Origin of the sequence: Pseudoxanthomonas kaohsiungensis, from assembly GCF_010211765.1 — a bacterium.
GTDB lineage: Bacteria > Pseudomonadota > Gammaproteobacteria > Xanthomonadales > Xanthomonadaceae > Pseudoxanthomonas > Pseudoxanthomonas kaohsiungensis.
Window position 1 is genome coordinate 1 of record NZ_PDWO01000007.1, and the last position, 184614, is coordinate 184614.

General features: G+C 64.4%; 198 protein-coding genes, 5 pseudogenes and 1 other annotated feature. Of the genes and pseudogenes, 79 read left to right on the forward strand and 124 right to left on the reverse strand.

Going from position 1 to position 184614, the window contains the following annotated elements; translation table 11 throughout:
- Window positions 1-121 precede the first annotated feature (121 nt).
- Together CSC66_RS08740 and CSC66_RS08745 are read right to left on the reverse strand one after the other, a co-directional pair.
- Window positions 122-523, reverse strand: a complete 402-nt coding sequence (locus CSC66_RS08740) for a single-stranded DNA-binding protein (protein WP_162377023.1) — start codon at window positions 521-523, stop codon at window positions 122-124.
- Window positions 524-589: 66 nt separating this feature from the next.
- Complete coding sequence (locus tag CSC66_RS08745; RefSeq protein WP_162377024.1) at window positions 590-1348, reverse strand: hypothetical protein; 759 nt, start codon at window positions 1346-1348, stop codon at window positions 590-592.
- 128 nt (window positions 1349-1476) lie between these two features.
- On the opposite strand from CSC66_RS08745, the gene CSC66_RS08750 reads away from it, so the two are divergent.
- The 8 genes from CSC66_RS08750 (at window position 1477) to CSC66_RS08785 (ending at window position 6554) form a co-directional block, all read left to right on the forward strand.
- Window positions 1477-2181: a DUF2786 domain-containing protein gene (locus tag CSC66_RS08750; RefSeq protein ID WP_162377025.1), complete on the forward strand. Its 705-nt coding sequence runs from the start codon at window positions 1477-1479 to the stop codon at window positions 2179-2181.
- The gene (locus CSC66_RS08755; RefSeq protein WP_162377026.1) at window positions 2178-2960 is read left to right on the forward strand and encodes a hypothetical protein; all 783 of its coding nucleotides are present in this window, start codon (window positions 2178-2180) and stop codon (window positions 2958-2960) included. Before CSC66_RS08750 ends, CSC66_RS08755 begins: the two co-directional genes overlap by 4 nt.
- The gene (locus tag CSC66_RS08760; protein ID WP_162377027.1) at window positions 2957-3259 is read left to right on the forward strand and encodes a hypothetical protein; all 303 of its coding nucleotides are present in this window, start codon (window positions 2957-2959) and stop codon (window positions 3257-3259) included. The genes CSC66_RS08755 and CSC66_RS08760 overlap by 4 nt, the downstream gene beginning before the upstream one ends.
- On the forward strand, window positions 3249-4076 hold the full coding sequence (locus CSC66_RS08765) for a class I SAM-dependent methyltransferase (RefSeq protein WP_162377028.1): 828 nt from the start codon (window positions 3249-3251) through the stop codon (window positions 4074-4076). The genes CSC66_RS08760 and CSC66_RS08765 overlap by 11 nt, the downstream gene beginning before the upstream one ends.
- 27 nt (window positions 4077-4103) lie before the next feature.
- The gene (locus CSC66_RS08770; protein WP_162377029.1) at window positions 4104-5012 is read left to right on the forward strand and encodes a recombination-associated protein RdgC; all 909 of its coding nucleotides are present in this window, start codon (window positions 4104-4106) and stop codon (window positions 5010-5012) included.
- A gap of 8 nt (window positions 5013-5020) precedes the next feature.
- Window positions 5021-5569, forward strand: coding sequence for a dATP/dGTP pyrophosphohydrolase domain-containing protein (locus CSC66_RS08775; protein WP_162377030.1), 549 nt, complete (start codon window positions 5021-5023; stop codon window positions 5567-5569).
- Window positions 5570-5637: 68 nt separating this feature from the next.
- Entirely contained in the window at window positions 5638-5946 is a 309-nt protein-coding gene (locus tag CSC66_RS08780) for a hypothetical protein (RefSeq protein ID WP_162377031.1), read from the forward strand.
- Complete coding sequence (locus CSC66_RS08785; RefSeq protein WP_162377032.1) at window positions 5943-6554, forward strand: hypothetical protein; 612 nt, start codon at window positions 5943-5945, stop codon at window positions 6552-6554. Before CSC66_RS08780 ends, CSC66_RS08785 begins: the two co-directional genes overlap by 4 nt.
- A 211-nt stretch (window positions 6555-6765) precedes the next feature.
- Here CSC66_RS08785 and CSC66_RS08790 read toward each other — a convergent pair whose 3' ends face one another.
- From CSC66_RS08790 to CSC66_RS08835, 10 genes are all read right to left on the reverse strand, one after another.
- Window positions 6766-7002, reverse strand: coding sequence for a hypothetical protein (locus CSC66_RS08790; protein ID WP_162377033.1), 237 nt, complete (start codon window positions 7000-7002; stop codon window positions 6766-6768).
- A complete protein-coding gene (locus tag CSC66_RS08795) occupies window positions 6999-7295 on the reverse strand; it encodes a DNA-binding protein (protein WP_162377034.1) in 297 nt (98 codons plus the stop codon). The genes CSC66_RS08790 and CSC66_RS08795 overlap by 4 nt, the downstream gene beginning before the upstream one ends.
- 1 nt (window position 7296) lies before the next feature.
- A complete protein-coding gene (locus CSC66_RS08800) occupies window positions 7297-7680 on the reverse strand; it encodes a hypothetical protein (RefSeq protein ID WP_162377035.1) in 384 nt (127 codons plus the stop codon).
- Between the two features lie 23 nt (window positions 7681-7703).
- Window positions 7704-8348 carry a hypothetical protein gene (locus CSC66_RS08805; protein WP_162377036.1) on the reverse strand — a complete coding sequence of 215 codons (645 nt, stop codon included), beginning with the start codon at window positions 8346-8348 and terminating at the stop codon, window positions 7704-7706.
- Entirely contained in the window at window positions 8345-8629 is a 285-nt protein-coding gene (locus CSC66_RS08810; RefSeq protein ID WP_162377037.1) for a hypothetical protein, read from the reverse strand. The genes CSC66_RS08805 and CSC66_RS08810 overlap by 4 nt, the downstream gene beginning before the upstream one ends.
- Window positions 8630-8909: 280 nt before the next feature.
- Window positions 8910-10052 carry a site-specific integrase gene (locus CSC66_RS08815; protein WP_162377038.1) on the reverse strand — a complete coding sequence of 381 codons (1143 nt, stop codon included), beginning with the start codon at window positions 10050-10052 and terminating at the stop codon, window positions 8910-8912.
- The gene (locus tag CSC66_RS17605) at window positions 10049-10912 is read right to left on the reverse strand and encodes a DUF6283 family protein (RefSeq protein ID WP_238394347.1); all 864 of its coding nucleotides are present in this window, start codon (window positions 10910-10912) and stop codon (window positions 10049-10051) included. Before CSC66_RS17605 ends, CSC66_RS08815 begins: the two co-directional genes overlap by 4 nt.
- Window positions 10909-11289: a hypothetical protein gene (locus tag CSC66_RS08825; protein WP_162377039.1), complete on the reverse strand. Its 381-nt coding sequence runs from the start codon at window positions 11287-11289 to the stop codon at window positions 10909-10911. The genes CSC66_RS17605 and CSC66_RS08825 overlap by 4 nt, the downstream gene beginning before the upstream one ends.
- On the reverse strand, window positions 11286-11444 hold the full coding sequence (locus tag CSC66_RS08830) for a hypothetical protein (RefSeq protein WP_162377040.1): 159 nt from the start codon (window positions 11442-11444) through the stop codon (window positions 11286-11288). The genes CSC66_RS08825 and CSC66_RS08830 overlap by 4 nt, the downstream gene beginning before the upstream one ends.
- Before the next feature lie 10 nt (window positions 11445-11454).
- Complete coding sequence (locus CSC66_RS08835; RefSeq protein WP_162377041.1) at window positions 11455-11784, reverse strand: hypothetical protein; 330 nt, start codon at window positions 11782-11784, stop codon at window positions 11455-11457.
- Window positions 11785-11975: 191 nt separating this feature from the next.
- Between CSC66_RS08835 and CSC66_RS08840 the strand changes: the two genes are divergently transcribed.
- From CSC66_RS08840 to CSC66_RS08855, 4 genes are read left to right on the forward strand one after another with little or no spacing between them, the layout of a single operon-like run.
- Window positions 11976-12587, forward strand: a complete 612-nt coding sequence (locus tag CSC66_RS08840; protein WP_162377042.1) for a hypothetical protein — start codon at window positions 11976-11978, stop codon at window positions 12585-12587.
- Between the two features lie 8 nt (window positions 12588-12595).
- On the forward strand, window positions 12596-13150 hold the full coding sequence (locus CSC66_RS08845) for a hypothetical protein (protein ID WP_162377043.1): 555 nt from the start codon (window positions 12596-12598) through the stop codon (window positions 13148-13150).
- Window positions 13147-14340: a DNA-binding protein gene (locus tag CSC66_RS08850; protein ID WP_162377044.1), complete on the forward strand. Its 1194-nt coding sequence runs from the start codon at window positions 13147-13149 to the stop codon at window positions 14338-14340. Before CSC66_RS08845 ends, CSC66_RS08850 begins: the two co-directional genes overlap by 4 nt.
- A gap of 3 nt (window positions 14341-14343) precedes the next feature.
- Window positions 14344-14667, forward strand: coding sequence for a hypothetical protein (locus CSC66_RS08855; RefSeq protein WP_162377045.1), 324 nt, complete (start codon window positions 14344-14346; stop codon window positions 14665-14667).
- Between the two features lie 86 nt (window positions 14668-14753).
- Here the strand turns inward: CSC66_RS08855 and CSC66_RS08860 are convergent, their stop codons facing one another.
- On the reverse strand, window positions 14754-15827 hold the full coding sequence (locus CSC66_RS08860; protein WP_162377046.1) for a DNA-binding protein: 1074 nt from the start codon (window positions 15825-15827) through the stop codon (window positions 14754-14756).
- Between the two features lie 222 nt (window positions 15828-16049).
- Here CSC66_RS08860 and CSC66_RS08865 point away from each other — a divergent pair, with 222 nt between their 5' ends.
- The 3 genes from CSC66_RS08865 to crcB are packed head-to-tail and all read left to right on the forward strand — an operon-like array spanning window position 16050 to window position 20708.
- On the forward strand, window positions 16050-17324 hold the full coding sequence (locus CSC66_RS08865) for a tyrosine-type recombinase/integrase (RefSeq protein WP_102947205.1): 1275 nt from the start codon (window positions 16050-16052) through the stop codon (window positions 17322-17324).
- A gap of 7 nt (window positions 17325-17331) precedes the next feature.
- A complete protein-coding gene (locus CSC66_RS08870) occupies window positions 17332-20334 on the forward strand; it encodes a Tn3 family transposase (protein WP_102947214.1) in 3003 nt (1000 codons plus the stop codon).
- The gene (gene crcB, locus CSC66_RS08875) at window positions 20331-20708 is read left to right on the forward strand and encodes a fluoride efflux transporter CrcB (RefSeq protein ID WP_102947206.1); all 378 of its coding nucleotides are present in this window, start codon (window positions 20331-20333) and stop codon (window positions 20706-20708) included. The genes CSC66_RS08870 and crcB overlap by 4 nt, the downstream gene beginning before the upstream one ends.
- A gap of 126 nt (window positions 20709-20834) precedes the next feature.
- On the opposite strand, the gene CSC66_RS08880 is transcribed toward crcB, so the two are convergent.
- Window positions 20835-21791: an IS5 family transposase gene (locus tag CSC66_RS08880; protein ID WP_162377047.1), complete on the reverse strand. Its 957-nt coding sequence runs from the start codon at window positions 21789-21791 to the stop codon at window positions 20835-20837.
- 350 nt (window positions 21792-22141) lie between these two features.
- Here CSC66_RS08880 and CSC66_RS08885 point away from each other — a divergent pair, with 350 nt between their 5' ends.
- The 7 genes from CSC66_RS08885 (at window position 22142) to CSC66_RS08920 (ending at window position 28219) form a co-directional block, all read left to right on the forward strand.
- Complete coding sequence (locus CSC66_RS08885) at window positions 22142-23281, forward strand: glutathione-independent formaldehyde dehydrogenase (RefSeq protein ID WP_102947208.1); 1140 nt, start codon at window positions 22142-22144, stop codon at window positions 23279-23281.
- A gap of 203 nt (window positions 23282-23484) precedes the next feature.
- Window positions 23485-23766, forward strand: a complete 282-nt coding sequence (locus tag CSC66_RS08890; RefSeq protein WP_102947209.1) for a DUF427 domain-containing protein — start codon at window positions 23485-23487, stop codon at window positions 23764-23766.
- A gap of 555 nt (window positions 23767-24321) precedes the next feature.
- Window positions 24322-24756, forward strand: a complete 435-nt coding sequence (locus CSC66_RS08895; protein ID WP_162377048.1) for a hypothetical protein — start codon at window positions 24322-24324, stop codon at window positions 24754-24756.
- A gap of 159 nt (window positions 24757-24915) precedes the next feature.
- Window positions 24916-25956 (forward strand): DNA-binding protein, encoded by a 1041-nt coding sequence (locus CSC66_RS08900; RefSeq protein ID WP_162377049.1) that lies wholly within the window; start codon window positions 24916-24918, stop codon window positions 25954-25956.
- 369 nt (window positions 25957-26325) lie between these two features.
- Complete coding sequence (locus CSC66_RS08910; protein WP_162377050.1) at window positions 26326-27621, forward strand: type II toxin-antitoxin system HipA family toxin; 1296 nt, start codon at window positions 26326-26328, stop codon at window positions 27619-27621.
- Entirely contained in the window at window positions 27599-27892 is a 294-nt protein-coding gene (locus tag CSC66_RS08915) for a helix-turn-helix domain-containing protein (protein ID WP_162377051.1), read from the forward strand. The genes CSC66_RS08910 and CSC66_RS08915 overlap by 23 nt, the downstream gene beginning before the upstream one ends.
- Before the next feature lie 6 nt (window positions 27893-27898).
- Window positions 27899-28219, forward strand: a complete 321-nt coding sequence (locus tag CSC66_RS08920) for a DUF4326 domain-containing protein (RefSeq protein ID WP_162377052.1) — start codon at window positions 27899-27901, stop codon at window positions 28217-28219.
- 63 nt (window positions 28220-28282) lie between these two features.
- On the opposite strand, the gene CSC66_RS08925 is transcribed toward CSC66_RS08920, so the two are convergent.
- A complete protein-coding gene (locus CSC66_RS08925) occupies window positions 28283-28723 on the reverse strand; it encodes an H-NS histone family protein (RefSeq protein WP_162377053.1) in 441 nt (146 codons plus the stop codon).
- 211 nt (window positions 28724-28934) lie between these two features.
- On the opposite strand from CSC66_RS08925, the gene CSC66_RS08930 reads away from it, so the two are divergent.
- Window positions 28935-30170, forward strand: coding sequence for an ISL3 family transposase (locus CSC66_RS08930; RefSeq protein ID WP_162377054.1), 1236 nt, complete (start codon window positions 28935-28937; stop codon window positions 30168-30170).
- Here CSC66_RS08930 and CSC66_RS08935 read toward each other — a convergent pair.
- The 5 genes from CSC66_RS08935 to CSC66_RS08955 form a co-directional block, all read right to left on the reverse strand.
- Window positions 30149-30754, reverse strand: coding sequence for a hypothetical protein (locus CSC66_RS08935; RefSeq protein WP_162377055.1), 606 nt, complete (start codon window positions 30752-30754; stop codon window positions 30149-30151). The two genes, CSC66_RS08930 and CSC66_RS08935, sit on opposite strands and share 22 nt — an antisense overlap.
- Before the next feature lie 56 nt (window positions 30755-30810).
- Entirely contained in the window at window positions 30811-31257 is a 447-nt protein-coding gene (locus CSC66_RS08940; protein WP_162377056.1) for a hypothetical protein, read from the reverse strand.
- A gap of 22 nt (window positions 31258-31279) precedes the next feature.
- Window positions 31280-31480: a hypothetical protein gene (locus CSC66_RS08945; protein WP_162377057.1), complete on the reverse strand. Its 201-nt coding sequence runs from the start codon at window positions 31478-31480 to the stop codon at window positions 31280-31282.
- A 302-nt stretch (window positions 31481-31782) separates the two neighbouring features.
- Complete coding sequence (locus CSC66_RS08950; protein ID WP_162377058.1) at window positions 31783-32223, reverse strand: hypothetical protein; 441 nt, start codon at window positions 32221-32223, stop codon at window positions 31783-31785.
- A 10-nt stretch (window positions 32224-32233) separates the two neighbouring features.
- Complete coding sequence (locus CSC66_RS08955) at window positions 32234-32563, reverse strand: DUF4031 domain-containing protein (RefSeq protein WP_162377059.1); 330 nt, start codon at window positions 32561-32563, stop codon at window positions 32234-32236.
- A 116-nt stretch (window positions 32564-32679) separates the two neighbouring features.
- Here CSC66_RS08955 and CSC66_RS08960 point away from each other — a divergent pair, with 116 nt between their 5' ends.
- The 6 genes from CSC66_RS08960 (at window position 32680) to CSC66_RS08985 (ending at window position 38682) form a co-directional block, all read left to right on the forward strand.
- A complete protein-coding gene (locus CSC66_RS08960) occupies window positions 32680-33921 on the forward strand; it encodes a site-specific DNA-methyltransferase (RefSeq protein ID WP_238394348.1) in 1242 nt (413 codons plus the stop codon).
- A complete protein-coding gene (locus CSC66_RS08965; protein ID WP_162377061.1) occupies window positions 33918-36935 on the forward strand; it encodes a hypothetical protein in 3018 nt (1005 codons plus the stop codon). The genes CSC66_RS08960 and CSC66_RS08965 overlap by 4 nt, the downstream gene beginning before the upstream one ends.
- A gap of 17 nt (window positions 36936-36952) precedes the next feature.
- Window positions 36953-37600, forward strand: coding sequence for a hypothetical protein (locus CSC66_RS08970; protein ID WP_162377062.1), 648 nt, complete (start codon window positions 36953-36955; stop codon window positions 37598-37600).
- A 10-nt stretch (window positions 37601-37610) separates the two neighbouring features.
- Window positions 37611-37847: a hypothetical protein gene (locus CSC66_RS08975; protein ID WP_162377063.1), complete on the forward strand. Its 237-nt coding sequence runs from the start codon at window positions 37611-37613 to the stop codon at window positions 37845-37847.
- 5 nt (window positions 37848-37852) lie between these two features.
- Window positions 37853-38146, forward strand: coding sequence for a hypothetical protein (locus CSC66_RS08980; RefSeq protein ID WP_162377064.1), 294 nt, complete (start codon window positions 37853-37855; stop codon window positions 38144-38146).
- 98 nt (window positions 38147-38244) lie between these two features.
- Window positions 38245-38682 (forward strand): hypothetical protein, encoded by a 438-nt coding sequence (locus CSC66_RS08985; RefSeq protein ID WP_162377065.1) that lies wholly within the window; start codon window positions 38245-38247, stop codon window positions 38680-38682.
- A gap of 184 nt (window positions 38683-38866) precedes the next feature.
- Here CSC66_RS08985 and CSC66_RS08990 read toward each other — a convergent pair whose 3' ends face one another.
- The 16 genes from CSC66_RS08990 to CSC66_RS09065 all read right to left on the reverse strand — a co-directional run bounded on the left by CSC66_RS08990 (window position 38867) and on the right by CSC66_RS09065 (window position 52896).
- Window positions 38867-39556, reverse strand: coding sequence for an SOS response-associated peptidase (locus CSC66_RS08990; protein ID WP_238394349.1), 690 nt, complete (start codon window positions 39554-39556; stop codon window positions 38867-38869).
- Between the two features lie 425 nt (window positions 39557-39981).
- Complete coding sequence (locus CSC66_RS08995) at window positions 39982-40167, reverse strand: carbon storage regulator (RefSeq protein WP_162377067.1); 186 nt, start codon at window positions 40165-40167, stop codon at window positions 39982-39984.
- A 46-nt stretch (window positions 40168-40213) separates the two neighbouring features.
- Entirely contained in the window at window positions 40214-40483 is a 270-nt protein-coding gene (locus CSC66_RS09000; protein WP_162377068.1) for a hypothetical protein, read from the reverse strand.
- A gap of 13 nt (window positions 40484-40496) precedes the next feature.
- On the reverse strand, window positions 40497-41144 hold the full coding sequence (locus CSC66_RS09005; protein WP_162377069.1) for a hypothetical protein: 648 nt from the start codon (window positions 41142-41144) through the stop codon (window positions 40497-40499).
- 93 nt (window positions 41145-41237) lie between these two features.
- Entirely contained in the window at window positions 41238-41972 is a 735-nt protein-coding gene (locus CSC66_RS09010; protein ID WP_162377070.1) for a hypothetical protein, read from the reverse strand.
- 202 nt (window positions 41973-42174) lie between these two features.
- Complete coding sequence (locus CSC66_RS09015; protein WP_162377071.1) at window positions 42175-43089, reverse strand: DUF6685 family protein; 915 nt, start codon at window positions 43087-43089, stop codon at window positions 42175-42177.
- 22 nt (window positions 43090-43111) lie between these two features.
- Window positions 43112-43528 carry a hypothetical protein gene (locus CSC66_RS09020; protein ID WP_162377072.1) on the reverse strand — a complete coding sequence of 139 codons (417 nt, stop codon included), beginning with the start codon at window positions 43526-43528 and terminating at the stop codon, window positions 43112-43114.
- 26 nt (window positions 43529-43554) lie between these two features.
- Window positions 43555-48162, reverse strand: coding sequence for a hypothetical protein (locus tag CSC66_RS09025; RefSeq protein WP_162377073.1), 4608 nt, complete (start codon window positions 48160-48162; stop codon window positions 43555-43557).
- Window positions 48163-48173: 11 nt separating this feature from the next.
- Window positions 48174-49220, reverse strand: coding sequence for a hypothetical protein (locus CSC66_RS09030; protein WP_162377074.1), 1047 nt, complete (start codon window positions 49218-49220; stop codon window positions 48174-48176).
- A gap of 26 nt (window positions 49221-49246) precedes the next feature.
- Window positions 49247-49765 (reverse strand): hypothetical protein, encoded by a 519-nt coding sequence (locus CSC66_RS09035; RefSeq protein WP_162377075.1) that lies wholly within the window; start codon window positions 49763-49765, stop codon window positions 49247-49249.
- A gap of 43 nt (window positions 49766-49808) precedes the next feature.
- Complete coding sequence (locus tag CSC66_RS09040) at window positions 49809-50312, reverse strand: hypothetical protein (RefSeq protein ID WP_162377076.1); 504 nt, start codon at window positions 50310-50312, stop codon at window positions 49809-49811.
- A 38-nt stretch (window positions 50313-50350) separates the two neighbouring features.
- A complete protein-coding gene (locus CSC66_RS09045) occupies window positions 50351-51022 on the reverse strand; it encodes a hypothetical protein (RefSeq protein ID WP_162377077.1) in 672 nt (223 codons plus the stop codon).
- An 18-nt stretch (window positions 51023-51040) separates the two neighbouring features.
- Window positions 51041-51697, reverse strand: coding sequence for a hypothetical protein (locus tag CSC66_RS09050; protein ID WP_162377078.1), 657 nt, complete (start codon window positions 51695-51697; stop codon window positions 51041-51043).
- Window positions 51698-51791: 94 nt separating this feature from the next.
- A complete protein-coding gene (locus tag CSC66_RS09055) occupies window positions 51792-52256 on the reverse strand; it encodes a hypothetical protein (RefSeq protein WP_162377079.1) in 465 nt (154 codons plus the stop codon).
- Window positions 52237-52572, reverse strand: coding sequence for a hypothetical protein (locus CSC66_RS09060; RefSeq protein ID WP_162377080.1), 336 nt, complete (start codon window positions 52570-52572; stop codon window positions 52237-52239). Before CSC66_RS09060 ends, CSC66_RS09055 begins: the two co-directional genes overlap by 20 nt.
- Before the next feature lie 84 nt (window positions 52573-52656).
- Window positions 52657-52896 carry a hypothetical protein gene (locus tag CSC66_RS09065; RefSeq protein WP_162377081.1) on the reverse strand — a complete coding sequence of 80 codons (240 nt, stop codon included), beginning with the start codon at window positions 52894-52896 and terminating at the stop codon, window positions 52657-52659.
- A gap of 123 nt (window positions 52897-53019) precedes the next feature.
- Between CSC66_RS09065 and CSC66_RS09070 the strand changes: the two genes are divergently transcribed.
- Window positions 53020-53349, forward strand: a complete 330-nt coding sequence (locus CSC66_RS09070) for a hypothetical protein (protein ID WP_162377082.1) — start codon at window positions 53020-53022, stop codon at window positions 53347-53349.
- Between the two features lie 4 nt (window positions 53350-53353).
- Here CSC66_RS09070 and CSC66_RS09075 read toward each other — a convergent pair whose 3' ends face one another.
- The 19 genes from CSC66_RS09075 to CSC66_RS09165 form a co-directional block, all read right to left on the reverse strand.
- Window positions 53354-53836 (reverse strand): ADP-ribosyltransferase-containing protein, encoded by a 483-nt coding sequence (locus tag CSC66_RS09075; protein ID WP_162377083.1) that lies wholly within the window; start codon window positions 53834-53836, stop codon window positions 53354-53356.
- A complete protein-coding gene (locus CSC66_RS09080) occupies window positions 53818-54732 on the reverse strand; it encodes an ADP-ribosyltransferase-containing protein (protein ID WP_162377084.1) in 915 nt (304 codons plus the stop codon). Before CSC66_RS09080 ends, CSC66_RS09075 begins: the two co-directional genes overlap by 19 nt.
- Entirely contained in the window at window positions 54714-55583 is an 870-nt protein-coding gene (locus CSC66_RS09085) for an ADP-ribosyltransferase-containing protein (RefSeq protein WP_162377085.1), read from the reverse strand. The genes CSC66_RS09080 and CSC66_RS09085 overlap by 19 nt, the downstream gene beginning before the upstream one ends.
- A gap of 47 nt (window positions 55584-55630) precedes the next feature.
- Window positions 55631-56467, reverse strand: coding sequence for an ADP-ribosyltransferase-containing protein (locus CSC66_RS09090; RefSeq protein ID WP_162377086.1), 837 nt, complete (start codon window positions 56465-56467; stop codon window positions 55631-55633).
- A complete protein-coding gene (locus tag CSC66_RS09095) occupies window positions 56449-57165 on the reverse strand; it encodes an ADP-ribosyltransferase-containing protein (protein ID WP_162377087.1) in 717 nt (238 codons plus the stop codon). The genes CSC66_RS09090 and CSC66_RS09095 overlap by 19 nt, the downstream gene beginning before the upstream one ends.
- Complete coding sequence (locus tag CSC66_RS09100) at window positions 57147-58259, reverse strand: ADP-ribosyltransferase-containing protein (protein WP_162377088.1); 1113 nt, start codon at window positions 58257-58259, stop codon at window positions 57147-57149. Before CSC66_RS09100 ends, CSC66_RS09095 begins: the two co-directional genes overlap by 19 nt.
- Entirely contained in the window at window positions 58241-58849 is a 609-nt protein-coding gene (locus CSC66_RS09105; protein WP_162377089.1) for an ADP-ribosyltransferase-containing protein, read from the reverse strand. Before CSC66_RS09105 ends, CSC66_RS09100 begins: the two co-directional genes overlap by 19 nt.
- Window positions 58831-59403, reverse strand: a complete 573-nt coding sequence (locus CSC66_RS09110) for an ADP-ribosyltransferase-containing protein (protein WP_162377090.1) — start codon at window positions 59401-59403, stop codon at window positions 58831-58833. The genes CSC66_RS09105 and CSC66_RS09110 overlap by 19 nt, the downstream gene beginning before the upstream one ends.
- On the reverse strand, window positions 59385-59849 hold the full coding sequence (locus CSC66_RS09115) for an ADP-ribosyltransferase-containing protein (RefSeq protein ID WP_162377091.1): 465 nt from the start codon (window positions 59847-59849) through the stop codon (window positions 59385-59387). The genes CSC66_RS09110 and CSC66_RS09115 overlap by 19 nt, the downstream gene beginning before the upstream one ends.
- Before the next feature lie 109 nt (window positions 59850-59958).
- Window positions 59959-60675, reverse strand: coding sequence for an ADP-ribosyltransferase-containing protein (locus CSC66_RS09120; RefSeq protein ID WP_162377092.1), 717 nt, complete (start codon window positions 60673-60675; stop codon window positions 59959-59961).
- Entirely contained in the window at window positions 60657-60968 is a 312-nt protein-coding gene (locus CSC66_RS09125; protein WP_162377093.1) for a hypothetical protein, read from the reverse strand. Before CSC66_RS09125 ends, CSC66_RS09120 begins: the two co-directional genes overlap by 19 nt.
- Before the next feature lie 31 nt (window positions 60969-60999).
- Complete coding sequence (locus CSC66_RS09130; protein ID WP_162377094.1) at window positions 61000-62364, reverse strand: hypothetical protein; 1365 nt, start codon at window positions 62362-62364, stop codon at window positions 61000-61002.
- Window positions 62345-62968: a hypothetical protein gene (locus CSC66_RS09135; RefSeq protein WP_162377095.1), complete on the reverse strand. Its 624-nt coding sequence runs from the start codon at window positions 62966-62968 to the stop codon at window positions 62345-62347. Before CSC66_RS09135 ends, CSC66_RS09130 begins: the two co-directional genes overlap by 20 nt.
- 48 nt (window positions 62969-63016) lie before the next feature.
- The gene (locus CSC66_RS09140; protein ID WP_162377096.1) at window positions 63017-63550 is read right to left on the reverse strand and encodes a hypothetical protein; all 534 of its coding nucleotides are present in this window, start codon (window positions 63548-63550) and stop codon (window positions 63017-63019) included.
- Window positions 63547-63876, reverse strand: coding sequence for a hypothetical protein (locus tag CSC66_RS09145; RefSeq protein WP_162377097.1), 330 nt, complete (start codon window positions 63874-63876; stop codon window positions 63547-63549). The genes CSC66_RS09140 and CSC66_RS09145 overlap by 4 nt, the downstream gene beginning before the upstream one ends.
- Before the next feature lie 18 nt (window positions 63877-63894).
- A complete protein-coding gene (locus CSC66_RS09150) occupies window positions 63895-65427 on the reverse strand; it encodes a DNA cytosine methyltransferase (RefSeq protein ID WP_162377098.1) in 1533 nt (510 codons plus the stop codon).
- Window positions 65427-66359: a hypothetical protein gene (locus tag CSC66_RS09155; RefSeq protein ID WP_162377099.1), complete on the reverse strand. Its 933-nt coding sequence runs from the start codon at window positions 66357-66359 to the stop codon at window positions 65427-65429. The genes CSC66_RS09150 and CSC66_RS09155 overlap by 1 nt, the downstream gene beginning before the upstream one ends.
- Window positions 66359-66976: a hypothetical protein gene (locus tag CSC66_RS09160; RefSeq protein ID WP_162377100.1), complete on the reverse strand. Its 618-nt coding sequence runs from the start codon at window positions 66974-66976 to the stop codon at window positions 66359-66361. The genes CSC66_RS09155 and CSC66_RS09160 overlap by 1 nt, the downstream gene beginning before the upstream one ends.
- Window positions 66977-67011: 35 nt before the next feature.
- Entirely contained in the window at window positions 67012-67992 is a 981-nt protein-coding gene (locus CSC66_RS09165; protein ID WP_162377101.1) for a hypothetical protein, read from the reverse strand.
- A gap of 150 nt (window positions 67993-68142) precedes the next feature.
- Between CSC66_RS09165 and CSC66_RS09170 the strand changes: the two genes are divergently transcribed.
- Window positions 68143-68394 carry an EexN family lipoprotein gene (locus tag CSC66_RS09170; RefSeq protein ID WP_162377102.1) on the forward strand — a complete coding sequence of 84 codons (252 nt, stop codon included), beginning with the start codon at window positions 68143-68145 and terminating at the stop codon, window positions 68392-68394.
- Between the two features lie 120 nt (window positions 68395-68514).
- Here the strand turns inward: CSC66_RS09170 and CSC66_RS09175 are convergent, their stop codons facing one another.
- The 22 genes from CSC66_RS09175 to CSC66_RS09280 all read right to left on the reverse strand — a co-directional run bounded on the left by CSC66_RS09175 (window position 68515) and on the right by CSC66_RS09280 (window position 87460).
- Complete coding sequence (locus tag CSC66_RS09175) at window positions 68515-69051, reverse strand: hypothetical protein (RefSeq protein WP_162377103.1); 537 nt, start codon at window positions 69049-69051, stop codon at window positions 68515-68517.
- The gene (locus tag CSC66_RS09180) at window positions 69048-69494 is read right to left on the reverse strand and encodes a hypothetical protein (RefSeq protein ID WP_162377104.1); all 447 of its coding nucleotides are present in this window, start codon (window positions 69492-69494) and stop codon (window positions 69048-69050) included. The genes CSC66_RS09175 and CSC66_RS09180 overlap by 4 nt, the downstream gene beginning before the upstream one ends.
- Window positions 69491-69793, reverse strand: a complete 303-nt coding sequence (locus CSC66_RS09185; protein ID WP_162377105.1) for a hypothetical protein — start codon at window positions 69791-69793, stop codon at window positions 69491-69493. The genes CSC66_RS09180 and CSC66_RS09185 overlap by 4 nt, the downstream gene beginning before the upstream one ends.
- Window positions 69793-70506 carry a hypothetical protein gene (locus CSC66_RS09190; RefSeq protein ID WP_162377106.1) on the reverse strand — a complete coding sequence of 238 codons (714 nt, stop codon included), beginning with the start codon at window positions 70504-70506 and terminating at the stop codon, window positions 69793-69795. Before CSC66_RS09190 ends, CSC66_RS09185 begins: the two co-directional genes overlap by 1 nt.
- A 10-nt stretch (window positions 70507-70516) precedes the next feature.
- Window positions 70517-71206 (reverse strand): hypothetical protein, encoded by a 690-nt coding sequence (locus tag CSC66_RS09195; protein WP_162377107.1) that lies wholly within the window; start codon window positions 71204-71206, stop codon window positions 70517-70519.
- A 143-nt stretch (window positions 71207-71349) separates the two neighbouring features.
- Window positions 71350-71913 carry a DUF6036 family nucleotidyltransferase gene (locus CSC66_RS09200; RefSeq protein ID WP_162377108.1) on the reverse strand — a complete coding sequence of 188 codons (564 nt, stop codon included), beginning with the start codon at window positions 71911-71913 and terminating at the stop codon, window positions 71350-71352.
- The gene (locus tag CSC66_RS09205) at window positions 71910-72227 is read right to left on the reverse strand and encodes a hypothetical protein (RefSeq protein ID WP_162377109.1); all 318 of its coding nucleotides are present in this window, start codon (window positions 72225-72227) and stop codon (window positions 71910-71912) included. The genes CSC66_RS09200 and CSC66_RS09205 overlap by 4 nt, the downstream gene beginning before the upstream one ends.
- A 7-nt stretch (window positions 72228-72234) precedes the next feature.
- Window positions 72235-73287 (reverse strand): DUF6908 domain-containing protein, encoded by a 1053-nt coding sequence (locus CSC66_RS09210; RefSeq protein ID WP_162377110.1) that lies wholly within the window; start codon window positions 73285-73287, stop codon window positions 72235-72237.
- 47 nt (window positions 73288-73334) lie between these two features.
- Window positions 73335-73973, reverse strand: coding sequence for a hypothetical protein (locus CSC66_RS09215; RefSeq protein ID WP_162377111.1), 639 nt, complete (start codon window positions 73971-73973; stop codon window positions 73335-73337).
- A 644-nt stretch (window positions 73974-74617) separates the two neighbouring features.
- Window positions 74618-75643: a hypothetical protein gene (locus tag CSC66_RS09220; protein WP_162377112.1), complete on the reverse strand. Its 1026-nt coding sequence runs from the start codon at window positions 75641-75643 to the stop codon at window positions 74618-74620.
- A gap of 94 nt (window positions 75644-75737) precedes the next feature.
- Window positions 75738-76097 carry a hypothetical protein gene (locus tag CSC66_RS09225; RefSeq protein ID WP_162377113.1) on the reverse strand — a complete coding sequence of 120 codons (360 nt, stop codon included), beginning with the start codon at window positions 76095-76097 and terminating at the stop codon, window positions 75738-75740.
- A gap of 110 nt (window positions 76098-76207) precedes the next feature.
- A complete protein-coding gene (locus CSC66_RS09230; RefSeq protein WP_162377114.1) occupies window positions 76208-77335 on the reverse strand; it encodes an ArdC-like ssDNA-binding domain-containing protein in 1128 nt (375 codons plus the stop codon).
- 218 nt (window positions 77336-77553) lie between these two features.
- On the reverse strand, window positions 77554-78039 hold the full coding sequence (locus CSC66_RS09235; RefSeq protein ID WP_162377115.1) for a hypothetical protein: 486 nt from the start codon (window positions 78037-78039) through the stop codon (window positions 77554-77556).
- 56 nt (window positions 78040-78095) lie between these two features.
- A complete protein-coding gene (gene dsbG, locus CSC66_RS09240) occupies window positions 78096-78968 on the reverse strand; it encodes a thiol:disulfide interchange protein DsbG (protein WP_162377116.1) in 873 nt (290 codons plus the stop codon).
- Window positions 78965-79603: a YcbK family protein gene (locus tag CSC66_RS09245; protein WP_162377117.1), complete on the reverse strand. Its 639-nt coding sequence runs from the start codon at window positions 79601-79603 to the stop codon at window positions 78965-78967. Before CSC66_RS09245 ends, dsbG begins: the two co-directional genes overlap by 4 nt.
- Entirely contained in the window at window positions 79603-82086 is a 2484-nt protein-coding gene (locus tag CSC66_RS09250) for a type IV secretory system conjugative DNA transfer family protein (RefSeq protein ID WP_162377118.1), read from the reverse strand. Before CSC66_RS09250 ends, CSC66_RS09245 begins: the two co-directional genes overlap by 1 nt.
- 4 nt (window positions 82087-82090) lie before the next feature.
- Window positions 82091-83536: a hypothetical protein gene (locus tag CSC66_RS09255; RefSeq protein ID WP_162377119.1), complete on the reverse strand. Its 1446-nt coding sequence runs from the start codon at window positions 83534-83536 to the stop codon at window positions 82091-82093.
- Between the two features lies 1 nt (window position 83537).
- Complete coding sequence (locus tag CSC66_RS09260) at window positions 83538-84674, reverse strand: secretion/conjugation apparatus DotM-related subunit (protein WP_162377120.1); 1137 nt, start codon at window positions 84672-84674, stop codon at window positions 83538-83540.
- A complete protein-coding gene (locus CSC66_RS09265) occupies window positions 84671-85411 on the reverse strand; it encodes a lysozyme family protein (RefSeq protein ID WP_162377121.1) in 741 nt (246 codons plus the stop codon). The genes CSC66_RS09260 and CSC66_RS09265 overlap by 4 nt, the downstream gene beginning before the upstream one ends.
- The gene (locus CSC66_RS09270) at window positions 85411-85887 is read right to left on the reverse strand and encodes a hypothetical protein (protein ID WP_162377122.1); all 477 of its coding nucleotides are present in this window, start codon (window positions 85885-85887) and stop codon (window positions 85411-85413) included. The genes CSC66_RS09265 and CSC66_RS09270 overlap by 1 nt, the downstream gene beginning before the upstream one ends.
- Window positions 85884-86990 carry a hypothetical protein gene (locus CSC66_RS09275; RefSeq protein WP_162377123.1) on the reverse strand — a complete coding sequence of 369 codons (1107 nt, stop codon included), beginning with the start codon at window positions 86988-86990 and terminating at the stop codon, window positions 85884-85886. Before CSC66_RS09275 ends, CSC66_RS09270 begins: the two co-directional genes overlap by 4 nt.
- Window positions 86991-87061: 71 nt before the next feature.
- Window positions 87062-87460 (reverse strand): hypothetical protein, encoded by a 399-nt coding sequence (locus tag CSC66_RS09280; protein ID WP_162377124.1) that lies wholly within the window; start codon window positions 87458-87460, stop codon window positions 87062-87064.
- A 104-nt stretch (window positions 87461-87564) separates the two neighbouring features.
- Between CSC66_RS09280 and CSC66_RS17810 the strand changes: the two genes are divergently transcribed.
- The gene (locus CSC66_RS17810; RefSeq protein WP_425501055.1) at window positions 87565-87936 is read left to right on the forward strand and encodes an A1S_2505 family phage non-structural protein; all 372 of its coding nucleotides are present in this window, start codon (window positions 87565-87567) and stop codon (window positions 87934-87936) included.
- Here the strand turns inward: CSC66_RS17810 and CSC66_RS09285 are convergent, their stop codons facing one another.
- From CSC66_RS09285 to CSC66_RS09315, 7 genes are all read right to left on the reverse strand, one after another.
- Entirely contained in the window at window positions 87937-88224 is a 288-nt protein-coding gene (locus CSC66_RS09285; RefSeq protein ID WP_162377125.1) for a hypothetical protein, read from the reverse strand.
- A gap of 4 nt (window positions 88225-88228) precedes the next feature.
- Window positions 88229-89923: a DNA topoisomerase gene (locus CSC66_RS09290; protein ID WP_162377126.1), complete on the reverse strand. Its 1695-nt coding sequence runs from the start codon at window positions 89921-89923 to the stop codon at window positions 88229-88231.
- A gap of 4 nt (window positions 89924-89927) precedes the next feature.
- Window positions 89928-90290 (reverse strand): hypothetical protein, encoded by a 363-nt coding sequence (locus CSC66_RS09295; RefSeq protein WP_162377127.1) that lies wholly within the window; start codon window positions 90288-90290, stop codon window positions 89928-89930.
- Between the two features lie 11 nt (window positions 90291-90301).
- The gene (locus CSC66_RS09300) at window positions 90302-91516 is read right to left on the reverse strand and encodes a hypothetical protein (RefSeq protein ID WP_162377128.1); all 1215 of its coding nucleotides are present in this window, start codon (window positions 91514-91516) and stop codon (window positions 90302-90304) included.
- A gap of 960 nt (window positions 91517-92476) precedes the next feature.
- On the reverse strand, window positions 92477-93160 hold the full coding sequence (locus tag CSC66_RS09305) for a hypothetical protein (protein ID WP_162377129.1): 684 nt from the start codon (window positions 93158-93160) through the stop codon (window positions 92477-92479).
- The gene (locus CSC66_RS09310) at window positions 93153-93908 is read right to left on the reverse strand and encodes an EAL domain-containing protein (protein WP_162377130.1); all 756 of its coding nucleotides are present in this window, start codon (window positions 93906-93908) and stop codon (window positions 93153-93155) included. Before CSC66_RS09310 ends, CSC66_RS09305 begins: the two co-directional genes overlap by 8 nt.
- An 11-nt stretch (window positions 93909-93919) precedes the next feature.
- Window positions 93920-95944: a DNA topoisomerase gene (locus tag CSC66_RS09315; protein WP_162377131.1), complete on the reverse strand. Its 2025-nt coding sequence runs from the start codon at window positions 95942-95944 to the stop codon at window positions 93920-93922.
- Between the two features lie 95 nt (window positions 95945-96039).
- Here CSC66_RS09315 and CSC66_RS09320 point away from each other — a divergent pair, with 95 nt between their 5' ends.
- The gene (locus tag CSC66_RS09320) at window positions 96040-96390 is read left to right on the forward strand and encodes a hypothetical protein (RefSeq protein ID WP_162377132.1); all 351 of its coding nucleotides are present in this window, start codon (window positions 96040-96042) and stop codon (window positions 96388-96390) included.
- Between the two features lie 55 nt (window positions 96391-96445).
- Here the strand turns inward: CSC66_RS09320 and CSC66_RS09325 are convergent, their stop codons facing one another.
- The 6 genes from CSC66_RS09325 to CSC66_RS09350 form a co-directional block, all read right to left on the reverse strand.
- Window positions 96446-96817: a hypothetical protein gene (locus tag CSC66_RS09325; RefSeq protein WP_162377133.1), complete on the reverse strand. Its 372-nt coding sequence runs from the start codon at window positions 96815-96817 to the stop codon at window positions 96446-96448.
- On the reverse strand, window positions 96814-101943 hold the full coding sequence (locus CSC66_RS09330) for a strawberry notch C-terminal domain-containing protein (protein ID WP_162377134.1): 5130 nt from the start codon (window positions 101941-101943) through the stop codon (window positions 96814-96816). Before CSC66_RS09330 ends, CSC66_RS09325 begins: the two co-directional genes overlap by 4 nt.
- 86 nt (window positions 101944-102029) lie before the next feature.
- A complete protein-coding gene (locus tag CSC66_RS09335) occupies window positions 102030-103325 on the reverse strand; it encodes a hypothetical protein (RefSeq protein WP_162377135.1) in 1296 nt (431 codons plus the stop codon).
- Window positions 103326-103370: 45 nt separating this feature from the next.
- The gene (locus CSC66_RS09340) at window positions 103371-104891 is read right to left on the reverse strand and encodes a UvrD-helicase domain-containing protein (protein WP_162377136.1); all 1521 of its coding nucleotides are present in this window, start codon (window positions 104889-104891) and stop codon (window positions 103371-103373) included.
- A 147-nt stretch (window positions 104892-105038) separates the two neighbouring features.
- On the reverse strand, window positions 105039-105854 hold the full coding sequence (locus tag CSC66_RS09345) for a hypothetical protein (RefSeq protein ID WP_162377137.1): 816 nt from the start codon (window positions 105852-105854) through the stop codon (window positions 105039-105041).
- A 1-nt stretch (window position 105855) separates the two neighbouring features.
- The gene (locus CSC66_RS09350) at window positions 105856-106434 is read right to left on the reverse strand and encodes a hypothetical protein (RefSeq protein ID WP_162377138.1); all 579 of its coding nucleotides are present in this window, start codon (window positions 106432-106434) and stop codon (window positions 105856-105858) included.
- A 145-nt stretch (window positions 106435-106579) separates the two neighbouring features.
- Between CSC66_RS09350 and CSC66_RS09355 the strand changes: the two genes are divergently transcribed.
- A complete protein-coding gene (locus CSC66_RS09355) occupies window positions 106580-107041 on the forward strand; it encodes an HNH endonuclease signature motif containing protein (protein ID WP_162377139.1) in 462 nt (153 codons plus the stop codon).
- On the opposite strand, the gene CSC66_RS09360 is transcribed toward CSC66_RS09355, so the two are convergent.
- The 13 genes from CSC66_RS09360 to CSC66_RS09420 all read right to left on the reverse strand — a co-directional run bounded on the left by CSC66_RS09360 (window position 107038) and on the right by CSC66_RS09420 (window position 120044).
- Window positions 107038-107514: a hypothetical protein gene (locus tag CSC66_RS09360; RefSeq protein WP_162377140.1), complete on the reverse strand. Its 477-nt coding sequence runs from the start codon at window positions 107512-107514 to the stop codon at window positions 107038-107040. The genes CSC66_RS09355 and CSC66_RS09360 overlap by 4 nt on opposite strands.
- Window positions 107511-110594, reverse strand: coding sequence for a type IV secretion protein IcmB (locus CSC66_RS09365; protein WP_238394350.1), 3084 nt, complete (start codon window positions 110592-110594; stop codon window positions 107511-107513). The genes CSC66_RS09360 and CSC66_RS09365 overlap by 4 nt, the downstream gene beginning before the upstream one ends.
- Before the next feature lies 1 nt (window position 110595).
- Entirely contained in the window at window positions 110596-110832 is a 237-nt protein-coding gene (locus CSC66_RS09370) for a hypothetical protein (RefSeq protein WP_136256180.1), read from the reverse strand.
- Between the two features lie 13 nt (window positions 110833-110845).
- A complete protein-coding gene (locus tag CSC66_RS09375; RefSeq protein WP_162377141.1) occupies window positions 110846-112096 on the reverse strand; it encodes a hypothetical protein in 1251 nt (416 codons plus the stop codon).
- On the reverse strand, window positions 112096-112767 hold the full coding sequence (locus tag CSC66_RS09380; RefSeq protein ID WP_162377142.1) for an HNH endonuclease signature motif containing protein: 672 nt from the start codon (window positions 112765-112767) through the stop codon (window positions 112096-112098). Before CSC66_RS09380 ends, CSC66_RS09375 begins: the two co-directional genes overlap by 1 nt.
- A 37-nt stretch (window positions 112768-112804) precedes the next feature.
- A complete protein-coding gene (locus CSC66_RS09385; RefSeq protein ID WP_136249446.1) occupies window positions 112805-113200 on the reverse strand; it encodes a DUF6750 family protein in 396 nt (131 codons plus the stop codon).
- Between the two features lie 36 nt (window positions 113201-113236).
- Window positions 113237-113752 carry a hypothetical protein gene (locus tag CSC66_RS09390; protein WP_162377143.1) on the reverse strand — a complete coding sequence of 172 codons (516 nt, stop codon included), beginning with the start codon at window positions 113750-113752 and terminating at the stop codon, window positions 113237-113239.
- A 36-nt stretch (window positions 113753-113788) separates the two neighbouring features.
- Complete coding sequence (locus tag CSC66_RS09395) at window positions 113789-114760, reverse strand: hypothetical protein (RefSeq protein ID WP_162377144.1); 972 nt, start codon at window positions 114758-114760, stop codon at window positions 113789-113791.
- Between the two features lie 15 nt (window positions 114761-114775).
- Window positions 114776-115984: a DotG/IcmE/VirB10 family type IV secretion system protein gene (locus tag CSC66_RS09400; protein ID WP_162377145.1), complete on the reverse strand. Its 1209-nt coding sequence runs from the start codon at window positions 115982-115984 to the stop codon at window positions 114776-114778.
- 2 nt (window positions 115985-115986) lie between these two features.
- Window positions 115987-116955 (reverse strand): DotH/IcmK family type IV secretion protein, encoded by a 969-nt coding sequence (locus CSC66_RS09405; RefSeq protein WP_162377146.1) that lies wholly within the window; start codon window positions 116953-116955, stop codon window positions 115987-115989.
- 2 nt (window positions 116956-116957) lie between these two features.
- A complete protein-coding gene (locus tag CSC66_RS09410) occupies window positions 116958-117638 on the reverse strand; it encodes a DotI/IcmL/TraM family protein (RefSeq protein ID WP_162377147.1) in 681 nt (226 codons plus the stop codon).
- 150 nt (window positions 117639-117788) lie between these two features.
- A complete protein-coding gene (locus CSC66_RS09415) occupies window positions 117789-118298 on the reverse strand; it encodes a hypothetical protein (RefSeq protein WP_162377148.1) in 510 nt (169 codons plus the stop codon).
- A gap of 267 nt (window positions 118299-118565) precedes the next feature.
- Complete coding sequence (locus CSC66_RS09420) at window positions 118566-120044, reverse strand: replication initiation protein (RefSeq protein ID WP_162377149.1); 1479 nt, start codon at window positions 120042-120044, stop codon at window positions 118566-118568.
- A gap of 502 nt (window positions 120045-120546) precedes the next feature.
- Here CSC66_RS09420 and CSC66_RS09425 point away from each other — a divergent pair.
- The 3 genes from CSC66_RS09425 to CSC66_RS09435 all read left to right on the forward strand — a co-directional run bounded on the left by CSC66_RS09425 (window position 120547) and on the right by CSC66_RS09435 (window position 122728).
- Window positions 120547-121269 (forward strand): AAA family ATPase, encoded by a 723-nt coding sequence (locus tag CSC66_RS09425; RefSeq protein WP_162377150.1) that lies wholly within the window; start codon window positions 120547-120549, stop codon window positions 121267-121269.
- Window positions 121270-121318: 49 nt separating this feature from the next.
- The gene (locus CSC66_RS09430; protein WP_162377151.1) at window positions 121319-121651 is read left to right on the forward strand and encodes a hypothetical protein; all 333 of its coding nucleotides are present in this window, start codon (window positions 121319-121321) and stop codon (window positions 121649-121651) included.
- 738 nt (window positions 121652-122389) lie between these two features.
- Window positions 122390-122728, forward strand: coding sequence for a hypothetical protein (locus CSC66_RS09435; RefSeq protein WP_162377152.1), 339 nt, complete (start codon window positions 122390-122392; stop codon window positions 122726-122728).
- Between the two features lie 28 nt (window positions 122729-122756).
- Here CSC66_RS09435 and CSC66_RS09440 read toward each other — a convergent pair whose 3' ends face one another.
- The gene (locus CSC66_RS09440; RefSeq protein WP_162377153.1) at window positions 122757-123566 is read right to left on the reverse strand and encodes a ParB/RepB/Spo0J family partition protein; all 810 of its coding nucleotides are present in this window, start codon (window positions 123564-123566) and stop codon (window positions 122757-122759) included.
- A gap of 793 nt (window positions 123567-124359) precedes the next feature.
- Window positions 124360-125352, reverse strand: a complete 993-nt coding sequence (locus CSC66_RS09445) for a site-specific integrase (protein WP_162377154.1) — start codon at window positions 125350-125352, stop codon at window positions 124360-124362.
- Between the two features lie 670 nt (window positions 125353-126022).
- Here CSC66_RS09445 and CSC66_RS09450 point away from each other — a divergent pair.
- The 17 genes from CSC66_RS09450 (at window position 126023) to CSC66_RS09525 (ending at window position 141460) form a co-directional block, all read left to right on the forward strand.
- Window positions 126023-126493: a DotD/TraH family lipoprotein gene (locus CSC66_RS09450; protein WP_162377155.1), complete on the forward strand. Its 471-nt coding sequence runs from the start codon at window positions 126023-126025 to the stop codon at window positions 126491-126493.
- A complete protein-coding gene (locus CSC66_RS09455) occupies window positions 126480-127271 on the forward strand; it encodes a type IV secretory system conjugative DNA transfer family protein (protein ID WP_162377156.1) in 792 nt (263 codons plus the stop codon). The genes CSC66_RS09450 and CSC66_RS09455 overlap by 14 nt, the downstream gene beginning before the upstream one ends.
- The gene (locus CSC66_RS09460) at window positions 127264-128451 is read left to right on the forward strand and encodes an ATPase, T2SS/T4P/T4SS family (protein WP_162377157.1); all 1188 of its coding nucleotides are present in this window, start codon (window positions 127264-127266) and stop codon (window positions 128449-128451) included. The genes CSC66_RS09455 and CSC66_RS09460 overlap by 8 nt, the downstream gene beginning before the upstream one ends.
- Entirely contained in the window at window positions 128438-128704 is a 267-nt protein-coding gene (icmT, locus tag CSC66_RS17815; RefSeq protein ID WP_202935621.1) for an IcmT/TraK family protein, read from the forward strand. Before CSC66_RS09460 ends, icmT begins: the two co-directional genes overlap by 14 nt.
- A 29-nt stretch (window positions 128705-128733) precedes the next feature.
- Window positions 128734-129699 carry a hypothetical protein gene (locus tag CSC66_RS09465; protein WP_162377158.1) on the forward strand — a complete coding sequence of 322 codons (966 nt, stop codon included), beginning with the start codon at window positions 128734-128736 and terminating at the stop codon, window positions 129697-129699.
- The gene (locus CSC66_RS09470; protein WP_162377159.1) at window positions 129696-130172 is read left to right on the forward strand and encodes a hypothetical protein; all 477 of its coding nucleotides are present in this window, start codon (window positions 129696-129698) and stop codon (window positions 130170-130172) included. Before CSC66_RS09465 ends, CSC66_RS09470 begins: the two co-directional genes overlap by 4 nt.
- Entirely contained in the window at window positions 130169-131002 is an 834-nt protein-coding gene (locus CSC66_RS09475) for a TcpQ domain-containing protein (RefSeq protein WP_162377160.1), read from the forward strand. The genes CSC66_RS09470 and CSC66_RS09475 overlap by 4 nt, the downstream gene beginning before the upstream one ends.
- Before the next feature lie 4 nt (window positions 131003-131006).
- Window positions 131007-132698 carry a PilN family type IVB pilus formation outer membrane protein gene (gene pilN, locus CSC66_RS09480; RefSeq protein WP_162377161.1) on the forward strand — a complete coding sequence of 564 codons (1692 nt, stop codon included), beginning with the start codon at window positions 131007-131009 and terminating at the stop codon, window positions 132696-132698.
- A gap of 63 nt (window positions 132699-132761) precedes the next feature.
- The gene (pilO2, locus tag CSC66_RS09485; RefSeq protein WP_162377162.1) at window positions 132762-134036 is read left to right on the forward strand and encodes a type 4b pilus protein PilO2; all 1275 of its coding nucleotides are present in this window, start codon (window positions 132762-132764) and stop codon (window positions 134034-134036) included.
- Entirely contained in the window at window positions 134026-134556 is a 531-nt protein-coding gene (gene pilP / locus CSC66_RS09490; protein ID WP_162377163.1) for a type IV pilus biogenesis protein PilP, read from the forward strand. The genes pilO2 and pilP overlap by 11 nt, the downstream gene beginning before the upstream one ends.
- A gap of 194 nt (window positions 134557-134750) precedes the next feature.
- A complete protein-coding gene (locus CSC66_RS09495) occupies window positions 134751-136169 on the forward strand; it encodes a GspE/PulE family protein (protein WP_162377164.1) in 1419 nt (472 codons plus the stop codon).
- A gap of 34 nt (window positions 136170-136203) precedes the next feature.
- Window positions 136204-137235 carry a type II secretion system F family protein gene (locus CSC66_RS09500; protein WP_238394353.1) on the forward strand — a complete coding sequence of 344 codons (1032 nt, stop codon included), beginning with the start codon at window positions 136204-136206 and terminating at the stop codon, window positions 137233-137235.
- 18 nt (window positions 137236-137253) lie between these two features.
- Window positions 137254-137790 (forward strand): type 4 pilus major pilin, encoded by a 537-nt coding sequence (locus CSC66_RS09505; protein ID WP_162377202.1) that lies wholly within the window; start codon window positions 137254-137256, stop codon window positions 137788-137790.
- Window positions 137791-137803: 13 nt separating this feature from the next.
- Complete coding sequence (locus CSC66_RS09510; protein WP_162377166.1) at window positions 137804-138784, forward strand: ATPase, T2SS/T4P/T4SS family; 981 nt, start codon at window positions 137804-137806, stop codon at window positions 138782-138784.
- Window positions 138781-140364: a shufflon system plasmid conjugative transfer pilus tip adhesin PilV gene (gene pilV, locus CSC66_RS09515; RefSeq protein ID WP_162377167.1), complete on the forward strand. Its 1584-nt coding sequence runs from the start codon at window positions 138781-138783 to the stop codon at window positions 140362-140364. The genes CSC66_RS09510 and pilV overlap by 4 nt, the downstream gene beginning before the upstream one ends.
- A gap of 30 nt (window positions 140365-140394) precedes the next feature.
- Complete coding sequence (gene pilM, locus CSC66_RS09520; protein ID WP_162377168.1) at window positions 140395-140817, forward strand: type IV pilus biogenesis protein PilM; 423 nt, start codon at window positions 140395-140397, stop codon at window positions 140815-140817.
- Between the two features lie 76 nt (window positions 140818-140893).
- The gene (locus CSC66_RS09525; RefSeq protein WP_162377169.1) at window positions 140894-141460 is read left to right on the forward strand and encodes a type IV toxin-antitoxin system AbiEi family antitoxin domain-containing protein; all 567 of its coding nucleotides are present in this window, start codon (window positions 140894-140896) and stop codon (window positions 141458-141460) included.
- Window positions 141461-141472: 12 nt separating this feature from the next.
- On the opposite strand, the gene CSC66_RS09530 is transcribed toward CSC66_RS09525, so the two are convergent.
- Window positions 141473-141970, reverse strand: a complete 498-nt coding sequence (locus CSC66_RS09530) for a hypothetical protein (RefSeq protein WP_162377170.1) — start codon at window positions 141968-141970, stop codon at window positions 141473-141475.
- Window positions 141971-142137: 167 nt separating this feature from the next.
- On the opposite strand from CSC66_RS09530, the gene CSC66_RS09535 reads away from it, so the two are divergent.
- Window positions 142138-142554: a hypothetical protein gene (locus CSC66_RS09535; RefSeq protein ID WP_162377171.1), complete on the forward strand. Its 417-nt coding sequence runs from the start codon at window positions 142138-142140 to the stop codon at window positions 142552-142554.
- Between the two features lie 59 nt (window positions 142555-142613).
- On the opposite strand, the gene CSC66_RS09540 is transcribed toward CSC66_RS09535, so the two are convergent.
- Window positions 142614-144890 carry a DotA/TraY family protein gene (locus CSC66_RS09540; protein WP_238394351.1) on the reverse strand — a complete coding sequence of 759 codons (2277 nt, stop codon included), beginning with the start codon at window positions 144888-144890 and terminating at the stop codon, window positions 142614-142616.
- Between the two features lie 364 nt (window positions 144891-145254).
- Here CSC66_RS09540 and icmW point away from each other — a divergent pair, with 364 nt between their 5' ends.
- From icmW to CSC66_RS09585, 9 genes are all read left to right on the forward strand, one after another.
- Entirely contained in the window at window positions 145255-145743 is a 489-nt protein-coding gene (gene icmW / locus CSC66_RS09545; protein WP_162377172.1) for a type IVB secretion system protein IcmW, read from the forward strand.
- Window positions 145736-146302 carry a hypothetical protein gene (locus CSC66_RS09550; protein ID WP_162377173.1) on the forward strand — a complete coding sequence of 189 codons (567 nt, stop codon included), beginning with the start codon at window positions 145736-145738 and terminating at the stop codon, window positions 146300-146302. Before icmW ends, CSC66_RS09550 begins: the two co-directional genes overlap by 8 nt.
- Window positions 146299-147426 carry a hypothetical protein gene (locus CSC66_RS09555; RefSeq protein ID WP_162377174.1) on the forward strand — a complete coding sequence of 376 codons (1128 nt, stop codon included), beginning with the start codon at window positions 146299-146301 and terminating at the stop codon, window positions 147424-147426. The genes CSC66_RS09550 and CSC66_RS09555 overlap by 4 nt, the downstream gene beginning before the upstream one ends.
- On the forward strand, window positions 147426-148277 hold the full coding sequence (locus CSC66_RS09560) for a hypothetical protein (protein ID WP_162377175.1): 852 nt from the start codon (window positions 147426-147428) through the stop codon (window positions 148275-148277). The genes CSC66_RS09555 and CSC66_RS09560 overlap by 1 nt, the downstream gene beginning before the upstream one ends.
- Window positions 148274-149008, forward strand: coding sequence for a hypothetical protein (locus tag CSC66_RS09565; protein WP_162377176.1), 735 nt, complete (start codon window positions 148274-148276; stop codon window positions 149006-149008). The genes CSC66_RS09560 and CSC66_RS09565 overlap by 4 nt, the downstream gene beginning before the upstream one ends.
- Before the next feature lie 2 nt (window positions 149009-149010).
- The gene (locus CSC66_RS09570) at window positions 149011-149901 is read left to right on the forward strand and encodes a M23 family metallopeptidase (protein WP_162377177.1); all 891 of its coding nucleotides are present in this window, start codon (window positions 149011-149013) and stop codon (window positions 149899-149901) included.
- 16 nt (window positions 149902-149917) lie between these two features.
- Window positions 149918-151315, forward strand: a complete 1398-nt coding sequence (locus CSC66_RS09575) for a helicase HerA domain-containing protein (protein ID WP_162377178.1) — start codon at window positions 149918-149920, stop codon at window positions 151313-151315.
- A gap of 2 nt (window positions 151316-151317) precedes the next feature.
- Entirely contained in the window at window positions 151318-151620 is a 303-nt protein-coding gene (locus CSC66_RS09580) for a hypothetical protein (RefSeq protein WP_162377179.1), read from the forward strand.
- 67 nt (window positions 151621-151687) lie between these two features.
- Entirely contained in the window at window positions 151688-152248 is a 561-nt protein-coding gene (locus tag CSC66_RS09585) for a hypothetical protein (protein ID WP_162377180.1), read from the forward strand.
- On the opposite strand, the gene CSC66_RS09590 is transcribed toward CSC66_RS09585, so the two are convergent.
- Both CSC66_RS09590 and CSC66_RS09595 read right to left on the reverse strand, forming a co-directional pair.
- On the reverse strand, window positions 152245-153462 hold the full coding sequence (locus tag CSC66_RS09590; RefSeq protein ID WP_162377181.1) for a Fic family protein: 1218 nt from the start codon (window positions 153460-153462) through the stop codon (window positions 152245-152247). The genes CSC66_RS09585 and CSC66_RS09590 overlap by 4 nt on opposite strands.
- A gap of 89 nt (window positions 153463-153551) precedes the next feature.
- On the reverse strand, window positions 153552-153818 hold the full coding sequence (locus tag CSC66_RS09595) for a plasmid related protein (protein ID WP_202935622.1): 267 nt from the start codon (window positions 153816-153818) through the stop codon (window positions 153552-153554).
- Between the two features lie 168 nt (window positions 153819-153986).
- Here CSC66_RS09595 and CSC66_RS09600 point away from each other — a divergent pair, with 168 nt between their 5' ends.
- Window positions 153987-156935: a class I SAM-dependent DNA methyltransferase gene (locus tag CSC66_RS09600; RefSeq protein ID WP_162377182.1), complete on the forward strand. Its 2949-nt coding sequence runs from the start codon at window positions 153987-153989 to the stop codon at window positions 156933-156935.
- A 5-nt stretch (window positions 156936-156940) separates the two neighbouring features.
- Here the strand turns inward: CSC66_RS09600 and CSC66_RS09605 are convergent, their stop codons facing one another.
- The 5 genes from CSC66_RS09605 to CSC66_RS09625 form a co-directional block, all read right to left on the reverse strand.
- Window positions 156941-157216 carry a hypothetical protein gene (locus CSC66_RS09605; protein WP_162377183.1) on the reverse strand — a complete coding sequence of 92 codons (276 nt, stop codon included), beginning with the start codon at window positions 157214-157216 and terminating at the stop codon, window positions 156941-156943.
- A gap of 46 nt (window positions 157217-157262) precedes the next feature.
- The gene (locus tag CSC66_RS09610) at window positions 157263-157862 is read right to left on the reverse strand and encodes a DUF6036 family nucleotidyltransferase (protein WP_162377184.1); all 600 of its coding nucleotides are present in this window, start codon (window positions 157860-157862) and stop codon (window positions 157263-157265) included.
- Complete coding sequence (dnaB, locus tag CSC66_RS09615) at window positions 157859-159283, reverse strand: replicative DNA helicase (protein ID WP_162377185.1); 1425 nt, start codon at window positions 159281-159283, stop codon at window positions 157859-157861. Before dnaB ends, CSC66_RS09610 begins: the two co-directional genes overlap by 4 nt.
- Window positions 159261-160373 carry a hypothetical protein gene (locus CSC66_RS09620; protein WP_162377186.1) on the reverse strand — a complete coding sequence of 371 codons (1113 nt, stop codon included), beginning with the start codon at window positions 160371-160373 and terminating at the stop codon, window positions 159261-159263. Before CSC66_RS09620 ends, dnaB begins: the two co-directional genes overlap by 23 nt.
- 78 nt (window positions 160374-160451) lie before the next feature.
- Complete coding sequence (locus CSC66_RS09625) at window positions 160452-161060, reverse strand: hypothetical protein (protein WP_162377187.1); 609 nt, start codon at window positions 161058-161060, stop codon at window positions 160452-160454.
- Window positions 161061-161480: 420 nt separating this feature from the next.
- On the opposite strand from CSC66_RS09625, the gene CSC66_RS09630 reads away from it, so the two are divergent.
- Entirely contained in the window at window positions 161481-162230 is a 750-nt protein-coding gene (locus tag CSC66_RS09630; protein ID WP_026070729.1) for an IS5 family transposase, read from the forward strand.
- Window positions 162231-162269: 39 nt separating this feature from the next.
- Here the strand turns inward: CSC66_RS09630 and CSC66_RS09635 are convergent.
- Window positions 162270-162754: pseudogene (locus CSC66_RS09635) on the reverse strand (IS5 family transposase); the annotation flags it as partial.
- A gap of 22 nt (window positions 162755-162776) precedes the next feature.
- On the opposite strand from CSC66_RS09635, the pseudogene CSC66_RS17820 reads away from it, so the two are divergent.
- Window positions 162777-162907: pseudogene (locus CSC66_RS17820) on the forward strand (IS3 family transposase); the annotation flags it as partial.
- 44 nt (window positions 162908-162951) lie between these two features.
- Here the strand turns inward: CSC66_RS17820 and CSC66_RS09645 are convergent.
- The 5 genes and pseudogenes from CSC66_RS09645 to CSC66_RS09665 all read right to left on the reverse strand — a co-directional run bounded on the left by CSC66_RS09645 (window position 162952) and on the right by CSC66_RS09665 (window position 168093).
- On the reverse strand, window positions 162952-164127 hold the full coding sequence (locus tag CSC66_RS09645) for a zinc-dependent alcohol dehydrogenase (RefSeq protein WP_026070728.1): 1176 nt from the start codon (window positions 164125-164127) through the stop codon (window positions 162952-162954).
- A gap of 77 nt (window positions 164128-164204) precedes the next feature.
- Window positions 164205-164534 (reverse strand): annotated as a pseudogene (locus CSC66_RS17610) (transposase); the annotation flags it as partial.
- Between the two features lie 261 nt (window positions 164535-164795).
- Window positions 164796-166018 (reverse strand): IS3 family transposase gene (locus CSC66_RS09655; RefSeq protein ID WP_231390905.1). Its coding sequence is split into 2 segments (ribosomal slippage): window positions 164796-165730 and window positions 165730-166018, totalling 1224 coding nucleotides; the frame shifts between segments, so codons are not numbered across the junction.
- Window positions 165621-165737: a sequence feature (AL1L pseudoknot), on the reverse strand. (Overlaps the previous gene by 117 nt.)
- A 12-nt stretch (window positions 166019-166030) precedes the next feature.
- Window positions 166031-167116 (reverse strand): IS5 family transposase, encoded by a 1086-nt coding sequence (locus CSC66_RS09660; protein ID WP_162377188.1) that lies wholly within the window; start codon window positions 167114-167116, stop codon window positions 166031-166033.
- Between the two features lie 71 nt (window positions 167117-167187).
- Window positions 167188-168093 (reverse strand): LysR family transcriptional regulator, encoded by a 906-nt coding sequence (locus CSC66_RS09665; protein ID WP_162377189.1) that lies wholly within the window; start codon window positions 168091-168093, stop codon window positions 167188-167190.
- A 154-nt stretch (window positions 168094-168247) separates the two neighbouring features.
- Here CSC66_RS09665 and CSC66_RS09670 point away from each other — a divergent pair, with 154 nt between their 5' ends.
- The 12 genes from CSC66_RS09670 (at window position 168248) to CSC66_RS09725 (ending at window position 182016) form a co-directional block, all read left to right on the forward strand.
- A complete protein-coding gene (locus tag CSC66_RS09670) occupies window positions 168248-168655 on the forward strand; it encodes a ketosteroid isomerase-related protein (RefSeq protein WP_162377190.1) in 408 nt (135 codons plus the stop codon).
- 43 nt (window positions 168656-168698) lie between these two features.
- Window positions 168699-169265, forward strand: a complete 567-nt coding sequence (locus CSC66_RS09675) for a GNAT family N-acetyltransferase (protein WP_425501056.1) — start codon at window positions 168699-168701, stop codon at window positions 169263-169265.
- On the forward strand, window positions 169262-170152 hold the full coding sequence (locus CSC66_RS09680; protein ID WP_162377191.1) for a carbon-nitrogen hydrolase family protein: 891 nt from the start codon (window positions 169262-169264) through the stop codon (window positions 170150-170152). The genes CSC66_RS09675 and CSC66_RS09680 overlap by 4 nt, the downstream gene beginning before the upstream one ends.
- Before the next feature lie 282 nt (window positions 170153-170434).
- Complete coding sequence (gene frmR / locus CSC66_RS09685) at window positions 170435-170710, forward strand: formaldehyde-responsive transcriptional repressor FrmR (protein WP_162377192.1); 276 nt, start codon at window positions 170435-170437, stop codon at window positions 170708-170710.
- A gap of 59 nt (window positions 170711-170769) precedes the next feature.
- Window positions 170770-171879 carry an S-(hydroxymethyl)glutathione dehydrogenase/class III alcohol dehydrogenase gene (locus CSC66_RS09690; protein WP_162377193.1) on the forward strand — a complete coding sequence of 370 codons (1110 nt, stop codon included), beginning with the start codon at window positions 170770-170772 and terminating at the stop codon, window positions 171877-171879.
- Between the two features lie 43 nt (window positions 171880-171922).
- Entirely contained in the window at window positions 171923-172321 is a 399-nt protein-coding gene (locus CSC66_RS09695; protein WP_131700613.1) for a VOC family protein, read from the forward strand.
- A gap of 182 nt (window positions 172322-172503) precedes the next feature.
- The gene (locus CSC66_RS09700) at window positions 172504-173838 is read left to right on the forward strand and encodes a DUF3422 family protein (protein WP_162377194.1); all 1335 of its coding nucleotides are present in this window, start codon (window positions 172504-172506) and stop codon (window positions 173836-173838) included.
- A 58-nt stretch (window positions 173839-173896) separates the two neighbouring features.
- Window positions 173897-174727 carry an S-formylglutathione hydrolase gene (gene fghA / locus CSC66_RS09705; RefSeq protein ID WP_007182551.1) on the forward strand — a complete coding sequence of 277 codons (831 nt, stop codon included), beginning with the start codon at window positions 173897-173899 and terminating at the stop codon, window positions 174725-174727.
- A gap of 16 nt (window positions 174728-174743) precedes the next feature.
- The gene (locus CSC66_RS09710; RefSeq protein WP_162377195.1) at window positions 174744-176051 is read left to right on the forward strand and encodes an NAD(P)/FAD-dependent oxidoreductase; all 1308 of its coding nucleotides are present in this window, start codon (window positions 174744-174746) and stop codon (window positions 176049-176051) included.
- An 87-nt stretch (window positions 176052-176138) separates the two neighbouring features.
- The gene (locus CSC66_RS09715) at window positions 176139-177416 is read left to right on the forward strand and encodes a replication-associated recombination protein A (RefSeq protein WP_425501057.1); all 1278 of its coding nucleotides are present in this window, start codon (window positions 176139-176141) and stop codon (window positions 177414-177416) included.
- A gap of 57 nt (window positions 177417-177473) precedes the next feature.
- A complete protein-coding gene (gene nhaA / locus CSC66_RS09720; RefSeq protein ID WP_162377197.1) occupies window positions 177474-179339 on the forward strand; it encodes a Na+/H+ antiporter NhaA in 1866 nt (621 codons plus the stop codon).
- Window positions 179340-179364: 25 nt separating this feature from the next.
- Window positions 179365-182016: an excinuclease ABC subunit UvrA gene (locus tag CSC66_RS09725; RefSeq protein WP_162377206.1), complete on the forward strand. Its 2652-nt coding sequence runs from the start codon at window positions 179365-179367 to the stop codon at window positions 182014-182016.
- Between the two features lie 80 nt (window positions 182017-182096).
- On the opposite strand, the pseudogene CSC66_RS17825 reads toward CSC66_RS09725, so the two are convergent.
- The 4 genes and pseudogenes from CSC66_RS17825 to CSC66_RS09740 form a co-directional block, all read right to left on the reverse strand.
- Window positions 182097-182391, reverse strand: a pseudogene (locus CSC66_RS17825) (conjugal transfer nickase/helicase domain-containing protein).
- A 16-nt stretch (window positions 182392-182407) separates the two neighbouring features.
- Window positions 182408-182638: pseudogene (locus tag CSC66_RS17830) on the reverse strand (conjugal transfer nickase/helicase domain-containing protein); the annotation flags it as partial.
- Between the two features lie 259 nt (window positions 182639-182897).
- On the reverse strand, window positions 182898-183962 hold the full coding sequence (locus CSC66_RS09735) for an alkene reductase (RefSeq protein WP_162377198.1): 1065 nt from the start codon (window positions 183960-183962) through the stop codon (window positions 182898-182900).
- Window positions 183963-184172: 210 nt separating this feature from the next.
- Window positions 184173-184481, reverse strand: a complete 309-nt coding sequence (locus tag CSC66_RS09740) for a helix-turn-helix domain-containing protein (protein ID WP_202935623.1) — start codon at window positions 184479-184481, stop codon at window positions 184173-184175.
- Window positions 184482-184614 lie beyond the last annotated feature (133 nt).

A 184614-nucleotide genomic window follows, 5' to 3' on the forward strand; every position in this document is an offset into this window, starting at 1 on the left:
TTTTACAAGTGTAGCACTATAGAAATCTTTCTCAACAAAAAAATTCCGATGGGAACAAAGAAAAAGCCCTCAATGACGAGGGCTTTCTCTACTAAACTCTACAAAAACGCTTAGGTGTACCTCAGAACGGGATGTCGTCCGAATTGGGGTCCTTGGCCGGCGGGTCACCGGCCGGCGCGCCGCCTTCCGGCTTGTCGAGCAGGATGAACTCCTCGACCACCACGTAGGTCGAGTAGCGCGGCTTGCTCTCGCCTTCGACCTGGTACTTGTCCGTGCGCAGGGACCCTTCGATCTGCAGATAGCCACCCTTGCGGCCGTACTTGGCCAGGTTCTCGGCCGTCTTGCCGAAAGCCGTCACGGTGGTCCACTCGGTGCGCTCCTGGCGCTGGTCGCCGGTGCCCCAAACTTCGGTGGTGGCGACGGAGAAGCGCGCGTAACTGTTGCCACTGCGCCCGGTTTTCAGTTCGATCGGCTCACCTACGAAGCAGATCAGTTCGACGGAGTTCTTGGTGCGGCGTGCCATGGGTAGAGCCTCTGGATAGATAAGAAGACCAGGCTCCGGCGCTTTCCCTCCGCCGGAGCCTGGCGGCTACGGGCGGAGAGAGGTGCCCGATTCGAGGATCCCCTGCTGGTCGCCGACGCGGCTCTCCAACAGGGGATCGATGTGCTTGGATGCTGCGTTGAGCGCCGGTTTTGACGTGGCCTGACCCAGCGCCTGGTAGGCCTCGTTGACGAGTGCGTTATCGCTGGATGCGCGCGTGTCACGCGGGTCCTGGTCCAGCCGTTCGTCGGTCGTTGCCTGCAGGGCTCCTGCCAGCCGCAGCACGAGTTCCTGCAGCTGCGCATAAGACGCGGCCGGGCCCAGGCCAACGTCGGTGACGTTCTGCAGTGCACGTCTGGCGGCCTGCAGGTCGAAGTCGGCAGTGGTGCGCTCGCGCCCCATGCCGTAGCTCATCTTGAGCGTTGCGCCCTCTCGCAGCTCGCGTGCGAGAAGCGAGCGCAGCGAATGCGCGTCGAACATCACTCGCCGGTTGCCCTCGGTGTGCTCGATGTAGTTGATCGCGTTGCCCAGGTGTTGGGCCAGTTCATCACGCTGGGTGGCCACTTCCCACGAAGCGCGCAACAGCTCAAGCGTGGCAGCTGTGCGCGAGGCATCTCCGGAGTGGCAGACGATCTCGCACACACTCGGTTCACTGAACGCACCCGGGATCGGCTGACCCTCGCTGTCCAGGCGCTGCTGGGGCGCTCCGACGATCGTGCGGCCCACGATTCGGTAGGGACCCTGAACCGGGCCAGCGGGCGCGGTCTGGGGGCTGGTCTCAAGCAAAGATTCGGCGACGGCGTTCATGGCGTCCGGACAATAGTGGATAACACGGGCGGTTGCAACTTTCGTTAGAGTAAAGGAAACTAGCGTTGCACACGATATGGCCGGCAACCCCCGGACCGGATATGTGACGCACCCCACAGTCGAAATGCATGGAGCTTTCGGTGATGAATCGGGAACAGGCCCTCAGGAAGGTCCTCGCGTGTCTCCGCATGGCGGAGTCCGCCACCAGCAACCCCCACGAGGCAGCCGCGGCTATGCGGCAGGCGCAGGCGCTAATGCAGCGCTATGGGCTTGATGAAGGTGACCTAGCCGCAGGCAAAGTCGCTTTTGAGTCTGCGCCAACCCGGCAGCGAGGCGCGGTAGTGCCCCAGTCGCTCGCGTGCCTGGCAGAGGTGGTGGCCAACACCTATAGCTGCCGGGTCGTCCAGACACGTGGTGAGCTGCGCACGCAGCTCGTGTTCGCCGGCTCTCCGGCGCGGGCGCGCGTCGCCGCCTACGCGTTTGCCGTTTTGCGCCGGGTCATGGACAAGGACCGGCTGGCGCACACTCGGCGCGTAGTGAAGCGCGATCGCAAGGCGGCTCGCGGTGAGCAGTTCGCCCTGGGATGGGTCGCTGCGGTACGGATGAACCTGCCAAAGCAGGAGATGGGCGAGTCGGAAGCGAGAGAGATCGACCTGGCGATCCGCCAGGCCATGGGAGAGGTGCGTGGCACCCAGCCGCGGCAGCTGACGTCCCGCAAGGGAATCAATACGGACAGCGTGGCGGGATTCGTGAAGGGCACGCAAGCCCGCGTGGCTCAGGGGTTGGAGGCACGACAGAACGGGGCGTTTGCCCAACTGGAAGTGCAATCGTGAGCGGCGAGACCAGTGCTGGAGTGCAGGCCGAAGACATCCGTCTGGCACTGCGCATGCGGTTTCCCGAGCGCAGCCATGCGCTGCTGTTCGAGGTGGCTGATGCGTGCGGTAGCAGCCAGAGCCGCTTCGCGGATGCGATCGCGATCGGCCTGTGGCCATCGCACGGCCATCGCCTCGACGGCATGGAGATCAAAGTCTCCCGAGGGGACTTCCTGCGGGAGATGAAGGATCCGACCAAGAGCGAGCCGATCTACCAGTTCTGCCATCGATACTGGTTGTGCTGCCCGAAAGGCATGGTCCAGCCGTCTGAGCTTCCGGAGACCTGGGGGCTGTTGGAGTTCTCGGGTGGGTCGTTGCGGGAGAAGAAGAAAGCGACCGTCCGGGAGCCGGTGGCGCCCAGCTATGCATTCGTTGCCTCGCTCCTGCGTCGGCACGCAGGCCAGGATGAGCAGATGCTGGCGGCACACCTGAAGGCAGAGACAGCACGCATCCACGAGAGCCTGAAGCGCAGCGCCGATGTCACCATCGAGCGCGAAATCAGTATGCGCGTCCGCCGGGCGGATGAGGCCGCGACGAAGCTGGTGGCCATCAAGGAGGCCACCGGCATTGACCTGACTTCCTTCGTACCGACTCAACAGTGGATCGAAGCGATCCGGTTTCTCCATGCCAACCCGAGCTTCGCGGCTACGTTCACCCGGCGTGGTCTGGCCAGGTTGCGGGAGCAGGCCGAGCAACTTTCGGCAGAGATCGGGGCTGTGATCGATGGGGTGCCGGAATGAGGCGCGGTCGTGTGATCGAACAAGGGCAGGTCTGGGTCGTTACCCGCGCCACCGCGCATGGGATCAAGCGCGAGCCGCCGCAGCGGCCGCGGTCCATCACCCGGGTCATCCTGGCGGTGATCGACGACACGATCGCCTATTCCGTCGGATCCTCCGGAACCCGGTACTGCGAGCGCCATGCGTTCCTGGTGTGGGTGCGCAGGTACAAGGCCAGGACCAAGTCGAAGACCCGAAAGCCGCCGCCGCTGCAGCTCGTGCAACCGGCAGGCAAGGCCAGGAGGGCCCGGCATGCGCACTGAGCAATCCCGAAAAGCGCTGGGACAGTACATGACGCCGGAATGGGCGGCATCGTGGCTGGTCGAGGCCTTCTTCGCCGACCTGACCGACCAGGACGTGGTGCTGGAGCCCACCTGCGGGGAGGGCGCCTTCCTGGCAGCCATCCCGCCCCATGTCCACGCGATTGGTATCGAGCTCGATCCCGAGCTGGCTGCCGTGGCGCGTGAGCGCACCGGCCGGCAGGTGATTGTCGGCGACGCCCGCATGGTGGATCTGCCCGTCAAGCCAACCGTCATCATCGGCAATCCGCCCTTTGAGCGGCGCCTGGTCGAGCAGATCCTGGAGCGCTGCTACCTGCTACTGCCCGACGGTGGTCGTGTAGCCATGGTGCTGCCTGCGTTCGTCCTCCAGACGGCCAGCACCGTGCATCGCCTTGCACAGGTGTGGCACGTCAGGCAGCAGATGCTGCCCCGGAACCTGTTTCCGCGCCTCCAGCACCCGCTGTGCTTTGTCCAGCTGACCAAAAGCGAGCACACGGGCCTGGAGGGGTTTGCCCTGTATGAGCAGGTGCACCAGGTGTCGAAGCTGCGCGCTCGCTATCGCCAGCTGCTCGCGCAGGGCGTGCGCTCCACGTGGGCGGCCGTCGTGCAAGCCGCACTGGAGCAGCTGGGCGGCCGCGCCAGCCTGCAGGAGCTCTATCACGAGATCGATGGCCATCGCCCCACGAACAACGCGTTCTGGCACGCCAAAGTGCGCCAGACGCTGCAATGCATCGCCTACGGACATGGCAACGGCGTCTGGGAACTGCCAGGTGCCGCAACGCTGCCCAAAGTCGCCTAACCACACACCACCCAAGGAACCTAAAGCATGTCCTTCTTCACCAATCTGGCCTTCATGCGCTTCCCGGTCAAGCACGACTTCGCACATCTTGATCAGCTGCTCCCGGAAGCGGCGCTCAAGCCGGTGGGAGCGCTGGAGATGTCCTCCAGCGGCTTCATCTCGCCGTTCGGCAAGGGCGAGGATGCGCTGAGCCACCGTATCGGCGATGCCGTCTGGCTGACCGTGGGGAGCGAGAACAAGATCTTGCCGGCGTCGGTGGTCAACGACCTGCTGGCCACGAAGGTGGCCGAGATCGAGGAGAAGGAAGGCCGCAAACTGGGCGGCAAAGCCCGCAAGCGGCTGAAGGACGATCTGCTGCACGAACTGCTGCCCAAGGCCTTCGTCAAGAACTCCCGCGTGGACGCCATGCTCGACCTGCAGCACGGCTTCCTGGCGGTGAACACCTCCTCCCGCAAGGCGGCCGAAGCGGTTGCTTCGGAGATCCGCCGGGCGCTTGGCAGCTTCCCGGCCATCCCGCCGAACGCGGAAGTGGCGCCCCGTAGCGTGCTGACCGGCTGGATCGCCGGCGAGCCGCTGCCGGAAGGCCTGTCGCTGGGCGAAGAATGCGAGCTCAAGGACGCCATGGACGGCGGCGCGGTGCTCAAGGCGCAGCATCAGGAAATGCTCAGCGACGAGATCGCCAAGCACCTGGAAACCGGCAAGCAGGTCACCAAGCTGGCGCTCAACTACGAGGACCACGTGTCCTTCGTCTTGGGTGAAGACCTGATCGTGCGCAAGCTGAAGTTCCTGGACGGCGCTGTCGACCAGCTGGAGAACACCGAGCGCGACGACCTTCGTGCCGAACTCGATGCGCGCTTCGCATTGATGGCCGGCGAGGTCCGTCGTTTGTTCCAGGTCCTGGAGGCGGCGCTGAAGCTCAGCCCCGCCGAAGCGTGAGGTGAGCCATGGGCCTGATCCTCACCCGTGAAGTAGGACAAGTTGTGGAGATCGGCTCCCCGTTGGGGGCTCCTGCCCGCGTACGCGTGGAAGCGGTGACCGAGAAGCAGGTGCGCCTGTGCATCGACGCTGCTCCCGACGTGCCGATCAATCGCGGTGAGTACGCAGACGAGGCGCGTGCTCGTGGCCTGTGCGAAGGTGAGCCGTTCCCACCGGAGCGGTTCGACCTGGTCGACCATCTGCGGGCGCAGCACGCCTGGTCGCAGGACACCTTCGGCCCTGGGCCCATGACGGCCCGGCTGTTGGATCACATTCGCAAGGAATGCGTCGAGGTCGAAGAGAAGCCTTCGGACATCCTCGAATGGATCGACATCGCAGCTCTGGCCCTGGACGGCGCCATGCGCGCCGGCGCCAACGCATCGGAAGTGGCGGCGGCGATCGCGGCCAAGTTCGCAGTGGTGCGCAGCCGTAAGTACCCGCCGATCGGCAGCATCCCGGCCGACCAGGCTGTGGGTCACCTCAAGGACCTTGGCGAGCTCGCAGGAGCGGAGGGGTGACGTACTGCCATTGGGATGATGCGCCGCGGTGCGACCTCCACTGCTACGAAGCCAGGGATGGTTCGTACGTGATCCATGTGCGCGGGCTGATTCGTCCACGGCCGCTGCCGCCGGTGGATACCAGCAGCGCCAGGGCGCGAAGGGACAGCACGCAACTACGTTGGATTGCCGAATGCGATCCTGCGAACCAGCCGGCTCCCATGGGGCTTCCGTTTGCCGGCGAGCTGCTGACGTACCCGACCCTGCACGCCATGCGAGACCAGATCGGGGTCCTGTGTGGTCTGGGATACCACGTGCCCGCTAGCGTCTTGGAGGGCATCGACATCGAACTCACCGATTACCGCCTGAGCACCATTTCTGAGGAGATCGTTGGATGAATGCGAGCAGCTATATGACCACCAGCGGCCTTCGGTCCGCCACCCAGGCGCTACGCTTCCGCGTGGGGATCACCGATTACGAAATGAACCGGACGCTGGCCAAGCGACGCCACGCAAGCATGCTAAGGGCGCGCTGGCGCTTCCTGGCGGGCGTGATCGTGCTTGGCCTTGGAATCATTGCGGTGGGGCTGAGTCGTTCGCTGGGCGACGTGGCCCACCTGCTGCAGCTCTATGTGGCCGGCTTCGTGCTCGGCCTGCTCGGCTTGGGGGCGGCGTTGTCGGCGCTTCTGGCGGGCGCGGTGCGAGGCAGGGAGAGCAGCGGTCGCTACACCGCCGCGGAGATCCCTGCCGGGCCGGAGGATGTGCTGTGGCTGCACCAGCGCAGCCGCACCGACGATGAACTTCGCGACTTGGTGGATGGGTGGTTTGCCGGCCCGGCGCTCATCCGCGCCTCGGACATCGATCTGGTGAAGAAGTTCTTGGCGGAGAAGGGCAAGTCGCAGACCCGCGCCGCGGCTTACGTCGAGGGGGAGATCCATCGGCTCGGTGACCAGACACCCAAGGGCACGAACCTGCCTTGCGTCGACCTGGATCTGCAGGGGGCCTGATCACCATGGACGTGAACGGCTCTGGACGGTCGCGATTCGGGTGGTGCCTGATGGAATCCCCTGTCACCGGGGTCGTCGTGATGGTCGCTGCTGCGGTCGTGCTGCCGTGGCTGTGCGAGAAGCTGTTCTAGCTGACGCTGGCCAGCACGGGGAGGAGAAAAAGGGGGCCCATGGCCCCCTTCGTCATTCACGGTCCAGACTCGCTGCAGCTTCAACGCCTGGGATCTTCAGGCGGCGCTTCCGGCTGAGAGGAGAGCAACTGCCAGCGCCCGGTGAGCCCGCTGCGCAAACCAATCAGCGCCAGGGTCACCTGCACCGCCAACTGCGCGGCCTTGTCGGCTGCTCCCATCACGCGACCGGCGATAGCGGCGATGAGGGCAACCGCCGCGCAGACGGCGATCAGCGTCAGGAGACGGTTCAGCGAGGGAACTGGCGAGTTGGAGTTCAAGTTCCGTCCTCTTCGGTGGACCGCGAGGGAGCTGCTGCGGCCGCCGCGGCGTGCCAGACGGCCGTGAGTGCCTTCACGTGTGGAGCTTCCAGGTTGAGCGCGGCTTCCATGGTCAGGTGCCTGATCCTCAGGGCTTCTTCCCATTGGCGGATGTAGCGGTAGATCACTGGGGCGGATCCACCACCCAGCTGCTCGCGCACGGCCTCTCCGGTAATCGGCTCTCCGGCACGGAACAGCTTTTCGCAAACCTGTGCCACCGCTTCTGGGGTGGCCTTGTGGGCGACTCGGGGCATGTCATTCCCTCGGAAGCGTGAAGGGTAGGGCGCCCTGCGGCGCCGCGGGCACGACAGCAAACCGTGCGTCCGCGGCGGCGGCAGCGCCTGCCGTTTGGTGGCCGGACTTGCCGTCCACAACGGCCAGGCCAGCGGGCGTGAGGACGTCGAATTCGTCAACGAGACCCCGCTTGCGCAGCCAGAACAACGTGCTGACCAAGCCCCCGTGCTGGGAACGGCCCTGAACGCCGAAGGCGGCGCCGCGGCCGGATTTGATGTTGAACAGCACTCGCCACATGGCTTGCGTTAAACGTGGACGCTTGGCCACAGCTTCGGACGTTGCCGCGATGCAGTGCAACGCCTCATGAATCTCCAGAGCTGGCAGGCCCGCTGCCAGCTCGTCCATCGAGCCGTCCATGGTAGGCCCGTTCAGTGGGTGAGCTGGCGCAGGGCCTGCAGGTCTGCCCAGAGGCGATCCAGTTCGGCGCGATTCTCCTCGCTCAGTTCGCCGTAGCCGGGGTCCTGCCGAACCAGCGACAGGCGTTCATAGATCGCTGGCGCCTTGGCCCGCACTCCGCTGTTGAACTTCGCGTCGGGCATGCTCTTGGGCGTGATCTTCGTCTTGCCCTGGGCCTGAGCAGCCTTCAGCTGCGCCTGCAGCAATTCGGCCGCCTTCTCCGGGCCTTCCTTGCGGATCAGGCCGACCGCCATCGTGGCGGCCACCTGGTTGGAGATGATCATGTTGTGGATCATCTTCGGTGCGCTGGCCAGCACCATCAGGTTGTCCACGTGCGTGAGCGTCAGGTTGAACTCCTCCGCGATCTCCTGGGCGGTGTGGCCACGGTTCTCCAGTCGCTTGACGATCAGCGCGGTCTCCAGCATGGAGAACGGGGTGCCGTTGTTGTTCTTCACCTGGGCCTTGAGGATGTCATCGAGCGACATCGTCTTCGGCGCGAGGAAGACCGGAATAACCGGGATCTTGGCGCCTTCGGCGATGGCCAGCAGCACCGCCTCCAGACGCGTGCCGCCGTCGTAGGCAACGATCTCGTTGCCGCCGTTGCCGTCGTCCTTCACGTAACAGGAGATAGCCTTGTCGGCATGAAGCCGTTGCGCTTCATGTCGTCAGCGTACGCCCGCACGCGGGCGGCGCGCTCCGGGCTGTGCAGGCGGCCGTTGAGGCCGGGCAGGGTGGTGATGGCCTTCGGATCGGCCCAGATCACCGAGTCGTTGCGCTTGTTCTCGGTTTTGACCGTCTTGATGCCGCCGGCGACCAGGTCGAACTTCTGATCGACGTCCGGGATCTGCACGCCGGTCACGGTCGGGTTGGCGAGCGAAGGCTGGTGGTTATCGAACATGTCGAGCTCCTGTTGGTGGGTGCTGCTTGGCGCGTGGCGCCGGTCAGAATTCGGGCAGTCAAGCTGGGAAGCGACTCGCGATCGGAAGTCCGTTGCCGAACAGGGCTTTGCGTTCTTCCGTGCCGATACTCTAACGAAAGTCAAAACAGGAAGTCAACTAAGTTTTGGTAGTTTGCGTGACACAAAAAAGATGGGGTCGGCGCTGCGACGCCGACCCCATGAGACACGGGCTTGTTGCGCGTATAGCGCGATTCGGGTGACAGATGCCGGGCCCTACCTTCTATGCGTCGGCGTTGTCTCCGGGGCTTTGAGGATCGCCGCTGTCGGTGGTCGACTTGCGCCTCAGGTTGGCCACAGCATTGCGGCCGGCGCGTGTGCGCCTTGTGTAGTGCAGCACCATGTGCTGGGACTTCCAGCCGCCGGCGGCCATGGTGTCCTGAATGGAGGCACCGTCTTCATCCAGGTCAAGCGCCGTCCCCACGCGAGTGGAGTGACCGCTGATGCTCGACCCCTCTGGGAGCCCTGCGGCGATCGCTCGGCGACGGAACATACGGGCAACTTCGCGGGGCCGGAGGACTGCGTGCTGCAGTTCCTCGTCGCTGCTTGGCCGCTGGCCTTCCTGCAGCTGCAGCGGTGCCTTCCCTGGTCCGCCGATCGGAACGAAGAGCGGCCCGCTGTTGATCCCGTGTGCTGCGCACCAGCGATCGATTCTGGCCTTCGTGTCCGGACTCACGTATCGGTACGAGCCGCGACGAAGCCCATCGGTCTTGCTCTTGCCCACGCGGAGCGTCCATGCACCTGTACTGGGATCCGGCTCGATGTCCTCCAGGACCACCCGTACCAGCTCGGACTCGCGGCACAGCGTGTCGCTCGCCAGCGCCAGCATCGCCCCATCGCGCAGCTCATGCGGGCTATCCCCCAGTTTGGCCAGGATCGCCGCCACGGCGGGCATCTGCAGGGGCGTGGCCTGGGTGGGAGCAGTTCGCTCCAGTGTGCTCAAGCGCTTGAGGATCACCTTCCATTTCTGACGCCAGATTCCGTCGTGCGTCGGATCGGGTGCACCCGCGGCGCGGTGGATCAAGCGGATCGAATACAGATAGCGACGCAGTGTGGAGAGCCGGCGGCCGTCCTTGACCGCTTCACGCAGGTAGCGGAGCAGGGCAGTGGTCTCTACCGGGATCGGAGCCACCTTGTGGCGTGCGCACCAGTCGACGAACCGGTGCCAATCTGCACGAACCGCTTTGATGGTGGCCGGCGGGCTGCCTTCCTCGAAGTCCTTCTCCCATTCGAGCAGGCGGCTGGCCAACTCGTCTGCCGTGACCTCGAATGGCTTTGAGGGACTAGCGCTGGAAACGACGCCCTCGGGGAGCAGATCCCGCAGGGACTCCACGACCAGCGCCCGGTCGTTGCCCTCGGCAATCACGGCGTTTCAAGCCCGAGCGCTACACGTGCCTTGGCGTACTTGCGCCAGGCCCATGCGGCGGTAGAGGCGGGCAGCAGGGCAAGGCGGACCGGGTCGCTGTTGTCGGCCACGTCGGCAGCCTTCACCCGGAGGGCGAGTGGGTTTGCCTTCACCTGGGCGTAGTAGCTCTCCAGGTTCTGGCCAGGCTGGCGGGTGATCGCCAGCACCGCGGCCACGATGCGCGGCGGAAAGCCGAGTACCGCGTCGCGATGACTCGGGTGATCTTCCAGGACATCGTGCAACCAGGCGACAGCAACGGCGTCCGGATCCGGCTGCAACCGCGTGGCCACGCGCTGGACATGCTTGATGTAGGGTGCGCCGGCCAGGTCGACCTGGTCGGCGTGCGCGAGCTCGGCGACCGCCTTCGCCCGCTCTACGAGATCAACGGCGTAGTCGGACTCCCGGCATGGCGCAAGCACCGGATCCTCCGGGCTTACCCCATTGGCGATCGCCATGGAGGCGTAGCAGCTGTGGAGCTCGTGGCCGCCGTCGGCGACCTGCAGCAGGTGGCCCCGCATTCGCTGCATTCGCGCCTTCATGTTGTGATCTGCGCCGCGCAGCAGGAAGCCTGCGCACGCCGCTGAGCGCTGCTCACCGGCCTGATGGCAGGCGAACGTATGCGTAGCCATGTCGTATGCCGTTTCGGCGCTATGCCGGAAAGCCTCCGCTGGAAACACGCCGGTCGCGTCGACGCGCCACGGGCAATCGGCGCACGGACGCTTGGTGTGCCGCCGCGACGCAGGACCGCGGACGTGCACGGTTATGACCTGGTGCTGATCGCCGGCGGGTCGTGTTCGCAGGATCTTGCGGGGGTCCGTCATTTGGCCAGCACCGTGTCGGGCGCCGGGCGCGCGGCGATGATGCGGCGGAACTCTCGCTTCGCTTCGGCCAAGTTGCGGATGCCACGATTGGGCGTGTAGTGCCACTTCGTGATCACTCGCGTAGGTTCGTGCCAGAACTCGAAGCCTTCGATCTTGAGGATCCAAGGGTGCTCGGGACGGTGGCGATGGATGTTGCCGATGGCAACGCCGCCGACTACAGCGACATGTGCGAGCGCGCCCGCTTTCCAGGTAAGCTCCATGTTGCCAAGGGTTGCAAGCCTGCGTAGCGCCGCAGCGTTCCAACGACCGCTATCGGCCAGAACTTCGCCCGGCCGCTGCGCGGGCTGGGGTTGCAAGGGTGCAACACCGATGCTCATGTATTTTCCCGCTTTTGAGGTATCTTCTGCAGGCAGAGCTTGCAAGTCACTTTGTCGGCATTGTCGGTGATGTTCATGCCGTCGGAAATCGTCCGATTGCGACCGCAAAGCGTGGTAGTTACTGTCGACCCGCGGCGCTCAATCACCTTGGTCATGTGCAGCACATTAGGCATCGACGTGACCCTCGTACCGGCAGCCTAACGCGATCGCACGTGCCACTACATCCGAATAGCGGATGGGGCTTTGGATTAGGTCCAAGAGGTCATCTGCCTCCTGGCGGCTGATCCTGATTTCGCCCTTGCGGGCGGCTTCCAGGCGGGCCCGCGGTTCTGCGTGGACATCGAACAGGAGCCATTCCAGTCGCTTCATCGCCGCGACCGCTTGTGATGCGCAGTGCTTCGTCACCCGCTCCTGCACGAAGTTGGGGCGCAGCCGGGAGCGCTCGGCATTCCATTCGGCTTCGGTGAGCTGCCAAGGATGGTCTATGGCGTCCACGGATTTCTCCGACAAGGAGTCATACAAACGTTGGATTGACATCTGAAATGCGCATGTATGGGCAATAATGCGTAATTATTGCCCATAAAGTCAAGATCCGACCATATGGCATATCAATAGGATAGCCATATTGCGCTGGGGGTAGTTCTGCGTCAGAATGTCTGCGTTCGTCCCGCCACGGCAGTCGCCAAATGCTTCATCTTTCTCAGGTTTTCGCCTTCCGCCCGCTCGACCGCCTGCAGGTGGCCAGCAAAGCAGTGCTTCGGGAGGCATGTGTTGGCGCCAGCCGCTTGATGCCGCCGCCGTTCTGGTTCTTCCAGTACGTGCGCAGCGACGGCCTGTTGGCCTTGCGCGGGCCCGGGGGCTACGAAGCGTTCGTGGATCCGCTAGACGTGTGCGATGTCCGCGCCGGTCAGCCTGTCGCTGTTCGGGCCATGGACAGGTCAGCTTTCTGCACCTGGACGAAGGTGCGCTCCGGGAACCCCTCAGCCCGGCCGCCCAGCGAGCTCTACTCGCAGGGCCAGGTCATGTTTGCGCGCAAGGACCGTTGGGGCAGAGCCGAAGCCGTCGTACGCTTCGACAATCAGGCCCTGAACGACGGGGAGCGCTGGAAGACTTGGGTCGCCCCGCTCCATGCAGACGACCAGGCCCGGCTGCAGAAGCAGGCGCGGCGCTCGGTGATGCCAGTCATGGCAAGCACTTCGGCGAACTGGTCTGCTGATGCGGGGATCGCAGTGGAACTGAATCGCGTGGCGCAGCAGGCGCGGAGCTTCATCCGCGGCGCCCTGGCCCAGGCAGCGTGAGGCACCGGATGAATTCGATCTTGCAGCAGATCATCGATAAGAGCCGGCAGGCCACCGCCGGCGGCGCCGCTGCCATCTCCCACGGCGAGCTTATTGCCGCCGCACTGGCGCTCGACCGCCCCGAGTGGCTTGCCGACATGGGTCTTACGCTCGCTGACGCGATCGATCGGCTTGGCCCCGACTGGCTGGCGCAGATCCCCGCTGCGGCTCGACAGCTGCAAAGCGAGCAGCGCCAGGTCTCCCAGATGCTCGATCGCGCCTCGAACGCGGCCGCGGCTGAGGCGCTTCTGGATGCACCGGAGGTTGAGCTGGCCGGCGAACTGGTCACCTACGGGCATGCCCCGGGCTACCGCGACGTCGACCTGGTGTTCAACGTGCGCCGATTGACCAGCGGCGGCAGGCAGCGGCCCACCCGCCTGATGCTGCGTCTGCGCCCCGCGGATGGTGAACCTGTGGCTCGGCACGTGAGGGATGTGCACCGTTCTGCCTGGGGCCGTCCTGGTGAACTACCGCTGGACGCGTCAGCGGACGAAGGCCGGCCTCTGTGGATCGACAGACTATGACTACCGAACGTGAGCGGTTGGAAAGGGTCCGTGCCGAGTGGCTGACTGGCCGCGGCGGCGAAGCCGCCCGGCTCGAACAGGCCTTCGTGCTGGACATCGCGTTCATGCTCTTCGAGAACCGGCTGCATCCGACCGTCGACAACATCCGCTATGTCAACGACGGCAAGGGATCCCCGAACGTCATCCAGCCTGCGGTCAAGGTGTTCTTCCAAGGGGAGCTGCAGCGAAGGCTGGCCAAGCCCGCTCCATTGGAGGGCGTGCCTGCGCCGCTCATGACCCTCTGGGCAGAGGTCCTGGATTCGGCAGGCAAGATCGCAGAGCGGTCCTTGGCCGAGCGATCGGCCCTGGTCGAAGATCGTAGTGCTGCCATCGACGCCCGCGAGGAGGATCTTCTGCAGCGGGAAAGAACGCTGGACCAGCGCGAGGTAGATCTGCAGGCGCTGATCCGGACCTTGCAACAGGATCTTGATCGAGCGCGCAGTGAGCAGGCGGAGTTGTCGCAGGAGCACCGTCAGGTTCTGACTCAGCTGGCCGAGCAGCGAGAGGCTACCGCCCACGCCGTGGCCGCTGCGCAAGCACAGGCGGCAGACCATGATCGCACCACCGAAGAGTGGCAGGACAGGGTCGCTGCCCTGCAGGCGCAGGTAGAACAGCTCGAATCCGGCTCCGCCAAGAGCGCGCAGGCGCTCGATGAGGCTCGCTCGGCCCTCAGTGAGGCGCAGCAGCAGGCGAGAATCGAGCGGGCTACCGCTGCCGAGCGCCTGGAGGCGGCCCTGCAGGTGGCCGAGCAGGCTCGCGCCCAGGTCGAATCCAGTTCCGCGCTTGCCCGCACCAGGGAGCAGGAGCTGCAGGCTGCCCTGGCGAGCGTCCGCGAGGCGCTGGGTGTGGCTGAAGGCCGCAGGGATGGGGTGCAGCAGCAGCTGGCGGAGCTGCAGGCGCGGCATGCCCAGCTGGTCGAGGAGCGCCGATTGGCCCCCTTCGATGTGGCAGTGCTCTCGAAGTCGCTTGCTGCTGCGCACTGCGCATTCCGGGCGGCGGGCCGCCATCCGAGCGACGAACAGCTGGCGACGGCTGCCACGTTCGTCTATGCCCATGCCGTACGCGGCACCAATCCAGACGAAGCCGCCGCCGGCGGCGAGGTCGCCCTGCTCATCGAGCGGGCACCGCCATCCCCTGAAGAGAAGAGGTAAGGTGTGAGCCAACCGATCGACTATGTGGCGCTTGCAACTGTGCTGATGGACCGACTGCAGGGACATCGCAGCTATACCGAGCTTGTGCGTGCAGCGGCTCCTTGCCTTTCTGAGGCAGACCAGTCGGTGGTCATCCCAGTCGTGGAGAGGGCGCACTATCAGTTCCTGTTCCTCAACGATGTTGGAACATCCAGCGACACTCAGAAGGCAACGCTGGAAACGGCCTTGCTGGGCATGGTGCGGGAAGCGCTAGGAAAGGCGGCGCGGGCAAGGCGTCCAGCGCCGACACCGAGTCCGACCCCGACAGCAACCCCGGCCATCCCCTGACTGCGACATGCAGGACGGCGCACACTTGAGGGTCGGCAGGGAATCGTGTAAAAAACAGCCAAAAGTGAGTTAACTATCTGGCGGACCTAGCATTTCTCATCGACGTTGCCGATAGCTGAGGTAGGCGCGGCTTCCGGGATTTTTTCGGCGCTGTCGACCGGATCAGGCCGCAGCTGCAGTAGCAACTGCTCCAACGTATCCCGACCTACCCCTGCCCGCAGCGCGTCGGCCTCAGCGTGTTCGCGGCGCTCTCGCTCGTCAGCCAGCGCGAGACGGCTGTCAGCCAATTCCGCGTGTATGGCTTCCAATGCTTGGGAATCTTGGGCCCAGCGCACTTGCAGCGCCCTGTATTCGGCAGCCGTGAGGCGCAGTGCGTCCAGATCTCTCCGCTGTTCGTCCGCGGCTTGCCGGACCTGTGCCAGCTCCCGCTCCAGGCGACCATGGCGCTCCAGCCACTGGCCGTTGTCGCGATTGAGCTGCACCAATTCGTGGTTCTTGCCGGTCAACGCTTCGTTGGCTTGGCGCAGCGCGACCTGCAGCTCCTGCACCTGGTGTTCGTGGCGGCGTTGCTCTTGCTCGCGCTGCTCTTTGACCGAGGTGCGGTAATGCTCCAGCGCCTCACGTGCATGCTGATGCTTCTGCTCCAGGGACTGCATGTGAGCCTCATGCTCTACCAATCGCGTGGCCAGGCCGGCGATGCGTTCGTTGAGCTGCACAACCTCAGTGAGTTTTTCAGCCAGCACTCGCTGAGCGGCGCTATGAGCCGCTTTTTCCTCGTGTAAGGAAGTCTCAGTGCGCTGAAGCTGACCACTTAGCCCTGCTGCTTCCTGCTGGGCGCCATCCAACGCCCGATCGCGCTCCAGCAACTGCGCTTCGAACCGAGTACGGGCTTCCGCTACTACGGCATCCGCTTCTTCGTGCAAGCGCTCGGCCAGCTTGCCGACAAGCTCCTGCAGGGCTTCGCTGATGGCGGCCTTCGCCCCCACTTTGGCCGTGCCTTCTTCCTCCTCGATCTCGCGCAGAAGGCGGTGGATCGTGCTTTTGGAGCCGGTGTTTCCCAACTCCACGCGAATGGCGTCGAGTGAGGGATTGATACCACGAGCGCGCAGATTGTCCCGCGCCCGGACCACTTCAGTCTTGTAGATGCTTCCGCGTGCCACGCCCCTCTCCCTAGTTTATCGTACCGTAGTACATACTATGATAGTACATACCCTTTATTGCAATTCGTGACATGACTAGCGGCGCTTTATCACGCGGGATAATGTGGAATTATCCCGCCTTAGCCCCAAAACTGGGGTAGAGTCGGCCCGAAGCGGTACGAAACCCTCAGCGCAGGCGATTCGTCGTCGGTCCGCAGCGATGGCAAGCGGGGAGCACCCACCATGAGCACGGTCGAGCAGTACCTGGATGCGGCCACCCGCGCCAACACCGAGCGCGCGTACGCCGGCGCGACCCGTCACTTCGAGGTCGACTGGGGCGGTCATCTGCCGGCGACCGCCGATCAGGTGGCCCGCTACCTGGCCGCCTACGCGGGGCAACTCGCACTCAACACGCTCAAGCACCGGCTCGCAGCCTTGGCCCAGTGGCATCACGCGCACGGCTTTGCCGACCCCACGCGGGCCCCGATCGTGCGCAAGGTGCTCAAGGGCATCCAGACCTTGCACCCGAGCCAAGAGAAGCGCGCCACACCGCTGCAGCTCACGCAACTGGGCCAGGTGGTGGATTGGCTCGACGGCGCCGCGGCCGCGGCCGGCACGCGCGGCGATCCGGCCGGCCGGCTCCGGCACCTGCGCGATCGCGCCCTGGTGCTGCTGGGCTTCTGGCGCGGCTTCCGCGGCGACGAACTGGTTCGTCTGCAGGTGCAGGACCTGCGCCTGGTGCCCGGCGAAGGCATGACCTGCTTCCTGTCGCACAGCAAGGGCGACCGCCAGCACACCGGCCGGACCTACAAGGTGCCGGCGCTGTCGCGCTGGTGTCCGGTCGCGGCGACCTCGGCCTGGATCGCGGCGGCCGACCTCCACGAGGGCCCGCTGTTCCGCGCGGTCGACCAGTGGGCGGGGATCGCCGCCACGCCGCTGCATCCCAACAGCCTGGTGCGCCTGCTGCGGCGGATCTTCCGCGAGGCCGGCCTGGCCTCGCCCGACGACTACAGCAGCCACTCGCTGCGCCGGGGTTTCGCCGGCTGGGCCAACGCCAACGGCTGGGACGTGAAGGCGCTGATGGAGTACGTCGGCTGGCGCGACGTAAATTCGGCGATGCGCTACCTCGATGGCGCCGATCCGTTCGCCCGTGAGCGCATCGAAGCCAGTCTGCCGCCGATCGCGCCCCCGCGCCTGGCGCTGCCGGCGCCGGCTGTCGCGCCGGTGCCGAGCACGACAGTGGAGGCGACCATCACGCTGACCCGGCTCACCCCGCGCGTGCGCGGCCTGGCCAAGGCCCATCGGCTGATCGAGCAGATCTGCCTGCACCCCCACCAGGCGCAGCGGCTCGATGCCGATGGCACTCGCTACCGCCTGGCGATCGCCGCATCTGACGACGCGGCGCTGGAAGAAACCATCGCGATGCTGCTCGACGAGATGCACCGCATCGCCGACAACCACCAGTGCTTCCTCGCCGTCGCCTTGCGCGATGAAGCGGGCGGCCGCCATTGGGACTGAGCTGCGCATGACGACGCTGCACGAAACCGCCTACCCACGCCTCAAGCCCGATCCCACCGCCAAAGAACTGCAGGACATCTACACGCCCAGCGAGGCGGAACTTCAGTGCGTCCGAAGCATCACCAGCGGCCCGGCCACGCGTCTGGCCCTGTTGCTGCATCTGAAGCTGTTTCAGCGGTTGGGTTATTTCACGACACTGGACGAGGTGCCCCAACGCATCGCGCAGCACGTCGCCCAGGCCGTGGGGATGCGGCGCGTACCGGCCGACCGGTTGGCGAGCTACGACACGTCCGGTGGCAAGCGTGGGCACCTGGCCCAGCTGCGGGCGTTCCTCAATGTCCGCCCGCTCGATAGCGCCGGGCGTGACTGGCTTGGCACGGTTGCTGAAACGGCGGCTCAGACCAAACACATCGTGCCCGACATCGTGAACGTGATGCTCGAAGAGCTGGTGCACCACCGCTTTGAGCTGCCGGCGTTCAGCACGCTCGAACGTCTCGCGATCGCCGCCCGCGAACAGGTCCACGACGCGCACTACCGCCAGATTACGGACGCGCTGACGCCGGCGATGCGGGCGCTGATCGACGAGCTGCTGCTGACGCCGCCGGGCAGCCATCACAGCGGCTGGCACGCGCTCAAGCGCGAGCCCAAGCGGCCGACCAACAAGGAAGTGCGCCATTACCTGCAGCACATCCAGCGCCTGCGTACCTTGGCCGAGCAACTGCCGCCGATTGATGTCTCGGTGCCCAAGCTCAAGCAATTCCGCGCGATGGCCCGCGCGCTCGATGCCAGCGAACTGGCCGAACTGGTCCCGGTCAAGCGCTATGCGCTGGCCGCGATCTTCATCCGTTCGCAGTACCGCAAGACGCTCGACGATGCGGCCGACCTGTTCATCCGGCTGATTCAGAACCTGGAGAACACCGCGCAGCAGAAGCTGATCGCCTACCAGCTCGAACACAGCAAGCGCGCCGACGCGCTGATCGGCCAGCTCCGGGAGATCCTGCAGGCCTACCAGGTCGAGGGCACCGATACCCAGCGCGTGGATGCGATCGAGGGCGTGCTGGTCGCCGACATCAGCCTGCTGATGGCCGAATGCGATGAGCACATGGCCTACGCCGGCCGCAACTACCTGCCGTTCCTGCTGGCGCCGTACGGGACATTGCGCCCGCTGCTGTTCAACTGTCTGGAGATCATGGGCCTGCGGGCCGCCAGCCAGGATCCCAGCATGGAGCACATGATCGGCGCCGTACTCGCGCTGCGCAGCCAGCGTCGCGAGGCGGTCGACGCGGCCGGGCTGGGGCTGGAGGTGACCACCGACCTGACTTGGCTGTCGGCCGCCTGGCGAAAGCACGTGCTGCCCAAGGCCTTGGCTGCTGCCAGCCCCGGCTGGATCCACCGCAAGTATTTCGAGCTGGCGGTGCTGGCGCAGGTCAAGGACGAACTCAAATCCGGCGACTTGTACATCCCGCACGGCGAGCGCTACGACGACTACCGCGAGCAGCTGGTCGACGAGGCGACGTTCGCGCAGGAGCTGGACGCCTACGGCGAGGTATCGGGGATCGCCACCGACGCGGCCGACTTTGTGCAGGGCTTGCGCACCGAGCTGACGACATTGGCCGATGCCGTCGATGCCCGGTTTCCGGACAACCTGCACGCCAGCGTGGTCGACGGGCGATTGGTGCTCAGGCGCCTGCAGGGCGCCCAGGTAACGCAGGCGATCGCCGCGGTGGATAGCGCGATCACTGAACGCCTGCCACCGACCAGCATCGTCGATGTCCTGGTTGACACCACCCGCTGGCTGGATCTGCACGTGCACTTCCGTCCGATCGCCGGCACCGACGCGCGGGTCGACGATCTGCTGCGGCGGGTGATCACCACGCTGTTCTGCTACGGCTGCAATCTTGGGCCGACCCAGACCGCGCGCTCGGTCAAGGGTTTCAGCCGGCGTCAGATCTCCTGGTTGAACCTGAAATACGTCACCGACGAGACCCTCGACAAGGCGATCGTCGAGGTGATCAACCTGTACAACAAGTTCGAGCTGCCCGGTTATTGGGGCAGCGGCAAGAGCGCCTCGGCCGACGGCACCAAGTGGAGCGTGTACGAGCAGAACCTGTTGTCGGAGTACCACATCCGGTACGGCGGCTATGGCGGCATCGGCTATTACCACGTGTCCGACAAGTACATCGCGTTGTTCAGCCACTTCATTCCGTGCGGCGTGCACGAGGCGGTCTACATCCTCGACGGGCTGCTGGCCAACCGCTCCGACATCCAGCCCGACACGGTGCACGGCGACACCCAGGCGCAGAGCTTCCCGGTGTTCGGGCTGGCGCATCTGCTAGGCATCAACCTGATGCCTCGCATCCGCAACATCAAGGATCTGGTGTTCTCCCGGCCGGAGCCGGGGCGGACGTACGAGAACATCCAGGCACTGTTCGGCGACAGCATCGACTGGAAGCTGATCGAGACCCACCTGCACGACATGCTGCGGGTCGCGATTTCCATCAAAGTGGGCAAGATCACCGCCTCGACCATCCTGCGCCGGCTCGGCACCTACAGCCGGAAGAACAAGCTGTACTGGGCGTTTCGCGAACTGGGCAAGGCCGTGCGCACGTTGTTCCTGCTGCGCTACATCGACGATGTCGAAGTGCGCAAAACCATCCACGCCGCCACCAACAAAAGCGAGGAGTTCAACGGCTTCGTCAAATGGGCGTTCTTCGGCGGCGAGGGCATCATTGCCGAGAACGTCCAGCACGAGCAGCGCAAGATCGTGCGTTACAACCAGCTGGTGGCCAACCTGGTCATCCTGCACAACGTGGAGCAGATGACCCGGGTGCTGGCGGAGCTGCGGCAAGATGGCGCTAACATCAGCCCGGAAGTGCTTGCTGGGTTGTCGCCATACCGGACCAGCCACATCAACCGGTTCGGCGACTACACGCTGGACCTCAAGCGCGAAGTCGAGCCGATCGATTTCTCCAGGCGCATTCTTGAGTTCACGGCAGGTCACACAGCATGAAAGCCATCCTGCTCGTGGGTCTCGGAGGGTTCATTGGCGCGGTCGCTCGCTACAAGCTTGGCGGCGTCGTCCTACACCTGACCGCACAAGAGCGCTTTCCGTACAGCACGTTCGCCGTCAACGTGCTGGGATGTCTCGTTGTGGGCATTCTTGCCGGCCTCGCCGAGCGGTTCGAGCTGTTTGGCCCAAGCACAAGATTGTTCCTCTTCACCGGCCTACTCGGCGGGTTTACCACGTTTTCTGCATTCGGCCTTGAAGCAACCCACCTGTTGCGGCGTGGCGAGCTGTGGGTTGCCGTGCTGTACGCGGGCGCAAGTGTTGTACTCGGCATCGCCGCAGTCTGGCTGGGCATTAAGGCAACGCTGATCAAGTAGCTGCACAGCGATTGCACTGATCAAGATGAATTCGATGAAGCGATTTTTGTCCCTACATGGACTTTTGTAGCTTGAACCTTGCAGCGGTCGGGGATTTTCACCCCCATCGCTGCCCACCAAGGGCATCTATCCCGCCACACGGGCACGCGCCAAGTACAGGTTGGCCAGCCCCAACACCACGAAGCTGCGATTGGCATTCTTCTCCAGCCCTCGGTAGCGCACCTTGCTGAAGCCCCACAGCCGCTTCACCACCGCGAACACGTGTTCCACCCGTGCCCGGATTCTGGACTTGTTGCGGTTGCGCTCGGCTTCATCCACTTCGCCGCCCTTGCGCACCCGCTGGTTGCTGAAGTCCTTGGCATGCGGCGCATGCTCGCCAATCAGGGCCTTCTGGCTGGCATAGGCACTGTCGCCATAGACCCGCCGCTCCTCCCCGTGCAGCAGGTCCTCCAGCAAGTGCTTGTCGTGTACGTTGGCTGCGGTCACCGCCGCGCTGTGCGCCAGCCCCGTGCGGCTGTCCACGCCAATGTGCAGCTTCATCCCGTAATACCACTGCTGGCCTTTGCGCGTCTGGTGCATGTCAGGATCGCGGGCCTTGTCGGCGTTCTTGGTCGAACTCGGTGCTGCGATTATCGTGGCATCCACGATCGTGCCGGTGCCCACCTTCAGGCCGCGGTCCTCAAGCACGTCTCCCACTTGGGCGAACAACGCTGCGCCCAACTCGTGGTGCTCCAGCAAGCGGCGGAACTTCAGCAGCGTGGTGGCGTCGGGCACCCGCTCGCGGCCCAGGTCGATCCCCACGAACCGCCGCAGCGCCGGACTATCGAGCAGTGCTTCCTCGCATGCCTGGTCGGCCAGGTTGAACCAGTGCTGCACGAAATACATCCGCAGCATCCGCTCCAGCCCCACCGGCGGACGACCGTTGCCAGGCTTGGGGTAGTGCGGCTCGATCACCGCGCACAGCGCCGACCACGGCACGATCTGCTCCATCGCCGAAAGAAACACATCCCGGCGCGTGGGCCGACGGTACTGCTCGAACCCAACTTCCTGATCCGCCGCCATCGCCAAGGTCTGCTGCTTCATCGCTCGATTCCCGCTATCCAATACATGAGACTATTTTCTCAGGTTTTTGAGACTTGATCAGCGTTGCCTTAGACAAATTCGCGGCACCTGGCGTTACTTGCGGAGCGGTTGCCTCATGAATCCAGCAGGCGTTTCAGGTCAATCGATGGCGCTTCAGTGGCAAGCACGATTGTCGGTCATCGAGAAAAACCCCCAGGGCCGGACGAAGCCGGTTTCACCCACGGATCACATCGTCTTGCCGCGATGCATACGCGCCGATCGCTAAGCTCGCTTCAACACCCTTACCGCACAACAACAACGCTGCGACAGCGCGTCGGCACCCGGCGTCACTCTCGCTCAAGGAATTCCCCATGAAAGCCCTCGTCTATAACGGCCCGCGAGATGTCAGCGTGGTCGATGTCCCCGATGCGAAAGTCGAAAAATCCACCGATGCCCTGGTGCGCATCACCACCACCAATATCTGCGGCTCCGATCTGCACATGTACGAAGGTCGCACCGACATGCAGGCCGGGCGCATCCTCGGCCACGAGAACCTGGGCGAGGTGATCGAAGTCGGCGATGCGGTGGATCGGGTCAAGGTCGGCGACCGCGTGTGCCTGCCCTTCAACATCGGCTGTGGTTTCTGCGCCAACTGCGAACGCGGCAAGACTGGGTATTGCCTGACGGTGAACCCGGGCAACGCCGGCGGCGCCTACGGATTCGCCGGCATGGGACCGTACGAAGGTGGCCAGGCCGAGTATCTGCGCGTGCCGTATGCCGACTTCAACTGCCTGGTGTTGCCGCCGGATGCGCAGGAGAAGGAGAACGACTACGTGATGCTTTCCGATATCTTTCCCACCGGTTATCACGCCACCGAACTGGCCGGCGTGCAGCCTGGCGAAACGGTGGTGATCTACGGCGCCGGGCCAGTGGGACTGATGGCGGCGTATTCGGCGATGATCAAGGGCGCCAGCAAGGTCATGGTGGTCGACATGCAGAAGGACCGCCTGGCACTGGCCGAAAAAATCGGTGCAATCGCGATCCACGACGTGGAAGGCAGCGGCGTCGAGCAGGTGCTCGAACTCACAGAAGGCAACGGCGCCGATCGCGGCTGCGAATGCGTCGGTTATCAATGTTTCAACTGCAAGGGCCATGAAGTGCCCAACCTGACCATGAACAACCTGGTCAAGACGGTGAAGCCGACCGGCGGGATAGGCGTCGTGGGCGTGTTCATTCCCGAGGACCCGGGTGCCGAGGACAAGCTGGCCAAGCAAGGCCACCTGGCTTTCAACTTCGGTGAGTTCTGGTTCAAGGGCCAGCAGATCCGCACCGGCCAGGCCAACGTCAAGGCGTACAACCGCCAACTCTGCAACCTGATCCAGGCAGGCAAGGCCAAGCCTTCATTCCTGATCTCGCATGAGTTGCCACTGGCGCAGGCGCCCGAGGGTTACAAACGTTTCGATGCGCGCGAAGACGGCTGGACCAAGGTGGTTTTGAAGCCCGGTGGCTGAGTGCGGGCAATCACTAGCTTCACAAACCTGCCTGCAGTCAGATTTTCCTGTGGGAGCGACGTCAGTCGCGATGAGGCATTACCGGTAAAGCTTCATCGCGACTGACGTCGCTCTCACAGGACCAGCAGGTCGGAAGAGGCTGTATGTCCGTTTCTTTTTGTCGACGCGCATACTGGCCGGCACCCTCACTGCAGGTTCCCCCAATGAAACAAGCCATCTGGAACGACACCACCCTGGCCAGCAGCGACGCTACGGTCGTAGTCGAAAACAACCACTATTTCCCCTTGGCGTCGCTCCCGCGCGAATACTTCCGCGAATCCAGCCACACTACGGTATGTCCGTGGAAAGGCACAGCGCACTACTACGACGTGGTGGTCGGAGATGCGGTCAACGCCAATGCGGCCTGGTACTACCCGGAGCCGAAGGACGCCGCCAAACAGATTCGCGGGCATGTTGCGTTCTGGAAGGGTGTGCAGGGGACGTAGAAGGGGCGTCGCTTCGTACGCAGCGGCCACCCTGCTTTTGTGGGAGCGACGTGAGTCGTGATGAAGCTTTACCGGTAATGCCTCATCGCGACTCACGTCGCTCCCACAGTAGTTGCACCAACCATTGCCGCCGCACGAGGACGCCGCAGCTTCGCGATCGCGACGAGCTTTGACGAGGTTGGCTCGCACGTCATCGATGGCCAAACCCCGCGTGGGATCGGCTTTGAGTGCGTCGTAGGCCACGGCGACCTCGGTGCGCAGCCAATGCTCGCACTCAGCAGCGAGAGGGGGATAGCGGTCGCGCTCCATGCCTCACTCTAGGCGTCGGCTCTGGGAGCAGCATAGCAACCCGGGGCTTGCAGTGGCACAGTCGTCGCTGGAAACTTTAACCATGCCAATGACTTAACTCGCTTTTAGCTGTTTTTTACACGAATCCCTGCCGACCCTCCACACTTCGATGCACTGCACCTCCATCAATTGGAGGCTGCGCCGCGTGCGGCCGCGAGCGCGGAGGCCAAGGCCAAGTTGCTCGGCACCGTTCCGGCTGATCCAGCCGTGCCCGCCCTGCTCAAGAAGGCCAGCAAAGCGGCAAGACCCGGCAAGCGGATCCGTCTGATCCTCGAAGCCGCGTCGACCTGGGCGGCGCCGGCGATGGCTATGGCCGCCTGCAGGCGTGGATGCTCGCATTGCTGCACCCTGCCCTCGATCGCCATCACCTCGGCGGAAGCTCGGCTGCTGGCCAGCGTTACAGGCCAGGCGATGGAGCTTCCCGCTGGTGCGGTTCCCGTCCAGGCCTTGGTCACGGATCCGGGGGCGGCCGCGGCGGCTACCGCACTGGCCTTCGAGAGGGCTGGCAGGGAATCGTTACAAAAACAGCCATTCGTGCGCTATCTAATTGAACTTAAACGCGATAGCCAGATTCCTGACCCGCCTTCATTCGCACACGTGACTTGTCTAGCCCGGACAGAGCATTCGTTCCTGGCCGTGTAACGCATTCCAATGCTGAATCGAGCTTCTGGCGCAGTCAGGCGTGATAAACCTTAATTATCCCGTCTTAATTTATCGCCTAATTCATGGCCGTCTCCAAGCTTGATTGGTATGTAATTACGTGATATGTAATACATTACGAAATCATCCGAGGGGACGGCCATGGCCCGTGGCGGGTTGTACAAGAGCGACGTGCAGAAGGCTCGCGATGCGCTGCGGGCGCAGGGCAAGCACCCGTCGGTGGACGCGGTGCGGGTGGCGCTGGGCAACACCGGCTCCAAGACCACCATCCACCGCTACCTGAAAGAGCTGGAAGAAGAGGAAGGGCAAGGCCTGGGCGCCAAGGTAGCGGTCAGCGACGCGCTACAGGATCTGGTCGGCCGGCTCGCCGGGCGCCTGCACGAAGAGGCCGAGGCCGTCGTCGCCGAGGCCCGGCAGCGCTTCGAGGCGCAGCTGCAAGAGCGCGGCCAGGCGCTGGAGCGCGCCCAGCAAGAATCGGCCGCCCTGAGTGCACAGCTCCAGCGCGCTGAAACCGCGTTGCATGAGGAAAAGACCGCGCGCGCCGCCACTCAGCAGGCGCTGGCCGAACGGATGACGGAGGTCGCGCAGCTCGGCGAACGCATCGCCGGCCTGACCACCCGCCTGGCCGAGCACGAGAGCCACGTGCAGTCGCTGGAGCAGAAGCACCAGCACGCCCGCGAGGCGCTGGAGCACTACCGGACGTCGGTCAAGGAGCAGCGCGAGCAGGAGCAGCGCCGGCATGAGCACCAGGTGCAGGAACTGCAGGTCGCGCTGCGACAGGCCAATGAGGCGTTGACCGCCAAGAACCACGAGTTGGTGCAGCTCAACCGCGACAATGGGCAGTGGCTAGAGCGCCACAGTCGGCTGGAGCGGGAGCTGGCGCAGGTCCGGCATGGCGCGGACGATCAGCGGAAGGAACTGGACGCGCTGCGGCTCACGGCTACCGAGCACCAGGCCCTGCAGACGCGCTGGGCGCAAGATACCCAGACCCTCGAAGCCGTACGGACGGAGTTGGCCAGCGCTCGCGCCGATCTAACGAAGGAGCGGGAACGTCGCGAACAGGCCGAAGCCGACGCACTGCGGGCTAGTGTGCGCCTGGACACGTTGGAGCAGTTGCTGGCGCAATTACGACCCGATCACGTGGATAGTTCGGACGCGCGAAAAAATCCGGCAACTCAATGATTCAAAAGACGAAATCAGACTCTATGGGGTATTTTTACACGTATCTCGGCTGAACCCCTCTTCGACGCGCCCTGCCCCTTCCTGGTCGACCATGAGTGCTCGGTCTACGAGCACCGGCCAATCGTCTGCCGCACGCACGCGAGCATGGCCGACACCGCGTTGTTGTGCGAACGGGTGCCGGGTCACCCGCTGGATGTCCCTTATCTGGATAGCCGAATGATCTGGGGTGCGGCCCTGATGCTGCAGGCAGATGAGGTCCTGGCTGACATCAGGCAATTCTTCCCGACACCGGACAGTAGGCTAGTAAAGTAGCCTTTCCGGGTGAGGTAGCGGGTTGAATGGGATATTTTAATAGCCTATTCTAGGGCTATGGACAGTCAAATCGAGATCCACTTGGATGGGGAGTGGCGCGCCGCTGGCACGCTGAGCGTGTTCGAGCGCACCGCACGCTTCGAGTACCTGCCCGAGTACGTCTTCGGACACCCCGCCCCGCCGCCAGTTGCGCTCAGCCTGCCGGTGAGCATGAGCATCGAGCGCGCCGGCCTGCGGCAGCGCAAGACGCCCCTGGCCTTCCTCTGGGACCTGGTGCCGCAGGGTCGTGGCCGCCAGCACTTGGCCAACCTGCTCGATGTGTCGGACCAGGATCCTGACTTGGATCTGTTCTTGGCCCAGCACGGCGCCTTCGCGCCGATCGGGCGCTTGCGCCTGTCCACCGCAGTTGCGTTCTACGAAAAGCAGACTGCGGGTATTGCAGCGCTCGGCTTCACGATCGAGGACATGATCCAGCGCACGGGCGAATTCCTCGACCAGCTGGCCGTGCACGGCATGTTGGCCGCCGGCACCCCGGGCGTGCAGGGCGTCGCGCCCAAGTTCCTGCTCACTCAGGACGCGGACGGGCGCTGGTTCCCGGACGCAGCGTTGCCAGACGAGCGTGCGCGCCAGCACTGGCTGGTGAAGCTGCCGCGAGGCCGAGCGCCTGAGGATCTGATGATCCTGCGGCACGAAGCGATCTACCTGCAGGTCGCCGCGGCGAGCGGTCTGCGATCGATCCAGGCTCCTCGTTTCAACGAAGGGATGCTGTTCCTGCCGCGTTTCGATCGCGAGCTGGCCAATGGGCGCGTCGAGCGCGTGCACCAGGAAACCGTTGCATCGCTGATGGGTGCGGCCGGATTCGGGCGCACGGGAGATCTGTTCGAGATAACGGAGCGGCTGGCCAGCGTGACGACCAGCCCGGAGGTTGAGGTGGGCGAATTTCTTTGCCGCGATGTGCTCAATCGAGCCCTGCGCAACACCGACAACCACATGCGCAACACGTCGGTGCAGCAGCTGACGGACGGCACAGTGCAGCTGGCGCCACTGTACGACTTCGGGCCGATGTTCAAGGATCCGGAGCTGATCAACCGCACGTGCAACTGGTCTGGTCTCAACGGCGGGAGCGCCAAGGACTGGGGTGAAATTCTTGAAAGACTCAAGCTCGACGACGGGATCAAACACGCTGCCGCCGAACGACTGCACGCATTCGGTGAGCAGCAGCTGCCAAAGCTGGAGGGGCTGCTGCGGGACCACGACGCTGACCAGGAAATCATCGACGCCTGCCTGCGAGAGATCGAGCACCAGGCGCGCCAGCTATCGGAGATAGGTAATGGCAACTGCCCGAAGCCGTGACCGGGACCTGGTTCGCCAGAAGCGGGAGCAACTGGATACCGCCATTGCTCGCGGCGAGCTGAGTGTGCCAGAGGCGGTCAAGCGGATGCGCGAGATCAGCGGACTGACGCAGGAGCAATTCGCAAAGCACCGCGGCATGTCCCTGCTCACGCTGAAGAAGATCGAATCCGGGAAGGGTAACCCCACCTTGGATACGTTGGAAAAGATCGGCCGCATCTTCGGCTACAGGATCGGCTTTATCGCGAAGCGCGACGAATCCACTTCGGAGTAGCAGGTCATGCCCCCTCGCGTCTTCAACCGCCACCACAAGGACGCCCCCGCCGGCGCGGTGTACATCGGCCGGGGCACGCCGTGGGGCAATCCATTCGGTATCGTCCCAGGGGTGACGCGCCAGGACGCCGTGAAGCGCTTCCTGCAGCGCGTCGAGGCAGATCCCGACTACCAGGCAAGGATCCGCCAACAGCTCGCCGGTCGCGACCTGGTCTGCTCCTGTGCGCCTCGCCTATGCCATGGCGACGTGCTGCTCGCCGTGGCCAACAACCTGCCGCTGCCGCAGATCGAGGAGCCAGACCCGGCTCCGCAGCCGTCGCTGTTCTAAGCCCGGTACGCAGGGGTGACAGACTGGCACTCCTGACAACGGCGTCGGCCGTGCTGCGCCAGGTTATCGAGCAGCCTTCACGACCCTGCGCTTGCCATCGGGCTTGTGCTTAGTGGGGGTGGGCTTGGCCACGCCTGGCACCAGGAAGTCAGCCCTGCTGCGGCCGCGCTTGGTCAGGGCGCTGAGCCAGCGGGGCATCGATCCGCGTCCGGTCCAAGTCTCATCCGGGTTTTCAGGATTGCGGTACTTGGCCGGGAGCTTGGTCCGCGCCTTCGCTTTCCGGCGCCGCCGGCGCTTCGGGCCCGCCACCGCGTCTGCCGTCGCGATCCCGAACAGCTCCTCCATCGTGTAGCCAGCCTGGGCGGCCTCGATCACGATAATGGCCCTGACCTGGGATGCGGGCTTCCGTTGCAGGAGTTCAGCCTTTCGCTTCTCAGCTCGGCGAATAAGCCTTGCAAGCTCGACGTAGGTCAGGTTGCTGAGTTCAGCATCATAGGCCGGCATGCGTGCTCAACTCCTCGAAGTAGTTGGAATAGAGATCGGCATGGAGGCGGAGAACCCAGCTGCGACTCTTCCGTGAAATAAGCGCCGCGACTGCTGTGTTCAAGAAATACGTGTAGTCCTTCGCATCGAGCTTTTGACGCTCCGGTTGGATATTGAGCCTCTTTTCAATTTCGAGTGGGTAAGCTGGACCTGAGCAGGTACGGGATCGGGTATGACTGACAAGCTGTTTGAGGCTGCCTTGGGGGTCTCTCCGCCGTGGCAGGTGACGGGCGCGGACTTCGATTTGGCGGCCAAGACGCTCACCATCCGGGTGGACTTCATCGCCGGCAGCCGCTTCGCGCTGGCTGGCGTGGAGGGCCAGCATCCGGTTCACGACACCGTCGCCAAGCGTTACCGGCACCTGAACTTCTTCCAGCACGAGTGCTTCCTGGAAGTGCGTATCCCCCGGGTAAAGCTGCCCGATGGCAGCGTCCGCCAGGTCGATCCGCCGTGGGCCGGCAAGCTCTCGGGCTTCACGCTGCTGTTCGAAGCCCTGGTGCTGCTGCTGTGCCAGCAGATGACCTTTGCCGCGGCGGCGCGCCTGGTGGGCGTGAGCCGTCACCGTGTCGCCGCGCTCTGCGAGCGCTACGTGGAGCTCGCCCTGGCGCAAACGGACCTGTCCGCGGTGCGCGAGCTGGCCATCGACGAGACGTCGCGGGCTCGCGGGCATGATTACATCACGCTCGCCGCAGACGCCACTGAGCGACGCGTGATCGCCGTGGCGGAGGGCCGCGGCGCCGACTCGATCGCCCAGCTGACAACCGAGCTGCAAAGCCGTCACTGCCCTGCGGAGCAGATCACGTCCGTCAGCATCGACATGTCGCCAGCGTTCATCAGGGGCTGCGCCGAGCACCTGCCCAACGCGCGCGTCACCTTCGACAAGTTCCACGTCATCGGGCACGCCAATGCGGCCGTGGACAGGATGCGCCGCATCGAGCAGCGCAGCGACAAGTCCCTCAAGGGGATGCGCTGGTCGCTGCTGAAGAACCGCGCCAGCCTCAAGCCCGAGGCTGCCGCCGATCTGGATGCCCTGATCGCCAGGATGGCCACTGTGCGCACCGCGCGCGCCTGGGTCTACAAGGAGCAGCTGCGCCAGATCCTCGCGCGCAAGCAGATCAACGTGGCACGCGACATGCTCAAGCACTGGTGCACCTGCGTCATGCGTTCCAAGGTCGAACCCATGAAGGAGGTCGCCGCCATGGTCCGTCGCCACCTCGAGGGCATCGTCGCCTGGGCCCAGACCCGCCAGACCAACGGCTTCCTCGAAGCGCTCAACGGCCTGTTTCAGTCCGCCAAGCGCCGCGCTCGCGGCTTCACCCGCTTCACCACTATCAGAACCGTCATCTTCCTGATCGCCGGCAAGCTCGACTTCGCAGTGATCAACCCTCATGCCCGGCAACCCACTTGAAATTCAACAGAGCCGATATTGAAGAATGAGTCGCGCCAGGTGTCGCTGACATACTCGCCATGTCGTTGGATCAAAACAATGGAGAAGTCGCTGCGCCACGCCTGGAAACCAATAATGTGTGGGTCTCGTCGCTTGTGGGCCTCCTTCACCGCGCTCTTCTTGCTGGGAACGAACTCAGCGCAAAACTTTAGATCGCCGTTGGTGGCGGCCATATACGAATCTTCCGCTGTCTTCGGCGTCGAGGGCAGAAATAAGTATGGCCCGACGGCATCGCTGTAATCCCCGCCCGTATGGTCCCGTTCGACGTGAAGGAGCTTTCGTAGCCGAGTGATCTCTTCGGTCTGTAGCGCCGCGGAGCTTCCATCGAGAAAGCGCTTCAGCGCGACCGCGCTGACGCCGATGTCCTCGGCAACGGTGGGGAGAGATTCTGGCCACGCGGCCAGCAGCGCCGCAAAATCAAAATCATCGCCTCTGTACCCTGGCGGGTACGTCGGCTTCGCCGACATCACGTCGCGGAATAACTCTTCTTCACTAGCCGTGCGTGGAATAAGAACCGGTTCTGGAGCTACGCCTTGCCTGCTCACACGTACCTCCGCTGGGAAGAGACATGGACACGGGTGGGTTCAGTAACCTACAGCACCTATTTGCAGGCGCTATGGTATACCGGTCCCGCCCCGAACACCACCAGTGCCATGTAGTCGCTGTCCGGATCTCGGCGCTTCAACATCGAGCCTTCGACCAGTTTGAACAGTCCGAACGCGCCATTGGGGTATACCAAGGCCGCCTCGATCTGGTTGGCTTCGGATTTGAACATGTCCTGCAGCTGCACGCTCGAAGCGAACGCCAGCGGCTTGGGTTCCTTCTTCCATGCTCCCTGCCTGAGGAATGACACGTAGTGGGCGCCGGCTTCCTCTTCGATCCTGATGTCCGCCTTACCCTCTTTCTTGGTGGCATAGCAGCCGGCCATGGCGTCAGCAGACGCCGTACGCGCGACCTCAGTGCCTTCCTGGCCAGCAGAATCCGCGGCGCCACCGCATCCGGTGAGCCCAACAGCGAGCACCAGCACGGCGTACTTCATCGACTTCATGTTTCACTCCAGTGGTTGAGTTCTAGCGAGATTGGCGCAGGGCCGTGGCGTACTGCAGATGCGTAGCGAGGCCGGTCCGGACACGGCGCTCGAACACGTTGCACGCACCAGGATCGAGATGGTCGACGATGTCAGTGTCGGGGAGGTAGACGGCATAGCCACCCGACAGGGTCTTCTCGATCCGCATGGGTGTGCCGGACTGGATCCAGCCGTCCTCACGCATGGATGCATCGGTGACGGTGTTGGGCGCGCGTAGGCGTACGGTGGTAACAGGCACGAAGCAACCGGAAGTCGTGCGAATACCTGGTTCCCCCTGCTCGCATGGGCGCGTATCGGGGAGCACGTCCAACACGCGGGCGTGATCCAACACCTTGTCCAAGCGCGTTGACGCGCAATGGCTGTGCCCTTGGGAGAGCCGCAGCGTGCCGATCGCGTCGTTGTGCGACTCATAGGCGGTACCGCATCCGGTCAGAAGAAGGCCTGTACAGATGCCGATGAGGGCCCTCGCGCGCCTGCCAAGTCGTGTCATTGAGCGGAGCACAACCACTGCGAGACCGGAATGATCCCGTGGAGATGGCGATCGCCGGCAGCATACCGGTAGATCCCGCCAAACACCTGGTAGGTGGGACCTCCACCGTAGGTTACGGCGGAGAGTTCGACCAGGTCGCCAAAAGCTCCCAGCAGGACATGATCATCAGGAATGGAAACACGGATGTTGTAGCGCCACCGGTTGTATGGGAGCGGAGCTCGCACGCTAAGCACTCCCTCATAGTCTCTGCCGCGACCGTCGGTAATCACCACCTGGCGAGATGGTTCTGCATGGATTGCGAACGCCTTTAGCTCGTACGGGGCGCCCTTCGCTGCAGGATTCACGCATTTGAGCGTGCTCGCCGATGCAGCTTGGACCAACTGCATAGCAGCGAGAGCCACCAGGCCTGCGCCGATCACTGACCACTTCAACGTCATCCGTCTTGCCTCACATCGTTCGTTGTTTGTTGATTTCGTCGAGCGCGGCCAGCGCAGGCGCTATCAGCGCTTCCCGGCGTTGTCTCCATATTTCCACTGCCTGATGCGCGTCCACTTCCTGGGCGCCACAGAACACCGCCATGCGGCGTTTGCTCTCGACCAGGTCGTAGTGCGGTGCACGGCCCTTGTTCTGGAACCACGCCCTTTTCAGTCCGATCCGCTCGGCCATTGCGTGGAGCTCAGCCAGATCCACGCTGTCGCTGAACATGTGGCAGCTGGCAACTTTGCGGCCGTGCATCTCCCAACCCCAGCTCCTCATCTCGTCCACGTAGACGGTCATGTCCGGTTCTCATCAGCGAAGCGCTTGACACCGCGCGGCGTGTCGATAGTATAACCATAGTCAAACCATACGACACAATACACAGCATGGCGAAGGCTACCTCCACGCTCCCCCAGATGGACCTTTTCCAGCGGGCTGTCTGCGAGGTCTACAGCGAGGCGGGCGAATCGCCTGTGGCCAATGACGCCCTCTATGCGGCCGTCCAGAGCAAGCTGGGACTGAGCGATGCCGCGATGGCCGAGCGCACCCCCATTGGGCGTGCCGGCGCCCCCCGGAGCCTGATCAAACGCAAGATTCGGTGGGCCCAGCAGAGCGCTCGCGCCCTAGGCCTAGTGGAGCGCACGGGCACCCGGGGTGAGTGGCGCCTGCGTCGTCGCACGGGGGACATGGGTCAGGTTGCCGGCGCCGGCACGGCTCTGCTGGCCTTCAGCACCAAACTCGGTTTGGCGATCTGGGCACGGTGCGAATCAGTGTTCCCGCACCTGCGGGAGCAGATTGCGTGCTGTTTGACCTCGCCCCCATACCTACTCGCGCGTCAGCGGGCTTATGCAGGCCCAGGCACCGAGCAGGAGTACATCGAGTTCATCGTCCGGGCTCTGGAACCGGTGGTGCGGCAGCTTCTGCCCGGCGGATCGATCGCCCTGAACATCACCAACGACGCCTTCGAGTCGGGGATGCCGACCCGCAGCCTGTACCGGGAGCGCCTGGTGCTGGCGCTGTGTAGCGAGCTCGGCTTGCACAAGGCCGATGAGCTGGTGTGGCATAAGATTTCCGCGGCTCCTGGACCCTACCAGTGGGCTTCGCGTACCCGACAGCAGCTCAATGCCGCATACGAGCCGATCTACATTTTCACGCCCGACCCGAAGGCATGGTTCGCCGACAACAGGCGGGTGCTCGAACCGCACACCCCGGCGCAGAAGCGCCTGATCGCCCGCGGTGGCGAGGCGCGCAGCGGGGTGTTCAGCGATGGTGCTTATCGCGTCAAGCCCGGCAGCTTCGGCAACCCGACAGTGGGGCGCATCCCGCGAAACGTGTGGTCCGTCGGACACCGCGATCGAGCCTCGATTGCCATGAACGCCTTCGCCAAAGCCAACGGCCTTCAGCCGCACGGAGCTCCGATGCCCTACGTGATCGCCGAGCGGCTGGTCCGATACCTGACGCGGGTGGACGACCTGGTCGTGGACCTGTTCGGCGGGCGGCTCACGACGGCTGCAGCCGCTGAGGCCAACGGCCGGCGCTGGCTTGTTACCGAGCAAATCTGGGATCACTTGGTCAGCGGCGCCACCCGCTTCGGCAAGGCGATCGCCAATGGCGAAAGCAACATCCAGGTCGATACCAACGGGAGCGTGATGCTGTGAGTCAGGACCTGGTCCTCAGCAAGGTGGAGCATGGCTCGGTCGAACGGATCGTGCGCTTCGACGACCCGCGCCCGGGCACGTACTGGCGGGTCAAGAAGAAGGTGGTGGCCAAGAAGGAACGCCAGTGCAACGCGTATGACCTGGACAAGGGCCTGGTCCTCCTGCTGCGTTCAGTGGTCCTGGCCGAAGGTGAGCCGCACACCTACGTGCTCGCGCCGCATCCGTCGTGGCCCGAAGACGAGCAGGGAACGCAGGAGTTCCATGCGGATGTCTTCCACAAATACTTCGAGCCGGAACCCAACGGGGCCAAGGTGCGGGAAGCGGAGCTGAAGGATCTGGGCGAGCGCATGGCCGAAACGCAGCGGCTGCTTATGCAGCCGCCGCCGGATGCAGTCCCGGTGGCCCTGCTGGCCCACGACCCGGTCCAGCAGGTGGGCGTGCCGGGTCAGGCCCTGGCCACGCCCGACCTGATCAACCAGATCCAGCTCCACGTCGCCCGTGTGGAATCCAATGCAAAGGCGCTGGCCGAATGGACTGGCCAACATTCAGCGACGTTGAGCGAACAAGCTACCGAGCTCGCCAAATTCCACACCGAACGCGCGCAGGTCTCTCTCGCGCTCGCGCAGGCGCAGCAGGAGGGCGTGCAGGGCGCCCTGCGCACTGTGGAGAACCTGAAGATCTACTGCGGCGAGGGAATCTCGATCACCCAGCTGCGCGACGGCGAGCCGGCCGAGCGCGGTGAGCGCCTGCACGTCTACCAGGAATTGCTCTCTTTCGACGAAGAAACGCTCATCCACCTGGACCAGGGCGGCGCAGATCACACCCACGTCGACGAGCTGGCCGAAGTCCTGCGCGACGAAGCCCTCGTGTCACGAATGCTTCCCGCGCCGCTGAGCATGGTGCTCGTGCGCTTCCGCGCCGGCTACAAGGAGTTCATCAAGACTACCGACCCGAGCATGGCCGCGCAGATGGCGACGGCCAAGTACAACGCGGAAATGACGGCCGAGTCCAGGCGGGCGCGGTTGCTTTTGCGCGACGGCGGCCGGCTCTACCTGCTCGAATCGGAGGATGTGTTCGACGGCCTCACCCAGCTGATGCCCAACAGCGCGTCGCTGACCGGCATGCTGGCCAAGACGGACTACCTTGGCCGCGAAGTCGGGGTGCTCTCGCGCGAGGACATGGAGTACGCCGAAGCGTGGCAGAAGCAGATGGGGGCGCTGGATCGTTTTGCGAAGGTCCTGGTCTGTCTGTGGGGCCTGCGCGACACGAAGGGCCTGTTGGCCGACAGCGCAATTCCGCTCTTCAGCAACTGGCTCGACCCCGCGTTCCAGGACGCCTTCATGACGCTGGTCGACCAGAGCAGCATGCTCGGCGTTCAGCGCCCCTTGTACGCCAACTGGCGCGACACTCACAACGCCTACCTCGCCCCGGGGGCCACGGTTGCAGTGCTGCGCAGGAAGTGCATGCGGCAGGAATTCATTCCTGGTGCGTATGCGACCCAGCCGCGGTATGACCAGTACCAGAGGAAATCGGTCTACGACAAGTTCTACAAAGTCCAGCCCGACACCCCCGAGGTGATGTTCGCCCGGGTGCAGCGCGATCGCCGGGGATGCTATGTCGAGGTCCCGCTGGTCTACGACGGGCACCGCGATGTGCAACGCGAGGCGCGTAAAGGCAAGCTGTACCTGCACGGCGGAGCCCTGCAGCACACGCTGGTCGTCGATCGCGTACGAGCGAGCGACCTGACGTACTACCTCCAATCGCGCCAGGCGCGTGTCGACTATGCGGAGTACATCGAGCTTTTCCAGGCGGCACGGACCTGGGTCCGTGATCGCGACACAATCGAGGGGCCCTATCGGGATCAGCTGCAGGCGGCTGTAGTGGCCGCCCAGATCCCGCACGACATCGACGCACTGCAGGACGCCATCACCGATGCCCTGGCCGTCGCGCGGACGGCCCGTCGCGACCAGGCCATCCCGACGCCCGGGACGCCAGCGTTCAGGAGCTACTTCAAGGCCGCGCTCGATGTCTTGCACGCCCTGCTGGCGGGCAGTGCCGATCGCGTGGCCGCAATCGAAGCATGGTCGGGCCAGAACGATCGGCTACCCCTGCGCCTGGTGCTCAGCGGCAAGGACGCGTGGGGCTTGTACTGCGTCCCCACAGCCGACGAGCACGATTCGCGCCTGGGCAGCGCCGTGCACGCCACCTACCTGTCGGTGAGCTTCGGAAGCGGCGGCCTGCAGGTGTTGGCCAGCGATCGCCGCCTCCTGATGGCCAACGCCGGCGAGCAGGTGGTTCACGACTGGGATTGGTCCGAGGAGCGGGCCGTTCCGTGGGAGGTTGAGTGGCACGGCGTCGATCGCGCTCGCAAGCACAGGGTGCAGCTGGGTGCGAAGGGCTGGCTGTGGGATGGGCCGCGCCGGCACGAAAATCAAAGCTGGTTCGAGCGCATGCCTTACGCCGCTGGCGTCCAAGCGCTTGATCTATGCAAGTCGCAGTCGGCCTGGTTCGAGTCCGAGCTGAGCTTGGACGAGCTGACGGCCCAAGCCATTCACTGGATGAATACGCAGAGCAAGAAGACGGTCAGTCGCCTCTCCTTGAGGGTCGCGATCGGCACTGTGCTGATGAAAGGCAAGCCGCGTGTCCTGACGGCGACGACCGACGCGATCTTCTATGTCTGCGCCAATGGAAACCACGAGCAGCGTGAGGCGTTGCGCGGGGCGATCGAGGGCATTTACAGCAACCCGGCCAGCCACCTGGAGGCCATCAAGGCTCCCGAGGTCCGCTGGCGTGTTCGCAGTCTCGACCTGATCGATGCTCACCTGGCCCGTAGCCATGTTCATTTCGGCACCGCCACGAATGCCAGCTTCTGCGAGCACGACAAGGACTACATCAAGGATCCCGGCGCCAGCGTGGAGCAGAACCGCAAGCGCGAGGTGGAAGTCACTTCGCTGACTCCGCTTGGCGCCCGGCTGGTGCCGTGGCTCGCAACTCGCACGCGCGCCGCTGCTTGATCGACCATAGGAAGAACATGAACTCTGAGCCCCCCTCGCGCAAGATCAATCCCTACCAGCCCGTTCTGCAGGCGATTTCTCAGAACGGCCGCATCGTGGGACTTGAGTCGCACGCGGCCTTGCCCGACGGCAAGCACGACCTGTTCTTGGCCGCACCGCCCGCAGCCTACGCCGGCACCGGTGAGTCCGCCGCCGAGCATGCGGCCATCGCCTTCGCGCTGGAGACAGACCAGGGTCTGGACTTCCTGCGCTGCTGGAATGAAGGCGATTATGCGGCCATCAGGCGCGATTGGCCGGAAGCGCCTGCCGCGGTGTTCCTTTCGGATCCCGTGATCGCTGCCCTCAGCTGCAAGAACGAAGCGGTCAGCGTCCGCGACGCGCTCGTACGCCTAAGCGAGGCCGTTTTCGGCCGCGAGCTCGGCGATGAGCCGGACGTGTATGCCGATCATGACAAGCTCTGTGAACTGGCGCGCATTACGCGAACAGCGTTGGCGTCGACCTCGAAGGGTTTCGGCGGCCGCGCCGATACCGCAGGTTTCCTGGCTGTTGGCCAGGCCGTGGCACTCATTAACCTAGAGCCGGCGAAGTCCGCGCGTGTCGCGCACGCGCACACGTTGCTCCAGGACTTCCTTACCAGCGCGTCCGTACAACGTCCACAGCAGTGAGCAGGCAACAATGAAAGCCGCAACGTTCAGTTTCGAGGGCCAAGAGTTGACGGTGGCACAGATCCGGGAGCATGTCCCGGTGCTGGGCGAATCCACCATTCGCTCGCACTTGCGAGCCGGCCGAAACACCCGCGCTGCCATGCTGAACTTCAATTCGACCATCGCCAGCCGACAGGGCGGCCGCGAGGCGGCGGAGCGTGCCCGGAAGGCCGGCAGCGAAACCCGGTGGTCCGGTCGGGGATTCTGACCTGCATGGCTGATCTCTCGGTCATCGACCATGCGGCGCTGGCCATAGTGGCCAGGTGCCCTGACGGGATCCTGCCGGCCGCTCTGGGCTACGGGCTGCTGAAGTCCGGAGCTGTGACCACGGAGCGTCCGCGGATCAAGCCGCAGGGCGCGGCATTGATCGCCGCACGCCCCGCTCGCCGACTCGAACAGGCCGGTTTGATCTGGTTCCACTTCGCCGGTGAGTACCGGGAGGGCTTCAAGATCACGCTCGCAGGACAGCGTTACCTGAACAGCCTGCACCCTCAGCAGGCGGCCTGAGTCGCGCCAGTCAGCCGACAGACGGGTTGCCCCGATACCCGCCTCGTAGAATGTGCGGTCGCACAATTTTCCTTGTCGTCGCAGGAGCAGGTCGTCTCATGGCGTGGTTCATGGCCAGTGTGGCCGTAGTGGCAGTGATCGCGGGCCTGTTCTGGTTCACCCGGATTTGGAAGCAGGACATGCGGCGCCTGACCACCTCGGTGGTGCGCCCGCTCGAACGGTCCATGGAGATCGGGCTGGTCGCGGCCCAGCGGTGTGACCGCATGGACGAGCGCTTGGCCAGCACCGAGCAGCAGCTGCGCGAGAGCTTGGCGCGGGAATCCGCCTTGGCCGCCCAGAATGAAGAGCTGCGTGGCACTCGGCAGGCCCTCCTGGACGTGCTCACGCAGGAGCGGGACAAGAACAACTGCCTGCATCGCGAACTGGCCAGCGCCCAGGCACGTGCCACCCGCGCAGAAATGCTTCTGGACGGCCTCGCAGGCCCCGCGGCGAATACTGGCACCCGTCCTACCCTGAGCGTCGCCGCCGCTGGCTGAGGCAGCCTCTGGTGCCGAATTGACCGCGCCGGCGCCCTCGCCGACCGGTCGTCCCCACGATCCATAGCCGGCCACCAGGTGGCCGCCGGCGAGTGCGGGGCCTTCCATGCCCCGGGCGAGCCGGGGCGCTGTGGAGGGCTGCGGGGCGATCGCAGGCGTAGCCTGCCCGGTCATACCGCCCCGATCAGGGGTCGCCCGGCGGGGGCACCGGGTCCAGGAAATCCGGCCCTCCGGGATTTCCTCTGGACGAGTTCACGCGCGTCGACACACGGCGCTGCTCCACTTCCGGGAACGGGGCGGCCAGGAGCATCCCCATCGCGTCCTCGGCACTGGCGCGCATCCACTCGGCCGCCTGGTCGGCCTCCAGGAAGATTGGCGTCCTGTCGTGCAGATCAAAGCGCTCGGGTGCATCCGAGGTGATGATGGTCACCGACCCGGCTTCGTCCTCGTCTTGCAGGCGATGCCGCGGCTCCCAGAGGCCGGCAGCGTAGAGCGTGCGGTTGTCATGCGGGTGGATGTAGTAGGGCTGCTTGTACTTCTTCCCGCCGGCCTGCTGCTCCCGCCACTCGTACCACCCGGCCATCGGTATGAGGCAGCGCCGGCCGGCTTTCCATGCCGCGCGAAAGGAAGGCTTCTCGGCGACCGTCTCGACCCGGGCGTTGATGGTCGAATAGCTCATCTTGAGATCTTTCGCCCACGGCGGAATCAGACCCCAGCGCATCTTGCGCACCGCCAGCGTGCCGCCATCGTCCATCAGCAGCGCCATGCGCTGCGTGGGACTGAGGTTGTACCGGGCCTCGATGTTGGCCAGATCGTCTTGGACGGCCGCCGGCCAAGGCGTCAACGCGTTCCCGAAAAGCGAGAGCTGGACCACCCGTCCGCACATCGTCAGGCCCCCCTCTGTTCTAGCTCCGCGAGCCGCCTTGCCGCGGCGTCCCTATCGCTACCGCGCCAAGTCTGATGCGAGAGCCAACGCAGGTGTTTGCGTTCTGCCGCGAGCAGCAACGCGTCATGATGCCGGGCGACCCAGAGCTCGACGCCGGCCCTGCCAGACTCGTAGCTCGTGCACGGCCGCCGCACCGGTTCCGCACGATCGGGGTAGCGCAGCAACGCAAACCAGCGCTGCCCCGCCCCTTCGTCCAGGCGCGCTACCTCGGTGCCGCCCAGATAGTAAGCATGGGGCGGGCCGTCGGTCGCGTGCCCGAAGATCGACATCCACCTACCGTCCATGGGCGGTAGTGTGCACCTGGTCGTCGCACCCGCTGTGACGGCCCGAAGGACCCGTATTCAGGCGGGTTTTCAGCGGTCGCCGGGCTGTCCTTCCCGCTGGATCCGGTCGTAGACCTCGCCGCGGTGGACCTCTACCTGGCGGGGCGCCTCGATCGCGAACCGGACGTGGCCGCCGGAGCTCAACTGGGCGACCGCTACCAGGATGTCTGTGCCCACCCGGACACCCTCGCCGGCGGCGAGCTCGAAGATCTGCATGGGAAGGAGTCGGGGAAGCGGGACGCCGAATCTATCAGCTCCCAAGTCAGCTGGGTTGGTACCCTTCCGCTGGGTGCCACGGGGCTTGGTGCGAGTCCTGCGCCCGCTTCAGTGCCCGGCGCGTCCCGAGCTCGTCGACCGTCCACGAGGCGATCGAATCGCAGCCGTAGGCATCGGTCTGCCAGATGATGCCGCTGTCCAGGTCGACCGACAGGAACACCTGGCCAACGTAAACGTGCCTCCCCGACGCCAGCAGGCGCGCAGCCTCTGCCGTTTGTGCCGGCGTCAGATCCTGCGGGTAGCAGTCGTTGGCCACCGCCGCCGCCGGGTCAATGCGGCCGCGGCGATTGCGCAGCGATGTGGTCGACCATTTCCTGCGCTGCGGCTACGCCCTGCTCCATGAGCTCGGCCAGCGGCGTCCCTGGGACGTTCGCGTCGGCCAGCTCCTCCCGCACCGTGCGGTCGATCCCGGCCCAGATCGACTGGGCCTGCTGCAGCAGCGCGTGGATCTGTGCGACCGCTTCGGCCGGCTCGATCTGCTCCACGCCCAATGCCTTCACGGCGCCGGCGTGCAGATGGCGCGCGAAGTCCTCCGCGGTGCGATCCACGCGATCGACCACCGAGTTCAGCACGTTCATGGTCGAGGGGTCATAGAGCTCGAACGTGGTGCTGACGATGTTCTGGCCAGCGCCCACCCGCGCATGCAGGTTGCGCAGGGCTAGGGCAGTTCCGTTCACCTGCGTCACCAGGGCCTTGTAGGGCTCGCCGATGTACCCCTGGTCGCGCAACGCGTTGCGCACGGCGAACAGACGGGCCTGCAGGACCGAATCGAGCACGTCCTGCCAGTCCGCATGCTTGGCGGGGTCATCCAGGATGGCGCCATAGCCGCCTTCCTTCATCAGGTCCTCGACCAGGTGGCCCACGGCGCCGCACTCGCGCCAGGCGGCCAGTTCAGTGGCGGCAGTGGGTTCGGTCATGGTCACGCCCTCGGTCAGTTCACTTTCACTTTCGTCAGCATATCGGGTTGGAGGGCGCTCTGCACGGGGCATGAGAAGCCTCCGCGGATGGGCTCAGTTCCGCATTGCCTCGGCTTTGTCCTTCATGCCCTGCGCTTGTGCATCTTCTCGCGCCCGCTCGCCGCGCACACGTGACAAGACGCCGTCGACGTCCTGGTTGCTGACCGGCACGACAGCAAATGCCTGGTGGCTGGCAGGGCTCCAGCTGGCGCGCGAGATCCGCACGCCAACCTTGTCCGTGTACCAGTACGACGGCGCGCCCTCACCCTCGAAGCTCGTGGCCTCCGTCCAGTCCACGGCGAGCAACCGGTCCTCGATCGTCGGCAAGCGACGCCCGAGAGGGTCGCTGGAAGGATTGTGGAAGGTGATTCCATGGAACCGAAGCTCTGCCAGCGGCACCAGGCTCACGTCGCCACCTTGCGGAGCAACCAGCTCCAGGACGGCGCGCGTGTAGGGAACGCCCAGGAACGAGCCCGCTGCCCTGACGCAGGAAAGCGATACATGGGGTCCGGATCCAGGCAACGAGTCGAAGGCATCGCCGCAGTCGTTGAACCCCATCGCCTTGGCATCCGCCGCGTTGCCGGCGAACTTGAACCCCCCGATCTGGCTGACGTAAGGCTGGCCGTCAACGTGACCGGATACGTCGATCACCGCCGCCAACTCCAGCTGCTTGGCCTGCTCAGCTGCAGCACGTTCCCTGTCCACGAGTTGTTGGGAGGGTTGGCAGCCCGTGCCACCGACGATGATCAGGGTCAACAAGCTGGCAACGATGGTCGAGCTGGTGCGCATGGGCGTCTCATGTACCGACGGAACGAACTTTGGTAATGGTATCGATTCAGCGTGTGCTGCGCACCCGGGCCACCATTCGGCATCGAAGGGAGGCAAGTTCGGCAGCTACACCGCTACCCACCCGCTCTGGGGTATTGAAGGACCCCGCCGCGGCCGGCGGCCGAAGGCCGGCCGTGCATCGTGCCCAGCCGCTCGCAGACGATCAGATTCGAGGCCGGAAAGGTTCGGGTTCCTCGTCAGCAAGGTCCAATGGGATCAAGGCGGCCGTGCATTGGCGCTGGAGCTCCGACATGACCTCCATGGCTGGACTGGCGTCGAAGAGCGCGATGACCTGGCTGGCCGCGTGGCTGGCGCGCGGCAACAAGATTGCTCGGTGGGCATCACCGCTCGATCCGCCGTAATCCGCACCCCCCAGACGGGGCGGCATCTCACACGTCAAATAGGGAACGCCACCGGCGCGGAAGGCATCGGTCAGGGCGTTCATGAATCGCGCATCGTGGCGCACGGCGTACACGGCAAACTCGCCCTGAATCGCGCGCAGCGCTGTCTGGTCGACCGAATAGCGCGTCAGGGGTGCCCGGAAGCGCACGTTCTCGCCGAGCTGGCCGGCTATGTAACGCGCTGCAGCGAAGCGATGGGATCCCTCGCTGTTGGACAGGAACACCCGCCCATCGTAATCGTGCACCACCAGCGAATCGGAGGCGGTGTCTTGACGCCTCCAGTGCAGCAGGTGCCCCACGGCGGGTAGGGAGACGTCCTTCAGGGCCCAGGCCGCGTTGTCCAGCGCCCACGCGTCCAGGCACCGGTGGCCGTGCAGATCGCTTTTCGAGGCGGCCATGCCCTGGATCTGGCGGATATCGATTGTGACGGTCGTCTGACTGCTGACCACGAGCTGACGGAAGGCTGGGATCTCGCGAAAGCAGGCGCTGTAGTCGCCGAACGGATCACGTCGCCAGTAGGTCAGCCTGCCAGATCCGAACCTCTCCCAATGTGGCACATCGCTCAGTGCCACCGATTGGCGGACCAGGGGGCGACGCAGCACGTCGGAACCGTTGGCGAGCAGCTCGCGGATCCGGCGCAGATGCGCACCGGGCATGAAGGGGTCGAGCACCCGCATCAGATTCATCGATCGGCCAGCGTTATGGACGCAGAGAGCGCGTGTCGTCGTCCTCCAGCGCTTCGTCGGCGGCGATCCGACGCGCGTAGGCGGCGGCCTGATCGAGGGCGGCCAGACGTTCGTCGATCAGCGTGTTGATGTGCACGGTGCGATGCGGCGCGAAAGCGACCAGCAGGCGATCGAGCTCGCTCACGCCGGCCTCGGCGGTATGTCGATCGAACAGGCTCCAGTTCGGCTGGTAGGGGCTGGGCGGGTCGAACTGCAGCTTGGGGAAGTTTGGCACGCGGGGCTTGTCGATGCGCTTCACCACTCGTTCTCGGGCGTCCATGATCACGAACGCGGTGTCCGGCAATGCATTGGCGAATCGTTCCTTCAGCTGGCGCCACGCGTCGACCTCAGCGCCGATTACAGCCGCCCGTTCCATGTTGCTCACCGACATTCCATTTTGCTCCGTCATTGGGCGGCTCAGAACGACGCCGCCAGGCGCACTTCCACTTCCTCTTCGGCCCGCGGGCCGTCCGGCTTGAGCCCTCGACGGAACATCGGCATGCCAGCTGCTACCGCATCGCGCATGGCCGGTGTGATCTGCAGGGCATGCACCGTGGTCATCGGCGCATCCTTCCCCACGAACAGCGACCGTCCTTCCTGCAGCAGGGATTGGGCCTGGTAGTAGTCCACCTCGCGCCCATCCTGCGTGCGAAAGCAGTCGAATTTGGCCAGATCATCGATTTCGTCCGGCAGCAGCAGCACCAACGACGATTCGTCACCCGTGGGCGTCTCGATGGACGTGCTGTCCACGGCACCACCCAGCGGCCGTGCCCACCTGCCGACGGCGGCCGGCAGGATGTCGTCGTAGAACCCGCGCATGCCGGTGCCACCCACGGCCAAGTTCTGTCCCTGGATGCGGCCGCTGGACTTGGCCAGGATCTGGTCAGCCACGTCCTTTCCGAAGACCTTGGACGCCGGCAGACCGATGGACCTGCGCTCGGGGCTGTAAGTCACGATGCCGGCGGCGTCAACCTTGGCGTTGTAGACGATCTTGCCGTCCTTGATCGCTGCCACGGAGGTCTGCGGACCGGCGTTGACCCAGTCGATCGCTTCCACGTGTTGGCGAAGCGCCGAACTGTAGCGCTGGATCTGGGTGTCGCCGGTGGTCCACGCGACCTGCTGGTATCCAGCATCGGCGGCCCAGCGCACCAGGCGGCGGAACACCAGCATCGACCAGTCTTCCGAACGCTTGAACGGCGTCGGCGCCACCGCGACCGGCTCGGCCAACTGGCTTTCGATCATGTGCACCCGCTCGTGGATCTCAAGCCGGCGTGCGGCCTGCTCCTCGCCATCGCGCGGCAGGTCGCACAGCTCGGCCTGGAGCGCAGCACGCTCAAGGCGAAGGAGCAGGCGCTGTGCTGCACTCTCATGCGAGAGGTAACCGTGCTGGCGGCCGGCCTGGGCCCAGTCGGACTGGATCTCCTCGATCAGCAGGGTGCGAAGCCCATGCTCATCGGTGCGCTCGCTGAAACGGGCGTGCACCAGCACGTTCTGCTTGCCCTTGAAATGCGTGGTTTTGTAGCCCAGCTCCGCAACGGTGTCCCGATGGGCCTGTTCGACACTGGCCGTAGCGTGGAACCGGCCAACGGCCGCTTCGATGCGGTCCTGCGGGGCAGAATCCAGACATGCCTTGGCTTCTCGCATGGCGTCGCGAGCGACACGATGCTCCGGCGTCATGGGCGCATCGAGCACCAGCAACAGCTCGCGGTAGCTTGCCTCCGCAACCGGGTCGGCGTGCTTGAGCTGATGGCCCGGGTAGTGCGCGGCGCCCTCCCCCGCTTTCCAGCTCGCGTTCATCGCCTCTCGCACGTGCGGCGGCACCGCGCTGAAGTCGCAGAGGTCCCCGTTGGGGCCCACGATGCTCACGTAGCTGCCGTTGACCCGTACTTCCCAGCCAGATTCCTCCAACGCGGCGTTGGCGATGTCCATCTGCCCCATCACCTGCTCGCGCAGCTTCGGCACGTGCTCGCGCACATGGTCGGCAAGGGCTTCGCGGGTGACGGCGCCGGACTGGGCCTGTAGCCACGCGTCCACGCCAACCCAGGCCCGCTCGGTAGCCTTGCACAGGCCCCGCCGCTGCGCGCCGTCGAGCCACCCCAGCCACTGCTGGGCCGATGCCTGGCGCGGGGCGCCGCCGGTCTGCTCGATCGCTCGCAACAGGGCGGAGTAGAACACCGGCTCCGCCGCCGCGGCCGCGCCGCCGCGCTTGAAGGCCATCGCCGGCGCCGGCTCGAAGCTCTTCAGGGCGCCGAGATCCCAGATCACGAAGTTGTAGCTGCCGCCGTCGGCGCTGGTGCGCGACTGGCCGTCGAGATAGCGCAGGCCCGAGTAGCCGACCTGTCCCAGCACCTGGGAGGCCAGTGCATCGCCGCCGACCGCGCCTTCCAAGGCCCGATACAGATCGCGGCCCAGCTGCTGGTACGTTCCGCCGTAGGCGTTCCACTCGCGCGATAGCGCCTCGGCCTGCGGGCCGGGCAGGTGCGCCAGGATCTCTCCGAACTGCTCGGCGGTGACCTTCTCGTCCCACTGCAGCAGGCGTGCCTCATCGGCGACGTCGGCCTCGTAGATCACGCCCTCGGCCTGCAGGTGCCGGGTGTCGGCCAGCACCGTCTGCGGATCGGCCAGGATCTGGCAGACCGCTTCAGCCTCCCGGATGAACCAGCGGGTATCGCGGGCCGAGCTCATGGCCGCGTCCAGCGCGGGGGCATCGTCAGCGGCGCGAGCCGCGGCGATCCGGGCTTCGTCATCGGCCAGGTAGGCCTGCAAGTTCGCCAGCCGTTCGGCCTGCTCGGCGGCCACCTCCGCCCGAGCCTGGTCCAAGCTGCGGCCCTGGTTGAGGTAGTGGGCCAGGTCCCGGCGGGCCGCATACAGGCCCTGCGACCAGCCCTTGGCGAGCATTGCATCGGCGCCCTGCTCATGGGCGATGTAAACGCCCGCTGCCTTCACGTCCTGCGCGTGGAAGCGCTCGATCCGCGACAGCGCGCCGAGCACGTGGCCGCGGCGCGGCTCGTCCATGCCCTCGCCCATGCGCTGCATGTCTTCCACACGGTAGCCGCTGGCCAGCATGTGCAACAGCCACACCGCTTCCTCACCGGCACCGGCGCCCAGGTCGCGCTCTGCCAGCGGACGGATCTCCTCGCCCGGGACCAGCACGTTGCCCCAGCGAACCGGGTGGGTCCGCGCCGCGAGCTTGCTGCGGTAGAACTCAGCCACATCCCGGGCTTCGGCCAGGTACAGGCCGTAGCCGAACGTGTTGGCCCCCTCGCCGCTGCGGTTGAAGCCCAGCGACGGCTTGTCGAATCGGTACGGTGAGCCGTGGAAGACGCGCCGGAAGGCGACGCCGGCCAACACCGGATCCACGCGCATGTCGAAGATCGACACGGCCTGGTCCGGATGGAACGTCCGGTACTCCAGTGCCATGCCGCCGCAGAACTCGAAGCCGGCGGCCTCCACGACGTCCTTGGGCCGGTCGAACTGGTCCTCGGACGTGAAGATCCCTTGGAACACGAACCCGTCGTAGCCGGCGCGCTGCGCCAGCTCCACGCACCGCGCATCGTCGGCCACCGAATAGCAATCGGTGTAGTCGTGCGGCACCAGGTCAGCCGGATCGACGACACCATCATCGGGATCGTCGCGGTCGTAATCGAATGCGGGCGGGTGGTGCCTCAGGTAGCCGGCGATGCCGGCGAAGGCCTCGCGAGCCTCAGCCGGCGACACCCTGCCGTTGGCGGTGATCGCCGCCTCGAACTGGGCGAAGGTGATCATCGGGTCCTCCAGATCACCGAGCTGCATCGGATTGCGCAGGTCCAGGTAGCAGGCACTGACCCGCGGGATCGCCGTGAAACCGTCGTTGCCAGCTGCATACACACTGGCCACGTCCGGGGAGACCGTGTACGGCACGCTCGGCAGCCGGGTGTGCTGCGCGTTGGGCTCGTCGGTCGGGCCGTACTGGCCGCGGTAGACGACCCGCAAGCTACCGTCGGGGTTGCGCACGGCGCTGTTGGCCAGCAACGCTGTATCCGGACCACGCTCGGCCCGTCCGCCCGCGGTGCGGAAGGCCAACTGCAGGTCCGACGCCAGTGCGTCGCGACGACCGCGCTCCTGCCAGCGCTGCAGCGCATGCCCGACCGCAGCACGGGCCGCGTCCAAGTCGGCGATCAGCTCGCGCCCGCCCAGCGTGGCCTGCTGTGGTGGCGGCGAACGCCGGAACAGCTCGACCAGGCTGGCAAGCAGCTCCTGCAGCCACTGCATCAGACGTGCGACCAGATCCCGGTCTTCGATCGACGCCCAAACCTGCGGGTCGAGCAGCAGGTCACCGACAAGGTCGGCCACCGCTTCCTCGCGGATCTCATCGTCCGGCAGCGCCTGGCCTTCGAGCTCGGTCTGGCGATGCAGGTTGCGGTAGTAGCGCGCGAAGGCCTTCTCGTCGATGGCCGGCCGCAGGGCGTCGACCAGGTCCCGGTACAGATCCGGCTGCTGGAAGCGCATCTGGTGCAGGGCTTCGTGGCCCAGCACCGCCAGCACCGGGAACTCGGTGGCCACGTTCACGTAGATCCGGCGATCGCCACGCGTGCGCGTCAGCGCGCCGGAGAAATTCATCCGGTCGTCGCTGCCTTCGTACCGGATGAACACCGGCTCCACGTCCAGCAGCTGCGCCAGGGCGCGAGCCTTGATGCCTGCGTAGGCATCCGGACGGGCAAGGCGCCAGCCGGCCGCGTCGGCGTCCGGCCCCATGGCCTTGCGCAGGCTGGCGCGCAGCTCCCGCAGGGTGTCGCGATCGCGAAGGATCGCCGCCTCCGGCAGATCCCGCTCCACCGCGCCGGGGAAGATCCCGCGCAGTGAGGAAAGCGCCAGGCTCAGCTCCGTGCGCACGTAGCGCCCGGGGTGCACCTGGGTAAAGCCCAGCTCGCGGACCGCGCGTGGCACGCGGCGGTCACCGATGCCCTCGATCGCGAGATTGGCGCCGGCGGCGGTGTGCTCCACTACCAGCCGGGCGCCGTCTGCCGAAAGATCCGCCCAGCGCATGGTGCCCTCCATCAACGCAGCCCCATCCGCGGGGCCGCATCCTCGTCCAGGTACGGGGTCGGGTCGAGCATGGCGTTGCCCAGCGCCCCTCGCTGCGCCTCATCGAGCCGGCCATCGCCAATCCATGCCCACAGGCCAGGGCGGCCGTCGCAGGCCTCGTCCTGCGGGATCAGGCACAGCTCGATCTGCGGGTACTCTGCTGCCAGCGCCACCGCCTGACGGCGCAGGGCATTGAGCATGACTTCGCGCTCGACCAGCTGGCCCTGGTCTTCGGCATGGGCATCACCGACGACGGCGAATTCGCTTTCGATAAGCACGCCGTATTGGCCATCCTTGATCGCGATGAAGGTCATCTCCCCCCACAACTGCTCGCTCAGGCGCTCCCGCAGGTGCGGGTCGACCCGCAGGCGATCGGCCTCGGGCCCCACCAGGTTGTCCACCACATCGCCCCACCGATCGGTCAGGCCCGGATTGATCATCCAGCTGCCCATCGCCCCGCCGGGCAGCTCTACCGCGATGTCGCGAGCAGCCGACGAGTACGTCCGCTCGGCTTGGCCGTCGATGGCAACCGCCTTGAGCGGCACCGGCTCGCCGGCGACGCGCTTCATCAGCGCGGCTACCCTCTGGATGCCGAAGTCCGTTTCGGTCAGTCGCTGGAACTGCGGCAGACTCTGCGCAGTGCGGAGTGCATCTTCCTTCTGCTTGCGCAAGGCGCTCAATGCCTCGACCACCAGCAGCTCATCGTCCGACGACAGGACCAGCACCGGCTGCCCTGCGGTCAGCGCATGGTGCTCGGCCGTCATCTTGGCCAGACCTTCAAGCGCGATGGCGACCCGCGACTTGATTTCCAACATCGACTTCGGCCCGACCACGTCGAACTTCGGGAACGGCACGTAGTTGTAGGCCGTACCGAACGCCGCGGCGAGGAACTTGCCCGGGTCGGCCTGCATCTCCTCGCGCAGGCGCGCATCCAAAGCGCCCTCGTTAGCGATGAACTCCTCGCGCAGCTGCTCAGCCACCTGGGGGTCGCGCTTGTAGAACGGGTTGACGTTGCTCATGTCCGGATCTCTTGTGGTCGGCGGACTCAGGGGCGCGGCACGGCTTCGTCTTCCAGCTCTTCTTCGTCGTCCTCCTCCAAGGACGGCGCGTCGAGCATGGCGTCCACGTGGCCGGGCAGAACCTGGGCCTCGAACGTCAGCACCTCGCCGACGACGGTGTTGCCATCGGGATACGTCACTTCCACCAGGCGCTCGTCATCGACGTCGTCGGTGTCGCAGTCGATGGCGACGACCTGCGCCGGGTAGTCGGCCCAGGCGCACTGGATGACCCCGCCGGTCACCTCCATGCCGATGCGCGGCGGGATGAACACCGGAGAGCTCTGCAGGCTCAGCTGCATCGCCTTCTGATGCAGCAGGCTGCCTTTCAGCGCGCTCTCGTAGACGTGCATGACCGCGCTGCGGTCATCCTTGAAGCGATTCGAGTCGGCCAGCGGGCACACGGTCAACGTGCGTGGACCTTCGCCTTGGCTGGCCCACAGCTCCCAGCCTTCCTGCGAAGCGGCCGCAGCGTCCTGCTGCGTCCAGGTGTGGTTGTTCTCGGTCATAATTCATTGTTCCTGCGGCGGGGCGATCGACGGAAGCGGGTGATCAGGGCGACGGGCGTCCAGCGTTCCGAGCTTCCTGCGCAGCCAGGACGGCTGGCTCGTACTTGGCGTATTCACCCGGCATCACGTGCGCCCGGTGCGTGGTCACCGATGCCGTTTCCACCGAGCCATTGTCCTGCGGCAGATCCACCAGCGTTTCGTCGTCGCTGTACTCGTACTCGTAGTCGATGATCATCAGGTCCACATCTTGATCAGCGAACACCGACTGCACGACCCCACCGGTGAAGTTGATCCCAACCTTCGGCGGGATGTACGCCGGCGAGGTCTGCAGACTCAGCTGCAGCGCCTTCAGGTGCAGCGCGCTGCCGCCCATGGCCTTGGTGTAAACGTGCGTCAGGGCCTCGACGTCGGTGGCGAACTTCTCCAGGTCGTCCTCGCGCTGGATCTCCAGCTGCTTGGGAGCGGTGTTGTCGGTCGAGAACAGGTTCCATCCCTCGGCCGCGGCAGTGTCGGTATCGGCGTCGGTCCAGGGGCTCGGGTTCGTCATCGTCATGGCCTGAATGTGTGGTCGGGAATCGGTTGGGATCAGGGGCGCATGCCGCTGGTGGCTTCCAGCTCGTCTTCGCCCTGCTCCGCGATCGCAGGCGCCGCACGCAGGGCGTCGAAGGCCGTCAGCTCCCTACGCACGTCCAGCGCAAGGCTGAGAACCTGGTTGTAGTCGTCGCCGTCAGGCGCCTTCTCGGCAGCGTTCAGCCGGGCGTCGTGCGAGAGCATCCCGCGCAGGGCGTCGGCGAAACGCGCAACGAACTTCTGCTCGTAGTAGCGGGCAGCCGCGGCGGCCTTGTGGGCCAGCGCGTCCGGGTCACCGAAGGGCAGCGTCAGCGCCGGCGCGCCGACCGCGTAGATGGGCTTCAGGCGATTGTGCTCGCGTCGCGCATCGGCGTACTGCTCCGCTTTCAGGTTCACCAGCATGGCGATCTCTGCCGGTGAGGCATCACGACCGTCCAGGCTGACGATCGTGCTGTCGCCCAGCGTGAGGCTCACGTAGCGACGGCGATCGCCGTCAAGTTCATACCCCACGTGCAGACGCCGCGTGCCATCAGGGATGGTCGTGCCGCCCAATGCGCCCACGCCCACGAATGAGCGGCGCACCGAGCTGAGCTCTTTGTTCGGGCCAAGCGAGTAGGCCGGTTCCCAACCGTGGTTGTCGATCAGGGCCTGCAGGGTCAGGTCGGAGTAGTGCGGCTGGGTGCTCATCAGCGGGGTTCCTTGCGATCAGGGGCTGGGCTTGCTGTCGGCCGCCAGTGCGGCTTCCACGTCGAACTGCGCCCACGTGGAGGCGTCCTCTTCGCCATTCGGATGCGAGGACACCGACAGGCCGTCGCCATGGATGCGCAGCTGCAGCGCAGCGCCGCCCACGGAGATCCACAGCGCCTCACCGTCGGCGCCGCCGTCGGGCACCTGCAGGACGTAGTTGTTGGAGTTGAGCGGGTCGGTGGGGCTCTCGGCGACCAGGGCCAGGCCACCGCGCTCCGCCTCGGTGGGACGCGCCAGCAGGCGGAGCTCACGACGCGACGCCACCACGACGCGGCCGTCGTCGCACTTGACGCGGGCACCATTATCCGCACACGGCTCCAGAACCTGGGCCAGCACTTCCATGGCCTTGTCGTCCTCGACATCGCAGTAACCGACCCAGTCCGCCGCTTCGGGCCGCCAATCCGGCGGCTGGACGGCGCCCAGCTGTGCCTGGGCGTAGCGCACATGAGCCCACGCCTCGTCGGCCCCCGGAAGAGACGGATCCTCTTCTCCATCGTCCTTGTACCCGGACAGATCTTCGGCACGGCTCTCGGCGTAGCCCAGGACGTTGGCCAGCGCCAGCATCAGGCGTGCCTGCTGCAGCGAGGATGGGGGAGAAATTCGGGTGGCAGTCATGGGCGGCACCGGACGGGAGACGGGTCCAGATTACCGCATAGTCTAACGATAGTTAAAGCCCTATCAGGGGCGAAAGTTCAGAGCAGGTAGCGTTTTAGTACCTGGGGGCCGGGGCTGATGGCTCGAAATCCACCACGTGGATCAGCGCAGGGTCGAGCACCCCGAACGTGTTATGTCCGACACCCTCCTGGTCCCGCTCGCGGAACGCGACCACCTGGTATCCCAGCTGCTGCAGGGCGGCCACATCATCGGCCTCATCCAGCATCGGCCACAGGCCGGCCGGGTCGAGCATTCCGACCTCCTCGCCAAACCGGGCCTCCAGGACGGCGTAGGCCTGAGGGTCATTGAAACCCCAAGCCCCTTCTCGCAGATCGAGCGTCTTGGCCGGCAACAGCTCAACGACCGTGACCTCCCGTCCGAAGGTCCGGGCGAACTCCGGCTCGTCGGTGAAAAAGCATGCCAGCGACTGCACCTGGTACGTCCGCCCCAGCGTGTGGCGCTGGCCAGGCGCGGGGGCAAAGACATCCCGCAGCCGGCTGCTACCGTGGTACAGGCGCATGCGAGTCTTCCGCGGGCGCCGCGAACTCGATCTGGTAGAGCTTGCCGGAGCGGGCGTCGGTCGGGGTCCGATCGGTCAGGCTGACCACGGCGGTCGGCGCGTCCGCACCTGGGGGGAAGTTCACCACCGTCAGGCTTCCCTTCGCCGGCAGCTGGGGTTCGGTACCCCAGCCCTTCATGATCAACTCGGTTTGGAGACGGGTGGCCAGGAACGGCAGTCCGATCGGCAGCAGCCCAAGCGCAGCGGCCTGCTCCACGAGCGGCGAGGCAGGTGCCGGCACCTGCCCGACCACGAACGACTGAAGATCCACGTGCATGGCCGACTCCGACGCTGCTGACCGCTCTACTGTACTGCGACTTTGGTCATAGTGACCAGCTCATGGAATCGCTCTGCGACTGCGTCAACCCCGCTCGCGCAACAACTCCCACTGCGCGGGCACCAGCGCACGCCGCGGCTGGGCCACCAGACCGGTGACCGCGCCGTTGGCGACGGTGTGCATCTGCTGCAGGTAGACCTGATCGGCCCTGCCGGCGGCTGCGGGAGCGTCGGCCAGCGGGACGTAGTGGGGCTGCCGCAGCTCAGCAGTGGCCACTAGGGCCAGCGCGAGAGTTTGGCTGCGGTCGAAGGTAAGGTATTGCATGAGCGGTCTCCCGGTACGGGCTGCCGGGTGGCCTCCCTACCCCTATAGACCCGGCGAGAGAGCGCTTTGATAAGCCCGCCGGCCGATCCCACCTGTTGAGACCGGCCGGCGTACCATCGCCGCATGGAGTGGAAGTGGCGCGGCGTGCACCTGAACGATACCGGCACCCCGACGGTCCTGGAGATCGAGGGCGTGGGCGTGGTGCGCCTGATGGAACGCGTCGATCACAGCTGGTTCGCGATGCTGGACTACCACCTCAGCGGCTGGACCCACAACCGCGACTGCAGCTCCTACGACGGTGGCCGCCGCGGCGCTGAGATGTGGGCGCAGCGGCACCAGGAGCGCCTGCTGCGGCAGGTGCGGGAGAAACGCGCCGAATGGGCTCGCCTGAGCGATTCAGGCACTTCCGGCAAGGACAGGCTCCCCCGCAGTCAGCGCAAGCGCTGGCTCTAGCCGGCTACATCGCCGGCGCAGCCGGCTCCAGCTCGTCGATGAGCGTTACGCTCACGATCTGCACCTGGTCGGGCGACAGCGCTACCCACTGATCGGCAACGCGCCCCCCATGTTCGGGGACATCACGGATCACCAGGCCGTCGAATCCTTCCGCCCGCGCGGCAGCGACCGCGGCGAACTCGCGGGCGAAGGAATGCAGCGCGCCGTTCATGATCTCCGACGCATGGATCTGCTTGGGGTTGCGGATGGCCAGCACCGCCCCGATGACCCGGCCGTCCTCGCCGGTGGATTCCTGGGCGCTGTGGGCGAACTGGCGGGCCACCTCAAAGTCCGGCGTAAAGAAGATCCCGCCCACGACGCCGTCGTAGGTCGAGGGGACGAACGCGTCGAAATCATCGGCCGTACCGTGGTAGACGAGCAGCGGCAGGCCTTTGGCGCACAGCGCCTTGCTTCCGGTGAACCACCCCTCTACGGCTTCGGCATGCACGGCTCATCCTCCAGCTCATGGACAGCCAGGTGCTCGACCACCTGGACCTGCCCCGGATCGAACGCCACGTACTCCGGCGGGCCATCCGGGTGCAGATAGAGCACGGCGCCGTCGTAGCCACGGGCCCGAAGGAACGCCTCTGCGTCGCCGACCTCAAGCACGGCGAACTCGGCGGCCGTCCTGGCGATGTAGGGCCGCTCGATGCGCAGGTGCGCAGCGGTCACGGCTACGCCGTAGGTCTGCGCGATCGCCAGGTCCGGGGTGAAGAAGAAGGCCTGCGGGAACAGGTTCTCGCCGCGGTCATCGCCGAAGCCCTTGCGGAACTGCGGCCGCGCCTGCTGGGACCCGTGATAGAGCATCAGGGCCGGGTCCACGCGCGTGGCCGCGCACGCCGGCGCGAGCACTTGACCCCGCCAGAACGCCTGCTCGAAGTTGTCGTGCAGGGGCGTCCCGCCCTCCTGCGGTACCAGCGACCGCCGGATGCTCTCCACCTGTCCCGGATCGAGCTCGTGAGCCCGCAGCGGCCCGAAGAAGACGTGCACGGGCACTGGTACGTCGCCGGCAACCTGGGCAATCGCCTCCATGCGATTGCGGCCTTCGTGCGATCGCACACGCGGCGGAGTGCACCGCAGGTCCACGTCGAGGAACGCCGGCGCCAGCGCGGCGCCGGCGGCGATCTGCTCAACCATGTAGTCGGCCGAGCCCCGTTCGGGCTTGGGCCTGGCCAGCTGCCGGAAGCGCGAGGGCCGCATCATGGCCACCACGCCCTTGTAGTCGACGTTGCCGTTGTCGGGCACGTTGCCGATGCCGTCGACGGCATCAAAGCGCACCGGGCCCACGCTGCATGTGCCCTGCGTGTTTGCCGGCGACGGCGGGCTCAGAACTTCGGCGTGCATAGCGCCTCTTCCTCGTCCTCTTCCACCACCGGCGCGGCGCGCTTGAACGCCACGCGCGGATCGGCTGGGTCGAAATCCCCGCGGTTGCGCGTTGCCGACTTGATCTGCTCGGGCTCGAAGGCCAGATACATGTCGAACTCGCCTTCGCGATCCTCCATGCTGCGGATCAGCAGGCCGTCATGGCCGTCCTTGCGTGCCTGCTCCACGAAGTGGATCACGTAGTGCCGCGGCAGAATCCAGTCCTCGCTGTCGTCAGCCTCCGGATCGTTCTCCAGGTCCCACATCCGATCCAGGTCCGCCTGCGAGATCTCCAGAGGGTTGGCGATGCTCAGGTAGTACGCCTGCGGCGTCCCGAAGCTGGCTGCATGCTCCCGATCGGCCACGAACCAGTGCGCCTTGTCGCCCGCCTTGCTGAAGTCGAAGGCCTCGAACAGAGCCGGCGTGCCGTGATGCACCACCAGCGGCTTGCCCTCGGCATCGAGCACCTTGCTCTGACCGAACCAGGCCCGGAACTGGGGCGTCTGCGTGACGTCCTCGGCGATCGCGCCGATACAGGGCACAACCGGAACCGGGATGAGCCCGGTGAGGTCGATGTACTCGGCCGTCGCCGCACCGCTGGCGCGCATGGCCGCCAGACGGTGCCGCCCGTCCAGCAGCATCCCACTCGTGGCGATCAGGGGCGGTAGCGCCTGGCCCTGCATCGCACTCACGTAGGCCGCATCCCGGCTGTCGCCGTGGGTGTGCACGAGCGGTGCAGCTGGAAAGGCGCTCAGGGGAGCCACGCGGAGCGGCAGGGTCGGCGGTACCCTGGCTCCGCCTTCCTCGATCAGGTCGGTCAGCAGTACGCGCATGTCCTCCGGAAGGGCACTGAATGCGATCGAGGTTCGCTGGGCCGGCGTCAGAATCGTGGGGTGCATCGTTCCTCCTCTTCGTCTTCTTCCATGTCCGCCTGCGGTGCGGCGGCGCGCTTGAACGCAATCCGGGGGTCTTCGGGATCGAATGCCCCGTTGTTGGCGATGGCGGACTTCACCTGCGTGCCATCGAGGACCATCCACGTTGTGCTTTCCACGTGCATGTCGAGCTTGCGATCGAACCGGCGGCCTTCTGCCAGGCGCGGGTTGTACTTCACCGTTTCGCGCATCTTCACGCCGTCGTAGCCCAGCTGACGCAGCACAGTGCGCATCTCCGGGCTGTCCAGGTGCGAATGCAGCGGCATGTCGTCGTGCAAGCAGTCCTCCAGCTGCCGCTCCTGGAAGCTGCAGCCACGCCTGCCCGGCATGCGGAAACCACTGCTCCAGGTCTCGCGCTGGACGGGGTCGGCCTGCACCTGTTCCCACCACGCAAGGGACGACGACTCCATCAGTTCCAGTACCGCGCCGAAGCCGCTGGGCTTTACGCCCATCAGCTGCAGGAACTGGCTCACGCGCATCTGGTCCTGCGGCGTGTGCGTGGCCAGATCCAGCGGGTTGGATACCGCCAGGTAGGCGGGCACCAGCTGGCTCCCCTGCTTGATCCTGGCATCACTGCGGCGGCCACCGCCGACGAAGACGGTGGCCAGCCTCACGTCCTCGGCGAACCAGGCGCCGGATCGGAAAGCGTCGATCGGCCAGCGCGTGCCGTGATACACCGGCCGTGGCCGGCCGTCGGGATCGACCACCTTGCTCTGGCCGAACCACCGGCGGAACGCATCGGTGTGCGTCGGATCGGCCGGCGCGGTCAGAACTTCGGGCTGCACCGGTCCTCCTCATCATCATCCGTGGTGCAGGACGCTGACGCGGCGCGCTTGAAGGCCACGCGCGGATCCTGCGAATCGAACGCGCCTACGTTCGCCACGGCCTTGACCTGGCCGGGCTCAAAGGTCACGTAGCTGACGTGCGTGCTGCGGCCGCGCACGTCGGTATCCGGGTAGATCAGGCCATCAAAGCCCTGCGCGATGGCGTACTGGATCAGGCTGCCGTTGTCGTGCACGATCGCGTGGGCGATGCCTTTGCGGCGTCCGTACTCCGTGCTGACGGACACCGGGCAGCCGCGGGCAGCCGAAAGCACCTGCTCGACTTCTTCGACGCTGGCGCCCAACAGATCCAGCGGGTTCTGCATGGACACGTACACCGCCGTCACGGTCTCCACGCCGTCGCACTGGCCAGCGTAGCCCTGCGCCACCCACTCGTCGTCCGTGAACCAGACGGCGCCTGCCACCTTCTCCAGCTGGCGGCGCTCGGCTTCTACCACACTCCGCGGCAGATCCTTGGTGTTCGCATCGAACCGGGCCAGCCGCTCAGGGCCACTCATGACCTGCTCCAGAGGCCGGTTGCTGCCGTGATAGACGACCAGCGGCCGGCCGTCGTCGTCCACAGCCTTGGAAGCACCGAACCACCGGCGGAACGCGTCGGTCTGCGTCAGATCGTCCGGCGTAGTCAGAACTTCGGGCTGCATCGGTCTTCCTCCATCTCCGGGAATGCCTCGGCCAGCAGCTCCGGGCGTACGCCCACGATTGCCGGTAGCGTGGCCTTGCCGCGCAGCACCGTCGCCGTGGCTCGGTGGTAGCCATCCCACACGTGGCCGGCTTGGCCGTCGTCCATGATCACCACCGGCAAGATCACATCCTGCGACTCCAGCTCGCTCCAGCGCCCGCCAGAGCCTGCCTGCTCCTGTTCCCACCACTGGCGGTCCGGCAGGCCAGCCAGGCGCGCCACGGGGTAGTTGTCGACGATCAGCCAGCGAAGCTCGTCGGCGGGCGCATAGCCGGCGTCGCCGGCGGCCTGGTTCTCGTACTGGACGCTGGCCGCCTCCTCCTCCTGCTGAGCGCTGGCCAGCTGTGGCCGGTCGAGCCATGCCAGCGACGGCGGCGAGCCCCCGCGCTTGAATGCGATGCGCGGATCGGCCGCATCCCAGGCGCCGCAGTTGACCACCGACTTGACCTGCTCGGGCCTGAAGGCAATCCACATGTCCTGTGCGGGACCGTCCACCTGCGCATCGGCGCGGGTCTCGGATAGCAGGATCCCGTCGTAGCCGTGGGCCTCCAGGTGCCGACGAAATCCCACGCCATCAATGCGACCGTCCTCGCCGACGAAGCCGGCGGCATCGGCATCGAGCATCATGGCCACCCAGGCGTCGAGCCTGCCGTGGAACTTGGCCGGGTAGTCGCTTCGCGCCCAGCCCTTGCCCCTGATGCGTGTCAGCAACGCGTTGCCGCGATCGAGCTCGCTCGGCACAACATCCGTGCCCCAGTAGTGCTTCGGACGCTGCAGCGACAGGTAGGCAGGCACCAGATTGGCGCCGGGGATGTACGGGCCCACGTACATCCCCGCGCCCGCTTCGTCCGGTCGGCTTGAGAAGAATGCCCCGACGTCATTGATGCCGGCGCTCGCGCCCTGCTGCGGGATGTGGAACGCCTCGAAGTTCCTGTGCGTGCCGTGATAGACCACCACCGGCGCACCACTGTCGTCGATCACATGGCTTTTGCCGAACCAGCGCCGGAAGGCATCGCTCTGGGTCGGCCCAGGCGCCCTTAGAATTTCGGACTGCACACTGCCTCCTCTTCTTCCGGGGCAATGGCCACCGCCGACCGCTTGAATGCGATCCGCTTATCATTCGGATCCCAGGTGCCGCGGTTGACCACCGACTTGATCTGGCTCGGGCTGAAGACCAGGTACTGGTCGTACACGCGCTCCCGGCGCTGGCCGTCTTCCAGCCCGCTGAAGTCAGGAATTCCACGCAGGATCATCCCGTCGTGCCCAGCGTCCTGCGCCTGGTAGGCCACCTCATCCAGCGCCGTCCAGTCGATCTCGCCGGAGCGATCGGTCAGGTGTTCCCGAGCCCAGTCCAGGTCGATCACCATCGGATTGACCAGCTGCAGGTAGGCGGCGATAACGCGCCGGTCCTCCACTTCCTGATCGTCCTCCACCTCCACGATTGCCGCATAGGCCTGAGCTGCTGCCAGGTCGTCGGTGAAGTAGTAGGCGTTGCCGCGGCAGTTGTAGAACGCCTCGAAGGTGGATGCCGTGCCGTGATAGACCACCAACGGCTCGCCCGCGGCGTTCACCGCCTTGCTTGCACCGAACCAGCGCCGGAAAGCGTCGCTCTGCGCCGGGAACTGCTTCAGAACTTTGGGCTGCACATGGCCTCCTCTTCGTCCTCATCACCGGGTGTGGCAGACGAACGCTTGAACGACATGCGCGGATCCCCCGGATCCCACGTGCCGCGGTTGGCCACCGCCTTGACCTGCTCGGGGCGGAAGGCAACGTAGGTGATCGAGTTCGCCGCCGGATCATCCAGGTCGGGATCCGTCAGAACGGCGCCGTCATAGCCCATTTCTGACAGTCCTTCATTCCCGATGAGGGCATGATGGATTCCGCATTCTGTAACGCCGTTGAGCCATTCGCGCCACGTCATGCGAATCGGGTTGATGAGCGAAAGATGGGCAGCAACCACCCGGCATCCTTCACCGCCGAGATCACCGCCGTTGGCGTAGAAGCGGGCCGTCTCCTCGCGCTCAGCGAAGAAGATGCCTTCCTCGCCAACGCGGAACGCGTCGAACGGACCGCTTTGCGTGCCGTGATACACCACCAGGGGTGCGCCAGAAGGGTCGACAACCTTGCTGGCCCCGAACCATCGCCGGAAAACACTCGCATCCGTTGGTTCAACAGGCGCGATCAGAACCTCGGCGTGCACTGGTCCTCCCTTTCTGCCTGATCGACGACCGCCGCCGGGAAGCGCTTGAACATGATGCGTGGGTCGGCCAGGTCGAATGTGCCGACGTTGTCGACGGATTTGATCTGCTCGGACGAAAACGCGACCCACTGGTCGGTACAGCGATCGCTGTGCTCCGGTACATTCCGTATGAGCATTCCATCGAAACCCTCCGCCCTTGCCTTGGCAATGGCGTCGAACTCCGCATACAGGGAGTGGATGCCGTCGGACATGATCGCGTCGGCCTCCACAATCTTCGGGTTCTGGATCGCCAAGTACACGGCGACCACCGTCTCGACGGCGGTGTCTTCGCTTTCGTCCCGATCGAATGCGTCCTGCGCGAACAAGGCGGCGACCTCCTCTTCGGGCGAGAAGAAAATGCCGCCCAGCCCCTCGCCCATGATCGGTGGGTAGAACTCCTCGAACACCTGCGACCGCCGTGGTACACCACCAGCGGCAGGCCAGCTGCATCGACCACCTTGGACTGGCCGAACCAGCGGCGGAACTCCGCGGTGGCCGTCGGGTCAGCCTGCAGGCTCAGAACTTCGGCGTGCATCGCGCCTCCTCGTCATCCAGCTCGACGACTTCCGCCTGCGCTCGCTTGAAATTGATTCGAGGATCCTCGCGGTCGTAGCTGCCCACGTTGGCCAGCGCCGACTTGATCTGCCCCGGCTCCAGTGCGATCCAGGCGTCCTGCTCCTTGAACTCCGTGCTGCGCCCGCGCGGGTCGTGCGTGACGCGAATGCCGTCCCGGCCGGTGGCGGCCAGCCAGGCACGCAGCGCGTTGACCTGGGCCTCACCAACGGTGGCGATCGCACGCTCAGTCAGGCCGGGGCGACCCGGTACCGGCCGTTCACCGTTCTCGTCGTAGCCTTCCCAGGTTCCGGCCAGCATGTGTGCACGCCGCGCCATCATGGCGAACGTGGTGACGTACGGGCTCTGGATCGAGAGGTAGACCGGGTAGACGTTGTCACCGTACATCGCGGCGCCCAGTTCGTCGGCACGTGTGCTGAACCAGGTGCCGACCGTGTCGAGCCGGTGCCGGGCGCCGTTGAAGCGCACCACGGCCAGGCGATCGAACGCTTCGATGTTCTGGCCCAGGCCGTTCCGGTGTGCAGGCGTGCCGTGGTAGACCACCATCGGCGCGCCGTGCGCATCGACCACCTTGGATGCGCCGAACCAGGCCCGGAAGGCGTCGGTGTCCAGGTGGACCGGGAGCACCGGCCGCGATTCGATCACGGCTTGGGCTGGCATTCCTCGTCCTCGTCGCCGTCCACGCCGCCGATGGCGGCCAGGGCCTGGTAGCAGACCGCATCACCATGCTTGTCGAACAGCTCGCGCATGATCGGTCCCAGCTGTTCGCATTCGGCCTTGGTGAACGCCGGCCTGCCATCCACGCCGGTCACGAGCTGTTCCGGAGAATCCTCCGGGTGGAACATCAGCCCTCGTGCATGCATTGCGTCGAACCAGGCGCGCATGCCTTCGACCGTGCTGGTGTCGCAGTCGGGAATGCGCGAGGTCGGGATTGGGACGTTCGGAGTCGGCATCGTGGATCTCTTGTGTTGTGGTGGGAGGGCGCTACGGGGCCATGCTGCAGGCGGCTTCCTCGGGCTCTGGCTCTATGGCCGCGGCCGGCGCCAGCGACTCCAGCCATCCACCGAACTTCAGGTGGGTCACGTCGGTGACCGGTGTGTCGTTGAACATGCGGTGTTCCTTGACTTTGAAGCTCGCCGCGAACGGCCGCCCGCCGCTCTCCAGCTTCTGCAGCTCGCTCGGGGGGGTGGCCGTCTTCCAGCAGAACTCATTTCCGGATGCGTCCTTCATCACCACGCGGTACTGCATGCCCCACGAGGTGTCGGTGGCCACGACCCGCAGCACGGCCAGCGGCCGCTTCATCGCCTCGCCCGGCACGCCCTGGTGCGTGGACACCTGTTCCCCGCCGGTCACGTTTCGCTGCAGGTTAAGCATGCGCAGATAGCCGGGAACCGCGCCGGCGACGTAGGCCAGATGCCGCGCTTCGGACTTCAGCGAGTCCGCGGCCAAGAGGGCCTTGACGGTCATCGCATAGGTCTCCTGCGGCTCATGCTCGGCGTACCACTGCACGATGCCGTCCGCCATCTGGCCCAGGCGCTCGCGCGACTGGTCGAACTCGTCCCGGGCCTGTTGGCCTTTCTTGAAGTACCAGCCCATCGACTCGGCCAGCTTGTAGGTGGGCGCTTCCATGCGCTCGCTGGCGCGAGCAGCCGACACGAAGCCGAACTTCTCGACCAGGAAGAGCGTGTTGATCAGGTAGTCACGCACCGGCGTGCGAGCGGCGCCGAACGGAACCGCGGTCTTGAACGGATCGAACTCCTCCTCACGCACGAACGTGGCCATCTTGGCCAGGAACAGCGCCTGGGCCGGATCCACGCCCGTGAAGTCCTCCACGCACGTGCTGCCCACTTCCTTGTACTGGCCGGACTGGGTGTCCTTCAGCACGAATCCTAGCTTGCGATTACGCTGGGCGTTGCAGTGTTCGCAGCAGATCGGCTTCCCGGCGCGGGCCATGATCTCGGCCATGTCCTGCGGGTCGCGGCTGGCGGCGAATGCCAGCGCGCCCGTCGGCGAGGCTTCCAGCTGCGCCATTACCTGCCAGTTGCCCAGCTTGATGATCGGGTACTCCAGCTCGATCTCGTGCATGTGCACGATCCGGTCGCCGTAGGAGGCCGTGCCCCACACCCGTTCCAGCCAGTGCATCGTTCCGTGCTCGTTGCTCTCGGTCAGGGCGCGGTAGCGCTCGACCGTGTCCGACAGCACGGTGACCAGCGGCACGCCGAAGCGCTCGCCCTTGCGATTGAGCGCGTCCAGGCGCTTGCGGAAGTCCGCCATTCCCCACTCGGGGACGACGACCCGCGAACGCAGCAGATTGGCTGTGGCCGGCTGCTCAGGGGCGGGGGCGGTCATGATCATCCTCGTCGTCGCTGTTCTCCACGCAGACCCGCGGTGCGACACCATCGAGCTGCGCCTGGACGCGGCCGACAACCTTGTCGGCCAGTTCGGCGTAGGTGTCGGCCACCACGAAACTGGACGTCCCGAACAGGTCCACGTGGCGGCCCTTGCCGTCCGAGGTGAGCACCTGGGTCGGCACGAAGGCCCTCACCTTTCGGGTAGACAGGCGGATCTCCAGATCCAGCGCTTCCGCGGCTGGCGCGCTTCCGCGCGTGGGACGCAGGTACAGCGACGCGTCCTCGTTGAGCTGCAGCTGGCCGGCGATGAACTCGCGGAAATGCCGGTCGTTGTGATAGCGCGAGTCGGTCAGCTCGTAGCCGGCCGGAACTACCAGGCGCGCCTTGATCGCGTCCAAGGTCTGGATGGCCTGGGTGAGCATCCGCTGCCCGATGGGCTGCAGCACGGGCAGGTAGTCCTTGTACTCCCGCTTGGCCTTCACCAGGTCGGGGCCCTTGGCACGGGAGATGGAGCCGGGCTGCACGCGGCGCAGCAGGCGCTCAAACTGCTCGAAGGCCAGCTGCCCTTCCAGGTCCGCGTTGTCGGAGGCTGCATCGGTCATCGGAACTCCTTGCGGGTGCGTTATGGGTACGGAGCGGACTGGCGGCCTCTACGGGCGCGGCCTGCTCTCGGCGTCTTCGTCGTCGGCCTGCTCGACCGAGCCTGACGTCTGTGTCCACCGCAGGCGGATACCCTCTTCCGCGATGCGGACGATGTCCGACATGGTGTCGCTGAGCGGCCCGAAGGCCTTCAGCGCCGGGTGATCGAACTCACCGTCGATCCGCGCCTTGATCGCCGCCAGGTGGTCGTAGGAGACCCCCTTCTCCTCGACATACGGGTCGATGTTCTCGTAGCGATTGGCGGCCTGCTGGCGGCGGTTCTCGGCCGAGATCTCTTCGGCCGTGATCGGCCGCATGGCCTTTCGCGGCGCGCCATCCACGGCGGCGGCATTCTGATCGTAGGACGCCAGGGCGGCGCTGCACTCCTGCAGCGCCGCCGCGGCCTGTTGCATGGTCAGGCCGTTCTCCGACAGCGTCGCGTCATCACCTTTACCGCGCATTGCAACAACGCGATTGAGCGCCATGGGAAGCGCCACGCGCAGCGCGTCTGCCACGCGGCGACCCGTATCAACGCCGCGGTTCATGCGGCCAACTTCCGGCCGTTCAGGACCAGCTCCAGCGCGTCGTACGGATCTTCGCCGTCCACCACGTTGGCGAACCAGGCGGTCAGCAGCTCGCGATCCTCCAGGTCACGGTGCTGGTCACCGGTGAGCTCCACTTCCTCGCGCCGACCGTGGCCGAGCAGGAAGGTGACGGTGGCGCATACCGTCTCTCCGTCGGGTTCGTGCGGCGACCAGGCCGTCTCGCCGTACTTGCGGAAGTTGCGACCGCTGTCGGTCGCGCAGTAGTGGGTGGTGCTGTCGCATCCGTCAGAGGTGAACGTCTGGTAGGTGATGTTGGCGCGGGACATGGAGTGCTCCGTAGGGGATCAGGGACGGAAGGAGGATTCAGGCTCTTCGTGCTCGTCGAGCTCTGCCGGCTCGACGATCGGCTTCGCCGGCGCAACCGGCTTGAGCGGCAGCTGGCCGACGACAGGCAGATCGCGCAGGTGCGCACCGATCGCCTCGCCCAAGCCCTTGGCGTGGTTGAACAGGATCGACTGGCCCAGCGCTTCGTGCGCCACCGATACGGGGAATCCGTTGACCAGATAGTCGGGGATGCCCTTGGCTCGCGCGTGCTCGACCGGCGTCAGCAGACGCTGCAGTCCGTCGTCGCGGCCGAGCCTGACGTCCGTTTGACGGACTCGCGCATACCCGCGTGTAAGCCCGTTCACCTCCGTTGCAGAAGCATCGACGACGTTGGGCTTGAAGTTCTTTCCGGCCGCCGCATCACGCAGCGCTTTGTCCGCCAGGTACTCGTATGCGCGCCAGCGCGGATCGTCTTCGCCGATGTCCTCCAACGCCTGGTCCAGCGAGGCGTACTGGCGGGCGTACGTGGGCACCGACTCGATGTCGAAGCCTTCGGCCAGGCCGCGCGAGATGCCGATCAGCCACCAGCGGGTGCGGTTCTCCAGACTGCCGGCTTGCTCGTTGTCCAGCAGGGCCTCGTACATGACGTAGCCCTGCGCATTGAGGTAGGACATGAAGATGCTATAGGTGGCCGAGCCGCGGGCATCGGCCACGTTCTCGCTCACGATCACCGACGGGTTGACCGCGTCGATGATGCGCAGCGCGCCGTACACGGCCAGCGCGTCGGTCGGATGGTCTTCCGGATTGTCCAGCTTGCGCTTGGCCTTGCCGGCCTTGCTGTGCGCCGTGCACGGCAGCGACAGGCCGACGATGTCCTGAGACCCGAGCAGCTGCGGCTCCAGCTCTTCGAGCGCGGCTTCGTACAGCCGGGTGTCGGCGGTGATCGCGGGGTTGTTCACCGCGGCGATCTCCAGGTAGCGGTGATCTCGGTCGACGATCCAGTCCACACGCGATTCCAGACCCTGGGCCTTGATGCCGTCGTGCAGCGCAAGGGTGGAAACGCCGGCGCCGGCGCACAGCGTGCCCTCGGTCAGGAACCCCTGCGCCACGTGCTCGCGCGTGCGCCTCTCGCGGGCTTCGATCGCCAGCTCTACCGGATGCAGGTCGAACACGATCTCGCCGGCCGCCAGCGTGGCGCGGACGCGGGTGCCCTCGCCCAGCACCTCGGCCAGAGCGCCGCCGGTGACGTCGATGATGGGGGTGCGGCGCACCTCCCCGTCTTCGACCTGACGCTGCCGCTGGGAGACCGTGCGATCGCCGTTGGGATCGAGCTTCAACCGCACCTGGCGATTGACCAGATCCAGTTCCACGCGGAAGCGCTCACCCGGCTTGAAGCCGCAGCGGTTCAGGCGAAGGCCTTCCAGCCACAGCCGCGGGTTGCCTCGGTTTTGCCCCAAACGGGTGTAGCTCACCTGGGCATGCGCGCCGACGCGCCGCGGGCCCGTCGGGCGCTCGCTCGGATCAATCAGGGTACGGATGCGACGGATCTGCATCAGCCCATCCTCGGCGCTTCGGACTGCTCGTCCTCGAACTGCGGCTTGGGCTGCTTGAGTAGCCCACTGGCCTCGACGCGCTCCATGATCCTGGCATGCCGCATGGTGCACCGGTCGTGGAACATGAAGTACCGGTCCTCCACGCGCGCATAGATCGTGGTGATCAGACCGCTGTAGCGCTCTGCGAATTTGAAGGATTCGGCCTGGTTGGAACGCACCCAGCCCTCAGGCGGAAGCGCGTCACGCGCGTCGTCGAAGACGGCTTCCGAGATCTCCCGAACCGGCGTAATGCACGCCCGCTCGATACGATCGACGGCCTCGCTGAGCGTGTACAGCTTGGCCTCGGGGAACCGCTCGCGCAGCACCGATAGCGGCGTGCCGCTGATCTGCAGGATCGCACCGTCCTCGTGCGTCCATCCACCGATTACGTCGTAGATGCTGCGGTCGTCAGGCCGGGCATACACCCCGACCTGCTCGCCCGGCAGAGGCCACAGCATGCCGTCGAAGACCTCCCGTGTCTCACAGCAGGCTCCGACTGCATGCATGGCCACCTGGCCGCTGGCCAAGTCGGTCACGGTCTGCGCAGCCGTGATCTCCCCTTCGCACCAGGTGCGAGTACGGATCCCGTCGACGGCCTCGAAGGTCTCGGTGTTGGCATGCACCACTTCGTGGTACTGCCCGCGAATGGGCTGGCCCGAGCCTTCCTGAAGCTCCGCCTCGGTGGCCGGCAGCTTCAAGTTCAGTTCGCCGGCCCAGCTGGCCAGCTCGCTCGCGCGTCGGAAGCTCCTGTGAGCCGTCGCGCCGTCGACCAGGACGACGTACCGATTGCCATCGTTGTACTCGTCCGCGTAGGTCTGCGAATGGACCGTGAGCGAAAGGTTCCGGTGCAGTTCCACCCGCGGCTCCGGCAGCTGCTGGATCGAGGCAGACATCAGCGCGGCCTCGCGATCGCCAGACCGTCCACGCGCTCCAGATAGTCCTCTTCCAGCGCTTCGGCCTGGGCTGCGTCCACCAGCTTCACGTCAGCGCTGCCGGCGCCCTTGCGCAGGGTCGCGATGGTCATCGACTGATCGTCCAGGACGGCCGACAGGCGCGAGGCGTCCTCCAAGCGGACCCAGCCGGCGGTCACGTTCCAGAAACCCGCCCCGTCGCGTCTCTCCATCTGCGTCGCGCTGTACGCCAGCCGGAAATCATCGTTGCTAGACGGGGCGGACGCCTGCGGTGCAGGCACCTTCGCCCGGTCCTCGGCGATCTGGATCGCCGGACGCATCCACGACGGTTCCTGCTGCATTCCGCGAGCGGCCATCACATCCTTGGACGCCTGGCGCAGCGCCACCTTGGCGATGTTCCAGTCCAGGCGGTTGGTCTCGTCCTCGCTGTAGTAGGCCGCTCGGCTGATGTTGTTGAGCTTGTCGTACTGCTGCTGCAGCTCCGCCAGGGCGCGTTGCAAGCCCACCGGCATGATCTGGGAGATGCCCTGGAGCTGGCCAGCCGCGGCCAGTGCCTGTTCCACTGCGTGCAGGAAGGGAGATTGGATCGGCGTCGTCATGGGGTCGATTCCTGTTGAGGATCTGGTGCGGCCGCTCAGGGCCGGTTGCCGGGGGCGTACTGCTCGCCGATGAAGTCCACGAGCGACAGGTCACCGTCGCCGTGATCCAGCCAGTCACCGGCGAACGCCTCTTCGATCGCGGCAATGGCCGCCTCGCGCTCGCTGGTGAAGTCGGAGTTGGAGATGCGGCCGTGCTCGTCGCGCCACTCCCAGCGGCCTTCATCGTTCGCGGTGATGGCCAGGCCGCGGTCCGCGCAGATCTCGGCGAGCCGGGCGTCGCTGACTTCCGGGCCGATGAACGTGATGGCCTCACGCATGCGGCCCACGTCGATACCGAGGCGGGCTTCCAGGTCGTCCAGGCCGGCACGGGCATCGGCGCCGCCGCGCAGGCACTGCGCCGCTTCGTCCACCGTCCAGCCCGCGTAGCCGCTCTTCAGCAACTGCCAGTGGATCCCGGCGGCCGCGCCGGCAGGTTCGCGATCCCAGCCGTCGTACTCCAGCGCCACCCGCAGATCGATCGGGCGCAGCACTTCCAACTGAGTGCAGACTTTGCGACTGATCTCCTCGCGGGTCTGCGGATCGACGCCAGCCTGGGCGGCCAAGTGCTCCGCCATCTCGACGGCCACCAGTACGCCGGCGGTGAACGCGGTGGCGACCCGCGATCCATACAGGCATGCGCGCAGGTACTCCACGGTGGTCCAGCCTTCGCGCTCAATGTGGACCAGGGCCGCAGCGGTGACCTGGGCCTTGTCACCTTCGGCAATCAGGCGCCGGTGCGTGGTCGCGAGCTCGATCGCCGCGTAACGGCCATCGTGTACACCATCCGGGGCGCCCGGACCGACCACCTCGATGCTGACCTCGCCTTGCGTGGCGGCCGATACCAGGGCGCTGGCAATGGTCAGCGCCCGATCCAGGTAGGGACCAAGCCTCAGCCGCGCTGTGACCGCGGCGATCTCTTCGGGCGAGCGCGTGTCGCCAGCGCGGCTAGTTGGCGAATTCCCAGGTGATTCGGTCATGCGACCCGCCGTGCGGTTCTGGCTGTTGTCGCGATACTACAACCAAAGTTAACCGCACGGAAGCACCCTTACATAGGGTGATAGTCAATACGCTACCATAGGCCCGCCTGCGCGGAGAATCAGCTCCGGCAGCCAACAGATGGAGCCAACATGCCGAAGAATTTGCGTCCGGTGGCCCTGCTCGCCGGCCTGACCCTGACGATGACCGCCTGCGGCGGATCACGATCGCCCGAGTGGTACGCGGAGCATCCGGACAAGGCACAAGAGAAGCTGGCCTGGTGCGAGGAACAGGCCCAGCAGGGCAAGATCAACAAGGGTGGTACGGACTCTGCAGCCCAGGACTGCAGGAATGCCGCGCAAGCATTGATGAGGAAGGCAGCCGAGCAGGCTTCCGGCCGCTGAGGGCTATCCGCGCCCCTTCTCTGCGCCTGGCTCCTGGACCAGGCGCTAGAGCTGGCGCGACCGCTTCGGATGAGGCGGCGTCCAACAGGTCCCACCTGATTGTCGCTGGCAGCCCCGAGATCAGGGGGCGAAAGCCCCTGCTTCTTCCGGGGTGTAGCCCTCGGGAAGCACAGCCTGCAGCTCGCTGAGCCTGGCCGTGATCGGGTCGGACGGGTTGGCGCTCAGCCAGGCTTGCACCTGGTCGTCAGTCCCACTGCACAGCTGCGTGGCGATGTGCTCGCGGATCTCCGTCACCCGCTCATGGATGGCGTAGCAGGCCTCCTCCCACTCCGCATCACCCTCTTCGTACGCCCTCAGGTTCTCCATGGCGAAGTCCAGCCCATCGAGCCAGAGCAGATCCTGCTGCCCTTCGACCCACGGCTTGGCGGTGCGGATGTAGTAGACGCGGTTCACGTGGTGCAAGCCGGGCATTGCCCAAAGCGAGTTCGACGAATCGCCGGCCTCCACCACCGTCCACACGTGATGCTCGTCGAGCGCCTTGACCTCATCGAGCTCGCGCTGGTAGCTGCCGCTCTGCTCGTCGACCATGATCGGGTCGAACTGGTCGAACAGCGTGTCCTCGCTGGCAAGGAAATGTGGGGGCGGCGCCGTGCTCACGGCTTCTGGCTCCTGTGCTGCTCACTGGCCAGATGCTCGTTGAGCTCCCATCGGTTCGAGAAATCCCGGACCCACACCAGCTGCTCCAAGGTCAGCGCGGTATCGAACAGGTGCTCGTCAGCGGACCCAAGGTTTAGGCCCTGCGCCATGTTGAATGCTTCGTACTCGGCGATGAGCGCATTGCGCACCTCGTCGGTGTCGACCTCTCGATTCTCGTCGGTCAGCTCGACGGGCTCGCTGAACATGAACGGCGGTAGGGGATGGCCGTCCGCCGAACGAAGCGGCACCGGCAGCGGGAACGCCGAATTCCTGATCGGCAGCAGTACCGGCACTTCATTCTTGAAGAAGAACCGAACGTCGCCAGTGTCGTACGCCGCCAAATCAGCTGGCCGCGCAACGCCGAAAGACGACGGCGAGATGACGGGCTTCTTCTGGTCGGTCACGGACGCGGGGCCTCCGCTTGTTCATCCGCGTCTTCCGTCTCTTCCAGATCACGCTCGAAGTCACGCATGGTGAGGATCCGGTCGCCGGGCTGGAGCAACTTCAGGTCGAGCAGGTAGGACTGCAGGCCGTCGATGTCTTCGACGTGCTTCATGAAACCGTCGTCGACCGGGGATGCTTCGTCCTCGCCCAACTCGTTTCCTGCGCGGACCTCGTAAATCGTCTTGCCCTGCGCATCGCGCACATCGGCGATGAAGCTGCCGCGCTCGTGCAGGTCGATGAAATAGCCGTAGTTCGCCATCAGCGATATCTCCGCGGCGCCGGTGCGCCATTCAGTTCGGCCTCGAAATCTTCGGCCCAGTCCTCGACCATGCCGTTGCGCATGACCTGCACGAATGCCTTGCCTTCGGACGGATTTGCCTCCCGGGAAACCCAGACGTCGGACGGGTCGCCGTCCTCGTCCACCACGACGCCCACCATGCGCCAGGACTCGGCGAAGGTGCCCAGGTCCAGCTCGCGGGCGAGCGCTTCGCGCCGCGCCGTCTCGACGTAGAACTCGACGCCGTCGGCCTTGGAGTAAACGTCCTTGAGCGTGAGCTTGACCACGTCGTCCGGCAGCTCGATCTCCAGCTCGATCACGTTTTCGGCGATCGAGCCGACCTTGTTGCCGTTGATGTCCACCAGGCCAGCGGGCCAGTCGCCCCGCGCGATGCGATCGGCGCTCTCGCGCAGGATCCGCACCAGCTCGTGCGTGGGATCGGGCTTGAACGCGTCGTCGCCGGTGTCGACCAGCACCAGGACCTCGCCGCGATCCGGCGTGGCCGGCGGCGTGGTCTCGCTGAAGGTGCCGATGCTGTTGCCGTTGAGGTCGAACAGCTTGAAGCCGCTATCCACGCCCTCGCGGGCGATGCGGGCGGCAGCCTCGCGGATGACCCACGCCGACTGGCTGTCGCGTGCGCCCTCTTGGAAGGCATCGTTGCCGGTGTCGAAGCGCAGGGCGTAGGTAGTGCTCATGGGCCGTTCCTCAGGGACGTGGCTTGGATTCGTCGGCCAGGGCTTCCCAGAAGCCATCGGTCGCGTCGCGCAGAGCCCTCACACGCTCGGGGTTCAGCGGCACCTTGCAGCTGCCGGAGAAGCTGTCGGTGGCACCGGACTCGAACACCACGCCGACGGTGGCGCCGCGGGGGTCGCCCAGGAACTTGGCGCCCCTCACGCGTGGCACGCCCTCCAGCAGCTCCTGCACGCGCGACTCGACCTGTTCCAGTGCCCGCTCCTCCGTCGCGTTGAGCCCGTGATCCAGACGGTTCAGCGACAGCACGAAGTGCTGCGCCGCCAGCTCGTGCAGACGCTCGTTGAGATCCAGCGCTGCGCTCCCGCTCAAGCCGGTCTCGGAGTGCACACGCTCGATCCACGCGTTCTGCTCATCCGTCAGCGCGCCGCGGCGCGCCTGGTCGTGCTGAGCCTGTTGTTTCATCCGCGCCTGGTTCTCGCTCAGCGCCTTCGCCACCTCCGGCGGGTTACCCCAACGCGCCGGATTGGTACGCTGGAAGATGTGCAGCTGCTCGACCTCGCGGCCGGGGATCGTGATCCCGGAGCAGTACGAGCCTTCCCGGATGCCGAAATCCCATGCCGGGGTGAAGCCTTCGTACCGCAGCCAGCCGAACATGTTCTCGGCTTCCTGGCGGAAGCCGTTGGGGAAATCGTAGACGCGCACGCGCTCTTCGCCGGACGCGGAGGGGGTGCTTTTTCCTCGCGGTCATGGGGCTGGTCCTAGTTAACTATGATTAGAGTATATGCACGACCGCACGGATGGGAAGTGCGCCAGCGGTCGGCTGAAGTTCCACCTTGCAGATCCGCTCAACGGCCTTGCCGCGGCGCCCGATCCACGCGGACCTCAATCCACGCGTCGGCACGAGCCTGGGCCGGGTCGGCCTGCACCGTCGCCAGCAGGTCACGGACCGCGCTGGCGCTCACGATCCGTTCGTCCAGCAACGCGTCCACGAATTCGTAGTCCTTCTCGCGCCCGGCAAGCAGCTTTGACACCGCCAGGTCCTCCGGGCTGATGCACCTGGCCGTGCGCGTCTGCCCGTACGCGTCGAACTGGATGGTCGAGACACGCTGCTCCCAACCCGGTGCGAGCCGTGCGGTTTCAACCTGCACGCCGTCGACGTAATAGCCATGGAGATCACTGAAGTTCGAGCCTTCGCCGATGGCGCCGGAGAGCTGGTCAGCGATACGCTCAGCCAGTGCCGAATCTGGCGTCAGGGCCGCTACATCAGCCTCCATCGAACGCGCCAGCGCGGGATTGTCCGACTCCACCGCGCCCAGCACCGCCTGGCTGCCGAGCAGCAACAGTTCGACATCGCCGCCGGCAATCTCGCTGGCGGCGCGCAGCACGTGCAGCAGTGCGTCACGATTCACGCCGCACGCTCCGTGCGCAGGCTTTCCAGGAAGATGCGCCGCTCTTCCTGCGATATGACGTCGACGAACGGCGCTGTCGAACGCAGGGCATCCGCATGCTCGCTGTCTTCCCGCAGCATGCTGACCACCGCGGGAACGCCGCGCTGGATCCACGCCTCCCACTCACGCCAGTAGCCCGATGCGGCCGGCGAATTGCCGGCCTGCCAGCGAGTGAGGCGTTCCTGGGCCCGCACCAATGCCTGCGGGTCGCTGCGCTCTATGCGCTCGGCTACCAGCGTCCAGAACGCGAGGCGTTGGTCACGTGAAAAGGCCATGGCAGCGTCACACAACCGGTCGCAAGGCCGGCGCAGGCTCGGCGAACTCGCGCTCGCTGGCGTCCTCGCGGCTCCATTCGATCTTCGCCGTATCGAAGCCCTGCTGCAGCAGGTTCTTCGAGAACATCTGCGCGAAGCTGCGGTCGTGGCTGCGCATCTCGCCGCGCATGGTCTGCACGGCGGTCTCGGTGAGCCACAGCCGGCCGAAGCGCACGCCGAACACCATCTCGCCGTCGGCTTGGCCGTCATCCCGATAGTGCGTCAGGTAGACCATCTGGTCGTAGTTGTCCCAGCCGTCATGAACTTCGACGGCCAGGTCCTGGTACGGGGGGTTGATCAGCCGGCAGTGGTCCGAGCGGCCATCGCCGAGGCGAACCCAGTTCATCATACGATCCAGAACTCCGAGCCGGCCCAGCAGGCGAGCCACGTTGGTCTCCGGACCCCTGTTGTTGTACCAGGCGCCGCTGCGCAGCAGATTGGGGTACTCGGCCAGGACCTCGACGCGCGACTTGGTCGGGTCGGCCTGATCCTGCAGCTGCACGACGTGCCTGTGCACCCGGTCCCAGATGACGTCCAGCTTGGTCTTCGGCGAAAGCATGCGGGTCTGCTCGGGCACGGGCAGGGGCTGGCCGCCCAGCTCCACGTGCCAGCCATCGGCTGCGCAGTAGGCGCGCGTGCGAAGGGCGAAGGACTGGCGCGTGAGTTCGTACGCGGCGACAGGCACGGCAAACTCACTTGGCTCGGCGCCTCTGGTGTCGGACGCCGCCGTCTGGTCCGACACGCCGGCGATCAGCGGCAGCTGCGCCTGCTCCTCCGTCGTCGCCCACGCGGCCGGCGGGACGAACCGGATCTCCGAGTCGGAGAACTCGCGCACGGCCACCGACGGGAACACCTCGCGGACCTGGTTCAGGCTTAGCCTGGTGTCCTGCCTCACCAGCAGGCCGTCAACCGCCGCGAAGCCGAGCTTGGCCGCCTGGGCCGCGTCCGGCTCGTCGCCGCCGGGGAGCGCATGGAGGACCAAGCTGCGCTGCCCCGCCTGTTCGCGAACGGCGATCGCCATCCCGACGGACGATAGATCCAACCAGCGCATGCCTTCCTCCCGTTCGGTTACGTGAATTCTTCGACCACCGGCGCCCGCTCCAGCCGATCGGCTTCGGCCTCGCGGCCGGCCTTCTTGGCGATCTTGCGGATGGCCGCCAGGGCCTTTTCCTTGCTGCCGTGCTTGGCCACCACCGCCTTGAACAGCTTGCCCAGCTCCGTGGCGCCCAGGTGCTTGTCGGCGTTCTTCTTCGTCGACTCCTGCTGCTGGAGCAGGATCATCTCCGGGGTAGCGCAATACACCTGGAACTCACCCATCGGGTCCTTCAGGGTGACCAGCTCGTACTGCGTCTTATCGCTCACGTCCGGCTTGGACATGCTGTGCACGATGGTTAGCGTGGACACGCCCTCCGCGATCTGGCGCTTGTACGGGTAGTCGCCGCCGATGAACACGAATCCGTGGATCGGCTTGCGGTAGTACGCCGTGGAGTGCGTCAGCGCGGCCTGGGGGAACAGCATCGACGCCAGCCGGATCGCGAACACGTCGAGCACCTTGCCCATATCGTGCTTGGCGCCCACGTAGATGCCGTGGACCAGCCGCTTGATGGCTCCACGCTTCTTCTCGTGATAGGCCTGGATCTTGTCCAGGTCCCCGGGGACCGTGATCAGCTCCAACTTCTTTCCAATGGGGTCGGATGGGCTATTCATGCTCTGACTTTCATCATAGTATGTGCACAGACAGTCGCACGCAACAGCAGGATTGATGGCCGCCCTTCACGCGGGCTGCACGCTGAACAGGTCAGCGCGAACGTAGGCGTGGCGGGCGTCCACAGCGAATTAACGATGCACCTGGAGGACTTCGCTTATCATGAGTCCTATGCGGCACGGTCGCCTGGACAGGCGCTGCGACGACCCCCTTCGTCGCTGAATCTTGTTAGCTTGGTGTAATGAAAATTTAGCAGCTGTCAATAGGGGAGGCCCCCACCGTTTTAGGGCCTTCCCCTACATAAACAGTGTAACTATACTGAACGTAGACTCGATGTCAGGAAAGTCGCTATGAGCGTCCAGACCATGCCCCTCCGTAGCGCATCCCACAACTTGCTGGCGGCCGCCCGCCGCGGCCAGCCCGGTGCCCCCACCCTGCACGAGTATCGCGTTCGCGGCGCTGCTGCGGCTGAGCGCCTGCAGGACCGCCCCAGGCCGCGCTGATCGGGCGCCTCCCAAGCACTCCTCCGAAAGGCGGCCACTGGCCGCCTTTTTCGTCCCTCGCCATTGCCCCCGGGCTCGCCGCGGCCGACCCACGAAAAAGCCCGGCACGAGGCCGGGCTTGTCGGGACACCCCTAGTGTCGGCTCAGGGCCGGGGCGATGCGCCCTCTTCGGCCAGCTCCCGCTTCCAGTCCTCCTCCTCCCCATCGCGGATGTAGGCGAACTGGTAGGCCATCTCGGCCGCGCAGCGTGCGCGGGTCAGATCACGGTCCAGGTTGCGCACGACCTTGTACAGGGTCTTCAGCTCGTCGGCGGACAGCTCTTTCAGGGATTCCTCCATCTCCCCCTGCCCGGACCATTGCAGCTTGCCCAGCTCCTTGATTTCGGCCAGGACCATCCAGCCGCCGGAACGCCCCTCTACGCCCAGCGAGATCTCTCCCTGCATCTGCCCGGGGAAGATGGTGTAGTCGCCTTCCACGTAAGCCGACAGCGCGCCGGCTTGGGCGCGGTAGAAGGCCTGATCACCGTGCTCAGCCAGGTATGCCTCCCACTGCTTGTCGAACTGCGGATCGGCCTCGTAGTCGGGCACCCCCTTGCCGCTGGTGTCGAAGTCGTAGACCTTGATGTTCCACGCCAAGCGGAAGGGGTCGTACGGCCCGGCCCTGTGCACGGCGTGGGTGATCAGCTCGGCGATGATCTCCGAGCGTTTCTGCGCCGGGTAGGTGTACGGGTCGTCCTCCGGACCCTCGCGGGTCACGTCCATCACCTGCCAGTCCTCGTCGGCCGGCATGGGGAACACGTACGCCGGCTCGGCCTCGTGGCCATCCACCAGGTAGCCCGACCGGGCGCCGGGCTGGAGCTTGGACTTCTGCTCGATGACCAGCGCGGTGAAGGTCGTCCAGTCCGCCTTGGCGAACTCGTCGACCAGCGCACGGTGCCCGATCAGGTCGTACGGTTTGCCCGCCTTGTCGAAGATCACGGTCCGGTTGTCGACATCGAGCAGCACGGTTCCGTTGTACTCGGACCCCACAATTCCGGCGTCGTACGCCGTCGAGGCGATGACCTTGAACGTGCGCTTGCCCTGCCCGTCCTCGGACTGGAACACCTTGGTGTAGCAGTCCTCCGGCCGCGAGTAGCGGTACGGGCCTTCTTCGTATGCGATACCGGTCATGGCTCTTTCTCGTCAATCGGGGATGCGGCTGCCCCAGCAGGGCAGGATACGCCGCGCAGACCGGCGGCGGGAGCCCGGCACGGCGGCCGGGCGATCAGGGCGCCAGCGCCCGGAAGTCTTCGCAGTCGCACACCTGGATGCCGGCCAGCTCGGCCGGCAGCGGCATCGCCTGCTCCTTGCTCTTGCCGCGCCCGCGGCGCGGCGCCAGAAGCGCGTACTCGCCCGCGGCGGTCACGCGGACAGCCGCGGCCCGGAACAGGCCGCGGCCCATGATGCTTGCGGCGTGCAGGCGCTCGACCATCTCGTCCAGATCCACGCCCTGCACGATCGCGTACTCCGGCCCTGCAGGGTTGGTCGAGCCCGCGCCGTCGCCATTGGGATTCTTGTTCCAGGCCACCAGCTGCTGCACAAGCTGCTCTGCAGTGGGCGGGGCCAGGACGGTGTTCTGCGCCATACAGTTCCTCACGGCGCCAGGCGCCTCGATCGAACGCTGGGAAGTGAGCCCCGCGGCCGACGCCCCGAACAGGGGGTCGTCAGGACGCCGACCGCGGGAACTCCAGGGGACTAGGGACGATTGCCGCGGCCGGGAGCCTCGGCGTTGTCCAGGCCGAGCGACCCGGCATCGAACACGACCGCATCGCCGCCCGCGTCCAGGATCTCGTCGTACATCGCACGACGTTCCTCGGCCAGCTCGTCGGTGAGCTCCGGATCGAAGGCCAGCAGGTGCCCGACGGCCTGCTCGGCCTGGCCGGCCGCACGCAGCGGCACGCTCTTGCCACCGGACAGCGCGGTATGGATGTCGCTCGGCGGCAGCGCCGAGCGATTGATCTCCACGCCCAAGCGCATGCTCAGCATCGCCTGGGCGATCTTCATCGTCAGCCGCTGTTCGGCCTCGACCTGGGCCATCGACTCCGGGGTGTCCGGCGCGCCGGTGGCGCGCTTGCGGCGCTCGCGGGTGCCTTCGCGCATGGCGATCGGCAACAGCACTTCTGCCAGCTGGGAGACGTCGCGAGCGGTGATGGAATCGCCCGCCATCGAACCGGCCTTGGCCTTGGGGTCCCAGGTGACCTCGAAGCCCATGTTGGTCGCGATGCGCTCCATCGACTCGCGGGCCGCGACCGCGGCGCCTTCGCCGGTCATCACGCCCTTCGGCGGCGTCGGCGGCTTGCCGTTGGTGTCCAGCTGGGCAACGTTGAAGACCTTGAAGTGCATCAGTTTCGGATAGGTCTTCAGGATCGGATCGCCCGTCTGCTCGTCGACCTCGTCGGTCTCGCGCGTCACGGGTTGGAAGAAGAAGACCTTGGTGTGCTGCTCGCCCTTGCGGACGTTCCAGCCACGGCTCTTGGCGCCCTCGAAGGTGCACCACTCGCCGCTCGGATAGCCCTTCTCCATGGCCCTGTTGGCCAAGGTCAGCACGTTCATGCCGTGGTAGGGGCGGCCGTTGGTGGCCGAGGTCGGCCACGGCGCGACTGCGCCGAACGCGTTGACCGGATCCAGGATGCCTGCCTCGATCGCATGCACGAGCTCGTGGCGGCTGAGGTCGAAGTTGGTTGCGCGCTCGGCCGACACGGCGGTCGGGCGATTGCTTGCGATTGCCGGCGACGCACCCGCGGCCAGTGCCGGCGCGATGGCGTCCGGCACGGGCTTCTTGGCAGTGTGCGCGCCGATCGAAGATCCGATCGGCTTGATCATGGCGACGTTACTCGACGTCGCCGGCGTCGGCCGGGGCCGGCTGCAGACCGGAGTCCGCCACGTCTTCCCAGCTCATCAGGTCCGCGTCGTCCGACGCGTGGGTCGCTTCGTTGGCAGCGTTCATGGAAGTCTCCTTGGGGAGGGCAGCGGATGCCGCCTTCACTCGCATTAGACTACCCATGCACGGACCTGTCAATAACTTTCGTTAGAGTATCGATCTATGCCGTCGCGACGTTCGGCAGATCTTCGCCTTCGTGGAACGGACCCTGGTCGCCCAGGACGCGCAGGCCAAAGCGCAGATTGGCGATGGCTTCCTTGCGCCTGCCCGCGTCTTCCAGGTCGTCGAGCGCCGCATCGGCCATATTGCGTGCCATGACCGAACGCAAGGTCGCGCTGATGTCGTCGACCGGCATGAAGGAGATCTGCCGCTCGGCGTGCATCACCATGTCGCGGTAAACCACGTGGGAGCTGGCTTCCAGCGCACCGGTCATCAGTACGACAACGTCGGAAACGTCCTTATGCAGCACCGCGGCGTGGTCTTCGTCTTCCAGCCGATCCGCGATTTCATCGCGGTCGCCCTTCAGCCGCTGCGAATCACAGGCTTCGTCGATCGCCGCCGTGATCAGCTCCACAGGTATCCGCCGCGAAGACACACTCTCGTAGAGCGCTTGCGCTGCCGTGGTATTTCCGGAATTGCTGTCCATACTGGTCCGCCCCTGTTCCCGGGTGAGCCCTCGCCCTGCGAAGTCCCAACCCGCCGTTACCTGAAAATCCGATTGAACTGCTCTTCGCCCGGCACCGACATGATACCCCTCGGCCGGCCATCGTCCATGTAGAGGATGGTCGGGACGCCAGTGTACCCGGACGCCTGGAGCAACTGCAGATTGCGTTCCAGTTCGGCCGCGGTTTTTTCCGTTACCTTGACGCCGGTCAAGGTTCCACCGCCCATTTCCGTGAGCGCCCTGCTTGCGTCCTTGGCTTGATATATGGCAGCAGCAAGGTTCTTTGAAGACTCCGACAGGATAGCGACCGGGATCCAACGAACTTGAATCCGCCCAGCAGCAGCCACCGGCCGGATCATCCCCCAAAGCTGGTGGCAATACGGGCACTGCGGGTCGAAGATCACATAGACGATCTTCTCCGGATCCTCGGCGGCACCCTCAGCGACGTAGTCCAGGCCGCCTGCCTGTTCCCAGATCGCCGCCATCTCTGCGTCGATCACGTGGCGGCCGCTGTCTGCCGGAATCGCCGCGCGTGCCAGGTCGTTATTGGTGACGTTGCCGCCCTTGGCATCGTAGACCGTGCCGCTGATCAGGTAACCCCCATCCGCGGTCACGTAGAAGAGGCGCTGTTCGGTCCCCCGCTCGGCCACGATGGCCTTCAGTCCCGACTCGGATGTGAAGGCGGTGGTGATCGTGGAGCCCTGCTCCAGCAGAAACCTCTCTGCGGCCGTCGGCGCAACCGCGCCCTCGGGCTGATCCGTCGAATCGGGTGGGGCCGGCGCCGTCACGACGGTAGTGCCGGTCGCCTCAGCGCCCGGCCCTGCACTGTCACGGCCGCAGCCGGCCAAGCCGACCACGGCAGCGGTGGACAGCAGCAGCACAACTAATTTGGTGGCCTTCAGTGATCTCATTTCGTACTCCAGAAGCGGACCTTGCCCACGTCGGTGTGGATGAAATTGCGTCGATCGAGGTAGAAGCCAACTCCGCCGGCGCGGTAGCTTGCAAGAAACTTGCCAACGAACTCCGCCGGAAGATTGGCATAGCGCCCATCCACGGCCATGCCCTTGACGTGTAGGGAATTTTTCGCCGCACCCTCGGTGTTGGCATTGGTATGCTCGCTGCGATAGCCGCTCGTCACCAGGTACGGCTCGTCGAATCCATGAACGGCGTAGAGCCATGACTGCATGCCGAAGAGCATGTTGAGCAGGCGCAGATCCATTGCTGTGGCCTGCTGGCCGCGCACGTCGCGCAACACGTGACAGACTTCTCGATAGCCACCCGGAACGACGGCACCGTCGCGCCAGAAGCACACGCGGCGGTGCTCCCCCGTGGCCGCCCGCGTCAGGTTTACCACCCGCGGCTGCGCCCAGAACGCCTCGGCCTGAGCCGCATCAGCATAGTGGGTCGGCAGCGCCAAGCCCGTGCGCTTGGAGAGCGGATTGGCCTGGGTTCCGCCGGCGGCCAGCGCCGTCAGGCCGGCGCCAATGCCGGCGACCAGGAACTGCCGGCGCTTGAGCAACAGGGCGTGGCCGGGCGTATCGGCCATTACTGGCTCCCCGTCGCTTCTTCGATGTTGCGCGCCAGGTCGGCCAGCGCCTCGTCCATGGCATCCACCGCCTCCTGCGAGCGCACCGGCTTGGGCGGCGATGGGTAGCGGGTGGCCGAAGTGGCCTGCTCCACGATCTCCTTGGCAACCGCTCGCGCCTCGCTCGCCGACGCGCCCAGAGCCTCGGCCACGCCGGCCAGCGCGCTGGCGGTCTCCGCCTTGTTCAGGAACTGCAGGGCGGGAGCCGTGTCGGCCGCGCCGGCCGCGTTGAACACCAGCGCCTCGGCCGCCTGAGCGAACAGCGCATCCTCCGCGGAGACCACCGTTGCTGCTGCAGCGGCTGCTTCAGGGCCGAACACCGAATAGCTCTCCAAGGCGGCACCGTCGAAGATGGTGTCCGCGTTGTCGGGCTGTCCGGGGGCCGCCAGCTCCGCCGAAGCAGACGCGCTGTGCTCGACGTTGGCCTCGGGGGTGTGCGCATAGCCGCCGCCCGATCCGCCATCGCCACCGGCATCCACCGGCTCGGTCAGACCGCGCTGCCCTGCCAGGAACATGCACACGCCGGCCTCCGCGCCCTGGAACGCCTCGGTGTACTTCCGCGTCTGCGCCGCGCCGGCGGCGATTTCCAAGGCCCGCAGCGCGGCGTCGGGCGGCACGATCTGCCCATCAAGCGGGTACTTCAACAGCCCCTCTTGGATGCGGACGGTGTCCACCAGCAGCTTGCGGATCTCCGACTCCGGCTGCGGCAACACCTTGATGAAGTGGTTGAGCCGAAAATTCTTCGCCTTTTCCGGCACCGCATAGAACATGCGGGCGCGGATGATGTCGGACTTGACGAGGATGTGCACCTCGCCTTCGATCTGATTGACCATGTCCTGCAGGTCCACGCGGCTGACCCGCGTGTGCTTGGCGTTGGTGTCAGGGCGGTAGTTGCCCATGTAGCCATCGCTCATCTCGTACCCGCCGACTTCCGACACCCAGGCTTCGCCGGCGCGCTTGACGAACAGATCGAACGTCTCGTTGGGATCTTCCAGCTTGCCGAAGATCTTGATGTTGGAGTTGGAGACGATCGCCAGCGTCTCCTCTTTCGAGGTGCGATAGAACGCCTGGAGATCCTGGCCTGCGGCCACCAGGCAGAACCCCAGCGAACGTGCCTGGGCCCACATCAGCGCAGCATCTTCGGGCATGTAATAGCCCATCTCGTCGAAGATCGCGATGTAGGGTGTGGGCGAGTTGGTGGCACGCGAGTCAAGCAGCTCGCGGCGCGAGCCTTCGAGCTTGCTGCCCAGCTCGCCACCCATCATGCCCTTCATCGCCGCCACGATGATCTTGCCCAGGTTGGACAGTTCCGGCCGCGACTTCTCCAGCGCCGGTAGCAGCACCAGCAGGATGCGGTTATTTGTCACCACGTCCCGGAAGTTCACCTCGCCCTGCGGGGTGTAGTAGATATGCCCGTAGGTGTCCGCCAGCGACGACAGGATGCGGGTGAACTGCATCTGCTGGTAGCCGAACTGCTCCAGGAACGTGCCCGCCTGCTGGTCGCCCTTCTCCTTCTTGTAGCCGGGCACGTCGTACAGGAACGCCTGCATCATCGTGCGCGACTTCTCACTGATGTACGGGTCCTGCATCAGCTCGTTGAACTTCGGGAATGGCAGGAACTCGCGGATCGCACCGATGTGCAGCATCAGGCGATCCTGGTCGCGCAGATCCACCAGTGCAGGCAGTACGGACGAGATGAAGCTGATCGCACGGCCCTTCCACATGTCGCCCTTGCCATCCGAAGCATCCATCAGGCTCACGAGCAGCTGGATGAGGCTTTCGGCGTTGCCGACCGCAAAGGGGTTGTAGGTGTTGGAGAGCTTGTCGGCGCGCTTCTTCTTGGTGTCCGCATTGCCGGTCATGTAGTTGATGACCAGCAGGTCATCCTCGCGACCGTACTGCCGCACCATCGCGAAGATCTTCCCCCACAGCGACACGTCGCCCTTGCCGTCGGTGTAGGTGAAGCCGGAGCACCAGGTGATGGCATTGAAGGCCATCGACGTCAGGCCTTCAGTCTTACCTGCGCCGGTCGAGCCGAGCACGAAGATATGCGTGCGCATGTCCTCGTTGGCCGCCCAGATCTCCGCGTTGTCCTCCGCTCGGTTGCCGATGAAGCCGATGCCACGGGCCATCTGCGGCTTGCCCGTGCCCGGGTGCAAGTCGCGCGAATCGAGCTCGCCCAGGCCCTTGCGCTTGCGGAACGGAATGTCCTCCTTGCGGGAGAACACGATGTACGCGTATGCGACAGCCAGCAGCGGCATGATGTCGAACAAGGCGGGCATGGCGACCACGCCGCCGCACATCAGCAAGCCCACCACCGGAATCGCAAGCTCCGCACTGAGCAGGTCCACCGCCTGCTCGGACAGGCGGCGCGTATCGCGCAGCAGCCGCGTGCGGCGGATCTCCTGATGCTGACGAACGCCTTGGATGGGCCCTTTGGACATGGTGTTACTCGGCGACCTTGAAGCGTAGGGCCGGATCGCAGCCGGCCGGAGCCATGCCCAGGCCGAAGTCCTTCATCGCCGGATCTTCCAGCGGCACGCCTGGGACACCGGCCTGCGCACGGGTCTCCTGCGAGGCCTGGGCTGCGCTGGCCAGCACCTGAGCCATCCACGGGTCGGCCTGGCCATCCGACGGCGCCTCAACGCCGGCGCCGGCCAGGATCTGCGCCATCACCTGCGGATCCACGCCCCCTCCTACGGCGTCCTTACTGAACAGCGCAGCCAGCGCCGCGTCCGCCGTCGAGCTCGCCGGCGCAGCCGCCACGGGGCCTTCCTCGCGGGAAGGCCGCGGTCCCGGTCCGGCGACCAGCACGCCCATGACGATGAGGCCGGCCACGCCGGCACCCACCAGGACAGGCCATGGACTGCGACCACCGCCGACCGAACGGATCATCGCGTCCTCGATCCGCTTGGCCACGTGGCGAGCGGTTTCGGCATCCTGCAAGCCGCCCATCTCCCAGAGCACCCAACGCTGGCCTTCAGCCGTCCGTCCGTTGGGAAGGAGCGAACCATCCGTATGGATCCGCACCCCGTACCCGCCGGGAACGCTCCCGGTCACCGATGTGCCGAGCGTTTGATTGCCGCTGGAGTTGCGGATCGGCACCAAGGTCACGTCGCCGCCATACCGACTGGCACGCCGCAGCGAAACGCCGAAATCCTTCAGGACCTCGATCCGCACCGGCGGGCGAAGTGACCGCGACAGTTCCGAGCGGATGCCGGCAATCTGCGCGCGAGCGACCGAACAGGCGCCGCCGCCCAGGCGCACAGCCGCGGCACGCAGCGCTGGCGGCCGCAACCCCTCGCCGACCACCGCCACCAGGCCGCGAAACCTCGCAGCCAGCAGACGCACGCGTTCACGCGGCGTCTTGCGAACACGCCCCACCAGTTCGTCGAGCTCCAGCATCGCACGCTCGATCGCACCCTCGTCGGCCGGCGCGGCCGGAGCGCTGAGCAGCTCCGTGTCCAGCTGGGCCGCCAGCGGCGCAAGCAGCGTGGACACCGCGGCAAACTGCTTCTCCATCACCGCACGCGCCTCCGGGTTGAACGCCGGGTCGATGTCGCCCGCCAACTGCATCAGCACGTCATCCGCCACCCGACCGCAGTAGGGTGAGCATCGGTTGGACGCGGTCGTGTCTTCGCGGTGCCACCGGGCCAGCACCTCGAAACGTGCCGGCGCGAACCACTCGGCGAAACTGCTGCATCCCGTGAATCCGGGAGCGCGTTCCAACACCAGCTGGCCGACCGCACGCAAGACCATCGCCGCATTGCGACTCCACGGGCCCGCAGCCAGGCGCAGCCTCGCTTCTTCGGTACCAATGAGCTCGACAGCTCGATCGCGCGCCTGCGCGCTCAGCGCCGGGCCCTCGAACACGGACTGCTCGTTGTTCGCCATATCAAAGCTCCTGATCGTCTTCAAGGGTGTTCAGCGCTTCCACGGTTCCGTCGATTGCCGGCTGCACCATGGGCGTGGGGATTGCGGTCTTGGCCATGCACTCGGCCAGGTAGTGGGCGTGCACGCCGGCAGCTTCGACACTGGCCACGTTCAGGCCAAGATCGTTGAGCACGTACCAGGTCGTGCGGTCCGCCATCTTCAGCCAGCGAAACCATGCCGGCGGCAGCTTTCCGTTCTCGCGAGCGGCAGAGAGAAGCCGGCGCAGCACGCAGCGCACATGGTAGTGCTGGCGCACCAGCGCCACGACAGCTGGGCTATCGGCGTACTTCTCGATCGTGCTCTCCACACGCGGGGTGGTCAGCAACGAAGGGTCGCGCTTCGCCATGGCGTCGTTCCACGCCACGGCCACCCCATTGATGATCTCCTGCGCGAGCTTGTCGTCGTGGTTGATCTGGGCGATGAATGCCGCGAACAGGGTTCGCTCGAACGGCTTCAGCTCCGCTGGCCCCTGCCAGGGCCTGCCCAGCTGGCTGCCGAAAATCGACTTGGCGCGGTCCGACAGGAAGAACCGGCCATCCGCCAGAACCATTGCCGTGTTCGGGACGTCTGCCGGTGCCGTCCAGCGCGGCAGCACCAGCCCGTGGCGTCGCGCGTAGAAGCGCGGCTCCTGGCGCATGCCGTTGACCGGATCATCGAGCGGCACATTCTCCAGCCCCAGACCGAGGACCGGTTGCAGGGTCGGGTATGTTTGGCCTTCCTGCATGGCCAGCGACTTCATGGTGTACTTCCGGCTCATTCGCGTGTTGCGCGAGGGCGCCTTCAGATAGATCCACCCGAACAGCGCGGCAAGAAACGCCAAACTGAACCAGCGCAGGGAGTACCCCGCCACCGCACCTGATTCGATCAGCTGCATCAGGGTGGCATCGGGAGGCGATACAGTCCCGAGCCACTGCGCCAGCATCGCCTTGCCCTCCGGATCAAGGATGAGCAGATGCGCCTCTGCCCAGCGGATCCACATGACCCCGCGAGCGATCGGCTCATGGAAGATGAACCACATCATCACCACCAGCAGCACGCCAGCAATCGCTCCCCACGGCAGCGCGTCGGTGTCCTTCGTGGGCGTGTCCCGACCTTTCATCGACCGACATCCTTGGCGACTGCGCGCATGTGTGTAAGGAATCGCGACATGTAACGCTCGCGCTTGGCCGGCGTCGCTGAGTGGTAGTTGCCCACGCCAGTCCAGAAATCAGGGGCCCGTGCGATCTGGTAGGCCGCCACGTAGGTTCCGACGTGGATGTTCAGGCACTCGTCGTTGATCAGGCGCTCGCGGGTGATGCCGTATCGCTCGAACCGGAAGGGCGCGCCGGTCAGGTGGACGCTGTTCACCTGCATCGGCCCCATGTCGATGGTGCCGTTCTTGTTGGTGCGGTACTGCCCCACGGTGCCGCCTTCCGTCCGCAGGTACGCCCAGATGACCTGCTCGGGCACCTGGTAGCGCGCGGACGCGGCACGAACGCAGTCGCTGCGCGGCGTCGTTTTGCCGCGTCGGGCAGCCATTGTCACGACACTAGCCCGCGCCTGGTCCAGCTCGCGAAGGCGCAGCATGTAGGTGCCGACTTGAATGTTGAGGCATTCGTTCTCGACCAGCTGCTCGGCAGTGATGCCGTACTGCGCCAGGGCCGGCATGGCGATGCTGGGGATCCTCATCGCGCCGACTTCGTAGTTGCCGTCCTGCGCCCGCACGATCTGCCTGCGGGCGCCTGTGCGCAGCTGAAGCTCGTGCACGACGTGATTCTGGTCGACGCCGTAGGCCTGTGCCGCTTGCTGGATGCAGGCGGCTTGCTCCTGGACGACGTCGGCCGCGGTCAGATCCATCAGGCCCTCCCGAGGAGCCAGTCGCCGAACGCCACGAATTTCCGCTCGCGCATCTGGTAAATCCGGAAGCGACACACGACAGCCTTGGCACCGCATACACCGATCACGCCGGCGGACATGAAGAACTGCGACAGCGCGTTGTTGACGAACGGGGACAGCAGAAGCGACGCGAGCCCGGCGACCCCAACGATCGCGTAGACGTAGAACATGCGCTCCACCTGCGCAATGCGCTGCTGCAGCTCGGCAGCGCTGACACCCAGCCGCTTCATCGCCTGCTCGAACGACTCTACCCGCCCACGATTACCGCGGGCGATCAGACGCTTCAGCCACGCAAACGTGCGCTTTCGGTGTTCGATCTCTGCAGGAACATCGCCGACGGTGGAGTACATCCACCACTTGGCAGCACCCTTGCCTGCCTTCGCCGTCCTGCGCGTGACGCGCGACACCAGCCCAGGCGCTTTCTGTTCTTCGTTCATGCATTGCCACCGGAGATGGATTGGCAGGCGTAGACGCTCATGCCGACGAGGCGCCGCATCATCGTGCGCACCTTCTCGCAGGTGGCGGCTACAGGGAGGCCGCCCTGCAGCTGGATGGCGACGATTCGCTCATAGGCCGCCATGTCGTGCTCGACGGCCTTGAGCTCGGAATAGAACTCGCCACGCGCTTCGGCCAGCGCGGACTGCACCAGCTGTGCGCTCCTGGCCATGAGCTCGCTCGACAGCTGTACCGCAGACGAGCCCACGGGCATGAATGGCAAAAGGCGCTCCACGCCGGTTGCAACTTCCTCGCAGACCGTGGTGGCGAGGGCCAGCGCCGCGGAATCCACGTCCACGACGACATCCGGCTGATTGGCCGCCAGATGCCATGCCATGCGCTGCAGATCTACCAGCACGGGTGCGAGAGCCAACGCAGCGGCGTATATGTCGACCTCGCCGCCGGACACGGCGGGCATCTCACGCGCGGTCTCTACAGATGCCAGGAATGCAGCGGTCAGGCGGCCGATCCCTTCGGATGGCCACATATCCTCGGAAGCCACGCCTTGATTCTTGATGACGGTGCTGATCCAGTGATCGGCGACGATCTCTGCGGTCAGCACGCCAGCGCGGCGGCGGCGCCAGCCCAAGTCGATCTCCTTGGGATCAGACTCCCGGGCAAGCTGATCCGCTATCCGGACGGAATCCTGCGACAGCATCCGGATGCACTTGATCGACTGATCGATCGAGGCGCCTGGCCCCGGGAACACCTGCACCGCTCGCAGCACCGGCACCAGGCTGGCTACAATGTCCAGCACCTCGGCGCGCTCGGCATCCAGGCGCACCGGGGCGGGCACTGGCGTCGAGTCCTCAGCCGCGTCGGAGCCGTCGGCTTCGTGTGACGCTTCGTCGACCCCATGCGAGGGGGCGCCGTCATAGCCAGCATCCCCATCGATCGCGGGCGCGGCGTCATCCAAGGCCGCATCTTCGGTCGATTCGTTGTCCTGGGTCGTCGGCGCCTCCGTCTCGGTGGACCCGTCATCGTCGTCGCCCAGTCCCAGCAGGGACAGCGGGTCGTCTGAGGACAGGAACTCCGCAGTGCTCATGGCCACTTCGTCGACCTGCCCAGCGCCGTGCTGTGCTGCGTCATTGGCGACGAGCCTGCGGACACGAGACATCAAACGTTCTCCAGGCGCGGCGTCTGATTGAATGCCGCGTACAGCACGCTGAGGTCGTAGCCACGGCCCAAGCGGGGAAGCGAGCGGATCACATGCGTGGACAGCGCCAGGCGCCAGATCATCGCTTTGATGCTCGCCTGCTTCTGCGGCTCGTCGTCGAATTCGACCGACATGCCCATCAACGACTCCTCGTTGGGTATGAACGACAAGCCGAGTTGCGCGTCGATCCCACGGTCGGCGATATCCAGTTCGGCAATTTTCAGGACTGCCGCGCCGTACGTCGCCTGGTTGAACACCAGTTCCGGAGCCACCTGCTCCTGGCCATCGAAGAACTCCCAGCCCTCCTCTCCGGCCATGGCAATCATGGTGGCTTCGTAGCGGTCGTAGTTGCCCTTCATGGCGCTTGCAGTAACCGTGGTGTAGTCGGATCCTATAACCATAGTAGCAGATAGCGGCGCCGATTCAATACGCCGGAACACACTCCAGCCACGAGGCTTGCTCCATGGAAGATCGGGTATTCGTCTTCGGGTCGAATCGACTTGGGATTCACGGTGCGGGGGCGGCGCTCTTCGCCCAACGGCACCGAGGAGCGCTCCGCGGCCGAGGGGAAGGCCACCACGGTCAGTCCTACGCCCTGCCGACAAAGGACACCCCCTGGGCTTCCCTCCAGCTCGAAGAGGTTGCCAGGCACGTTGCGACCTTCATTGCCTATGCCAGGGCCCACCCGGAGCTGCGCTTCCAGGTCACCCCCGTCGGCTGCGGACTGGCCGGCTTCAGCCCAGAGCAAGTCGCCCCGCTCTTCGTGGAGGCGCCAGAAAACTGCGACTTGCCCGACGAGTTTCTTCGCGTCCTCGCGCCCTGCCCCGGACCCTGATCAGTCCAGATCGACCGGCTCGTACAAGCCCGGCGGGATAGCAGCGGCCTTGGCGACTTCGGCCAGGTGCTGGCTCTCGCGCACCGTAATCCGGCCATCGGCCAGCAGTTGCTCGAACATGGCCAGCACCTCCGGCGACTGTGTCGCCGTGGACCAGCTCTTCAGACCCTCCACCTCCCGGGGACTAAGCACCCGGGAGCGGTCCAGCGCGAACCACGCCGCGACCGCGGCCATCAGGACCGCTGCGGCGCCCGCCAGCAACCACGGGTGCCGCCAATGCGCGCTCACGCGCTCACATGCGTAGGCGAAGCGAGGGGGCATTTTCTTCATCGAGAAGGTCGTCATCGGGTCGAATGCTCGGAACATCGTCGGATCCTGGATCGCCGGCGCCGCCGACCGCAGCCGAAGCCATCGCCGGTCCCGGTACCGCTGCGGTGGCCACCGGTGGGCGGCCACCAAGCAGTTTCATCATCCCGCTGGCAACGGGCCTTCCTCGCACCGGGCCTGGGCCCAGCAGCTCACCCGCGCCCAGCGCCATCAGCGCAGCGGATACAGCATCACGCACGCCCGTCTGCTCGATGACCGCCGCCTCGAAGGCAGCACATCCTCCCGGATCCTGCAGCGACGGGGGCGCCACCGCCAGCGCCCGCGCGCCAGCACCGGTGAGCTGCATCTGCTCGTCAACCAGGCCCCGTCGCACCAAGCGGCAAGCGTGGCCGGCAATAGTGCTGGGCCGGCCGATGCCACGGCTGCTCATGGCGGCTACCAAGGCCGCCTCCGGCGACAAGGTCTGTATTCGGAACTCTGCCACCCGGCTCGGCGTCCAAGGCAGCGCCTGGCCGCCCACCACGCGCCGCAGAGAGCCGCGGCGCGCCCACGCTGGCAGCTGGCCGAGCTGGCCGTACTCGGCCACCACCGGCACACCGGAAGCCACCGCGCGGCGCCCGATCAGCGCCAGAGCCGCCTCCGCGACGGTCGCCCGCAAGCCCAGCGGCTTGATGAGGTTCACGTCTGTGCCGGTAGGCCTGATGGCCTCGTGCGCGCCGCGCAGCTGACCTGCCATCGGCAGGTGTTCCCGTCGGAACGCCAGCAGCCCACGTGCGCTGGCCAGCCGCGCCACGACCTGACCACCATAGTCGGTGAACGCCCTGGATTCGGTTCGCGGATAGCTGATTTCCCCTGCCTCGTACAGCTGCTGCAGGAGATCCGCGGCGCCCTCGATCGTCAGGCCCAGTTCCGCCTCCATGGCCAGCAGTGCATCGGGCCCGTTCAGGGGCAGCGCCGCGCACGTCTGCACGCTCCCGGCAGACTCGATGCCGCCCACTTGCTCAGGAAGCTCCCGGAGCTCGTCGTCCGAGATCCGCGTGGGCACGTCGACGCTCAGCACGAAGGGCGTGCTGCCGTCGGCGGCGGGAAGCGGAATGGTAGCCACGCGCCTGGACACCGCGCCTTGGGCCACCAGCGACAAGACTGCGGTCTGCACGCGACCGACGTAGATCCCTCGGTCGAAATCGCTGTACGCGTGGGCCAGCATGCGATCTGCGATGCGGCGCGCTGTGCCCGCGGTTGCGGCATGCGGATCGAGTTCGCCAGCTTGCGGCAGGGCCGCGGCCAGCGAAGCAGGATCGATGCCGGCCGACTGCAGCCGTACAACGCCCGCAGCGGGGTTCGTCGAGCGCACCAGATCCGCCACGTCCTGCGCGATGACGTCGCCCTCCTGGTCGGTGTCGGTCGCCACTACAACGCGTGTGGCACGGCTGATGGCGCCCTGCAGGCGTCGCATCACGTTCTTGCGAAGCGGGTGTCTTGCCAGCTCCCGCACGTTGCCATCAGGCAACACCTCGACCTGTAGTGGACGTAGCGTCTTGGGGTTGTCCAGCACGTGGCCCATCGTTGCGATGACCTCGCCGGCATGCCCCAGCGCCCTGAGGGCGTTGTTGAACGCCCTCAGTTTTCCCGGCGCTTCGATGACGAACAGGTCCGCCATGCCGCTACGGACGAGGGGTGGCGGGGGCCAAGATCTCTCGCAGCGATCGCAGCAGGCCTTCGTTGCCGTAGATCGCCGCCAGTGCACGCACCTGGGACTCGCGACCCTCGTTGTTGAGCGTGGCAGCGGCCCGTTCGCGGCTATCGAGCTCGTCTTGCTGCGCGCCTGCATCCTGCAGAAGGTTCAGGGCTTCCATGCCCTCTTCCATCACTGCCTCGTGGACGAGCTCGTCCAGAGCATCCTCATCCACACCAAGGTCTGCCATGGCTGCCAACACTTTGGACACCAGCAGCGGGTCGGGTGCTTCGAGTTCTTCGCTCGTCAGTTGCTGCTGCCGCGCTCCCACGTACTGCTCAAGCTCGTCCAAGGCCGTCATCTTCAGCGCCCCGGCATGATCTTGTTGACCATCCGCTCGACCAGCTCGCGGATCTTCTCGGCCACATCACTGAGCTTCTTGGACATCAGGCTGAAGTTGCCCTCGGCGTCGACCGCCGGCAGGCCCTCCAGGGCACCTTCGAGCTTTTCCAGCTGCGGCCCGAGCAGCTCGTTGCTGTCGCGATCCGCGGCCGGGCCCGCCTTGGCATAGCGCTCGGCCTTGACGCCGAACTTGCTCACGTTCGAGGACAGACGCTCCATGCGCTCGATGACGTCCGGCTCTGCCATCAGCCCCTTGAGCTCCAGGCCCAGGCGCTCCAGTTTGCCGCCACGATGCATTTGGCCCACCGCCTCACTGGGCGCCAGGCCACTGGCCTTCATCTCGGTGACGACCTGCTCCAGACCGTGGGCACGCAGCCACTGCGCGTCCGATTCGATATCGGCGGCCACGCTTTTCACTTGGCCGCCGAGAACGTCGAATGCAGTCTTGCGCCGGCGGTCCATGGCACCGCCAGCCGCCTGCATTCCCGCCTTGAACATGGCGCCGCCCGCGCTGAGCAGCGTGAGCGGCGAGCGCACCACTGCGTCGATGGCACTGCCGATCGCGCTTCCATTGCCGCCGTGTCCGGCCAGCTGCCGCGGGTCGCGGTCCAGCTGTCCGGCCAGGGATTCCTTGTGCTGCTTCTGGCGATGGTCAGCAGCCATCGAGAGCCCGGCGGCCAGTTCCGCGGCCAGCTTCGGGGTCAGATGCTTCGCTGCCAGTGCCTCGACTCCATCAGCGACGCGATCCACGCTGGCGGCATCCGTCCTCACCTGGTCCCAGTGGTCCAACGCCTCGGGATCGCGCCGCGCGATACCAGCGATGTCAATCCGCAGCAGCTGGCTTTCCAACAGCGCCAGCATCGCTGCGGTCTGCTGCTCGATCTGCGACAGCTCAGGCTTCGCCGGGACGGGTTCGACCGCAGCGACTTCCGGTGCATGCCCCTCCGCGTCGGGACTGCCCACGTCCGGCGGGCCGAAGCCTTCCTCCGGATCCTCCAGGTCATCACTACCGGAGGTGGCGGACGCCTGCAGCGCGGCCAGGAAACCCGGCACCTGAGGCTGGGCCGGCCCGGCGGCAACAGCATCAACGACCGATTCGGACGGCGAGGTTTCGTTGGCCGCCTCGGTCGAGGCTTGGCCCGACGACACGGGGTGCATGCGGGTAACTTTGCTCATCGGCGTGGCCCTCTTGGACTACGCGATCATACTTCACTTTCGTTAGAGTATGTAGACGCTACCCGGCGGAACCCGCCTTGGACCGGCGGGTCCTGATCGAGGCCAGGTACGGCCCTCGCCGGGTGGCGCATCCGCAGTTTGGGTCGCCGCACCCCTCGGAGCCGTCGTCGAGCGGATCCACGCCGCGCGACCCCCTGGCTTCCGTGGCCACCCTCCTCGCCTGCTCCGCCGCTTCGCGGCGGCTCGCCAGCACATACACCCAGACCATGCGGCCAACCGGCCCATCCAGACAGCAGACCTCCTCGCTTTCGGCGACACGCTCACCGATCGCGGCCGGAACCCCCACGTTTGAGGGCGCCAGGTGCCATCGCGCACCAAGTTTGGATGACGTCACCCGCACCAGGCTTGAATCTGCCGACAGAGCCGCCATTACCGTCGCCGCACTCACCGAACTGGTCATCCACATCCCTCACGCATTTGGACCTGCAGCGTGCAACAGCAGCACGCTCTGGACCGCCAACAACCCAGGCTGCCAACCAACCTGGTCCCACCGCCCCCAAAATTAGGGGCGCTTCCGGCGGCCAACCTGCCCCGGCTGATATCGCACACCCAGCCATGCCACCGTCTAGCCCATTCGCCGCCGATACGAGGGTCGGACCTAGAGAACGCAACTCCACCGGTTGGACGACGCATCTCTGCCCTCGCTATCGGGTCTGGACATGTTCGAGCACGACCGCCTCGCTCGCCTGACCTCCCGCCCACGTGCCCCGACTCCTTGGGCGTCCAACGACCGCGCTTTCAGCCACCTACATCCCGATCTGCCAACTCACCACCCCAAATCCGGTGGCCAAACACTGCCGTTCGTGGTTCTCGACTCTCGGACCAACACACAGCACAGCGGCACTGGATCCGACGCCCACCTACATTCTGACCTGCCCTCCAAACTCCCCACTTACGACGTCAGAACTCAAATTGCCGCAATCGAGCGACCCGATCCGACGCCTGCGGCGGCAGGCAGATCTGCTCACGAACCACCGCTACTCCGTCCTCGGTCGAGACGCACACCGTCCGTGCCTCGCCATAGCTCGACCGCAAGTGCCGAAGATGCGTTCTTGGCCCAAGCTCCAGTGGAGTCACCTTGACGGACATGTCTGAACTTGGCAGCCGAGACCAAAACGAAGCCTGCGTCGTGTACCAGGAGGTACCGTCGCCGCCTTGCCCCAGCACGACATCAAGTTGATGCTCGATCTTCCGCATGCCACCCCACTCCGGCAACGCCCACCGATAGACCACAGATACGTGATCCATTCCGATGGGCAGCGATAGCGCGACTCCATGCTTTCGATCACCAATTCCAGCTACCAGATAGCCACGATTGGGATAGAGTCGACGGATGCGGATCTCTCCGCGATCGGTCGACCACGTGCGCCCGCCGACTGAGATCTGCAGCCCCGCCTGCGCAGCGCGGATGGCGCCAACGTCCATCAGACTGGTGCGGAACAAAGTCAGTTCTGGGACCATATGGAGGAAACGGCCGGCGCCGGATTCGCTGCCGACGGGAAGCGCGACGAACGCGCTCGTGCTCTCCTCGCTTATCGACCCAACACACAACACAGCACGCTGCACCCCACCCAAACTAGGCATTTGCCATCCTCAGTCCAGGCCTCCGCCAACCGAAGGAAGAAAGCACGTCATCCACATCGCAATGCGGCGCCATGTACGTCCCCTGCAGGTGGCGGACACCATACGCTTCGGCAAGCGTCTTGCGAGCCTCGGAGTCGATCCACTCCACTACGACATCGTTCACGCCCAGATTCGCGATCCGATCGAGAGAACTGCGTAGTCGATTTCCGATCGCACTCACATCGCCCGCCTCCCATGCGTCACCCACCTTGATGTAGTCCGGAGCCACTTGGTAGACCAGATCGTCGTCGAAGGTGTTGGCGTCGTAGTCGTCAACTGCGATTGCAGCGCCGATGTCGCGACACGCATCGACGAAAGCGAGGGTTCTTTTCGGGTTCCGATGGACAGCAGTCTCGGTCAACTCCACGACCAGGCGCTGTCCGCCGCTATCACCAAGCCCCTTCAGGTGTGCCAGCCAGGGCTTGGGGTTGTCCTGCACCGTCACGGCGCTCACGTTGAGCCCGAATTTTAGCCCGGTGTCTGTCATGCCCATGAGCTCGCGCACGCATGAGAGCATCGCGACGTCCAGTTCCCACATGCTGCCGTCTGCCTCAGCCGAATGGATCAGCAGCGGATGGCCGAGCGGATGGTTCGTTCGCATCAGCGCCTCCAAGTAGCCGCCGCGTGCTGCGCCCAGAGGCACCACCGGCAGGAACACTGGCCAGATCGACGCCCCGTCCTTGCCGGCGGGGCGGTTCACGCTGCTCATGCAGCGGGCGATCACGAGGCCCGTCGCCCGTAATTGCCCGGGCGGCCACCGGAAGCGCTGCGGCCGCGTCCACGGCTACCGCCGCCGCCACCAGCCGGCTTCACGATGTTCAGGTTCGCCAAGTTGGCCGCGTCGATGTTATCAAGCGTCTTCTTGATCCAGTTTTCCTGGACGACCAGGAACGCCCCCACCGTAGTCTTCCCGGCCTCGATGCTCTCGAACACGCTCTCCCACACCGCGGTGGTGTCGGGCTTTCCGAGATCGCTCGGCAGCTGCTTCATCAGCGTCATTGCGCCGGGTTCCGGGAAGTAGGTGGCTTCCTTCGCCTTGCCTTTAGGCGCCTCCGCTCGGATGAGCCCGTAGCCTTCCAGCTTTTTCACGAAGGTCTGGCGAGTCGCCGGGGTGCCCAGGCCACCGACATCTTCATCGCTCGCCGAGTTGGCGCGCATCTTCTTGAACGTGGCGACGATCTTGGGATCGCTCACGAACTCATGGATGTTCAGCATGGCGGCCAGGAGCGTCGAATCGGTGAAGCGCTTCGGCGGTTCGGTCCGCTTCTTCTCCAGGTCGAGTCCCTTGCACAGCGCCGCCGTGTCCTTGCCCATGGCAGGCAGCATGCGCTCGTCGTCTTCCTCGCCCTCTTCGTCACCGTAGAGGACCTTCCAGCCGGGCTTGAGCGTCGTATTGCCGGTGGCCTTGAAACGCTCGTCATGCACTTGCACCACCGCGGAAACAGCCCGGTACTCGCGCGGCGGCATGAACTGGGCCACGTACCGCTTGCAGATCTCCAGATAGAGGTTCCGCTGCTGCGGCGACAGCTTGGAGAGATCGGCCTTCGTGGTCAGCGGAATGATGCCGTGGTGGGCCTTGGCCTTTTCGTCATTCCAAGCGGGCGACTTCCGGCTCGGGTCGATCAGATCCGCCGCCGGTTTCGGCAGGCCCAGTGCCTCGGCGGCATTGGCGAGCGTCTGCGGGGCGAGGGAATGCAGCGCCATGGGCAGGTTCTGGGAGCCAGTACGCGGATAGGACACGAGCTTAGCGTCGTACAAGGCCTGCACACCCTCCAACGTAGCATCAGGCGTGTAGCCGTAGCGCTTGGAAGCCAGCATCTGGAGCCGTGCCAGGGAGAACGGCAGCGGTGCGCCCTGCAGCTTCTTGACATCGGTGTACTCGACCACAGAGCCCTGCTGCCCAGCGACCTTTCGTTGCAGCGCTGCACCGACGGCGGGGTCGATCAAACGGCGCTCAGCGTCCAGTCCGGCCTGCGCAGCACCAGGCAGCCACTGCGCCTTGAAGAGACCACCGGCGACCTGGAAGGTCGCGCTCGGCTTCAGGTAGTCGGTCGGGACGAAGCCCTGGATGTCCAGCTCGCGCTGGACGATCAGCCCAAGGACGGCGGTCTGAACCCGGCCGTACGGGACCAGGCCCTGGGAACCACATGCCTTGGCACGCAGAGTCAGCGCACGACTCATGTTCATGCCAGCCAGCCAGTCCGCGAAGGAACGGGCCTTCGCGGCATTGGACATTCCCTCGAACTCCCGGTTATCCCGCAGATCCTTCAGCGCCATGCGGACGCTGAGCTCGTCCTGGCCACTGCAAAGGAAGCGCTTGACCGGCTTGCGCACTTTCAGCTGGTGCAGGATCTCGTCGACCACCAGCTGACCTTCGCGATCGGGGTCGCCGGCGTGGACCACCACCTCGCACTCACTGACCAGCTTGCGGATCGTCGGCAGGTATTCCCGGTTCGTGCACTTCAGCTCGAACTCGTTTTCTTTGGGAATCAGCGGGAGGTGCGCCCGATCCCAAGCGAGCTTGCCGTTGTTCCCACGCCGTGCATTCGGATGGCGTTTCTCCAGGTAATGCTCAGGCTCGTGAAGCTCGAAGATGTGCCCCTGGGCCCAGCAGACGGCCCAATCGGCACCCCTTATGTAGGTCTTGTCCTGCTCCGTGATGGGGGAAAGCCGCGCCAGCTCAGCGGCGATCGCGCGGCCAGCCTTGGGCTTCTCAGCGACGTAGGTGTACTTCAGCCCAGCCATGGCATGGTCCCGTTTTGGTTGACTTTTTTGATATGATCAGAACGTCGATTCGTCACAGAATTGACACGAACACCTACCATCGACAGCGAGCGAACATGACCCAGTCCAGTAGCGCGAAGAAGTCCAAGGCCGGTCTGAAGCCGAACGAACAGGCCATCCTCGATTCGCTCCTGAAGGAACGCACCGGAACTCCGGAACGCGTGACGGCTGAGCTGGATCGCGTTCGCCCGGCGCTGGCCCAGATGGTCGAGGCCAAGGTACCGATCCGCGACATCCTCAATCGCTTCATTCGCAACCTGGACTACCGCGTTACCGCGGCCCAGGGGCGCGCATACATGAAGCGCGAATTCAACTACCCGCAGGCACGCCAGGGCGGCGGCAGCGAAGATGCCGCGAACACGCCGCGGGTGCGCAAGGCTGCAAAAAAGGCGAAAGTGAAGCGCTGACCTGCGGCGTCTGCTGCAGAGACGTCCGCCCTGGTATGAGGCGATAGCGCCCACGTCACCGTTCCGTGGGGCTCGGGTGCGCCTGCAGCCCTTCCATGCTGGCCAGCAGCTCGGATAGGGCGCCTGCCGGATCCTCCGGCGCCACTGCCAGCGAAACCGTTTGACCGCTACGCAGAAGCTGCCCGCTTGCCAGACAGAACACCCCAGCCACCACGGCCCGCGGGCTACCCTCGGGGGCGCCGGAGCGATCCACCACGGCGATCTGCAGCACCGCCCCCCATCCATCTTCCTGCGGTCGATACTCCAGGTCAGCGACAACAGCACCTTCCGCCGCCTGCAGCCGCAGGTACGGCGCTTCGGGCCCTGCCCCCCTTGCAGCAGGCAGGACCTGAAACAACTGCTGGATTGCGCTGATGGCGGGCCTCATGCGGTCAGCCTCTTCCTCTCGGGTTCGCCCGATTGTTGCACATAACTTTCGTTATTGTAAACGCCCGTCTCGCTGCGCATCTGGTTTACCACCGACCGCAAGCGCGCCGGCGCGTATAGGTGCACGCCGGCCCGGTTCAGCAGGTCAGCAGCCTCGATCAGTCGGTCCGTTGGAAACTTGGCCGACATACTCGTGCGACTGCCGGCGAACTCGCCCACGACACGCTTCAGATCCTCATTGGCAAAAATGTGCCCCCCTCGTGCGATGGTCCCCGGGCACTGGATAACCACCATGTTCCCGGTCAGGTACATCATCACGTCTTCTTGAGACCGCGCATCCTCGCCCGTGGCCGTGGTCAGGCGGACCTGCGGGTCATGTTCGAGAACCGCCGCGAGCATCTGCGGCGTTTCCATGCGCAGCGGGAGCTCAGCCAGGTCGGCCGGCTTGAAGGTCTTCGATAGCAGGACACCTCGATGCCGCTTCCCGTCCTCGTCGGTGTAGACCACCGAGGAGCCAAAGCGGCGCTGTGCCGCGAGCTGCGCGGCAGCGAAGAGGTTTCCGTCCAGGACGTGGCGGCGCACCACCATCTTGCCTTCCGGCGCTGCATCGAATTGCTTCATGAAGTCCGGGTCGGCGCTCCACCTAGAAGCGAACTCGAATCGAGCATCCTCGCGCAACGCGTACAGCGACCGCTCCACCAGGTGTTCGCGTCCGGGAACTGCAATCCGCAGCGCGTAGGCGCTCAGCTGCTCCAGCTGTCGCTCGGTCTGCGGCAGGACGATGGCCGCGACCACGCCGTGCACGGACTCTTCGTCATTCCCCGTGAAGATAATCTGCTTGCCGATGTCCACTTCAAGCAGGGTCTTCCGCAGAAAGTCGTATCGATCGCGGGTCTTCGTGCAGGCGTTGGGATCCTTGTGGGCAAGCGCATCGTCGACGGTCTTGAACTTCGCCGGCTTGGCGCGCAGGACGGCAGCTTCCTGCTGATCCGCCAGGATCGCCTCTATCCTCCTGAGCATGTCGGCCACAGGGTCCTTGGCGCCAACGGGAGCGGTTTCGGCGATGACACTGCGCGACGCGTCCATGATGGCCTGGACGGTGTCCGCACGCATCGGCTCCAACACCACGTCCATCTCCAGTGTGCGGATGAAGATGGGCTGGCTGAAGCAGCTTCGCGAGATCGGGTCGCCTGCCTCGAACACTTCGTAGCCAACCTCACGAGCTCGTAGGTCGACTTCCTTCGACTTCAGGGGATTGATCCCCTTCTCGTCCATCTCCGCGATCAGCCGGTTGTACTCTGTCGTCAGCGCGGCGTAGATCTCCTCCTGCTCGCTGACCCTCAACATGACCAGGCGGGAAGTCAGCTTGTTGACGAAGTAGGACGCCTCACGCTCGCGGCCCTCCTCCTCGTCCAGCTCGATGTCCAGGCGTCGCGCGATGTCCGGGTGCGACTCCAGGTAGCGGAAAGCGACCGAATCGCCGACCGAATTCAGGAAGTCCGGAACCGTCGCATCCAGCGACGCGTTCTCCTGGTTCGAGGTGGTGTTGGCCGACAGCTTGCGCAGCTTCGCGTTCGCCATCGCAATCGGGCGGGCCTGACCCGGCAGACCCGTGCTGAACGTCTGGATCTCCGGATCGGATATCTGCCCGCGGCGATTCACGCGGCCATGGAACTGAACCCGCTTGTTGACGTCCAGCGCGAGCTGCACTTCCAGCATCACGCGTTGACGCTTGTCCGGGAACTGCGGGGCGGCGTGTAGGCTCACGCCCGTGCTACCGGCCCGCGAAAGCACGACCGCGTCGACGTCGCCGGCATTGAATCCTTGGACGACCTGCGCCTTGGCGATTTGGGGTAGTGCATACGGAGCCCACTGGCCATCCTGCATCCGCAGCCCGGTCTTGCGGCCGGTCAGCTCCGAGCACTTGAACCCGGCCGTCTCGATCCGATTCCTCAGCACGTCGATGGGGGAGACCGCCAACGCAGGCATGCGATCGATTAGCGCCCGGATGTGGGCAATGGATTCGACCGCGCCGTCCGAGTGCAATGGCTTGCGCGTGCGCTCGCCGTAGCGGTCGCTCTCCTCGAAGTAGCTCAGCTTGTCCAACGTCCGATAGAGCACGTCGCGGAACGTAAGGCCCTCGCCAAGCCCATCCACGTCGCCGTTGGCGATGCGTTCTGCCAGGGCTTCCACGTCCATTTCTTCGCCGTCGTCGGCGCCGGCGATCACCTCGTTCAGCAACGTTTCCATAGTGTTTTCGAGCACGAACACCGGCTTCTTTCCCGCCTGCAGCGCTGCGACCGCCTGGTCCCCGGCAAGGTCGGTCTGCGCTGCCAGCAGGAACTGGCGGTAGATGTTGAACAGGCGGGAGAAGTAGTTGATGGAGACCGCGCCCATGCGGTTCCCCTTACGTTCCTCGTCGCTCATCTTCTCGATGGCTTCGCGGATCTCTGCATTGCGCTCGCTGACCATCTTGTTGATGTCGCCGGCGAGATAGTTCATGGCCTCCAAGACCTCCGCCAGGTGGTCCGACATCTCGCGGTTGCGCTCCAACCGCTCGGGCGTGTCCAGGACCACCCTGAAGTCCAGATTGCTCAGATCGTGCTCGCGACGGATGAAAACGCCGTCGCGGGCGAGCATGCTCGAAAGCACTTCCTGCAGTGCCTCGCCGCCTACCGCAAGCGTCTCGGGCAACGTGCTGATGGCCACGCTTCGCGGGAACAGGCGGCTGTAGATGGACAGGTTCTTGGGCTCTTTGATCGAGGTAGCCGAGCTGTACACAACGGCATAGCACGAATCGACGGCCAGCGAAGCGTTCGTGTTGGTGTTCGACTCGCCGGCTGCGTTGTGGCTCTCGTCGAGAATGAGCCCGCAACCCTTTGTGGCCAGGGTGATCCAGTTCGACTTGTTGCGTCCGGAAGCGTTGCGATCGCGGCTGAACTGCGAATAGGTGCCCAGCACCAGGTTGTACTGCTCGGGGATGGTCCCGGCCACGACGGCGTTGTTGACGATGGAGGCCGGGGTGGCCTTGACAAGCTCCTTGCCCGTCACGTCGTCGTAGATGCCCACACCAGCGTTGACGATCATGGGATGGAACAGATCGTCGGAGCCGATCGCGCGAATATCGCGCCAGAAATCCGTAAACAGCGTCGGGGTCTCGGTGAGGAACACGACCGGGCGGCTGTGGAGCACGTGGTAGCGGGCCATGGCCGCCAAGAACCTACCCTTGCCCTGGCCGGTCTGGTCACCCATCAGGAAGCCTTGCGCACCGCCGCTGCGCTGTTCGGCGTGCATGGCCAGCGCCAAGGCATCGACTTGCTCGGGCGACAGGTACGACCCCATCTGCTCGACCGACCAGTCGAGCTGCGAAGAAACGTACTCGTCGATGTCACCGTGCTGCTCCACCACATCAGCCAAGGCCAGCTGCGTGGGCACCAGCATGTTCCGCGGGATCATCGCGGTTGGCTCTCCGACGCGACTCATGGCCGGATATGGGCTCTGATAGCTGTTCTCGTCAGCCTTGGTGGTGTTCTGATCCAGTTCCACAGCGCCGTTGACCGCGAGCTCACTCGCCTCCTCGGCAGCGGCCAGCGGCTCGCCCGCGCTGGGGCTCACCGCCTCCAGGATCTCAGCAGCTTCAGGCAGCGGCAGCTGAGCGGCATACTTGCCGCGCATCTGCTTTGCCCAGGCCAGAAGCTCCTCGTCCGACTGCAGGACAGGGATCTCGTCCGGCACCTGGGTTCCCTCGCCACGACGGCCGACGACGACCATGCGAACGGGGAAGGTCGCGCCCTGCTTCGCGTACAGACGGCCAGGGATCTCGACCACGTCGACTTGGTAGTTGTCCGCCAGCCAGTTGAAGAGGTAGCGGGAGGTGCCGCTGATCTTGCCGGCACGGGTATCGATGTAGCTGTCCGCCCCGATGATGTAAACCGCGAGCCCATCGTCCTTGCGAGCAGCCAAGGACTTCATGAGGATCAGCTGATCCAGGCGATTGACCTTGAGCCCTTGGATGCTCATCGCAGAACTGAGCTTGCCAAACGGCGGATTGCAGATCACCGCATCGAAATGCTCTCCCCCGTTCAGGCGAACGAAATCGACCGAAGTGGCGTCGCCCTCGTGCCGCAGGATGTCGGGACGGCCGACCGCCAGCTGCGCCAGGCGGGCGGCGTCCATGTCCACGCCGACGACATGCGCGCCATGCGACGCGCTGACCAGGGAGCCGTTGCCGATCGTGGGTTCCAGGATTGAACGGCCTTGGGTCGCACCCAGAATGACCTGTGCCGCGATGCCCATCGGCAGCGGGCTCGAATACTGCTGGAGCATGACCGAAGTAGACGTGCGCGCCGCCATTGCGGGCTGACGCTCCATCAGGTTCTTGGCCGTATTGAAAGCCTCCTGCGCATCGTCCGGTCCGCCGATCACATGCCGCCGCAGCGCCCGCACAAGAGCCGCTTCGACCGCCTCCTGGACCTGCCGCATCTTTGGCGACTGCTCGATCTCGTCCAGGGCGATTCCGGTCACGGTGGACGCAAACTTGCGCAGGTCCTCGCCCTTCATGAACCGGCCTGCCTCGATGTCGCGCACGAAACCATCGGCGCATCGCGCCAGATCTTCCGGCGACTCGGCACGCAGGAACGTCGGATCTGCGTCGTCGCCCTCAATGAGCGGCCGCCCCCCGTCACGGAGAACGTAGCGTCCCTCGTCGCTCTCGAAGACCGTCTCACCATGGCTGTTGTGCCCGACGGGGATGACGGTGACCTCTGCCAGCTTCTCGGCGATCGCAACCCCATCCATCTCACCGGACAGCGAGCGCGCCGGCGCAACGTGCGTGGCGTCAGCCCGTGGCATCATCACCTCGACCGCATCCGGGAAGACCGACCGGAGCTCGGCCAGGCCGATCTTCAGGTCCTTTCGCACGAACAACCTGCCTGCCGCGCGTGCTGGCTGGTAGAAGCCGATCCTCGCCAGCTCGGTGCACTGCTTGTCGGTCAGGTAGCGACTGCCGGCAATCTCCAGCCGCACCACGCCCCAGGCCTTCTTGCATGCCACCAGGCGAATCGCCGGTGTCTGCGCGTTGAGGGAGACCCACTTGACGAGGGCGTTTGCGGGGGCGGCGGCATTCATGCGCGAGGCGTCCTTGGTTCCAGTCAATAGATGATGGCGGCGCCGTCACCGGCCACCGCCATCGGGGTCTTACGTGCGCGCCACGCTTACGGGCGCGGGCCGTTCTCGGCGTGGTCCTCGATCCCCGCATCCGGCTCCGGATCGACATCGTCCAGGCTGGCCTCGCTCGCGGCGGCCGGTGCCGCCGGCTTGCCGATGAACTTGGTTGCCAGCTGGGTCGGGGCGAACGTACCCGGCTCGTCGCTGATGACGTTGGTCGGGCTGAAGCTGTCCACGCCATCCTTGCGGGCGATGCCCGGCAGCAGGACCTTCGCGAAGGACGCCGGGTCGGCGCCGAACATCAGGTCGTAGCGCGCGGTGTTGCCCTTCTTGAAGTCGTTGACCAGCTTGAAGGCGGCGTTGTCATCCTTGTGGGGGTTGCCCGCGTAGGTCAGGCGGTAGCCGGGAATGGCCTCCAAGGTCAGGCCGCCGCTCTCCACTGCGGCCCACAGCTGCGCATTGGGGACGTTGCGGAAGATGTTCTTCTCGCCCAGCTCGGTGAGCGCCTTGGCGACGTCCGGCACGTAGTCCTCGCCCACCTTCTTGAACGGCACGTAGACCGCACGGGTGATCACCTCCGCCCCGTCGGTGACGCGCAGCAGGGTCAGGGCGCGGGTGCCTACGCCCAGCTGCTTGGTCATCGCCTCGGCGAACGCGGTCGGGCCGTCGATCTTGACCGCCTCGCCGGGCGAGACCTGATCGATGGTGACCTTCAGGTTGTCCGTTCCCTTCAGCTGCGCGAGCTTGCCGGCAGCCCATTCGCGGGAGAACTCCTGCTTGCCGCGCACACCTTCGTTCTCGACCACCAGCTCGATGGACTTCGCATTGACCGGGAAGGTCACCTTCTTCGGCTCGGCGCCGATCGGGTTCGGAACGTCGAAACTGATCCGGGGAGCGGTGGCGTAGGCGTCGGTAATGAACGAACGGTTCGCGTGCTCGGCGACGTCCTTCACGGTCAGCGTGTTCACCCAGCGCGAGTTGACGACCGGCAGGCCATCTTCCGGCTCCTTGGCCAGGTAGCAGGCTTCCAGCGTCACGGTCGAGCCCTCGGCGTTGGACTTGTTGACCAGGGCGGTGCGGCCCTGGCCCTTCTTGAAGTTGCTGATGGCCGATTCCAGGTTGTCACGGAAGTGCACGACGATCCGCGAGCCCTCGGGCAGCTGCGAGTTACCGTTGAGCGTGGTGCCGGTCAGCTTCAACGAATCGACCTCCTTCTTCTCCTTGTCCAAGACCTTCACGATCTCAGCGGTCAGGACCTGCAGCACCAGGCCGAAGGTGCTGTTCTTGATGGTGCCGGCGCCGGCCGGCTTGTTTTCCAGCTTGATGGTCTGCAGGAGCGACATGATTTCTTCCTCTGTTCTGTGTTGGATCGGGATAACGGGTTCGGATCAGCCAGCCAGGCGCACACGACTGGTTTCGTCCATCTGCTGCTTGAGCTCCAGGTAGTCGCGCAGTCCGGAGCTCAGCTGGATTGCGTGTTGGGCCCGGGTAACTGCCACGTACTGCAGATTCACTTCTTCAATGTCCGACGCGGTCGCCGCGCCGTAGTCCCACAGCTCCCCTTCGTCATCGATAAGCTCCATGTAGTCGTCGGAGAGAACGACATTCGGGAACTCCAGTCCCTTGGACTTGTGCGCGGTGGTCAGCGTGACCGCGTTCGCGGGCAGGCGGGCTTGGATGCCATCCGTCCAAGGAATCGACTTGGTTGCGATCGCCTCCACGAGTTCAGGGATCCGGTCGCCGTACTCCACCGCCAGCTTCACGCGGCTCTTGACCTCGCGGTCGTTCATGCTTTCGCCGTACTCGGCCAGTTCGTTGAACGTGCTGAAGGAGCGCAGGAAGGCATCCCTGACGGTATCGCCCACCATCAGGTTGTAGGTGTCCACGACCAGGTCATGGCGGTAGTTCGACAGCGGTCCCACGAAGGCGAACGGTCGTTCTGCGTCCAGTGCCTTGACCGCGGCGCGGAAAAGTGCGCCGTTACCACGCGACACCAGCGCGTGCCCTTCGCGATCGACATCGATTTCGCGCTCGATGGTGCTTGCACCGAGTCCACGCAGCGCAAGGCTCTCTCCCTTCAGCGCCAGGATGCTGTTCGCGATCTCCGCGAGCTTGGGCCCGAACCGGAAGCTGCCCGTCAGGCCGAACGACTCGTCGCACTTCATCAGCTCCATGGCGTTGTGCGCGCCCCGGAAGCTGTATATCGCCTGGTGGGTGTCGCCGATCAGGAAGATCCGCGTACGCTGGGCTTCGACGATGGCTTGCAGCACCGGATTGGTGTCCTGCGCTTCGTCTACCAGGACAGCGTCGTACCTCAAGGTCGGCTCCGAGAGCTGGTAGAGCTTCAGGTACCCGTCGTGGAGCATCGGCGTCGCGCCAGCCAGATCGCACATGTCGGCCCACACGCGCTTGGCGTCAGCCAAGATGCCGACGGCGCTCATGTACTTGCGCTCGGCCGGCGAGTCGCCCAGCGACACGTGCCCCAGGCTCGGTTCGGCAGCGGAAGAAACCAGGTATGCCTTGACGGTCTCCACCACGCGTCCGCCGTACAGGTTGACGACTTCCGTCGGAAGCGATCGCAGGGATCCCGCGCTGTGCAGGATGGGCAGGATGTGGAAGGGCTTCAGGTCACCCTGCAGCTTGTTCGGCACATCACCGTACAGCCTGCCCTTACTGGCGTATGCCAGGCCATGCCCGGTCATTGCCTTGACGTTGGACGGAAACGTCGCGACGGCCTCTTCCTTGATGGCCTTGTTGAAGGCGATGTACAGGAATCGCTGGCCCGGGAACGTCCGGGCCAAGTGTTTCAGCGTCGAGGACTTGCCCGTGCCAGCGAACGCATTGGCTTTGACGATGCGGCCGCTGGCACCGCAGATGGCTTCCTGTTCGGGGGTCGGGGCAAAGGCCATGTCGTCTTAACTTTCGTTAGAGTATCTGTGGACGATACTTATACTACAACGAAAGTTCAGGCGGACAGATCGCGCTCGTTTTTAGACATGCGTCACTGTTTTACCCGCATCCGTGCGCGCTTGGTTAACACGTTTGCGTAGTCCGCATCAGGCAGCGGCGGAGCGCCTGCGTGCCTCGTGCGACAGAAGGATGACCGAGGGGTGGACGTCCAGCGGTTCGCCACGCTGCTCGTCCTTAGAGCGCGACGGCGCCTCGGCCTGAGCCTGGGTGGACAGGATGTGCTCGTGAATCATGTCCGGCGTGATCGAATACTCTCGCGCCAGCATGGCCACCCCCTGCCACCGCAGTTTCGGTTCTTCCTGGTTGAAGATTTGATCGAACTCGAACGGCGCCAGATCCCGGTTCACCAGCAGCGACCACTTCTCCGGTGTGGTCTCGATGGTGTGCGGCAGCGCCTTGGAGTGCGGGTCCACCGGGTCGCGCCACAACGCGCCGGGAACATGCTCTGGGGTTACGCGGGCTGACTTGAAGATGCTCTTACTGACCTCGACTACCACTCGCACACCGGGACCGGAGATCAGATAGACCTGGTGCCGCTTCTTGGCCAGCCATCCGCGCTTGGGCGGCTCGATCCGCGTGATGGCGCTGTCCGCCATCAACCGCGAGAGGATCCGCAGGGGTTCGTAGGCGTTCCGCGAGTTTCGCAGCAGGCCATCCTTGATCTTCCAGACATGCACGCGACTGGGATCCAGATAGACGCCTTCCCGCACGTTCAGGCCTACCAGATCGAGGAGGCGGATGACCGATTCGTGGCGGAGATTCTCCTTCTTTCCGCTCAGCCACGCGGCCACGTTGGCGCGAGGCATGTTTCCGACGACATTCGCAATCGTGGTGAGATCGATCCACAGAAGCTGAACGAACAGCGCCACGATCTCGTGCGCCTTCATCTGGCGGTTGCTCATCTCAGTGTTCCTCGGCTTGGTTGTTGACCCCACGGATGGGGGCGATCAGGAAAGGTTCGATGCTCCGGGCGACGATCCATTCGTGCTCGGAGACATGCCAACTCGATTGCAGCTCCACGGCATCCATCGCTTCGAGCGTAGTGACCGAGGCCTGCTCGCCCAGGCTGGCCGCGATATGCAGCAGGTCCACGGCATGCACCTTGGCAAGCACGGTGGTGACAGGGCACGGCCGCAACAGGATGAACCCCATCTCCGCCGGGCTCCCGGGAACCAGGAGAAAGCGCGGCCCCCCATGACCGGACGCAGGACGATTGGCCCTCAACACGTCGGCCAGGGTGTCGACATAGCGTCGCGCACCAGGCTCCATCAAATCCCACCGGTGGAGGCCATGGGTCAGGGAGTCGTCCGGATGCGCGCCCAGGTCATGCAGAATCCGCTCCAATGCATTGACGCTGACATTGCGGACCGCGCCCAGGCTCGTAACGAACGCAGAGAGATTGCTGCCGTGGACGTCGTGCTTGGAGGCCACCTGCTGCTTTGTCACGCCGCGATGCTTCTGCGCGGCCAGGAGCAGCGCCATGAGCTCGGCGACCCGAACTAGCTGGGGGTGCACCGTCTTCTTATCTGGGAGGGAGACCGCCGACATTGTCTATGTGCGACTTTCGTTAGTGTATCCGGACCCAGTTTGGCCTAATATGCGGTAATACACAAGTACGGAGTGCGGTGTGCTCTGCGTCGAGCTGGTCCCCACGAGCGCCTGGAAGAGCAACGTCCGCTCAGTCGTCCGACCCGGAACCTGGGACCGCATCAAGCGGGACGTGTCGACCGCGGCCAGCTACCGCTGCGTGACCTGCGGCCGCGCCGGCTCAGGCCACCCCGTGGAGTGCCACGAGATCTGGGCGTACGACGATGACCGGGGGGTGCAGGCGCTCGCTGGTCTCGCGGCCCTGTGCCCGGACTGCCACATGGTCAAGCACTTCGGGCTGGCCGTGGCACGCGGGCAAAGCGAGTACGCCCTTCGCTGGCTGGCCCAGGTGAACACGTGGACGCCGGCGCAGGCCTTCGCTCACGTCAAAGAGGCCTTTCGCATCCACGCCGAGCGTTCCAGGCGCAGCTGGCGCCTGGACGTGGGCCTGCTCGAACGTCGGTACGGAGTCAGGCTGGGTACTGACGGCACCGAGGCTTAGCGCTCGGCGCCCTGCCCTGCACGCGTACCGCCCGCTCGACGGGCGCGGATCGCCTGGTGCTCAACCTGCTCCTGCTGTACCGACTGCTGCCAGGCTGCCGTGGCGGCATCATCTTCCGCAGTCCGTTGCCGCCCGCCCGATATCTGCGCGATCCGCTGCATCGCCGCCGCATGCTCGCTCAGCAGGACCGCTTGCTGCTTCGTTGCAGCGTCCTGCTTGACCTTCATGCGAGCCACGAACTGGGCATCGGGCTCGTTTAGCCCTCGCTCGAAGCCGGCGGGCACGTACAGCGTCCCGGGGACGGATGCCGCGGGCGGCTCGGCCGGGGCATAGGCGTCCATGATAGGCAGGCGCCGAGCGGCGGCCTCCCGCGGCTCGTCCAGATTAATCAGCGGCTGGGCAGCGCCGGCCAGGCCTGCAGCCGCACCCGTGAAGACCAGGATCAGGCTACGCGTGGTGAGCTTGATGTTCATGCTGCCTCCTTGATGACATAGCGATGGGCGTCTTCATGCTTGCGGACCAGATCATCGATCAGCGCATGGATGACGCCGTCGGAATCCACTTCGCCGTCATCGATCGTTCGCTTGCGGCGCTCGATCTCGTCCAGGACAGATCCCTTGGGGTACATATGCGCCAGCAGCCGGCGCGTCTGCTGCGGTCCGATTCGGGCGTAAAGAGTATCGCGCACGTACGCATCCTCATTGGTGGTAGAGAACGCCCAAAGTCGAATGCCACCCATGGAGTTGTTCAACGCCTGTGCGCACTGCCCTTCCTTGACGTCAAAGATGCCAACGAACGTCGAGCCCTTAGGACCGGGCGGCCGTATCGTGTTGCGCACGTTGTAGCGAACCGTTCGGCTGAGGCCGAAGATCTCATCCATTTCCTTTGTGGTGGCCTCGTTGGCCCTCGACAGGATGAACTTGTTGGTTGCGAATCCCAGCATGTCCTTCGTGAAGTCGCCGATTGCCTGGCTCAGCAGCGAGATCGCCACTCCGTACTTTCCACCTTCGCGCATGTCCGCGATGGTCTGTTCTTGGACTGACTGGACCTTCTTTGTCCTATGGAATTCGTCGTACTGGATATGCTTCTTGTCCTGACGAATCTCGCGGATCCGCTTGTCGTGATAGTTGCGGTACAGCGGAGGGAAGTGCTGGACGTCGTCTTCGTGGAGGTAGAAGTTCCGCGCGGCAGCCTGTCGGGCGAGCATGTAACACACCGCGGTCTGGTGATCCGCCGCAGCACTGCCAGACTTGGCAACTTCGGCCAGATCGATCGATACCACCCTAGCCTCGCCAAGGTCGAACCGCGTTGGCCGCGACAGGATTGGGTAGGCGCGCACCGCCTCACTGATCAAGCGGCTGAAGGCGGCGAGCAGTGGCTCGTCACCCTCGCCTGACTTCTTCTCGCCATACAGATCCTTGAACTGGCTCTCGCGCGTCACAGCAGCGATATCCTGCACCAGCGGAACTGCAAATCGCTGCGCCAGATGCGCCTGGTGAACGGCGCCCACCGCGAACAGCTGATCGACGACCTCCCACCAGGTCGTCTTGTCATCCACGCGAAGTGCGTACTGGGCGATGGCCTGGTCGACCTCCTCCGCACCTTCGAGGTTGCTGGAGTAATACTTCGGAGTGCCCTGTGCGCCGTCACCGTAGCGGCGATACGCCGTTTCGATCGCCATTCGGCACAGCGCCGACATGGCCGAGTCAGCACCGGACTTGCCGTGAGGGGTCACCAGCGTCAGTAGAAAGTTCAGGAGGAACGCCATCTCCGTTTCCAGCGGCGCCCGCATGCCAAGCTGGGTGTCGAATGGGTTGATTGCGAACTCCTGACTCATGCGCATGCGGATCGAGGCAACGAGATGCTTCTTCGACGATGGCAGCGCATGCTCCAAAAGCGAGATCAGGCCGGACGAAGACCGGCCGACGTCGATGATCGCAATGAGCGGAAGCCGGGTGATACCCGGCGACAGGCACAGCGCGAGGTTCACCGCATTTGCCAGGACCGACTTGCCGCTGCGCGGTTCCGCATAGGCCACGGTGATGCTGCTTGTCTGCAGCGGAGAGTGCGGCTGGTACGGCCAAGGTTTGCCGTCCGGGCTCCGCAGCAGCAGAGCGCCCTGCTTCCAGGGGGAACACGGCCGGTACAGCGGAAGGAAGTGGGTTACGTCGTCCAGAAGCGCGAGCGAGGGCGTTGCGGTGCTGCTGAGGCTTGCCCCGATGCCGCCGGCGATGAAGCTCTGCGTGGCGTCACCGCTTGCCTGTTGGATCTCCGCACCACCCCAGGACTCAACTGCCCGCGCCAGCATCGCTGCCCGCCGTTCCAGCAGCTTATCCTCGCCTGCAGGCGCCCACGTTGCCAGGTCGATACGCACGCGGACGGGCGTACGGTTCTCCTCGACCTTAGCTGCACGAACGGATTCGATACTCCTGCGAATGAGGCCGTTGGTGCTGTTTGTCCATCCGAAGATCATCGTCGCCAGCTTCTTGAAATCCCACACACCCCAGGACGCCGACTCGATCACGATGGAGAAACGCCAGGGCAACTTCGCGTCGACCGTCTTTGCAAACAGCTTTTGGAAGACCTGAATGTCCTGCGGTGCCAGCCGAATCGACATTGGCGCGAAGACGCGGTTGCCGACCTGAACATGCTTCAGCCCTATCTCGTGCGCATCGCGCGGCGCAAGCTGAGGCGCGAGCGGCGGCCATAGCGCACCGGAAATGTCCTTCGGATCCCTACGAATGTCACGGAAGGGGATCTTGTCCCCGAACAGACAGGGCTTCCAGTCCTCCGCCGTGAAGTCCGGATCGATGGCGCGGCGGATTTCCCGGCAGGCATCGTGCACCTCCATGATCTCGCATGCCATGTGCTGTTGGCGAAGGTCCGCCACAACCGCCGAGACGAAAGCGGCATGGCGTGGGCGAAGCACACGCAGGGCGCGGAACAGATTCGGCGCGTCCGAGGCAGTAGGAAGCGGGTTGGCTTTCAGCAGTTCCTGGCGAAACTTGGCCTCCTGCTTTCGCTCGGTTGGGTTCATTGATCCTGGGCGGGTGTAAAGCGCCAGAAAGCAGGTTTCACTGCTGGCGATCTCCTTCATGCGCTGGACGTCTTCCTCGAACATGTCTTCGAGGTCAAGTTCCAGGCGCTTTGCGGTCTCCCGTGACGGAGCCTGCGATTCACGCACCAGACGCTCGGTGATGTCGGGGTCCGCGGTGAAAACCACTTGTACCGCATGTCCGCCACTGGTGAGGTACGCACCCAGTGAGGTGTTGAGCGCAGCGTCCGCCTGGGTGAACTCCTCCTGCCCGACGATGGTCATGCAGCCGTCGTGCCGGATCATCGTCATCAGCGAACCGTCCTTCATCACGAAGGTCTGGCTGTCGCCGAGGTCGACGTTCTCGATCTCGATGTAGTCGCCCAGGGACTGTTTGGCGGCCTTGCCGATATAGGCCAGAAGCCCTTCGACACCGTCGATGATCCTGTTCGGCCCCAGATAGGCTAGCGCTGCGATCGCGAAGAGGATGACGGCCGTAATGATGAGAACCGGCGACATGTCAGGATTCCTTGTTCTGGGTCAGGTGGGTCTTCAACTCGGAGGCGTGCTCCAGAAACACTTCCTTGCCGACTTCGCGCAGACCTTGCGGCACCCGCAGAGCTGCGAAGTCCTTCACAACCTTCATGTCTTCCATGGCCGCGGTCATACCTTCAAGGTTCGCGGGCAGGAAGACGAGGCGGTCCATCGCCATGATCACGTCGATGTTTCGGCAGTCGCGCAACGCGACCTCAACCATGTGCAGCTGAGGGTTAGCCATAGCGTTGGATCTCGTCCTGGATGCCCACGTCGGTTGAAACGGTCGGGGGTGCCAGCAGCCCGACCGACGACGCGATCTCGTAGCAGTGCCGATAGTTGTACTTCGGCACAACTGCGGTGATGCGACCGGCGCCGTATCGGCGGACCGAGATTCCGGCCCGGTAGAGCTGGATCGCGTAGGTGTACATCTGGAACCTGTCGACGGCATTGAGCCATGCGGCGCGGGGTGACAATGCGCGCTGCGACACGTCTCGCACCTTCTCCAGGTTGTACGGGTTCTCGCGGGAAAGTCCGATCCAGTGGTTGCTGGCGACGAGCTCGGCGGTCGGCGTCATCGCCTGCAGAGCCGTAAAGCGCGGAACCATCAGTGAATCCGGTAGGTATTCGTAGCCGCCGAAAAGGAAGATTGAATCGATATCTACTTCTGCATAGCGGGACAGCAGTAGAAGCTCAGGATGAGTTACCCAGCGGCGATTTGAGCCACCACGGGCGCCATTCCCGAATGCGATGACACTGGCGTAGTCCGGATTGACGTTGGCCACGCGAACGCTCGCCAGCACTGGCCGGTCCTGCGCCAGCGTCCAGTCCCGACGCTGCGACGGCGGCGGCAGCTGGCCCGCGGCAAGAAAGTCGAACTGTTCGGCAGGCACTACGGTATCAAGGAGGTCCCGCGCGTAGGCCACTGCAGGTGCAACGAACTGCACTGTGACGTGGTCGTCCTCCTGGTACCGCTGCGTCCAGCAGTAGGCATAGCTCTGGTGCGACGCGCCAAGCGCCGCATCGACCTCTGGCGTGATGTGCGCATCCATATCGGGCAACAGGCGCGATCGGATCTCATCGGCCAGGTTGTCGTACTGGGGAACGCCGGCACCGATGTCCAAGCCATACCGCTGTCGGCAGACCTCCATCACCCGCGAGAAGATCTGCGCGAGCGCTTCGGTGATCAGCTGCTCCGGGAAGCTGCGGGTAAGCAGGCCCCATGCCAGGCAGACCTCATCCTGCCCGACGAACTCGCCGGTGGTGTTCCAGGAAGTGAGGTAGGTGGTTCGCTTGATGTAGCTGGTACGGTGCAGGTTGGTTTCGTAGAGCGCCTGAAAGCCGAGATTCGTCCACCAGAGGGTTTCGTTGTCCAGCGCACCGACACCATTGATGCGCCGCGCTGGAGCTCCTTCGAGCGACATCCAGCCACCCTGATGCGGATCCTGGCTGTCGAACCGAACCACACCCGTTCGCTTCAGCGACATCAGGCCACCACGGCAATGGAAGGCCACGATGCAACAGGCAGGCCAGCGTAAGCGGCGCCATCCTGTACCCATTCTTCGGCCCGACGCACAAGCTCGACGAACGGGGGGAGGTACCGGCATCCGGCAAGCCAGTTGTCGCGTTCCGCATATCTGGCGTCGTTGCACTCCTGCAGGACCCGCACCATGCCGTGGATCTGGGACAGGCCAGGCCGGAGCGTCTTCCCATCCACTTGTTCGACCAGCGACGATCGCGCCTTGATCCGCTCGTACAGGGCCCAAGCTGTGCGGTCGCGACTCGTCTCGTCGGCCTTGTTGGCCTGCATCTGGTGGACTGCGGTAGCACAGAGGAGCTGATTCATCTCCACCTGGGACACTTCCGGTAGGTAAACGATCAGCCCAGGATCGGAGGGAAGCTCGCGCAGCACCAGGTCCAGATGCATCGGCCAATGGCACAGCGTGCAGATCGGAACGACGTTATCGGCCGAGAGGTTGGTGTGGTCGCCATCCAGGTGGTGAAGCTCGAAGCCGTTCCACTGGCCGAACTGGAACGAACACACCGCGCAGCGGCGCTTGAAGCGCCCCTGCCGGATTACCTGCTCGCGCAACTCATCAACGCCCTCCCCGGCTCGGGTATGTCCGAGCCGGGGAGCGCGCCTGACGTCGCGGGTCACCGATAGGTAGATCGAGACTGACACCGATCGCAGTCGCTTACTGCGGGATGGTGATGCGGCCGCGATCAGCCGCGCCGTCGCCCCAGACCGTATCCGAGCCGGTGGTGATCACCGAGCCCAGGGCACCCAGGCAGCATCCGACCAGGATCATGATCGTCGCGGTCTTCTTGGTGATCGGACCGTTGCCGTCCTTCTTGGAATCGGCGATGAAGCCGATCATGCCGCCCACGACGAAGACCAGACCGGCCACGAAGGCGAGGGTCTGCACCAGCTGAGCACCATCCTGACCGATGCCGGTGATGCGCCTCATTACCTCTCCCAGGCCTTCTGCGCTCGCCGAGCCCGACGCAACCATCAGGGCTGCATTGATCAAGAGGATGGACTTCCACTTCTTCTTCATGGCCAGGCGAACCTTGCCGGTATTGCTCTTCATCACTGCGTTCTCCCTAAGGGTTGAGTTGTTGTTGCCTTACAGCACATTGCCGAAGCCGATGAAGCTGGAGACCAGATTCACCGTCTCGACGATGTTGATTGCGCACGCACCGGCGCCGATCTTGTAGATGCCGCTGCGGAATGCGTCGTTTCCCCCGCCCTGCCCGACTGCTCCGACATTGCGCATCGAGAACCATCCGGACACGAAGAAGAAGTAGCCGACCAACCGGACGACCATGACCAGTGCATCGAGCATCTCTGCACCTTCCTGAGTCATGCTCGCCGAAGGCGTGTAGCCAAGCAGGTTCTGCGTGGTGGTTGCATCGCCGAAAACAGTTTGGAGTGCGGTGGTCGCAGCAGCGCCCAGGTTCCAAAGCATGATGCCGCTGAGCAGCCACATCACGGGCGTGGCAATGCGGACCTGCTGATCTCCGTACTTGGCGTGAGTGACGAACTTCATCAGGCCGCCAACCACCAGGATCAGGCCGGCGAGCGAGGCGCCTACATTGACCAGCTCCAAGGCGATCGGAGCCAGCTCCTTCAGGTTTGCCACCATGGTTCCCGCGGCAGACATCGCTACTCTCCGTCCTTAGTTCAGGCTCCGCCCGTCTTCCAGGCGGACCTCCGAGGTCTCAGCGCTGATCGTCTTGACCGTGCCGATGCCCGGGATGACATCGCCGGGACGCACCTGCACGCTCTCGCCAGCCGTCGTCTGCACCCACGCCACGTCGCCCACTACGGCGCGCAGCGAGACTCCCGTGACGGGCGGCAGGGACTGTTTCGCCGCCGCTGCCGGCGCCGGCTTGCTACGCCCGGCGGTCGAGCGACCCGTAGTCGTCGGAGCTGACCGCGACGCCGTCTCCGATCGAGCGTTCTGGGCGCGAGGCGCTGCACGCTGGTTGGCCTTCAGTCGCGCGACCTCCGCCTGCAGCGCGGTCAGCTGGCCTTTCAAGGAGTCGACTTCCTGCTGCGTTGCAACCGCCGGCACGCTCTGCTGCACGGCAGCCGCGGTGGCGGGAACACTGACTTGCGCCGCGACAGCAGGCTCCGACTGGGTCGGGAGCGTGGGAACAGCGGACGTTTCCGCCGGCGGCACCACGGCCACGGCCGGAGCCGGCGTCTCCTGAGGGACCGCAGGCGTTGCAGTTGCCGGCGCCACGGCGGGCGCCGCCAAGTCAGCCGCGTGAGCGGCAGGATCCATGGCCGGAAGCTGGGGCGGCGCTGCTACAGCGGCTGATTCGATGGACTGTTCGGCCTGCTCGATACTGGCCGACTGGGCCTCGGGCTCCAGAGTCATGGCCGAATCGGCGACCGCCTCTAGCATGCCCGGGTCAGCTCGGTCGCCACCCGCAAGCAGGCGCCAGCCGATGAAGCCGACGAAGCAGAGCCCGAAGCCAATCACCAGCCAGGTACCCAACGGCAGGCCCGCGATGGCCCGGCCGCCGCTGGACTTTGGCGGCATCGCGGCAGCCGGCGTGTCGAACATCGACGCGCCGTTATCGACCGGATCCGATGCTCCGCCGAGGTTGAAAACGTCGTCCTGGTTCAGCTCGTTGGACATGATTGCTCCTGGGCCTCAGCGCTGCGGGGCCGCGTCTTTAAGGAAGAGGATTCCGATGTCGATGCCAGCCGCGACCTTGATGGTCCTCTTGCGATTGGCACCTTGCGAAAGTTGCTGGCTGGCCGTGCGTCCGACGTTGCCCACGCCGATCTCTACCAACTGACGATCCGTGTACGCGTCCTTCTGGACGACGACGGTCTCGCCTGTGGTGATCACGTTCTCCTGCTGACCACCGCGCAGCAGGCCATCGGCATAGCCTGAGAGGAATGAGCCGATGAAGACGCTCAGTCCCCGAGAGACATAGTGGTTGTTGACGTCGGTGGCCAACGCGGCACGGTAGTCCTTGCTCGGATCCACCGCCCACGCCTCGACCGTACGTGCTGATGCTTCGCCGGGCACGGTCATGGAGCTGAACTGCACACCGACGGCCTTTGCCTCGGCGCCGGCTGAAATCTGGCCGATCAGCTTTGCGCCTTGGAACGGGCCTGGTTGACGAATGGTAGCCACCACCGGCCCCGGCTCATCGGTATTGATGGCCGTGTCCAGCGTGCCGTAGACCATGTCGCCTGCTCGGATGTCCGCTTCGCCTTGCCTGTTTGCAGGCGCAGGCGCGTGGTCGCTCGTGGCTGCACCATCCAGGCCTGCTGCAGGCGCGTGCTGTTCCTGCTTGGCCATCGTGAACGAGGCATGCGACTGGTTGGCCCAATAGCCCTGGATCCGTCCCAGTTGCTTTCGCATGTCCTCCTGACGATCCGCGATGGCTTCCTGGTGGGCCGCCAGCTGCGCCTGGTAGGACGGGTCCGCTGCCGGTGTGGGTGCAGGCATCGGCACCGGGGCGACGGACTGCTGCTCCGGAGCGCTCGGCACTGCGGTCTGCAGCGGGTCAGCGATGGAGGAGTCCACCTGGCCGCGAGGTACCGGGATCGAGCTCTCGCCACTGGATAGGGCCTGCTTGGCCTGATCCTGGTTGCTCTGCGCGATCAGCGCGTCGTACTCGGCGGTGGACGCGGTGGCCTTGGAGTAGTCGCGCTCCACGGTCGGCGGAGGTGCGCCTACATCGCTTGGACCCGTCAGCTCGGAAGAGCTCGTCTTGCGCGACAGGATGAAGCCCAGCACCACGATGATCACGACCGTGAGGCCGACGGTGCCGAGAAACAGCGTTCGCGTCTTCGGGTTGGACAGCGCCTTCTTGACGTTCGATGCCTTGGAGTTGGTCTGGGCCATTCTCAGTATCCGGACAGAGTCACGTTGGCGGTCTCGTTGCTCGGACCTGCCATAACCACGACAACGGGAGTCGGTGGGATCACATAGACGGCCGACCCATCGGGCGCCTTGACCATGTCGATGAACGCCGGCGACAGCAGGGGCGTTTCAGCCGGCGTCCGGACGTAAAAGCGATCGTTCATCGCCCAGGCCTGCACCGCCCCACTGCTGGTAGTGAGCGGGCGCGACCCATCGGGCGTCATGCCGGCGAGCATCGTGAGTGTTTCGCTGCCGGCCGCCGCGGGCAACCCCACGGCTTGGACAACACCCTTCGCCGTCACGCCTTTCACGCGCACGTCCACGCGCGAATCCACTTCGCGCTGGCCAGAGATCAGGGTGAGCACCACCGGAACGGACACCCCATCCAGGCTTACGACGATGTTGCCGCTGGCGTAGATCGTCTTGGGCGAGAGCGAGAAGAAGTTGGTGGTGCCATCCGCGTTGGCGGCGTGCGTCAGGGTGAAGCTATCCGGAGCGCCGAGATCTACGTTGCGGATGCTCAGTGGATTCCCGAGCTGGTCCATGAAAACCACTGGCGTGACATGGTTCACGAACAGCCGCACGACCGGAGGGGTAGCGCCCGGTGCCAGGTTCGCCACCACGGAGGATGAAACGACTTTGGGCGTGTAGCGCGGTTGCGCAGCAGCGGCTCTTTCGGCCTGCTCCATTGCCTGACCCATCTCACGAATCTGTTGCGGCGACAGAGGCGCTACATCCTCCCGCAGTCTTCGGAATGACTCTTGACCGACGTCCGGCAGCGGAGGCAGAGCGGGAATCTCCGCCGCTACCGCCGGGACCTGTGACGAAGGCTGGGCTGGCGCCGGCGCTGCGCTCGTAGGCGCAGAACCGGGGGTGGGGATCTGCTGGCCGTTGGCGTGGCCGATCACCAGCAGAAGCATCAAGGCGCATGAGCTGCAGGTCAGACGCAACATGGTCACTGCTCCTGCACCACGTACTGGGCGATGCCGACGGACGACTTGTTCTCGTTGGTTCGCTCAAGCATGGCGGTGACGATTTGGCGCTGGGTCGCCATGCTCTTGCCGTCCGCGCCACCCTGATAGGTGAGCTGGATCGGCATCTGCACTTCCCAGGTGAACACGCCCTTGCGCACGCCGCGGCGCACGACGACAGCAGGGCCGGTCGCCACCGAGGAGACGATCAGTCGCTGCTCGCGGACCTGGGTCAGTGCACCCGATCGGGTCAGGGCTGCTGCGAACTGCTCCCAGCCGTTCTCCGTGAAGCATTCCTGCGCCTCACCAAGGCGCTTCTGGTAGTCCACGAAGTTGTAGTCATTAGCCTGGCTAACGCAGACCTTGAAGCGCTCCAGCAGCTGGCCCTGGCTGACCACCGGGTCGGAGACAGCCTGGATGGGTGCAATCCGACCGTTGTTGTCGACGGTGAAGTATTCGCGCTTGCCTTGGGCGAGCAGGTAGCCCTGATAGGCGACGACACCACCCAAGCCGCCGAGGAGCAGGATCATCAGCACGATGGCCATGATCAGCTTGCCGAACCAGTGCTTATAGAAGGCCGCCTTCTCCAGCCCGGCTGCCTGCATGAGCAGGCTGGCAGCTTTCAGCGAATCCGACTCGGCCGCTCGTGGACTCTCAACCGCCATTATTCTTTCCCTGTTAACTTTCGTTGCAGTATAGGAAAAGACAATAGCCATTAATAGGGGGCCGTGTCAACGGCCCCGGGAAGTCCCTGATGGGTTGTGCCTCCCGGCAGGCGACCCCTGCCGAGGTTTATGGCCAGCGGGAAAGCCGGCTCAATGCACGGATGCGTGCTCTTCCAGGTCGACCAGCCCCTCATCACCCGGTTCGAGGCCGTCCATCTCGGCCAGCACGGCCGCTGCTTGCTGGAGCGACAGGTGCGCCTGGACCTCGAAGCCCAGGTTGAGCAGAGCCGCCACCAGCTCATCTTCGTGGGCCGCGACGACATAGCCGCCGAGCACGCTGGACTGCCCTACCCCGCGGCCACTGATGGCGAAAACTTCGTCTGGACGATACGGGCCTTCGCGACCGGTCAGCAGATTGATGAAGTCGCTGGCGGGCACCTCATCGCTCCGGGCGGCAATGAGCTCCATGACCTCGATCGACTCCCGCAGCTCAGCCGCACCCGACACCGCCTGGACGGCAAAGCCCCAACCGGCCATCGTTTCGATGACCTGCTGATGGCTGGCAGCACGCGCGAAGCCGCGGCGCTTGGCGCCGCTCCCCTGCCCTTGGATCGAGCCGCTGAAGGTATAGATCTCGAAGCGGTTAGCACGAGCGTCCATGAGCGTCTCCAGGATCAGCGCGGCCGGGGGCGGGCCGGGGGCGGCGACGGGAGCTCGGAAAGATCTAGCTTCGGCACGGTTGGATTGGCCGCAGCGGGCGCCGCGAGCGCGCCCACCAAGGCACCGACCTTAGTCTGGGACACCGGGTAAAGCGGTAGGGTCTGCATGGCAATGGCCTGCGTCGTGACTTGCTGCCAGTATGGCGGGCGACGGGCCTATACGCAAACCAAAGTCAAACGCCTTGCAGCGCAGTATGGTTGGCGGGGGTTAAACGGCGAGAGCAGCGACGGGCTCGGCCCGCTCGGAAGCAAGGGTTTCGACCTGAGCCATGAATTCTGCCGAATCGCCGTTCAAGGAGATCCACAGTTCTTGCAGCTGCTTCTTCGGGGGCAGCAACCGCTCCGCGAGGAAGTTACGGAACAACGCCTGGCAGACGGTATCGCCTGGCGCCTGCTGCCACTTGGCCAGCATTGGGCTGTTGTCAGCGCTCAGGCGCATTTCAAAGTCGCTTTCGAGCTGACGGCGCTCGTCAGCCGGCAACTGCTGGAACACCTGCATGGACACCCCTCGATACATGGGGGCGAACGCGTCTGTGAGCTCCTGGAGGCGGTGGGCCTCCTGCGCACTCTTGCGCTTTGCCTCTTCATGCTCACGCCGTTTGACCACCAGGCTCGACTCTTGCCGGGTGTCCTGCTTCCACCCCTGCAGGCACGTCAGGAAGTACGGTGCCAGCTTGCTCGATTCGACCTTACCTAGCGCAAAGCGCTGGGCAACGTAGTCCGCCACGATGGTGACCTTCTCGTCGCCGTGCCGCTTGACCGACTCAGCAGCCTGGTCCGCGGTAAGCATGAAGTCGTTAACCAGCCGCACCAGCAAGACCGGGGCATCCGCCGGAAGCGCAGCAGCCTCGTTGCCCTGCTCGCCGTCTTCCATCTGAGCTTCGGAACCATCGGGGCCGCCGAGCGCAAAGCGCATCGCAACCACTTTTCGGCGATCGTGCATGATCTCGGGTGACGGGCTGATGCTCGTGTGCTCCGACACCTGTTCCACCGCGGGAACGATCACCTTTTCCCTGAAGCGGCGCCAGTCGTCGTAAGTCTCGGCGGTTGCACCCAGCAATGTGCGCCAGGTCGCGATCGGGTACCACGGTGTGAACCCGAGCTTCTTGAAGCGCACCGCGTTCTCGTAGAGCGCAACTGCAGGCGAAGACGTCAGCGGCCGCATCTCCGCCAGGTCAAGGTACGCATACCGGTGTGGATGATGCAGCTTCTCGCGCAGCAACTGGGAGAACTCGTAGAAGCAGATACCGTCGCGGAAGGCGACGGCCGCAAGGGCCGTACACGCCTCCCATACCTCGGCGCCGCGTTCCGGAATGATGCTCCACTCGATCGTAGTGGTCATCAACTCGCGCATTGAGCCTTTGAGCGCCGCGGTGTTCTTCGAGTTGAAGCCCACGATCGTCATCAGGTCCTGCATGGGGATGCGATGGACCTTTACCTCAGCTCTTGGCAGATCGTCGTAGGCGCGCAACACCAGGGCATTGAAGACCTTGCGCTGCAGAGCGGTGAGGCTGTTGCCGCTGTGGACCGCAGGCGTGGCCTTCTTCAGCGGGATCGTTGGGACCTGCGGCATCTCCGAGAAACCGAGCCCGATCAGTTCGCCCTGGTTGACGCCGACTGTCTCGCGGCGCTGATAGCGATCGACATCCCTTAGCCGTGAAATTCCGCGCTGGAGTGGGTCTGTCATGGCTGGGCCGGGTTGGGTTTGCACCAACGAAAGTGAAACGAATGAAAACAGACAGACAGACCGCTTTGCAACTTGCCCCAATACCTGGGGCGTTGCCTGTTGTTGTCTTCTTGTTTAGAGAAAGAGCGTTTGCTTCTGTTTAGGCCACGCTAAGCGCTTGATTTGCAAAAAGAAAAATGGAGTTGTGCCCCTGGAATTGGGGCGAACCGCCCCCGACATTGGGGCGCAAGCGGCGGTCGTTGCCCCCGAAATTGGGGGGGTATTGCCACCAAAATTGGGGCGAGGAATGCGCAGATCAGGCCGATCGCCACCAGATATGGGGTCTTTGCCCCTGGACTGCCCTACATGATGCCGAACTTCGGGCCTATGGGCTCGTTGCGCCCCAACCAGTGGGGCGATGTGATTTAACATGAAATCACATGATGTGATTTGACATCACGTGCAATGATGTGATTTCATTGCACCTACGAGGTCGGTGACCGACATTTAAAAGGAGGGGCGCGTGGAACAGGACCAGCAGCAGCAGGACCAGGTGCAGGGGCGCGACGAGCAGCACGCAAAGGCAGCTCCCAAGATCGTACTCGTCGGCGGCGAAAAGGGTGGCACCGGCAAGACCACGATCGCGGCCAACATCGCCGTGTGCCTGGCCAAGCAAGGCAAGGACGTCCTGCTGGTGGACACGGACCCGCAGGGCACGGCCACGATGTGGGCGTACTACAGGGATGAAGCCCAGATCGAGCCCCGGGTGACGTCGATCCAGAAGCAAGGCAAGAGTGTGGCCAAGGATCTGACCGACCTAGCCACCCGCTACGAATACCTGGTGGTCGACGCCGGCGGCCGCGACTCGGTCGAGCTCCGGTCGGCGATGGTCGTGGCGAACGTGATGATCGTGCCGATCCAGGCCTCCTCGTTCGACGTGTGGACGTTGAGGCAGATCGACAATCTGGTCGAGCAGGTGCAGGCCGTCCGTGCCACGTTCCACGCTCCATTGGACGTGAGGATCCTGATCAACCGCGGCTCCACCAACGTCCACAGCAAGGACAGCGAGATGGCATCGGAGGTCGTCAAGGACTTCCAGAACTTCACGCTGATGCAGACCGAGCTGCACGACCGGCGCTCGTACCGCACGACCGCCACGGCCGGCAAAAGCGTCATCGAGGGTGATGACGGAAAGGCCATGGATGAGTTCAACAAGTTGTTCTCGGAGATCTACGACAATGGCTAAGCCCTCCCCCGCTGTGCGTATGCCGCCCCAGATGGGCGGCGCCCCCCAGATGACCGCTGAGGCTGCCGTTGCCGCCGCGAATTTCGCCGCGGGGGCTGATCGCCGCGCCGACGGGTCGGCAGGCTCCTCCACTCCCTCTGCCCGTGCCGCGGCTGCTCCTGCAGATCAGCTTCCGTGGGAAGGCCTGGATGACAAGCGCCGCAGCCCGGCACACCAGATGCGGATGACCGAGAAGGAGCTGGCGACCCTGAACTGGCTCGTGCTGAACAAGCCGGGCACCAAGTCCCGTCACCTCTACATGTTGGAGCTCATCCAGAAAGGCATGGCTGCCGACGTCAAGCTCCTTACTGGCGAGGACGTGGTGTTCACCGGCAGGGATTGAGCGGGTTGCATGCGGGTCCGAAACAAGGGCGCCTCCGGGCGCCCTTTCTCGTTTGCGACGCAGAGGTGATGTCAAATCACATCATGTGATTTGACATTACGGGCGTGGTGGCCTCCCCACTCGCCTGGTTCGGCGTCGACCCCTGCCCTCGGATTGGGCGGCGCCATATAATGTGATTTGAAATCATGTGATTTCAAATCAGAATGCTCCGCCCCCGGAATTGGGGCCTCAGCGGCCACCGTCCCCTCCCGTTGCGACATGATGTGATTTGAAATCACTTTACTCCGCCCCAGAAATTGGGGGCGCCTCGCCCGGGGTTCGCACGGTGTGATGTGGGGATCCTGCGCCCCTGGAGTTAGTGATGTGATTTCAAACGATGTGATTTCACATCAGTGCCTAGCGCCCCCTTGATTGGGGTGCTGTCTGCATGCGGGGGTGATTTGAAATCACATCAAATCACCTCTCGGCGCGCGAGCGCCCCTGAATTTGGGGCAGCCTGAGAGGCCAAGCCGCCTGGAGGGTAGATCGGCTCGGCACCGCGTCCCCTGAAGGCGGTCGAAGATCCATGTTCGGTCCGAGATTCGGGGTGATGCCACGCCGTATGCAAAGGGGTGCCCCAATTTGTGGGGCATTCCCTTACACATCAAATCACATCAAATCACGTGATTTCACTTTTTGGTGAAGCACGTCCGCGGTACAATCGCACCCTCCACTCCCACAGTGCACCTGGCCGTATCAATGCTCAGCGAGACGATCCCGTTCAGGGGGTTCATCACTTTGGCCTTTGCCGACCAGGTTGGCCGGACAGAGCTGGCGTTGGGCGTTGCTGGCTTTCTGGACCTGACCCTGATGGATCAGCAGTTCGAGGAGCTCAGCGCGGTGATCGGCGCGAGTGCCTTCACCGCCAGGAAGGTAGTTGGCGGGCAGGTGATCGCACACAAGCCCGTTTCTGTCGAGCTCGTCGAAGGCCTGCTGCAGGCGCCCGTTGCAGAGCTGATCCAGCGGGCCCGCAAGAGCCAGGAGCAGGAAGAGCTCGAACTGGAGAGGGCGATCGGCATGGGGTGCCCGGCTTTCTGATGTGAAATCACATGATGTGATTTCAATGCTATTCGCTGGGTACAAGGTGTCCCGTAAGGGCGTATAGCTGGTCGTAGTCCGGTGCGGGCACGCTCAACCACATCGCGGCGGAGGCGGGCAGGCATTGGACCTCCGGACCCTGGGCAAGCCGCTCCATCAAGCCCTTGGCCTCTTCGGCGCTGTAGCACGCGAGTCGCAGGTGGCCTCCGGTCAGCTCCGCTCGTGTCCCCAGCGCCTCGCCCAGCCGATCGAGGAACCGGCTCGTGTCCGGAGCTGCCTGCCGCGTGAGCCCAGACTTCGCGTCCGCCAGTGCAGCCTCCAGGCTCCGCACCGACCATCGGTGCCCGAGCGCCTGGCGCGTCCAGTGCTCCTGTTGTTCCCGGGGGAGCGCCGCCAAGATTCGCCCATGTCCCGGCGTGAGGTGGCCACGCCGGATGCATTGACGGATCAGGTCGCACGAATCGCTGAGACGGGTCAAGCGGCTGACGTTTGCCGGGGTGGTGCACAGCAATCCGGCGACCACGAGGTTAGGCAGGCCAGCGGCGCGGAGCAGGGCACAGACCTCCGCGGCGGTCACCCAGTCCACCGTAGGGCCCGTGTCCGCCCCTTGGAGCGCCTTGGCGTCCGTGTCGGAGCATTCCACCACCCAAGCCTCCAGAAGCGCCGCAGAGCCCGCCTGCAGGGCTCCGCGGCCCCACAGCAGCTCCCAGGTGGCCGAACCACAGCGGCGGGCGACGACACGCCGCTGTGCGGGCACGAAGCCGCCTTCGGCCGCGTCAGGGTCGGGGAGCCAGATCGAGGAAGCGGGGATGGAGAGGGGGGTTGGGATCTTTGCCACTGGCTCTATTCCTTGCCACGTGGCAAGGATGCTAAGCGAAATGGCGCTTCAGAGTCCAGTATCCTTGCCACGTGGCAAGAAATCGGGCGCAGTGTGGCGTTTCGCAGGACGAATGCAGTGCGATTGATCGTCCTCGCGCTCCGACTTGCCGAGGGTGCCAGGAGCCCGCAGTGGCCTCGAATGCACTCACAATGCGAAGTGCATTCCCGGCTTACGCCTGCCCAACGAGCCGCCGGGCGGCCATACACTGCACTTAGCCCCCAATTTTGGGGGCGGCATTGAGTGAATTGAAATCACATCAAATCACTATCGAGTCCTGCGCATTCGCGCCCTGGTGATCCGGCGCAGCCGCGGCTCTGCAGCGCGAACCGCGGGGCCCCCCGGTGGGGCTCTAGGCGAGGGCACGCGGATGCGCTTCGTTCCGACTCGCTCGATGACGTGCGATCGCTGTGGCCGTCGTTCGCAGCATCCAAAGCACTGCGCCGTTCGGCGGGCGTCGCACTTAGCCCCCAATTTTGGGGGCGCAGGTTAGGGCGTGGTAAGTGAAATCACGTGATTTCACTTTTGGGGCGCCGGCGCTTGCGGCCACTCTTGGGCGACCAGGCTTTCGCGCCTCAGCGGCAGCCTTGGGGCATCGCCGGCCGGGTGCTTGCTTCGCACCCGGCCGTGACTCAGTGGTGCGGCTGCGACTTCTCGGTCAGCTCGGGCGAGCGTGAGCTGTGCTGGGACACACGCACTGCGACCCCAAAATTGGGGGCGCACATGCAGTGCAATCAAATCACGTGATTTGAAATCATTTTGGACGACTGAAGGGCTTGGGCTTGGCCTTCAGGCGAACCGTGGCGACCTCTTCCGGGAGGGGCTGGACCAGGACGCGGCCGCGACCGACCCGGGCAGGGGCGTAGTTCCGGATGGCCGTCTCGTCAGAAGCCTGGCCCAGAAGGGCGGCCACCGTCGCCGTTCCGTCGCCCGCGCTCTTGGCGTCGGCGGCGAACTGGTGGCGGAAGCTGTAGAGCGCCGGGTAGGACCGGCGCTTGCCAAGGACGCGCTGGGCGATCCGGCGTAGCGTCTTGCGCAGCGTCTCGGTGAGCCGGGCAAAGCTCTCGGCATCCCGGTGCCCGTCGACCAGCTCCAGCATTTGCTCTATCGATTCCAGTTGCTCGGGGCTCAGCGCCCCGAGCTTCAGGGTCCGGGTCTTCCCGTTGCCCCGCCCGTGCGTGTTCTTGGCGTTCTGCACCAGCAGGGCGGGCTCCCCTCCGGGGAGGGTGATGCGATCGGCGTGCAGCCACTCCCCTGGTCGTACCCCGACCAGGGAGGTGGCCTGGCACCAGGTCAGCAGGGCGCGGGCCGACGCAGACCGCGGCCCACGCATCTCCAGCTCGTTGGCGGACAGCTTCTGCAGGTGGTCGTAGATAGCCTGCAGGTCCGCGTCCTGGATCTGCTTGGCCTTGCGGGCGGATGTCCGGTTTGTCCGCCGCAGAGCTCCGGCCTGGCCTTCGCTGTCCAGGATCTGGATGGCGTACTGGATCTCTTGGGCGTCTTGCAGGCTGGGTGCTTGGCCCGCGGCGTGCTCAAGCTGGGCGCGAACGGCCGACTTGTATGTTTGCCATGTGCGCTTTGCGAGGTCGGGCTTTCGCTTGATCAGGTGCTCGACCAGGGTAATCGGGGCAACGTGTTCGGGTGCTTGGGCGCCTGTTGCATGGGCCGCTTGGGCGCGCAGCGACGCGAATGTGATGGCGTAGAAGTGTTCGGTTCTCGCAGATCGGCTTCGTTGGGTGGCGGACATGCGGGGTGTTTGGCCATCTGTACATTAGTGGGACAGATAATAACTGTCCCACTAATGCTTTGGGTGTGTGGATATCGCCTGCGCCTGCGCTCGGATGGCTCGAACACCATAGTTTGGCCACCTGGGGCGGAGTGGTTGGAGAACGGTGCTGTCCGTTGTGTGCTGTGAAATCACCTGAAACGAAATCACATGATGTGATTTGAAATCGTTTGTTGCGCCCCAGAAATTGGGGCCTCAGCGTGATATCCGGGGGTTTGCGTCCGCTTCCAGGTGGGCCGGGGAGGGTGGTCGGCCTGATGCGCCCCCAAATTTGGGGCGTAAGGGCGTTGGTGATAGGGCGGTCGGGCCATTCCCGTCTGCTCTGCTTACTCATACTTATAGATCGTGAAACGGTGGGGCTGCTGGCGAGGTGGTCAAGCGTGTTCAGGCTCGTGGGCAAGGGGTGGGCATCGGCACGTGTCCACGGCTTGTCCATCACCCTGTACACCGGTCGCCGCGAGCGGCGATGTCCACGTCGGGGCGCCGTTGGGATCTGTGGCCGACCTGGCGCAGGGGAGCCCACGATCGCGAACAATAGGCAGCAATAGACCAGCCGTCACTTTCGTTATAGGATAGGGACAACTGCGATACACGTATCGCGCATTGCCACCCGACCGTAACGAGACGGCTGATGAAACGAGTAGCGACGTGCATGGTGGCGGCCCTCCTGGCCGGCTGTGCGACCAAAGCCCCGGTCACAGCGCCGCATGACCCCACCGTCGAGGCAATCGAGAAGTCTGCCTCCGAAATTTCGACCGCGCTGACGCGCCTGGCGGAGGTCGAGCAGTACGACCGAATGCGGCAGATGCCTGACCAGCCGAAGGCTTACACGCAGGTCCCGGACATGGTGCAGATGATCTCCATCCCGTGGGATGGTCCGATCGAAGCAGCGGTCCGCAAGCTGTCGAAGGAGGCCGGGTACACGACCCGCGTGCTGGGCCGTACCCCGGTCATCCCGGTGCTGGTGCGTCTGGACAACCAGCCGGCTTCGATCTCTGACCACCTGCGCAACTTGGGCTACCAAGCCGGCAGCCGGGCAGACATCACGATCTTCCCGGGCAACAAGGTCGTCGAACTGAGCTACCGCGATGCTGGCCTTTGACGCGCCCCCGACCCTGGACGACGTCCTGGCCGGCCGGGACACGGTTGCGATCGAGCAGCGTCTGGACAAAGACGTCAGCGAGCTTCGCCTGTCCGCCCTGAAGGCCGTCGCTCTTCAGGTGGGAACCCAGGCCGGGTTCCAGCGTCGCTCCTACGAGATCGAGCAGAGCATCAAGGAGCAGGCTCCGCGTCTGGACCAGGTCTACAACTTCCAGGGCCTGATCCTGGACAACAACGTGGTGCCCCCGGTGCTGGTCGAAGCGCGTGATGTGGTCCGCGCTCCCGACGACAGCACTCTGCGCTTGGCCGACACGACGTTCGAGATCGTGATACAGGCCAAGTTCGCAACGGCCACGCCGAGCTGGCGCGACTACCTGGTGCGCGGCAATGCGCTGACGCCGACGACCTACAAGCCGGATCCGGTGATGACGCCGCGCAACGACGCAGAGCGCAAGTTCTGGCAGGCGCAGGTCGCCGCAGGCTGGGAGGCGGGCGAGAAGCAGGCGGAACTGGTATTCCAATCCGAGCTGGCCCGGCTCAACCGGGACTTCAAGGGCATGGTCCTCTACCGCTCACTGCTGTACCGGAACATGGTCAGCAAGCCGTTCGTGTCGGAGGCCCGCATGGGCGTGACCGGCGACGGCAACAAGATCGCCATCAACGATCGCGTCCTACGGATCGTCGCCAAGCCCCAACTGGAGACCCGGTCGGACCGGTGGAATGCCCCGATCCTCCCGGCTCGGCCGACGGCGGCGGGGGAGGGTGGCGCACATGACTGAAGGCCAATTCCTGTTCGATCGCGAGCCGAGCCGCTTCGGCCGGGAAGAGTTCGATCGCCTGCTCGTGCATGCCAAGCGCATCGAGGCCTCGGACATCCACTTGCAGAGCGCCAGCAAGGTGCTGATGCGAATCCATGGCCAGATGCACGCGGTGACCCGGCGTCGGCTGGAGGACGCCGAAATGTCCGAGATCTGCCGGGTGCTCTACGAGGGAGATAACGGCGAGCTGGAGATCCGGTCGGGCAAGCCCCTGGACAATGCCTATGTGCTGAAGCTCGATCGCGACACGGGACTTCGCTTCCGCTGGAACGGTACCGGTTGCGAAGTGCGCGGCGGGACTGGCCTGAAGTTCACCCTGCGCGAACTGCCGGACATGCCTCCCCAACTGCCGGCCGACGAGCTCGGTGCGAACCTGGTCAATGCGTTGTACCCGGACGAAGGCCTGGTGCTGATCTGTGGTGCAACGGGTTCGGGCAAGAGCACCCTGATGGCAGGCGTCATCCGAAACAAGCTCGAAGACCCTGACGCCCACGAGAACATCATGGAGGCATCCGCCCCCATCGAGTTCACCTACGCACGGGTCCTGGCACACCCGAACTGCACCTCGACGATCACCCAGTCGGCAGTACCGCAGAATCTGCCATCGTTCGCCGCAGCCATTCCGAACTTCCTTCGATGCGACCCTGATCGGATCATCATCGGCGAGTCGCGTGACGCTGCGACGATCAAGGCATCCAATCTGGCCGCGCAGACAGGGCACGCGCTCTACACGACGGTGCATGCCAACTCAGTTGGCGGTGTATTCCTGCGCATGATGCAGTCGTTGCCGTCGCACGAGGTTGCTTCGGAGCTCGGCAGCCTGATCGAAGCCTCGCGTCTGATCATCTGCCAGAAGCTGCTGCCGTCTCTGGACGGTCGCCGCGTGGCCGTCCGCGAAACGCTCGTTCTGGATCGAGAAGTGCGGAAGGCGTTGCTATCAGTGGTGGCGCGGAATATCAGCAATCTGCCGAACTTCGCTGCAGATCTTGTCCGCGAGGCGGGAACTCCGATGTGGAAGCACGCCGATTGCTTGGTAGAGCAAGGCAGGATCGACCCAATCCAGGCCGACCTGATGAAGGCTGATCTCGGCATCAGCTCACCCAGCCGCGAACCCACGGAGGCACTGGATGCCGCGGCCTAACGTCTGGCGTGACTCCGCCGAAACCACGCGCCTGTGGGTCTTCGATGCGCTCGCCGGCTTCCCCCTGATCTTGATGCTCTTGCACCTGCGCTGGTGGACCTTCGGCGTGGCAGTGACGTGCTTCGTAGTCTTCGGTGTGCTAGAGCGCATGGGCTACAGCGTTCGGTTCGCTCTCAGGCGCTTGAGAGCGATTGCAGGTGGATCCGTGAAGCTCGGACAGCCGTGGTGGGGCAAGAGGCAGGAGCGCCTGTGATGGATGCCCCAGGGCCCGCCTGCATAGCGATGGACCTCGATTCGGTGGTCACGTTCTCGTGCCGGACCGATAGTGGCCCGCGCCATAGCACCGTCTCATATGTCAGGGCGATCGAATGCGTCGCCGGATCCGTGCATGCGTACTCCACGGAGGGGCGCCCCTTCCTCATCCATCGCGCAGAGCTGGAGGCATCACCGGATGCTCTGACTTCGGCGGAGTACCGCGTTCGCGTAGTTGCCGAGCTGGCAAGATCGATGCCACCAGGTGCTGCACAGGCCATGCTCGTGACGGGCATGGCGATGGGAGCGTACTTCGACGAGGGGGGCGCTGCGCGTGACGATGTGCTGGAGGTCGAGAACTCGCTTTCAATTCCGGTACTCGACGCACGTGGTCAGCTAAGCGCCACTACGTCTGTGGGACAGGTTCGCGTCCTCCCGCGCACGGTCTGTGCCTTCATGGACTGGGCGCTGAGTGACGATGCTGAAGTTCGCAGTGAAGCTGTCGAAGCGGAGCGTGTGCTGGTTGTGGACGTCGCTATGAATGCGACGTCAATTGCAGGGTTCGATGCCACTACCCAAGCCCTGATCGATTCCACCTACATGGAGATCCCGATCGGCTGGGCGCGAGCAGCTCGCCTGCTGAGGAATGAGATCCAGGTAGCGCACAACTGTGGAGGTGTCCATCTCGGCGCTGTGGTCGAGGCATTGCGTCATGGCCAGTACCACTATCGGGGTGACGCCTGGTCCTGCGTGGAGACGCTGGTGTCGGCGTTTGGCGACCTGGGCAGGCACGCCGCAGCTTGGGTCGATCAGGTTCAGGCCGGCGACGAATCGAAGAAGTTCAAGGTGGTCGTCAGTGGCCTGGGCGGTGCCTTCCTCACCAAGGCACTCGGGGCTCTCGGTGTGCGAGATCCGTATTGCCCGATCAATCCCGAGGCGAGCAATGCGCGAGGGATGCTGAAGTTCGGCCTGCTCGCGATCAGGGAGGGGCTGTGAACCAGGACCGCATCGAGCGCGACACGCGAACACATGCCGAGAGGAATGAGGGCAAGGCGACGCGCCGTCTCCAGTTCACTCTGCATCGGGGGCCGCACGAATCAATGTTCCTCGCCACTTACGACGAAGTCCTGGGCGTGCTTGGGCACAAGGCTGCGGGTGAGTTCGTGGCTCGGTGTGTGCTCGTTGGTGCGGCACTGATGCAGCCTCAGCCAATCGATATCCGCGATCTGTTGGAGAAGCTTGGTCGGAGACACGCTGGCGCATTCCAGGCTCCCGCAGGTGATATCGACGAAGGAAGCGACGCTGATCTGCCCCCGGAAGCGAGTGTCGTAGTGGAGGCAGGACAAGCTGAAGGACAGACCAAACCACGTGGTGAGGGCCGCGACGTCAGAGAGGTTCCCGCCGGTAGGGGACTGAGTCTGGTTACCAACTTGCTGGGTCGGTCGACGGCAGGACAGGAAGGAAAATGAACACGAAGAACCAATCGAAGCTCGCGGCGACCACCCTTGCGATCACGCTTATGGCCACCTCGTGGGCGAGCTACGCAGGATTTCGCGTGGTGGACCAAGTCCAACCGAAGGCCGCACGCCCGACGCCGGCAGCGACGCCAGCGATTGCGGCGGAGGATCAGTTCGGCTTCTCGACTGGACGGCCTGTGGTGAAGGAGAGCGGACTTCCGCGAGAGCGGGACGTGCGCCACGGGTTCGGTCGTGATCTCCCCATCGCTCTGGTCCTGCAGCAGATCGTGCCGAAGGGATGGCATACCGAAGTCGCGCCGAAGGGTGCGGCGACGGCGCGCGTAGCCAGCTGGAGCGGCGGCAAGCCATGGACGGATGTCCTGGCCGCAGTGGCGACGTCGACCGGGACCTATGTCGACCTGGACTGGGACCGATCGAGCGTGGTCGTGACCGTGCCCGAGAAGAAAGCAGCCACCCAGGTGGCCAGCGCGGTCAGCGCTGCGCCTCATAGTCCGAAGTCACCATCGATGTCCGCTCCTGGCGCCGCAAGCGGCGCGGCAACAGCAAAGGCAGCGCCCGCCCAGACCCGTGAGTGGGTTGCGAACCATGGTGAGTCGCTGCGCCTTACTACTGAGCGCTGGGCTGCAAGTGCAGGCTGGACGGTGTACTGGAACCTGAAGAACGGGGCCGACTACGAAACCATCGCTGTACGTTCGCAGGAAGACTTCCTCAAGGCCCTGCGGCAGCTGTATGCGCCATACATGAAGGCCGAAGGAGATCGGGATCGTCCGCTCCGAGTCTCGGCATACCCGCGTCAGAACATCATCGTCATTACGGAGTAACCACATGCACCGCTTTCGCAACGCCGCTGTAACGGCCCTCGCTACGGTGCTGCTGGCAAGCTGCAGCACCTTCCACACAGCACCGGAAACCGAGCGCGAAGCGCGTTCGAGCATTGGCGAAGCCGATGCGCTGCTGGAATCAATCCGGACGGGCAATCCGGCGCCGTCGGCATTCCAGGTGATCGACAACGCCGACTATGTACCGCCCAAGCCCAAGCGGATCGAGCGAGCGGCCAGCCTGCCGATGCGCTGCGACATCGAATTTCGTCCGGGCGGTCCGGTCACCTTGCTGGAGGTAAGCCAGAAGATCAACAAGGACTGTGGCTTTCAGGTACGTATCACCCCGGATGCGATCGACGCGCTGAGCAGTGCTGGAAGCGGCTCAGCCAACTCGTCCGGTGACGCCGGCGCGGCACCACTGCCGCCGCTCCCGCTTGTACCGTCTATGGGTGGCGCTATCGGCCCGACGGCATCGCTCAACTATGGCCCGCGTGCGGACCAAATCTCGATCTTCTACAAGGGAGACGTGTCGGGCCTGCTCAACGCGATCGCGGCACGCTTCGGCTTGTCCTGGAAGTACAGCGACGGCGGAGTGACCATCTATCACCTTGATACGCGCATCTTCCGCGTGTTCTCGATCCCGACGGCCACCGACGTGCAAAGCACTGTCACCTCAGGGACGACAACGGCCATGGGCACGTCGGGTGGAGCGATGGGGGCCGGTGGTGCTAGTGCCGGCGCCTCTGGCGGCGTGAGCGGTGAAGCGGGCACCAAGCAGTCGACGACGGTCTCGCTGACCACGTCACCTGCGGAAGACCTCACCCGCAGCGTGGAATCGATGCTGACCAGGGGCAAGGGCAGGGCGTTCTTTTCCAAGTCGAACGCCACGCTCACGGTGACCGATACCCCGGAGGTCCTTGATCGGATCGCCCTGCTCGTCGACGAGCTCAACGCGAATGCAACGACGCAAGTTCTCCTCAACATCAAGGTGGTCTCCGTCCAGCTGAATGATTCCGATGAGCTCGGGATCAAGTGGGACCTGATCTATACCAACCTGGCCCAGGAGTATGGCCTGGGGCTTACCAACGGCTTCCAGAACAGTGCGGATGCTGTCTCCGGCTCTGTCAGCATCCTGCAGGGAAGCAGCCGGTTCAGCGGCTCGAACCTGGTTGTGAATGCACTCGCGAAGCAGGGCGTTGTTTCGATGGTCACGCAGCCCAGCGTGACCACGCTCAACTTGGAGCCAGTGCCGGTGCAGGTTGCGACGCAAACCGGTTACGTGGCCCAGACGCAAACGACCATCAGCGGTGGTTCGAGCGACTTCGCGCAGACCAGCCGGACCCCGGGGACGGTTACCACCGGTTTCAACATGAATCTGTTGCCCTACGTGCTTCCGGATGCGGAAACGGTTCTGCTGCAGTTCTCGATGCAGATGGCCGCGCCACCCACCATCCGTAGCATCGGCGACGAAACCAACCTGATCGAGATCCCGGAGGTTGCCAGCCGTACCTTCTCGCAGAAGGTGAAGCTGCGTAGTGGCGAAACGTTGATCCTCAGCGGGTTTGATCAGACCGCCAATCGGAGCGACAAATCCGGAGTGGGCAGCCCGCGAAACTGGCTCTTCGGTGGCGGGCGCCGTGCAACGCATGGTCGTGAGGTCATCGTCGTGCTGATCACGCCGATCATCCAGGGCTGACCGATGACTCCGTTCTCTGACGCTGCAGCGCTTACGACCATCGAAGTAAACGGAAGGAGCTTCGTGAGCGGCCTCACGTGGGTTGCTCTCACCAAGCCACACAATTTCATGGATGAAGCGCGCCGCATTGGCAAGCAGCGCAACATGGACATGGTGGCAATCCGCGAGGTGCCGGTTACGGCTGGCGCCGCTGCGCAGGCTGGCTTTGCGCCAAAGTCGCCCAACAAGAAAATGCGTGGCATGTACTCCCTGGCGGCGGCCCTCTCGGGCAACCCGACGCTGGGTCAGAACTTCCTCGCGGTGTTCGAGCTCTCGGCGGACCGTTACGCATTCGTTGCCGTGCACAACGGCGTCGTCATGGCGGGGCGAGACATCGTGGCGGATCGAGCCACTGTGGAAGTCGACTTCAACGACGTCTTCCAGTTGCTCTCCACCGAATCCACGGAAGAGAAGTGGACCAAAACCGGTGTCATCGTAGCGCCGGAGGATTGGGACTATCCCGCCAAGCACATGAGCTTGGAGGAGCTACTGCCTCCCAAGATGGATCTGCGGAAGTACCGGCTCCATCCGCTCACGTTCGGTTTGACGATTCGGGAGATCGCGCTGATCTGCCTGGCATGCGTGCTGTTGATCGGCGCTGCCCTGGGCTATGTGCACTGGGAGCGAAGGAAGGAGCAGCAGCGCACGGCGGAAGCGACCGCGCTTCGACTGGCCATGGAGCAGCAGAAGGCAGCGCAGGAGGTCGCAGTCATCGCCAAGCCTTGGGAGAGCGAGCCCGGGCCTATCGCCCTGCTCGCTGCATGCCAGGAATACTGGGCCAGGATCCCCCTTTCGCTCGGGGGCTGGGTCTTCGCCAAGGGGACCTGTAACGCCAAGGGCGCTGCAGCCACATTTGAACGGCCGGAGCATGGGACCACTGTCAATGCATTCACCGAGGCGGCTGTCGGCGCCGGGTTCAGCCCGCCTGCAATGTATGACATGGGGACCTCCGCGGTGTTTGCGCAGGCGCTCAGTCTGGAAGCCAAGGCGGCCGATCAGCTGCAGAGCACGACTCTCGCACTGCAGAACTTCACCAACACCATGCAACAGGCGTCCGAGGCGTCAGGGACCCAGTTCCAGATGAGCGAGGTTCCGTGGACGCCCCCGGCCGAGAAGCCGGATGCGCCAGCGCCGGACTGGAAGACCACCACGTTCCAGGTCAAGACGCTGCTCAGTCCTAACCAGCTTCTCGCGCCGGTTACCGAGGATGGAATGCGCATTCGCGAGATCGCAGTAGAGCTCAACCACGACGACGCCCAACTCACTTGGAATATCACCGGAGAAATCTATGGTCGCTAACTTCATGAAGATGGCCGCAGTGCTGCTGCTGGCAGCAGCACCTGGCATCAGCCAGGCCGTTGTGCCGTCCGTGGCGGAGCTGGACGCAGTCCAAGGCGAAACCCTGATGATGCGAGCGCAGGCGGCAAAGGCGAAGGCCGCCCAGGAACTCACGGAGCTCAACGCGCCAGCAAGTGGCGCTGTAGATTCGGGCGCACAAGCCGTGACCAAGAGCGCGGAAGCGCAGCTTCCCGCGGCGCGCGGTCTATTCGGTGCCAACGGCACTCGATACGTGGAGTTCCTGTACTCCAACGGCGGAATGGCTGAGGGCAAGGTCGGCGATCACCTCCCGGGCGGATTCAAGGTGATCGCGTTTGATCAGGGCGGCGTGGATCTGCAGGCGGCCGGCGGAAAACGGCATCGCATTCCGTTCTCGCTGCAAGCGCCTGCTCCGCAGTCCGAGCCCACCGCCGCTGTGCGCGGCGTGACCCCGATCGCTAGCCCGTACCTTCCGCTGCCAGCTCCTGCACCGGCCAAGTAAATTCTATGAGCGCTCTCTCAAGCACTGTGCAAGTCGCAACTCAGCAGGCGAGCAACCCGCCTGCTCAGCCATCAATGTCTCTCGTAGGAGGGCAGTCGAAGACCGAGTACGTGCGCGTGGAGAGCCAGGCTGGCGGGAGGTTTCCTGCGGATCCGGCCACACAGGGAAAGCTGTGTCTCCTGGCCGATGGCCGCTTGCTGGTCTTGGACGGGCAGCGGCTGACGCCCCTGGTGCAGCAGTATGAGGCCGGACTTCGCCAAGCCCGGTTTCCCTATGCCGTTGAGCACGTCAGCCTCTCCGAGCTGCGGGAGCATTACCAGAACGCGGCGATCAGGTCGTCAGTCAAAGTAGTTGCGCAGGCGTCGGAGAGCGATCGCCAGCAGAAGGTCATCCAGCTGGTCATGCAGGCCGCTCGCATGGGTGCGAGTGACATGCATTTCATCATCAAGCGCGAGATTGGCGAGATTCGCTATCGCATCAACGGCCTTCTGGAGACGATCAAGGGCAACGAGATGGAGGCCGACGAGGTGCGGGGCCTGCTGTCGACCATCTATCTGTCGATGCTCGATTCGGCCGGCGACGCAGTCTATAACGAAGGCAAACCGCAGGACGGTCGCGTGGACCAGCGCTTCCTGTCGGCGGCAGGCCTTCACGGCATCCGCACCGCGACGCGCCCCACCGACCGCGGCCAGATCGGCATTCTTCGCTTGCTTTACGGCGGCAAGCGTCGATCCCTGGACGAGCTGGGGTACCTGCCCGAGCAAGTGGCATTGATGCGTCGAATGGCGCAGCGGCGCGTGGGCATCAGTATCCTCTCCGGTCCTACCGGCAGCGGGAAGAGCACGACGCTGTCGGCGGTCTTCGAGCTACAGGTCGCTCACTTCGCAAATCAACTCCATATCCTCACGATCGAGGATCCACCGGAGACGATTATCGAAGGGGTAAACCATACTCCGGTGGATCGCGACAGCAACAACGAGCCGGACTGGTGGGCGTCGATCAAGAATTCGATGCGGCTGGATCCCGACGTCATCGGCATTGGCGAGATGCGCGACGAGCATTCCGCAGAGGCAGCATTCCAGGCAGCAATGACCGGCCACTCGGTGTGGACCACCCTGCACGCGAACGACTCGTTCGCCATCGTGCAGCGGCTACTTGAGCTCGGCGTGGACCAAGGCCTCGTGATGGATCCTGCGATCTTGGGTCTGCTGGGCAGCCAGAGCCTGGCGCCCACACTGTGCCCGCACTGCAAGGTCGCCTGGAAGGACCGCCCCGGTAGCTATGACGCTGGCACTGCCGCTCGCGTGGAAGCCACCTGCGATACCACCAAAGTCCATGTAGCCATCGGCTGCAAAGTGTGTCGCGGGACAGGAGCCGGCGGAAGGACTCTGCTTGCGGAGTTGGTGGAAACCAATCTCGATCTCTTCAGGACCTACAGGAAGAAGGGCAAGGCGGAGGCGCGTGCGCAATGGATGGCGCAGGGCGGGATCACCAAGACGCGTCACCTGATCAAACGGGTCGAAGAAGGACTCATCGATCCAATCCATGCGGAGGCGGCCGTCGGGCTGCTCGACGCTGACCTCCAAACCTCAGCGAGTCGGTACGATGATTGACAGATCCATGCTTCACGAGCGCTACGTGCGCTGGATGCTCGCGCCGGATGTGCGTGCCCAGATCTACACCACTCTAGCCATGCTGCTTGAGAACAAGGTTCAGCTGATCAATGCGCTGGACAAGCTCTATGAGGTGTACAGCAATGGCGGAAAGCAGCGAAGCGCGGCGAGCATATTCCTCGCCGAGGCGCGAACTGTCATCCGCGAGGGCCAGCCGCTGAGCAAGGCGTTCGCCCGGTACATCTCAGCGGAAGAGGCGTCGATCATCCAGGCTGGTGAGCGCTCAGGGAGACTGCGCGAGGCGTTCCGCGATGCGATCGACAACATCAAGCGGAAGACGGCGATCCGCAATGCCGTCCTCAGCGGCGCAGCTTACCCGGTCGTCTTGACGGGGCTGCTGATCACGATGCTCTACATCGTGGCCACGCGTCTCATGCCTACCCTGGCGAGGGCGATCGACCTGGAGACGCTTAGCGGTCCTGCCTATTGGCTACACGTCATGTCGAGCCTGCTTATGGGCTACGGCCTGTACGCAGCAATAGCCATCGTTGTGGCTGGTGGATGGGTCGCCTGGTCAATGCCGAACCTGACGGGCAAGACCCGGGTCCGCCTCGATCGCTTTCCACCGTGGTCGGTGTATCGCGCAAGCAATGGCTCCTCTTTCCTCCTGAACGTCGCGGTGATGGTGCAGAGCGGAATCAAGCTCCTGGATGCGCTCAACCAGCTCTATCAGACGGCCAACCCCTACATGCAGGAGCGCATCGGCGCCGTCATCCAAGGTATTCAGCGTGGCCGCAACCTGGGGGAGGCTCTGGACGACTGCGAGATGGAGTTTCCGGATCGAAAGGCGGTCCGCCTTCTTCTGCTGTTAGCTGGCAACTCAGGCTTTGAGGAAAGCCTGCAGAACTTCTCCATCGAGTGGGCGGACGAAACCGTCGCACGCGTGCAGGCCATGATGCGCCTGTTCTTCATAGTCGCCCTCATGGCCGTCGGCGGTACGGCCGTGATGATTGTTTCATCTACCGCCGAGATTCAGAGCGCAATCGAACAATCCACCCAACGCTGAGAAACAGGAGCTACACGCATGTCCAGGAATCGCAACTACTCGTTCGCTCGCAAGCAGGCCGGTCTGACGCTGATCGAGCTTTCCATCGGTATCGTCATCGGTCTGGTCATCCTGGCCGTTGCGGTCGGCGCCATCTCGTCGACCATGAGCAAGAGCGACATCAACTCCGACGCGCAGGGACTCAGTGGCATCATCGCTGGAACCAAGACCTTGCGCACGAATGGCAGCTATGGTGCGACCGGTACGAACCTGGTTCCTTCGTTGATCGCGCTCAAGGCCGTACCCTCGTCGGTGACGGTTTCCGGAACCACCCTGCAGAACCAGTGGGGTGGCAGCCTCACGGTCGTGAGCACCGGCAACGGGTACACGGTTACCACCTCGGCCATCCCGCAGGATGCCTGCATCGAGCATGCGATCAAGCTGTCGAAGACGATGCTCAGCACCTCGATCAATGCCGGAGCCGACATCGGCGGCGCGGTGACTGCTGCCCAGGCGACCACGGGGTGCAACGCCTCTGGGAACGCCAACAGCATCGCGTTCTCGGCTTCGACCTGACGCAGCGCTTACGATGATTGCACCTGAGCTCGCAGAGCTGGCGTTCGTCGATCTGTACCTGGGCGCCCGGTACGCGGACTACAGTCCGCTTGCCGGTGCGTTTGCGCCGCGCATGGACCTGCCTGAAGGCCTTCGGGAGGCCGCGGAGAGGCTGCGTGCGGCGTGCCAGGAGGCGCATGAGCACGCCGGCGACAGTCGATTCACGATTGAGTTGGCCGGGCCAGGCACCCTCTGTCGCGTACAGGTCATGCACGACCTGCGCGCTGAGCCGGTGTTCGTTCTGCGAAGGATCGCATCGGAGATTCGACCCTTCGACAGACTAGGCCTACCGTCGTACGTGATCCAGTTTCTGATGCAGTCATCGACGCGTGGCCTGATCATCTTCGTGGGCGAGCAGGGCACGGGCAAAACGACTTCGGCTGCGTCATTGCTCTCGGCCCGCCTACACGCGCTGGGCGGGCGAGCTTTGGCAGTGGAGGATCCGCCCGAGACGATGCTTGATGGTCTACACGGGCCGGGACGGTGCCTGCAGGTTCCCGTGAGCAAGCGGCATGGAAGCTATTCCGAGCAGATCCACAACGGCATGCGCTCGGGCGTGAGCACCTTGCTGATCGGCGAAGTGAGAAGCGCGGAGACTGCGCGGGAGGCTGTGACGCAGAGCATCAACGGCATGACGGTGATTACCACCATCCATGGGACGGACCCTAGTGATGGGCTGCGCCGTCTTGTGACCTGGGCGGAGGCCACCCAGGATGGATTGAGCAATGCTGCCGACCTCCTTGCGTCCGGCCTGGCCGGGGTTGTTCACCAGCGCATCGAGCGCATCGGTCAGCCAGACGGGCCGCAGAAGGCCAAGGCGATGTTCAAGTCGCTGCTCGTCCCGCCTCCGGACGATCAGGCGGGGGCGGGTATACGCAGCAAGGTGCGAAATGGCGACATGGACGGCTTGAAAGAAGACATCGAGCAGCAGGTCAGGAGACAGCAGTGGAAATGAATCGCAATCGTCAGAGGGGCTTCACCCTGATCGAGCTCCTTGTTGCGCTGATCATCGCGATCGGCGTCGTATCACTGGCAGCCGGGATGCTGGAGCGGGACGCACGTCGCAGCCGAAACGACAACACAGGGGAATGGCTTCGTATTGTTGCCAGCGCGGCCAGGGCCTATCGCAACGCGAACAAGGATGCCTTGATCGCCGGTGCAGGCAACTGGGCACCGGTTACGGTCACCGCAGCGCAGGTGGCGGCGTATCTTCCCAATGGCGTCAGTACGACCAACGCCTACGGGCAGACTTTCCAGGTGCGGTTCGTTGAGCCGACGACGGGACAGCTGGACGGTATGCTGATCACTACCGGTGGCGACAATCTCGACGGTCTGGACCTCGTGCACATCGCCAATGCTGCGAAGGGAGGGGCCGGCTATGTTGACCCGGCCGACACCTCGCACGCTCGCGGTCCTGGTGGAAACTGGCGACGCGGATTGCCCGAGTTCGGCGGAACGCCGGGCCCGGGCAAGCTCGCATATGCGTTGTTCTATGACGACGTGGCGGCAGTGAACGGCGGTGCGTCGGGTGACTTCCTCTCGCGAGTCGACGTGGCAGGGAAGCCGGAGCTAAACCGCATGAGCACGGCCATCGACATGGCCAATAACGACATCAATAACGTTAAGTGGGTGCGTGCGACGAAAGGCCTATTTGGCTCAATTTACATTGGCGCCAACACCTACGGTGACCCATACCCGTACGAAACTCTCGGTCTGCCGACCGGCGCCAATTTCCGCTTCAACATTGGCGGCGTCGAGCAGCTGTCGATCATGAACGATGGATCGATCAACGCGCGATCGCGAGTGACGGCGCCCAACATGACGGCGACTGGCACGGTCTCAGCAAACACGTTCAGCGGCAACAACTTCAATGGCACCTACGTCAACGTGTGGGACGTCCGCACCGGTGGAGGCGTTTACTCCGATCAGCTGATCACATCGCCCCGCTTCGACGGCAATGAATACTACGCGAACGGCTGGTTCCGCAGCCGCGGGAGTGCAGGCTGGTACAGCGAAACCTATGGTGGCGGCTGGCACATGACCGATTCCACGTGGATTCGCGCCTATGGCGGCAAGAACATCCACACGCCTGGTGAAATCAGGGCCGGAACCAGGCTGAGTTCGGCGGGGGAGATCACTGCAGCCGGCAATGTCGAAGGAACATACCTGAAGCCCAACGGGAGACCGAGCGTAGGCGGCGGCTGCGCCGAGAACGGCTTGATCGCCGCCACCTCCAGCGGCGAACCGCTCAACTGCGTGAGTGGCGTGTGGACACGCGCGGGCGGCCTCAGCTCCGCTGTGACGGTAACGAGTGCGAGTCGATCCCAAGGCAACTACTGGGTATATGCAACATGCCCGGCAGGCTACATGGTCAGCGGCGGAGGACATGTCACTGCGTACATGCAGAAGGCCTCCTCGCCGGAAGGTCCCCAGGAATCGCGCCCATTCCCTGAGTACAACGCGTGGGGCGTGCGGTCTGGTGGCGGTGCAAACACCGAAACGGGCGTGAACGCTTACGCCATCTGCGTGAGGTAGGAGACCCCAATGTACGGAATGGCTTTGACGATGTTCTTCCTGATCTCCTTGGTTGGCATGTCGATGTCAATGACGATGGATGCGGCCGAATCGAAGTACGAGCACAGCGTGCAGAGCCTCGCGGAGAATGTGACCGTCTACATGGCCTATGCAAAGCAGTACCGAGATGCGAATCCGGGGTTCACCGGTGCTGTCTCGGATGCTTCGTTGGGCCTGCCACAGTGGTATGGCAAGCAGGAAAGCATGCAGCTGTTTGTCTCTGGGGGTCGTGCATTCATCTACCTGCCGAGCCTTCCGGATGCACTGGCGTTCGATGCCGGCTTCTACATTCGTGAGCGCACCCAGCTTGCCAGCTTCGGCAAGAAGGCCGGCGGGCAGATAATCTCTGCCGACGGCGTCGTCGTGTCCGTGCCGTCCCAGATTCCCAACGGTGCGTTCGTCTTCGTGAACTGATCTGCACCACGCGCGGTGCGTCTGAGCGTCATCGAGTGCTATAGGAGGCGTTGTGGATCAGAGGGAGCTGAAGCAGGTGCTGGACGCCCTGGCACGGCAGCGGCGCTATATCATCTCGGTGGACGAGCTGCACGATGTCTTCGGTGAGTCGCGAGCGCAGCTGCGTGTCGGGTTGCATCGGCAAACCATGGCGGGTGCGATCACGCGATTGTTCCCAGGGATCTACGCGAACCCTCAGGCAGTGGTGAAGCGACTCATCAGCCGTGGGGACGTGGTTCCGTACCTTAGACAGGCTGCGGAGCTGTACGTCAGCCTGGAGAGTGCGCTTCATGTTCACCGTCCAGCGTCTGCGGCCAAGCCCAGAGCGCTGACGGTCATGACCACCGGTCGATCTCTGCTATGCGACCTGGAAGGCTTGGGCGCGGTGGAGTTCGTCCACACCAAGCGCATTCCGGATCGATGGGCCGACCAACTCGCAGAGTCCAGGTATGAAGGGCTGGCGCTGGCCAGCTATCAGCTTGCTATCGACGACATGCTGAGAACCGGGCGGCCACTTGAAACGTGTGATTACCGGCGTCGACGCCATATCGGCGTACCCGTAGGTCGCGCTCCGGCGCCCTGGGCTGGGCGCAAGGAAGCGTAACGGCGGCCTTAGTCAGGCCGCGGCCTTCTGGACTAGCACGAGGTAATGGCCGGTGGCGCAGCTCCGCAGTTGAAACGAGCGGCGCACAGGCTCTTGGCCTGCGCGAACGCGAGGCGGACTGGCCAGCCAGCCCTCATTGTCATCAGGCTGCCGAGGAGCGTCCAGGGGCAGGTGCATGGTGCGACCTGCTACCAGGTTCACCAGATAGGGCCGGTGGGCGGCCAGGAAGCCTTTCAAGCGGCTCTCCTGGTGCGCTCGGTGGGCGTCGTTCACGACCCGGGTAAGAATCTCTTCACGTAGCTCCAGATAGCGTCCCTGGAGGAGGGTGGTTGCCTCCTGCCGCTGCTGCAGGGCCTGCTCGCGAAGCTCGCTAAGGGCGCGCAGCAGCTGATCTCCGGGAGCTTCGCTCGCCAGTAGGGCCGGAAATAGGATTGAGAGGTCGCGTGCGACGGTACCGGCCGCCGCGGTGGCTACGGTGTCGCGGGTTACGGGGTAGACGGGCGTGGTCATAAGCCAGGTATATCGGCGCGCTGGGCGCGCTGCTTGAGTCCGCGCCCAGCGAAAGATCGTGGTGAGAGGGGGGCGCACCGCTTTGACCCAAGCTGAAGTTGAGGCCGGTCAGTTGACGGTAACGGCACGCATATCGTACCTTGAATGTCAAGCCAGAGCGAGACGTCATGCCCTACTACGAATTCCAGAACGGCCAGCTGCAGGAGCGCATGCAGGGGCAGCTGACCGGCCTAAGGGCTCGCCGAGACGCTGACGATGCCGATCGCAATGCGGCGGCGTGGCAGCAGCATGCGAAGAAGCTGGAGGCCCGGCTGCAGGTAGTTGGCCGGCAGCTGCAACTGGAGCAGTTGGCGACCCAGCAGGCTCAGGACAACGAGCGCGCGATCCGCGCGGTCAGCGACGTCCATCGCGACACGGTCCGTGCGCTGCAGGCCGAGCTTGCCAGAATCGATCCCACGAACGGCCTGGCCAATGTGGAGAAGGTCCGCGAGGCCTGCAGGAAGGAGATCGACGATCGCCTGGCCAAGGGGGGGCTGGTGATGGACCGGCGAGATCCGAACAACGTGCGGATCTACCGCAAGTAGCCTGGTGTTGTAGCGAGAACCGCAGGAAGTAAGGCCCCCTTTCGGGGGCCTCTTCATTTTTACGTCGCGTCAGTTCTATCCGTCGACCCACCACCGTAGCTCGTGGGTGCCAAGTCTGCATCCGTCGGTTGATTGCCGCCACCGCCTTTGTCGCCAGTGCCACCGCCCCCATCATTGGGGCCGGAGCGCTGGCCATCCTTGCCGCCATGGCCACCACCGACCACCGATCGGCTGTGGCTCGCGGCGCCGGCGAAGACGTGCTGCGACTCCCGGGCTTCATTGTCGGCGATGCCTTCCATGCCCACTGCGCTGCCCATCCAGCGGAAGGTGCGGTCCGGCACGAAATTGATCAGCGAGAACACCGCGTGCAGTACCGTGGTCTGGATGATCGCGTAGATGACCGAGTAGGCCACCAGAGCACCCAAGCCGTTTGCGCTGTCGTGCATCGCACCCTTGACGGCGAGCATGTACCCGCCGTTGACCAGATGGGAGATTGGCTGAGCCACCCCGATCGACAGGATCAGACCGAACAACATGAGGATCGGGCGCATGATCACCGAGAGGATGATCATGTAGCCGGGTCCGGCGCGGCCGACGGCATCGTCGCCATCTGGGTGTATGTGTGCAGCGGCAAAGATCGGTGCAGCGACCATCGCTTCAGCGATGGAAACAACCCACTTGATGACGCCGGCGGTCCAGGCAATGAAGGGAATCAGAGGAATGTAGAACGCCATCATGGCGCCGGATGCAAGCAAAACCATGATCATCGCATTGAGCAGGAACGCCAAGCTGCCTAGGGCACCCTTCAGGCTGAAGCCAAGGCCTACGGTCCAGTCGACTGCCTTGGCATCTGCCAAGCCGCCGGTGATGAACAGGGTGCCCGCCTGCACCCAGGCAACGTTCATGATGATGTCGCCAATCGATTTGACCTGGGAAATGTGCGAGGTATTCGAGCCGGCCATGTTTTGTGTGATCAGCTCGATGCCTGCTAGGGCTGGTCGCGAGAGGCACTTGCGCAGGTCCTCCCATCCCGTTGGCATCGGCAGACATGCTTCCGCATCCAGCCGTAGCTCGTCCTTGTACGCAGCGCTTGTAGAGTAGGAGCGCGCCCGCAAGAATTCTTCAGTGACCGCCATCGCGTCGGCATAGCCGACGAGCGCATCGGCGGCCTCCTTGTTCGAGATGTCCGACGCAGTCGAGGAAGGCAGCGAGTTCAGCGAGAGCTGGACCGCATCATTGAGCGAGATGATGTGGTTGTAGTACGCGCCCGCGTTGACCCAGCCTCCTTCCTTGGCGAAGTTCACGAAGGCGTCCATGGGCCGGCTGTTGGCATTGTCCACGGCCGACTTGGCGGCCTGGCGAAGCCGGTTCTCGTAAGCGTAGGCCGCCTGGAGCACGAGTTCCGGCCCGGGCTTGTTGCCATCCACGATTTGCTGCGCAACGGGCGTCATCGCCGCGATCGTGGCGCGGACAGCCTCACGGTGGGCCTTGCGAATGTTGCCGGTGTCCAGGTACTTCGCGTTGCCTGCGTCGCTCTCGCTGCTCTCCTCCCAGTTGAGCGATCCACAGATCTCCGGCTCGATATAGGAGCCGTTGGTCGCTGCCCAGCTGAAGTCAGTGACCGGCACCATTACCGGCTTGTAGCCCATCCCCAATGGGGCGGCGCCGAGGGACACGACGTCGTCGGTCGGCACCATCGCGCGGGTCAGGTACGTCTTCTCCTGCACCGATACACGGTCGGGTCGACCGCTTTCAGCGTAATGCTTGTTCATCGCCAAGCGGCAGACCTCGAACCGCAGGATGTTTGCCACCAGCGGGCGAGCGTTTGGCATGGACGGGTGATTGATCATCCCGGTCTGGTCCACCCGGTCGAGCATCGCGATCCAGGCCCGGTCGGCCACGCCGACGCCCTGCAGGCCAAGCCACATGATCAGGATCTGGATCAGCGAGAAGCCGCCAGCCAGGGGCAGCAAGAGAGCACTGCCGGCTACGGTGCGCAGAGGAACCCAGATCGAGTTCATCTTGCGTCCCAAGAACTCGCCGTCATGCGCGGTGTTGATCACGCCGGAGATCGTGCTGTAGGCAACGAAGATCATGCCCAGGAATAGCACGGCGGTGTTGAACACCTCGAACCCTGCGCCAATCACCGTGTCGTTGGAAGCCAGGCTTCCGGCTCCGTTGCCAATGACGAAATCCACCACGTTGCCGAAGACCTCGCGGAGGATCCCTAGCGAAGTGTCGTCGGCTGGCGGGGTGAACGGGCCGCGGTCCTGCGCGAAGGCCGAACCGCTGAGCATGGTCAGCGCAACACCATTGAGGATCTGCCGGGGGCGCATGGTTACTTCCTGTCGAAAGTGGGCGCCCGGCCGAGGGCCGGGAGCGGGGTAGGAGTCGGGGTCTGCTCGACCTCTTCCAGTCGGCTGAGCAGCTTTCCGGTCACGGCCTGCCAGTTCCCTGGACGGCCCCGGGGCGGCGCAATGGTCGAGGCCGCCTGCGGCACCCCCGAAGGACGCGAGCCGGTGCCCTCCCCCGGAGCTGCAGGCGGCCGAACCCCGGCTGCCGCAGTGGTCTGCGGCTCCTCCGGTCTCGTGCGCTGCAGGTCTCGGATGAGCTTGAGCATACGTATTGTTGGGTATTGACCCGCTGTGATAGTCAGATGATACTGGCAACATCATAAACCAATCAAAGTTAACCTGCGCGATGCTCGATCTTGATGCGAATACGGTCAGGCAGCACTGGCTGGAGGCCTCACCCGGCCTCGCGGAGCTGCTGGACCATATCGAGCGGACCGAGGACTGGACGGTGGACGGCAGCCCGGCAATCGGACGCCGCCTGGTGGAGCTGGGCGTAGCGCTGAACCGACCCGGCGCGGCCAGGGCGCTGGAAGCGCTCGATCGGGATCGGCTGTTGTTCCTGCTGGTCTACATCAGCTCGTCCAAGGCGCTTCGCCTGCTGCAGTGGCTGGACAACGCACACGCCGGCATGGGAACGCGTCTGCTAACGGCGCTGCTGGAAGACGGCGCGCGGGCCGTATCCCAGCTTCAGCACGAGGCATTGGTGCAAACCATGATCCAACGCTTGCGGATCATCCAGAACACGCCGTTTCTCAACTCGGTTTTCGACCCAACCACCTTGGGACAACTGGAAAGGGTCATCCGCCAACACAACGAGGATGTCAGTCATGCGTAACGCGACGCGCAAGCTCGCCCCGGTTGCCCTCGGCCTGGTGCTCATGCCCGGTCTTGCGGTCGCGCTGGATCCGTCAGCAAAACAAGCGGTGTGCGACGAGATCCAGCAGTCGGCAAGGAATGCAGCCTCCACGGCCGTGCAGGTCTACTCGCCCAAGACCAGTCCGACGAACGTTTTCAACCAAGCTACGCAGGCGTGCCTGGAAGTCATTGTCCAGTACAACAAGATACCGATGGGCATGATCAATATCGGCGTCCTGCAGCCGCTCCTGCAGCAGCTCGGTCGCGATCTGGTGACGAAGAGCTGCAATGCGGCGAAAGACCGGTTCCAGCAGACGCTCAACGAAGCGTTGGCGGATCAGGGGCTCCGCTACAGCAACGGCAATCTCACCTATTCGGGCTCTGGCGGATCGATTTCCACCAATGGCAGTGGCGTGAACGTGTCGGGTAGTAGCGACTACCTGGGCACCGTGAACGGATCGGCCAACGCTGACGGCAGCGGTTCGGTGAATTCCAGCAACTCCGGCGGTCTGCTCAACTGGGGAGGGGATAAGCCATGAAGCGCACTTTCGCAGCTGTGGCACTGGCAACCTCACTGGGCGTCGGCGGCTACTTCGCCGTTTCGCCTTCCACTGCGTGCTGCGGAGACGGCATCGCCGCTGCGGCAGGTGCCGAGTCGGCCGGCGCGGCCGTTGTTGCCGCGATCGGTTCCGCAGCGTCGTCAATGTCAGTGCTGCTGAACACCATCAACTCCAACGTCACCACGGGCCTGGCCCAGGTGGTGCAGGAGATCAGCAAGCAAACTGCCTCGCAGAAGACGATCGAGGAAGGCACGATCCAGGCCACCACCCAGCTGTACATGGAGGAGAAGCGAGGCGATGCGGTCGTCGACTACGCGCTCTCGCCACGTGCATGCTTCGAGGCGCAGGCGGCGACGGCCGTGGCCGGCGGCGCCTCGTCAGTCAACCAGTCCACGACGAACCTCATGCGGGGGTTGCAGGACCGAACGCTATTCACCACGAACACCGCCGCGGCAGTGGACAGAGTCTTCCGTACGCATGCCGAGAAGTTCTGCTCGGATCGTGACGTCGAGCTGGGGCGATGCACACGTGCGGCGGATGTGGATCTGCAGAACGCCGACGTGCGCGCCGACAACATCCTGGGCCGTGACGTCCTGACGGCAGATCAGCTGGCGGCCGCGACGGCCTACCTGAACAACGTGATCAATGCGGTGCCGACCCAGAATGTGCCGAAGGGTTGGGAGCGCACGCCGCAAGGCCGCGCCTTCGTCGCGGGCCAGCTGATGGAGCAGAGCAAGCTGTCCACCGCTGCGCTGTCGATGTCCAGAATGGTTGCCATGCGTCGCGTAGAGGCTGGCCTGGGCGCCAAGGCAGACCTGAATGTCGCCGACGTTTCACCCATGCAGCTCATGAAGTCCCAGGTCAACGGACGTTTCATGGATCCGAACTGGTACAAGATGATCGTCGGACCTGGCTTTGGTGAGGTGAACCAGCTTCGCGAGAGCAACAAGATGCAGGCGCTGGAGCTCTATCTGGCAATGCAGGCATACGAGCAGGGCGAGCGAATCGAAGCCATGCTGGCCGCTGACATCGCCACGAGCATCAAACGCGACTCCGAGCAGCGCTTGTCGCAGGCGCGTGCAGCTGCGGCGAAGGCTCAGTAATGAGTCGTCTCCGCGCCATCGCGATCGGCTTGGGCGGCGGAGCCGTTCTGAGTGTGGGACTAACCACCATGCTCAATGCACAGGCGGTGACGTGCTGCGATCCATGGGGAGCGGTCGGTCACGCTGCATTCGTGCAGGCTGGCAGCGCCGTGGTGAGCTCGATCACCGGCGCGGTGACCACCTTGGCCACCCAGATCCAAACCGGCCCGATGTACAACTGGGACTCCGGCGTTGCGAACTGGCTCCAGGAGCTCGGCAAGAAGACAGCGACTACCAAGCTGTATGCCGAGGGGCAGCAGAACGTCGCAATGCAGCTCTATATGCAGGACAAGGCGGCCCAGGCGGCGATCGATACCTTGGAGCCGGCCGCTTTCGACGAGACCATCACCAGTGCGCTGATGCTCGCCGACCAAGACACGACCGTCCGAAAGGCCGTCGCAAGGTATGGCCAGAACCACGCGTCCTCGCTTCTGGCAGGCCCCTACGAAAGCAGTCTGCGCGGCGTGAATGAGCGGCATGCCCGGTGGTGTTCCCAGGCCGAGGTCGACCAAGGCGGTTGCAAGGAAGCAGCGGCGCCGGGCATGGAGTATGCCGACGTCAACGCAAGCACCGTGCTCTATCCGGCGGCCGGCATGACCTACACCGACGAAGGCAGGCAGGCCGCCATGGACTACGTCAGCAATGTGGTGGGTGCAAAGAGTCTGCGCGTCCCGTCCAGCCCCGATTCCCCCCAGGCAGCAATGGTGGAGGGGATGACGGTGGCGGACCAGGCCGCGCTGTCAGCCGCCGCGTTCTCTCTCAACAGCCATATGGCCGAGCGCACGCGCCGACTGGAGACCGAAGGCCCATGAAGTACGCCACGCTGTACCTCGCCGCGAGCACCCTCATGATCCTGGCCCTAGCCGCCTGTAGCGATCGGCCTGCCAATGCTGGGCATGCGGCTCCAGCGCCGGGGGCTGCACAGGCTGATGAACCGGTGCGCACAGCCGAGCCGCTTCCGTTCGATCCAGCGCTGGTGACCCGCGTGCGTGACGCGATGAGGGAGCCCGAGCTGGCCAGCAAGATTCCCGGGATGCAAGGCGCTTCGGCGCTGTGCGACAAGTGGATTCCCGTCCCCCAGCCTGCAGGTTGGTGCGAGACGGAAACCGACGGAATCGTACAAGGTCTGCTGATCGACGCTGCGCGGCTGCAGGAAGGCGGCTTCTCGGTTTCGGCGGAGGTGCTGGCACGCAGCGCACTGGGCAAGGCGGGCGAGTCGGCGACGCCCGCGGCGCGTGCTCTCGCATCCGCCTTCATCGACATGTACAAGCCCACCACCACCGAAGCGTCAGATGCTGCCGATGTGCAGTTCAACGAGGACCTGAAGCGCTACTGGACGGTTTGGGAAGCCGCGGCGCAGCACGTGCAGACATTCCCAGAACAGCAGCGGTCGACGGCAGAGTTGTTCCTGAAGGGCACGCTGTACCGCGACCAGGTGGCTATCAAGGCCGGAAAGCTGGTCGACCTCACTCCAGCACAGCAGGCCCAGCTGGATGAGGCGCTGCAGACCATCAGCGATTTCCACGAGAGCGAAGGTCGCTGAGCGTGCGCGAGCCGAGCACCCGCTTTGCTTTGATGATCGTGGCGGCACTTGCTGTCATGCCAGCCGCCGCACGAGCTGATATCCAGCCTGGGTTCTCCTCGTGCGTGGAGGATCCGCTGCGCGAGAACGCGAGCCGGGCACGCGTGTCCAGCGACGTGAATCCGGCGCGACGCAACCCGGTAACCGGGGTCGTCCGCTGGCACAAGGGTGTCGACCTGGCGATCGCGATCGGCACCCCGGTCTACGCGGCCAACGACGGGACGGTAACGGCGAAGTGGGCCACCGGTGGTGGCGGACAGAGCATTCGCCTCACAGGTGGTCGTGGTGGGTACACAACCGTCTACTTCCACCTCTCGAAGTACCTGGTACGCAACGGCGACGTCGTCCGGGCGGGCCAGCCAATCGGCCTGGTGGGCAATACGGGTGTTGGCACTGGACCGCACCTTCACTTCGAGGTCTGGAAGGGCAAGGAATTCAGCAAGAATCCGAAGGGACTGTTCTGCGGCGGCGCGGGCGGTTACGGGGCGGCCGACGGCGCCGGCGACGAACCCGAAGGTGAGCCGATGCCGCCGGAAGCCTATGCCGGAAAGATGCCGGAGGCGCCGAACATGGAAGCGTGGGACGACATGTCCGTGCGCGAGATCATCGAGGCGGAAGTGGGCAAGCGCTATACGAACTCGGCATGGATCCGCGACGAGGGCGAGCGAGGTGAGGCGCCCCTGCGCGTGGAGGCGCTGCACATGCGCGCCCTGCAGATCTACATCAAGCAGCGCCGTGTCGACCAGAAAGCACGCATCGAACTCCTCATGGCGATGCGCCTGGCGCGCAACTCGAACCGTGAGATGGACATTCGCATGGAGCGGCAGCGCAGCGCCGCAGCCAAGTCGCAGTAGTCGAAGGAGAAGCACAGTGCGTCATGTGATGGGTCTGAACGATTTCATGCTCCGCAAGGAGGGCAAGGAAGTTCCCGTGGTCTATGATCCGGCGCGCTGTCTCAACAGCCACGTGGCCCTGATTGGCATGAGCGGCTCAGGCAAGACGCACCAGATCAAGCAGCTTCTACGCTCAGCCGCGCTGGGAGGCGCAGAGCTGGACATCTTCGATGTGCACCACGAGCTGGACGCCGTCCCGGGTGCGCGCTGTGCGATGTACAGCCAAGCCACTGGATACGGCTACAACCCCCTGGTGCTGGACCTGGATCCGCACGCCGGCGGCGTCAACCGCCAAGCGGACTTCATCGTGGGCTTGATCAAGCAGGTCACGACGCAGTTCGGATCCAAACAGGAAGCCGCTCTGCGGAACCTGATCGTCGACTGCTATGCATCCCGCGGAATTTTCGCTGACAACCCGCGATCCTGGGCACGGAAAGAGATCAGCGAGCAGGAACGCCGACGGCTGATGGACCAGCGCGAGTGGCAGCAGCTGCGCGAATACTACCCGACGCTCAGTGATCTGCTGGCCTACGCCGAGACGAAAGTCCTTTCGCTGATCTTCGGCGGCGACAACAAGGCCATGAACGCGCTGGAGGCGCTTGCCAAGCTCAATGCCCGCCTGCAGACGCTGGCCCTCAAGGAGCGAAGAGCGGGTGTCCAGGCCGAAGAGCGAAGCAAGCTCGAAGGCCAGATCGAGGCGCAGCAGAAGCGATGCATCGACGCGTACAGCGAAGCCATCATGGCAAAGCCGACGCGCGAGGCGAAAGACGTTCTCAAATACGACAGTAAGGACGTCCTGGTCGGCGTTATCCAGCGCCTTCAGATCCTGACGGCCGCCGGTATCTTCAACGCCACCGCGCCGCCGTTCGGCGACGCCAAGGTGCGTGTGCACCAGATCAAGTCGCTGAGCGACGAGCAGCAGATCCTGTTCGTGAAGTTGCGCCTGCGCGCGATCTTCGAGCGAGCCAAGCAGATGGGTCCGACGGCGTCGGGAACCGAGCTGCGATTCGTATGCATGTTGGACGAGAGCCCGAAGTATTTCAGCGAGGACTCCGACGACATCATCAACGTGATTGCCCGTGAGGCGCGCAAGTTCGGCATTGGTCTGTGGTGCGCCGCGCAGCAGCCAAACTTCCCGGAGTCGTTCATCACCAACTGTGGCGCAAAATTCATTTTGGGTATCGATGCCAGTTATTGGAAAACCGCGCAGCAGCGGATGCGCATCACCGAAGAGGGCCTGAAGTGGATCAAGCCCAAGGAAGTGATGGCCGTGAAGTTGCACAAGGAAGGGCAGCCGGATCCCCCGTTCGTCAACGTCGTGGTGCCGAATCCGGGCACTGAGGCGGGGCGCCGCGCTTTGGCGAAGGCGGCCTGACCATGCTCGGCGCCGTCGTCTATCGCCCACAGGTGCCGGTTCCCCGGCGCGACCAGTTTCCGGAGACGCTGCGCGATCGCGCCGAGCGCGTGCGCCTGGAGGGTGTCGGGACCGACCGCACGCCCATCGTCATGGGTTGGGTGGTGCGCACGCACGGCCGTCCGGTGCGCGAGGTGTTCGACCACGGCAGCAAGGATTGGCTCCGGGCTAACGGCTTCCAGCCGTCCCGAAACGGGCAGAAGTGGACGCGTCCGGATCGGCCGAGTGGGGTGGCGGAGCAGGGTGGTGGCCCCAGTGGTCCCTAGCCCAGTTCACGGGCCGGTGCGCGGCTGGATCGCCGGCATCGGCAGTCGCGAGACCCCCGACTGGGGTATGGAAGCCATCGACCTGGTGATCGCAGCGTACTGCCGCCGCGGCTACGGCATCCGCACCGGCGATGCCGATCGAGCGGATGAGGCAGCGCGGCTGTCCGCCAAGGCGCAAGGCGCTCCCCTGCAGGTGTTCGCGGTGTCGAAGCAAGCATGCGCCGACACGATCTGCTTCACCCGGCAGCGGCCAGACCTTCAGCAGCAGGCGCTGGATCTGGCATCGCAGCACCATCCAGGCTGGCGCTGGCTCAAGCCGTTCGTGCGCATGCTCATGGGCCGGAACATGTGGCAGGTGCTGTCGATCGACCTGGCCGAGCCGGTAGAGCGGCTGGTCTTTTGGGCCCCGCGGTCCGAGCTGGATCCAGAGGGGCGGCTTCGGAGCGTGTCCGGCGGCACGGGCCAGGCCGTGCGCCTGGCCTACGACCGGGAGATCCCAGCATTCAATCTGGATCTGCCCGAGCACCGGCGAGTGCTCGAAGCAGAGCTAGGCCTGGTGTTGCCCGGCCCACCGGCGGCAGAGGTGGCCGGTGACCCGGAAAGGCCGCAGATGCCGCTGTTCGGCTAGGGCCTCGGAGCGCCCGACTCCGAACCAAATTCTGGAGCGTCCTCCGAAGCGGGGGTCGCTGCCGGTTCGCCGCGAAGCAGCTCGACGTAGCGTGCGTAGCTGAAGCTCTGATTCCGGGCTCGGCCGGTGGTCTCGCGTAGCACGGCCGCTTCTTCCAGGTTCTCGATGGCCTTGGCCGCGGTGGGATAGGACACATCGAGTGCTCTTTGGGCGCGATCCACGGTCAGCTTGGGCATGGTCGGTAGCAGCTCGAACAGCCGCAATGTGGCCAGCGTGCTCGTGCCATACGCCAAGACGCGCTTGCGATCCTCAGCGATGAGTGCGGCGATCGCCACGATGCTGCGCTGCGCCTCCTCGGCGGCCACTTCGACACCTTCCAGAAAGAACGAGACCCATGCCTCCCAGTCCCCGCCTTGGCGGATGGATGACAATCGATCGTAGTAGGTCGCCTGGTGGGACTTCAGGAAGCCCGACATGTAGAGCAGCGGTTCGGGCAGCAGCTTCCACTCCTCGAATAGAACCGCGATCAGCAGGCGTCCGATACGCCCATTGCCGTCGAGAAACGGATGGATGGTCTCGAATTGAGCATGGACCAGCGCGGTGCGAACCAAGGGTGGCAGTGCGGGCTCCGGGTCATGAATGAACCGCTCCAGGTCACTGAGTGCTTGTGCCACTTCATGCGGCGGTGGTGGAACGAAACGGGCGTTACCCGGCCGAGTGCCGCTAATCCAGTTCTGGGTTGTCCGCACGTTGCCCGGCTGCTTGGTAGCCCCGCGTGCGCCGGCCAATAGGATTCGGTGAGCTTCGGTGAGCAGGCGAACCGATACAGGTAGCCCTGTGGGGCTGCTCAGCTGCGCCCGTGCGTACTTGAATGCCCGCAGGTAGTTGGTGACCTCCTCGACATCGTCGGTGTTGGTCACCGCGATGCCGGCCTCCTCGTCCAGCAGGTCGGACAAGGTGGCCTGGGTGCCTTCCAGCTGGGAGGTCAGCAATGCTTCGCGGCGGATGGCGCCGTAGATCAGCCACTCGCTTGATGCGACCAGCCCGGTCATGCCCGAAAGGCGAAGCAGGGCGGTCTCGGCGCGGCGGTTCTGTTCTACGTAGGAGGCCGTGTCCAAGGCTGGCGCCGCCGGCGGCAGGGGGCGGGGTACGAACGCGCGGACCGCTTCCCCGGCGTAGGCTGTGGTGACGTAACTGCCGGTAATCCGAGGCATGCAAGGATCCTTGAATAGTCGGCCATGCTGTTCAAGGGAAATTGAACAGTCCCGGACACTATTAAAGCACCCTTTAATAGCTCCGGGGCCTAATAGTCCTCCGGGGCCAGCGCGGTCGTGCTGGAACGATCGGCCTCGGTGATCACCCAGGCTTCGACCAGGGCGCCCGCGTGGGGCACCCGATAGATCGACATCAGCCGTCCCCGTCCGGCCGCCAGGGCCGCGTCATTTGCCTCACGGTCCTCCGGCAAGACGTCGCCCCAGTCCCCCCGTGCGTGGCGCCTGACGAGCGGGAGGAGCGTCTGGAAGGCATCAGGCTCCCCGCCGAGCTGGTTCACCAGGTTCGTCGTGACCACGAACGTCCCTAGGGCGACCTGATCACCGGGGTTGCGTAGGGCCAAGTCGACGGGGTGCCAGCTGCGTGGCGGGGGAGAGGCGGTCATGGCCCGCCTTATAGCGGCCTCCAGCCTGGGCGTCCAGCCAGGCCCGCATGCGATCATCCTCGGAATTGGGGAGGGTCAGGGATGTCGCCGAACGAATTCATCGCGAAGTGGAAGGGGGGCGGGGAAGAGAAGCGCGACGCGCAGTCCTTCTTCGACGACCTGTGCCGACTGGTCGGGCACAAGACCCCCCGGGAGGCGGACCCGGAGCACACCTGGTTCACCTACGAGTACGGGGTAGGCAAAGCCGGTGGCGGAAAGGGATTCGCCGATGCCTGGATGAAGAACCGATTCGGCTGGGAGGCCAAGAGCACAGGCCGCGACCTGAAGGAAGCCTACGTCCAGCTGAAGATGTACGCCGACGAGCTGCAGAATCCACCGCTGTTGGTGGTGTCTGATCTGCGCACGATCGAGATCCATACCAACTTCACCAACACGGTGAAGGAAGTGCACCGCTTCACGGTGGAGGACCTGGCCGATCCTGCCGTGCTGCGCAAGGTGCGGGCGATGTTCCACAACCCGGACGAGCTTCGTCCCGGGATCCTGCGGTCGGACATCACGCGCGAGGCCGCACGAAAGTTCGCTGGCCTAGCCGGCACGCTGCGCGGCCGTGGGCACCCGCCCCAGAAGGTGGCGCACTTCTTAAACCGGCTCGTGTTCTGCATGTTCGCGGAGGACATCGGGCTGCTGCAGGACAACCTTTTCACCCGGATGGTGGAAGGCTCGCAAGATGACCCTGATGCATTCGAGGAGAATGCACGGCAACTGTTCCGGGCGATGCACATGGGTGGACGTGCTGCGTTCGTGCCAGTCGCGTGGTTCAATGGCGGCCTCTTCGACGACGACTCGACCCTAAGGTTCGAGCGAGAAGAGCTTCGCGTCCTCCTGGGCGCTTGCCAGCTCTCCTGGGACCAGATCGATCCATCCATCTTCGGCACGCTCTTTGAGCGGGGTCTTGATCCGTCCAGTCGCGCTCAACTCGGTGCGCACTATACAGACCCGGATACGATCATGAAGTTGATCAAGCCCGTGTTAGTTGAGCCGTGGCTTGCCGAGTGGGATGCAGAGAAATCTATCCTGCAGCCGCTCATGGACAAGGCTGACACCAAAGGTTCGCGTCGAGGTGAATCGCCTAGCGTCAAGGGAGCCAGGACAACTGCGTTCAACCAAGCCAAGCAACGCGTGGCCGACTTCCTGGACAGGCTGCGAGCGTTCACGGTGCTCGACCCCGCTTGTGGCTCGGGCAACTTCTTGTTTATGTCACTGCGAGCGCTCAAGGACTTGGAACAACGCATCATGATTGAGGCGGAGGAAATGGGCGTCCCGCGCCAGATCCTCGGGGTCAATCCGCGACAGGTTCTCGGAATAGAGATCAACGAGTATGCGGCTGAGCTTGCACGGATCACTATATGGATCGGTGAGCTTCAGTGGATGATCCAGAACGGCTACGGTGCCAGGCGAGATCCCATCCTTTTGCCACTTGAGCAGATTCAATGCCGGGACGCGCTCGTCAACGCCGACGGATCGGAGGCCGATTGGCCGGCAGCCGACGTGATCGTTGGCAATCCGCCCTTCATAGGCGGCAACAAGATGCGCAGCGAGCTGGGGCCAGCCTATACCACGCACGTGCGGAGGCTTTACGCTGGACGCGTTTCTTCGGGTGCAGATTTCGTCTGCTTCTGGTTTGAAAAGGCTCGTGAAGCCATAGTCGCCAAGCGGACTAAGCGGGCGGGTCTTGTTGCGACCAACAGCATTCGTCACGGGAAGAATCGCAAGGCGCTCGATCGCATCAAGAATGGTCTGCACATCTTCGCTGCATGGAGTAGCTTGGAGTGGTGGGACAACGAAACCCCGGTGGACGTTTCTCTCATCGCGTTTGGGCCATCGCCGTCGCCAGTTGGCCTGCTCGATGACGTCGTAGTTCCTGAGATCACATCCAGCCTGACCCCTTTACTGCACCACGACATCGCCAAGGCCAAGGTTCTGGCAAGCAACAAGGGGCGGTCGTTCCAAGGCGTGATCCCTCGCGCAGAGCTAAAGCGAGCAAAGCGCGTACGACTCGGTCTCGACTTGCCCGAGGCGACGTTCAACCTGGACGGCTGCGTGGCAAGGCGAATGCTGCAAGGCCCGGCTACGCCGCTGGGGGAACCTGTAGCTTCGGTTGTGCGTCCATACTTGATCGCCGACGACATTACGGACCGGCCCTACGATCGCTATATCGTCAACTTTGGATCTCGCGATATGGCTGCCGCTTCCATGTTTGCCGGCCCCTTTGACGCCGTCGCAAACGTGCGACTGCATCGCGAACATATGGACGAGAGGAACGATCGAGAGAGCTGGTGGCAACTATCGCGTTGGCGGCCGAAGATGGTGGCGGCACTGGAGCCGCTCACCCGATACATCGCAATTCCGCGGCATTCCAAGCACTACATATGCGCTTGGGTACATCCAGCCGTACTGCCGGATAGCGCGGTTGTGGTAGTTGCGCGAGATGATGACGCGTTCTTCGGAATGCTCCATTCAAGAATTCATCGAGCGTGGGCACTTCGGCAGGGGAGTGAACTGGAGAACCGGCCTCGCTATACGCCCTCCTCTTCCTTCGATACCTTCCCCTTCCCAAACGGGATGACGCCGGATGTCAGTGCTGCCGACCTGGAAGCCATGCCAACGGCTCGGAAGATTGCCGAGGCGGCGCGACAGCTCGTACAGGCGCGCGATGGATGGCTGAACCCCGACGCATGGGCTGAGTGGAAAGACGACGTTGTTGCGGAATTTCCGAAGCGCGTGGTAGCACGTCCTGGCCACGAGAAGGATCTGGCTGGCCGCACGCTCACGAGTCTCTACAACGATCCGCCGGCGTGGTTGACCGCGCTGCATGACGCACTGGACCAGGCGGTGGCAGAGGCTTATGGGTGGGAGTGGCCACTGGACGACGAGGAGATCCTGAGGCGGCTGTTTGAGCTCAACGCCGAGCGCCAGGGCGGGGCAGCGAACCAGGCCCGAGAAGAAGCGGAGGACGAAGATGACGCCTGAGAGCGTCAGCCCCGAAGAAGCTCTTCCAGGCGCGCCCGGATGCGGCTGGGCGGGTAGGCCCAGTGCTGCAGTCCCCAGCGTTCCTTCAGCTCCTTGGCCCCGGCATTGCGGGCCAAGGTGTCGCTGGCCAGCGCTTGCGCCTTGGCCAGCACCTGGTCGCGGGCGGGGGAGGGCGGCAGCAGCTTCATCAGCCGCACGTACTCCAGCGTTGCGCCGAGCTGGCGCACGCCCTCACTATTCACCTGGTCGAGCGCTTCCAGCCCCCCCAAATCCGGGGACATCAACCATCGGGCCAGCTCTGCCTCAGCCGAACGGCTGTGCAGGCCGTCAAGGGCCTGGAGTATCGCCCCGAAGGGCACGGATGCGTGCGACGGCGTCATGGAGGTTGTGTCGTACTTGCTCGGGGTTCAGGCCGATCGCGGTGTTCAGCGCTTCGGTGGCCAGGTGCTCGAACTCGTCCGGATCGATCGCATCGTACATCGACTCGATGTCGATCCTGTCCACGTCCGCATAGCGGGCGATCTTGCTGATGGCCAGGTCCACGGGGGCCAGCACGAAGACCTGAAACTTGTCCCCGCCGCCGAGGCGGCTGGGTACCAGCTCAATGCGGTCGACGTAGTCCTCGTGCATCAGGCTCAGGGACGGGCTGTAGTTGCGGTCGATGTAGATCGACTGCTCCTGGCCTTGCTCGTCCTGGTAGATGATCACGTCTTCCAGCGGAACGTAGCTCTTCTTGCCGGTGCCCTGCAGCGCGAACTCGGCGTCGATGTCGCGGGAGACGCGCTGACCCGTCCAGTAGTGCGCTGCGGCGCCGCCGGCGATGACCACTCGGATGGGCGCGTCGAGCGGTGGTAGCCGGGCGGCTTCGCGATCGAACAGCTCGCGAATGGCTCGGATCATCGCAGTGTCGGAGACTGGCGTGCTCATAGCAGATCCTCCAGCGGATCGTCCCGCAGGTTGGAGAACCGGCTGTACTGACCATGGAACCTGAGCTTCACCGTTCCGGTCTCGCCCATACGTTGCTTCGCGATGATGATTTCTGCCAGGCCCTTGTCGGGCGAGTTCTCCTTGTCGTAGTAGTCGTCGCGGTAGATGAAGGCGACGACGTCGGCATCCTGTTCGATCGAGCCGGACTCACGCAGGTCTGCCATGACCGGGCGCTTATCTGAGCGGGTTTCCACGCCGCGGTTGAGCTGCGAGAGCGCGATGACCGGGACGTTCAGCTCCTTGGCGAGAGCCTTGAGTGAGCGGGAGATTTCCGAAACTTCGGTGGCGCGATTCTCATTCGTGCCGGGAACGGTCATGAGCTGCAGATAGTCGATCACGATCAGACCCAGGTTCGCGTGCTGCCGCTTGATTCGACGAGCCCGGGACCGCAAACGATCGGGAGAAAGAGCAGGCGTATCGTCAATGACCAGGGTGATGTCATTGATCTGCCGGATGGCTGAGGTGATGTGCGACCAGTCCTCATCCTCCAGACGGGCAGTGCGCAAGCGATTGGCGTCCACCCGCCCCATGGAAGACACCAGGCGTTGTGACAGCTGCTCCTTGGACATCTCCATCGAGAAGACGGCGACGGCCTTCTTCGACTTGACCGCTGCGTTCTCGGCGATGTTCAGCGCGAAGGTTGTTTTGCCCATGGCCGGCCGAGCGGCCAAGATGATCAGGTCGGTCGGATTCAGCCCAGACAACTTCTCGTCCAGTTCGTGATATCCGGTCGGCAGACCGGTGATACCGCCGCCGGCGTTGTAGTGCTCCTGCAGTCGACGGAACATTGCATGGGTCGCTTCCTTGACCGGTACGGCGCCGGTCTCTTCGTACCTGGCTTCCTGGCCGACCGCGAAGATCTTCTGTTCGGCCTCAGCAACGACCTCTGCAGCCTCCAGTCCGTCCGGATTGAATCCCTGGTTGACAATCTCGGTGCCCGCTTCGATGACACGCCGCAGCAATGCCTTCTCGTTGACGATCTTCGCGTAGGCAACGATGTTTGCGGCCGATGGCGTGGTCGTCGCCAGATCGACCAGATAGCTCCCTCCACCCACCTGCTCGGACGCGCCATTCGCGTCGAACCACTCGCCCAGCGTGACTGCATCGAAGGGCCGGGACTTCTCGGCCAGGTCCTTCATGGCCTGGTAGATCAGCTGGTGGTCGCGCCGGTAGAAGTCGCGCACCTCCAGCATGTCCTCGACGACGTCGAACATGTCGTTGGCCAGCATCAGGCCGCCTAGGACGGCCTGCTCCGCTTCGATGCTCTGCGGCGGCAGCATCACCCGGGCCAGCTCCGCTTCCTGGCCCAGGCTGCGACCACGCGAGCGGCCACGGCTGTTACGGGCCTGGCCGTTCGCCATGGGTCGGCTCCTCGTCCAGTCGCTTGGGGATGTCCACGCCGATTGCGGACTTGAACTCGTCTGCCGACAGAATGGCCACCGAGTTGTCCCTGCGGGCGCTGTCCAGGCGCGCCTGCTGCTCTGCGAACCACGTCGCCGTGTGTTTGTTGCGAGGGATGTGGTAGATCGTGGATTCGTCCCAGTCTTCCTTCGGATCGAACGTGGCCAGCATCTCCTCGGGCATGTCCGCGTTGAGATAGCAGATGGCATCCTCGGGGAAGCGGGAGAGCTCGAAGGCGTCGAAGAAGGCGACGTTCTTCTGCTCGGGGTAGTACACCGGCACCCAGACCTTGGTTTCGCCGTAGTTCTCATCGTCGTCCAGCAGGCTGAGCACGGCCTTGGCAGCTCGCTTGCGCCCATCCTCGGTCGACAGAAGCTGCGTCCAGGCGACCTCGGCGCTGAGGTTGAAGTAGGCTGCATCGGCCTTGATGCGGTCCTGCAGCTCGATGCGCAGCGCGGCCGCGTTGTCCGGCGGGGTATAGCGGTCGGAGGTGTAGCCAGAGGTGCGGTAGCGGCACTCGAAGCCATTCTCCTGCAGCTCCAGGCGGACATAGGCCTGCAGATCTTCGGACAGGCGCTTAGCGCGCTCGGCGTACTCGCTGGCCACGCGGCCTTCCTTGAGCTGGTCCTGCACGTAGGAGTCCGGCTCGGCCACCATGTCGTTCGGGGAGTCGTAACCACGGGAGTCCTTCACGGCGCCGGCGCCGACCACGTAGTCGTGCTGCCATCCGCGAAGACCCAGCTGCACCGGGCCCGCCTCGATCAGCGATCGGAACTCGCTATCGAATCCGGCCCGCGCGTCACGGAAATCCTCCCGATTGACTTCCAGGCCCAAGTCCTCGCCAGCCTGTCGGATTGCTTCGAGCAGGTTGGAGTATTCGTCCTGCGCTTCGACGTGACACCAGGTCTCGTAGTTCATCGGCGTATCGCCGTCGCTGGTGTCGAAATCAGCCACGTACGCCTGATAGTCCTCGTCGGTGCACAGCGTGCCGCTGACCAGGAAGGTGCCGCCGGTGCCGTTGAAGGTGTCGGAGTAGACGCCGTAACCCATGGGGATCCCTCGAAAAACTGAATTGTGGACCAGGCCGTGCCCGGTGGCTAGGAATATTGGGCGAATAGAATAGATGGCTTACGGGGCTGGGGATTCGCTCCCGGGGCTCAATTCCTCCATCAGCTCCTCCTCAGTGAGTCCTTTCAGTGTGTCGACCAGGACAAGGCGCGGCTCGTGGCAGGCAATGGCCTGCTCCACGAGGCTGTCGATCTCGCACCACGCGGACTCGAACGTCCGGTCGTCGTGCTTGGGCACGGCCGAGAAGAAGAAGTTTTCCGTGGTGACGGTGAGGTAGTCCAGCTCGGTGCGATCGTCCTCGGCGGCATCCAGGCGATGCCACGTCTCCGGCGATCCGTTGACGCTCACCATGTCCAGGTTGAAGGCCCTGCACAGACCCTGCAGGTGCCGCAGCTTGGCGATGAAGTCGTTATCGACACGGACGCTCACGTAGGACGGCGCCGCGTCCAGGTCGTGCGGATTGGAGACTTCCAGCAGGGCGCTGATGGGCTTGCCGATCGTCTCGGCCGTGACGAAGGCCGCGTCCAGCGCCTTGCGGGCGACGTAGGTGCGTTCCAGCGCCTCGCCCACGACCGGCTCCGATCCGTCCAGGTTCTCCGCGCGGATCTCGCGCAGCAGCTCATCGCATTCGTTCAGGGCGTTTCGAGTGGTGTCGAGCAGGGTGGACATGCAGGCCTCGGAAAAGAAAATGGGGGGCGTCCGGGGGAAGACGCCCCCCAAGGGGGTTGCCGCTCTAAGGTAAGCGCCTGAGGGGAAGCAGGCGCGGAAGAACTATATCACCCCAAGAACGATACTACAACGAAAGTTTTCGCTAGAACGGTTGTGCACACATAGGTGTGCTCCCAAGGACGCCGGACTGCGCCCCAACCATCTGATCTTGTTGACATTCTCTTGGCAAGGGCCTACTCCTTGATCGACTAGTTGGCCGCTACTTGTAGAGAACGCAGCCGCAGCGAACGATTTTAGCGTGTTTTCTCACCACTTCCTGCCAGCCCTTCAGAACGACTCTAGGCTCCAAACCCAATCACCCACTTGAAGCCTGACGGCAAATCATGATTCCGATGCGTCTTGATCGCGTTGGAGCCGGTGATGAGCAAGCTGTTTTGGCTGTCAGATGATCAATGGGCGGCAGTCGAGCCGCATCTGCCGAGGAACCAGGCAGCCGCTCGGCGGGTCGATGATCGCCGGGTGATCTCGGGCATCATTCATGTGTTGAAGATCGGCTGTCGTTGGCAGGATTGCCCCGCCGAATACGGCCCGTCCACGACCGTCTACAACCGGTTCAATCGCTGGTCCCACAAACGGTTCTGGTTGAAGCTGCTGGAGGCGCTGGCCGATGCGGGCGCGGTCACTCGCAGCACCTCGATCGACTCGACCTACGTCAAGGCGCAACGCTCGGCCTTCGGCGGAAAAGGGGGGGGCCGGACGCAGGGCATCGGCCCGTCGCGCGGTGGCCAAACGACCAAGGTTCACGCCCTCACCGACGTCGTCGGACGTCCCTTCGCCCTGATCCTGACACCAGGAAACGTCTCCGACATCACCGTCGCTCCGACCCTGCTCGCCCGCGCTCCCGACGCCCGCTACGTCCTTGCTGACAAAGGATATGACGCCGACGGTCTGCGACGTTCGCTGCGCCAGACCGGGGCCGTTCCCGTCATCCCCGGCCGGGCCAATCGAAAGCGAGCCGTCATCTACGACAAGGCCCGATACAAAGAACGACACCGCGTCGAGAACGCCTTCTGCCGGATCAAGGACTACCGCCGCGTCGCCACCCGCTACGACAAACTCGCGGCCAACTTCCTCTCCGGCGTCGCACTCGCCATCCTGGTCGCCTTCTGACTATGAATGAGTCTGGAGCCTAGGCTTAGGACTCACTGATCACAGCCAGAAGAGCACGGTGGCGGCCAGTGCTAGTGCGGAGAAGCCGACGGTTGGCGGTCATATCGCGTTGCCACGCGGCGCCAGTCCTTCAGGCGGCCGAACATGATCTCGATGCGGTTACGCCGTTCGTACCGCGGCTTGTCGTATTTGACAGGCAGAGATCGGGATTTGCGGCCCGGAAGGCACGGTTTGATGCCCTTTTGCTCCAGCGCATCTCTGAACCAGTCAGCGTCATAGCCGCGGTCGGCGAGCATCCACTTGGCCTTGGGCAGATCGTCAAGCAAGGCAGCTGCACCGGTGTAATCGCTGATCTGGCCGGCCGTGATGAAGAAGCTTAAAGGGCGGCCGTTTGCATCAGTCACGGCGTGCAGCTTCGTGTTGATGCTGCCCTTGGTCCGTCCAATCAGGGGCCCGAGATCCCTTTTTACCCCAAGGCTGGAATGCGTGCGGCCGGCCTTGAGATAGGTTGCGTCGATCATGTCGGCCTGCGGGTCGGCTTTCTGGTCTGTAGGGCCCCATGGCAGCCTGCCTGCCGACCGCCGGCACCGGAGATGGCTCCACCGCCATCTCCGGCCTCCGGTTCCGCTTCGCTCCACCTCCGTCCGGACATGACGGCGACGAGCTTATTGTACTAACAAACCGCTCGGTCCGCTCGGCGGGGGCAGATCAGATCCGCACGTCAGCCGTGCGGGCGCATAACCACCTTAATGACGCCTTCTTCCTTGTCCCGAAACTTGGCGTACATTTCCGGCGCGTCCTCGAGGCTTGCCGGGTGGGTAATCACGAAACTGGGATCGATTGCACCGGCTACGATCTTCTCCAGCAACGGCTTGGTGTAGCGCTGGACGTGGGTCTGACCGAGTTTGATCGTCAGTCCCTTGTTCATTGCCGCCCCGAGTGGGAGCTTGTCGGCCACGCCGACATATACGCCAGGGACGGACACCGTGCCTCCCTTGCGACAATTCATGATGGCTTGGCGCAGCACATGCACCCGATCAGTGGCGAGCATCAAGCTCGCCTTGACCTTGTCCATCACCGCGTCGGCCGCGCCGTGACCTGCCGCCTCGCAGCCGACCGCATCGATGCAGCTGTCCGGGCCACGTCCCTTGGTCCGCGCCTGCAATTCGTCATAGACATCGGTCTCGGCGAAGTTGATCGTCTCGGCGCCGCCCGCCTCGGCCATGGCGAGCCGCTCGGGCACCTCGTCGATCGCGATCACCCGGCCCGCGCCCATCATCAGGGCCGATCGGATGGCGAACTGACCGACTGGGCCGCAACCCCAGATCGCGACGGTGTCGCCGGGCTCGATCTGTGCGTTCTCGGCGGCCATGTAGCCGGTCGGAAATATGTCGGATAGAAACAGCGCCTGCTCATCCGTAATGTTGTCGGGGATTTTGATCGGACCGAAGTCGGCCATCGGCACGCGCAGATATTCCGCCTGACCGCCGCAGTAGCCGCCCATCATGTGGCTGAAGCCGAACAACCCTGCGGGCGAATGGCCCATGGCCTTTGCTGCCATCTCGGCGTTCGGATTCGTCCGGTCGCAAGCTGCAAACAAGCCTTTCTTACAGAACCAGCAATCGCCGCAGCTGATCGTGAAGGGTACGACGACACGATCGCCGATCTTCAGGTTCGTCACTTCGGAACCGAGCGCCACGACCTCCCCCATATTCTCGTGGCCGAGGATATCACCTGCCTCCATCGTAGGCTGGTAACCATCGAGCAGGTGAAGGTCGGACCCGCAAATGGCGCATGCCGTGACCTTGATGATGGCATCACGGGGGTGCTTGATCTCGGGATCCGCGACGGTGTCGACGCGAACGTCACCCTTACCGTGCCAACACAGTGCGCGCATAATTCTCTCCATTCAGAAAACCGGTCCAACCGGCCGACCATTCCGAAGACCTTAACGCGCTTGCGCGTGATCGGGTCCCCCCTTTTTGCGCCGCCGGAGCACCGGTGCGCGTTCACATAGCTGCTGTCGATCTGGCCAGTCTAGGCGCTCCACCCTTCCTCGGTCAAGGCCGCCAGGATACAGTTCACGCCGCGTCGGCTCCAGCGGTTCCAGCGATTGTAGATGGTCGTCGAGGGATCATACTCGCTCGGGCAGTCGGCTCAGCGACCGCCGCACTTCAGCATGTGCACGATACCCGATATCACCCGTCGGTCATCGACCCGCCGGGCCCCCGGCTGGTTCTTCGGCAAGTGCGGCTCGATCGCCGCCCACGCCGCATCCGACAACCAAAACAACGATCCCGCCATGCCCAGACCCTCCTCAACTGGAGACTCCTGAATCAGCACGCCGTTGCAGAATCAAGCTTCTGATTGGGTTTGGACCCTAGCAGGCTGTTGAGAAACACCCCGCGATTGCCGTGTCGATAGCTCCTGTCGATTGTTCCGGCGAGGGTTCAGCGTCGATCTTGGCGCCAAACGCGGACTCCGGGCGCACCTTTCCTCAGGTCGGCGACGGCGACCACCAGCCACTGAATCGCCCCGGCTTCTCCGGAGGCCATTTCGTTTGAGTCACGCCGCGATGGCGTGACCCGTGTTGCCGGCGTAGTACGCCGCCTCCGCTTCCGCCGGGGGTATGTTGCCGATTGGCCCCAGCAGTCGCTGGTTGTTATACCAGTCGACCCAACCCAGGGTCTCCCATTCGACCTCCTCCCGGCTGCGCCAGGAGCGGCGGTTCGTAACCTCGGTCTTGAACAGTCCGATCACCGTTTCGGCCAGCGCGTTGTCGTAGCTGTCGCCGACGCTGCCCACCGAAGGTTCGATGCCGGCCTCGATCAGGCGGTCGGTATAGCGGATGGAAAGGTATTGGCTGCCCCTGTCGGAATGATGGATCAGTGCCTTCTCCGCTGGGCGGCGCACCCACACGGCCTGCTCGAGTGCGTCGAGCACGAACTGCGTCTGCTGCGACGAACTGGCCCGCCAGCCGACGATCCGCCGGGCGAATACGTCGATCACGAAAGCCACGTACACAAATCCCTGCCACGTCGGCACGTAGGTGAAATCGCTCACCCACAGCGCGTTCGGCCGGTCAGCCTTGAACTGCCGCTTCACCAGGTCCATCGGCTTCTCTTCCACCACTTCCTGCCCGATCCATTTGCGCGGCTTGCCACGCACCACGCCCTGGAGGCCAGCCCGGCGCATCAGTCGCTCCACCGTGCATCGGGCCACCCGCACGCCTTCCCGGTGGAGCTGGCGCCACACCTTGCGCGCCCCGTAGGCCTGCCGGTTCTCTTTCCAGACCCGGTCGATCACCGGCGCCAAGGCCTGCTCCCGATGCCAGCGCGCCGGCTGGCGCGACGGGTCGGCCTGGCGGCTGGTGTGCTCGTAGTACGTCGACGGGGCGATCGGCAACACCTTGCAGATCGGCTCGACCCCGTAGGCATCGCGGTGATCGTCGATGAACCCATTTAAGGCTTGAATCGGCGGTCGAGCTCCGCCTGGGCAAAATACGCCGACGCCTTGCGCAGGATCTCGTTGGCCTGGCGCAGCTCGCGGTTCTCGCGCTCCAGGGCCTTGATCCGCGCCTGTTCGTCGGTCGTCAGTCCGGGCCGCAGCCCGCTGTCGCGCTCGGCACGGCGGACCCACGTCCGCAGCGTCTCCGCCTTGCAGCCGATCTTCCCGGCCACCGACGTGATCGCCGCCCACTGGGAGCTGTGCTCGCCCTGGTGGTCCAGGACCATCCGCACAGCCCGCTCACGCACCTCGGGTGCGTACCTCGTCAATCTGTTGCTCATGGCTCCATCCTCTCAAGGTTTGGAGCCTCCGGGAAAGACGGGGCGATTCACACCGATACCACCCAGTCGAATCAGGTTGTACGCCGCAAAGGTCCAGGTGGTGAACGCGCGCCAACACAGACCGACATGGCGCAGTTTGCGCAATCCACCGAACGTCTTTGCCCATCCGAATCCTTGTTCGATGCGTTTGCGGACTTGCTGGCTGATCGCATAACCCTTGCTGCGCGCGATGTGCTCATCGAAAGCACTGCGCCGGCCTGAGGTGTTGCGGGCGATATGTGGGTGGACGCCACGTGCCTTCAGTGAGTCCACGAAATCCTGAGTGTCGTACCCCTTGTCGGCGCCGAGCGTCGCGCCGTTGCCGATCCCGGCCTCGACGAGCATGGCCAACGCCGCCTCTCGCTCGGAGGTGCCGGTGGCATGACGGACGTCGACCGCCACGATGATTCCGTTGCGATTCTCCATCAACGTGCTGGCCTGATAGCTGAGCATGGCTTCCTTGCCTTTCCCCTTGCGCATCAGGCGAGCGTCCGGATCGGTGGTGGACGCATGCGTGTCGTTGCTGCGCGGCCGCCCGCGGAAGTCGTCGCCTCGACCATCGTCGTCGCCATCCTTGGGGCAGAAGCTTTTGTGCGAGACCCAGGCCTCCAGCAGCGTGCCATCCACGGAAAAGTGCTCGTCGCTCACCAATTCGTTGACACGCGCTAGCAGCACGGTGTGCTGGAAGAAGTGCTGAGCGATCTCGGCATCGAACAGGCGATCGCGGTTGAACGAAAACGTCGAGTGGTCCCACACCGGATCATCAATGTTGAGCCCGACAAACCAGCGGAACAGCAGGTTGTAGTCCATCTGCTCCATCAGCAGCCGCTCGCTGCGCACGCTGTAGACGACCTGCAGCAGCGCTGCTCTGAGTAACCGCTCCGGGGGGATCGACGGACGGCCATGCTTGGCGTAACGGCTCGAGAACTCGGCATCGAGCCCGGCCAGTGTCGTGTCCACCAGTACCCGCAGCTTGCGGATCGGATGGTCGGCAGGAACACGCTGTTCCACCGAAACGTAGGAGAACATGCCAAGCTGCTGCTGATCGGGGATGCGCATTCGCTTGCGGGGCGCGGTCAATTGAGGTCGTCTATGACAACGGATCTCGCAGGGAGTTTCTCAACAGCCTGCTAAGGCAAAACCGGCAACGACCCAATCGCTGTCTGCAATTCATCGAACACGGCCCGGACTCTCGCTGACACAGGGGCGCGCTGAGGCCGATAGACATACAAGCCCCAAGCCGGCGGCTCGTCCTTCTGCAGAACCCGCACCAGTTTTCCATTGGCGATATACGGGGCCGCCATGTAGTCCGCCAATTGAGCAAACGCAATTCCGGCCAATGCGGCGCCCATTTCCATGTCGGCGTTGTCCGCGATGAAGGCTGGCGACACAGGCGTCCACTGGCGTCCTGCACTGAAGTGCCAGGACCACGGTCGCCCGGTATTGATGTCGATGGCCGCGGTCACCGGAAAACCGGCCAGTTCATCGACTCCATCCGGTGTTCCCACCTTCTTGATCAGGCGCGGAGCTGCAACGATTGTAAGGCGCATATCGGCAGCCTTGCGCGCGACGAAACGACTGTCGCGCATGAACCCGACCCTGATCCCGACATCGATCTTCTCGTCGACCGCGTTGCTGACGCGATCAGACAAGCGCACATCCAACATGATGTCGGGATGACGTTTGGCAACCCGCTCCAATGCAGGCAGCACAGCCCTGGTCCCCAGGCTATGCGGTGCGGTGACACGAACAGTGCCGGACACGGAAGCCTGCTGATCGGCGCCAGGAACGATCCATAGCTCCTCAACCTGCTCCAGCGCGGGGCGCACCTGCTCCAGCAACCCTTCGCCGAAGGCCGTGATGCGTACCTGCCGCGTGCTTCGATGGAATAACACCTCGCCGTAGTGCTGCTCCAGTCGCTGAATGGCACGTGTGACGCATTGTGGAGACGTTCCGAGCCGGACCGCCGCGTCACGAAAACTGCTGCTCTCGGCCGTCACCCGGAAGATGCGTAGCAGTTCGAATTCATTGTTCACGATGCGTCTGCTCGGCTGGTTGCGATGTTCGACTTTATTCCATACTGAGGAATTATGAAATCGAAATACTTCCATATACATAGCCTGAGCCGTCTCCCAAACTTGTCCTCATTCCGGGATGCCCCGGATCCTCCCACATGCACACGGAACCCGAATGAACACTTCGAATCTGATTGCCGCCTACTACGACGCCTTCAATCGCGGCGACCGCGAGGCCATGTTGTCGATGCTGACCGATGACGTCTCCCACGACCTGAACCAAGGAGCGCGCGAAACCGGCCGCGATGCGTTCCGCGCCTTCCTGCAACGCATGGATCGCTGTTACGGCGAGCAGTTGCGGGACATCGTGGTGATGGTCAGCGCCGACGGCCTGCGCGCGGGCGCCGAATACGTGGTGCACGGCGAGTACAAGGTGACCGACGAGGGGCTGCCGGAAGCCGAAGGCCAGCGCTACGTGCTGCCGGGCGGCGCGTTCTTCGACGTCCGTGACGGCAAAATCGCGCGCGTCACCAACTACTACAACCTGGACGACTGGATCGCCCAGGTTGGCGGGAAGCGCTGACATGGCGGGTGACATTCGCGTGCTGGTCCGCCGCGGTGCCGACATGGTCGAGTGGTTCGACGACGTGGCACGCCTGCGCGCCGAGGTCTTCCGCGCTTTTCCCTACCTCTACGAGGGCGACGTCGAGTACGAGAAGCATTACCTCGCCACCTATGCCCGCTCGGCAGGCAGCGTGCTGGTGCTCGTGCTCGCCGGCGACGCGGTGGTGGGGGCATCCACCGGATTGCCGCTAGGCGAAGCCGAACCGGCCTTCCAGGCGCCGTTCCTCGACCGAGGCATCCCGGTGGAGGAGGTGTTCTACTGCGGTGAATCCGTCCTGCTCCCGGCGTTCCGCGGACAGGGCCTTGGGCATCGCTTCTTCGATGAGCGCGAGGCGCATGCCCGTTCGCTGGGTGGCATCCGCTGGACCTCGTTCGCATCGGTGAATCGGGCAAGCGATGATCCACGGCGGCCAGCCGATTATCGCGGCAACGACGTGTTCTGGACCCGCCGTGGGTACACGCGGCAGCCGGACATGCAGGTAAGGCTGCCGTGGAAACAGCTCGGCGAAGCGCACGAATCCGAGCAGACGCTGACGATGTGGCTGCGTCCGCTGGAGGCCGGGCAATGAAGATCGCCGTCGCCAAGTACGCGGTTGGCAACCCCGCCGACTTCGAGGCCTTTGCCGCACGCCAGCGCCAGATCCTGAGAGAAGCATGCGGTGCCGGCGTCGAACTGGCCGTGCTGCCCGAATACCTGTCGCTTGAACTGGCGTCAACGTTCGCGCCCGAAATCAGCCGCGACTTGAACGCTTCGCTGGCCGCGCTGCAAACGCTGCAATCCGAGTGGCTGGCGCTGTACGCCGACCTGGCGCGCGAGCTGCGCATGACCATTCAGGCCGGTACGTTCTTGACCCGGGTTGGACCGGATCGCTATCGCAACCGGGCGTGGTGGTTTGCGCCGGACGGCACGCGTGACTACCAGGACAAATTGCAGTTGACGGGGTTCGAGAAAGACACTGGCGTCATCGAGGGGGGCGACGAACTCAAGGTGTTCGACCTGAATGGCGTGCGTGCCGGCATCGCTGTTTGCTACGACAGTGAGTTTCCATTGCCTGTGCGAGCCCAGCGAGAGGCGGGTGCACGCCTGCTGTTGGTCCCGAGCTGTACGGACACGAGGGCAGGTGCAACCCGGGTTCGTGTGGGCTGCATGGCGCGGGCACTGGAGAACCGGATGTTCGTCGCACAGGCCGTGACGACCGGAGCTGCTGACTGGAGTCCGGCGCTGGACACGAACACTGGCGAGGCCACGATCTATGCACCCATGGATCGTGGATTCCCCGAGGATGGCATTCTCGCGACTACTTGCGGCACGCAGACATGGGCGATCGGTGATCTTGATGTTGAAGCACTCGACCGAAACCAAGAACAGGCCCAGGTTGCGGTCGATCGTGACTGGGACGGACAGATGTTGCCTGCACTGCGGAAAGCTCGACACTCGGGTCATCAGGTCGCCTAGCCGGTCTCATCTTGATAGTTTCAACTCGATGAGTCGGCTTAGATAGGTCATATCTATCTGTGTATAGATTTTTCCAGTTTGACCAGTTTTGAACTTGCACCGATGCTGTCGATACATGCAAGAAATATTCATTGATTTGAATGTTTTGCGCTTCTTGAGAACAAACCTGAACTAGCCTGTAAGAGTGCTCGAAGAGCACAGATTTTGTGGCGAAGTTCGGCCGCATATACTATGGGGGGGTATGGTATAGTGCGGCGGTGTACCCAAGTAGAGAGGTGTTCGATGCCACACAGCCCGGAAGAAAAGAAGCAAGCACTGACGCGCATCAGGCGCATCAAAGGTCAGGTAGCGTCTCTTGAGCAAGCGCTTGATGCAGGTGCGGAATGTCCTGCAATTCTTCAGCAGCTTGCGGCCGTTCGTGGCGCGGTCAACGGTTTGATGGCAACGGTTCTGGAGAGCTATCTGCGGGAAGAGTTTCCCAGTAGCGAAATCAGGAGCGATTCGCAGAACAAGTCCATTGACGAGACCATCTCTATCGTCCGCTCCTATCTGCGGTAGAGGCACCAGGGTGCCCTCGGTGAGGGCAAATTTAGTTAGCTAGTAAAGGAAGCGACATCATGAAATCACGTGCAGCAGTTGCCTTCGGGCCAGGAAAGCCGCTGGAAATCGTCGAGATCGACGTCGAGCCGCCGCGCAAGGGCGAGGTGCTCATCAAGATCACGAATACCGGCGTTTGCCATACCGACGCCTTCACCTTGTCGGGCGACGACCCCGAAGGTCTCTTCCCGGTCGTGCTGGGTCATGAGGGTGCGGGTATCGTCGTGGAGGTGGGTGAAGGTGTGACCAGCGTGAAGCCTGGCGATCACGTCATTCCGCTCTACACCGCCGAATGCGGCGAGTGCCTGTTCTGCAAGTCCGGCAAGACCAACCTGTGTGTCGCGGTTCGCGCAACCCAGGGCAAGGGGCTGATGCCCGATGGTACGACTCGCTTCTCGTACAACGGTCAGCCGCTTTACCACTATATGGGCTGCTCGACCTTCAGCGAATACACGGTCGTCGCCGAAGTCTCGCTGGCCAAGATCAACCCGGAAGCCAACCCCGAGCACGTCTGCCTGCTGGGCTGCGGCGTGACCACCGGCATCGGCGCCGTGCACAACACGGCCAAGGTACAGCCCGGCGACTCGGTGGCCATCTTCGGCCTCGGCGGCATCGGTCTCGCTGCGATTCAAGGTGCACGCCAGGCCAAAGCGGGCCGCATCATCGCCATCGATACCAATCCGGCGAAGTTCGAACTGGCTCGTACCTTCGGCGCGACCGAATGCCTCAATCCGAAGGACTTCGACAAGCCGATTCACGAGGTTCTGATCGAGATGACCGGCTGGGGTGTCGATCACACCTTCGAGTGCATCGGCAACGTCAACGTGATGCGCTCGGCACTGGAAGCAGCCCACCGTGGCTGGGGCCAGTCGATCGTCATCGGCGTGGCTGGTGCTGGCAAGGAAATTTCTACCCGCCCGTTCCAGTTGATCACCGGTCGCACCTGGAAGGGTTCGGCTTTCGGCGGGGTCAAGGGGCGCACCCAACTCCCGGGCATGGTGGAAGACGCAATGAAAGGCGAGATCGATCTCGCCCCGTTCGTCACCCACACCATGGGCCTCGACGACATCAACAAGGCCTTCGACCTGATGCATGAAGGCAAGTCGATTCGCACGGTGATCCACTACTGATCACCCACTATCCATTCAACACCAACCACCAAGGAAATTAATCATGTCCAATCCTGTCATTTCCGGCGACGGCATCTTCTCGCACGTCTTCGTCGGCGCCGCCGACGTCCAGAAGTCGACCGCGTTCTATGACGCCGCTCTGGGTGCTCTCGGCATCAAGAACCTCGGTCCTTTCGGCAACGGATGGGTGCTTTTCGGTCGCGAAAAGCCGGCTTTCATCATCGCCCGTCCGGGCAATGGTGAAGCGCCTTCCAGCAACGGCGTGACGGTCGGCTTTGCGGCCGCCACTCCCGCCGAAGTGGATGCCTTCCACGCCGCCGGCCTTGCCGCAGGCGGCACCGACGAGGGCCAGCCTGGCCCGCGTGGCCACCTGCCGGGTGCCTATGCGGCCTACCTGCGTGATCCGGCGGGCAACAAGGTTTGCGCGTACACCTTCGTCTGAAAGCTAGGAAGCTGAGGGCGTTCTGAAAGGGCCAGCACAAGCCTCTACACGGCGAGCCTATTAGACGGACCGTGTAGAGCGGTGCCTGCTCATGAAGATCGGCCCGCAGCCATGTGCGAAACGCATGGCTGCGGGCATTTGCTTTGAAGCGTGTTTTTCAACCAATGAGAAATGAGGTCGTTATGCAAGAGCCGGCCAACATCAATACGACGACCGTACAACCCGCCCCGACCGCCACCGTGTACGGCATGCCGGCCTATGCCGATCGTGCTGCGGCCGTGGGTGAAGTGCATGCGCGCCCGCATCTGTTGATTCAGGCCCCCCGCGGCATATTGCAGCTCGCTTTCATGACCGAAGGCGATCAGGCCAGGGATCAGATGGCGATGAGTGAGTTGTCTCATCGCTTCGGCGTTGCCGAGCCCGACCACGCTACGCCGCTTCACGGCGTGACATGGGATGAGGGAGACCTGCACTGTGAAAAGCACACCGAGTTCTCAACGTATCTCTGGTGCGCTTCGCTGGATTCCGAGACGGGAGAGCCGTGCGGCGAAAATCCGTTCAAGCATGGATTTGTTCCTCCCGGCCCGGTCGTATCCGGCATCCGTTTGAGACTTCTTCCGTGGACGCCGGAAACGGAGAAGCAGGTCGATCGCTTCGATCCTGCCAGCCTGTGCTACTCGCTGGTGGAGAACGGCTCTGCCGCCATCCTGACCGACTTTCGACAGGATGAGGATGGCCTGACGCAGATCCTCGTCCTTGCCCGCGATTTGACCCCGGCGCGGGCGGGTGCGCTGGCTCAACGTCTGCTGGAGATCGAGACTTACCGCACCTTGGCGTTGCTGTCCCTGCCGTTGACACGATCGATGACGTCGGAACTGCGACGCATGGAGTCGCGCCTTGCGGCGATCACCGACGAGATGTGTACGAGCTTGGTGGAACGGCGCGACAGCGACGTGCTGCTGTCCGAATTGACCGGCCTGGCTGCCGAACTGGAAGCTGGCGTTGCGGCGAATCTCTATCGCTTCGGCGCCAGTCGTGCCTACTACGAGATCGTCGAGGAAAGGCTGGCAGCGCTTTCGGAAGAGGCCGTATCCGGGTACTGCACCTGGGCGGATTTCCTGCAGCGTCGCATCGCTCCCGCCATGCGGACATGCCAATCCGTAAAGGAGCGCCAGACCAAGCTCTCCGACAAGCTGACCCGCGCCATCGCGTTGCTGCGTTCCTGGATCGACGTCGAGCTTGAACGCCAGAACCGCGATCTGCTTGCGTCGATGAACAACCGGGCCAAGATGCAATTGCGCCTTCAGCAAACCGTCGAAGGCCTGTCGGTCGCGGCAATTTCTTATTACGTCGTGAGTCTTCTCGGCTATTTGCTCAAGGGCATTCCGATGGTTCACGACAGCGTGGCGCCGGTGATGGCGGTTCTGGTGCCTGCGGTGATGCTGACGATCTGGTGGATCGTGCGCAGGATCAGACACGCCCACGGCGACACGGCAGCGGAAGAGAAATCTTCCTGACGAGCTGCCGTCCTGGCGCGCGAGAGCTGCGCCGTCCGTTTGAACATAGGAGAACTACATGGAACGCATCGAACATCACGCCAGCTTTGATGGTTGGCAGGACGTTTATCAGCATGAATCCACGACGCTCGGTTGCACGATGAAGGTCGGCGTCTATCTGCCTCCGCAGGCACAGCACGGCAAGGTGCCGGTGCTGTACTGGCTTTCAGGCCTCACCTGCACCGAGCAGAACTTCATCACCAAGTCCGCCGTCCAGCGCTACGCGGCCGAACATGGCATTGCCGTCGTCGCGCCCGATAGCAGTGCTCGCGGCGAAGGCGTTGCCGACGATCCTGCCTATGACCTCGGACAGGGGGCGGGTTTCTACGTCAACGCCACACAGGAACCCTGGGCAGCGAATCATCGGATGTACGACTACGTCGTGCAGGAATTGCCGGCGCTGATCGAGGCCCACTTTCCCGTGACAGCGGAGCGGAGCATCAGCGGCCATTCCATGGGAGGACACGGCGCTCTGGTCATCGCCCTGCGCAACCCGGGCCGTTATCGAAGCGTCTCGGCCTTCTCGCCCATCGTCGCCCCCACCCAGGTTCCCTGGGGGCACAAGGCCTTCGAGGCGTACCTGGGCAGCGATCGGGAAGTGTGGAAGCAGTACGACACCGTGGAGCTGATTCGCACCGTGCAGGAGCGTTTGCCGTTGCTGGTTGATCAGGGCTTGGGCGACGAGTTCCTGGAGAGCCAGCTTCAGCCCGACCTGCTGCGCAAAGCCTGCGACGAGACGGGGCACCCGCTCACGTTGAATCTGCGCCCAGGCTACGACCACAGCTACTACTTCATTGCCAGCTTCATTGGCGAGCATATGGCACACCACGCATCGGCGCTGAAACGCTGAGAGAGGAGATCGGGTCATGACAAAGACCTCCAAAAACCGACATCACGTCGTCATTATCGGAGCGGGCTTCGGCGGGATCGAGGTTGCCAACCAGCTTGCTGGTGTCGAGGTCGATGTGACGATCATCGATCGGCGCAATCATCACCTGTTCCAACCCTTGCTTTACCAGGTCGCAGGTGCGTCACTTTCGACATCCGAGATCGCCTGGCCTATTCGCTATCTCTTCCGAAATCGCCCGGAAGTGAACACCTTGATGGCGGAAGTGGAAGGTATCGACCAGGACGCGCGTCAGGTCATTCTCAACAATGGAATGCGGCAAACCTACGACACGCTCGTGCTCGCGACAGGTGCTACCCATGCCTACTTCGGACACGACGAATGGGGGGCTTTCGCGCCGGGGTTGAAGACGCTGGAAGATGCCACGACCATTCGGGGCCGAATCCTCGCGGCTTTCGAGGAAGCTGAGCGCACGAGCGATCCTCAGCAGCGTGCCGCGCTGCAGACGTTCGTCATCATCGGTGGTGGTCCCACCGGGGTTGAATTGGCCGGAACCATCGCCGAGCTGGCACGAGACACGCTGGCGCGTGACTTCCGCTCGATCGACCCGAGCACATCGCGGGTTGTACTGATCGAGGCTGGCCCGCGTCTGTTGTCGGTCTTTCCAAAGGATCTTTCGGCCTATACGCGCCAGGCACTCGAAAAACTCGGGGTCGAGGTCGTGCTGGGTACTCCGGTCACCGAATGCTCGGCCGACGGCGTGGTGTATGGCGGCAAGCCCCTTTCGGCCAAGACCATCGTCTGGGCCGCCGGAGTCCAGGCGTCTCCCGCGGCTCGCTGGTTGGGCGCTGCGTCTGATCGTGCTGGTCGAGTGGTCGTTGGCCCTGACCTGACGGTGGCCGGTCGCCCGGAGGTCTTCGCCATCGGCGATACAGCCTCGTGCACCATGGCCGATGGGAAGCCCGTGCCGGGCATCGCCCCGGCCACCAAACAGCAAGGGAAGTACGTCGCTAACCTGATTGGACGGCGTTTGAAGGGCAAGCCCGTTGACGGGCCTTTCAAATACCGGCATCAGGGGAACCTGGCCACCATCGGCCGCAGCCTGGCGGTGATTGACATGGGGCGGGTGAAGCTGCGTGGTGCCTTTGCGTGGTGGATCTGGAAGCTGGCGCACATCTACTTTCTGATCGGCACGCGAAATCGTCTCAGTGTCGCTTTGAGCTGGGTATGGAACCACAGCATCGGCTACCGCGGCTCTCGCATCATCATGCATGCGATTGCCGACAAAGAGCCCACGGCGTTGGATAAATCCGGCTCTCTGGATTGAGGTGCCCACCTTATCGGAACGTCAACTATCAGAAATGCCAGGGAGAGGAACTTGACCGATCTATTCACGACAAAGCCCAAGCCTCCCTTGGCCGAACTCCTGCGGCCCAAGACGCTGGACGAATTCGTCGGGCAACGGCACTTGCTCGGCCCCGGCAAGCCGCTGCGTCTCGCGTTCGAGGCGGGCAAGTTGCACTCGTTCATCCTCTGGGGGCCGCCAGGCGTGGGCAAGACCACCCTAGGGCGCCTGGCCGCCAGTGCGACCGACAGCCGATTCATCGCCATCTCGGCCGTGCTGGCCGGGGTGAAGGACATCCGGCAAGCCATCGACGAGGCCCAGGCCGAACTGGACAACCATGGTCGATCGACGGTGCTTTTCGTCGATGAGATCCATCGCTTCAACAAGGCGCAGCAGGATGCCCTGCTGCCCCATGTCGAGTCGGGGCTCCTGACCCTGGTGGGGGGGACGACCGAGCATCCGGGGTTGGCGGTCAATTCCGCACTGCTCTCGCGCGCGCAGGTCTATACCCTCGAACCGCTGTCCAGCGACGAACTGAACCAGCTCTATGAACGCGCGCTGCCGCATCTCCAGGGCGTCACGCTGGACGCGGACGCGCTGGACCTGCTAATGGGCTTTGCCGATGGCGACGGCAGGCGCTTCCTCAATCTGCTTGAGCAGGTGACGAATGCTGCGTCGGGCGCTGGCAAGGTCGTGGTCGATGGCGAGTTCGCCAGACTGTCCACCAGTCCATCGCTGCGCAGGTTCGACAAAGGTGGCGACGAGTTCTACTGGCAGCTCTCAGCCTTCCACAAGTCGCTGAGGGGTTCCGACCCCGATGCGGCCCTGTATTGGCTGGCCCGCATCCTCGACGGCAGCGGCGACGTGAGCCAGGTGACCCGCCGCATGGTGGTTATGGCCAGCGAAGACATCGGCAATGCCGACCCGCAGGCGCTGCAACTGGCACTCAATGCCGCGCTGGCCTACGACAGGCTGGGCTCGCCCGAAGGCGAGATACCGCTGGCCCAGGCGGTGACTTACCTCGCTCTGGCCCCCAAGTCGAATGCCGCCTATGCGGCCTGGGATCAGGCCAAGGCATTCGTCAAGCGCAGCGGCTCCCAGCCTGTGCCGCTCCATCTTCGCAATGCGCCGACGAAGCTGATGAAGCAGATGGGCTATCACGAAGGCTACCGCTACGCGCATGATGAGCCCAACGGCTATGCCGCTGGGCAAACCTATTTTCCCGAGGGCGTGGCGCGGCCGGGCTGGTACCAGCCAACGGACAGGGGCGTCGAGCGACGGCTGGGAGAAAGGCTTACTTGGCTGCGCTCGCTCGATGACGCGACGCCGCCAAGCCCGGACGCTTGACCGACATCCCCCCCCGAAATCGTCCCATCGCTACCTCGCGAACTACAGGATAAGAACATGCCAGACGCTTCTCTCGGTGAATCCTCTCCGAATATCAGACGGAGACGAGTTGCCCGCTATCTACGCACCGAGTCTGGGGCGGCGGTGCTGCTGGTGATCGTCACGGTTGTGGCGCTGGCGTGGGCGAACTCGCCGCTATCCGATGCCTATTTCGGGTTGTGGCACCTGGACGTCGGGTTCAACTTTGGGCCATTGGGCCTGCACATGGATCTGCATCACTGGGTCAACGATGGCCTGATGGTCGTCTTCTTCTTCCTGATCGGCCTGGAGGTGCGTCAGGAATTCGCCCACGGGTCGCTCAGGGACCGCAGCCGTGCCCGTCTCGCCCTGATCGCGGGGGTCGCGGGTGTTGTGCTTCCCGCGCTGGTGTATGTCCTGCTCGTGGGGCTGGCCGGAGGTCAGGGCCTGCACGGGTGGGGGGCGGTGGTCGGTACCGATACGGCGTTCATGCTGGGCACCCTGGCGATCGTCGGTCCGCGGCTGTCTGGTCAGTTGCGCGTGTTCCTGCTCACCCTGACCGTGGTCGATGACTTCCTCGCCGTGTCCATCATCGGCATCGTCTATAGCGAGGAGATCCGGGTCGTCCCGTTGCTGATCGCCCTTGCCAGTCTCGTCGGGTTGTGGTTGCTGGGGCGCACCCGCCAGTGGCGGGCAATGCCGTATGTGCTGATCGTGATCGTGCTGTGGCTCGCAACCGTGTATTCCGGCATCCATGCCTCCCTCGCCGGGATGGCCGCGGGGCTGCTGATCCCCGCCTATGCGACGCAACGTCACGGGGTCGTTGCGGCAAGACAACTGTTCCGCGACTTCTGGCAGTCTCCGAGTGCCGCATCGGCTCGCGCGGTGGACTGCGGGCTGTCCCAGGGTATCTCGGTGAACGAGCGGCTGCACGAGTTCCTGCGGCTGCCGACAGCGCTGCTGATCGTGCCGGTGTTCGCCTTGGCGAACGCCGGGGTGGACCTGCGTGGCGGGCTGCTCGCCGAGGCCTTCGGCTCGCCCGTGACCTGGGGCGTCATCGCGGGGCTCGTGCTCGGCAAGCTCCTGGGCATCGGGCTCACCACGCTCGTCGCCGTCCGTCTCGGCCTGGGCCGGCTGCCCGAGGGCGTCGGAATGGGGAGCGTGTTCGGTGGTGCGGCACTGTCCGGGATCGGGTTCACCGTGTCGCTGCTCATCATCGGGCTCGCGTTCGGCACGACTTCCGACCTGGGCCGCCAGGCGACGGTCGGCGTGCTCGTGTCGATGATGCTCGCCACGTTGCTCGGGTGGCTCATCTTCAAGGTCGCCGCCCAGCGGTGGGGTGAGGAGAACGCCGATCTGCCGATGGTGCTTGAGCCGCCGGTCGATCCCGAGGTCGATCACATTCGCGGGCCAGAGGACGCGCAGCTCACGCTGGTGGAGTACGTGGACTTCGAGTGCGAGTACTGTGCGCACGCTACCGGTTCTTGGGAGGATCTGCGCGCCCACTTCGGGGACGACCTGCGGTATGTGGTGCGCCACTTGCCGCACCACCCGCATGGGCCGATCGCCGCGCGGGCGTCCGAGGCGGCATCGAATCAGGGGATGTTCTGGCCGTGGCTGGACTTCGTGTTCACCCGTCAGCACGCGCTGGAGCGCGAGGATCTGATCGGCTACGCCGCAGAGCTTGGGCTCGACGTCGATCGGTTCATCGCGGATCTCGACAGCCCTGCGGTGATCGAGCGTGTCGAGCGCGACCTCGCCAGTGCGGTCGCCAGCGGAGCGCATGTCACGCCGACGTTCTTCGTCGAGGGTCGCCGCCTGCGCGGCAGCTACGACGCCCGCTCTGTCACCGCAGCGCTCGAAGCCAGCCGCCGCGGCACCCGGACTCAGGAAGTCCCGTCCTGAGCGGGACGAACTACAGGATAAGAACATGCCAAACAATTCTTTCGGTGAATCCTCTTGTACCGCTGCGGCCAGCGGCCTCGTGCAGGTGCGTGGCGCGCGCGAGAACAACCTCAAGGAGGTGGACGTCTCCATCCCGCGTAACGCGCTGGTGGTGTTCTCGGGTGTCTCCGGCTCCGGTAAGTCCTCGCTGGCCTTTGGCACCATCTATGCCGAGGCCCAGCGGCGCTACTTCGAGTCGGTGGCCCCCTATGCGCGGCGACTGATCGACCAGGCCGGCGTACCGGACGTCGATGCGATCGACGGCCTGCCGCCGGCGGTGGCGCTGCAACAGCAGCGGGGCTCCAGCAACGCGCGTTCCTCTGTGGGCAGCGTGACCACGCTATCCAGCCTGGTGCGGATGATGTATTCGCGCGCCGGCGCCTATCCGGCCAACCAGCCGATGCTGTACGCCGAGGATTTTTCGCCCAACACGCCGCAGGGAGCGTGCCCGACCTGCCACGGCCTCGGCCATGTGTACGAGGTGACCGAGGCCAGCATGGTGCCGGACCCGTCGCTGAGCATCCGCGAGCGGGCGATCGCCTCTTGGCCCCCCGCCTGGCAAGGCCAGAACCTGCGCGACATCCTGGTCAGCATGGGCTACGACGTTGACCGACCGTGGAAGGACCTGCCGAAGAAGGATCGCGACTGGATTCTGTTCACCGAGGAAACACCGACGGTGCCGGTGTACGCCGGCCTCACGCCTGCCGAGACCCGCGCCGCGCTCAAGCGCAAGATGGAGCCGAGCTACATGGGCACCTTCACCGGCGCCCGGCGGTATGTGCTGCACACCTTTGCCAACACCCAGAGCGCGCTGATGAGAAAGCGCGTGTCCCGGTTCATGGAGGGCAAACCGTGCCCCACCTGCCACGGCAAGCGGCTCAAGCCCGAGGCGCTGTCGGTCACCTTCGCCGGCGTGGACATCGGCGCGTTCATGCAGATGCCGCTGGACCAGTTGGCGGCCTTGCTCGAACCCATCGCCCAGGGCGATTTCCGCGCCCATGCAGCGGGGGCGGCTACGGACAAGGAGGCGACCCGACGCGACCGTGCCGAACGCGCGGCAACCGGTCGCGCCGTCCATGCGGTATCGCCCGACGTGCGCCGCACCTCGGCGCTATCGGAAGAAAAGCGCCTCGCCGCGCAGCGCCTAGCCGGTGGCGTGATGGCACGCCTGCGCCAACTGCGTGGGCTGGGCCTGGGCTACCTGACGCTGGACCGCGCCACGCCGACGCTTTCGGCCGGCGAGTTGCAGCGCCTGCGGCTGGCCACGCAATTGAGTTCCCTGCTGTTCGGTGTCGTGTACGTGCTCGACGAGCCCTCCGCGGGCCTGCACCCCTCCGACAGCCAGGCCCTGTACGACGCGCTCGACCGGCTGCGCGACGCCGGCAACTCGGTGTTCGTGGTGGAGCACGACTTGGACCTGATGCGCCGCGCGCAATGGCTCGTGGATGTCGGGCCGGATGCTGGGGAGCGTGGCGGCCGCGTGCTCTACAGCGGCGAGCCGGATGGCCTGCGCAAGATTGCCGAATCGCGTACTGCACGCTACCTGTTCGATGAGATCCCCGCGCCGGGACGCCGGGCACGCGAAGCGACCGGCTGGCTGGAGCTGCAGGACATTCACCGCCACAACCTGCATGGCGTGAATGCGCGCATTCCGCTGGGCGTGTTGTCGGCCGTCACCGGCATCTCCGGCTCGGGCAAGTCCAGCCTCGTCGCGCAGGCCCTGCCGGAGCTGATGCTGCTGCACCTGGGCCACGAGCCGGAAGACGATGTAACCGAAAGCGCCACCAGCGAAGGGCCGGCAGTGATCGAAGCGACCGGCGGCCATCTGGCGGGCGACGTGGACGCCGTACAGCGTCTGGTGCAGGTGGACCAGAAACCGATCGGGCGCACGCCCCGATCCAACCTGGCCACCTACACCGGCCTGTTCGACCATGTGCGCAAGCTGTTCGCTGCCACGCCCGATGCGCGACGCCGCCGCTATGACGCCGGGCGGTTCTCGTTCAACGTCGCCAAGGGGCGCTGCGAGACCTGCGAGGGCGAGGGCTTCGTCAGCGTGGAACTGCTGTTCATGCCCAGCGTGTACGCGCCGTGTCCGACGTGCCATGGCGCACGCTACAACGAGGCCACGCTGAAGGTGCAATGGAACGGGCGCAACATCGCCGAGGTGCTGCAGATGACCGTGGACGAAGCCAGCGAATTCTTCGCGGGTGAAGACGCTGTGGCAAGGCCACTGCAACTGCTGCGAGATATCGGACTGGGCTACCTGCGCCTGGGGCAACCGGCCACCGAGCTTTCCGGTGGCGAGGCGCAGCGTATCAAGCTGGCGACCGAGCTTCAGCGCAGCCAGCGCGGCCGAAGCCTGTACGTGCTCGACGAGCCGACCACCGGGCTGCATGCGTCGGATGCCGACCGGCTGCTGATCCAGTTGCAGCGCCTGGTCGATGCCGGCAACACCGTGGTGATGATCGAGCACGATATGCGCGCGGTGGCCCAGGCCGATTGGGTGATCGACGTGGGGCCTGGTGCAGGCGCTGCCGGCGGCAGCATCGTGGTGGCGGGCTCCCCTCAGCAGGTGGCCCGAACGTCTGGCAGCAGAACCGCTCCGTTCCTTGCACAGGAGTTGGCGCGGGCCGAGTAGCTCAGTTCGCCAAATGTTGCCAATTTTCGCGGGGCCTTGATCGTCGCCACACGACGGTGGCGATCAATGCCCGAATCGCGTCATCCTTCCTGAGTCAGAGCAAGATAGGGGTTGTTGGGCGGTATTTCGGCGAGTGCCAAGGACCCATCTTCGAGGAGGTAGCCATGCAGTCGGCGGGACTTCCTCGGGCCCGTGACTTCACAGGTGCAAGTGTTCAGTCCTGGGCTGCTTTCGATGTAGCTGCAGCTTCTCGAAGCGCTTCTGCACCCACTGCCAATCCTGTTGATTCTCCTGCTTGGCGAGTGCGGCCACTTCGGGATGCTCCTGCGCATAGCGTGTGGAACACACCCGGGCTGACCAGGTAGGCCGTGTCATTCACCGTATGCACGAGTGCCTTCGCGTCGTTGATGATGAACCGTCGTGAGGCGATTCCCTGCTTCAGCCAAACCATGAACTGTTCCCCGGATGGCTTCGTTGCCGATGGCCCAGGCGTAGGCGCGGGTGCAGGCGATGGAATGGACGTCGCGGCTGTTGCTGGCGCGGGGGTGTGGAGGAACTCCTCGGCATCCTGGCCAACGCCGGCCGAATCACCCAAGCCCACCATCGCGAGCAAATCCTCCATGACGTCGGGCACGGGCTGGGCTGCGGGCGGTGAAACGATGGTGGTGCTGTCGCCCTCCCAAATCGGCCTCGGCACTACCTGAGCCGGAGACGATGTACGAGTTCGGCGGGCGGCGAAGCAAACCGAGGCAACTTATCAATTAAAGATCGTGATGGCGCACAACACTCGGTAGACGCCATCGATTCACAGCTTCGCAAGATCGAAGGGCAGAGCCTTGGGTATAAAGTGGCTCGTTCCTTCGGTCTTCTGGGGCGGTGACTTACGCGACCTGCAGTGTCGGATAGTCTGTATAGCCCTTGGCGCCACCTGCGTAGAACGTGTTGGAGTCAGGCGCGTTCAGCGGTGCCTTGGCCCTGATGCGTGCGGGCAGGTCCGGGTTAGCCAGGAAGGCGGTGCCAAAGGCCACAGCGTCAAGCTTACCTTCGGCAATAGCTGCCTCTGCCTCATCAGCGCTGTAACCCATATTGCCCACCAACACACCCTTGTACTTTTCACGCGCTACGGGCATGACATCGGCCTTCTGCACGCCGAAGAAATCGGCGCGCATCACGTGCAGGTAGGCTAGCTTGAAGGCATTGAGCCTATCGGCCACGAAGCCGATGAGGGCCAGCGGGTCGCTGTCTTTCATGCTGTTGAAGCTGTTGAGGGGCGACAGGCGCAGACCCACACGTTCGGAACCGATCGCCTGGGTCACGGCAGTGAGTACCTCGAACAGCAAACGTGCACGGTTTTCCAGCGATCCGCCGTAAGCATCGGTGCGCTGGTTGGGCGTGTCGCGCAGAAACTGGTCAATCAGGTAGCCGTTGGCGCCGTGTACTTCCACACCATCAAAGCCGGCGGAAATGGCGTTGCGTGCGCCTTGAGCAAACGCAGCCACGATGCCGGGAATCTCTTCGACGGTTAGGGGGCGGGGCACCGCGTGCGGCACCTTGCCTTGGGGCGTGTGGATCTCACCCTCAATAGCGGTGGCGCTGCTGGAGACAATGGGGGCGCCATCGGCAGCGCCAGGGTAGGCTGCGCGGCCAGCGTGCCAGATCTGCATGAAGATGCGTCCGCCCTTGGCGTGCACCGCGTCGGTCACCTGCCTCCAGGCTGCAATCTGCGCGTCGTTGTAGATGCCAGGCTCATTGACGAAGGCCGATGTACCGGGCGCCACCATGGTGCATTCGGAAATCAGCAGGCCGCCGGTGGCTCGCTGGCTGTAGTACTCGGCCATCAGCGCGTTGGGCATGTGGCCAGCGTCGGCACGGGCGCGTGTCAGTGGTGCCAGAAGGATGCGGTTGGGCAGGGTGAGAGAACCTACTTGAAGTGGATTGAATAGCATGTGGATGAGAACCCAGATTAGTGAACAGAAAACAGTGGTAAAGCTAACAGTATTCCCAATACTCTGACCTTTGAAAGGTCACTGAAGACCATTTTGGCAAGGCTGGTGCTTTTGCACCCAACGCACGATGTGGTATACGCAAGTGGGTAAGCCTTTGCTTCCGACAGTTTCGCGGCTGTCTCCAGCCGTACATGCACCAAACGCCTTTGGTCATCCACCGCGTCGCAACTCCCTGACACCCCGGCCCAGCTTGCGGCGCAACAGGGCCCGCAGGGTCACCCCATCCGAGTACCCGACCTGTGCGGCGACCTGGTCGACGCTGGCGTTCCCGGTGCGCAAGAGATGGACGGCATGCTCCACGCGCAGGTCCTGGAAATACGACAGCGGTGTCTTTCCCAAAACGCTTTGCAGCCGCCGCGCCAAGGTGCGCTCGCTTGTGCCCGCGGCGCTGGCCGCCTCGGCCAGCGAGAACCCCTGCGCGAGCCGACGTCTGGCCCAGCACTCGAAGCGCTCCACCATCGGGTCTGACCTGCCGGGTGATTTTCGGACCAGTTGAAAGTTGAGAGGATGGCTCCCGACAGAGCGAGGAGCCCATGCGCAAGTCCCGATTCACCGAAGACCAGATGGTCAAGATCCTCCGCGAGGCCGACAA

Bases quoted from the DNA above. Each gene is read 5' to 3' on its own strand.
- CSC66_RS08740 (WP_162377023.1), bottom strand. From the start codon at position 523: ATGGCACGCCGCACCAAGAACTCCGTCGAACTGATCTGCTTCGTAGGT.
- CSC66_RS08745 (WP_162377024.1), bottom strand. From the start codon at position 1,348: ATGAACGCCGTCGCCGAATCTTTGCTTGAGACCAGCCCCCAGACCGCG.
- CSC66_RS08750 (WP_162377025.1), top strand. From the start codon at position 1,477: ATGGAGCTTTCGGTGATGAATCGGGAACAGGCCCTCAGGAAGGTCCTC.
- CSC66_RS08760 (WP_162377027.1), top strand. From the start codon at position 2,957: ATGAGGCGCGGTCGTGTGATCGAACAAGGGCAGGTCTGGGTCGTTACC.
- CSC66_RS08765 (WP_162377028.1), top strand. From the start codon at position 3,249: ATGCGCACTGAGCAATCCCGAAAAGCGCTGGGACAGTACATGACGCCG.
- CSC66_RS08770 (WP_162377029.1), top strand. From the start codon at position 4,104: ATGTCCTTCTTCACCAATCTGGCCTTCATGCGCTTCCCGGTCAAGCAC.
- CSC66_RS08775 (WP_162377030.1), top strand. From the start codon at position 5,021: ATGGGCCTGATCCTCACCCGTGAAGTAGGACAAGTTGTGGAGATCGGC.
- CSC66_RS08785 (WP_162377032.1), top strand. From the start codon at position 5,943: ATGAATGCGAGCAGCTATATGACCACCAGCGGCCTTCGGTCCGCCACC.
- CSC66_RS08795 (WP_162377034.1), bottom strand. From the start codon at position 7,295: ATGCCCCGAGTCGCCCACAAGGCCACCCCAGAAGCGGTGGCACAGGTT.
- CSC66_RS08800 (WP_162377035.1), bottom strand. From the start codon at position 7,680: ATGGACGAGCTGGCAGCGGGCCTGCCAGCTCTGGAGATTCATGAGGCG.
- CSC66_RS08810 (WP_162377037.1), bottom strand. From the start codon at position 8,629: ATGTTCGATAACCACCAGCCTTCGCTCGCCAACCCGACCGTGACCGGC.
- CSC66_RS17605 (WP_238394347.1), bottom strand. From the start codon at position 10,912: ATGACGGACCCCCGCAAGATCCTGCGAACACGACCCGCCGGCGATCAG.
- CSC66_RS08825 (WP_162377039.1), bottom strand. From the start codon at position 11,289: ATGAGCATCGGTGTTGCACCCTTGCAACCCCAGCCCGCGCAGCGGCCG.
- CSC66_RS08830 (WP_162377040.1), bottom strand. From the start codon at position 11,444: ATGACCAAGGTGATTGAGCGCCGCGGGTCGACAGTAACTACCACGCTT.
- CSC66_RS08840 (WP_162377042.1), top strand. From the start codon at position 11,976: ATGCTTCATCTTTCTCAGGTTTTCGCCTTCCGCCCGCTCGACCGCCTG.
- CSC66_RS08845 (WP_162377043.1), top strand. From the start codon at position 12,596: ATGAATTCGATCTTGCAGCAGATCATCGATAAGAGCCGGCAGGCCACC.
- CSC66_RS08850 (WP_162377044.1), top strand. From the start codon at position 13,147: ATGACTACCGAACGTGAGCGGTTGGAAAGGGTCCGTGCCGAGTGGCTG.
- CSC66_RS08865 (WP_102947205.1), top strand. From the start codon at position 16,050: ATGAGCACGGTCGAGCAGTACCTGGATGCGGCCACCCGCGCCAACACC.
- CSC66_RS08870 (WP_102947214.1), top strand. From the start codon at position 17,332: ATGACGACGCTGCACGAAACCGCCTACCCACGCCTCAAGCCCGATCCC.
- crcB (WP_102947206.1), top strand. From the start codon at position 20,331: ATGAAAGCCATCCTGCTCGTGGGTCTCGGAGGGTTCATTGGCGCGGTC.
- CSC66_RS08880 (WP_162377047.1), bottom strand. From the start codon at position 21,791: ATGAAGCAGCAGACCTTGGCGATGGCGGCGGATCAGGAAGTTGGGTTC.
- CSC66_RS08885 (WP_102947208.1), top strand. From the start codon at position 22,142: ATGAAAGCCCTCGTCTATAACGGCCCGCGAGATGTCAGCGTGGTCGAT.
- CSC66_RS08890 (WP_102947209.1), top strand. From the start codon at position 23,485: ATGAAACAAGCCATCTGGAACGACACCACCCTGGCCAGCAGCGACGCT.
- CSC66_RS08900 (WP_162377049.1), top strand. From the start codon at position 24,916: ATGGCCCGTGGCGGGTTGTACAAGAGCGACGTGCAGAAGGCTCGCGAT.
- CSC66_RS08910 (WP_162377050.1), top strand. From the start codon at position 26,326: ATGGACAGTCAAATCGAGATCCACTTGGATGGGGAGTGGCGCGCCGCT.
- CSC66_RS08915 (WP_162377051.1), top strand. From the start codon at position 27,599: ATGGCAACTGCCCGAAGCCGTGACCGGGACCTGGTTCGCCAGAAGCGG.
- CSC66_RS08920 (WP_162377052.1), top strand. From the start codon at position 27,899: ATGCCCCCTCGCGTCTTCAACCGCCACCACAAGGACGCCCCCGCCGGC.
- CSC66_RS08925 (WP_162377053.1), bottom strand. From the start codon at position 28,723: ATGCCGGCCTATGATGCTGAACTCAGCAACCTGACCTACGTCGAGCTT.
- CSC66_RS08930 (WP_162377054.1), top strand. From the start codon at position 28,935: ATGACTGACAAGCTGTTTGAGGCTGCCTTGGGGGTCTCTCCGCCGTGG.
- CSC66_RS08940 (WP_162377056.1), bottom strand. From the start codon at position 31,257: ATGAAGTCGATGAAGTACGCCGTGCTGGTGCTCGCTGTTGGGCTCACC.
- CSC66_RS08945 (WP_162377057.1), bottom strand. From the start codon at position 31,480: ATGCGTGAGGACGGCTGGATCCAGTCCGGCACACCCATGCGGATCGAG.
- CSC66_RS08950 (WP_162377058.1), bottom strand. From the start codon at position 32,223: ATGACGTTGAAGTGGTCAGTGATCGGCGCAGGCCTGGTGGCTCTCGCT.
- CSC66_RS08955 (WP_162377059.1), bottom strand. From the start codon at position 32,563: ATGACCGTCTACGTGGACGAGATGAGGAGCTGGGGTTGGGAGATGCAC.
- CSC66_RS08960 (WP_238394348.1), top strand. From the start codon at position 32,680: ATGGACCTTTTCCAGCGGGCTGTCTGCGAGGTCTACAGCGAGGCGGGC.
- CSC66_RS08970 (WP_162377062.1), top strand. From the start codon at position 36,953: ATGAACTCTGAGCCCCCCTCGCGCAAGATCAATCCCTACCAGCCCGTT.
- CSC66_RS08975 (WP_162377063.1), top strand. From the start codon at position 37,611: ATGAAAGCCGCAACGTTCAGTTTCGAGGGCCAAGAGTTGACGGTGGCA.
- CSC66_RS08980 (WP_162377064.1), top strand. From the start codon at position 37,853: ATGGCTGATCTCTCGGTCATCGACCATGCGGCGCTGGCCATAGTGGCC.
- CSC66_RS08985 (WP_162377065.1), top strand. From the start codon at position 38,245: ATGGCGTGGTTCATGGCCAGTGTGGCCGTAGTGGCAGTGATCGCGGGC.
- CSC66_RS08995 (WP_162377067.1), bottom strand. From the start codon at position 40,167: ATGCAGATCTTCGAGCTCGCCGCCGGCGAGGGTGTCCGGGTGGGCACA.
- CSC66_RS09005 (WP_162377069.1), bottom strand. From the start codon at position 41,144: ATGACCGAACCCACTGCCGCCACTGAACTGGCCGCCTGGCGCGAGTGC.
- CSC66_RS09010 (WP_162377070.1), bottom strand. From the start codon at position 41,972: ATGCGCACCAGCTCGACCATCGTTGCCAGCTTGTTGACCCTGATCATC.
- CSC66_RS09015 (WP_162377071.1), bottom strand. From the start codon at position 43,089: ATGCGGGTGCTCGACCCCTTCATGCCCGGTGCGCATCTGCGCCGGATC.
- CSC66_RS09020 (WP_162377072.1), bottom strand. From the start codon at position 43,528: ATGTCGGTGAGCAACATGGAACGGGCGGCTGTAATCGGCGCTGAGGTC.
- CSC66_RS09025 (WP_162377073.1), bottom strand. From the start codon at position 48,162: ATGCGCTGGGCGGATCTTTCGGCAGACGGCGCCCGGCTGGTAGTGGAG.
- CSC66_RS09030 (WP_162377074.1), bottom strand. From the start codon at position 49,220: ATGAGCAACGTCAACCCGTTCTACAAGCGCGACCCCCAGGTGGCTGAG.
- CSC66_RS09035 (WP_162377075.1), bottom strand. From the start codon at position 49,765: ATGACCGAGAACAACCACACCTGGACGCAGCAGGACGCTGCGGCCGCT.
- CSC66_RS09040 (WP_162377076.1), bottom strand. From the start codon at position 50,312: ATGACGAACCCGAGCCCCTGGACCGACGCCGATACCGACACTGCCGCG.
- CSC66_RS09045 (WP_162377077.1), bottom strand. From the start codon at position 51,022: ATGAGCACCCAGCCGCACTACTCCGACCTGACCCTGCAGGCCCTGATC.
- CSC66_RS09050 (WP_162377078.1), bottom strand. From the start codon at position 51,697: ATGACTGCCACCCGAATTTCTCCCCCATCCTCGCTGCAGCAGGCACGC.
- CSC66_RS09055 (WP_162377079.1), bottom strand. From the start codon at position 52,256: ATGCGCCTGTACCACGGTAGCAGCCGGCTGCGGGATGTCTTTGCCCCC.
- CSC66_RS09060 (WP_162377080.1), bottom strand. From the start codon at position 52,572: ATGCACGTGGATCTTCAGTCGTTCGTGGTCGGGCAGGTGCCGGCACCT.
- CSC66_RS09065 (WP_162377081.1), bottom strand. From the start codon at position 52,896: ATGCAATACCTTACCTTCGACCGCAGCCAAACTCTCGCGCTGGCCCTA.
- CSC66_RS09070 (WP_162377082.1), top strand. From the start codon at position 53,020: ATGGAGTGGAAGTGGCGCGGCGTGCACCTGAACGATACCGGCACCCCG.
- CSC66_RS09080 (WP_162377084.1), bottom strand. From the start codon at position 54,732: ATGCACGCCGAAGTTCTGAGCCCGCCGTCGCCGGCAAACACGCAGGGC.
- CSC66_RS09085 (WP_162377085.1), bottom strand. From the start codon at position 55,583: ATGCGCGTACTGCTGACCGACCTGATCGAGGAAGGCGGAGCCAGGGTA.
- CSC66_RS09095 (WP_162377087.1), bottom strand. From the start codon at position 57,165: ATGCAGCCCGAAGTTCTGACTACGCCGGACGATCTGACGCAGACCGAC.
- CSC66_RS09120 (WP_162377092.1), bottom strand. From the start codon at position 60,675: ATGCCAGCCCAAGCCGTGATCGAATCGCGGCCGGTGCTCCCGGTCCAC.
- CSC66_RS09125 (WP_162377093.1), bottom strand. From the start codon at position 60,968: ATGCCGACTCCGAACGTCCCAATCCCGACCTCGCGCATTCCCGACTGC.
- CSC66_RS09130 (WP_162377094.1), bottom strand. From the start codon at position 62,364: ATGACCGCCCCCGCCCCTGAGCAGCCGGCCACAGCCAATCTGCTGCGT.
- CSC66_RS09135 (WP_162377095.1), bottom strand. From the start codon at position 62,968: ATGACCGATGCAGCCTCCGACAACGCGGACCTGGAAGGGCAGCTGGCC.
- CSC66_RS09140 (WP_162377096.1), bottom strand. From the start codon at position 63,550: ATGAACCGCGGCGTTGATACGGGTCGCCGCGTGGCAGACGCGCTGCGC.
- CSC66_RS09145 (WP_162377097.1), bottom strand. From the start codon at position 63,876: ATGTCCCGCGCCAACATCACCTACCAGACGTTCACCTCTGACGGATGC.
- CSC66_RS09150 (WP_162377098.1), bottom strand. From the start codon at position 65,427: ATGCAGATCCGTCGCATCCGTACCCTGATTGATCCGAGCGAGCGCCCG.
- CSC66_RS09155 (WP_162377099.1), bottom strand. From the start codon at position 66,359: ATGTCTGCCTCGATCCAGCAGCTGCCGGAGCCGCGGGTGGAACTGCAC.
- CSC66_RS09160 (WP_162377100.1), bottom strand. From the start codon at position 66,976: ATGACGACGCCGATCCAATCTCCCTTCCTGCACGCAGTGGAACAGGCA.
- CSC66_RS09165 (WP_162377101.1), bottom strand. From the start codon at position 67,992: ATGACCGAATCACCTGGGAATTCGCCAACTAGCCGCGCTGGCGACACG.
- CSC66_RS09170 (WP_162377102.1), top strand. From the start codon at position 68,143: ATGCCGAAGAATTTGCGTCCGGTGGCCCTGCTCGCCGGCCTGACCCTG.
- CSC66_RS09185 (WP_162377105.1), bottom strand. From the start codon at position 69,793: ATGGCGAACTACGGCTATTTCATCGACCTGCACGAGCGCGGCAGCTTC.
- CSC66_RS09190 (WP_162377106.1), bottom strand. From the start codon at position 70,506: ATGAGCACTACCTACGCCCTGCGCTTCGACACCGGCAACGATGCCTTC.
- CSC66_RS09205 (WP_162377109.1), bottom strand. From the start codon at position 72,227: ATGGCCTTTTCACGTGACCAACGCCTCGCGTTCTGGACGCTGGTAGCC.
- CSC66_RS09210 (WP_162377110.1), bottom strand. From the start codon at position 73,287: ATGGCGATCGCCGTTCGCGAACAGGCGGGGCAGCGCAGCTTGGTCCTC.
- CSC66_RS09215 (WP_162377111.1), bottom strand. From the start codon at position 73,973: ATGAATAGCCCATCCGACCCCATTGGAAAGAAGTTGGAGCTGATCACG.
- CSC66_RS09220 (WP_162377112.1), bottom strand. From the start codon at position 75,643: ATGACCGGTATCGCATACGAAGAAGGCCCGTACCGCTACTCGCGGCCG.
- CSC66_RS09225 (WP_162377113.1), bottom strand. From the start codon at position 76,097: ATGGCGCAGAACACCGTCCTGGCCCCGCCCACTGCAGAGCAGCTTGTG.
- CSC66_RS09230 (WP_162377114.1), bottom strand. From the start codon at position 77,335: ATGATCAAGCCGATCGGATCTTCGATCGGCGCGCACACTGCCAAGAAG.
- CSC66_RS09235 (WP_162377115.1), bottom strand. From the start codon at position 78,039: ATGGACAGCAATTCCGGAAATACCACGGCAGCGCAAGCGCTCTACGAG.
- dsbG (WP_162377116.1), bottom strand. From the start codon at position 78,968: ATGAGATCACTGAAGGCCACCAAATTAGTTGTGCTGCTGCTGTCCACC.
- CSC66_RS09245 (WP_162377117.1), bottom strand. From the start codon at position 79,603: ATGGCCGATACGCCCGGCCACGCCCTGTTGCTCAAGCGCCGGCAGTTC.
- CSC66_RS09250 (WP_162377118.1), bottom strand. From the start codon at position 82,086: ATGTCCAAAGGGCCCATCCAAGGCGTTCGTCAGCATCAGGAGATCCGC.
- CSC66_RS09255 (WP_162377119.1), bottom strand. From the start codon at position 83,536: ATGGCGAACAACGAGCAGTCCGTGTTCGAGGGCCCGGCGCTGAGCGCG.
- CSC66_RS09260 (WP_162377120.1), bottom strand. From the start codon at position 84,674: ATGAAAGGTCGGGACACGCCCACGAAGGACACCGACGCGCTGCCGTGG.
- CSC66_RS09265 (WP_162377121.1), bottom strand. From the start codon at position 85,411: ATGGATCTGACCGCGGCCGACGTCGTCCAGGAGCAAGCCGCCTGCATC.
- CSC66_RS09270 (WP_162377122.1), bottom strand. From the start codon at position 85,887: ATGAACGAAGAACAGAAAGCGCCTGGGCTGGTGTCGCGCGTCACGCGC.
- CSC66_RS09275 (WP_162377123.1), bottom strand. From the start codon at position 86,990: ATGAGCACTGCGGAGTTCCTGTCCTCAGACGACCCGCTGTCCCTGCTG.
- CSC66_RS09280 (WP_162377124.1), bottom strand. From the start codon at position 87,460: ATGAAGGGCAACTACGACCGCTACGAAGCCACCATGATTGCCATGGCC.
- CSC66_RS17810 (WP_425501055.1), top strand. From the start codon at position 87,565: ATGGAAGATCGGGTATTCGTCTTCGGGTCGAATCGACTTGGGATTCAC.
- CSC66_RS09290 (WP_162377126.1), bottom strand. From the start codon at position 89,923: ATGGCGGACCTGTTCGTCATCGAAGCGCCGGGAAAACTGAGGGCGTTC.
- CSC66_RS09300 (WP_162377128.1), bottom strand. From the start codon at position 91,516: ATGAGCAAAGTTACCCGCATGCACCCCGTGTCGTCGGGCCAAGCCTCG.
- CSC66_RS09305 (WP_162377129.1), bottom strand. From the start codon at position 93,160: ATGCCTAGTTTGGGTGGGGTGCAGCGTGCTGTGTTGTGTGTTGGGTCG.
- CSC66_RS09310 (WP_162377130.1), bottom strand. From the start codon at position 93,908: ATGAGCAGCGTGAACCGCCCCGCCGGCAAGGACGGGGCGTCGATCTGG.
- CSC66_RS09315 (WP_162377131.1), bottom strand. From the start codon at position 95,944: ATGGCTGGGCTGAAGTACACCTACGTCGCTGAGAAGCCCAAGGCTGGC.
- CSC66_RS09320 (WP_162377132.1), top strand. From the start codon at position 96,040: ATGACCCAGTCCAGTAGCGCGAAGAAGTCCAAGGCCGGTCTGAAGCCG.
- CSC66_RS09325 (WP_162377133.1), bottom strand. From the start codon at position 96,817: ATGAGGCCCGCCATCAGCGCAATCCAGCAGTTGTTTCAGGTCCTGCCT.
- CSC66_RS09330 (WP_162377134.1), bottom strand. From the start codon at position 101,943: ATGAATGCCGCCGCCCCCGCAAACGCCCTCGTCAAGTGGGTCTCCCTC.
- CSC66_RS09335 (WP_162377135.1), bottom strand. From the start codon at position 103,325: ATGTCGCTCCTGCAGACCATCAAGCTGGAAAACAAGCCGGCCGGCGCC.
- CSC66_RS09340 (WP_162377136.1), bottom strand. From the start codon at position 104,891: ATGGCCTTTGCCCCGACCCCCGAACAGGAAGCCATCTGCGGTGCCAGC.
- CSC66_RS09345 (WP_162377137.1), bottom strand. From the start codon at position 105,854: ATGAGCAACCGCCAGATGAAGGCGCACGAGATCGTGGCGCTGTTCGTT.
- CSC66_RS09350 (WP_162377138.1), bottom strand. From the start codon at position 106,434: ATGGCGCTGCTCCTGGCCGCGCAGAAGCATCGCGGCGTGACAAAGCAG.
- CSC66_RS09360 (WP_162377140.1), bottom strand. From the start codon at position 107,514: ATGAACATCAAGCTCACCACGCGTAGCCTGATCCTGGTCTTCACGGGT.
- CSC66_RS09365 (WP_238394350.1), bottom strand. From the start codon at position 110,594: ATGTCGCCGGTTCTCATCATTACGGCCGTCATCCTCTTCGCGATCGCA.
- CSC66_RS09370 (WP_136256180.1), bottom strand. From the start codon at position 110,832: ATGGTTGAGGTCGCGTTGCGCGACTGCCGAAACATCGACGTGATCATG.
- CSC66_RS09375 (WP_162377141.1), bottom strand. From the start codon at position 112,096: ATGTCGCTGAAGCGAACGGGTGTGGTTCGGTTCGACAGCCAGGATCCG.
- CSC66_RS09385 (WP_136249446.1), bottom strand. From the start codon at position 113,200: ATGAAGAGCAATACCGGCAAGGTTCGCCTGGCCATGAAGAAGAAGTGG.
- CSC66_RS09395 (WP_162377144.1), bottom strand. From the start codon at position 114,760: ATGTCCAACGAGCTGAACCAGGACGACGTTTTCAACCTCGGCGGAGCA.
- CSC66_RS09400 (WP_162377145.1), bottom strand. From the start codon at position 115,984: ATGGCCCAGACCAACTCCAAGGCATCGAACGTCAAGAAGGCGCTGTCC.
- CSC66_RS09405 (WP_162377146.1), bottom strand. From the start codon at position 116,955: ATGTTGCGTCTGACCTGCAGCTCATGCGCCTTGATGCTTCTGCTGGTG.
- CSC66_RS09410 (WP_162377147.1), bottom strand. From the start codon at position 117,638: ATGGCGGTTGAGAGTCCACGAGCGGCCGAGTCGGATTCGCTGAAAGCT.
- CSC66_RS09415 (WP_162377148.1), bottom strand. From the start codon at position 118,298: ATGGACGCTCGTGCTAACCGCTTCGAGATCTATACCTTCAGCGGCTCG.
- CSC66_RS09420 (WP_162377149.1), bottom strand. From the start codon at position 120,044: ATGACAGACCCACTCCAGCGCGGAATTTCACGGCTAAGGGATGTCGAT.
- CSC66_RS09430 (WP_162377151.1), top strand. From the start codon at position 121,319: ATGACCGCTGAGGCTGCCGTTGCCGCCGCGAATTTCGCCGCGGGGGCT.
- CSC66_RS09435 (WP_162377152.1), top strand. From the start codon at position 122,390: ATGCTCAGCGAGACGATCCCGTTCAGGGGGTTCATCACTTTGGCCTTT.
- CSC66_RS09445 (WP_162377154.1), bottom strand. From the start codon at position 125,352: ATGTCCGCCACCCAACGAAGCCGATCTGCGAGAACCGAACACTTCTAC.
- CSC66_RS09450 (WP_162377155.1), top strand. From the start codon at position 126,023: ATGAAACGAGTAGCGACGTGCATGGTGGCGGCCCTCCTGGCCGGCTGT.
- CSC66_RS09455 (WP_162377156.1), top strand. From the start codon at position 126,480: ATGCTGGCCTTTGACGCGCCCCCGACCCTGGACGACGTCCTGGCCGGC.
- CSC66_RS09460 (WP_162377157.1), top strand. From the start codon at position 127,264: ATGACTGAAGGCCAATTCCTGTTCGATCGCGAGCCGAGCCGCTTCGGC.
- icmT (WP_202935621.1), top strand. From the start codon at position 128,438: ATGCCGCGGCCTAACGTCTGGCGTGACTCCGCCGAAACCACGCGCCTG.
- CSC66_RS09465 (WP_162377158.1), top strand. From the start codon at position 128,734: ATGGACCTCGATTCGGTGGTCACGTTCTCGTGCCGGACCGATAGTGGC.
- CSC66_RS09475 (WP_162377160.1), top strand. From the start codon at position 130,169: ATGAACACGAAGAACCAATCGAAGCTCGCGGCGACCACCCTTGCGATC.
- pilN (WP_162377161.1), top strand. From the start codon at position 131,007: ATGCACCGCTTTCGCAACGCCGCTGTAACGGCCCTCGCTACGGTGCTG.
- pilP (WP_162377163.1), top strand. From the start codon at position 134,026: ATGGTCGCTAACTTCATGAAGATGGCCGCAGTGCTGCTGCTGGCAGCA.
- CSC66_RS09500 (WP_238394353.1), top strand. From the start codon at position 136,204: ATGCTCGCGCCGGATGTGCGTGCCCAGATCTACACCACTCTAGCCATG.
- CSC66_RS09505 (WP_162377202.1), top strand. From the start codon at position 137,254: ATGTCCAGGAATCGCAACTACTCGTTCGCTCGCAAGCAGGCCGGTCTG.
- CSC66_RS09510 (WP_162377166.1), top strand. From the start codon at position 137,804: ATGATTGCACCTGAGCTCGCAGAGCTGGCGTTCGTCGATCTGTACCTG.
- pilV (WP_162377167.1), top strand. From the start codon at position 138,781: ATGAATCGCAATCGTCAGAGGGGCTTCACCCTGATCGAGCTCCTTGTT.
- pilM (WP_162377168.1), top strand. From the start codon at position 140,395: ATGTTCTTCCTGATCTCCTTGGTTGGCATGTCGATGTCAATGACGATG.
- CSC66_RS09530 (WP_162377170.1), bottom strand. From the start codon at position 141,970: ATGACCACGCCCGTCTACCCCGTAACCCGCGACACCGTAGCCACCGCG.
- CSC66_RS09535 (WP_162377171.1), top strand. From the start codon at position 142,138: ATGCCCTACTACGAATTCCAGAACGGCCAGCTGCAGGAGCGCATGCAG.
- CSC66_RS09540 (WP_238394351.1), bottom strand. From the start codon at position 144,890: ATGCGCCCCCGGCAGATCCTCAATGGTGTTGCGCTGACCATGCTCAGC.
- icmW (WP_162377172.1), top strand. From the start codon at position 145,255: ATGCTCGATCTTGATGCGAATACGGTCAGGCAGCACTGGCTGGAGGCC.
- CSC66_RS09550 (WP_162377173.1), top strand. From the start codon at position 145,736: ATGCGTAACGCGACGCGCAAGCTCGCCCCGGTTGCCCTCGGCCTGGTG.
- CSC66_RS09555 (WP_162377174.1), top strand. From the start codon at position 146,299: ATGAAGCGCACTTTCGCAGCTGTGGCACTGGCAACCTCACTGGGCGTC.
- CSC66_RS09560 (WP_162377175.1), top strand. From the start codon at position 147,426: ATGAGTCGTCTCCGCGCCATCGCGATCGGCTTGGGCGGCGGAGCCGTT.
- CSC66_RS09565 (WP_162377176.1), top strand. From the start codon at position 148,274: ATGAAGTACGCCACGCTGTACCTCGCCGCGAGCACCCTCATGATCCTG.
- CSC66_RS09580 (WP_162377179.1), top strand. From the start codon at position 151,318: ATGCTCGGCGCCGTCGTCTATCGCCCACAGGTGCCGGTTCCCCGGCGC.
- CSC66_RS09585 (WP_162377180.1), top strand. From the start codon at position 151,688: ATGGAAGCCATCGACCTGGTGATCGCAGCGTACTGCCGCCGCGGCTAC.
- CSC66_RS09590 (WP_162377181.1), bottom strand. From the start codon at position 153,462: ATGCCTCGGATTACCGGCAGTTACGTCACCACAGCCTACGCCGGGGAA.
- CSC66_RS09600 (WP_162377182.1), top strand. From the start codon at position 153,987: ATGTCGCCGAACGAATTCATCGCGAAGTGGAAGGGGGGCGGGGAAGAG.
- CSC66_RS09605 (WP_162377183.1), bottom strand. From the start codon at position 157,216: ATGTCCCCGGATTTGGGGGGGCTGGAAGCGCTCGACCAGGTGAATAGT.
- CSC66_RS09610 (WP_162377184.1), bottom strand. From the start codon at position 157,862: ATGAGCACGCCAGTCTCCGACACTGCGATGATCCGAGCCATTCGCGAG.
- dnaB (WP_162377185.1), bottom strand. From the start codon at position 159,283: ATGGCGAACGGCCAGGCCCGTAACAGCCGTGGCCGCTCGCGTGGTCGC.
- CSC66_RS09620 (WP_162377186.1), bottom strand. From the start codon at position 160,373: ATGGGTTACGGCGTCTACTCCGACACCTTCAACGGCACCGGCGGCACC.
- CSC66_RS09625 (WP_162377187.1), bottom strand. From the start codon at position 161,060: ATGTCCACCCTGCTCGACACCACTCGAAACGCCCTGAACGAATGCGAT.
- CSC66_RS09630 (WP_026070729.1), top strand. From the start codon at position 161,481: ATGAGCAAGCTGTTTTGGCTGTCAGATGATCAATGGGCGGCAGTCGAG.
- CSC66_RS09645 (WP_026070728.1), bottom strand. From the start codon at position 164,127: ATGCGCGCACTGTGTTGGCACGGTAAGGGTGACGTTCGCGTCGACACC.
- CSC66_RS09660 (WP_162377188.1), bottom strand. From the start codon at position 167,116: ATGCGCATCCCCGATCAGCAGCAGCTTGGCATGTTCTCCTACGTTTCG.
- CSC66_RS09670 (WP_162377190.1), top strand. From the start codon at position 168,248: ATGAACACTTCGAATCTGATTGCCGCCTACTACGACGCCTTCAATCGC.
- CSC66_RS09675 (WP_425501056.1), top strand. From the start codon at position 168,699: ATGGTCGAGTGGTTCGACGACGTGGCACGCCTGCGCGCCGAGGTCTTC.
- CSC66_RS09680 (WP_162377191.1), top strand. From the start codon at position 169,262: ATGAAGATCGCCGTCGCCAAGTACGCGGTTGGCAACCCCGCCGACTTC.
- frmR (WP_162377192.1), top strand. From the start codon at position 170,435: ATGCCACACAGCCCGGAAGAAAAGAAGCAAGCACTGACGCGCATCAGG.
- CSC66_RS09690 (WP_162377193.1), top strand. From the start codon at position 170,770: ATGAAATCACGTGCAGCAGTTGCCTTCGGGCCAGGAAAGCCGCTGGAA.
- CSC66_RS09695 (WP_131700613.1), top strand. From the start codon at position 171,923: ATGTCCAATCCTGTCATTTCCGGCGACGGCATCTTCTCGCACGTCTTC.
- CSC66_RS09700 (WP_162377194.1), top strand. From the start codon at position 172,504: ATGCAAGAGCCGGCCAACATCAATACGACGACCGTACAACCCGCCCCG.
- fghA (WP_007182551.1), top strand. From the start codon at position 173,897: ATGGAACGCATCGAACATCACGCCAGCTTTGATGGTTGGCAGGACGTT.
- CSC66_RS09710 (WP_162377195.1), top strand. From the start codon at position 174,744: ATGACAAAGACCTCCAAAAACCGACATCACGTCGTCATTATCGGAGCG.
- nhaA (WP_162377197.1), top strand. From the start codon at position 177,474: ATGCCAGACGCTTCTCTCGGTGAATCCTCTCCGAATATCAGACGGAGA.
- CSC66_RS09725 (WP_162377206.1), top strand. From the start codon at position 179,365: ATGCCAAACAATTCTTTCGGTGAATCCTCTTGTACCGCTGCGGCCAGC.
- CSC66_RS09735 (WP_162377198.1), bottom strand. From the start codon at position 183,962: ATGCTATTCAATCCACTTCAAGTAGGTTCTCTCACCCTGCCCAACCGC.
- CSC66_RS09740 (WP_202935623.1), bottom strand. From the start codon at position 184,481: ATGGTGGAGCGCTTCGAGTGCTGGGCCAGACGTCGGCTCGCGCAGGGG.